This is a genomic window from Tessaracoccus pujii, assembly GCF_055326215.1.
Window position 1 is genome coordinate 36902 of sequence record NZ_JBUZNP010000001.1, and the last position, 229833, is coordinate 266734.

Consider the following 229833-nt stretch of genomic DNA (forward strand, 5'->3'; position numbering starts at 1 on the left):
CCCCGTTCCCCCCCCCCTGTAAGGTGTGTGTGTTTTCCCCCCTGCCCTTTCCCCCCCCCCCCCCCCCCGCCTCACATCCGTTCGGGGGCGTCGATCCCGAGGAGGTGCAGGCCGCGGGCCAGGACCTGCTTCGTGGCTGAGCACAGCGCCAGCCGCGACGCCCGCACATCGCCCTCGGACCGGAGCACCGGGCACGCCTCGTAGAACGTGGCCAGCGCACCGGCCAGGTCGTAGAGGTAGGCGCAGAGCTTGTGTGGCTGCAGGGAATGGGCCACCTCGTCGACCACCTCCCCGAAGCCGCTCAGCAGGAGCGCGAGCTGCTGCTCCGCCGGGTCGCCGAGGATGGTGACCGATCCCCACTTGACGTCCTCCGCCTCCGCCTTGCGCAGGATCTGGCTCACCCGGGCGTGGGCGTACTGCAGGTAGGGGCCCGTGTCCCCCGTGGTCTGCACCATGCGCTCGGCGTCGAAGGTGTAGTCCTTCTGCAGTCCGTTGGAGAGGTCCGCGTACTTGATGGCGGCCAGCGCGATGTTGGGGGCGGCCACCTCCTCCGCGGCGTCGAGCAGGGACCCGAGTGTCGCGGCGGAGCCGTCGCGGGTCTTGAACGGCTTGCCGTCGCGGCCGAGCACCATGCCGTAGCCGACGTGCTGGGCCGTCACGTCGCCGGGCAGGAAGCCGGCCTTGCGGGCGGCGGCGAACACCTGGGCGAAGTGCCCGCCCTGGCGGGCGTCGGTGACGTAGATGATCCGGTCCGCCTTGAGCTCACGGACCCGGCGACGGATCGCGGCGAGGTCCGTGGTGGCGTAGCCGTAGCCGCCGTCGGTCTTGCGCACGATGAGCGGCGCCTCGAAACCGTCGACGAACACGCACAGCGCGCCGTCGTCGATCACGGCCACCCCGGAGTCCTCGAGTTCCTTGACCAGCACCGGAAGGTCGGCGTTGTAAGTGGACTCGCCGGCCAGATCGTCGTCGGTGAGCAGGATCCCGAGCCGGCGGTAGGCCTCGTTGAAGGCGGGCTTGGAGATCTCGACGAGCTGGCGCCAGATGGCCAGCGACTCCTCGTCCCCGCCCTGGAAGACCGAGACCCGCGAGCGGGCGCGCGTGGCGAATTCCTCGTCCTCACGGAACCGGGCAGCGGCACGCTTGTAGAGCGCGTCGGCCTCGTCGAGGGTGAGGGCGCCGGCGTCGATGCCCTCGTCGAGGACCTCTTCGATCAGCATGCCGAACTGGGTGCCCCAGTCGCCGATGTGGTTCTGGGGGATGACCGTGTGGCCCAGCGCGCTGAGGACCCGGTTGAAGCAGTCCCCGATGATGGTGGTGCGCAGGTGGCCGACGTGCATCTGCTTGGCCACGTTGGGGGCGGAGTAGTCGATCACCACGCGCTGGGGGTATTTGACGGGGTTGAGCCCGCCATTCGGGTCCTCGAGCAGGGCGGTGGCGGCGGCGGCGAGCACGTCCGTGCGCATCCGGAAGTTGATGAAGCCGGGGCCGGCGATGTCCAGCGGCTCGCAGAGGTCGTCGACATCGAGGCGGGCCACGATGTCGGCGGCGACCTCGCGGGGCGGGCGCCCCTCCTGCTTGGCCAGGCGCAGCGCGACGTTGGACTGGAAGTGGCCGAACTGGGGTTTGGTGGCCGGGCGCATCTCGGGATCGACGCCGGTGAGGGCCCGGAGGCGGTCGTCGAGGAGGGCGGGGAGGGACTGCATGGGGGCCATTCTCGCACCCACCAGGGAATCGCCCCAAGCCGACGACCGCTCCGGCAAACACGCGGGGGCCCTCCCCGCCAGGCGGAGAGGGCCCCGGAAGGGCGAGCCGGTGTCAGCGAGCCGCGGCCACGGACACACGCTCGGCCTGTGCGGCTCCACGGGTCCGGGTCAGCAGCCCGTCGACGGCGAACCTGCCGCCGCCGAGCACCGCGAGGAGCACCAGGCCCGCGGCCAGGCCGAGCACGAGCTCGACACCGTTGTTCTCGATGAACACCCCGTTGGGGGCGTGTACGAGGAACAGGGCGCCGGTGAGGGTGACGGCGTTGACCGCCGCGGCCACCCGGGTCAGCGCGCCGATGACGAGCAGGATGCCTCCCACGATCTCTGCGGTGGCCACCACGGTGGCCGTGACCGCAGCCAGCGGGACCCCCATGTCGGCGAACGCCGCCGTCGTCCCGGCGAGCGTGTACTGCATGTACTTCTGCCATCCGTGGGCGAACAGGATGGCGCCGAGCGCGACGCGGGCCACGAGGAGGGCGATGTCGACGGCGGTCGGGGAGACGGACGAGGCGGGCTTGAACAGGAAGCTCATTGGGGGGTCACTCTCTTTCGGTGGTGGGGTCGGGTCAGGCCTGGACGGCGAAGCCGCCGGCCCACGAGATGGCTTCGCGTGCGGCGAGGGTGATCTGGAGGAAACCGATCGCCTCGAGCTCACGGGCCCGACGGAGGGTCCCCGCGTCGATGGCCTTGAGCCCGGCATCGGTCGCGATGCCCGACACCAGGGCCTTGGCCTCAGCGTCGTCGCCCGCGATCAGGACGGTGGTCGGCACGTCGCCGACGGTGCCACCGGCCAGCGTGGCCGCGAAGTTGGTGTTGAACGCCTTGACCACACGCGCGCCGGGCAGCTGTGCGGCGATGTCGGCTGCGGCCGAGGAGTCGGCCGGGACGGTGAGGGAGTCGAAGGTCTCGAAGTCCAGGGGGTTGGTGATGTCAACCACAACCTTGCCGGCGAACTCGTCGGCGCGCCCGGCGAGGACACCGTCGACAGCGGGATACGGGAGGGCGAGGACGACGACGTCGCCTGCCGGGGTGCGGTGGGCGTCGGCGCGGCCGAGGACCTCGACGGTGTGGCCGCCGCGCTCGGCGAGCCCTGCGATGGCCGAGCCCATGGCGCCGGATCCGATGATGGTGATGCTGGTCATGACTACTCCTTGGTGAAGCGACTGATTGGTTGTCCCTTCAAGCATGACAGACTTTGGTTAAAGATACAACTATCGGTAGACTGCGGGGCATGGAACCACGCTGGCTGAGCCGCCCCGAACTGGCGGCATGGGTGCGGCTCGCCGCCGTCATCGAGGTGCTGCCGAGCGTGCTGGACGCCCAGCTGCGGCGCGACTCAGACCTGACGCACTTCGACTACTACGTCCTCGCGATGCTCTCCGAGGCCGACCGGCGGACGCTGCGCATGAGCACGCTGGCCAGCCTCACCAACGCGACGCTCCCCCGGCTCTCCCACGTCGTGAAGCGGCTGGAGGACCGCCACCTGGTGGGCCGGTTCCCGTGCCCCGATGACGCACGGGCCACGAACGCGCGGCTGACCGAGGAGGGCTGGCAGGTGGTCCAGGGCGCTGCGCCCGGGCACGTCGAGGCGGTGCGCCAGTACGTGATCGACGCCCTCACCCCGGAGCAGGTCGGCCAACTCACCGACATCGCCGACGCCATCGTCCAGCGGCTGGACCCGGAACGCTCCCTCTCGGAGATGTACCGACGGCACGACACCCGCGAGGACGACGCAGCCGAACGCTGACGGGGGTCCGACCGGCGACCGGTCGGACCCCCGTCGAAGCGTCGGAGTCGAGCGTTGGGTCAGTGCAGCGTGTCCACCGCGGCCCGCTCGATCGCGAGGCCCGAGCGGTAACGCGCCATGAACCTGTCGAAGCCCTCGACGTCGGCCTGGTCCGGCTCGACGGTGTCGATCGCGGCACCGCCGAACACCGACGACGCCAGCCAGTCCGCCAGCGACGATTCACCCGAGCGCAGGAACGACGCCAGGAGCGCCATGCCCCACGCGCCGCCCTCGCCGGCGATCTCCCCCACCGACACCGGCGTGTTCATCGCTGCGGCGAGGAACCCCTGCGCCACCCCCTTGGTCTTGAACAGGCCACCATGGGCGAACATCGAGTCCAGCTCCACACCCTCGTCCTGGAGCAGGATGTCCATGCCCACCCGCAGCGCGCCCAGAGCCGCGAACAGGTGGGTGCGCATGAAGTTGGGCAACGTGAAGGCGCTGTGCGGGGTCCTGACGAACATCGGCCGGCCCGCCTCGAGCCCGACGACGTGCTCCCCGGCCAGGTAGTTGTAGGCCAGCATGCCGCCGCCGTCCGCGTCGCCCTTGAGCGCGGCGTTGTACAGGGTCTCGAACAGCGTGTTGGTGTCCACCTGGGCGCCCAGCGCGGCCGCGACCTCACCGAACAGCCCCACCCATGCCTGCAGATCCACCGCGCCGTTGTTGCAGTGCGCCATGGCCACCAGGTCACCGGCGGGCGTGGTGACCAGGTCGATCTCCTCGTGCAGCGCCGTGAGCGGCCTCTCCAGCACCACCATCGCGAAGATGCTGGTGCCCGCCGACACGTTGGCGGTGCGGCGGGCAACGGCATTGGTGGCCACCATGCCGGTGCCGGCGTCGCCCTCAGCGGGCGCGAACGGGACGCCCGGGCGGAGCCGACCCGACGGATCGAGCAGGCGGGCGCCGTCGTCGGACAGGGCCCCCGCCTGCCGCCCGGCGGGGAGCACCGTGGGGAGAATATCGGCGAGCTTCCAGCCGTAGCCGTGGTGCGCGACGAGCTCGTCGAACCGGGCGAGCATCCCCTCATCGAACTGGCCGGTGGCGGTGTCGATGGGGAACATGCCGCTGGCGTCGCCGACGCCGAGCGACCGTTCGCCGGTGAGGCGCCAGTGGACGTACCCCGCCAGGGTGGTCAGGTAATCGATGGAGCCCACGTGACTCTCGCCGCCGAGAACGGCCTGGTACAGGTGCGCGATGCTCCACCGCTGCGGGATGTTGTGCTGGAAGAGACGGGTCAGCGCCCCGGCCGCCTCGCCGGTGAGGGTGTTCTGCCACGTGCGGAACGGCACGAGCAGTGCCCCCGACGCGTCGAAGGCCATGTAGCCGTGCATCATGGCCGAGAAGCCCATGGAGCCGACGGTGTCGAGCGGCACTCCGAAGCGCGACTCGACGTCAGCGGCAAGATCGGCGTAGGCCGCCTGCAGGCCCTCCCACACCAGGTCCACGTCGTAGGTCCAGATGCCACCCACCAGGCTCGACTTCCAGTCGAAGCCTCCGGTGGCCAGTGGCTGGTGGTCATCCCCGATGAGGACGGCCTTGATCCGGGTCGATCCCAGCTCGATGCCGAGCGACGTCTGCCCGCCCACGATGGCGTCACGTCCCGCGCTCATGTTTTCCACGATGTACTCCTTATAGGTTGACCCGGCTCCCATCATCCCGCGCCGAGGCCGGCGGCGCCACGGGGGTGGCGGAAAAGTTGGTGCGCGCCCCCGGACGCTAGCCTTTGCCCATGCGGATCTCTGTGATCGGATGTGGATACCTCGGCGCGGTACACGCTGCGTGCATGGCCGAACTCGGCCACGACGTGGTGGGCCTGGACGTGGACGAGGAGAAGGTGGCCCTGTTGGCGCAGGGCAGGCCGTCGTTCCACGAACCGGACTTCCCGGACCTCCTGGCCCGGCATGTGTCGTCGGGCAGGCTGCGGTTCACCACGGATCCGGCCCAGATCAGGGATGCCGAGATCCACTTCATCGGCGTCGGTACGCCGCAACTCCAGGGACGCATGGCGGCGGACATGACCTACGTGCGGCAGGCGGTGCGCACCATCGTCGAGTACGCCGAGCCACCTGCCGGGGGCAGGCCGGTCCTCGTGGCCGGCAAGTCCACGGTGCCCGTCGGGACTGCGCAGGAGATCGCCGCGACACTCGGGTCCTCGGACAAGGATCTCCTCCTGGCCTGGAACCCCGAGTTCCTCCGCGAGGGGTACGCGGTGGCCGACACGCTGCACCCGGACCGCCTCGTCTACGGTCTCCCCGACGACCTGGCCCGCGGCGCCGTCGCGAAGGAGATCCTCGACGAGTGCTACGCGGGGCCCCTGTCCGAGGGCACTCCACTGGTTCTGGCCAACTACCCGACGGCCGAGCTGGTGAAGGTCGCGGCGAACTCCTTCCTCGCCACCAAGATCTCGTTCATCAACGCCATGGCCGAACTGTGCGACGCCACCGGAGGCGACGTCACGCGGCTGGCGGAGGCCATCGGCCACGACGACCGGATCGGGAAGAAGTTCCTGCAGGCCGGCATCGGCTTCGGTGGTGGCTGCCTGCCGAAGGACATCCGCGCGTTCATGGCCCGGGCCGGTGAGCTGGGGGTCGACGAGGCCCTCACCTTCCTGCGAGAGGTGGACGCCATCAACCTGCGGCGCCGCGACCATGCCGTCTCGCTGGCCGAGGAGGCCGTCGGTGGGCGGCTCGCGGGCAAGAAGGTGGCCGTGCTGGGCATCACGTTCAAGCCGGACACCGACGACCTGCGAGACTCCCCGGCCCTCGACATCGCGGGTCGCCTGTGGTCACGCGGTGCGGAGCTTGCGGTGGTGGACCCCGCCGCAGGGGACCTGCTGCGCAAGCGCCAGCCGGAGCTCAACGTGAGCGACACCGTCGAGGAGGCCGTCCGCGACGCCCACGTGGTCATGGTGCTGACGCAGTGGCGGGAGTTCGTGGAGCTGGACCCGGCCGCGCTGGTGTCGCTGCCGGCGGCCGCCAACGTCGTGGACGGTCGCAACGTGCTCAACCCGCGCCGCTGGAGCGACGCGGGATGGCGCTATTTCGGGATGGGTCGCGGCGTCTCGGTCTGGTGAGGCAGGTCACCGGCGCCGGCGGGATGCGTCAACCCTTGACGGGCTGGCCGTAGACGTTCTGGTAGCGGTCGAACAATGAGTCGATCTTCTCCTGCGGGATGGGGATCAGCTCACCGAGCTGTCGCGCGATGTGCACCGTCCGCGCCACCTCCTCGCACATCACCGCCGCCTTGACGGCGTCGCGGCCGTCCTTGCCGATGGTGAACGGGCCGTGGTTCTGCATCAGCACGGCCCGGCTGCGGGAGTCCTTCAGTGTCTCGACGATGCCCTGGCCGATCGAGTCGTCGCCGATCAGCGCGAACGGGCCGACGGGGATGTCTCCGCCGAACTCGTCGGCCATCATGGTGAGCACGCACGGCACGGACTCACCGCGGGCGGCCCACGCCGTCGCGTAGGTCGAATGCGTGTGCACCACGCCGCCGATGTGCTCCATGTGGCGGTACACGTAGGCGTGGGCAGCGGTGTCGCTCGAAGGCTGCAGCGTCTCGGGCGTACCGTCGTCGATCTTCACACCGTCGAGGGTGCACACCACCATGGCCTCGGCGGACAGGTCGTCGTAGGAGACGCCCGAGGGCTTGATCACGAACAGCTCCTCGCCGATCTGATCGGCGCAGCGGATGCGCTGCGACACGTTGCCGGCGGTCCAGACGACGAGCTCCCACCGGGGTAGTTCGGCGTGCAGGCGGGCGACGACCTCGCGGGTCCGGGCGACCTCCTCCTGCACGGCGGCGGGAAGGTCGGTGAGGGTGAGCGTCACGGGTTCCTCCATCGTTGTAACCACCTCGAATCCTAGGCCAGAACCGCGACCCTCGGGCCCCCGGCCCCGGCAGCGGACCGCACCCTGCTGAGAGTCCGCCGCCGCGTCCGGCGCGGCCCTGCGGGAGCGTCACTCACGGTGGTCGAGGTACCAGCTCACCAACGCCTGCGTGGAGGGGTCCTGGTTGGCCAGCGCTTCGGCGTCGCCGAAGACCGCCGGCGCGATGTCCATGGCCAGCTTCTTCCCCAACTCCACACCCCACTGGTCGAACGAGTCGATCCCCCACACGATGCCCTGCACGAACGTGATGTGTTCGTACAGGGCGATGAGCTGACCCACCACCGACGGGGTCAGCGCGGACGCCATGATCGACGTCGTGGGCCTGTTGCCCGGGAACACGCGGGCGGGGACGATCTCCTCAGCCGTGCCCTCGGCCCGGACCTCGTCGGCGGTCTTGCCGAAGGCCAGGGCTGCGGTCTGCGCGAAGAAGTTGGCGAGGAAGAGGCCGTGGACGTCGGTGTCGCCGTCCTTGACCGGGTGTGCCGGGTTGGCGACCGCGATGAAGTCCGCGGGGATGAGGCGCGTGCCCTGGTGGATCAACTGGTAGAACGCGTGCTGGCCGTTGGTGCCGGGCTCGCCCCAGAAGATCTCGCCGGTGTCGGAGGTGACCGGCGTGCCGTCCCACCGCACGGACTTGCCGTTGGACTCCATGGTGAGCTGCTGCAGGTAGGCGGCGAAGCGGTGAAGATACTGCGCGTAGGGCAGGACGGCGTGGCTGTGCGCGTTCCAGAAGTTGACGTACCAGACGTTCATCAGGCCCATCAGCAGCGGGACGTTGCGCTCGGGCGCCTCGGTGCGGAAGTGCGCGTCGACGGCGTGGAATCCGGCGAGGAAGCTGCGGAAAGCGTCGGGGCCGATGGCGATCGCCACCGGGAGGCCGACGGCGGAGTCCACGGAGTAGCGGCCGCCCACCCAGTCCCAGAAGCCGAAGGCGTTGGCGGGGTCGATGCCGAAATCGGCCACCTTGTCCAGCGCCGTGGAGACGGCCACGAAGTGCTTGGCGACGGCGCCGAGGCGGGCCTCGTCGGAATCGTCGACGACGCCGGCCTCGGCCAGCCGGCCGAGGAACCAGTCGCGGGCCATCCGGGCGTTGGTGAGCGTCTCGAGGGTGGTGAAGGTCTTCGACGCGACGATGAACAGCGTCGTGGCGGGGTCCAGGTCCGCCAACGCCTCGGCGCAGTCGTTGGGGTCGATGTTGGAGACGAAACGGCACTCCAGGCCGGCCTGCTTGTAGGGCAGGAGGGCCTCGTAGACCATCACCGGACCGAGGTCCGAGCCACCGATGCCGATGTTGACCACCGTGGCGATGCGCTCACCCGTGACGCCGGTCCATTCACCGGAGCGAACCTTGTCGGCGAAGGCGTACATGCGGTCCAGGACCTCGTGCACATCCGCCACCACATCCTGCCCGTCGACGACGAGCTGGGCGTCGCGCGGGAGGCGCAGCGCGGTGTGGAGGACGGAGCGGCTCTCCGTGATGTTGATCCGCTCTCCCGCGAACATCGCGTCGCGGCGATCGGCCAGGTTGACCTGTTCCGCCAGCCGGACGAGGGCGGCGACGACGTCCTCGTTGATGAGGTTCTTGGAGAGGTCGACGCGGAGGTCGGCAATGTCGAAGGTGAGTTCCGCAGCCCGGTGCGGGTCCGCCTCGAACCAGCCGCGCAGGTCTGGCACGAGGGCGTCCTTGATGATGTGAAGGTCTGCCCAGGCTTCGGTGGTGGTGGCGTCAACCGGAGTGATCATGCCCACAGCCTAGGGCGCGCGCCGCGACGGGGGCCACGCCCCCGGGAGACGCGTTGAGCCGATGGATGGGCTCAACGCGGAAATCGCAGGGGTTGATCGTTCAAAGGCGCGACGAGCCCATCCATCGGCTCAACTCCGTCACCCTCCCGAGGGGTCAGCGGACGCTGATGTGCACGTGGTCGTAGTGGTTGGCGCTGACGCTGCCGCGGTCGGAGAAGCTGCGCCACCCGTCGCCGGAGCGCTGCGCCGTCCAGATCTGCTGGGAGTAGAGCACCTCGATGATGCCGAGGGCCGACGCGTTGGCCCGCGCCCATCGTGCGATCTCCCAACCGGCCTCACCCGAGACCATGACGTCGATGGCCCGGCCGGACGCGTGGTAGGAGTCCGAATCGGCGCGGTACCCGCCGTAGCTGGTGACCCGCGGGAACTCGGCACAGACGGCGCGCAGGACGGTGCGCGTGCGGGCGGTGAGGCCGGACTCGATGCCGGACGCGGCCGCGCACGCCTCGGTGGAGAAGCCCGACGAGCTGGACCCGCCCGAGTCGGCTGCCTGAGAGGTTCTGGCCGGCGCGGGCGCGACCACAGGCTTCTCCTGCGTGAGGAAGCCTTCCTTGATCCATCCCGCCTTGTGTGAGACTTCCACCTGGCGCCAGCCGTCGACGTGCCACTGCGTGATAGCTACCTCCGTGCCTTCACCCAGGGTTGTGCGGGCGTCGTATCCGACCCCCGGCCCGGTGCGCAGGTTGACCGACGCGGAGGTGTAGCGGGTGCCTGCGGAGTCGCCGAGCGCCGAGTAGTCCACGGTCTTCGAGGGGGCGGCCGCGGGGGTAGCCACAGCGGGGGCTGCCGACGCGGAGGTTGACGGAGCCGCGGAGGGGCTGGGCGTGGCCGACGGCGTGGGTGATGGCGACGGGGTGGCGCTCACGGACGGCGACGCCGAGGGCGCTGCGGAGGCCGCGGGCGTCAGCGACGGCCGGAGATAGTCGCGTGACACACCAAGAGGACTGGCGGCCGCCATGCTCGGGTCTGTGTGCTCGAGTCCCGCGCCGGTCTGCGGCAGGATCATCGCCAGAGCGGACAGCCCGGCCACCGACACCAGGGCCAGCGGGGCGAACACGAACCTCACGACCACCAGCGGACTCCGGGTGCGGATCCGCCGAGGAGGGGAGACGACGCCCAGCTCGACGACCTCGTCGTCATGCCGACCGAGCGCCGTGCGTCGTGCCTGAGCCATGCGGGCCTCATTCCTGAGAAACTTGAGAAACCTTTAAGGTTGTCTCAGGATACGTGCTCGCCGAGGAAACGCAAGCCGGGGAACCGACCAGTCTGGGGGCCTCCTCAGGCGACCCTCAGGAGTGGACTACGCTACGCAGCACTGTCAGGAACGGATCACCGATGCTCGCCACCGCCGTGCGCACCACCTTGGCCGCGATCCTCGTGGCCATGGTCGCGCTTATCGCCGCGCCCGCCCACGCCGCGGCGTCGGCCATCGACGCCACCTTCACCGTCTCCGAGGGTCAGGTCCGGATCGTCGGCACCCTCACATCCGAGGGCGATGCGGTGAAGCGCGCACGTGTCGTCGCCACCCTCGACGGAGCCGAGACCGCCTCAGCCAGCACCCTGGGCAACGGCAGCTTCGAGCTGTCATTCGCCCTGCCGGCTGACCTGTCCGCCGGCGACCATGTCGTGGCAGTCCGGTTCGCGGGCGCAGCAAAGGTGGACCCGTCACGCTCGCAGATCACCATCACCGTCGCGGGGTCCAGCGACGGCGGCGGTGGCGGCGGCTCCGCCGATCCCGGGTCCGACGACGGGGGCAGCACCGACGACGACGCGGCGAAGCCCCGCACCGACAAGGCACCCGCCACCCCCAAGGAGGCCCCTCCGGCCGCCCTCACCCTCACTGCCACGAGCACCGAGGACGCACTCAACGGCTCGGTGGTCGACGTGGCCGGCACCCTGGTCGCTGCCGACGGCACCGGAATCGCCGACGCGGGCATCTCCGTCGCGGACGCGGGCGGCGAGGTGGAGGATTCCTTCACCCTGACCACGTCGACCGGAAGCTTCCAGACCCTCTACGCCATCCCCGCCGACCAGCCCACCGGGGACCTGACGCTCACGATCTCGTTTCCTGGCACGGCCCGGCTGGCGGCCGCGAGCACGCAGCTGACGATCGCGGTCGAGCACACCGAGGTGGCCACCGCGACGCCGAGCCCCTCCGCCTCGCCGTCGCCCACGGCGTCGCCGTCCGCAACAGCTGACGGCTCCTCCACCGCGAGCCCGGCCGCCACCGGCGGCACGACGGCCACGCCGGATTCCGGCGTCGGCACCGCTATGACGTGGTTCCTCGCGGCGTCAGTGGTGGCCGGCGGCGGCGCCCTCCTCACCCTGGCGGTCCTGGTGTTCCGCGGGTCGCGCGGGGCCGCACTCCTCCCCGACGAGGAGGGCAATGCGATCGACTTCCTCGACGACGAGCTGAGCCTCGGTGACACCAGCGTGCTGACCGGCCTGAGCGCCCTGGACCTGGCAGACGACGAGCCGACCCAGCGTGTCCGCCCGGCCCGGGCGATGCCCGAGGACGACTAGCGCCCATAACGGCAACCCGATCGAGGACGGCGCTCAGGACGGCCGAGACGATGACAATGAACGTGCGCCGCGATCGGGCGGCGTCGTTCGAGCCGGTGGCCGTAGCCAAAGGCCAACCGCCTCGGGGCGAGCGAGGAAGCGCGAAAGTCGTTGACGGCCCGCGGCATGACCCATGGCACATACTGGGGCTGTGGGCCGGTGATGGCGGCGAAGGCGCTTGGCTTTCCGTTTCAGACTCCCGGATCACCCTCGCCGGCCAACCAGCGCACCGCGTTGCGCCACATGGTCGGGAACCCGTCCCAGGTGGTGAACGACGTCGGAGCCCAGTGCGTGTCGATGTCGCTGGCGTAGGCAAGGGTGCGGCCGGAACCATACGTGCCGATCACCATGAGCGGGTCGGCCGGGAAGGTTGCGACGACCCGCGCCTGACTCCGAGGCTGAAGCCGCTGGTAGCCCAGCAACGGCGGCCACTCCCCCTCAACCCCGGCCAGAATCGGATGGTCAGAACCACGCGCGATGCTGCCCTGGGGTGTCTCGATCCGATCGTCGCCCTGAATCATGTCGACGGGGAGTACGTCAGCGAGCGCGGTGTTGCGGTAGTTGGCTTTGCCCTCGATGCCCTGGAAGCTCATGTAGCCGCCGATCATCCCGAAGCCCCCGCCCCCGTCGACCCAGTCGCGGATGACCTCGAGGCGGTTGGGGGCGGTTCCACCCTCCCTGAACACCTTGGACGGCAGCAGCAGCGAGTTGGAGCCGATGTCCGAGAAGAGGATGACGTCGTGCCCGCTGAGGTCCGCCACCGTGTCTGGGAAGTGCTCGACCGCCAGTTGGCTGGGCAAGTAGGTCAAGGAGAAGCCATCGCGGTCCAAGGACTCGCGCAGCGCAAGGCCGGCCTCTTCATACCTCGAGGTCACGAACGAATCGAATCCCTTGACATGGATTTCCGTGACGCTCCACGATTCACCCACGAACAGTACGCGCACCACTTTCGATCTCCTGTCTCATCAGCTGCCGCGACCCCTTCGATCACCCTACAAAACCACATGCGATCGGGCGGAAAAACCGGTTCAATTGCCATAGGCTAGGCATGACGCTGCGTCGCGACGAGGGAGTTGCCATGAGCCAAACCAAGCCGTCTGAGGTCCACCTCCGGCCGGAGATGTTCCGCACTCACGAGGAGACCCTGCTGCGGTGCAGTAGCGGGATGGTGTCCACCTTCCGGTACCCGTCAGGCGTCGAAGCGCTCCGGCTCACGACCGATCGCGTGGAGCTGATCGTTCTGCCGTTCAGGGGCCAGCAGATCTGGCGCCTCTTCGTTGACGGTGAGGACGTCACGATGAAAACCCACTTCGACGAGCCCACGCCCTCCACTGTGTTCGAAGAGTCCTACGGCGGATTCCTGCTGCACTGCGGCGGCACGGGCGTGGGCCACCCCGGAGCGGAGGACACGCACGCGCTGCACGGTGAGCTGCCGACGGCGCGCTACGACTCTGCCTCCGTCCTCTTCGCGGAGGGCGAGGAGCCATGGCTCGGAGTCACCGGCAGCTGCCGCCTGCGGCGGACACACTCCATGGACATCGAGTTCCGGCCCTTGGTGCGCGTTAGGCCCAGGGAGACCCAGATCGAGATCGACGCCACGCTCACCAACCATCGGATCGCACCGTTCGACTACTCGTACATGTGCCACGTGAACTTCCCCCTGTTCGACGACGCGCGGCTCGAGCAGACCGTCAGCTTTGACGCCTCGCATTTCACGGTGGTGCCCGACGCTAACCAAGACTCGGAGACCGAGGCATACACCCGGCGCATCATCGAATCGCCCGAGGAGTCCAATCATCTCAGCCTCAGCCAACCCCTGGTCCCCGAGTACTGCGCCGTCATCCGCCCCCACTCGGGCGAGGACGGTTGGGCACACTTTTTGCAGGTCCGCCCCGCAGGCGATGCCGCCTTCGTCAGCTTCGACACAGCCACCCTCCCCATGGTGGTGCGGTGGATCTCCAACACCGGAGACGAAGCCGCGGCGGGGTTCTGCCTTCCGTCCACCACGCACCATCGAGGGCGGGCGGCGTCGAAGCGCGACGGGCTGCTCTCCACTGTGGACGGGTCGGCCAGCGTATCGATGCGGGTGGTCACCGGCCTCCTCAGCGAAACGCCGGCCAAGCACCTCCGGGCGCGCATTACGCAGATCAACGAGCGTGCGGTGGCGGGTGCCGACCCGTCGACCGGGAGCGCGGACTAGGGGACTCGGGCCCGCTGACGACGCTCCGGGCTCAGCCGGCGTTCGGCCGCGCCACCCCGGAGGACTTCCGCACCACCAACTCCGGATGCAGCAGCACCTGCTGGTGCCGGTGGTCCGGGTCGCCAGCGTGCGAGAGGAGCAGCTTGGCCGCGGTGTAGCCCATCTGTTGGATCGGCTGGCGCACCGAGGTGAGCGGAACCACCCAGTCGGCGGCGAACTCCACGTCGTCGTAACCGACGAGCGCCACGTCATCGGGCACCGTCACGCCCGCCCTGCCGAGGGCCCTGAATACCCCGAACGCGAGCATGTCGTTGCCGCACACGATCCCCGTGGGCAGGTCACCCATCTCCACCAGGCGTCGGGCACCGTCAAGCCCGCCCTGGATGCCGATGTCCTCGACGTTGACCTCGATCAGGACCTCGTCGGGGTTCAGGCCGTACGCCCTGATCGTCTCTCTCATCCCCAGCGCCCTCTGCTGCATCTGCCGGAGCCCTGCAGGACCGCCCAGGAATGCGAGGCGGCGGTGCCCCAGCTCCAGCAGGTGCTGGCTCGCGAGTCCTCCGCCCACCACGTCGTCGACGGCGACCGCGCAGCCCCGCTCGATCCCCATGTGGTCAAGGATGACGACGGGAAGCGCCGGGTCGAGCCGGTCGAGGACATTGTCGGACCCGGATGCCGGGCTCAGCAGCGCACCTCGGACCCGCTGCGCTGCGAGCGTCTTGAGGAGTTCGCTCTCCTTCTCCCTGTCGTTCTCCGAGTTGCAGAGCATGACGACGTGACCGGCCTCTCGGGCCGCGCGCTCCACGGAGTGGGCGATCTCCATGTAGAAGGGGCTCATCAGGTCCAACACCACCAGCGCGATGACATTGCTGGGCGCGCCGGTGAGCAGGCGGGCCTGCAGGTTGGGGACAAATCCCAGATCTCGGATGGCAGCCATCACCGCGTCCCGCGTCGCAGGCGCCACCCGCTCCGGATGGTTGAGCGTGTTGGACACCGTTCCGACGGAGACGCCTGCCCGATTCGCGACGTCACGGATGCGAGCCGAGGCCGCTCGGCTGCTCTCGCCAAGGGACCGATCTGCCACCACTCCACTCCCCTCACCCTTGAAGGACCCAAGATAACGAACCCGTATCTTTTCTACGCGCCCCTTCACAGCACGAAGACTCCGGAGTAGCGTAGCCACCGACAGTTGAAGCGGTTCAATCGAAGGATGCCACGACGACGGGAGTCGTGCCGCCGGTAGTCCCAATCCGGATCCCGATCAGCCGCGAGGAGCAACGTCGAAAGGAAACGAGATGAAGCAACGACGCTTGATCAGCAGGCTCATCGGAGTAGCTGCGGCCGCCAGCCTCGCGCTGACCGCGTGCGGTGGCGACGCGGCCACCACCCCCGAGCCCACTGACGCCGCCAACAGCACCGCAGCAGGTGGCGGCGATTACACCATCGCCATCGTCCCGAAAGACTCCACCAACCCGTGGTTCGTCCGCATGGAGACCGGCGTGAAGAAGTTCGCCGAGGAATCAGGCCTCAACGTGTTCCAGCGCGGCCCCGCCGAGACCGACGCCACCATGCAGTCCCAGGTCATCCGTGACCTGATCGCCCAGGACGTCGATGCCATCGGAGTAGTCCCTGTGGACCCAGGGGCCCTTGAGCCCGTCCTCAAGGAGGCCATGGACGCCGGCATCGTCGTAGTGACCCACGAGGGCGCCAGCCAGGAGAACACGATGTATGACATCGAGGCCTTCAACAACACCGATTACGGCGCCTTCATCATGGACAACCTCGCTGAGGCCATGGGCGAAGAGGGCATGTACACCACGATGGTGGGCCACGTGACCAACGCGTCGCACAACGAGTGGGCCGACGGCGGCGTCGCGCGCGCCAAGGAGGCGTACCCGAACATGACCCTCCTCGAGGAGGAGCCTCGCGTCGAGTCCCAGGACGACGGCGAGACCGCCTACCAGAAGGCCAAGGAGCTCCTGAAGAAGTACCCAGACCTGAAGGGGATCATGGGCACCTCGTCGTTCGACGCCCCCGGCGTCGCACGCGCCATCGAGGAGCTGGGCCTCAAGGACAAGGTCTTCACCGCCGGCACGGGCATGCCCGCCGCCAACAAAGAGATCCTGGAGAAGGGCCTCGTCTCGGCGCTGACGCTGTGGGATCCGGCTGACGCAGGCTACGCCATGGCGTCGCTCGCCAAGAAGATCCTCGACGGCGAGGACATCGCCGACGGCGTGGATCTGGGCGTCAAGGGGTACGAGGGAATGAAGTTCGCCGAGGGCAGCGAGAAGGTCCTCGAGGGTGACGGCTGGATCGTCATCAGCGCGGACAACGTCGACGACTTCGGCTTCTGATGAACGGGCGTGGCGACCCAGACTCAGTCGGGCCGCCACGCCGCAGTTCTGACTAGTTCCCATGGGGGGCAGGGCGAGCCGCCTTGCCCCCCTCACCAGCCGAAGGACGACGATGACGACTGACACGGTCATCTCAGTGCGCAACCTCAGCAAGTCATTCGCCGGGGTCCAGGCACTGGACAACATCAACCTCGACATCCACGCGGGCGAGATCCACTGCCTCGCCGGGGAGAACGGAAGCGGTAAGTCGACGCTCATCAAGATCATCTCGGGGGTCTACGCGCCCGACAGCGGCACCATCGACATGGGCGGACGCAGCTACGAGCGCCTCAACCCCATCGAGGCCATACACAACGGTGTTCAGGTCATCTACCAGGACTTCTCGATCTTCCCCAATCTCACGGTGATGGAGAACCTGGCACTAAACAGCGAGCTCGCCGAGAACCGGAAGGTCGCGAACTGGCACCGGTTCCGTCGGATTGCACAGGAGGCGGTGGCCAAGATCAACTTCACCGTCGATCTCGACGCGACCGTCGGCGATCTGTCGGTGGCGGACAAGCAGTTGGTCGCCATCTCGCGCGCACTGTTGACCGACACCAAGCTCATCATCATGGACGAGCCCACCACCGCCCTCACCAACCGTGAGGTCGAGGCGCTGTTCAGGGTCATCCTGGACCTGAAATCGCGCGGGATCGCCATCCTGTTCGTCAGCCACAAGCTGGGCGAGGTCTTCGAGATCAGCGAGCGCTTCACCATCATCCGCAACGGCAAGCTGGTGGTGACCACCCTCCCCGAGGACCTGGACCACAAGAAGTTCGCTTTGTTCATGACCGGCAAGGACGTCGAAGACCTCGTCCTCCCGAAGGCCCAGGAGGTCGGCGAGCCGATTCTCGAGGTGAAGAACCTCTCGCTAAGCCGCGCCTACGACGACGTCAGCTTCACCCTGCACCGGGGCGAGGTTCTGGGCATCACTGGCCTCCTCGGGTCTGGGCGCACCGAACTCGCGCTCTCGCTGTTCGGCGTGTTCCCAGCCGACAGCGGCGAGGCCGTGATCAAGGGCGAGCGGGTCACCATCAACAGCATCTCCACAGCCATCGAGCACGGCATCGGCTATGTGCCGGAGGACCGGTTGACGGAGGGCTTGGCATTGGAACGTTCGATTGCGGACAACATCATCGTGTCCGAGATCGACGCCATGACGTCGCGTTTGGGCCTGCTGGACCGGACCAAGCGCCGCACGGAGGTGGGGCGCTGGGTCGAAGAACTCCGTATCGCCACCAAGAACCCAGACAACCCTGTCAACACACTCTCGGGCGGCAATCAGCAGAGGGTGGTGCTGGCCAAGTGGCTGGCCACAAACCCCGACATTCTGATCCTCAACGGCCCGACGGTGGGCGTTGACATCGGCTCCAAAGCGGAGATCCATCGCATCCTTCACCATCTCGCCGCAGAGGGGATGGGGATCATCGTCATCTCCGACGACATCCCCGAACTCGTGCAGACGTGCCGCCGGGTCTTGATCCTCCGGGACGGGTCCATCCAGGTGGAGGTTGACCCCGAGACCGTGAGCGAGCAGGAGTTGGCGGACATGATTACCGGCGGCTCGATCACCGTGGAGGTGGAGCGACATGAGTGAATTCGCCCGCAGGTTGCTGCGGTCCAACGAGTTCTACCTCCTCCTGGTCATCCTCGCCGTGGCGATGCTGATCCAGGTCCGAAGTGGCCAGTTCTTCACGGCCAACAACCTCGTAGACTTGGCCAACGCCATGGTGGTCCCCGGGCTGTTCGCCGTGGGCACCTACATGGTGCTCGTCTCCGGCGGCATCGACGTGTCCTTCCCCGCTCTGGCGTCGCTGGCGGTGTATTCGGTCACTCGCCTCCTCGTCGACAACGGATACGGCGGCGGCTTCTGGCTGCCCCTCCTCACGGTGGTGGTGCTCGGCGCCCTGCTCGGCGCCTTCAACGGGTCCTTCGCCGCACGGCTGGCTGTGCCGACGTTGATCATCACGCTCGGCACGGCCAACGTGTTCAAGGGGGTGATGCAGGGCGCGTTGGGCTCCGTGCAGATCGCCACACTGCCGCCCTCCATGGCGGAGTTCGGACGCGCAACCCTATTCGTCGCCCGCAACCCACAGTCCGGGCTCACCTCGAGCATGCCACTGTCGTTCCTCCTCCTGGTGGCGGTGGTCGCGATCGCCTTCGTCGTCATGCGCTACACGATGTTCGGACGCGGCGTCTACGCCATCGGCGGCGACGCGTCGTCGGCCGCCCGCGCCGGATTCAAGGTTCGGCGCATCAAGTTCTGGCTCTACGTGATGGCTGGCACGATCGCGGCCCTGGCCGGTCTGGTCCGGACCTCGATGATGGGACAGATGCACCCCACCAACCTGCTAGGGATGGAGATCATGGTCATCGCCGCCGTCGTCCTCGGCGGCACGGCGATCACCGGTGGCACCGGCACGCTCACCGGCGTCATGCTCGGGACCCTGCTCATCGTCATCGTCCAGAACTCGATGATCCTGATCGGCATTCCCACCTACTGGCAGAGGGTAGCGCTAGGTGTCCTCATCATCGCGGGCACGGGCATCTCGGCGGTTCAGCTCAACCAGAGACGTAAGCGCAACCGGATCGTGGCGGCATGAGAGGGGATGGACCTATGACCACAACGACGGAGCCCTCGGGCCCCACCTTCATCACCCGGATAGTGGGCGCCACCCGCCGCGACCCGCACCTCAGCCGCCTGACGCTGATCCTGATCTCCCTGCTGGTGTTGTTCCTGGTCCTACGCCCGAGGAACTTCACCAACATGGCCACCTGGAACTCCATGGCTGTCCAGTTCCCCGAGTTCGGCCTCATGGCCCTCGGCGTGATGCTGACGATGATCACGGGCGGCATCGACCTCGCCGTCGTGGGCATCGCCAACATGACCTCCATCGTGGCGGCCGTGATCATGCTGTCGCTGGTCCCCCCGGACGCGACGGGCAGCACGGTGCTGTTCGGGATCCTCCTGGCCATGGTGGCGTCGCTCGTCCTGGGCGCCCTGGCCGGCATCCTCAACGGGATCCTGGTGGCGAAGATCAAGATCCCGGCCATCCTGGTCACACTCGGGACCCTGGAGCTTTTCACCGGCGTGGCCATCGTCATCACGGCGGGACGACCCATCAGTGGGTTGCCGCCTGCCTACAGCAGCTTCATGGCCGGCAAGGTGGTGGGCGTCCCGATGCAGCTCATCGTGTTCATCGTCGCCGTGCTGCTCATCGCCTTCATCATGAAGCGCACCACGTTCGGCACCAAGCTCTACATGCTCGGCACCAACGCGACCAACGCCAAGTTCAGCGGTCTCAACACCACGTCGCTCCTGGTGCGCACCTACATGTTGTCCGGGATCATGGCCTCGCTGGCGGGGCTCGTGATGCTGGCCAACTACAACTCGGCCAAGGCCGACTACGGCGTGGTCTACACACTGCTGACGGTCCTCATTGTCGTCCTTGGCGGCGTGAACCCCAACGGCGGCAGCGGTCGGCTGATCGGGGTGGTCCTGGCGATCATCACGCTGCAGGTGCTGTCGTCCGGCCTCAACCTGTTCCCACAGATCAGCAACTTCTACCGCGACCTCATCTGGGGCGGGGTGCTGCTGCTGGTCATTGCCACCAGTGATTTCGGAGGACGAAGGCTCTTCCGCCGCCGCATCAGGAAGGAGACGCCGGCGTCATGAGAACCACACAGGACAAGCAGGTCGTGATGGGGGCCGACTTCGCGGGCTTCCACCTGAAGGAGCACGTCAAGTCGCACTTGGAAGCAAAGGGTTGGGAGGTGACGGACCTGACACCGGACAAGGACTCCGCTCCCATGTATCACCGTGTCGGGTTCCTCGTCGGTTCGCGCATCTCAGAGGGGGAGTTCGAGAAGGCTCTGCTGTTCTGCGGCACTGGGATGGGCATCCACGTGGCCGCCAGCAAGTGCCCGCACGTGCACGCAGCCGTCGCCGAGAGTGTCCGGGCCGCAAAGCGGGCGGCAACGGCCAATAACTGCAACGCACTCGCGATGGGCGGCTTTTGGACAGCCCCCCGTCTCGGCCAGGCCATGGCCGACGCGTTCCTCGAGCACTCCCTCGGCGACGGTTACGAGGAGTGGGACGGCTTCTACGAGTACCACCTGATCGGCTACGACGAGTGCGAGAATTTCGACTACGAGGCTTACAAGGCCAACGATTTCGCCGTGCCGGAGCCTCGCCACGTCGACCTCGGTCCGGAGCCGGTGGGCTTGGCCTTCTAGGAGAACGCTGAAGAAGGGCTGGCCCCGTCCGCCGGATGACTGGTGGGTCGAGCAGAGTGGCGTTGTGGGGCGATGGTGATGCTGCCTGTGGATTTCCCGGTTGGATCCAGTGAGGAACGGGCCCTCATGGCTGCCTTCTCGTGCCCTGAGGTGGCTGGCGGTCCGGTTGCCTGTGCAGATGGGACCCCAGCTCAGGCGGCCACCCATTCGGTTTGGCCCCAGGAGAAACCGGGGTTGAGGAGCCGTGCGAGTCCCCGGTCACTACCACTAGGCCCGGTCCAGCATCGCCTGGTCCACGGCGCGGAAGGACCGGCACCTGTCGCGCAGCATGGACAGCGACCCGCCGGTCACCGCGTCGCCGAGCAGCGCGGTGTCGACGCAGACCGCCCGCGTACCGGCCTTGTTCCACTCCCCGGACGCATAGGCCCCGAGCCCTCCGAGGGGCAGCACCCGCTCCGCGAGGCCCAGCTCGGCCAGCCGCGGCGCCATGGCGTGGCCGATGACGTCCGCCGGGTACAGCAGCGCGCCCGTGGCGGACGTGTCCAGCACGGCGCGCACCTCCGTCGGGGTCATCGCGCCGAGATAGCACGGCACGCCCAGCTCGCAGGCGGCGTCGGCAAGCGACCTCGAGGCCACGTCGCACAGCACGAAGGCGGCGCCGGCGCCAATGGCCGCGACGAGTTGCTCCACCGTGGTCACGCGCATGACGCCCAGCGTGGCCCGCGCGCCGAAGATGGACATCACATCCGCGACCGCGGACCCGGCCGCGGGCAGCGCGAAGGTGGCGAAACCCTCCTGGATCAGCACCTCCACCACGCCGACGAGGTCGTCGACGGAGGCGTCGGGAAGGCAGACGATGAGGCCGCTGAGCGAGGACATGGCCCCAATTCTGCCCCACGCGGGCGCGCGGTCGGGGACACCCATGTGGGCAGTCACCCCCGCCCGCGTCCGCCGCTGCCTAGACTGCGGCCATGTCTGGTCTCCTGACGCGCACGCAGCGCCTCGACGAGCTGCCCTACACGGGCAAGCACAACAAGCTCCTCATCGGTTCCGGTGTGGGGTGGGCGCTCGACGCCATGGACATCGGCCTGATCTCCTTCATCATGGCGGCGCTCGCCGTGGAATGGGGCCTCACCGGCGGCGAGCTGTCGCTCCTCGGCTCGGTGGGCTTCGTCGGCATGGCCTTCGGCGCCTCGCTCGGCGGGCTTCTGGCGGACCGGATCGGCCGCCGGCAGGTGTTCGCCCTGACGCTGCTGGTCTACGGCATCGCCACCGGCCTGTCCGCCCTGTCGACCGGCCTGGCGACGCTCATCATCTTCCGGTTCATCGTCGGCCTCGGGCTCGGCGCCGAGCTGCCCGTCGCGTCGACGCTGGTGAGCGAGTTCGCGCCGCGCCGCATCCGGGGCCGGGTCGTGGTGGCGCTGGAGTCGTTCTGGGCGGTGGGCTGGCTCGCCGCCGCCGCCATCGGCTTCTTCGTCGTGCCCACCGAGAACGGGTGGCGCTGGGCCCTTGCGCTCGGCGCCGTTCCCGCGGCGTACTCGCTGATCGTGCGCTACGGCCTGCCCGAGTCGGTGCGGTTCCTGGAGAGCAAGGGCCGGCACGCGGAGGCCGAGGCGGTCGTGTCGGACTTCGAGGAGGCCGCCGGCATCTCCGTGCCCGCGGATGCCAAGGCCCCCGACGCCGCGCCCGAGGCGTCCACCGTCGACAAGAGGGAGCTCTGGGGGGCGCGCTTCAAGCGCCGCACCATCGCGCTGTGGCTGACCTGGTTCGGTATCAACTTCGCCTACTACGGCGCCTTCATCTGGCTGCCCACCCTGCTGTTCGAGGGGGGCATGACGCTGGTGAAATCGTTCGAGTTCACCCTCTACATGACGCTGGCGCAGCTCCCCGGGTATGCGCTCGCGGCGGTGCTGGTGGAGGTGTGGGGGCGGCGCCCCACGCTCGTGACCTTCCTCGGCGGGTCGGTGGTGGGTGCGCTGGCGTTCGGGATGGCCCCGCAGGTCGCCGCCACCGTAGCCCCCGGCTCAGACAGTGCAGCCTTCGCCATCACGCTGACCGCCGGCTGCATCCTGTCGTTCTTCAACCTGGGCGCATGGGGCGCGCTGTACGCCATCACGCCGGAGGTCTATCCGACGGCGATGCGCGCCTCGGGCGCGGGCGCGGCCACGGCATTCGGGCGGATCGCCGCGATGCTGGCCCCGTTACTGGTGCCGTGGATCGTCTCCACCGCAGGACGCCCGGCCCTGTTCATGCTGTTCGGGGTGATGTTCAGCATAGCGATGGTGGCGGCCTGGTTCCTCCCCGAGTACACCGACCGTGCCCTGGACGAGGTCTGAGCGCCCCGCCACCCACCGGTTGATCCCCGCGCCCGCGAGGGCGCCGATCGTTGCGCCGAGGCTGTTGAACGCGACGTCGTGAGCGCTGGCGTCCCGGGCCATCCAGTACTGGACGGCCTCGATCATCACCGAGGCGGTGGCTCCGGCCACCGCCCAGACCCACCAGCGCACGCGCGGCAGCCAGAGCGCGGCGAGCAGGGCTGAGGGAAGCAGCATCGCGGTGTTGAGCAGACCGTCGGTCTGCTCGGGGGTGGCCCGGATGCCCAGCCGTCCGGCCGTGGACCAGATGGCCACCACCAGCCGGTTGACGCTCCAGCCGTCGGCGAGGAACACCAGCCACGTGACGGGCGCGGCCAGCGCCAGCACGAGCCACATCGCCCACCAGCGGACCTGCGGTGGCGGGGTCACTCGTTCGGGTCGACCTCGCCGAGCTCGCCCGAGGCGCCGTCGAGGTTTGCCGCGTGGTACTCGTCCATCGTGTCCCCGGCCAGCGCCTGGGACAGCAGCGACAACCCCTCGGTGTCCACGACGACGACGGACTGATCCCCCACCATGCCGACGCCCTTGATGGGCGCCTGGAGCATACCGATGGAACCGGTGCCGGTCAGCCGCATCGACAGCGCGAGATCCGTCACGTACTGGTTGGTCATCGCGTCGTCCACGGTCATGGTGTCGGCCAACTGGCCGACGACATTGCTGAAGGTGACGGGATTGGCGAGCGTGGCCGGCGTCATGACCTCGCGGATGATGGCCTTGACGACGGTCCGCTGCCGGTAGGCGCGGTCCAGGTCGCCGTTGGGGAGCGGGTAGCGCTCGCGCACGTAGACGAGTGCGCGTTCGCCGTCGAGGTGGATCTGGCCCTCCTCGAAGCGGACCCCGGGGTTCTGCTCGGTGGCCCAGGGGTTGTAGACCTCGACGCCGCCGACGGCATCTGTGAGCTTGACGAAGCCCTCGAAGTCGATGAGTGCCGTGTGGTCCATCCGGACCCCGGTGAGCTGCTCGAGCGTGCGCACGGTCAGTTGCGGGCCGCCGAAGGCATAGGCCCAGTTGAGCTTGCCCTTCCCGCGGCCGGGAATGTCGACCCACATGTCGCGCGGGAAGGAGATCAGGTAGACCGCCTGCCGGTCACCGGTGACGTGCGCGATCATGAGGGAGTCGCTGCGGCCGTTCTCGATGTCGTCGCGGGAATCGCTGGCCATGAGGACGAAGTTGATGGGGGCGGCCGTCTCCGACTCGCCCGCCTTGGGCGTGGCCGCCTGCGGGCGGCCCTCGTAGTCCTGTGGCGTCAGCTGCTGGTCGCGGGTGATGGAGTCCAGGGCCGAAAATCCGCGTCCCGCGTAGTACCCGCCTACGGCAAGCGCGGCGACCAGCACCCCCACGCACACCAGCAGGAGAACGAACAGCGGGCCACGCCGTCGCTTCCGCCTCGGCGCGTCCTCGTCGTCCAGGACGTCGAGTCCCTCATCGGCTGCTCTTCTCATGGGCCCATTGTCCACTGTGGCCGATCACGCACCAACCCGGGCTGGTGTCGCCGTCGGTCCGCGGGCATGCGTTGTTCCATCCTGCAAAGGCGCCCGACTACGCTCACTGCATGGTCGACACCGTGCTGGGGCTGCCGCTGCATCCGCTCATCGTGCACGCGGTCGTCGTGCTGCTGCCGCTGGCCGCGCTGGGGGTGATCGCCCTGGTCGTGGTCCCTCGCTGGAGGCCGAGGTTCGCGCTGCCGCTGCTCGCAATCCTCGCCGCGGGGGCGGGTTCCGCCGTTGTGGCGATGCCGGCCGGCAACGCACTGGCGGAGCAGGTGGGGCTGCCGGCCGCGCATCAGAGGTGGGGCACCGCCCTGGCGTTCACCTCGGTGGCCTATCTCGTGATCGCCGGCGGATGGCTCTGGTGGGTGCGGCGCGACACGGACGAGCCGACGGCGGCCCGCACAGCGACCGGCTGGGTTGCGGCGGCGCTGTCCGCCGTCGTGACGGGGCTGACCGTCCTGGCCGGCCACTCTGGCGCCACGGCGGTCTGGGCAGACGTGGTGGCCGCGCCGGCCACCGCCTCCCCGACGGTGGAGGCACCGAGCTCCCCCGCCGCGACACCGCCCCCCGGCACCACCCCGGCGCCGAGCACCACCGCGACGGCCGCGACCAGCGCCACCCCCACGCGCTTCGGCTCGCCCCCCGCCACCACCACATCGGCACCCGAGGAGGGCTACCCCGCCGCAGTGCTCGCGGATCACGCCACGGCCGAGTCGTGCTGGATCGCCGTCGAGGGATTCGTCTACGACGTGACCGACTGGATCCCGCAGCACCCCGGCGGCCCCGAGCGGATCATCCCGTTGTGCGGCACCGATGCCACCTCCGCGTTCGGCACCCAGCACGGCGACGCGACGCTGCCGAACCAGCGGCTCAGCGAGTTTCTGCTGGGGCCGCTTGCCTGATCCGGGCAGCAAAAACCCGCCCGGCCTGTGATCGGCGGGCGGGTTCGAGGCACGACGCGTCAGGCGGTCTGCGACTCGGCGTCCTGCGTGGCCTCGGCAAGCTGGCGACGCACGTCGTCCATGTCCAGGGCCTCGACGGCGTCGATGACCTCCTGCAGCGCCTTGGCCGGCAGTGCGCCGGACTCGCGGAACACCAGGATCCCGTCGCGGAACGCCATCAGGGTGGGGATCGCCTGGATCTGCGCGGCGGCGGCGAGGCCCTGCTCGGACTCGGTGTCCACCTTGCCGAAGCGGACGTCGGGGTGCGTCTGGGCGGCCTTCTCGAACACGGGGGCGAACGCACGGCAGGGGCCGCACCATTCGGCCCACCAGTCGACGAAGGTGATGCCCTCCGCTGCAACGGTGTCTTCGAAATTCTCGGCGGTCAGTTCAAGAGTGGGCATGGGATTTCCTTTCGAGGGGTGATCAGCACGACGCGTGGTCAGTGATGCGCTTGGCCGCGGCCACGCCGTAGCAGGCGAGGAGCGCAGCCAGGGCGACGAGCGTGGCCGGCGCCTGGGAGAGCATGAACGGGGCCACCACCACGGCCGCGGCCGGGATGATGCCGCACGAGCCCCCGGTGAGGTGCTCGCGCGCTGCGACACCTGCCGGAGGCACGTAGGTGGCCAGGGTGACGGCGCCTAAGAGCGCGGCCAGGACCAGGACGGTCACCTCGAGGGCGCCCGTCGTCTCCCTGGCCGAGTTCAGCGCCACGAAGAGAGCGACAGCGGCCACAACGGCGGCGACGGTGTGGCGGGTGGACCAGACCGCCCGCCAGTAGGCGGGGCCGCTGGCCGCGACCTTCACATCACCGAGGACCTGCTGAGACACGTCTGTTCACTTCCCTGTTCGTTGCTCACGGACAGGTCCAACTATACACAGATACCCCCTAGGGTATTCAAACGCAGATCGCGCCGACATTCCGGGAGGAGTCGTCGACTCACGCCCCGGGAATCGCCAGAGCGTCGACGAACCACGTCGTCAGCGTGGCCGGATGCGTGATCGCCGTGCCGACCACCACGGACCAGGCGCCGCGACGCATCGCCTCCGCGGCGTGCGCCGGCGTGTGGATCCGCCCCTCGACGATCAGCGGCCGGTCGGCCACCGCGAGCATCTCGTCGATCGCCTCCCAGTCGGGCCCCGCGGTCCTGGGCCGCTCGCCCGAGTAGCCCACCAGCGTGGTGCCGATCAGGTCCGCCCCGGCCTCCTGGGCCGCGACCGCGTCCCCTGCAGATCCGCAGTCCGCCATCACCAGCACCTCAGGGAAGCGCTCCCTCAGGCCGGCCACTGTGTCCGCCAGGGTCCGGCCGTCCGGGCGTGGGCGACGGGTGCCGTCGAGCGCCACCACCTCGCAGCCTGTCTCCGCCACCGCGAGGCAGTCCTCCAACGTCGGGGTGATGTACACGCCCTCCTTACCCACCTTCACGAGCCCGATGATCGGCACGTCGACGACGGCGCGGATCGCTCGCAGGTCCTCCAGGCCCTTCGCCCGGATGGCGGCCGCGCCGCCGATCACCGCCGACTGCGCCACCTGACTCATCGTCCGCGGGTCCAGCATCGGCTCCCCCGGGTACGCCTGGCAGGACACCACCAGCCGCCCGTGAATCGCCTCGATCACTACACTCATTGCCATTCCTCTCAACTCACTCTGGCGCCGACGGCGTCGAACACCGTCCGCGCCGCCCCGAGGATCGCGGCCTCGGGTCCGAGCGCGGCCCGCAGGAGCGGCAGGTCCTTCAGAACCGGTACCACCTCGCCGCGACACGCGTCCCTCAGCGGCCCCCACCACTCGTCGCCGGCGCGGGCCACTCCCCCACCGACCACCACGCATTCCGGGTCCAGCACCGTCACGATCCCCGCGAGAGCCCTGCCCAGCGCGACGGCGGCCTCAGCCACCACCCGACGAGCCGGCTCCACGCCCGCGGCGGCCAACGCCATGATCCCGGCCCCGGACAACCTCTCGCCAGAGGCCAGCGCGAAGGCCCGCTCGATCGACGGCCCCGCCGCGACCGCCTCCAGGTGCCCCTCAACCCCGCACGGGCAGCGCAGACCCTCGGCGCCGGGCGTGGGAACGTGCCCCATCTCGCCGGCCACGTGGTGCGCCCCGGTCCACAAGCTCCCGTCCAGGACGACGGCGCCACCCACCCCGGTGCCCACCGCCACCATCAGCATCGACGAGCGGCCCCGCCCCGCCCCCAGCCAGGCCTCGCCGAGCGCGTGCGCGTCGACGTCGTTGCGCACCTCGACCGGCCGTGTCGCGTCCCAGCCGAGCCGGGCGCGCAGCCCGGCCGCGACATCGGTGCCCACCCAGTGGGCGAACGTGTCGGTGGCCGAGATGATCCGCCCCGCCGTCGCATCAACGACGCCCGCCGTGCCGACGCCCACGCCGGCCACGTCGTCGATCCCGGCGGTCGCGCTTGCGACAAGGGCGGCGACGGCGTCGAGCACTGCCTCGCCGCCCGCGAGCGCGGGCGTGGGCGTGATCGACACCTCACCCATCGCCCCGTCCGGCGCCACGACGGCCACCGCGATCTTGGTGCCGCCGAGGTCGACGCCCACGGCCCTCACTGCAGGAGTCCCACCTCGACGAGGATGTCGCGGATGGCGGCCGTGTCGCCGTCGGTCAGCCCCTCGAGCGGCGCGGGCATCGCGGCGGAGTCGATGACACCGAGCAGCGCCAGGGCCGTCTTGAACGCGCCGATGCCACCGGCATCGCCGGAGCGACCCTGCGGCACGAACGCGATGTCGAAGAGCCGGGCGATCCGGGCCTGCTCGTCGCGCGCGGCCAGCCAGTCGCCGGCCTGGGCGGCCCGCCACATCCGGGCGTAGCCGGCGGGGTCGACGTTGGCCAGGCCGGGCACCGCGCCGTCGGCGCCGAGCAGGTACATGCCGTCGCACATCACCTCGTGGCCGGTCAACAGCACCAGTGGGTGCCCGGCCGCGGCGTTGGCGGAGACGAGCCGGCGGAAGCCGACGTCGTCGCCGGAAGAGTCCTTCACACCGGCGATGACACCGTCGCGGCCGAGGCGAACCAACAGGTCCACGCCCAGGTAGCTGTGCACGCGCACCGGCACGTTGTAGGCGAACACCGGCACCGTGACGGCGTCGGCCACCATGCGGAAGTGTCGCTCGGTCTCGGCCACGTCGTTGATCGCGTACAGCGGGGCGGTCACGACGACGGCGTCGGCGCCCAGCGACTCCGCCCGTCGGGCCTGCTCCGCGACGCGCCGCGCAGTGAGGTCAGGGGTGCCGACGAGCACCGGCACGCGCCCGGCGGCCCGCTCGACGACGCGGCGGGTCACTGTGTCGCGCTCGTCGTCGGTGAGGTAGGCCACCTGGCCGGAGGAGCCGAGGATGAACAGGCCGTTCATGCCACCGTCGATGAGGTGGTCGACGACGCGGTCCAGGGAGGGGAGATCGAGCTCGCCCCCGGGGGTGAAGGGGGTGATGACCGGGGGGATGGTTCCGGTGAAGGTGTGCATGGGAGGGGCTCCTTGGGAATCGATTGAGATCGGATACGGGGGGCGACGCGGTCGCGCGCTGCGCGGCGACCGGCTCTACCGACGGGAGCGGGAGCTCGGCCCGCGGGGTCGGTCAGAGGAGGGAGGGGACGGCGCTGAGGAGGGTCCGCGTGTACTCGTGCTGCGGGTTGGCGAACAGCTGATCCGCCGGACCCGTCTCGACAATCCGGCCGCCCAACATCACCGCCATCCGGTCGGAGATGTAGCGCACGGTGTTGATGTCGTGGCTGATGAACACCAGTCCGAGGCCCAACTGATCCTTCAGGTCGCTGAGCAGGTTGAGCACCTGCGCGCGCACCGACACGTCGAGGGCCGAGGTCGGCTCGTCGGCGATGATCACGTCGGGGTCCAGCGCCAGGGCGCGGGCGATGGCTACGCGCTGCCGCTGACCGCCGGAGATCTGGCGGGGCAGCACGTCGAGCGCCGACTGCGGCAGGCCCACGAGGTCGAGCAACTCCTTGACGCGATTCTCCCGTTCGGATGGCTCCAGGACGCCGTGCACCGTGAAGGGGTCGAGCAGCGTGTCGCGCACGATCATGCGTGGATTGAGCGCGGTGGCCGGGTCCTGGAATACGACCGAAACGGCGCGCCCCAGCTTCTTCCTGCCGGCCCCGTCGAGCTTCATGCGCTCGCCCTTGAAGTACACCTCGCCGGAGGTGACGGGTTGCAGGCCCACCATGACGCGGGCGAGCGTGGACTTGCCGCAGCCCGACTCGCCCACCAGGCCGAGGGTCTCCCCCTTGCTGACCGAGATGTCCACCCCGTTGACGGCGTGCACGCGGTCAGGGCGGAACAGCTTGCCGGTGCGCGACTTGTGGACGACGTGCACGTCGCGCAGGTCGATGACGGGGGTGCTCATCGCGCGCCCTCCTTCTCCAGCAGAGCCTCGAGCTCGCCGGTGCTGGCGTACAGGTGGTCCTCGGTCCCGGGCAGGGGGCGGAGCGTCGGCTTCTCGGTGAGTCCCGCCTGCGGGTGCGAGGAGCGAGGAGCGAACCGGTCGCCGCCGACGAACTCGCGGGGGCTGGGCACCACGCCCGGCACCTGGTGCAGGCGACCGGTGCCGGACTCGATGGACAGCACCGCCCCCAACAGGCCGCGGGTGTATTCGTGGGTCGGGTTGGTGAGCAGCTCAGTGGTCGCCGCCTGCTCCACGACCTGCCCCGCGTACATGACCGTGATCCGGTGAGCCACCTCGGCCACCAGGGCCAGGTCGTGCGACACGAACACCATGGCGAAACCGAGCTTCTCGCGCAGCTCGTTGAGCAGATCCACCACCTGCGCCTGCACGGTCACGTCGAGGGCCGTCGTGGGCTCGTCGGCGATCACCAGGCGCGGGTTGCGGGTGAGCGCCATGGCGATCAGCACGCGCTGGCGTTGACCTCCCGAGAGCTCGTGCGGGTAGGACTTGAGCGTGCGCGCCGGGTCGAGGCCGACGAGCTCGAGCAGCTCCTCGGCCGTGCGCCGTCCGCCCCGCCTGGTGAGCTGCCTCATCTGGGCACGGATGAGCATCGACGGGTTGAGCGAGCTCAGCGCATCCTGGTAGATCATGCTCATCTCATGGCCGCGCAGTGCGTTGCGGTCCCTCGGGCCCAGTGTCAGCAGCTCGCGGCCGTCGAACCTGACCGACCCCTCGATCCTGGCGGTCTCGGGCAGTAGACCCATGATCGCCATGGACGTGATCGACTTGCCGCAGCCCGACTCGCCCACCAACCCCATCGTCTCGCCCTCGCGGACGGTGAAGCTCACGTCGTCGACGATCTTGACGGCACCGTGCGCGCCCGGGAACGAGATCGAGAGGTGCTCGACCTCTAGCAGCGGCTGCGCGTGGGGGTTGACGAGCACGAGCCGGTCGCTGCGGGCTGCCTCCGCCACCTTGAGCGCATTCAGCCGGGCCTTGAGGGACTCGACCTGCGAGAGGTGCGAGGCTGCGATGCCGGCGGCGCCGACCTCGCCCTTGAGCTTGTCCTCATCGGACTGCACGTTGACGCGGGTCTTGATGCGCGGGGACGCGAACGAGTCCGTGAGGCCCTCGGACAGGATGTTGAGGCTGAGCGTCGTGATGAGGATGAACAGGCCGGGGAAGAACGTGCCCCACCAGTGGCCCGACAGCAGCAGCGCCTTGCCTTCGGAGAGCATGTTGCCCCAGGTGGGGGCGTTGACCGAGCTGATGCCGGTGCCGATGAAGGACAGCGACGCCTCGAACACGATGGCGTCGGCCACGAGCACCGTCGCGAAGACGAGGATGGGGGCCAGGCAGTTGCGGGCGACGTGCTTGAACAGGATCCACCAGGTCCGCGCGCCCATCACCTTGGACGCGGCCACGTAGTCCTCGCCGAACTGGGCGAGGACGTTGGCCCGGACCACGCGGGTGAGCTGCGGCACGTAGAGGAAGGCGATCGAGATGACGACCACGGGCAGCATCGGGAGGCGCGAGGACAGCGCGGTCACCATGACGGCGGCCAGCGCGATGCCTGGGAAGCTCATCACGATGTCGAGCGTGCGCATCAGCACCTCGGACACGACCTTGCGCGCAGTGCCTGCGATCGATCCGAGCACCGCGGCGACGACGAGCGCCAGCCCGGTGGCGGCCAGGCCGACCAGCAGCGAGACCCGGGCGCCGTACAGGACCCGGGAGAAGATGTCGCGGCCGCGGTCGTCGGTGCCGAAGAGGAACTCACCGTCCGGCGGGATCGCGGTGTCGGGGATCAGCTGGGTGCCCACGCCCTCGATGGTCACTTCCGAGTAGACGATCTTCGCCTCGGGCACGAGGCCGGATGCGCCGGGGCCGAAGGGGGCGACGAGCGGCGCGAAGACGGCGGCCAGCGCGAGCAGCGTCAGCACGACGAGCGCGATCCTGGAGCCGACGGGCAGTGCCCGGATGCCCTCGAACCGCAGTCCCGGCTGCTGGAGCTTCTCTCTGGACTCAGGCGACAGCATCAGATGCTCCTGATCCGGGGGTTGACCAGCACGTAGAGGAGGTCGACCACCAGGTTGATGATGATGAAGGCAAGCGCGATCGTGATCGTCACGCCCTGCACGATGTTGACGTCGTTGCGCATGATGCCCTGGAAGATGAGGTTGCCCATGCCTTGGATGTTGAAGATCATCTCGATGACGACGGCGCCGCCCATCATGTAGCCGACGCGGAGGCCCAGCACGGTGAGCGGGGTGATGAGCGCATTGCGCAGCACGTTCCGGCCCACGACGATGTGCTTGGGGATGCCCGCACCGATGGCGGTGCGCACGTAGTCGCGGTCGAGCTCCTCCACCATGGCGGTGCGCACCACGCGGGTGAGCGATCCCGACAGCGGAATGGCCATGCCGACGGCGGGGAGGGTGACCTGGTTGATGTAACCGGCCGGATCCTCGGTGAAGTGGGTCCAGTCGGTGATCACTGCCGGGAAGTAGCCGGCGCCCCCCGGGATGTTGCCGAACCACTGGATGAACAGCAGCGCCAGCCAGAACGATGGGGTGGCCAGCGAGGCGATGGAGATGAAGCGGATCGCCTGATCCGGCCACTTGTCGCGGAACAGCGCGGCGATGATGCCCAGCACGAGCGCGATGACGACGCCGAGGAAGAGGCCGATGAACGTCAGTTGGAGGGTGATGGGGAACGACCTGGCCACCATCTCGCCGATCGGGACACCGGTGAACGACTCCCCGAGGTCACCCTGGACGAGACCACCGAGGTAGCGCACGTACTTGACGAGGAGCGGGTCGTTGAGGCGGAACCGTTCCCGGTAGTTCTCGAGGGCCTCCGCGGAGGCCGACTCGCCGAGCGCCAGACGCGCCGGGTCGGCGGTCGACAGGGACATCACGAGGAACACCAGGAGGGTGGCACCCAAGACCATGATGGGCATCGCCAGCACTCGACGTAGCAATAGACGGATGAAGTTGGACACGGCGTCGTCAGTTCCTGCTCTTCAGTGGGGGTGGCAACCGCTCGGGGGACGAGTGAGGGGGCCGGCCGGGCTCCGGGCCGACCCCCTCACCAGGGAGCAACTAGGCGGTGCTGCCGACGCCCACGAACGAAAGGCCCGTCACCGCGATGGGCTGGAAGTCGACCAGCGTCTCCGCGTCGAACGCCGTGGGCGTCTTGCGGTGGAACAGCGGATACATCGGCAGGGTCTCGGAGGCAAGGTCGAACGCCTGACCCCAGAGAGCCTGCTGGTCGTCACCGGAAGCCGCAACAGCCTGGTCGAGCAGCTCCTGCATCTTCGTGTGCGACTCCTGGCCCTTCCAGTGCATGCGCTTGTCGGTCCAGACGTCGCCGCTGTACCACCAACGCAGCAGGAGGTCGGCGTCGTCACCGAAGACCGACGGATCGCCTGGCGCCACCACGATGTCGAAGGCGTTCGGGTCGCTGTCGATCGTGCCGTACACGTCGGACGACTGCTTCTCCTCGTAGCTGACGGTGAGACCGGCAGCCTCCAGGGACTCCTTGATGATCGGCCGCACGGCTCCGAAGAAGTCGTGGTTCGAGGCGAGCAGGCGCACCGAGGTCAGGCCGGTCTCGGCGAAGAGGGCCTTGGCCTTCTCGACGTCGAGGGCGTAGACGGTCGAGGCCTCCTGATAGGAGGCGTGCTCCTTCTGCAGGAACGAGGTGGACGGCGTGGCGAGGTCGGCCATGCCCACCTTGGTCATGCGGTCGTAGTCGAGCGCGTACATGACACCCTGACGGTTCTTGACGTCGTCCATCGGGGCCAGCCCCATGTTGAACATGATGAACACCAGACCGAAGCCCTGCTGGGCGGCGACCGACTTGCTCTGCGCGAGCGTGGCGAGGTCCGCGGCGGGCACGGAGTCGATCGCCTGGACGGTGCCCGACGAGATCGCGTTGGTGCGGGTCGCCGCATCGGGCAGGATCTGCCACACCATCGAGGCGGCGCGGGCCGGGTAGGGGCCGGTGTAGGCGTCGTTGCGCTCGAACACGACCTGCTGCGAGCTGGCGCCGTTGTCGGTCATCCGGTAGGCGCCGGTGCCGATCGGGTTGAGATCGAACGCCGCCTTGTCGGCCTCGACGGCGGCCTTCGGGACCACCTTGACCACCGAGAGACGTGCGGGCACGAGCGAGAAGGGGTACTTGGTGGTGAAGGTGACGGTGGTGTCGTCCTTGGCCGTGACGCCCTCCATGAAGCCGAGGAAGTTGGCGTACAGCGAGGTGTTGGCCGGATCGAGCACGCGCTCGAAGGAGAAGACCACGTCCTCGGTGGTGACCGGGGTGCCGTCGGTGAAGACGGCACCGTCGCGGAGGGTGACCTCCCAGGTGGTGTCGTCGACCTGCGTGGGCAGGTCCGCGCCGAGCGCGGCGTACACCTCGCGGGTGGCGGGGTGGATCTCGGTGAGGCCCTCCATGGTGTGCCAGTTCGCCGCCACCGTGAGGGCGGCCGTCGTGGTCATGGGGTCGTAGCCGTTGGTGCCGAGCTCGTAGGAGATGCCGGCGGTGATGGTCCCGGCGTCGGCGGCCGACGAGGCGGGCGCGCTCGAAGCGTCGCCCGTGCTGGGGGCGGCCGTCGGGCTGGTGGACGATTCGCTCGGCGCCCCGCAGGCCGCCAGGCTGGCCGCGAGGGTCGCGGCGGCGCCCAGGCTGCCGGCGAGCTTGAGAAGACTCCAGCGCGATGTGACGGGAACCTGATTCATCATTGAACTCCTTGGTGATCGGACATCCGATGTCTGACGTCCGCTAGACTAGCGCATGGGATCGAAGGGCGCTCCCACTTCGCTCATAGACATGAGCGTTTTTTCACCAGAGGGTGTTGACACATATGGCGAGATCCGAACCCCAGCGCCTCCGGCAGACCATCAATGCCGTGAAGGAGCTCATCCTCACGGAGCGGCTACTACCGGGCGACCCGCTCCCCACCGAGGCGCAACTCGTGGACCTGCTCGACGTCTCGCGGGGCAACCTGCGCGAGGCCGTGCGCACGCTCGTCGCGCTGGACATCCTCGAGGTCCGGCACGGCACGGGGACCTTCGTCGGGCAGATGTCGCTGCGCCCGCTCGTCGACGGCCTGGCCTTCAAGGGCGTGGTGCTCCCGGGGCACGATTTCGAGTCCCTGCGCCAGATCGTCGAGGTGCGCAGCGGGCTCGACCATGCGCTGGCGCCCGCCGTGGTTGAGCACCTCGACGATGCGGCGGCGGCAGCACTGAGCGATCTGTGCGACGCGATGGCCGCACACAGTGAGCGTAACGAGGCGTTCGCCACTGAGGATCGCGAGTTCCACCTCACCCTGGCGTCGATCCTCAGCAACGAGCTCTACGCCCAGCTGGTGGCCGCATTCTGGGACGTGCACACCCTGCTGGCGCCGCGGCTCGGTGTGCCGACGCCCCGAGACATCGCCGACACGGTCGTCGCACACCGGGAGATACTCGACGCAGCGAAGGCAAGGGACCTGGACGCGTACCGGGTTGCCGTGGACAACCACTACGCCCCGCTGTTGCGAGTCCTGGACTCCACCTCGGCGTAGGAACGCCGACGGGTGGTTACGTGGCTTGAGCCGGACACGGCCTTCGGTGACGGGCAATGAGCCGGACACGGCACTCGGCAGGGGCGACGAGCCTGGCGTCGGTCTCAAACCCCCGTCGGCCCCTTGTTACCGCTGCCACCGACGACGAGATCCAGATCCGGCTCAAACCACCCAGCCGAGACCAGGAACAGACCGGATCAGCGGTGTCAGGCGCTCTCGCGAACGATGAGCGTCGTCGGGAGGGTGACCTGGCGTGGCGCATCACCTCGGGCCTGCTCCAGCAGCAGCGTCACCATCTGCTCGCTGAGCTCACCCCATGGCTGGCGCATGGTGGTCAGCGGGGGGTCCAGTTCCTCCGCCAGGCCCGAATCGTCGAACCCGGCCACAGCCACGTCGTCGGGCATCCTCAAGCCTGCCTGCCGCAGCGCGCGGATGGCGCCGGCGGCCATGGCGTCCGAGGCGGCGAACACAGCGTCGAAAGGCGCCCCCCGCGCGATGATCCGCGCCATGGCCGCAAACCCGGAACGCAGGCCCCAGTCGCCGTAGTCGATGAGATCCTCATGCAGGTCCGGACCCATCTCCGCGCGGAAGCCGTCCAGCCGGAACCGACCCCCGGAGGTGTCCTGGGGCCCGGCGATCATGGCGATCCGGCGATGACCCCGGGCCCGAAGATGGCGCACCATCTCTCGTGCGGAGCCGGCCTCGTCCACCGCCACCCAGGCCACATCGTCGGCATGGCCCAGCGGCACCCCGCAGACCACCGTGGGCACGCCCTCGCGGGCGAGAGACTCGATGAGCCTGTCCGACTGGTGCGACGATATGAGCATGACGCCGTCGACGTGCCCCGACGCGAGGTAGCGGCGGGCGTTCTCACGCTCCGGCTCGGACCCGGCCACCAGCAGCACCAGGGTCATGGACCGTCTGGCCAGAGCCTGGGACGCGCCGCGCAGCAGGTTGGAGAACGTGGGGTCTAAAAAGAGCAGCGAGGTGTCCTCCGCCAGGAGGAAGGCCAGCGAATTGGCCCGGCCGGTGGCCAGGTTCCGTGCGGACTGGTTGGCCGTGTAACCGGTGGCCCGGACGGCACCCTCGACGGCGTCCCGCGCCTTCGGCGACACCCAGCGGCCGCCGTTGAGCACCCGCGACACCGTGGCGCTGGACACGCCGGCGGCCACCGCGACGTCGTTGATCGTTGGCCTGCCCCTGGGTTCCACGGTCTCCACGGATCGAACTGTAGCGCCGTTCGGCACGGCCGTCCCACGCCGGCCGCACAACTGTAAGCGGTTACAGTTTGATAACGAAATCGTGACCTCGCTTGCTTTTCGACGCCCGCGTGGCCAAGACTGTAAGCGCTTACAGGTTGGCAGAGGCCAGCCGGAACCGAGATACGACGAGGTGTCGACGCACGTGACCACCCCTTGGCCGGCCATCGCCGGCATCGCCTATGGCGGCGACTACAACCCCGAGCAGTGGCCCCGCCCCGTATGGGAAGAGGACGTGACGCTCATGCGCCGCGCCGGGGTCACCCTGGTCAGCGTCGGCATCTTCTCGTGGGCCAAGCTTGAGCCCGCATCCGGCACGTTCGACTTCGGCTGGCTCGACGAGCTCCTCGACCTCCTCCACGCCAACGGCATCGCGGTGGACCTCGGCACGCCCACCGCGTCACCGCCCGCCTGGTTCTTCGCCGATCATCCCGAGGCCCGGGTGATCACCCGCGACGGCACCGTCATGGGGTTCGGCTCGCGAGGTATGGCCGCCCCGTCGTCGACCGCCTACCGCGACGCGGCAGCCCGGATCGCCGGCGCGCTCGCCGAGCGCTACGCCGAGCACCCCGCCGTCGTGCTGTGGCACATCCACAACGAGTACGGCACCCCGGTGGGCGAGGACTACTCCCCCACCTCCGTGCAGGCGTGGCGGGAATGGCTCCGGACTCGCTACGGCTCACTTGATGCGCTCAACGACGCCTGGGGCACCGCCGTCTGGGGGCAGACGTACCACTCCTGGGACCACATCGGGGCTCCGGCCGCGGCGCCGTCGGTGGTGAACCCGACGATGCGGCTGGACTTCGCCCGCTTCACCGACAATCAGATGCGCGAGTGCTTCGCGGTGGAACGCGACGCCATCCGACGCCACGCCACCCAGCCGATCACCACCAACTTCATGGCCAACCAGCACTGGGGAACCGACCTCTGGGAGTGGGCCAAGATAGTCGACGTGGTCTCCGACGACCACTACCTCACCGCGGCGGACCCCGAGGCCGAGATCGGGCTGGCGATGGCCGCCGATCTCACCCGCTCGGTCGCCGGCGGCAGGCCGTGGATCCTGATGGAGCACTCCACGTCGGCCGTCAACTGGCAGCCGCGCAACGTGGCCAAGCGGCCCGGCCAGATGGCCCGCAACTCGCTGGCCCACGTCGCTCGAGGAGCCGACGCGGTGCTGTTCTTCCAGTGGAGGGCAGCGCGGTACGGCCAGGAGAAGTTCCACTCGGCGATGCTCCCCCATGCCGGCACCGAATCGCGGGTGTTCCGCGAGGTGGTGGAGCTGGGCGCCACACTCAGAGACATCGCCGACATCCGGGGCTCCCGCGTCGAGGCCGAGGTGGCCGTGCTGTGGGACTTCGAGTCCTTCTGGGCGCAGGACCTCGAATGGCGCCCCTCGGAGGGCCTGGACCACCGCAAGCAGGTGCGCGCCTACTACGAGCGGTTGTGGCGTGACCGCATCACGGTGGACTTCGCGCTGCCCTCCCACGACCTCACGCGCTACCGCCTCGTCGTGGTCCCCGCGCAGTATCTTCTGCGGGCCGACGACGCCACCGCCCTCATCCGCTACGTCGAGCAGGGCGGCACCCTCGTGGTGTCCTGCTTCTCGGCCGTCGTCGACGAGCACGATGCCGTCCACCGCGGCGGATTCCTCAGGCCGCTCGAGCCGGCGCTGGGCGTCTGGGTGGAGGAGTTCCTGCCCCTGCGCGACGGCGACTCGCTCACGCTCGACGGGCCCGATGGCCGGCTCCGCGCCGACGTGTGGGCCGAGGACCTCGTCCTCACGAGCGCGGAGGCGGTGGCCACCTACGTCGACGGCCCCGCGGCGGGCAAGCCTGCGATCACCCGGCACCGGCACGGCGCGGGCACCGCCTGGTACCTCAGCACCTGCCTCGACGCGCCGTCGCTCCAGGCCGTGATGGGCCGCGTCTACAGCGACGCCGGCCTGGCCCCCACCGCCCTCCCCGACGGCGTGGAGGTGGTCACCCGTCACGGTGCGGGCGCCACCTTCACCGTCGCCATCAACCACAACGACCACGCCGCGGAGCTTCCGCTCCCCGGCACGGACCTCGTCACCGGACACCACACGGACGGGACCCTTCGTCTCGAAGGCGGCGCAGTCGCCGTCGTCCGCTCCGAGGACACCACCCGCTCCACACCGGAGCACTGACACCACCGAAGGAAGGACCACACCATGCGCACATTCGCCAAGGCCGCGCTCGCTCTGAGCACCGCGGCCCTCATCGCCGGCTGCAGCGGCGGGGGCGGCACCACCCCCACCGCGTCCCCGGCCACCAGCGAGACCGCGGCCACCAGCGCCGCCCCCGAGTCGAGCGCCCCCTCGGGCGACGGCGCCACCCTGGTGATCTGGACCGACGCCGAGCGCGAGGAGGCCATCAAGAGCCAGGCCGAACTCTTCGAGGAGGCCACCGGCGCCACCGTCACCGTCGTACAGAAGAACTTCGAGGACCTGCGCAACGACTTCATCGCCCAGGTCCCCACCGGCGAGGGCCCCGACATCACGGTCGGAGCTCACGACTGGCTGGGCGCGCTCGTGACCGCCGGCGTCGTCGACACCGTCGACGTGGGCGACATGGCCTCGCAGTTCGAGCCCGTGGCGCTCGAGGCCATGACCTACGACGGCCAGCTCTACGCGCTGCCCTACTCACTGGAGACGGTCGCCCTGATCCAGAACGTCGACCTCGTCGGCGACACCGCCCCCGCAACCTGGGACGAGATGATCGAGATGGGCGAGGCGTCCGGCGCCGAGCGCCCGTTCGTCATCAACACCGGCGGCGAGACCGGCGACGGCTACACAATGTACGGCTTCCAGACCTCCTTCGGTGCGCCCGTGTTCGTCCAGGACGAGAGCGGCTCCTACACCTCCGAGGTGGGCATGGGCGGCGAGAAGGGTGAGGCCTTCGCGCAGTGGCTCTACGACAACGGCATGAAGGGCAAGGGCTACCTCAGCACCACCGTCGACTACGACATCAACAACGAACTCTTCTCCTCAGGCAAGGCCGCGTTCACCATCCAGGGCCCCTGGGCCATCCCGGCCTTCGAGGGCGTCAACCTGAAGGTCAGCCCCATCCCGTCCGCGGGTGGTGAGCCGGCCGGGCCGTTCGTCGGCGTCCAGGGCTTCTACCTGAGCTCGCAGAGCGCTAATCCGCTGCTGGCGCAGGACTTCCTGGTCAACTACCTCGGCACCGAAGAGGGCCAGCAGGCGCTCTACGACGCCGACCCGCGGCTCCCCGCCCTCACGGCCATCGGCGAGGAGGTCAAGTCGGACCCGATCATCGCTGGCTTCCTCGAGTCCTCGCAGAACGGCGTGCCCATGCCGAACATCCCCGAGATGGGCGCCGTGTGGGACTTCTGGAACGCGGCCGAGGCCCAGATCATCGCCGGGGCCGAGCCCGTGGCCACCTGGAACACGATGATCACCAACCTGCAGGCAGAGCTCGACAAGTAGCCGTCCACCGTCGAGGGGGGCGGGCCTCCCGCGGGCCGCCCCCCTCGACTCTCCCCAACGTGAGGAACACTGATGACGGTCACCGAAGACCAACAACTCACCGACCCCGCCCCACCCCGCTCCGAACCCCACGCCAGGGCGTGGCGAGGGCTGGGCGGCGGCTTCGTGGTCAAGCTCCTGCTCATGGGCGTGGTCAACGCCTTCGGGATCTCTGTGATCCTCAGCGCGTGGCAGGTGGAGTCCTGGGTGATCCTCGGCGCCTCCGTGGTGCTGCTGCTGTTCGCGGACTGGGTGTACTTCTCCAAGCGGGCCTTGCCGCTGAAGTACCTGTTGCCCGGCCTGGTGTTCCTCCTCATCTTCCAGGTGTTCACGCTGGCCTACACGGGCTATGTCGCGTTCACCAACTACGGCACCGGTCACGCGGGCTCGATGCAGCAGGCCGTCGACGCCGCGCTCATCCAGGCCGAGAAGCGCCTGCCGGACTCCCCCACCTACCCGCTCGCGGTGGTCCGCCAGGGCGAGCAGGTGGGCTTCGCCATCACCGATGGCGACGAGGTCAAAGTGGGCACGGAAACCGAGCCGTTGAGTGTGGTCGACGGCGCCGAAACGGCCGACGGCGGCACGCCCGCCTTGGTGCCCGGTTGGGACGTCGTCCCGCGGGCGCAACTGCTCACCGACACTGCGCTGCAGGGGGTGGTCACCTCCCTGCGCGTGCCCGTCTCCGACGACGCCACAGAGGGCTCGATCCGCACCCGCGAGGGGTCGAAGGGCACCATCTACTCGTCGTCCATGCGGTGGGACGCCGATGCGGGCACGCTCACCAACACCGACACCGGCGTGGTCTACAGCCCCGACGACCGCGGCCGCTTCGTGGGCGACGACGGCTCCAGCCTTCCGGCCGGCTGGTACGTCAACGTCGGGTTCGACAACTTCGTGCGGGCGGTCACGGACCCCACGCTGGCGGCACCCCTGTTCCAGGTGATGATCTGGACGTTCGTCTTCGCCATCGCCTCGGTGGTGGTGAGCTTCGCCGTCGGGCTGGCGTTCGCGCTCCTCTACAACGACGAGCGGCTGCGCGCCCGCAAGCTGATCCGCACTCTCCTGATCCTCCCGTACGCGTTCCCGGCCTTCATGTCTGCGCTGCTGTGGCGCGGCATGCTCAACGCCGAGTTCGGCGTCGTCAACGAGTTGTTCTTCTTCGGCTCTTCCATCGGGTGGCTGTCGGATCCGCTGCTGGCACGGCTGGCCGTGATCTTCGTCAACGTGTGGCTCAGCTACCCCTACTGGTTCCTCGTCTGCACCGGGGCCCTGCAGGCGCTGCCCGCCGACACTTTGGAAGCCGCGACCATCGACGGCGCTAGCAGGTGGCGGCGATTCACGGCCATCACGCTGCCGCTGCTGCTGGTGTCGACGGCGCCGCTGGCCATCGCGTCCTTCGCGTTCAGCTTCAACAACTTCACCATCATCTACATGCTCACCGAGGGCGGGCCGGCCTTCCCGGGCAACCAGGCCCGCCTGGGCGGCACCGACATCCTGATCTCCGCGATCTACAAGATCTCCGGAGTCTCGGGTGGCGTGGCCGACTACGGCCTGGCGAGCGCCCTGTCCATCGTCGTGTTCATCGTGATCGGCGCCATCTCCGCGCTGGCGTTCCGCCAGACCCGCAAGTTGGAGGAGTTCCAGTGATGTCCCAGCCCTTCGTCGACGAGCGCAACAGTGAGGGCCGCCGCCAGGCGCGCCGCAAGCTCTGGGTGGCCGAAGTGGGCTGGAAGTACCCCCTGGCCGTGGTGCTCATCATCTACGCCGTGTTCCCGCTGCTCTACGTGCTGTCGGCGTCGTTCAACCCGCGCGGTTCGCTGGCCCGCAGCAGCGCCATGTTCAGTGCCTTCTCCCCGTCCAACTTCGCCGCGCTGGGCGAGACCATGTACTGGACGTGGTTCCTCAACACGCTCATCGTCGCCGGCTCGTCGGCTCTGGGCGCGGTGTTCATGGGCGCGGCGGCCGCCTACGCGTTCTCGCGCTTCCGGTTCAAGGGTCGCCGCTTCTCGCTGACGGCCCTGCTGATCGTGCAGATGTTTCCCCAGACCATCGCCTTCGTCGCCGTGTTCCTGCTCCTGCTGGGCCTCGGCGAGGTGGTGCCGGCGCTGGGCATCAATTCGAAGCTCGCGCTGATCAGCGTGTACCTCGGCGGCGCGCTGGGCGCCAACACCTTCCTCATGTACGGGTTCTTCAACACCATCCCCATGGAGATCGACGAGTCGGCCAAGATGGACGGTGCCTCGCACGCCCAGATCTTCTGGCGGTTGATCATGCCGCTGGTGGCGCCGATCCTCGCCGTCGTCGGCCTGCTCGCCTTCATCTCCGCCTTCGGCGACTTCATCCTCGCCAAGATCATCCTCGTCTCGGAGGACAACTGGACGTTGTCTGTCGGGATGTACCAGTGGGTGTCGAATCAACTGACGTCGCGCTGGGGGCTGTTCGCCGCCGGCGTCGTCCTGGCCGCCCTCCCCGTTCTGGCGCTGTTCCTCTCGCTGCAGCGCTACATCGTCGGCGGCCTGACCGCCGGCTCGGTCAAGGGCTGATCCTCAGCCTCCGCAGGAGGCGGGGTCTGAGCCCCTCCCCTCCCCTCACCCATCACCGACGATCGGAGTGCAAGATGAGAGTTCCTCGATTGGGGCGGGCCTTCGCCCTGCTCCTTGTCCCGGCCCTGGCGCTGTCCGCCGTGGGCCTCCCCGCCCAGGCCGAGCGCGGCCCGGTCCGCGCGGACGTCTTTGTCCAGAAGGTTGAGAACCTGCCTGAGGGCTTCATCAACGGTGTCGACGTCTCGTCGGTGCTGTCGCTGGAGGAGTCGGGCGTGGTGTTCCGCACCCGCACCGGCAAGAAGGCCGACCTCTTCCGGGTGCTGGCCGATCACGGCGTCACCGACGTGCGCGTGCGCGTCTGGAACGACCCGTGGGACGCCGACGGCAACGGCTACGGCGGCGGCAACGTCGACGTGCCCCGGGCCGTGGAGATCGGCCGGCGCGCCACGGCCGCCGGGCTGGGCGTCCTGGTGGACTTCCACTACTCCGACTTCTGGGCCGACCCGTCGAAGCAGCAGGCACCGAAGGCGTGGGAGGGGTTGTCCGTCCCCGCCAAGGCGACGGCGCTGCGCGAGTTCACCGCCGACGCCCTGACCGAGTTCCGCGACGCCGGGGTCGACGTCACCATGGTCCAGGTGGGCAACGAGACAAACGGCGCGATCGCAGGTGTGTCCGGCTTCGACGGCATGGCGGCCCTGTTCTCGGCCGGCTCCGCCGCCGTGCGCGAGGTGCTGCCGGAGGCGAAGGTGGCCATCCACTTCACGGACCCGCAGCGGGCCGGCCACTACGACCGGGCCGCGGCCGCACTCGACGCGCGCGGGGTGGAGTACGACGTGTTCGCCTCCTCCTACTACCCCTTCTGGCACGGCACGTTGGCCAACCTCACCTCGCTGCTCGGCGACATCCGGGAGCGGTACGGCAAGGAGGTCGCCGTGGTCGAGACCTCGTGGGCGTACACGCTCGAGGACCTCGACGGGCACACCAACGTCATCGACCAGGCGGGCGAGGCCACCGCGTACCCGGTGAGCGTGCAGGGCCAGGCCACCGCGGTCCGCGACGTCATCCAGGCGGTCTCGGACGCGGGCGGCATCGGCGTCTACTACTGGGAGCCGGCCTGGCTGCCGGTGGGTCCGGCGTCCGAGTGGGAGGCCAATCGCGTGCTCTGGGAGCGCGATGGCTCCGGCTGGGCCACCAGCTACGCAGGCGAGTACGACCCGCACGACGCCGGGCAGTGGTACGGCGGATCCTCGTGGGAGAACCAGGCGCTGTTCGCGGCCGACGGGCGGCCGCTGGGGTCGCTGAGCGTCTTCGAGTACGTGGAGACGGGTGCCGTCGCGCCGTTGGCGGTCACATCGGTTGAGGGCACGTCGATCCAGGTTGTCGATGGGCAACCCGTCGAGCTGCCGCCGACGGTGTCGGTGGTGTTCAACGACGGCTCCTCGGAGGAGCAGTCGGTGACCTGGTCCGAGGCTGCGGCGTGGATCGAGGGGCCCGGCGTCTATCCGGTGCCTGGGGTGACGTCGGGCGGGCACGCGGTCACCGCGACCCTCACCGTCATCGCAGTCAACCTGCTGGTCAACCCCGGCTTCGAAGACGCTGACGTGTCGATGTGGACGAGAACGGGTCAAGGCCTCACGGTGCGCTCCACCGACACGCCGCGGACGGGGTCACGCTCGGCGCACTTCTGGTACGGCTCGCCGTACTCCTTCAGCCTGTCCCAGACGGTGACGGCCGGTGCCGCGGGCGAATTCGCCGCGTCGGCATCGATCCAGGGCGACGGCGAGGGCGCCGGGTCGGTGACCCTCACCGTCGAGACGTCCGGGGGGGCCTCAGAGTCCGCCGCGTTCCAACTGAACGGGTGGCAGCAGTGGTACACGGCGGAGACCGCTTCGGTGGCGGTCACGTCCGGCGAGACGGTCACGGTGACCATCGCGGCCTCGCTGCCGGGTGGCGCCTGGGGCACGATCGACGACGTCGTCCTCGGGCGGCCGTCGGGTGTCGCGGCGGACACCTCCGAGCTGGCCGCGTTGGTTGCCGCAGCCGGAGCGCTCGACCCGCGGGACTACACGGAGGAGTCGTTCGGCGAGCTCACAGCGGCGCTGGATGTCGCGGCGGTGGTGCTGGGGGCGAGGACACCGAGCACGGCCATGGTCGACGAGGCCGAATCCCTGTTGTCGGGCGCGCTCGACTCGTTGGCCGCGGCCCCCAACGCGAAGGAGTCCATGCCTGCGCCTGCGTCGCCGTCGAAACGGCCGGTGATCCCACCGTCGCCGACGCACCCCCTGCGGTAGTCGCCGCGGGTGGACGTCGACCCCCTGATCTGGCCGGCCCGGGAGCGCATGCCCGGGCCGGCCCCAAGTGCGGTCGGGGGGTGTGGGGTGGGCATGTGGGCCGCATACCTATTCGATACCGCAGTGTTATGCTCTCGCGGTGCAGCTCCACACTCCGCCCTTGCCCGCGCCCGCATCGTCGCGCCCGCGGACCATCGTCACCACCGACAGCGAGGCCGACGACATCAACTCGTTCCTGCGCCTCCTCTACTACGCCAACGAGCTGGACATCGTCGGCCTGATCTACAACTCCTCGGTCCACCACTGGCAGGGCGACGGCGTGCACACGCTCCGCGAAGCGCAGCAGGCGGGGCTGATCACCAGCTTCATGGGCGAGACCGCCGGCAGCGAGGCCCGCTCCGACGACGCAACCACCTGGCGCTGGGAACCGATGGGCTGGATGGAGAAAATCATCCTCAGCGACTACAGCCAGGTATATCCCAACCTCCTCCGGCACGACCCGAACTACCCCTCCCCCGCCGAACTGTGGGCCACGGTGGCCGTGGGCAATGTCGCCTTCGAGAGCGACTTCAGCAGCGATTCCGAGGGGTCCGAGCTGATCAAGGCCGCCCTCCTCGACGACGACCCCCGCCCGCTCTACCTGCAGGTCTGGGGCGGGACCAACACGATCGCCCGCGCGCTGTTCAGCATCGAACTCGAGCACATCGACTCGAGCGACTGGGCAGAGATCCGCGCAGCCGTGGTCCACAAGGCGGTCATCCTCAGCATCGGCCAGCAGGACACCGCCTACGCCGACTACATCGCCGACGCGTGGCCCGAGATCCCGCTGCTCGACTTCGACGGGGCCTTCGGCGGGTTCACGTCCTTCTCACGCCGCTTCGCCTCCCCCGAGCTGATGCCCTACTACCGGGCCGGGTTCTGGGCGCCGAACATCAAGTACGGGCACGGCCCGGTGCTGGCCAACTACGGCCTGATCGGCGACGGGACCTACTTCGAGGGCGAGGGCGACAATCCCGGCTGGCAGCCGGGGCAGGCGAAGGACCCCTCCGCGTTCCGGATGTTCGGCCTCATCGGCGGCTTCGAACGCCTGGACTGGACCGGCGAGGGCGACACCCCAGCCTTCATGTGCCTGATCCCCACCGGTCTGCGCTTCCTGGAGGATCCGAGCCTGGGCGGCTGGGCCGGCCGCCTGGTGGCCACCGATGGCAACCCGCACACCTTCGTCGCCGGGGAGGACCACAACCCCCACGTCGGGCTGGAGCAGCGGGTGTACACCTGCATGCGCTGGGCGGCGGCGTTCCAGAACGACTTCGCCGCGCGCGCCGACTGGGGCATCACCCCGGACTTCCGGGGGGCGAACCACGCGCCCATCGTGTCGGGCCCGGCCGACGTGACCCTCTCCCCGGGCGGGTCGGTGACCCTCCACGCGACGGCCAGCGATCCCGACGGCGACGCCCTCGTCGCGAAGTGGTGGGTGTACTCGGAGGCGGGGTCGCTGAGCGACGAGCCGACGCTGGAATCGGACGGCTTCGAGGCGACGATCACACTCCCGTCGATGGCGGAACCGGGCCAGCGCGCGGTCGTGGTGATCGAGGTGACCGACGACGGCACACCCGCGTTGACGAGGTACGCCCAGGTTGTGGTCACCGTAAGCTGAGTCCGGTCCCACGTCGTTTTGCCTCCCCTAGACGGATGTGCGACGAGGCCCGCGGTATGCGACGCTGTCCCGGCAGGCCCACGCCGTTCGACGGCGGGCAACCGAAGGCCGCGCAATCGAAGGAAGTACGCAACATGAACTGGGTAGAGCTCGTCGGCTACATCGCCTCGGTGTTGATCGTGCTGTCCTTCGCGATGAGTTCCATCGTCAAGATTCGGATCATCTCGCTCGTCGGGTCCGTGTTCTACGTGGCCTACGGTGCCATGATCGGCTCCGTTCCCATCCTTCTCGCCAACATCACCATCGTCGTGTTTCACTGCATCGCGCTCTACAAGGAGTTCAGCAGCAAGTCCGACCTCGGCGCGACACCCATCGCCCCCGACGCGCCCTTCCTCGTGGACTTCCTGCACTCGCACCTCGACGACATCCGCCGGTCCCAGCCCGAGTACGAGCAGCGCCCGGCCGACACCGCCTTCGTCCTCATGCGCGAGGGCATGCCCGCAGGCGCGGTCCTCGGCACGCGCGACGGCGACACCCTCCACCTGACCCTCGACTACGTCCTCCCCGCCTACCGTGACTCCGAGCTGGGCCGCTGGATCTACGGGTCGAGGACCAGCGCACTGCGCGCCCACGGGATCCGGGAGGTGACGGCGTCACCCACCACCGACGTCCACCGCCGCTACCTCGAGCATGTCGGCTTCGAACGTCGCGACGCGACGTTGGCCAAGTCCCTCGCCTGACCGCGCGGCAAGCCCAGCGACGGCGCCCAAGCCCTACCCGGACCAGACCAGCTACCCGCCGCCTGCCTGCGCACGACACGCCGTCACACCCCCGCCTCATGGACGCCCAGCCCATCCGGCCACGCTTCACGCGGCGTTTCGTGCACAGTTGCGACTCCCACGGCAAGGTGCCAGCTCAGCGGTCCCTCGACGCCCCACTCGCACTGCCGTCGGACCTCCTGCGCGGAATCGGTCCCCCAGCGCGGGTGTCCACGCTCAGGGCGGGGTGGGGTGGGTGCCAGTCCTGTCACGTTTCCGCGGTCAAAGCCGACACACCCCAGCCGCCACACACCAGCCTCGGCTCCGGAACGCGGACCTCACCCCAGCCGGCGGCGCCTGCGATGACCGCGAGTGCGACGAAGGCCAGCAGGATCCGGATCACCCAACGCAGGCCCCGAACCCACCGATGAGCTGGCCGACCATCCGCCAACCGGTGCACCCGCGTCCCAGCGCGTTGGGCCGGGGCGGCACAGCCCGCGACGAGATCAACACGACCTCACCCTGGGACTGCGGTCAGCCCTCCGGGGCCGGCGGGGCCGCGTCGCCCGTCGCGTCGAACGGGTCCGACCCCTCGTCGGCCATCCACTCGTAGCGCACCGTCTCGCCACCCGCGCGCCAGACCGACGGCGTCGACGCGTGAAGCCAGTCGAGCGGCTCCACTCCCCCTGGCACCCCTCCGTCGAGCGCCAGCCGCAGCGCCGCCGACAGGTCAGCGTCCACCGCATCAGTCCTCGCCACAGGGTCCACCGACACGAACAGCGCCGTCCCGGACCGTGCGATCAGGTCCAGGAACTGGCGGTTCTTCCCCCAGTCGGTGCCGGTCGTGCTGGGCACGCAGTCCGCGTCGACCGTGAAGAACCGCCCATGCTGCGCCGCCCGGAACGCCAACGTGTTCACGCCCACCCGCCGGGTCCGCTCCCACACCAGGCCGGACGTGTCGTCACCGGTGCGCTGGGCCTCGACGAGCCCGGCCGCGAGATGTCCGACGACGTTGCACCCGAGGACTACGCCGTCGTCCCCCGCCGCGACCCTGATCGCCCGGTAGAAGTCCACCAGCACCTCTGCGGTGGTCCGGGTCCGGTCGTGCACGTGCACGCCGTCGGCGATCGGCCGCGGCCCCATCGTCGGCCCCCACTGGCCGAGTGCCTCGAAGGTGGAGAAGTCGTGTTTGATCAGCTCGAAGCCCCAGCCTCGGATGCGACGGACGTCGTCGGCGACGCGCTCGAGGGTCGCGGGGTGGCTCGGATCCAACGCCCAGCCGCCCTGCCATGGCCGCAGTCCGCCGGCCTCCGGCTCCCAGCGGTGCTGCAGCGGCCGGAACCAGACCCCGGGCCGCACCCCCTCCGCCGCGATCCTCGCCGCCACCTCAGCCATGTCGGGGAACTCGATCGGGCGGCCCACGTCCCACGGGCCTCCCGACGCCGGCAGGCCATCGGCGGTGCCGTCAAGGCTCCACCCGTCGTCGACGACCCCGAAGGGTCGGACGGGATGGTCGCCGACCAGCTCGGCGACGGTCCGCGCGTCGCGCACCACCGCGTCCGCATCGAACCCGCGACCGTAGGCGTAGTACCAGTTGTTGGCCCCGACGAGGGGTCCGGACGGGCGAGGGTCGCGGCAGAGCGCGGAGGCCAACTCGCCCTGCGTTGCGAAGGCGGCCCCGCCGTCGACGAAGCGCACGACGGCCGCGGTCAGCTCTCGGCTGCCCAGGTCGACGGGGTCCGAGCCGGCGCGGAGGTCCAGCCACAGCGACACCCCGTCGGCGTCCTCCGTCCAGAACGCGAACGATCCCGCGCGGACGTCGACGCCTGCGCCCCAGGTGGAGGCGGCCGATGGCGAGTGGATCAGCACCATCCACGGGTGCACGGCGTCGGCGCGGAGCGGCTGCCAGCACGCGTCGCCGTAGGTGCGCTCCCAGGCGTCGCCGAGGACCAGCGCGTCGGCGGGGAGGGTGCGGCGCCAGCGGAGGTGCACCCGGCTGACGGGTACGCCGGCCGCGGCGACGGTGACCGCCATGCCGTGACCGTCGGGCAGGCAGCGCACGTCGATGCCGGTGCTTCGCGGGTCTCGCCAGGAGCCGCGGGGGCTGAGCTGGACGCGCACGAGGTCGGGAGTCGGGACGGTGACGGTGGCCATGTGATCTCCTTGTCCGGTGTGGTTTGAGCCGATGGATGGGCTCGCGGCGAGGCTCGCGCTCAGTTGCCGCAGGGGGGTCGCCGCGACCCCATCCATCGGCTCAAAACGCCCCAACCCGACCCCGCCAGAGCCCCGGGTGCGGGTGACGTGTGGGATCCGACGCGCGAGGGGGCCGGACGGTCTCCCGCCCGGCCCCTTCAGTGCTAGATCAGCCGTTGAACAGGGCGTTGACCTGCTCGTTTGCCGCATCCAGCGAATCGGCGTCGGCCTGGCCGGTGAACACCGCGTCAACCGCCGGCTGCATGATGCCGGTGATCTGCGAGGCGTAGTCCGTGATCGGGAACAGGAAGGTGGTGCCCTCGTTCACGTGCACCAGGAACGGCTCGACGTCGATCCCGCGATCGGCGAAGGCAGCCTGCGCCTTCTCGGTGGCCGACGGGATGGCCGGGAAGACCACACCGGCCTCGCCGACGATGTCCTGGCAGGCGGCGGAGCCGAGGTACTCGACCCACTTGATGGCGCCGGCCTTGTTGTCCGAACCGGACCACACGGAATCGGCCAGGCCGTTGTACATGGAGGCGCGCTCACCGGACGGGCCGGTGGGGGTGGGGGCGAGGCCGGTGTCGATGCCGGTGTAGCCGAACATCTGGTTGATCATCCAGGAACCGTTGGTGATCATGGCGTACTTGCCGGCGCCGAAGATGTCGCCGGAGCTCTGACCCGTGACGGCCTCGACGGTGGGCATGTAGCCCTTCTCGGCGAGGGAGGCCATCCAGGAGATGGTGTCCTTGAACTCGGCGGCGTCGTAGTTGTACTTGGTGCCCCAGGGGTTCTGGTCGGTCATGGTCCAGTCCGTGGTGCCGGAGTACATGCTCCACTGGGTCTGGCCGTTGCCGCCGCCTGAGCCACCGTCGAGGCCGAGGCCGTACACCGCGACCTTGTTCTTGTCGAAGCCGGGCTCGTCGCCACGAACACCGTTGTTGTCGATCGTCAGGTGGGCGATCATCTCCTCGTAGGTGCCGCCGTCCTCCGGGTTCCATTCGAGGGTGGCGAGTTCGGCCTCGTCGACGCCCGCGTCGGCGATGAGGGCCTTGTTGTAGAAGATGGCGACGGTGTCGAAGTCCTTCGGCAGGCCGTAGCGCTCGCCGTCCTGGCCGACCCAGAGGTCCGCGAGGCCCTCCTGGTAGTTGCCGACGTCCACGCCGTCGGCCTCGAGGGTTGCGGTGAGCGACTGCAGCTGTCCCTGGGTGACGAACTCCGGGTACTTGGACAGGTGGTTGGTGAATACGTCCGGAGCGGTGCCGGCGACGAAGCCGTTGGTGATGCCGGACCAGTAGTCGTCCCACGCGTACTGGGTGATGGTGACCGAGACGCCGGACTCCTCCTTGAAGCCAGCGGCGCACTGCTCGTAGGCGGGCTTCTGGTTGTTGTCCCAGAGCCAGTAGTCGACCTCGCCGGAGGCGGCGCTCGTGTCGATGGCCGCGCCGCCGTCGGTGGTGGCGGTGGGCTCGGTGTCGCCGCCGCATGCGGTCAGCGACAGGGACAGGGCGGTGACGGCCGCGAGGGCGGTACCGGCCTTGCGGAGGGTGAACTTCGGCATTGCTGTTCCTTTCGGGAAGGGGTGGGGTGAGAGGGGGCGGACAGGGGGGAGGGTGACGACCGCGGGCTACTTGCTGCCCGAGTAGCCGATCGAGTCGATGATCTTTCGGGCGAAGGCGAAGAAGAGGATGAGCACGGGGATGGCGGCCACCAGGGTCGCGGCCATGAGGCCCGCCCAGTCGGGCGAACCGGCCGGGGTCTGGGAGCGGAACACGCCCAGCGCCACGGTGAGCACCTTGGTGTTCTCGGAGTTGCCCACCAGCAGCGGCCAGAAGTAGTCGTTCCAGGTGCCGATGAAGGTGAGGATGCCGAGCGTGGTGATGGGGGCGGTGCTCATCGGGAGGATGATCCGGAAGAACGTGCGCCAGGGGCCTGCACCGTCGAGCGACGCCGACTCCTCGATCTCCCTGTTGATGCCCAGGAAGAACTGGCGCAGGAAGAAGATGGCGAAGGGGGTCATGAGGAAGGACGGGAGAATCATGCCTGGGAAGGTGTTGAGCAGGCCGAGGTTCTTGATCAGGAGGAAGTTGGGGAGGCTGGTGAAGATCGGCGGCACCAGGAGGGCGCCGAGGAAGATCCCGAACACGATGTTGCGTCCGGGCCAGCGCAGCCGGGCGAAGGCGTAGGCCGCCATCGCGGAGAAGAACACCTGGCCGAGCGTCACGGCGCCGGCGTAGATGACGGAGTTGCGCAGGTAGAGCCAGAAGTTCACCGACGCGCCGGAGCCGCCCTCGGCGATGGCCTCCTCCTGGGTGGCGAGTCCGAGCACGCGCCTGAAGGCGCCAAGGGTGAAGTCAACCGGGAGGAGTGATGACGGGTCCGACGACAGGGACCTCGTGGTGGAGAGGGCGGTGCGGAGCATCCAGTAGAACGGGAAGAGCGACAGGATCAGGAAAGCGATCATCGCGGCCCAGGCGAGGATCCGTCCGGCGTTCCACTTCTTCTTGGTGCGCTTGACCGGCGCCTCGGTGGTGGTGTCAGCGTGATTGGCCATGATGGGTCTCCTTACGCCAGGTCCGACTCGCCGGCGCGCAGCATCCGCAGTTGGATGGCGGCCAGGACGGCGAGGATGATGAAGAGGATGACGGCCAGGGCGCTGCCGTAGCCGAACTGACCTTCACCGAAGGCCTTCTGGTAGATGTAGTACTGCATCACGCGGGTGACGTTGACGGGGCCGCCTCGGGTGGTGACCGCGACCGTGTCGAACACCTGGAACGAGCCGGTGACCGTGATGACCAGGATCATCGCCAGCACGGGGCGCAGCAGCGGCAGCGTCATCTTCCAGAACGACGTCCACTCGGAGGCGCCGTCGATGGAGGCGGCCTCGTAGATGTACTTCGGGATGGTCTGCAGTCCGGCGAACACCAGCAGCGCGGTGTAGCCCATGTGCCTCCACACGTTGACGAAGGCGATGGTGGGGATGGCCCACATCTCGTCGGCGAAGAACGCGATCCTGGAGGCGCCCATCCACTCGATGACCTGGTTGAACAGGCCGATCTGGTAGTCCAGCAGCCAGAACCACAGCATGGCGGCGATGACATTGGAGATCAGCCACGGCAGCAGGAGGGCACCGCGTAGCGCGATGGACTTGGTCAGCCGCTGCATCATCACGGCCAGCAGAACCGCGATGACGGTCTGGAAGCCGATGTTGAGGATCACGTACCAGATGGTCACGCTCATGGCGTTCCAGAACAGCGGGTCGACGGCGATCTTCTCGAAGTTCTGGGTGCCGATCCAGGTGGGTTTCCCCAGGATGTTGTACTGCGTGAAGCTGAAGTAGACGCCGCGGATGGCCGGCACGAGGTAGAAGACCACGAAGCCGATGGCGGCGGGGGCGATGAACATCAGCGCGGTGCGGAGGTCGCTCTTGCGCTTGCGGTTCGGGTCGAGGCTGTGCTCGATGGTTCGTGTACTCACCACGTTCCCCTCTTTGGGACTGCCCCGGCATCTCTGACGGGTGTGTGCGGGTTTGCATGATGGAATCTACACGCGTTACACCGACAGCGCAAGACCCCGTTACAGAATCGTTATTACGCAGAATCCACGCTTGCATTCGCCCCTATGCTGATGCAACCATGATATCTACATGCGTAGATGATCGACGGACAACGCAGTTCCCGCCACGCCGGTCACTCCCCCACAGAACTCGGACAGATCCAGGAGGGATCCCTCATGAGCCAGCCCATCCACGCCTACGTCACACTGCGGACCGAGGGGGTCGGCGTCGTCGTCGATCTGACCGACGGGCGCCTCCCTTCGCTCCTGCACTGGGGCCCGGACCTCGGTGAGCTCAGCGCCGACGACGTCTCGGCGATGGCGCTGACCGCCGTGATGCCCGCCGCACCCAGCACCGTCGACGAGCCCAGCCGCCTCGCGCTCCTGCCCGAGCACTGGTCGGGTTGGGTCGGCCGCCCGGGTCTCAGCGGATCCCGCGCCGACGGCCGGGCCTGGTCGCCGCGGTTCACAACGCACACGCTGCTCGTCGACGGCACGCAGACAGCCGCCTCCGGCACGGCGCCCGCGCTCGTCGAGTTGGGCGCCGGGACCGTCGAGGTACTCGCCCGCGACGAGACCGCCGGGCTGGAGATCGGCCTCACGATGGAGCTCACCGCCGGCGGCATCCTGCGCAGCCAGGCACGCCTCCTCAACGCCGGCGACGACGACTACCGTCTCGACGACCTCGTCCTCGCCTTCCCGGTGCCCACCGTCGCCTCCGAGCTGCAGGACCAGGCCGGCCGATGGGCCAAGGAGCGCGTGCCGCAGCGCCGTGACTTCACCGTCGGCGCGCACGTCCGCGAGGGCCGCAAGGGCCGCACGGGCGCCGACGCCGCGACAGTCCTGCACGCCGGAACCCCCTCGTTCAGCTTCGCCGACGGCGAGGTCTGGGGGGTGCACGTGGGCTGGAGCGGCAACCACACCCACTACGCCGAGCGCGTCTTCACCGGCGAGCAGGTGATCGGTGGCGGCGAGCTGCTCCTCCCCGGCGAGGTGGTGCTGGCGCCGGGAGCTGAATACCTCAGCCCCTGGCTCTACGGCTCCTACGGCACGGGCCTCGACGAGGTGGCTCGTCGCTTCCACCGCTACCTGCGGTCGCGGCCGCAGCACCCGTCGTCGGTGCGACCGGTCACCATCAACGTGTGGGAGGCGGTCTACTTCGATCACTCGCTGCAGCCCCTGCTGGACCTCGCGGAGAAGGCGGCCGGCGTTGGCGTGGAGCGCTACGTGTTGGACGACGGCTGGTTCGGCGCCCGCCGCGACGACTTCGCCGGCCTCGGGGACTGGGTGGTCTCGACAGACATCTGGCCCGAGGGCCTGCACCCGCTGGTGAACCGGGTCAAGAAGCTCGGGATGCAGTTCGGACTGTGGTTCGAGCCCGAGATGATCAACGAGGACTCCGATGTGGCCCGCGCGCACCCCGAGTGGATCATGGCCACGGGCGGCCGGACGCCCGTGGAGTCGCGGCACCAGCAGGTGATCAACCTCGGCATCCCGGAGTGCTTCGACTACATCCTGGGCCAGATGAACGCGATCCTCGACGAGTACGACATCAGCTACATCAAGTGGGACCACAACCGCGACCTCATCGACGCCGGCACCCACGCCACAGGCCAGGCCGGCGTACACGCGCAGACCGAGGCCGTCTACCGCCTGATCGACGAGCTCAAAGCGGCCCACCCCGGGCTCGAGATCGAGTCCTGCTCGTCGGGCGGCGCCCGTGTGGACCTCGGCATCCTCCAGCGCACGGATCGCGTCTGGGTCTCGGACTGCATCGATCCGCTGGAGCGCCAGCAGATGATGCGCTGGACCCAGCAGCTCCTGCCGCCGGAGCTGCTCGGCTCGCACATCGCGTCGGGCACCTCCCACACCACCGGCCGCACGCACGAGCTGAACTTCCGCGCCGGCACGGCGCTGTTCGGGCACCTCGGCATCGAATGGGACCTGCGCCAGGCCTCCGACGACGAGCTGGCCGAGCTCAGCGAGTGGGTCGCGTTCCACAAGGCCCACCGCGAACTGCTGCACGGCGGCGACCTGGTGCGGATCGACTTCCCCGGCGACTCCCTCATGGCCACCGGCGTCGTCGCACCGGATCGGTCCAAGGCGATCTACTCGTTCGCGTCCGTCTCCACGCACGTCACCGCCCTGCGCGGCCGGCTGCGGATGCCGGGCCTGGATCCTGAGCGCCGCTACCGCGTCTCCCCTGTGCTGGTAGGGCGGGTGCCGTCGGGCCTGCGTCCGGCGATGTGGTGGGGCGTCGAACGCGACATGGCCACCGAAACCGTCGACCTCACCGCCGGCCGGCCTCCGCGACTGGTCCCCATCGCCGACGAGTCCGGCGTCGTCCTCTCGGGCCGGGTTCTGGGCTCTGTCGGCGTCATGGAGGCCCTGGTGCACCCCGACCACAGCCTGCTCTACCTCGTGGAGGCCGTCGACTGACGCATTGGCCCGCGGCGGCGCGGGAGCCCTACGCTTGACCACGACGATGAAAGGGACGATGACCAGCGAGAACGGGAAGCCGGCGCGGGGGGCAACCCGCGACGACGTCGCGCGGCTCGCCGGCGTCAGCTCCGCCGTCGTCAGCTACGTGGTCAACAACGGCCCCCGTCCCGTCGCAGAGGCCACGCGGACGCGGGTCCTGGAGGCGATCGACAAGCTCGGATACCGGCCCAACGCTGCGGCCCGGTCGCTGATCATGGGGCGATCGGACCTCGTCGGGCTCATCGTCCCGGACGTCCGCAACCCGTACTTCGCGGCGCTGGCCCAGGCCGTCGAGGTGGAGGCGCGGGCCCAGGGCGTCAACCTCGTGCTCGCCCAGGGCGCGACGGGTCATCTGGCCCACCTCGTCGAGTCCCTGAGCGGCCACCTGGTCGCGGGCATCATTTCAGCGGCGGTGCCCGAGCCGGCCGCGCTGGAGATCATCCTGCGCAACAAGATCACCATGGTGCGGTTGAGCCTGGTGCCGCCGGATGTGGATGCGACGTCGGTCCTGCCCGACTTCTACAACGGGGCGGTCGACGCCGTGCGCCACCTCGTCGAGGTGCACGGACACACCCGGATCGCGCTGGTCGTCGGCTCAGACCACCCCGAGGACGAGAGCGTGATCGACGACCGCTTCAGGGGTTGGCGCGACGTGCTCGGGGCGGCGGGATTGCCGACCGACGCGGTGATCCGGGTGCACTGGTCCTTGACGGCCGGCCGCGACGCCGCGCGGCGGCTGGTGCGCGACTTCCCGGAGTGCACGGCCGTGTTCACCATGTCGGACCAGCAGGGCATCGGTCTCATCGCGGGGCTGCACGAACTGGGCCGCTCCATCCCGGGCGACATCGCCGTCACCTCGTTCGACGGCTCACCCGAGGCCGAGTTCACCTACCCACCCCTGACAACGGCAAGCGTCCCGATGGACGCGATGGCCAAGGCGGCGGTGGCACGGCTGATGAAACCCGGCCTGAAGGCGATCGTGTTCCGGCCGGAGTTGATCCTGCGCGGCTCCTGCGGCTGTTGAGCCACGCGCTCCGGCTCCGGGAGCGCAACGAATTCCACTCGCCGTCGGCGAGGAAGCTGCCGGACAGGCTCATCGTCGTGGGCGCTCGGCGGGTCGACGATCGTCGGCGCACCGTCGTCCTCGACGCCAGGACAATCCGTGAAACTATTCCACATTGAAGTTTTTGGATCGACAGCTCCAGCTGTCAGAGGGGGACGGTGAGGAACTGCTGCATGTGGCGCCGCATATCCTCGGCCATGTCGATGCCGGGGATGTCGTTGAGCCAGAGCAGCTGGAGCCCCTCGACCATCGACACACAACTGACGGCGGCTGCGCGCGGGTCAACGCCCTCCCGCAGCTTGCCGAGCTCACGTAGGTCCTCGAAGGCCTGCGTGGTCTCCTTCACGATGAGCTCGAAGCGGTCCTTGAACTGCTGGTGCGCCGGGTGGTCCGGGCTGGTCGCCTCGCCGGCGATCACGGTATAGAACCTGATCAGATCGCGCTTCTCGTTGTTTCGGCGCGAGATTTCCAGCAGTCCACGCAGGAACTCGATGTCGCGGCGACCGCCGAGGATGTCCTGCGCGGTCTGGTCGCGGCGCTCGAACACCGCCAGGAGCATGGCCAGCTTCGAGTCGTAGTGATGCAGCAGGCCCGGCTGGCTCATGCCCACCTCCCGCGCGATCTCGCTCACCGAGGCGTTGGTGAAGCCCACCCGCGAGAAGACGCGGAAGGCCGCGTCGAGCACCTCCTCGCGGCGCTGCGCGCTCTTGCGGTACTCGCCCCGGACAGTTGCCATGGCAGGACGATAGCACCCCAGGAACGAAAACCTTGACACCTTTAGATTTTCGATCTACTGTCCTCACAAGACGCCGACGACCGCCGTCCACACCTTCACCGACGAAGACCCAACGAAGGGAAACACACCGATGTCCCGCATCATCAAGGCCCTGGCGCTGGGGGCAACCGCCTCCCTCGCGCTCACCGCCTGTTCCTCGGGTTCCAGCGACCCGACCACCTCGACCGGCAGCACGGCCGGCTCCGCGTCCTCGGCCACGGCGGCGGAGCGCGGCGGCGAGCTGCGCATCGGCGCCGTCGTCGACATCGCCACCTGGAAGGCGGCCGACGCCGAATGGGGCAACGTCGCCACGTACCACATGGCCGTCTACGACACCCTCCTGCGCACCGCGGCCGACGGCACCGTCGAACCCGGGCTCGCCGAGGAGTGGACCTACAACGACGCCAACACCGAGCTCACCCTCGAGCTGCGTGACGGGGTCACCTTCACCGACGGCACCGAGCTCACCGCGGACCTGGCGGCCCAGAACCTGATCCGGTTCCGCGACGGTGCCTCCCCCAACACGAGCAACCTCGCCGCCCTCACCGAGGCCACCGCGGCAGACGAGGACACCCTGGTGCTCACGCTCTCCAAGCCCGACCCGGCCCTGCTGACCTACCTCAGCCAGAACTCCGGCCTCGTCGCCGCCGCGTCCAGCTTCGACGCGGCCGACGCGCAGACCAACCCTGTCGGCTCCGGCCCGTACGTGCTCGACACCGCCGCCACCACCGTCGGCTCCAGCTACAAGCTCACCGCGAACCCCGACTACTGGGACCCGAGCATTCAGCACTACGACGCCATCACCATCAATTTCTACGCCGACGCCTCCGCGCTGCTCAACGCGCTGCGCGACCAGCAGGTGGACGTCGCCAACCTCAACTCCGTCACGCAGATCCCCGACGCCGAGTCCGCGGGCTACACCATCAACCAGGCCCCCGTGAACTGGAAGGGCCTCATCATCGCCGACCGAAATGGCCAGGTGAACGAAGCCCTGGCCGACGTCCGCGTCCGTCAGGCCATCAACCACGCCATCGACCGTGAGGGCCTGCTCCAGGGCCTCGAGTCCGGCTACGGCGAGCCCACCACCCAGATCTTCGGCCCCGGCACCGAGGCCTTCATCCCCGAACTCGAGGACGCCTACCCCTACGACCCGGAGAAGGCCAAGGCCCTTCTGGCCGAGGCCGGCTACCCCGACGGCGTGACCATCGTGATGCCCCAGACCGGCTTCGTGCCCCCGTCGGAACCCGAACTCATCGCCGGCGTCCTGGCCGAGTCCGGCATCAACATCGAGTACGAACAGGCCGGCGAAGGCTTCATCGGCGAGCTTCTGGGCGGCAAGTGGGCGGCGTTCGCCTTCGGCCTCAACCAGGAGCCCATCGCGTGGATGACCTACCTGCTGGCTGTCGATCCGGGTTCGGCGTGGAACGTCTACCACCAGGGCGACGAGACCGTCGCCGGGCTTGCCGAGCGCATGCGTCTCGGTGGCGACGATGCCGACGCCGCTGCCAAGGAGCTCAACGAGTACCTGGTCGATCAGGCCTGGTTCGCCCCCTTCTACCGCGTCATGGGCGTCATCGTGAGCGCCGACGGCACCTCGGTGACCATGAAGGACGGCCAGGCCGTGTCCAACCTCTGGGACATCGTCCCGGCCTGATCCCTCGAGAACCCTGGAGGGCGCATCTCATGCTCACATTCATCGCCAAGCGGCTGCTGACGGGCCTCGGCCTCGTCGCCGCGCTCAGCGTGCTGACCTTCTTCCTGCTGCAGATCGGCAACACCGACACTGCCCGCCGCATCGCGGGGCAGACAGCCACCGACGAGGCCGTGGCACAGGTGAAGGAACGGCTCGGGCTCGACAAGCCCGTGCTGGAGCAGTTCGCCTCATGGGCGGGCAACGCCCTCCAGGGTGACCTCGGCCTGTCGTGGTTCAACGGCCAGCCCGTGACCGACGCGATCTTCACCCGCGTCACGGTCACCATCTCACTCGCCGTCGGCTCGGTCTTCCTCACCGCTCTCATCGGCATCGTGCTGGGCGCGCTCGCCGCCACCCGGCGCGGATGGCTGGACCGGACCGTACAGATCATGGCGGTTCTCGGCCAGGCCATCCCCGGATTCCTCATGGCCCTGTTCCTGGTCATCGTGTTCGCCATCAACCTGGACTGGTTCCCCGCCACCGGCTACACGAGGTTCACGGTCTCACCCACCGAGTGGCTGCAGTCCATCGCCCTTCCCATCGCGGCGCTCACCATCGGATCGATCGGCGGGGTGGCGCAGCAGGTGCGCGGTTCCATGATCGACGTGCTCGGCCGCGACTACGTGCGGACGCTGCGCAGCCGGGGCCTCCCCGCGCGGCGGATCGTGTACCGGCACGTGCTGCGCAACGCGGCGGGTCCCGCGCTCAGCATCCTCGGGCTCATGTTCGTCATCCTGCTGGGCGGGGCCGTGATCGTGGAGCAGTTGTTCTCCATCCCCGGCCTCGGCCCACTCGCCCTGACCAGCACGTCGAAGGGCGACCTGCCCATCGTCATGGGCATCGTCATCGTGACCGGCATCATCGTCACGCTCGTGAACACCCTCGTCGACATCGCTCAGGCGTGGGTCAACCCGAAGGTCCGGCTGTCATGACAACCCCCCTCGTCACACCGTCGGCGGCACCCGCCCAGACCCGGCCACCGCGCGGCACCCTGCTCAGGCGTCTCCTGGTTCACCCCCTGGGCGGGCCGGCGCTCATCTTCCTGGCCCTGGTCGCGATCGTCGCGGTGATCGGCCCCTTCGTCGCGCCGAACGACCCGTCCCTGACGTCGCTGAGGCACATCTTCGCCCCGCCTGGCGAGGACTTTCTCCTGGGCGGCGACTCCGCCGGCCGCGACATCTTCTCCCGGCTCCTGGTGGCCACGTCGTTCAGCATGGCGGGCGGGCTGCTGGTCGCCGCCATCGCCGCGACCATCGGGGTCACGGCCGGGCTCATCGCCGGCTACTTCGGCGGCTGGGTCGACTCACTGGGCTCGTGGTTCACGGCGCTGACCATGTCGCTGCCGGCGATCATCGTGCTCATCGCCGCCCGCGCGGTCATGGGGCCGTCGATGTGGGTGACGATGGCCATCTTCGGCGCCTTCATCTCCCCGGTGTATTACCGCGTGGTCTACAACTCCGTACGCGCGGTCCGCAACGAGCTCTACGTCGACGCGGCCCGCACCTCAGGCCTGTCCACGCCGAGGATCATCGGCCGGCACATCCTGCTCGCGGTCCGCGCGCCGGTCATCCTGTTGACCTCCGGCATCATCGCCGCCGGCATCGGCATGCAGGCCGGGTTCGACTTTCTCGGCCTCGGTGATCCCCTGACCCCGACCTGGGGCCAGATCCTCAACGAGGGCTTCTACAACATCAACCGCTCTGGCCTTCTGGTGGTGTGGCCGTCACTCGCCCTCGGCCTGACGCTCGTCGCGCTCACCCTCCTCAGCACCGCCATCCGTGACGAGCTGGAGGGGACAGGCGAAGTCAAGCGCGGCCGAACCGCCTGGTGCGCCGCGACGGAGGCAGCGCCCGCGCCGTTGGCGCACGACGCGCCCGCCGCTGGACCGCTGCTGGAGGTGAACGGCCTCGCCGTGGCCTACCAGGGCACGACCACGTGGACGACAGTGGTGCACGACGCCCGCCTCACCGTGGCGCGCGGGGAGACCCACGGCCTGGTCGGTGAGTCCGGCTCCGGCAAGACCCAGACCGCCTTCGCGATCCTCGGTCTGCTGCCCTCGGGCGGCTCCGTCGTCGACGGCTCCGTGGCCTTCGACGGGCAGGAGCTCGTGGGCCTGAGCTATGACGCGATGAACAAGCTCCGCGGACGCCGCATCGCGTACGTGCCGCAGGAGCCGATGACCAACCTGGACCCGTCGTTCACCGTCGGCTCCCAGCTCACCGACCCGCTCGTGATCGTGCTGGGGATGTCGCGGGCGGAGGCGAAGGAACGGGCGCTCTCGCTCCTGGAGAGAGTGGGCATCCCCGACCCCCAGCGCACCTTCGACTCCTACCCGCACCAACTCTCCGGCGGCATGGCGCAGCGCGTCCTCATCGCCGGCGCGGTGGCCTCCCACCCGGACCTGCTCATCGCCGACGAGCCCAGCACGGCACTCGACGTCACGGTCCAGGCGGAGGTGCTGGACCTGCTGCGAGACCTGCAGCATGAACTGGGCATGGCGATCCTGCTGGTCACCCACAACTTCGGCGTGGTGGCGGACCTGTGTGACCGGGTCTCCGTGATGCAGCGCGGCGTGATCGTGGAGACCGGACCCACCGTCGACGTGTTCCGCAACCCGCAGCATCCCTACACGCAGTCCTTGTTCGACGCGATCCCCTCCGGAGCACCGCGCACGCCCCTGCCGGGCGTGACCAGCTCCGGCAGTCTCGGCATCGGGAGCCTCTCATGACCCAGCCCCTGCTCACCGTCGACGACCTGGTCGTCGAGTACCCCGGTCGCGGCTTCCGCGCCCAGCCGTTCCGCGCAGTCAAGGGCGTGAGCTTCGACATCCTCCCCGGCGAGACCGTCGGCCTGGTGGGCGAGTCCGGCTCCGGCAAGACCACCATCGGGCGGGCGATCCTGGGCCTGGCCCCGGTTTCCGGCGGCTCGATCAGGTTCCGCGGGGAGGACATCAGCCACCCCACGACCGCCCGCCGCCGCGAGCTGACCCGCGACATTCAGGTGGTCTACCAGGATCCCTACTCGTCGCTGAACCCGGCGCTGACCATCGGCGACTCGCTCACCGAGCCGATGATCGTGCGCAGGACGCCCAAGAAGGATGCCGAGCGACGGGTGCGCGAGCTCCTCGACCTCGTGCGGCTCCCCGCCGATGCCGCCCAGCGGATGCCGCGCGAGTTCTCCGGCGGCCAGCGGCAGCGGGTGGCGATCGCCCGGGCCTTGGCGCTCGACCCCACGCTCATCATCTGCGACGAGCCCGTCTCCGCTCTCGACCTGTCGACGCAGGCCCGCGTGCTGGAGTTGTTCCTGGAGATCCAGGAGCGGACCGGCGTGGCGTACCTGTTCATCTCCCACGATCTGGCCGTCGTGCGGGAGATGTCGCACCGGGTGGCCGTTCTGCTGCGCGGCGAGCTGATCGAGTGGGGCGACGGCGACACCGTCACCTCGGCGCCCGAGCACCCGTACACGCAGCGCCTGCTGCTGGCCTCCCCCGTGCCGGATCCGCTCCAGCAGGCCCAACGCCGGGCCGATCGGCAGCGCCTCAAGGCCGTCCACGCCGAGCAGGACCTTCAAGCCGGCGTGCTCTGAGCCTGCGGCCTCCTTTCCCATTTACCTCGTCAGAAAGAACACATCCATGAGCCAGATCAGCATGCCCTCAACCTTCCTGTGGGGCGCGGCCACCGCCGGCCACCAGGTCGACGGTGGCGACGTCGACGCCGACACCACCTTCCTCGAGAACGTCACCCCGACGGTGTTCGTCGAGCCCGCTGGGGTGGCCTGCGGCGCCTGGGAGCAGTGGGAGACCGATCTCGACCTCGCCGCTGACATGGGGCTGAACGCCTTCCGCTTCTCCATCGAGTGGTCGCGGATCGAGCCACGCCAGGGCGAGATCGACGAGTCGGCCGTCGCGCACTACTCCCGGGTGCTCGACGGGTGCATCGCCCGCGGGCTCGCGCCGTTGGTGACGCTCAACCACTTCACGCTGCCGCACTGGTTCGCCTGTCGCGGCTCGTGGTTCGCGCCGGACTCGGCCGAGCTGTTCGCTGCGTTCTGTGCGATGGTGACGGAGCGGCTGGGCGACCGGTTCGCGCTGGTGGTCACGCTCAACGAGCCCAACCTCCAGCACATCCTGGCCGACATGCTTCCGCCCGACATCTGGGAGCTGAGCGCCGCGACCCTCGACGCGGCGTCCGCCGCCGCCGGGGTGCCGCGGTACCGGGCCGGCAACGTCGCGAAGCTGGAGGAGATCGACGAGTTGGAGGACGGGTTCGAGGCAGCGCATGTCGCGGCCCGGGCCGCGATCAAGGCGGTGCGGCCCGACCTCCCCGTCGGCCTGTCCATCGCGGTGGCCGACGACGTGGCGCTGCCGGGCGGCGAAGCCCACCGGGACCGCGTGCGGACCGCCTGCTACGGGCGGTGGCTCGAGTTGGCGAAGTCCGACGACTTCGTCGGCGTCCAGAACTACGAGAGGGTCTGGTACGACGCTTCTGGTCGGGTGGCCGCCGGTCCGGAGGTGCAGCTCAACGGGATGGGGTCCCCCATCGAGCCCGGCTCGCTTGAGGGCGCCGTCCGCTACGTCGCGGAGGCGACGGGTGCCCCGGTGCTGGTCACCGAGCACGGCCTCTCCACCGAGGACGACGCCCAGCGGTGCGCCTTCATCCCAGAGGCCCTCGCCGGCCTCGACCGTGCGATCGCCGACGGCGTGCCCGTGCTCGGGTACTGCCACTGGACGTTCCTGGACAACTTCGAGTGGGTGTCTGCCTACGGCCCGAAGTTCGGCCTCCACGCCGTCAACCGCGACACATTGGAGCGCACGCCGAAGGAGTCGTCGGGGGTCTACGCCGCCGAGATCGCGGCCCGCTCGGCGGTCACCGCCTGAGGGGCTAGGAGAGTGGTGATTTGTGGAGGGTAGACCGTCCACAAATCACCACTCTGAAGGGCCGGTGACAGACCTGGGCCACTGGTCGAAGTGGTATCCCACGCCCGAGGCAGTGATGAAGGGGCGCCCGCCCGGCGGGATCATCCCCAGATTCCGCGGCATCCCCCTAGCCTGGAGGCATGAGCGCCGAGGCCGCCTGTCGCCGCATCTCCGTCAAGCCCGGGGAGGCGGACTCCCCGCGCGTCGAGCACGTCGAGGGCGTGTGGCGGATCCGCTCCACCGAGGCCGTCCGGCAGATCCTCCGCGAGCGCGACGCCACCGCCCAGGCCGGGTTCAACTCCGAGGCCATCCCCGAGGGCACCATGGCCAACGAGCCCATCCTGTTCATGGACGGCGCGCCTCATCGTCTCCAGCGCAGCAAGATCGCGCGATACTTCGCGCCGAAGACCGTGGCGGCCAGGTACCGCGAGCTGATGGAGTCGCGGGCCGACGCCCTCGTCGATGAGATGATCGCCACGGGTGAGGCACGGCTCGACGACGTGTCGCTGCGGTACTCGACGGAGGTCGCCGCCAAGGTGATCGGCCTGACCAACTCCGACCTCACCCGCATGGCCCACCGCCTGGAGCGGCTGTTCGACCAGCCATCCTTCGACCCGGCATCGACGGAGCCGGAGGGGCGAGTCGCGAGCACCGTGCGCCAGCTCCGCGGGAGCATCCCGATGCTCTGGTTCTATCTGTGGGACGTCCACCCCGCCATCCGCGAGCGCAAGAAGCAGCCGCAGGAGGACGTGATCAGCCACCTGCTCGCCGAGGGCTACGCCGTCCCGGCCATCCTCATCGAGTGCGTCACCTACGGCGCCGCCGGCATGGCCACCACCCGCGAGTTCATCTCCATGGCAGCCCTCCACCTGCTGCGCGACGACGACCTCCGCGCGCGCTACGTCGTCGCCGACGAGGCCGAGCGGTACGCCATCCTGCACGAGATCCTGCGGCTCGAGCCCATCGTCGGGCACCTGTACCGGCGCGCGCAGCACCAGTTCACGTTCACCGACGGGGGCCAGACCCACACCGTCGCTCGAGGCGACCTGCTGGACCTGTTCGTCCGGCAGGCCAACGCGGATCCCGCCACCGTCGGCGAGGCGCCGCTCGACATCTGTCCGGCCCGGCCGCTCCCCCGCGGCATCGGCCCGGAGGTGATGAGCTTCGGCGACGGCCCGCACAAGTGTCCCGGCAACGCGCTAGCCATTCAGGAGTCCGACATACTGCTCACCCGCCTGTTCGCCCGTCCGGTGCAGCTGATGCGGGAGCCGCGGCTCGGCTGGGACGACATCATCTCGGGCTACGCGCTGCGCGACGTGGCGGTCACCGTCGGCTGACGCCTCTCGTCACGGCGGTGGCGACGCCCACCGCAGGGCGCAGGGCGGTGAGATGACCGACGCCGGCCGCCGCCACAGCAGCGCCGAGCAGGACCCGTCCCGTGGCGCGGAGAACGCCCGAGCCGGCAGGGGTCGACGACGCGTTGGGCGTGGGATCGGCAGTCACGGGGGCAGCGTCCCACGGCGCAACAAATTGGGCGGTCAGTTCTAGGCCCGTCGCGCACACAGCACGGTGGACACAGGTGCCCTCCACACCTACTGATCGCGAAGCGCCCACCGCAACGAGGGGCCTCCTAGCCTAAGGCCAATCGTTCTGAGGAGTTGCAGACATGTGTCTGCTTGAGCCGGACACGGCTCACGACGCGGCCCGACGAGCCTGATCTGGACCTCAACGGCCCGATCCATCCAATTTGATCGATCCAGCCGCGACGAGATGCGCGTCCGGCTCAAGTCGGGATCCTGGTCGTGGTCGTCAGTGCCGTGGCTCTGACTCGACAACTCCGCGCTTGGCTCACAGGTGCGCAGCCCTTGACCGCGCACCCCCACCTGAGGAGCCTTGATACATGCAGAGCCGCCACCTCAGCCGCGTCATTCCGCGCCCCGCCGACGAGGTGTACTGCTTCGTCGCAAACCCCGACAATCTGGTCCGCTGGGCCGCAGGCCTGGCCCAAGGCGACGCGGTCCGGAAGGGGCCGGACCTCATCGTCGGCTCCCCCATGGGACAGGTCACCGTCCGGCTCGTGCCCGTCAATGACTACGGCGTCTTCGACCACGACGTGACCCTCCCGTCGGGCATTGTCGTCACCAACCCGGCCAGGGTCCTCCCCCACCCCGACGGCTGCGAGGTACTGTTCACCCTGCGCCAGCTGGACATGACCGACGAGGAGTTCGAGCGCGACGCCCGCGCGGTGGAGGATGATCTCGAACGCCTTGCGGCGCTACTTGAGGACCCTGACACGCCGCTGACGCTCCCTGATGATTCCGAGGCATTGCGCCGCAGCGTTCCTGCACGGACATGACCGGTCGGCAGCCGATCCGCGCCGCGGCCGCAGCGGCACGCCCTCCTCGATCCCTGGCCCAGTGGATAGCCTGGATCGCCATCGACGCCATGGCATCCGCGATGCTCGCGATAGCGGTGGGTCGTGAGCCTCCCAGCGCCACTCCCGCTGCGATCGGGCGCTGGGCATCGGCGGTGGAGATCGAGCAGTTCGCGCAGCGTCGCGCCGAGGAGCTGGACCTCGCCGGGCTCGCCCTGGTCGTCCTCCGCGACGGCGAGCCTGCGCAGGAGATCCATCTCGGCAGCGCCGGGGAAGGGCGCCCCGTCACCGGATCCACGCCGTTCGTCCTGGGATCGACCAGCAAGCAGTTCACCGCGCTCGCGGTCCACCGGCTGATCGACGGAGGCCTCCTGAGCCTCGACCGCCGCGTGGCCGACCTGCTGCCTGGATGGGCCTCCGCCCCCGCGAGTCTGAGCACGATCACCGTGCGCGACCTGCTCGGTCACACGTCGGGGCTGTCCACCACGACGGGTCTGGAGCAGTGGGGTTGGCAGCCGTTCGTCCCGGATTCAATCGCCACCAACGCCGAGCGCCTGGCCGACGCGGAACTCGTCGCAGCGCCGGGATCCGCGTTCGAGTACTCCAACAGCAACTACGACCTCCTCGGAGCCGTGATCGAGCAGGTGACTGGGATGCCGTTCGCCCAGGCGATGACGACGCTCGTGGCAGCCCCAATGTCGCTCGCCCACACCACGGCCTCCCCCGTCACAGTAGCCGCCGACGAGGTGGCAGCCGGGCACTATTCCTGGCTCCAGCTGGCCACAGTCCCGATGCCCGCTCCCTGGACACCTGGCGCAGTGCCGTCCGCGTTCCAGGTCTCGACGGCCGACGACCTCACCCAACTCCTCCGGGCGCACTTGGGCACGTTCGCGAGTCGCCTGCCACCCGAGACCCTCGCCTCTGCCCGGGCCCCCTTGAGCAACATCGACGGGTACTCGCAGTACGGATCCGGCTGGGTCGTGCGCCCACTGTGGGAGGCGCGTGACCACGCCGGGGATCCGTTCGCGCTGGGGCCGATCGAGCAACCGCTGCCTCGGTGTATCGACCACCTCGGCGGCACCTACACGTCACAGTCCTACCTGCTCGCCTGCCCGACGACGGGCTTCGGCCTGGTGGCGCTGACCAACACCGGCCCCGGCATCGACACGACGCGGTGGGCGAGGTTCACCAAGGAACTCACCCACGTCCTCCTGGGCACTACGGCGTCACACCGGTTGCCCAACCTCGTTGAGTCGAACGCTGCGCTGATCATTCTCGGCTCGCTCACGCTGCAGGCCCTCACCCTGGTTCGCCTCCTGGGTGCTAGGCGGGACAGGTGGCGGATTCGGGCGGGGGTCGCGGCGGCGGTGGCGGTCGCGGCCATGTGGGCGTGGTGGACGTATTCACCCCGCCGGCTTGGGTTCCGCATTCCCCTGTCGGCCTTCTGGGCCGGGGCGCCCGAGCTGGGCCTCGCCACGATCGCCACCACAGGGCTGGCGGCCATCACCCTCGCCCTCATCGCCAGGCAGCTCATCGGCGCACCGGCGGGAGGAGCCGGATAGGTTCCGGAACGTCGCCAGTGCGCGATGGCCCCTTGGCCTCCGGCTTCCGGGAGGGCCTCGGCATGAGCCGGACACGGCATTTGCGAGGCCCCCGCGAGCCTGATCTCGGTCTCGCGACGAGAATCTGCGATTTTGATCGTTCCACTCCCCGCGACAGCAGTCTCAGGCTCAAACCACCACCGCGACAGCCGTGTCCGACTCAAGCCACCACCGCGAAACGAGTGTCCGGCCGTCGGATGCTCATGTCCTCCGCATCAGTGACGGGTTCGGGGCAGCAGGCCCATGCCCGCTCCCGGCTCCTCGCCGCGCACGGTATATTCGAACGCTGGTGCGCGCACCAGGATCGGGAGGAACATCATGAGCGACGACATTGCCGCGCAGGCTGCTCGGCGCCGGACGTTCGCGGTCATCAGCCACCCGGACGCAGGCAAGTCCACCCTCACCGAGGCCCTCCTGCTCCACGCCAGGGCCATCGGCGAGGCGGGAGCCACGCATGGCAAGGCCGGCCGCAAGGCGACGGTGTCGGACTGGATGGAGATGGAGAAGGACCGGGGCATCTCCATCAGCTCCTCCGCCGTGCAGTTCCGGCATCACGACGCGGTGATGAACCTGGTCGACACCCCGGGGCACGCCGATTTCTCGGAGGACACCTACCGTGTCCTCACCGCGGTCGACAGCGCAGTGATGCTCCTGGATGCGGGCAAGGGCCTCGAAACCCAGACCATGAAGCTGTTCGAGGTCTGCCGCTCGCGTCGGATTCCGATCATCACGGTGATCAACAAGTGGGACCGGCCCGGGCACGACGCCCTCGCCCTCTTCGACGAGATCGAGAGCCGCACGGGGCTCCGCCCCACGCCCATCACCTGGCCGGTAGGTATCGCGGGCCACTTCCACGGCGTGATCGAGGTGGCCACGGGTGATTTCATCCGGTTCACCAGGACACCCGGCGGCAGCACACTGTCAGGCGCGGACCGGATGGATGCTGCGGCGGCCCATCGCTTGGTCGGTGACGACTGGGACCGCGCGGTGGAGGAGGTGTCACTGCTCGCCTCCGACGACTACGCGCACAACCAGGCCGCCTTCGAAGAACAGCGCACCACCCCTGTCCTGTTCACCGCGGCGGCGCTCAACTTCGGCGTCGGCCACCTGCTGGACACCCTCGCGCGGCTGGCTCCCGCGGCGGGCTCGCGCCCGGATGCGGCGGGAAGCCGCCGCGCCGTTACCGACGGTTTCAGCGCCCAGGTGTTCAAGGTCCAGGCGGGCATGGACCGGTCCCACCGGGACCGGCTCGCGTTCGCGAGGGTCAATTCGGGCATGTTCCACCGCGGCGAGGTGATCACCCACGAACCGACGGGCCGGGCCTTCGCCACCAAGTACGTCCACAGTGTCTTCGGCAGGGACCGGGACACCATCGAGGTGGCCTATCCGGGCGACATCATCGGGTTGGTGAACGCCGGCGACGTGCGCGCAGGTGACACGCTCTACTCGGGCGAGGCGGTGGCGTTCCCCAAGATTCCGGCCTTCGCACCCGAGCATTTCCGCGTCGCCAACGCCAAGGACGTGTCCCGCTACAAGCAGTTCCAGCGCGGCATGACCCAGCTGGATCAGGAGGGCGTGATCCAGGTGCTCTACTCGGATCACCGCACGCGCCGCTCCCCCGTGCTGGCCGCCGTCGGGCCCATGCAGTTCGAGGTGGTGACCCACCGCATGGAGCGCGAGTTCGGAGCGGCCGTACACCTCGAAACGCTCCCGTACACCTTCGCGCTGCGCACCACAGCAGACGACGCGCCGGTGATCGACAGGCGTGCCGGCGTGGAGGTGGCCACCCGCGAGGACGGGGTCCACCTCGCGCTCTTCACGGACAAGTGGCAGGTCAGCGGGGTCCGCCGCGACCACCCGTCCATCGTGCTGGAGCCGATCGTGAGCGGAACCATCGACGCGTCCTGACGGTCCGTGTCGAGCGACGCGGAACACGCGCGTTTGTTGCGGGGTGCGCCATCGCTGTCCGCGTGGATCGACCGCGAGCCAGCAGCGTCATTGACACGCGGGCCCACGACTCCGGAAAGTCCTCTTAACACGGGCATTCCCCCGCTCCGCCCGGGTCATGCCAGCCGACAGAGGACACCACATGCGAGCAGTGCGATTTCACCGGTACGGGGACCCGCAGGTCCTCACCCTCGAGGATGCCCCCGAACCGCACCCGGGACCGGGGCAGGTCCGGGTCCGCGTGCACGCGACGAGCGTGAACCCCGTCGACTGGAAGATTCGGGCCGGCTATCTCCACGAGGTAATGCCGGTCACCTTCCCTGCCATCCCGGGAACCGACGCCGCCGGCATCATCGACGAGGTCGGCGAGTCGGTGACCGACGTGAAGGCGGGAGACGCGGTCTTCGGAATCGCCCAGGGCGGAGCGGCCGAGTTGGCGATCCTGACCGCGTGGGCACCGCTGCCAACCAGGTGGAGCCTGGAACAGGGGGCAGCCGCCGGCCTTGCCTCCACCACGGCCATCGAAGGACTGAACGCGGTCGGCCTCGCGTCGGGTGACACGGTCCTCATCGAAGCGGCCTCCGGAGGCGTCGGCGTCGCGGCCGTCCAGATCGCCATAGCCAGGGGCGCAACCGTGATCGGGACCGCCAGCGTCGTCAACCACGACTTCCTGTGCTCGCTGGGCGCCACGCCGGTGACGTATGGCGATGGACTTGCCGAGCGGGTCGCCGACGTGGCCCCCCAGGGGATTGACGCTGCCCTGGACCTCGCGGGCTCGGGATCACTTGCCACACTCGTGGCGATCGTCGGCGATGCCTCCCGCGTCGCCTCTGCAGCCGACTTCAGCGCCCCGTCGCTCGGCGTGGCGCTGATCGCCGGCACCGCCAACGCGCACGCGAACCTGGCCCTCGCCGCGGAACTGGGCGAGTCGGGCGCATACATCCCACACATTCAGGCCGCGTACCCGCTGGAGAAAGTCGCCGAAGCGCACGCCCACGTCCAAGCGGGCCACACCCAGGGCAAGGTCGTCCTGACCCTCTGACCCGCCGCTGCCCCACGGTGACCTCTTGGGTCGGTGGGCCCGTCGGTTCGACGGGCCCACCGGTGCGTCAGGCGCCCGAGGAGTCCGCCGCTCCGTCCACCGAGCCGGCATCGGCACCGCCCAGCGACGCGCTGGTCGAGCCGCGGCTCATTCCGCCACCGTCGCTGAGGCTGTCGGCCCGGCTCGCGGTGCCGCCGGCCAGCCCCGACGGGCCGGTCGCCGAGACGCCGTCGCCGAGTGATCCCTCACCCGCGTCGTCGGCTGCGCCGCCCGCTCCGAAGGCCGCCGGACCGGTGTCCAGGGCCGGTGTCCCCGCGCCCGGTTGAGGGCCGGTCTGGCCGCCGAGACCGACGTTGGTGGAATCGTCGGTGCTGTCGGCGCCGTTCCGGTCGCCGGCGCCCTTGTAGACGGTCTTCTGCGTGATCCCGATGAAGGCCGAGACCTTCACGTCCTGGAGCTTCCAGCCGTCGGAGGTCTTCACCATGTTGACCTGGATCAGCGGCTTCATCTCATAGTTCTCCGAGAACGCCTGCAGGCTCTTGGCCTGCTCGGAGCCGGCCATCTTTGCCAGCGGGAACCACAGCCGCGACCCGCGATCCGTGTCGGTCTGCACGCCCGCGTCGGTGGCCGACGGGGTCGTGGCCGTCAGGCCGGTCGAGGACAGGCTGCCCCCGGCGACGTTCGGCGCCAGGCCTCCCGGGTCCACCAGCCGCAGCGGGCTGGACTCGGCATAGGTGTAGGCCGGCAGCAGGGCGGGGTCACCCTGAACCGCGGACGGGTCGGTGTAGAGCATCGGGTCCGGGCTGTAGAACATGCCCTCGCGAGGCTCGTACCAGCGCGCGCCCAGGTTGAGCAGGTCTCTCACCTCGTCCAGGTAGCCGCCCACATACAGGTACGGGGTGCGATGGACGGTCGAGTCCTCCCGGATCCACGGCTCACCGCCGGGGAAGTACTCCCAGTGCTCGAAGACCTTCCCAATGTCGTCGGTGACGACATTGGTCGAGCCCTGGAGATCCTTGGTCAGGTAGTACTGCTGGTGCTCGAAGTCGCCGTCGAAGGAGCGCTTCGTGGCCATCCGGTCGTCGCCGGCCCAGATGTGCTTCCACGGGACCGCGCCGTTGCGCACGGTGTACCAGCGGTTGACGAACGAGGTCTCCCCGTCCGGGCCCCGCTCGAGCGCGCGCCGGCCGTCGGAGTCGTAGGTGTAGGTGGTCGTGTCGCTGCCGTCGTCGAACTTGGTGATCCGGTCCTCGGCGTCCCACGTCATGGTCCGGGTCTCCTTGGTGGCGGCGTCGACCCACTTCGCCAGGTTGCCGTTGCGGTCGTAGGTGTAGGTTCTCCGTCCGTTCTTGGTCAGCTGGTGCGGCCCGGCGCCCGCGTAGTCCATCGAGAAGGTGTAGTTGGTCTCCGCGGGCAACAGCAGCTTGCCCTTGCCCGACGCCTTGCCGATGGAGTCGCCCTGCTTCTTGGTGGCGATGTTGCCGTGCTGGTCGTAGGTGATGTCGAGGGCAAACTTGCGAACCTTGTCTGGGGCCACGTCGGCGCGGCCGGTGGCGCTGCTGAGTCGGTAGTAAGGATCGTAGGCGTACTGCTGCGAGCTCGGCCCGACGAAGAGGCTGGTCGTGACCGGGGGAACCTCGTTGTCCATCGAGACGACATTGCTGGCCTTGTCGTAGCCGTACGTCAGGTTCTGGACATTGCGGACCGGAGTGTCGGTGGAGATAGTCTCCGGGCGGCCGATCCAGTCCATGCCCCACTGCGTGCTGACCCCGTTACCGGTGTCGCGCAGCCGTCGGTCGACGAACTGGTCGTACTCCTGGCGCTCCAGGTACTCGTACGAGCAGGTGAGGGCCTCGTCGGAGATCACCTTGGTGCGCGCCGTGTGCCCGACGGCCGTCGGGAACAACAGGTTGCCGTTGATGCCGCGCTCCACGGTGTACAGGTACTGGCCCGGGGTGGAGGTGGCGACCCGGTCGGTGACCCGGAGCTGCTCGTCCTTCAGCCAGATGGTGAACGGCAGCGAAGGAGCCGAGTCCGACACCTCGGTGACCGTGATGGTGGTGGCCTCCGCGGTGATGGCGACGGTGAGGGAGCCCAGTTGGGTGCACTCCTTGACCCCCAGCATCGCGGTGAGCTGCCCGGCGCTGTCGTAGTCGTGCGACAGCACCTCCCCGTCGGGGTAGGTCAGCTGGTCGATGCGGCCCAGCGAGTCGTAGCTGAAGCCGGTGGTGAAGGTCAGCTTGGCAAGAGTGTCGGGGCTGAGGTTGTGCGCCTTCATGGTCGTGACCTCGGTGGCCACGTTGCCGAGCGCGTCGTAAGTCAGCGTCTGGCTGCGCGCGCCGTCCTCGACGCCGACCACGCGGCCCGCGCCGTTGCCGGGTGCCCCGGACGCGCCGTAGGTGTACGCGACGTCCGGCGTGGAGGCCGGATAGTCGATCGTCGCCAGACGATCGAAGTCGTAGCGGTAGGCGATGCTCTGGCCGTTGGCGGCCAGGTTGGGCGTGGTCTCCGTGACGACGTTGCCCGCGGGATCGTAGGTCATCTCGCGCAGCCCGCCGTCAGGGGTGTTTGTCGACAGGCGCCGGCCGAGGCCGTCGTAGCTGTGGCTCGTCTGGTTGCCGGCGTTGTCCACCACCGCGGTGAGCTGACCGAGCTTGTCGTACCGGTAGCGGGTCCGGATCGGGTCGGCCGTGGCCGGGATGTCGTCGCTGACCAGTAGGTTGCCGCGCACGTCGGTGTAGGTCATCTGCTGCTTGCCCTGCAGGGGGCTATCCCCCGCCAGCACGGACTCGTACCGGATCGGGTCCGTGACGGTGGTGAGGAACAAGTCGACTGGAAGTCCGGTGGTGGATCCGAACCCGTGGTCGATCGTCGTGATGATGGGGTCGGAGTTGTCCTCGCCGTAAGGCAGCTCGACCTTCGACACCTGATCGAGCAGCGTGTACGAGGTCAGCGTCGGGGGGTACGGGTCGGTGGCCGCCTGGTAGGTCGTGAAGGTGCCCAGGGGTTCGATCGTGGGCCACCACTCCTTGATCTCGCGGCCGAGGGCGTCGTACTCGATCGCACCGGCGACCAGCACCTGGTCGACGGCCGGCAGCGTCGGGTCGTCGTTGATCATCGTGTAGTCGCGCTTGGTCTGGGTGACCCGCGCCATGCCGTCGACGAACGCGACGGTGTCGATGGTGTCGCCGGGGTTGAAGCGGTCGTGGTGGCGGGCGATCGCGTACCCGTAGGCCGCGGCCGTGGGCGCGTATTCGTAGGCGACCGTCGGCGGGCCGCCGGGGTCCTGCTCGTTCGGGCTGCGGACGGTGGCCAGGCGGTTGAACGCGTCGTAGGTGTAGCGCGTGGCGTTGCCGTTGGCGTCGACCCGCTCGGTGACCAGGCCGGCGGCCGAGAACGACGCCCGGGCGGTCAGGCCGTGGCTGTCGGTGACCTCGGCGACGTCGGTGTGCCGGTCCGCGTCGTAGACGTAGTCCACGACGTAGCGGTCCCCGTCGGCGTTCTCGGGGTAGGCCACCTGGTTGTAGCTGCCCCACGCGTCGAAGGTGAGGTCGGTGATGGCGTCGGTGTCGGCGTCGATGCGCTCCTCGATGTGGATCGGCACGGCGTTGAGGCACAGGTCGGTCGAGCCGTCGCGGTACCGGAGCACGGTGTCGGCGTGGTCGAGCACCGTGAAGGTGGCTGCGGTGGCCACCCAGGAGGTGTCGCGGCAGTCGGGATAGGTGGTGAGGGAGACCAGGTCGTCGATCGGATCGGCCGCCTGCCCGTGATCGACCTGGCGCACCGGGTTGCCCAGCGCGTCGTACTCGAAGGTGTTCTTGAGCGACGTGCCGAGGTCGCCGTCGGCGTCGAACCAGGACTGGAGCACCTGGGTGCGGACGACGCCGCGGCTGTCGTCGAGCAGGGCCAGGGCCAGGGTGCCATCGGTGGGCGTGATGACGGGGTCGGGTGTCGCGGCGGGGATGGTGGCTGCACCGGCCTCAAGGGTCGTGGCCACCCACGTGGAGTCCGTCCGGGAGATCGGCGTCCCGTCGGGGGCCTGCATCTCCTGGCTCTCCAGCAGCCCGGAGTCGAACACGGTGGCGTTGCCATAGGTGCTCACCGTGCGTCGCAGCACCGCACCCCCGGGACCGTCGAGTTGTTCCTCGACGATGGTCCGGTAGCCCATGAGCTCGCGCTCCACCTTGTCGAACCGGTTACCTTCGTAGCCGAAGGTGGTGGCGTGCGCCGGGCCGTCGCCGGGGCGGCCGTCGTCCACCTGGACGCTGGTCATCAACCACAGCGGCAGGGGCTGCTCGGGGGTGTTGCCGTCGCGCTCGTAGCCGAGGCTGATCGTGCCGCCGAGCGGGTTGGTGACGCTCTTGAGCAGGTTGGTGCGGCCGCGGTTGTTGGCGCGCACGGTCATGGTGCCGTCCTCGGTACTGAGGACCGAGTCGGGGTTGCCGTCGCCGTCGACGTCGGTGAGCTGCACCTGGCTGGATGACAGGCTGTGGTCGAAGCTGGCGCCGGGGTTGACGATGATGTAGCAGCCGGCCAGGCACAACGGCCCGATGGGGATGGTGAAGTCGAAGCCGCCGCCGAGCCCGCGGCTGCGGTCCTGGGAGGCCTGCTGACCGAGCGGGATGCTGCCGATCAGGTCGACCTTGCCCTCGACCATGTCGCCGTAGTCCACCTCGGACCGGGCGCCGCTACCGGAGGCGAAGGCCACCCGGGTGCCGTCGTCGGTCTTGCGGACGCGGTCGAGGACGCCGTCGCCGTCGACGTCTACCCAGGAGTAGCGGGCCTGGTCGATGCCCTCGTTGAAGGACAATCCGCCGGAGAACTCCTTGTTGTTGAAGTTGAACCCCATCAGCGGGCCGACGGAGCCGGAATAGGACTCGCCGTTCTCGAACCCGCCCTGGGACCACTGGACCTCCGTGGGGGAGAAGCTGTGGCCCAGGTTGAAGCGGACGCGCACGCCTCCGCCGCCGGCCAGCACCAGGTCCGGCAGCGAGTCGCCGTTGACGTCGGCCAGCTCGCGCTCCAGCGGGGCGGAGGTGTCGAGGTCCATCTGCGAGATCGAGTCGCCCCAGTCGGAGTTCACGCCGCCGCCGGGGTTGGTGAACTGGGCGGTGACGCCGAGGGAGCCGCCCACGTTGGCGCCGGACTCCTGCGTGTCTGCGGGCTCGCCCTGCTGCGCCGAACCGGAGGTGGTGGCCTTCTTCGAAGTGCCGCTGGTGGTGGCGGTGTCCTGCGCGGTGTTGGCGTCGCCCTTCGAGTTGCCCTTGATGTCGATGGCGGTGCCGTTGAAGCCACCGCTGATCGCGAACGTGGTGTCCTGGCCGGCGACGTCCGGCCCGGAACCGGATCCGGGGAGGAATCCTCCGCGCGGCGTGGTGTAGGTGATCCGCCCGGGGGCGACGACGTCGGGGAAGCCGTCGGCGTTGACGTCGACGTAGTCGAGGAGGCCGAAGCTGGGCCCGGCGCCGAAGGCGGCCGTCAGCGGCCCGATTCCGGCCACCAGGCCGAAGATGGGGGCCGAGAGGCCGACGCGGCGGACGGCGCGCACACCGGCGCCCGCGCCCGTACCGGGGGCGCCGGTGACGCCGATGCTGTCGGAGCCGGTGCGCGAGCTGGAGGCGAAGTCGGCGCCGCCCACCAGGTTGTCCTTGAGGCCGCGCCAGACCGGCACGGGCTCGGTGCTCCCGGGCGTGCGGAGCAGGTAGGCGACGTAGGGGTAGGACTCACCCTGGGCGGGGTCCTTGTAGCTGGAGTCGTTGAAGCCCGTGGGCTTCGAGGTCGGGTAGTCCGACTGCTGGAAGACGAAGGCCTGCTCGCTGAGGGGGTCGGTGGAGCGGTTGTCGCCCTCGTAGTCGGCGTTGTAGCCGGCGTAGGCCCAGCCGCGATGCGCGATCGGGAAGATCCCCTGCCGGCCGGCGGAGTTGAGCGTCTCGGGCACGTCGAGGCCATCGTCGGCGCCGCCGTCGGTCCACGTGAGGGTGACGTCGTTGCTGGTGATGCGCTCGGAGAGGTCGGGATCGCGGACGGTGAGGTCGAACCAGTAGTCGTCGCCGGATTCGAGCGCGACACCGGTCAGTTCGGTGCTGCCGCCCAGTGGGCCGGCGTCGAAGGTCTGCTTGGCCAGCACCTCGCCCAGCCCGGACGCGGTGCGCCGCTTGACGGTCAGGGTCACCTGGCCGGGCTCCGCATCCACGAGCGCGACGACGGAGGCGTTCACCGTGACCTCACGGTTGAGCGTGGAGGTCCAGGGCGCGCGGGGGGCGGTCTCGTCGGTGGTGGGATAGAGGTCGATGTCGTAGGGCAAGTTGAGTTCGAGGGTGTGGTCGTCGTCAAGGCCGTCGCCGTCGAGATCGCCCAGGACCACGACCGGATCATCCCCGTCGAAAGCGGCTGTGTAGTAGAGCCGGGGCGCGAAGGACAGCACGGTGGGGTCGATCGGCGAGTCGGCCGCGATGCGGACCACCACCTTGTCAGCCACCAGGGCGTCCTCATCGCCGGTCGGGGCGGCGACGGTGAAACTCTCGTTGAGTTCAATGTCACCCACTAGGTCCGCGGCGACGGGGACCGAGGCGACGGCGATGCCGTTGCGCAGGACAAGGAGTGTCAGGTCGTCGCTCGTCGGGGCGGACTTGGTGAGCGTCCCCTCGACCTTCACCGTGCCTCGGAGCGGCATGAGCACCGGGGTGTCGGGGCGGCCGGCGAGCGTGAACTCGTCAGCCGACACGAACGCGGTCTGGCTCAGATCGTTGGCGTCGGTGGGGAGATCGCCGAGCGAGGTGTAGGTGATCACCGGCGCCCACTCGACCCGGTCGTTGGCGCCGTCGTCGACGGAACCGACGCGGAAGTACACGGCTTCGCCGCGCTGGACCGTCGGGGTGAGGGCCGGCGGGGTGGTGCTGGCGCCGGCGGTGAGCAGGTTGGCCGCCCACAACTCGTCGGAGCCGTGCTGGATGGCGAGCCGGACGCCGTCGCCGACGTGGCCGTCGTCCAAGGTGGCGGTTCCCGTGATGCTGACGGTGCCGGCGTAGGGGGCCACCCAGCGGCGCACGACGTCCTGGCGCGGGGAGTTGGCGCGCTGGAGCTCCTCGAACTCGGCGAGCTTCTCGATGTTGTCGAGGTCGACGGTGCCGTCGTCGATGGGCACGGGGGTGTCCCCGCTGTCGGCGCGGAACTCCGGGCCGGTCGCGGTCGGGGTGTTGAAGTAGACCTGTCCTGCGCTGACGTAGTCGGGCAGACCGTCGTTGTTCACGTCGGTGAAGTACTGCTCGCCGATGGTCACGTCAGCCGCGATGTTGAACTGCACGGTGACGCCGAAGTACACCTCAGGGCCTCCGGAGACGCCGATGTTGGCCTCCGTGGACAGGGTTCCGATGCCGACCACGTTGCGCGCGTCGCCGAACGTGCCGTCGCCGTTGTTGAGCCGGTACTGGACCCCGGCGCCCGTGATGTTCTTGCGGAAGACCTTGTCAGGCAGCATGTCGCCGTTGAGGTCGAGCATCTCGATGAGACCGCCGGTGCCGCTGCCGCTGATCGCGAGCGAGCCGCCGAAGGAGCCCGTCTTGGAGGGATTGGAGAGGTTGAAGCCCAGGTAGGCGTGGCCTCCGCCGCTGTTGGTCTCCGAGGCGCCCAGCGCGCTGAGTCCCACCGGGCTGAGCAGCGACTGGCTGAGGTCGTTGCCGCCGGAGTTCCAGGTCGCGTCGTCCGCGAAGCCGTCGTAGGCGCCGGAGGCGAAGGCGACCTCGTCGTAGTACTCAAAGGTGTGCGACCCGGCGACGGCACCGTCGTCGCCGAACTGCTCCACCTTCTCCAGCATGGACTTGCCGAACGGGGCCTCGTCGGCGTAGACGAGGTTCCAGCCCTTGACGAGTTCGTTGTAGGTGCGCGTGTCGCCGGCGGGGCTGCCGTGGCGCACCTCGATGCGGCGCAGCAGGTCCGAGGTCACCTCGAGTGCGCCCGCGGAGGCGTCCACGATGACGTCGGGCCGACGGCTCGGCACGGGCGACAGGTCACCGTCGCGGAGGAACACGACCTCGTAGGCCGGGTCGTCCGCGTTGCCGGTGCCCAGGGATCCGGTGTACAGGATCGAGCTCACGTAGAAGCCGCTACCCAGCGTGGCGTTGCCCGAGCCGACGGCGCTACCGGCGGGCTTGTCGTAGCTGATCCGCATGACGTTGCTGGAGATGTCGCGGACGCCCGACAGCCCCCAGCGCACCGCGTTGCCGCCGTCGTCGCTGAGGATCGCCTGCTCATCCCGCTCCCCCTCTGGTGTGCCGCCGTAGAAGCGGGTGGTGCCGTTCTTGTCGGTGACCTCCCACCAGTAGTTCGTCGGCGAGTCGCCGTGGCGGATGATCCGCTCCCACTCGGTCTCGACCCGACGGGTCCAGTCGGCCTTGTCGGCGACGCGGGGCTCGAACGGATAGGTGACCGCGGTGGGGCTGAGCTGGTCGCCGTCGAGGACGTAAGTCTCGCTCTCCACATTCCGGCCTTCGGCGGTGTCGCACAGGTCCCCCGCGGCCGGGCAGAAGAGCGGAGCGCCCCAACGGGTGTCGATCTCCACGCTCCCGAGCCCGAGATCCCAGCCCGTGCCCACCCAGCCGTTGCCGCCCGTCGAGTCGTAGACCAGCGACAGGGACGGCTCCACACCGGCCCGGCCGGCCGGCACGCTGAGCGGGTGGGACACGCTCGCTCCGCCCTGGTGATCGGCCTCAGGCGGCGCGATCAGGTCGAGGTTCTCCGTCGGATCGGCGAACTGCAGGCCCTCCAGCGCGTCCTCGCCGAGGTCGGCCGGCGTGATCTGCCCCGGCCGGGCCAGGGTGCCCGGCTCCGCCCCCGACAGGAGGTCTCCCTGCGCGGGAGGGGCGTTGAGCGTGCCGGTGGCGAGCACGACCACGCTCAAGGTCAGGGCAGAAAGGCGGGGCAGCTTCATGGTGAACTCCAGGGAGTGGGGCAAAACCGGATACCGCCTGCCCCCTGAAGTGTGGAGACCAGCGCCGTGCACCACTCTTTCGGCGCCAGAGAGTCAAGACAATGGGCCTAGGTCGCCTATCGGTCCGCCGCCACCCACCACAGGCGCCGCGACCCTCGTGTCGCGGCGGGGCCAGGGTCGCCTCCGGTGCCCGATGGCCTCGCGGCCGGCGCGCTGGCCCGGTTCAACCCGGTCCACGGGAGGACCGCTGGCCCGGGGTGCTCATCTAGTGGGGCAGCCGAGCCTGCAACGAGTCGGGACGTCCTGCCACCAGGACCGCGAGGATCCCGAACAGGACGATCTGAAGGGCATTGATCGACACCGCCAGCCAGAGCATGTCCAGAACGAAGGACTCCTCGCCGTGCCTGGACAGTTCGACGAAGAGCCAGACGAAGCCTCCGACCACCAGCACCTGGATGCCTGCGCCGACACCGTGTAACAGGCGATTGTCACGGAGGACCAGCAGGCCGGCACCGACCGCGTACGCCACTGCCAGGAACGCATACAAAGGGGCGGGGTTGTCCGCCTCGCGTAGATGCGGCAACTGGATGAAGAACACGGTCACATACAGCACCGCAATGATCCCGGCCAGGAAAGCTGCTGCCAGCCGGAGTCTCCGGCGACCCAGTGTTGCCCGGCTATGCACGTCATTCGAACCCGACGTCATTGCCCTCACCGCCCTTCAGACGATGATTCAAGGCTATCCCTCCACGCACATCCGGGGGGTCAACGGCTGAGACACTCAGCACCTCGAGCACGCTGTGACCCTAGACCGTCCAAGCGTCGGCCTCATCGTCGGGCCCGGCGTCACGCAGCTGATCCAACACGTCCAGCTCGTCTGCCTCGCTAGGCTCGGGTGAGCCGGGAAGAGCCATGTCGTCGGACTCGTTCTCCAGGGCCTCTGGAGAGAGGCCGCTGGAATCGGGTGCCGGCCAGTCCTCCGGGTCCGGCGGGAACGCGTCGTCCGCTCCCAGGATGGTCGAATTCATGCCTACCTCCTCGGGAATGTGATCATTCGAGCTTACCCGCGTGACGACGCCGCGTGACGCATTCTGTCGGCTCCAGTGACTCGTGCGAATCAGCGGCGACCGGCCTCGGACTCCCGGGCTGCAGCCGTCGCCTCCAGGAGGCGGATCGCCGACGTCGGGTCGGCGGTTCCGGGGTCGGCACCACCGCCCTTGGCCATGTGCCCACCGCTGGCCGTCCGCCACGACAACCACCGCGCAAACCACGACAGCGACAAGTTGATGGCCAGGTAGATCACCAGGGTCACGATGAACAGCGAGAACAGGTAACGATTGCCGAAGAAGCTCGCGAGGTTGTTCATGGTGCTGCGGATGATCTCGTTGTATCCGACGATGTAGCCCAGCGACGTGTCCTTGAGGAGCACCACCAGCTGGGCGACGATGATCGGCAGCATCTGCCGGAACGCCTGCGGGAACTCGACGAGCATCTTCGACTGGAACTCGCGCATGCCGAGGCTCAGGGCAGCCTCGCGTTGCCCGCGAGGCAGGGAGGCGAGCCCCGCGCGCAGCGCCTCGCCGATCAGGGTTCCGTTGTAGATGATGAGGGCGATGACGACGGCCCAGAAGGCACCCGTCGAGGCCACCAGCAGGATGAACAGCATCATCAGCAGCACCGGCATGCCGCGGAAGAACTCCAGCATCACGGCGGTCGGGATGCGCACCCACGGCAGGAGGGAACTTCGCATCAGCGAGAACACCACGCCCAGGGCGATGGCGCCGACGGCCGCCACCGCTGCGGCCCGCAGCGTGCCGAGGACGCCGTTGCCGATGAAGACCCACACCTGCGGGTCGACGAAGATGTCCCATCGCGACGCGTCGAACATGCCGGGAAGCGTGATGCCGCCCGACTCGCGCGGGGCCGCGAGGATCGCGACGATCCAGGCACCGCCGGCGACGATGGCCACCAGGGACACGATCGACCCGATGAGCGAGGCGCGACGGGCCCGCGGGCCGGGCGCGTCGAACAGGACGCTGGTGGCACTCATCGAGACACCACCCACCGCTTCTCGAGTTGCACGGCCATGAAGCCGAGCGGAACCGTGATCACCAGATAGAGCGCTGCCGCCAGCACGAGGATCGGAATGACGATGTTGCCGTTGTCGTTGACGAGTTGGCGCGTCGATGCGAACAACTCCACCACGAAGAAACCGCCGGCGACCGAGGTGTTCTTCGTCAAGGCGATGTACACATTGATAAGGGGAGGAATCGTCATGCGGAACGCCTGCGGCAGGACCACCAGAGACACCGTCTGGCCGAAGCCGAGCCCGATGCTGCGTGCCGCCTCCGCCTGCCCGATCGGCACACCGTTGATCCCCGACCGCAGCGCCTCGGCCACGAACGGTGAGGTGTAGTAGGTGAGCGCGACGAAGGCCAGCAGAAGGAACGGCGTGCGGACGCCCAGCATCGGCAGGACGAAGGCGGTGAACAGGAACACCAGGGTCAGAGGAGTGTTGCGCGCAATCTCGGTCCAGGCCGCCGCGAACCATCGCAGGACCGGGACCGGCGAGATCCGCATCGCGGTGATGACCGTGCCGAGGACGAGCGCGACGCCGCCTGACACCACGAGCAACAGCAGCGTGACGCGGAGCCCCTGCCAGAACTCAGGCATGAGCGAGAACAGCTGCGCCATGGGCTCCCCCTTCGTGTAGTGCGGTGGGGCCCGGCCCGGCGAACACGGACCGGACCCCACCGGGACATCAGTAGCGGTCCGGAGTGGGCGGTTCGACGTAGGTCAGGACGGTGCCGGCCGTGTCGTTCCATGCCGCCTCGTAGCTCCCGTCCTCGTAGCTCTCCTCGAGCACGTCGTTGATCCACATCCGGAAGTCGGTGTCCTCCAGCGCGAGACCGATGCCGTACGGCTCGGAGGTGAACGGCTCGCCGACCACCTTGAACTCGCCCTCGTTCTGGGCGGCGAGGCCGGCAAGGATCACGTTGTCGGTCGACACCGCCACGACAGTGCCGTTACGCAGCGGCTCGAGGCAGTTGGAGTAGGTGTCGGTGAGGACGGGTTCTGCCCCGATCTCCGCGAGCTTCGCGGCCGGAGTGGAACCTGTGACCGAGCAGACCGGCTTGCCGACGAGATCAGCCTCGCTGGAGATGTCCTCGTTGTCGGCCAGGACGAGGATCGACTGTCCGGCCATGAAGTACGGACCGGCGAAGGACACCACCTCCTTGCGCTTGTCGTTGATGGTGTAGGTCGCCACGACGATGTCGACCTGCCCGTTCTCGATGAACGGCTCGCGGTTGGCCGAGACGGTCTCGACCCACTTGATGTTGTCCTCGGTGATGCCCAGGTGCGACGCGATGATCTTGCCGATCTCGACGTCAAAGCCCTCTGGGACACCCGAGGGGCCCATCAGTCCGAACAGCGGCTGGTCGAACTTGGTGCCGATGGTGATCTTGCCGGCCTCGTTGAGCTCGGCCATCGTGGTGCCCTCCGCGAACGTCACCTCGGCCGACGGCGACGCGGTGTCATCGGCAGTTGGGGAGGTGGTCTCGCTTGAGGTGCCGCCGGCGCAGCCCGATAGCGCGAACGCACCCGCTGCCACAAGGGCGATCAGGGAGTTCCTCTGTGGTCTCATGTCTGCTTCCTTTCCTGGTGTGCGGTTCGCCTGGTGGCGCCCGCTCTCGATCTCCGCCCTGGGGCGGGACACTCGGTCAGTGCTGGAGGATCTTCGACAGGAAGTCCTGTGCTCTCTCGCTCTGGGGGTTGGTGAAGAACTGCTCCGGCGTGGCCTCCTCGACGATGGCGCCGTCGGCCATGAACAGGACCCGGTCTGCGGCCTTGCGCGCGAACCCCATCTCGTGCGTGACGACGACCATTGTCATGCCTTCGCGGGCGAGGCCGACCATGACGTCGAGTACCTCGTTGATCATCTCCGGGTCGAGTGCGCTGGTCGGCTCGTCCAGGAGGATGAGCTTCGGGTCCATCGCCAGCGAGCGGGCGATGGCCACCCGTTGCTGCTGTCCGCCGGAGAGTTGGTTCGGCATCTTCCTCGCCTGATCGGCGACCCCGACGCGTTCGAGCAGGCGCATCGCCTTCTCGTCGGCGTCCTTCTTCTTCATCCCCCGCACCCGGATCGGCCCGAGCGTGACGTTCTCGAGCACTGTCTTGTGCGCGAAGAGATTGAACGACTGGAAGACCATGCCGACGTCGGCGCGCAGCCTCGCAAGGTCCTTACCCTCCTCCGGCAGGGGGCTTCCGTCGATGGAGATGGTGCCGGAGTCAATCGTTTCGAGACGGTTGACGGCCCGACATAGTGTCGACTTCCCGGAACCGGAGGGACCGATGATGACGACGACCTCACCGCGATCCACGACCGTGTTGATGTCGCGAAGGACGTGCAGATCGCCGAAGTACTTGTCCACGTGATCGACCACGACGAGCGGCACGCCGGATCCCGAATTCACGTGCGACGTGTGCGGCGCTGGTGCATCCGGTGTGGCCATATCAGCACCATACGAGCCCGGAGACGGTGCCAACAAGACCAAACCGGCCTACCGACCGCTATTTACCGACCTGTAACAGGACAGGAACGCCCCGATAGCCCCGATCCGTGTGCTCGATGGATGGTGGATCGTGGATGAGGCAGGGGGCGTGCTGATCTTGTGTGCATCGAATACATGGTGCTAGAATAGCACGCGTGAGCGATTCGGTGCGGGACCTGGGGCAGCGGTACATCGCCGCGCTGTGGGGTGTCGCGGGGTCGCTGGGTGCGGATGTCGCGGCGGTGGCACGGCTGGGTGGGTTGGTGGAGGCGGTCGCTGAGGCGGAGGCCCAGTTGGCGGGGTTGCGGCTGCACCTGCTCCACGAGGCCCGGGTCTCTGCGGCGGACGCGGTGGTGGAGGAGGTGCGCCAGTCGGTGCGCAGCACCCCAGCGCAGGCCGCGGCCGCGTTGCGGCTCGCGCAGGATTTGGGGGAACGGTTCGGGGTGATCGGTGGCGCGTTGAACGACGGCTTGGTGTCGTTGGCGCAGGCGGAGGGGATCGTGGCCGGGTTGCGGAAGTTGCCCGAGCGGTGGTCCCGCGCGCAGCTGATCGAGTGTCAGGAGCTGATCCTGGCCCACGTGGACACCCTGGGCCCGGCAGAGCTTCGCGTGCTGGCGGCCCGGTTGGTCGAGGTGGTCGACCCGGAGCAGGCGGATGCCGACGACGCGAAACGCCTGGCCCGTGAAGAGGCCGCCGCACGCCGGGATCGGTTCCTGCGTCTGGCGCCGGACTTCCACGGGTCGATGCGGATCACCGGGCAACTGCCCGTCGCCGACGCCGCGCTCCTGTCGGCGCAGTTGGATGCGTTGATGCCACCGGCCTCCGCCTATCAGCACACCGGCGAGACCCCGGGCCGCGACACCCGCCGCGCTGATGCCCTGGTCCTGCTCGTCCAGCACGCGGCAGGCAGCGGCGGGTTACCCAGGCACGGGGTGGACCGGCCCCAGGTCCACATCACCCTCGATCTGGACACCCTGACCACCGGTCTCGGGACGGTCGCCCTCCTCGACACCGGCGGGGCGGGCGGGGTGGAAGGCCTGTCCGCCGCGGAGGCCCGCCGCCTGGCCTGCGACGCCGGGCTGATCCCCATCGCCCTCGGCACGGCATCGCGGCCGCTGGATGTCGGCCGGACCCATCGCCTGTTCACCCCCGCCATCCGTGCGGCGCTGCTGCAGCGGGACCAGGGATGTGTGTTCCCCGGCTGCACCGCCACCCCCGCCGCCTGCGAAGCGCATCACATCCTTCCGTGGTGGGCCGGCGGGGACACGTCGATCGCCAACGGCGTGTTGCTGTGCCCGTACCATCACCGGCTCGTCGAACCAGACCCCCAGCAATCCGAGGAATCCCAGTGGCAGGTGGCACTTGATCCCGCCACCGGCACCCCATGGTTCACGCCACCAAGACACATCGACCCCGCCCGTCGGCCGAGGCAGCACCAACGCCACCGGCTGCAGCAACTCGAACCCCACGCCGCGGCACCACCACGCCCACACGACCCCGACCCGCCAGACCCAGACCTTCCTGACGACCCCGGGCCAGACCTCGACGACCTCATCCGCCGCAGCGCCACCATCTGGGGCCCACCACCAGTGGGCAATGGCTAGCACTGCGACCGTGTGCCCACCCCGGCGCGGCGTCCCGCGCTAGTACCACCAACGGGCGCGTATCGGCGGCCGGGGGCGCTGTGGTCAGAGGCCCGCGACGGCGTTGAGCACAGACAACTGTGCGTCACCTGGCGAGGCGGGCAGGACGTGGATGCCCATGGTGCGCATCATGCGGGCCATCCCCTCCCCCATGTGATCAACGACGACCGCCTCGACGCCCTGCTCCCTGAGGAACGTCACCACGCGGGCGTGGTGCGATCCGTGCGTGCCGGCGTCGTGCGACTCATCCCAGCGCACCTCATGGACCGACCATGCGACGATGACAGCGTCTCGCACGTCGGCCACGCCGACCCAGCGTGCCCTGCCCCACGCGTGGCCGGACTGGCCTTCGTCATTGACAGGTGTTGAGGCGATCATGACTCGTGCTCCTTCTGGTAAGCGCGCCTCTGATGCTACGGCGCCATCTCTTCGTGATCTACTCGGCGGTCGCAAGGGCCCACTGAATCACCGGCCAGACGCACGGGCGGCAGGGAGGCGAGGTAGTGCGCGGATCAGTTGGCGCGTGGGCACCTCATTCATCTCCGGTACCCCGGTGCTGCCCGACATCGTCGCGCTTGGGGGTGACGCTGCCGCTGACCCTGATCTCTTTCGTCGTGTCCGTCGTGCTCGCCAGCGGGATCGGGTACGTCGCGGCCGCCCGCGCGGATGGGGGTCGCCGTGACGGCTCTGGCGCAGCTCGGTAACGCGGTGCCCGTATTCTGATCGGGATCCTTCCGTTGTGGCTGTTGGCGTTGGAGCTGCGGTTGACCCCCAGGATCGGGCACCGAGGCATTGCGAACCCGTGGATCGGCGTCGCGCCAAACGGTTGCATGTGCAACCAATCCTCTATATAGTTGAAACTACAACCACGCCAGCGCGCGGCCGCCCCTGGCCCGGCGGTCGGCTGTCATCCGCTGAACGACCACCCCACTGACCACGTCGCGGCCGGCACCCGGCCCCCGACCGGCCTTCGACCACCTGGAGACCCACCATGACCGTCGCCACCGACGAACACACCCTCAACCCCGACACCTCCATGGGCGCGGTCACGCTGCGGGTCGGTGACCTCGAGGCCATGTCCACGTACTACACGCAGGCGTTCGCGCTCGACGCGCTCGAAGAGCGCAGCCGCGGCCGGGAGGTCCACCGCGTGCTGGGACGGGGCCGGACGCCGCTGGTGCGGCTGGTGCACACCCCCGGCCTGCCCGGTGTCGACCCGCGCCTACCGGGCCTGTTCCACACGGCCTTCCTCTTCGAGGACGCTGCCAGCCTCGCCGCGACCGTGTACCGAGCCGCCCAGCAGCCTGCGAGCCGCTTCCTCGGATCCAGCGACCACCTCGTCAGCGAGGCGTTCTACTTCACCGACCCCGAGGGCAACGGCGTCGAGCTGTACACCGACCGGCCCCGTCATCTCTGGACACGTCAGGGCGACGAGATCGTCATGGCCACCAACTACCTAGACCCGAGGGCCTACCTGCAACAGCACCTGACCCAGCAGGCGGTCGACGCCGGATCGTCGCTGGCAGGAACCGTCGGCCACGTGCACCTTCAGGTCGGCGACATCGCGACGGCCCGCGCCTTCTACGTGGACGCGCTCGGATTCGAGACCACGCAGAGCGCCTACCCCGGCGCCCTCTTCGCCTCGGCAGGCGGGTACCACCACCACGTCGCGATGAACATCTGGAACAGCCGCGGCTCCGGACCCCGCGCCGCCGGCCTGGGCCTGGGCGATGTGGCCGTCACCGTTCCCGCCGCGGCAGACCTGGACGCACTCACGGCGCGCCTGCGTGCCCGCTCGATCCCCTTCGCCGGCGACGGCCGCTCCGTCTCCGTCGCCGACCCATGGGGCACCCAGGTCACCCTCGCCGTGCCGGACCTGTCCACCGAGGAGCTGATCGCGCGATGACCACCGCTCTGCAAGACGTGCGCTCAGCCGACTGGACGCCCCTCGCCCCAGTCGTCGTGCTCCTCCTCCACGGCTATGGCTCGAACGAACACGACCTGACCGGGCTGGCCACGCCTCTGGGTCTTTCCGTGCCGTGGGCTTCCCTGCGCGCCCCCGTCGACCTCGGGCACGGCGCCGCCTGGTTCCCGGTCACCACGCCCGGAAACCCCGACCCCGAGACGGTCACCAGGGCGACCGACACGATCTGGGCCTGGGTGGACGCCCACCTGTCCCCCGACACCCGTCTGGTCCCGATCGGCTTCTCGCAGGGCGGGCTGATGGCGAGCCAGCTCCTGCGCACCCGCCCGGAGCGGGTACTCGCCCCCGTCATCCTCAGCGGCTTCATCCTGGGTGCGCCACAACCCGGCGACGACCTCCTCGCCGAGAACCCCCCTGCCGTGTTCTGGGGCCGTGGCTCCCAGGACCGGGTCATCGCTGCGCCGGCGATCGCCCGCACCGAATCGTGGCTGCCGCGACATGCGCGGCTCGAGCGGCGCGTGTACCCCGGGCTCGCGCACACGCTCAGCGCCGCCGAAATCGCTGACGTCCGCCGTTTCCTCGCGGCAACCTACGTTGCGGAGCCCACGTGAATCTTCCGCGGAGGCTGCGCGGCGCCCGCCGCTAATGAGGCAGACCCCGTCGCTGTAGGCGCGCCACCGCGTGGACGGGTGCCGGAGCGCACAGAGTTCGAACAAGTTCAGCCGACGCGGAGTCGACGCTGAACAAGACACAGCTGGACGGGCCGCCGGAGTCCGTTCGCGAGACTGTTGACGGCAGCCAGTCGACGCCGAGGTCGGCCGAGGCCGCCAATTGCGGCACCTCCCAGTTCAGGCCCTTCGATCCGACGGGAAGTGCGTCGTGGACGATGCCACTCGCGATCACCGCCGCCACGGCGGCCATCGTGACCTGGTCGGGGTGGCCGATGTGGATGTCGTCGCGCGGCGCGGAGACGGGCAGTCCTGCACACAGGACGAGGTCGCCGTCGTGGGCGCCGCCCGGCCTCGTCGTGGCGGTGTCATCAAGGCGCCCCACGACGGTCACTCCGATGCCGGTGGCCTCGGTGCGGACGTTCTCTTCTGTACTGCCGGCGACGGCCTCCGGCGGTACCCCGACCCCCGCTGCGAGTCGGTGGATCTCGGCGATCATCTGACGTCCGGTGGGTTCGAATTCGACACACAGGTCGTTGATCACGAGAATCGGCGTCGCGCCGGCGCAGATCACTTCGAGCAGGGGGACACGGACGGCGAAGTGGGCGACGGTGGCCGCATCGGCGTAGATGGTGTCCGCCGGCTTCGGCCCGATGCCGCCGATCGAGTCGGTGGCGATGACCAGGTCGTTGATGATCACCAAGTCCCTGATCCGGCGCAGCTCTGGTGCGGGCGTTGTCGTCATGGCGAGATCCCCCATCTGGTTCATCACAACACTCCCGATTCCCATCCGAAACGAACCACCAGGATTCCGCCGAGCACAAGCAGAACGAGAGCCATCACCACGAGATCGACGGGGCGCAACCGCAGGTCACGCATTCGGGTCATGGTGGTGTTGGCGCCGTAGCCGCGGCTGGTCATGGCCACCGCGAGGTTGTCCGCCATCAGGATCGAGGTGGTCACCAGCGGCACCATGATCGGGACGAGGGAGACGAGCCGGCTCACCGGTCCCGAATCGACGATGCGGGCGCCACGGGCCCGCTGCGCCGCCACGATCATCTCCTTCTTGCGTCCCATGGTCGGGACGAATGCGATCGACGTGGTCACCATGATCGACAACCAGTACGGGGCGTGGATCCAGCTGAGCACCTCGAGCAGGTCGTCGATGGGCGTGCTGACGGTGAAGGCGTAGGTGGCCACGACCATCAGCAGGATCCGCACGGCGAAGTTCAGCCCCACCAGGAGGCCACCGAGCGTCGCAGGCATCCCCCACAGCGAGAACAACTCGGCGTGCAACCCGGGACGGGTGAACTGGGTGCTGGTGAACATCGTCACGGCGACGATCAGCACCTGGACAAGCAGCAGCGGCTGCAGCATCGCCCACAGTCCGCGCAAGGGGGTCCGGGTGGCGGCCAAGGCTGCAAGCAGCAACACCAGCAGGCTGGCATTGGCGAGTGGGTCGGAGAACACGAACATGCCGACCAACACCGTCACGAAGGCGAGGATCTTCACCCTCACGTCGAGGCGATCGAGCATCATATCCGGAGCCTCCTCCGGACGAGCTCGTCGGCCAGGTGCTCGCCGAGCTCGGCCTCGTCAAGGATCGGCGATGCCTGCGGCCACAGGCGCAGCGACAGATCGACGGGCTGCGTGGTAGCGACTGCGGCCGAGGCGAGTACGTCGGTGCGTGCCAGCACATCCGCGGTGGGACCGTCGGCAGCGATCCTTCCGTCGTTCATCACGATCACGCGTCGGGCATGGTGGGCGACGACGTCCATGTCGTGGGTGATCATCACGATGGTGGTTCCGGCCCGGTTGAGCTGGCCGATGAGGGCCATGATGCTCTGCACGCCAGCCCAGTCCTGCCCTGTCGTCGGCTCATCCACCACGAGGATCTCCGGGCGCAGCGCGAGGACGGAAGCGACCGCGACGCGCTGGCGTTCCCCCTTGCCCAGCGAGAACGGATGCTCGTTGCGCCGGGCCGTCAGGCCGACGACATCCAGCGCCTCGCCGATCCGTGTGTCGATCTCGGCGTCGGACAATCCGGCCAATTTCAGCCCGTAGCCGACCTCTCCCCCCACGCTGGTGTTGAAGATCTGGTGGTCGGGATTCTGGAATACATAGCCGACGTGACGAGCCAGTTCGGCCGGTGTGAGGGTGGCGGTGTTGATGCCGTTGATCAGCACCGTGCCCGAGGTCGGGTCCAGAAGGCGGTTGAGATGCTTGGCCAGCGTCGTCTTCCCTGCGCCGTTGCGTCCGACGATGGCCACGAATTCGCCACGGCCGATGGTCAGGTCGACCTCGGCAAGCCCGCGGTGGCCGCCGTCATACGTGTGCACCAGCTGCCGCAACTCGACGACCGGACCGCCCACCCTGCTGGCAGCGGGCCCGGGCGGAGGCGGGGCGGCCGGCAGGGAGCCGGAGGCGAGCCGACGGATCAAGGCTTCCGCATCGTCCACGGAGAGGGGGATGTCGCCGGACTCGATCAGTCCGGCGGTGGCCAGCCCGGCGCCGACGACGGCGATCGGCAGCGGCTTGACCCGGTTGTCGGTGACCAGGTCGAGGTCTCGGAAGAATTCGCTCGGCGGTCCCTGCCAGCTGACCCGGCCGTCCTTGATGGCGACCAGGTGATCAGCGCGCCCGACGATGTCACCGCTGCCGTGCTCGACAGCGACGATCGTCACCTCACCAGCGCGTCGGAGAACATCCACGGTGGCATAGATCTCGTCGCGGCCCTGCGGGTCGAGCTCCGAGGTGGGTTCATCCAGGCAGATCACCCGCGGCCGCAACGCCAGGATGCCGGCAATGGCCAGCCGCTGCTTCTGGCCGCCGGACAGCTGCGAGGTCTCCCGTCCGTCGAAGCCGTCCAGTTGCACCTGGCGAAGGCTCTGCAGGACCCGGGCGCGGATCTCGTCACGGTCCACAAGATAGTTGCGGGGACCGAAGGCCACATCCTCGGCGACACTGCGGCCAAGGATCTGACTCTCCGCATCCTGTAGAACCAGCCCGACGTACCGGGTGATGGTCTGGACGCGGAAACCGCTCAGGTCCTGCCCGTCCATCACCACCCTCCCCTGCATGCTTCCCTCCTTGAGGTGCGGGATCACACCGTTCAGGGTCATCAGCAGCGTCGACTTCCCGGCCCCGGTCTGCCCCATCACCACTGTGAAGCTGCCGGCCGGGAAGCTCAGGTCGATCCCGTGGAGGACGTCGGCGTCGGCCTTCGGGTAGCGATAGCTGACGCCGACGACCTCCAACGAGTGCGTCATCAGGTCAGTTCAGAAGCCTGCTGTTGCGTACCGCGGAGTAGGCGATCGCCGCGATCACCAGGTTCATCACCGCAGCCACCAGCAAGGACGGGACGGTTGCCGCATACATGCCCCAGCCGCCGATCGGCAGCACCATCAGGCCGAGACCGAAGCTGTTCAGGATCGCAGCGACGACTACCGCAACGATCAGCCACACCGGCCCGCCGCGGCGCCCCAGCCACCGGAACACGATCGCGCACACCCCCATGCCGAGCGCGATCACGAGATGCATCGGCAGCGTCAGCGGAAAGCCGACGATGGCTGCCGCCAGCAGGTGTCCGACGGCGATGACGATGAAACCTGTCCAGCCGCCGAATGCCAGGGCCGAGAAGAAGCCCGGCGCCGAGTCGAGCCCGATCGAACCCAGAGGGCTCGGGATCTTGATCAGGGAGCCGACCGCGCTGAGGGCGATGAAGATCGCCATGTTGGCGAGTTGGCGTGCCGAAACCGGTGACTTCTTCACCTGGTCGGGTGTGGGCGGGTGAGTGAACATGACAAGGCTCCGTCGGTCGGGCCATCCCGCGAACGGGATGGCACTCGTCGCGAGGCCGGTCTTCGGACTTCCCTTCATCACGCCCGACCACCTTCCCGGACAGCTGTCCAGTGGTTGCGCTGTTACGCACGGTCGGCCGCTCGGGTTCACCGCAGCGGGCCCTGTGCCGGAGTCACACCGGCTTCCCGATTCTCCCGGCCGCCTTTCGACGGACGCGGACACCTCGCGGGGTTGTTTGCCGAGACGACTATAGCCCAGCCGCCGGAGGTCCCGCAGTGCGAGGCGCTCGGGGCAGCTCCACCATCCGGGGAGGAAGATCGCGCATGCCGATCGGTCGGTGATTCGTTGGCTCACTCCCCCAACGGGTGCGCCGGCCCGGATGGTCGGGTCGCGAGTGTCGTGGCGTGGGTTGCGGCTTCCGGGTGGGCCCGGGCGTATGCGGTGAGCCAGTCGTCGGCGAAGTCCTCCGCCCCAGCGCGTTCCACGAGGGCCCACACGCTGCCCCCGAAGCCGGCGCCGAAGGCGGATGCCGCCACCGCGCCGAGTCGTCGGGCGCCCCGGACGAGTGACTCCGTTTCAGGGATCTGGTTGCCCAGCCCCTCTCCGGCCCAGCGCTGGGAGGCCGCGACCAGTTCACCGAGCGCGGACCGGTCGTCGACCCGCAGCGCTGCGACGGCTCCCGGAACGATCCAGGTGGATTCCGCCACGAACTGGCGAAGCCGTGCGAGCAGCAGTGGCTCGCCCCCGACGAGTGCCTCCATGGCGGACGCCGCGCCCGGGTCGGAGGCGACGGCGGCCGCGAGGTTCGGGTCGCGGCGGCCGGTGGCGGAGTTCCAGCGGGCGAGCACCTCGTCGACTGCGAGCGAGGCCTGGTTGTAGGCGTCTTTCGCGGCTCCCGTCTTCTCCGCAGTGACCCCGCTGACCGCCACGACGAAGGTGAGGTCGTCTGCGAGGCGAACGCGTTCTACCAGTCCGGCGGGGTTGAACGCGAACTGGCCAAGGTGATCGCGTTGACTGCACAGCATCGCGGTGTGGTCCTCGGACCCCCCGAACGTCCCGACCCCGGCTCGCCCGGCGAGCGGGCCGAAGGAGCGGCCGTTCTCGACGCAGGCCAGGTAGCCCGCCAGCTCGATGTCGTCTCTGACCGCGGCGGTCCAGGCGTCGGACCGGTCGAACCCGTTGAAGTGGGCCAGCGCCATGGCCGTGGCAACGACCAGCGCGGAGGAACTGCTCATGCCGCTGGCCAGGGGCAGGTCGGATTCGATGTCGAGGCGCGCGGGGCGCAGGGGCCCGAAGTTAGCGCCGAGGCGGTCGACCACGACGTTGAGATAGTGGCCCCAGTGCCCGGCGGGCAGGGCGACGGCCGAGCCAGGTTCCAGGATGACCATGTCGTCGCGCGCCGTGCTGCGTGCCTGGATGCCGCGGGTCCCCGGATCTACGGTCGCGGTGACGCCGCGGTCGACTGAGCACACCAGCACCTGCCCGCCGGCGTAATCGGTGTGTTTACCCAGTACCTCGATCCGTCCGGGAGCGAACCAGCCGCTCACAGGGTCACGCTGCGGCGGGCGAGTGCCGCGGCGACGAGCGGAACGTCGGTGCGCCCCGACATGTCGAGCACGCCCTCGGCCACCGGCACGACGGTGACCGGCTCACCGGCGGACACCAGCCAGCGCACCGCGTCGACGATCTCATACTCGCCACGGGCGGAAGGGCCGATCGCGTCGCATGCGGTGAAGATGCTCGGGCCGAACAGGAAACAGTTCATCGAGATCCGCGCGTGCGGGCCGAAGCGCTCCACGACGTCGGGGGTGGGCTTCTCAATGAGGTCGATCAGGTGACCCTCGGTATCGGCGTGAAGGATCGCGAAGGCGGCTATCCGGTCGGTGGGGATGTTGGACTTCTCGATCATCGCGGCCGCGTCGAAACCGACGGCCGCGGTCCCGGGGGCCGTCACGAGTGCGCGCAGCGCATCTGCGGGATAGAAGTTGTCGGCGTTGACCATGACGAATCGATCGTCCCCGGCGAACTCGCGTGCCGCCCGGACCGCATCCGCGGTGCCGAGCGCCTCGGTCTGGACGGCGAATGAGATCCTGACCCGCTGGAGCTGCTGGGTGGCGTAGTACTCGCGGACGAGCCCGTGCTCGGGTCCGATGACCAGGCAGATGTCGGTGAGGCCTGCATCGGCAAGCTCGCTGATCACGTGGTCGATGAACGGTCTGGCCGCCGGGCCCCCGCTTCCGTCAGGATCGCCGTGACCTACCGGCATCATCGCCTTGAGGCCGAGGTCTGCGGCCTTCTGCTGGTCCTCGTCAAGGGTGACGTCGGCGGCTCGGCGCATCCGGGTCCCGAGTCCGCGGGAGAGGACAACGGCCTTCATCGGCAAGATCTCGCTCATGTCCGACATCCTAGGATCGCGCTGGGACGGAAGCGCGCTCCGCGCAGCCTGGCCGCGCAAACTGCTCAACACGGCTGGTCACACAGGGTGTTTGAACAGAACTGCTGATCAAACGCTCAGGGTGTCTGCATCCATGGCTCTGCCGAGAGGACGACTCCGATAGCTTGCAGTCATGATCGAATTCGGGACGGGGGGCTGGCGCGCCATCATCGCCGACGGCTTCACCAAGGAGAATGTCCGGCTGCTCGCTCAAGGGCTGGCCAATCGCATGAACGCCGAGGGGGTCGCTGATCGGGGAACCGTGGTCGGCTACGACCGCCGATTCCTCTCCTGCGATGCCGCCTGGTGGGTAACCGAGGTCCTGGTGGCCAATGGGATCCCGGTGACGGTGGTGGATCGGCCTGCACCGACACCGATGATCATGTGGACGGTCCGCAACAAGGGCTGCGTCTACGGCATGGCGGTCACCGCCTCCCACAACCCGGCGGTCTACAACGGCATCAAGGTGTTCGTCGAGGGTGGGCGCGACGCCGACGTCGACGTGACCAGCTCCCTGCAGGAGCAGGTCAACGCCCTCTCCTCCGACGATGTGCGATCGGTGCCGGAGTACGAAGTGCGCACCCACCCTCTGGTGACCGTGCAGTTCTCGATGAACTGGTACATCGACGCCATCCTCGAACAGCTCGACGTGGACACGATCCGCCACCGCCACCTCCGAGTGGTGCTCGACCCGATGTTCGGCGTGGCGCAGACGTGCATGCAGACGGTGCTGATGACGGCCCGCTGCGACGTCGAGGTGATCAACTCCCGCCACGACACCATGTTCGGCGGGCGCCTCCCCTCCCCCAAGCTCGAGACCCTCCATCAGCTGAGGCAGACGGTGATCGAGCGGGGCGCCGATCTCGGCATCGCAACCGACGGTGATGCGGACCGGCTCGGCATCATCGACGACCGGGGCAACTTCCTCTCGGCCAACCAGATCATGGTCCTGCTCTACGAGTACCTGCTCACCGGCAAGGGCTGGACCGGTCCCGTGGTGCGCAACATCGCCACCACCCACCTGCTCGACCGCGTGGCCGCCGCCCATGGTCAGCAGTGCTACGAGGTCCCCGTCGGCTTCAAGCACATCAGCTCCAAGATGGCCGAGACCGATGCAGTGATCGGCGGTGAGTCCTCGGGAGGCCTCACTGTGCGGGGTCACATCGCCGGCAAGGACGGCGTCTACGCCGGCTCGCTGCTGGTCGAGATGCTGGCTGCCAGCAACCGGAGGCTCAGCGACCTGTGGACCGACGTCGTCGCCCGCTACGGCGACGCCCACATGGTGGAGAACGCGTACTCATTCACCCCCGCGCGGCGCGCCGAGCTCATGGCCACCCTGTTCGATCGACGCGAGCTCCCCGCCTTCACGCTCGCGGTCGACCACACCAGCTACCTCGACGGTTGCAAGGTCCATTTCGCCAACGGTGGCTGGCTCGTCGTGCGGTTCTCCGGCACCGAACCGGTGCTCAGGGTGTTCGCCGAAATGCCGACGCTCGATGAAGCCGAGACCACCATCGCCGAACTCGTAGCCTTCCTGCAGCTCACCTGATCCGACTCCCCGACCGGCTCCTCGACGCCTGGGACTCTATGGGGTTCGGGGCGTCGAGATTGGGCGGCGCCCGATGGATGGATACTGGAGACAGGCGTACTCGTGTCGCCTCTTCCTCGCGGTTCGGCCGCGGGTCGAAGTGCCGCCGGGTCCAAGGACAGCGTCCGCCGTCCGCACTCGGTGGAGGAGGGCGATGTCTTCTCAAGAGCGGATCCAGCAGCGTCGCCGGTACCTGATGTGCCGGCCGGACTTCTTCACGGTGAGCTACGAGATCAATCCCTGGATGCACCGGGCGCATCCGACCGATACGGCTAGGGCTGTGCGGCAGTGGCAGGCGCTCCACGACACATACCTGGGACTGGGTCACGAGGTCGAACTCATCGATCCGATCCCGGGCCTCAACGACATGGTCTACACGGCCAACAGCGGACTCGTCATCGACGGCGTGGCCATGGGCGCGAGGTTCAGCGTCGGCGAGCGTCGGGGTGAGGAACGCCCGTTCAGGGAGTGGTTCGCGGACCACGGGTTCGAGGTCGTCCAGCCGGTCGCGACGCAGGAGGGCGAGGGCGACCTGCTGCTGGTGGGCGAGACGATCCTCGCCGGCTACGGCTTCCGATCCCAGCTGGACAGCCACACCGAGATCGCCAGTGTGTTCGGGCTCGAGGTCATCTCGCTGCGGCTGGTCAACCCGACGTACTACCACCTCGACACCGCCATCTGCGTCCTCGATCCAGTGCAGGGCCTCGGCGGTGTGGAGCGTGCGAACATCGCCTACCTGCCGTCGGCCTTCGACGAGCGCGGCCAGTCCGACCTCCTCGAGCGTTTCCCCGACGCGATCCGCGTGCCCGCCGCCGAACCCGCGAGCCTCGAGTTGAACGCGGTCAGCGACGGCCGCAACGTGGTCCTCTCGCCGCCCGCCACCAGCTTCGACGCCCAACTGCGCGAGCGCGGCTACCATCCCGTGCCCGTCGACGTGTCCGAGCTGCACCTCGGCGGCGGCGGGATCAAGTGCTGCACCCTGGAACTGAGAGGAAGAACACCATGAGCACGACGACGGCGCGCTTCATCCACCAGGAGGCTGAGCACGTGGCGCGCAACTACGACCCGCTTCCGGTGGTCGTGTCGACCGCGGAGGACGTCTGGGTGACCGATGTCGACGGTAGGCGCTACCTCGACCTGCTGTCTGCCTACTCGGCGCTGAACTTCGGGCACCGCCACCCCGAGCTGGTGAAGGCGGCCGTCGATCAGATCGGCCGGCTCACCCTGACCAGCCGGGCGTTCCACAACGACCGGCTCGGTGCCTTCGCCACCGCCCTGGCCGAGCTGTGCCGCAAGGACCTCGTCCTGCCGATGAACACCGGCGCAGAGGCCGTCGAGACCGGCATCAAGACCGCGCGCGCCTGGGCCTACCGGGTCAAAGGAGTCCCTGCCGACGCCGCACGGATCATCGTGGCGGCGGGCAACTTCCACGGCCGCACCACCACCATCGTCGGGTTCAGCGATGACCCCGTCACCAGGGAGGGGTTCGGGCCGTTCACGCCCGGCTTCGTCACCGTGCCGTACGGGGACGCCGCCGCGATCGAGGCAGCAATCGACGACAACACCGCCGCCGTGCTCATCGAGCCCATCCAGGGTGAGGCCGGCGTCATCATCCCACCGGAGGGTTATCTGCGGGCCGTCCGCGAGCTCTGTACCGAGCACAACGTGCTCCTCATCGCCGACGAGATCCAGTCCGGCCTCGGTCGCGTCGGGACGACGTTCGCGTGCGACCGCGAGGGCGTCGTCCCCGACCTCTACCTGCTGGGCAAGGCACTGGGCGGCGGCATCCTGCCGGTGTCGGCCGTCGTCGGCAACCGCGACGTCCTCGGCGTGTTCCGTCCCGGCGAGCACGGCTCGACCTTCGGCGGCAATCCGCTCGCCGCGGCGGTCGGGTTGCGCGTGGTGGAGCTGCTCCGCACCGGCGAGTTCCAGGAACGTGCGACGACGCTGGGGCATCATCTCAAGGGTCTGCTCGACGAGCTGCTGGGCCACGGCCTGACCGAGGTGCGGGTGGCCGGCCTGTGGGCAGGGGTCGACGTCGAACCGTCGCGCGGCACCGGCCGCGAGGTCGCACAGAGGCTGCTGGCTCGCGGCGTGCTGGTCAAGGACACACACGGCCAGACCATCCGCATCGCACCGCCGCTCACGATTCAAGCCTCCGACCTGGGCTGGGCCGTCGAACAGCTCAAGCTCGTCCTCCAGGCGCCCTGACGGCCCGAGGGTGGCGACCAGTCCACGGCACCAGACGGGTGGGGTCCGAGAGCCACGCCTCAGACAGAACCGCCCGGCACGACGGCGACGCACGATAGAGCCCTTCCCCCGTCGCGATCCGCGGGCTGAGACAATCGTGGTCGTGAACATGACGCGCCCAGACCCATCGTGGAGGACCCTGATCGCGGCCACCAACGCCGTCTCCTTGGCCGGGATCCTGGGCGCCATGTACATGATCTACGGGTTGTTGCTGCCGACCTGGTTCGCGATGGTGGGGTGGAAGCTGTTCCGACTGGGAAGGGCGAACGGATCGGCCATCCCGCGGGTCGGCGTCCGATGATGCGGAGTCCGCGTTGGAGGACAGCGTCCGACCGGGGAGGGTGAGTCGCCTTGGAGCAGCACACGTTCACCGCTGAGCTCTGGCGATGGCCCGCCCAGGACGCATGGCGTTTCGTCACCGTGCCCGGCGACCTGGCGGAGGTCATCCGGATGACGTCGGGGCCGCCTCGGGGGTTCGGATCGGTGCGGGTCGAGGTCACGGTCGGTGGCACCACCTGGCACACCTCCGTGTTCCCGGATGCCAGCCGCGGCACCTTCGTTCTGCCGGTGAAGAAGGCCGTCAGGCATGCGGAGGATCTCGACGACGGAGACATGGTCGCCGTGTCGTTGCGGGTGCTGGGCTGAGCGGCGTCCAGATGTCCAGCCCAACCAGACGCCGCTCGGCTGTGCGCCAGTACGCGGCATCCATCTTGCGGTCGAACGGTTCGCGCATTGCGTCTCTCATCGGGCCCGACAAAGGGCCTGCCACGCCTTCGTGGGCAGCATCCGCAGACCATCACTCATCGCGCACTCAAGAAGTCACAATTGGAGTTCCTTTCGACCGGGGCGGGCGCCGACGGCGCCCGCCGGCGGCCCGCTCACCACTGTCGTCAAGGAACGGACCGGGAGCCCAACCCGGGGCGGGGCCTGACGAAAGGGGTGAGCGAGGTCGACCCCATAGACCTTCTCCAGGTGGACCAGGTCGAACATGCCGACCCGGGGCTTGAACACCGCGGGCGCTCCATCAGTGCCACGTTGGTGTGGTCCTGCTGGTAGACCACCTTCACGTCGAACCAGGCGTCCTCGTCGGCGCCTTCCGGCGTCCACGCCAGCGGCGAATCCGGCGATGAGCCTAACCACCCGGCGAAGTCGGCGAGCTTCGAGGCCTGCCCCGCGGGCGGGCTGTCGGCGAAGACGTAGATGCGCCACCGGCCGTCAGCCTGCGCCAGGTGGCCCAGGTGCACGGGATTGGAGTCACTGACCCGGACCACCGTGGCCGACTTGAACCGCTTTCCGATCGGGAATCCGGCGGCGAGCGACTGGTGGTTGTCGTCGCCGACCAGCATCGATGGCTTGTACTGGGTCATGAACCCGAAGGGGAACTCCGCGGTGCCCACGTAGAAGTCCTCCAGTTCGGAGGGGTGGCGAGTTCTTGTCGAGCGTGGCCTACCAACCTGAGGGCGCGTAGTCCTTCAGGAAGACGCCGAACAGGTCGTCGCCGGCCTGCCCGCGGACGATCGGGTCGTAGACCCGAGCGGCACCGTCGACCAGATCCAAGGGCGCATGGAAGCCCTCCTCGGCGAGCCGAACTTTCGTGGGGTGCGGGCGCTCGTCGGTGATCCAGCCGGTGTCGACGCTGGTCATCAGGATGCCGTCGGACTCGAACAGCTCCCGCGCGCTCGTCCGGGTCAGCATGTTGACCGCCGCCTTCGCCATGTTGGTGTGCGGATGGCCGGGACCCTTGTAGCCGCGCGCGAAGACCCCCTCCATCGCTGACACGTTGACCACGTACGCCCGGGCCGGACCACTCGCCACGCTTCTCGCCGCCTCTGCCAGGCGCGGCCGCAGGCGGCTGATGAGGATGAACGGCGCCGTCTCGTTGCAGAGCTGCACCTCGAGCATCTCGAGCGCGTCCACCTCGCCGACGCCCTGGACCCAGCTGTTCGAGTCGTGAAGGTCGGGAACGAGCCCTCCCGCGTCGATCGCTGAGCCATCGGCCAGACGCGCCAGCGACGACGAGCCCGGAGCCAGAGCCATGTCTGTCAGGCGCTGGGCGTGGCGGGCCGCGGCCTCGGCATCCGCGTGAGTGGCGGCAGAGCCGGTGACCGCGGCGTCCGCCGCCGCCAGCAGCGGGTGCGCCTTGACCGACTCGGCCAGCGCCAAAGGATGCAGGTCTCGTGTGTGCCCGAACGTCAGGAGTTCTGGGCCTTGGCCTTCGGGCCACAGTCCGTCCGGGACCGGGATCGACTCGGCGTCGACGAGGGGCGCGTACGAACCGGCCGAGCGTCGGACGGTCTGCGCCGCGTTGTTGATCAGGATGTCCAGCGGGCCCCGGGCGGCCACCGCGTCGGCCAATGCGATGACCTGGGACGGATCACGCAGGTCGATGCCGACCACATGCAGTCGATGCAGCCAGTCGGCGGCGTCAGGCATCGCCGCGAAACGTCGCACCGCGTCACGCGGGAACCGTGTCGTGATCGTGGTGTGGGCGCCATCGCGCAGCAGCCGGAGCGCGATGTGCATGCCGATCTTGGCCCGACCGCCGGTCAGCAGCGCTCGCTTGCCGACCAGATCCGTCCGCGCCCCGCGCTTGGTGTGACTCATGGCCGCACACGCGGGGCAGAGCTGATGGTAGAACGCGTCCACCAGCGTGTACCGCTGCTTGCATATGTAGCAGGGCCGGGCCTTCATGAGCGTCCCGGCCGTCGGCGCCTCGACGCCTGACGTGAGCGCCAGCCCCCGCGTCTCGTCATCGATGCGGTCGGGTGCCCCCGTGGCTGTCCCGGCGACGATCGCCTTGTCGTTGTCCTGGATCGCCGCTCGCCTGACGCCTCGGCGGTGGCGCTTGACCGCCTTGAACATGCTGCTGGTCGCCTGTCGGACGGCCACGAAGTCGGGGTGGGCCTCGTCGAGCTCGTGGATGATGCGCAAGACCCGCAATGTCACGGCCAGGTCGTCTGCGTCGACTCCGCTGCCGACCGCAGCCGAGGAGGGTGCTGGAATGGGCTCCGGCGCTGATGGAATCGACACGGCGCCCAGCGTACTCAGGGCTCGGCCGCGGGGCACTTCACAGCCCCGCATGGGCGTGGCAAGCCGGGGACGAAGAGCTGTCGACAGGCCCGAAACCGACGCTGCAACGCGCCGACCACACCGCACCCCAGCGAGAACGACAAGCCGAATTATCACAGACACCCCAGACCACCCGCAGCCCCACAAGCCGAAACTCCGGCCGAAAGTCACACGAAGCCCGCACACCAGCCACACCCGCCCGATCACGACGGCCACCCCCGGCACCCGTCAGCGGACACAACCCAGAGACGGGACACAGGCGAGCCCTCCACAGCCTCAGGAGACCACGATTCCCCATGGGGAACCCGTGGGGAATCAGCCCCACCAACCCCGCAAGAAACCCCTCCCCCCGACAGCCACCCGGACCACTCCACCGGCATCAGCCCTTGCCACAAGAAGACCCAGCCCCAGAGACAGAGAATCGGCGAGAGGCTTTCGCCTCCCGCCGATTCCCTACATTTGCCCTAATCAGAGGCACTTTTGTGCGCGAGAGAGGAGTTGAAGCTCTCTTCCGTCAGCCGACAATAGCCCCCTGGCAAGGCCTTATGGCCTTCAATTGACATTTCGTCACCTTGTCGTGGGGAATGCGTGGGGAATCGCACTGAACCTTGCAACCTCGCGGATCTCGCGTCCAGGACTGCGCTCCAGCATAGGCGGCCGGGGCCAGAGGGTGATCCTCGAGGCGCGGCACGACAGCGTGTTCGGCCGCCGGCTCTCGGGCTTCATCGGCCACTACTCGGGCTCCACGCTGGGTGTTCTTCAGTTCGAACTTTCGACGTTGTCGTGGTGATCGCAGCGAGCGCGTGGATCACGGTCTTCATGGTCAGCGGGCCACGGAGGGGACGAGCATCGGCGCGCCGACAGCCGGCGTTCCTGGGCGATGGCCTTTTCGGCGGAGCCCGTCTCCCAACGCGAGTGGTCGGTCTGGACTCGGATGGCGCTTTCGAGAGCATCGAGGGCGGTATCGGTGATGGTGGCACCGGGCTGAGTGGCCTGGAGGATGAGGTCGGCGGCGCCGGTGACGCGCTGGCCGGTGCTGCGGAGTATCTCGATGAGGTCACGGTGGTCGGTCACGGCGTGAGCAGCACCTGCCGATTCACTCCCAGGACTTCGCGGAAGGGTTCCATTGTCCCACTGCCGTCTCCGACAGCACGGGGTCGGCGAAGCCTGCGACCGCTGCGAGCACGTCGGCGAACGCCGCGGGAAGTTCATGCTCGCGGTGGGATCGTGTGCGCCATGCGCGCCACCTCTGCTGGGCCCAATCGCCCATCGGCGCGAGCGCGGGCAGAAGAGGCGTGGACGCCACGTTCCGGTACTCGGCCACGGTCTTCACCGACGCTCGAAACTCGGCCGCGCCGACCGGATGAAGTCGGGTCAACACGTACACGTCCGCGAAGTCACGCCAGCGGGTGTTGGCGATACCGCGGTCGATTGCGGTGACGACCTTCTCCGCGAGCACCATCGTCAGCGGGTAGCCCAGCAGCGTCACCGGCGGGAGCCCGAGGGGCAGGACGCGGGGGGAGGTCTACAAGACGAGGTGCGGGCCAGATCGGGTCGCCGAAGTTCACGTCGATCCCGACAGTAAGCCGTGCGGTGCCCAGCGTCGCGGTGAGCTTGACCCGCACTCCCGCGTACTCGTCTTCCTCACGGATCGTCATCGCTGTGACGCTGGCCAGGTCGAACGCGAGCCCGTCGTCGACCTCCAACGCCGCGATGATGCGAACGCGCTCGGCGACCTCCTCTGGGTCGCCGATAAGCCTGGTGGCTTGCAGGTCGATGTCTTTGGTCGGGCGGCGCGCAGCGAACGCGGCCAGCAGGACGCCGCCCTTCAGCACGAAGTCATCGCGGTGCTCCGAGAGTGCGATGCGCGCCAGCAACCCTTCGAGGGCATACAGGGTCATCAGCTCCTGAACGTCTCCGCCGGCCTGTCGGGCGAGCCTGCGGATGGCGATGCTCGCGTCGCCCGCCGGTGTGCCGTGCTGCGGGCTCGGGGTCACAGCAGCACTTCCAGCGCCGACTGAACCGCGGGACGCGCCTTCGGGAAGGAGTCAGCCAGCGCCAGTAGCGCGCCGGGACTGTTCCCCCTGCCACGCACCCACCGCTTGAGCGCACCGATGGCGAGGTCGCTGCCCCATACGTGCCGCAGCCGGAACAGGTCGATCAGGGTGCGCTCCCCCGAGAACAGGCCGATGGACAGCCCGAGCGGCAACTCATACTCGAGGCGCCCGATGCCGAAGGTGTCGGGATCGAAGCGGTGCCAGGCAATCGGCGCATGCTGGAGGGTGACCGGCTGCGTGCCGCGCGGGATGGCGATGTCACTGCGGGCGGGGATCTCATCTGTCAGCTCGTGCAGCGACAGCGCGGTGAGCAGGCACAACGTCGCGTCGGGTTTCTTCGCGGCGACCGCCATCCACGCGGCGGTCGTGTCATCCGTGAGCCCCGCCCGCAGGAATAGACCCGGGGCGATGCGCTCAAACTCCCCCGACTCGATCAGCCGGTCAAGACCATGTCGGGTGAGCCCCTGCGCGGCCAAGTCGTCGTAGCGCAGCAGGTCAGGAAGCATCGCAGTGTCCATCATCACCTCACGTTCGACAGAATCAGATACAGATACATCATACCTGTGATGGTTTCCGATGACAGCACACGCATTTCGAGTCGTTGACCGCCCAATCGGTGTGCGGGTCTACGCCGAAGCAGCCGACGCCCGCATCGGGCACCTTCGCACCAAGAACACCCACCACGAAATCGACCTGATCGTAGAAGCGGCAGACCGATCCACAATCGCGATCGAGGTCAAACTCACCGACACCATCAGACCCGCCAACGTCAAGCACCTCAACTGGCTCGACCAACAACTCGGCGACTGCCTCGTCGACCAGATGATCATCCACACCCGCAGACACGCCTACCGCCGCCCCGACGGCATCGCCGTCGTCCCCCTCGCACTCCTCGGGCCCTGAACCACCCAGCACCCCCGTCGACATAACCCGAACCCAGGCGCTACCGAGCGGAGGGGCATCCCCAACGCCGCAAAGAACCTGACAAGCGAGTCCTCTACAAGGGGCCCTCCCCCTCCTCGCCCTCCGCGACTTGACCGAGGTCGGCAGGTTCACACCCCGCGCGAAACTCTGGCCGCGGCGGTTGTGGCTCCACCCGCACGGCGGCAGCGGCGCGTCGTCGCAGGTGACGAGCTGATGTCGCCGTCGGGCAGTCAACGCTCATGACATCGGATTCTCTGGATAATCCGATGGAATAGCCGACAGGCGCTGGTCTCCTCGTCGAAGAGCAACTCGCCGCCGCCTGCCCTCCGGCTCGTCGACTCCTCAGGGGTAGCACTGATCGTTCTCGGTGAGGACATACCGGCTATCCAGACGCGAGTACGAAATCGCCCGATGGGCGCTCGGCCACGGCCAGGATGTGATGGATCAGCCGCGGGCCACGTCCGACACGTTCTCTCGGATGCTGTTGCTGGCCGGGTTGGCCGACCATGAGGGTTGAGGTACACAAGTTTGGCGCCAACCTTCTATGCCGATGGAAGGGAGCGGGATGACCGCAACCGACACACTGGATCGTGAGGAACGACGGGTACCTGATCCTCGCCCGCTGCACCAGCCCGGCCTCAGTGGCGTCCGATGCTGATACCAACACCCCTGCGACGATCGACGGCCTTCACGCTCTCGATCAGCACCAGCAATCCGACGCCGGTGGCCGCTGCGATCATCAGATCGACCGCGCCCAGCGGCTCCAGCCTCAGGAAAACGCCCAGCGGCGTGTAGAGCGCTGCCAACTGCAGTGCCAGGACCAGTGCGGCGATCCACAGCAGCAGCGTGTTGGAGCGCCACCCGATCGTGGTGAGCGAGTCGTGGTGGGACCGGGTGGCGAAGGCCTGCCCGATCTGCAGGAACGCCAGGGTGGTGAACAGCATCGACTGCCACGCCGGGTTGCCGGTTTCGTGGTACCAGAGACCGATCCCCAGCGCCACGAAGCCGATGACCAAGCCGATCCACACGGTCCGGCGGCCCAGGCCACCCGTCCAGAGACTCCCGCCTGGCACATGCGGAGGCCTGCGCATCACCGTGGACTCGGCAGGCTCCTTGCCCATCGCGAGGCCCAGCAAGCCGTCGGTCATGAGGTTGAGCCAGAGCAGCTGCAGCGGGAGCAGGGCCACGGCCGCCGTCCCATCGAAGGGGAGGAGGAGGAACGGGATGGGCCATCCGACCATGACGATGATCTTGCCGAGGTTTCCGGCCACGGCGAACGAGACGAACCGGCGCAGGTTGTCGTAGATGACCCTGCCCTCCTCGACGGCGGCGATGATGGTGGCGAAGTTGTCGTCGCGCAGCACCATGTCCGAGGCCTCCTTCGAGACGTCGGTGCCGGTGATGCCCATGGCCACGCCGATGTCGGACTTCTTCAGCGCGGGTGCGTCGTTGACGCCGTCGCCCGTCATGGCCACGATCTGGCCGTGACGCTGCAGCGAGTCAACCAGGCGGAGCTTGTGCTCGGGCGAGACGCGGGCGAACACGTTCACCGTCCTGCTGGCGTGATCGAACTCCTCGGCGTCAAGGCGGTCCAGCTCGACGCCGGTCAGCACGCCCCCGTCGCGCCCGATACCGAGCTCGCGGGCGATTGCCTGCGCGGTCAGGGGGTGGTCGCCTGTGATCATGACCGGCCGGATGCCCGCGCCCTGGCAGATGGCAACGGCAGCGGCCACCTCGGGCCGCGGGGGATCGATGATGCCGACGACACCCAGCAGGACGAGGTCGGTCTCAGGGTCGGCCGGCGTGCTGCCCGGAGGAACGAGCCGCACGGCGAGGCCCAGCACCCGCTGGCCACGGGAGGCCAGGTCCTTGTTAGTGTCCTCGACCCAGTCGCGTGCCGCATCGTCGAAGGTCCGGATGGCGCCGTCCGCGAACACTCCCGTGGCGCGCGTGACGAGCCCGTCGACGGCTCCCTTGACGAAGATGAGATCAAGGTCCTGTGGCAGCTGTGCGAGTTCAGGCACCCGCCCGGCCAGCGCCGCGTGCCGGGTGCTCATGCGTTTGCGCTCGGAATCGAACGGCAACTCCCCGATCCTCGCCATGACCGTGCGCAACGACGCGACGTCGATCCCACCGGCCTGGGCGGCCTCGAGCAGGCAGGCCTCAGTGGGGTCGCCGATTGTCTCGATCCCCTCACCGTCGACGTGGCGAAGTTCGGCATTGTTGCACAGCGCCCCGGCCGCCAAGGCGACAAGGGCCGCATCCGACGGCGAGCCGCCACCCGGAGTCCAGGCGCCGTCGGGCAGGACGAGCGCCGAGACCGTCATCTTGTTCTGGGTGAGGGTGCCCGTCTTGTCCGAGCAGATGGTGGTGACCGAGCCCAGCGTCTCTACCGCAGGCAGTTTGCGCACCAGCGCGTTGCGCCGCAACATCCGCTGTGCACCCACAGCCAGCGTGAAAGTCACGACGGCCGGTAGACCCTCTGGGATGACCGCAACTGCCACCGAGATGGCGGTGAGAACGAGGTTGCTCCACGTCTCGCCGGCTAGCGCGCCAAGGAGCGCAACCACACCGGCGGTGACCACGCCCAGGACGGCCAACTGTTTGCCGACATGGTCGAGGCGCGCCTGGAGCGGGGTCTGCTCCGTCGTGACCCCTTGGAGCAGGTCGGCGATTCTGCCCAGCTGCGTGCCCATGCCGGTGGCGATGACCAGGCCCACTCCGCGGCCGTAGGTGACCTCGGTGCCGGAGAATGCCATGTTGATGCGATCCCCGACGGGAAGGTCTGCACCGGCCAGTGGTGCGGTGTTCTTGTCCACGGCCTCGGACTCGCCGGTCAGGGCAGCCTCCTGGATCCTCAGGGAGACCACCTCCACGAGTCGTAGATCGGCGGGGACAACGGTGCCTGCGTCCAGTTGGATAACGTCGCCCGGCACCAGCTGCCTGGCCGGCACTGAGACCGTGACGCCGTCGCGCAGCACCCGCACGGTGGGGACCGTCATCTGGCGAAGCGCGGCGATCGCCTTCTCCGCGCGGTACTCCTGGAAGAAGCCGAGCAGCGCGAACAGAAGCACGATCCCGCCGATGGCACCGGCCTCCAAGAACTTGCCGAGGATGAGCGACAAGACCGTGGCCGCGATGAGGATCAGCACCATCACCGAGGTGAACTGCTCCCACAGGATCTTCCAGGCCGGCTTGCCGCCACGGTCTACCAGTTCGTTGGTGCCGAAGCGCTCCAAGCGCTTCTCGGCCACCGCCGTCGAAATCCCGGAGGCCTGGGAGCCCGTCCGCGCCAGAGCGTCCTCCACACTGATCACATGCCAGGAGGGATCAGTCTCGACGGGGCTGTCAGCGGCGAGATTCTCTATGGACAAGTCTGTCTCCCGGTGTGAGGTGCATAGAAAGGAAGTACGTCGAGTCCCGCCAGATGGCCGATCCCACGGGCTTGCGCCGTACTGAGGTCGGACCCGCTTCGGGATACTCCCTCTCCGGACGACCTCGAGGAACTCGCCCGTGGGAGCAGCCGCAATGAGAGCGCCCCGGACCCGGGCGGCGAGGAGCCCTCAGTGGGATCGATGCCAGTTGGAGAAGGCGGAGAGCAGCGCAGCGCCTGTTACCGCTTCGGCTATCCAGTGTTCTGCAGCCCGGCCGCTGCTCCGTTCACGGTGGTCAACAGGACCCGAGTCCACAGATCCGGGTCCTCCTGCGAGGGGGCGTCGTCTCCTGGAGCAGCCTCGCGCATGACGCGCAGTGCGCGCAACTGGAGGTGGCTGAGCGCGTCGATGGACGGGGCCCGCAGAGCAATCCGCGTACCGAGCCGGGGCTTGCGCTCCAGCAACTCCTCCTGTTCGAGGATCGCCAGCACCAGGCTGCGCGTCATTTCGAACTCCTCCAGCACCGCGCTTGTGACGCCCTCGTGCCCGCCGAGCGCGAGGAACGACTTCGCCAGGCGCGGGTTCGCCTTCGCGAGGCTCATCTCGGCGATGTCGATCATACTGGCGAACAGCGGCCATTGACTGTAGGCCGCGCGCAACCGGTGGAGGTCTCCCACAGCGGCGAGTCCTGAGCCCAGCCCGAACCAGCCGGGCACGTTTGCCCTGATTTGGGACCAGGCGAACACCCAGGGGATGGCCCGGAAGTCACGGAGATCCCTACCCTTCTCGGCGCCGCTTCGCCGCGCCGGGCGGGACCCGAGCCGCAGCCGGCCCAACTCCTCAAGCGGGCTCGACTCAGCGACGACGTCGGCGAAACCAGGCATGCGCACAAAGCTGAGGTAGGTCTCGCGGGAAGTCCGCTCCACGGTCGTCGCGACATCGTCGAATTCCTCAGCGGCGGCACGGTTGCGGTGCACCACGTCGTCGGTGTCTGCGAGCAGCACCGCCGACGTGAGTCGTTCCAGGTGCGCCTGGGCCAGGGTCACGTCCGCGTATCGCGCGAAGATGACCTCGCCCTGCTCGGTGACCTTGAACCGGCCGGAGACCGAGCCCGGCGGCTGGGCCAGGATGGCCCGGTGGACAGGGCCTCCACCACGGCCCAGGGATCCGCCTCGGCCGTGGAACAGCGTGAGCTGGATGTCGTTGCGCTGTGCCCACTCCACGATCTCGGTCTGCGCCCGGTAGAGAGTCAGGGTCGCGCTGGCCGGTCCGACGTCCTTGGCCGAGTCCGAGTAGCCGACCATCACCTCGACGTGCCGGTCCACGTCGTCGAGCCAGCTGCGGGTGCTCTCCAGCGTGAGCCAGTCCTCAAGGACGCCGACGGCCCCGTGCAGGTCGGCTCCGGTTTCGAACAGCGGCACCACGTCCAATCTGAGGTCGCCCTCCCCTACCGCGAGGCGGGCAAGTGCGCGCACTGCGACGAGGTGCTGAGCGTGCTGGGTGAAGCTCACCACGTGACGGCCACAGGACTGGGTCCCCCAGCGCTCCTGAATCCAGGACATGACCCGAAGCGTGTCGAGCACTTCTCGGGTGGCGTCGCTGAGCGCGCGGACGTGGGCCGGCCACCCGTTGACCGCGAGCGAGTCGAGTAGTTGCAGCCGGGTGGGGCCAGCGGGCGCTTCTGGGTCCCAGTCGAGCTGCCCCAGCAGTTCGTCGAGTACCGCCCGGTGGACATCGCTGTGTTGGCGCACCTCTAGGTCGGCCAAGTGAAAGCCGAAAGTCTCGGCCAGCCACACCAGATGCTGGAGTTCTCCGAAAGCCGCCCGCGTGTCTCCCGCCCGCTCCAGGGAGGTCTGGACCATCGTGAGGTCAGCCACCAGCTCAACGGGCTCGCGGTAGGCAAGATCGATCCGGCCCTCCCGCGTGGCGGTGAGCCTGGTGGCGACAAAGAGCAGTTTCTGCCGGTGCGGTTCTCCCGGAGAGGACTTGCGGATCGATTGGAAGATCTCCGGCGCCGTGACCGCATCACGGGCCAGCGCATTGGCCAGCTCGGGCGACGGGGGGCTGGCCTCCTCGCTCATCGTGAGGGTGCGGGCGACGCGTTCCGCCGCGGTGGTGAGCGCCGTAAGGATACATTCCGCCTGGATGGTCATGGTCTGCCGGGTGACCTCGGCTGTGACGAACGGGTTACCGTCACGGTCACCGCCCACCCAGGAACCGAACCGCAGGAAGCCGGGAACCGACGGGCGACACCGGCCCGGCTCCCCGTCGGCGATCGCGGACTCGACAGTGCGGTACAACCGTGGCACCGCTTGAAACAGCGTCTGGTCGAACACGGACATCACGGTGCGAACCTCGTCCGAGGGTTGTGGTGGTGCGGTGCGCAGGGGGGAGGTTCGGCTGAGGATGTCGATCTCCTCCAGCATCCGGCGCTGAGCAAAATCCCGCTCTTGTGAGCCGGAGCTCGGATCGTCGTAGCGGTCCAGTTGTTCGGCGATCCGGTGTAGGGCTGAGGAGACAGCGCGCCTGCGAGCTTCCGTGGGGTGTGCGGTCAGCACCGGATGGATGCGGAGGTTCTTCACCCGAGCCGCCGCGGGGCCGAGTGCAGCCACCGCCGGCCACACGTCCGGCGCAGTGCCCGCCACCTCGGAGTGTGTCCCGCGAATGAGCCTGGAGCGGTACCGCTCCTCGCTGAGGTTGATCAGGTGGAAGTGAACGGTCAGGGCCTGCGCGAGTTGAAGCGCCTGAGTAGCGGTCAGTGCCCCGACGATCCGGCCAGGCTCCTCGGGGTCGCCGCCATCGGCGGCCCGTGCCGCAGAGTCCTGCACTTGCCGCATAAGCGTGGCGAGCGCGCCGGCTCCCCACTCGTGGAGCACCTGCTCATGCAGTTGTGTGAGGATGTCGATGTCGGCTTCCAGGAGCCGGTCAAGACCGTACGGATCCTGGTCCAGGTGGATCGCCTCGGCAAGGGGATTGATCATTGGTACCTCTCTATTTCGTGAATGAAGAATCGGGTATCATGCTCCACTATGGCACCTGGCGACTGGACCTTTCTCTCCAATTACGGCCACGTCCTCGTGGCCCTGGCCAGAACCCCTACTGCGCGGATGCGAGACATCGCGCAGCAGGTGGGTATCACTGAACGCGCCGTGCAGCAGATCGTCGGTGAGTTGGTGACGCAGGGTTACGTGATCAAGGAAAAGTCGGGACGGCGAAATGAGTATCGCCTGGCTCCCGACACCCACCTGCGCCACAACCTGGAGCGCGGCGTCAGGGTCGCCGACTTCGTGGCGATGGTGAGCGGGGCTGGTGAAGCGAATGTGACTCGCGGGACGCCGAACAGGGCGAAGAGTTGACTTACCCATGCCCCCATCTCTCGCGATCGGGCGTTGCGGTCGGTCTGCCCCCGCCTCGCACTGGACTTGCTACTGCTCCTAGTTTCCGGAATTGCAATTCGCGTGTCAAGTCGCTATTATTCTGACCATGGACGAGGACTTCTTCGGCGATCTCATCGCTGCGAACCAGCGCTACGCGAGGTCCGGACCCCGCCCCTTCGACGGCATCGCACACGCAGGGATCGCCATCGTGACATGCATGGACTCACGCCTGGAGCCCTTGGAGATGCTGGGCCTGACACTGGGCGAGGCCAAGATCATGCGCACGCCTGGGGGCCATGTCACAGTGGACGCGCTCACCGGATGCGTGTTGGCCGCACACCTTCTCAACGTGGACCGCATCCTGATCGTCCAACACACCCGCTGTGCCATGGCCAGCGGGGACGACGATGCGATCCGTCGGCGCGTGTCGGAGACGACCGGTGCGGACCTCGGCACCCTGCCCATCGGGGCGGACCCGGACCAGCATGGCCGGATACACGCCGATGTCGCACTGCTGCGGCAGCACCCGTTGCTCTCTGACCGGATTAGGGTCGGAGGCTTCCTGTACGACGTTGAGACCAGCCTCCTGGAACAGATCGCATGAGCGCCCCCCCTGCTCAGGGCAGCTCCAGCGAGGCTTACGCAGGGACCGCTCGTTTTCCGATGCCAGCACTGCTGGTCTTGGAGGACGGGCGGTTCTTCTGCGGCACGTCGTTCGGTGCCGCTGGAGAGACTTTCGGGGAGGCCGTCTTCTCCACAGGCATGACGGGCTACCAGGAGACTCTCACCGATCCCAGCTACCACCGCCAGGTCCTGATCGCGACGGCTCCCCACATCGGCAACACCGGATGGAACGAGCAGGACAATGAGTCGCGCAGGATCTGGGTGGCCGGTTACGTGGTCCGCGACCCTTCACGGATCCACTCGAGTTGGCGCGCCAACGGCTCCCTGGACGACGAACTGCGGCGGCAAGGGATCGTCGGCATCGCCGACCTCGACACGCGGGCGCTGACGCGCCACATCCGTGACAACGGCGCGATGCGGGTGGGCGTCTCCACGATCGAGACCGACCCCCAACAACTGCTTGCGCGGGTGTTGGAGACGCAGCCCATGCTGGGGGCGGACCTCGTGGCCGATGTCACAGTGGCTTCGAAGCAGGTCGTCCCGGCAGTGGGCAGGAAGCGCTTCACAGTCGCCGCGATCGATCTCGGCATCAAGGACATGACTGCCACCCGGCTCGCCCAGCGAGGAATCGAGGTGCACGTCCTGCCTGCTGCGAGCACCCTCGACGACATCACCGCAGTGGGTCCCGATGGAGTCTTCTTCTCCAACGGGCCCGGCGACCCGGCGGCAGCCGGGCGTGCGGTGGACCTTCTCACCGAGATTCTGGATGCGGGGCTGCCCTACTTCGGGATCTGCTTCGGCAACCAGATCTTCGGTCGCGCACTCGGCTTCGGCACCTACAAGCTGAAGTACGGCCATCGCGGCATCAACCAGCCGGTGATGGACCTGGCCAGGGGCACGGTGGAGATCACCGCCCAGAACCACGGCTTCGCCGTCGATGCCCCTCTGGGCCAGTCCGTGTCCACCCGCTGGGGAACCGCACGAGTTTCCCACGTCTGTCTCAACGACGATGTGGTCGAGGGCCTGGAGTTGCGTGACTCTTCCGGCCGACTGACTGCCTTCGCTGTTCAGTATCACCCGGAGGCAGCCGCCGGACCGCACGACGCCGACTACCTGTTCGACCGCTTCGTCGACGTCATGGCAGGAAGGGACGCCTGATGCCCCGTCGCACCGACATCTCCTCGATCATGGTGATCGGCTCCGGGCCGATCGTCATCGGGCAGGCGTGCGAGTTCGACTACTCCGGCACGCAGGCCTGCCGCGTGTTGCGCGAGGAGGGGTTCCGGGTGATCCTGGTCAACTCCAACCCGGCCACCATCATGACGGACCCCGAGTACGCCGACGCAACTTACATAGAACCGATCAGGCCCGAGTACCTCGAACAGATCATCGCCGCGGAGCGCCCCGACGCGCTGCTCGCGACGCTTGGAGGCCAGACCGCACTCAACGCCGCCATGACCCTGTTCAAGAACGGGGTGCTCGACCGCTACGGTGTCGAACTCATCGGCGCCTCCGTCGACGCCATCGAAAAGGCGGAGAACAGGCTGGAGTTCAACCAGATCGTCACCTCACTCAAGGTGCCCGGCGCTGACGCCGGTGTGGCACGCTCGCGAATCTGCCAGGTCATGGACGAAGTCCTTGCCGCCGCGGGGATCCTCGGATACCCCATCGTGGTCCGGCCGAGCTTCACCATGGGCGGGCTCGGCTCCGGCATCGCCTACAACCAGGAGGAACTGATCCGGATCGCCGGGGCAGGACTTTCGGCGTCGCCGGTCACCGAGGTGCTGATCGAGGAGTCGATCATCGGCTGGAAAGAGTTCGAACTCGAAGTCATGCGCGACGGATCGGACAACGTCGTGATCGTGTGCTCCATCGAGAACCTAGACCCCATGGGCGTGCACACCGGGGACTCCATCACAGTGGCCCCCGCCATGACGCTCACAGACAGGGAGTACCAGGCCATGCGCGACGTGGCCATCGCGGTGACCAGGGCGGTCGGCGTCGAAACTGGCGGCTGCAACGTCCAGTTCGCACTCAACCCTGTCGACGGGCGGCTGATAGTGGTGGAGATGAACCCGCGGGTCTCCCGATCCTCGGCGCTGGCCTCGAAGGCCACCGGCTTCCCGATCGCGAAGATCGCAGCGAAGGTGGCGGTGGGCTACACCCTCGACGAGATCCCCAACGACATCACCGGCGAGACGCCCGCCTCGTTCGAACCGTCGCTGGATTACGTCGTGGTCAAGTGCCCGCGCTTCGCGTTCGAGAAGTTCCCAACCGCTGACAGCACCCTCACCACGCACATGAAGTCAGTGGGCGAGGCCATGGCCATCGGCCGAAGCTTCACCGAAGCACTCGGCAAGGCTCTGCGCTCGCTGGAGGACCCGGCGGCTCTCTTCGACTTCACTCGCCCGATCATCGAGAGCGTGGACGAGCTGCTGCGCCGCATCGCCCGACCGCACGACCACCGCCTCGCCCTCATCATGCAGGCGCTTCGTGCCGGCGCCACCTCGGCACAGGTGGTAGAAGCAACCCGGATCGATCCGTGGTTCGTCGACCAGCTGCAGCTGATCCGCGAGACGGCCGACCAGGTGTGCTCGGCCCCAGAGCTGACGGGCGGGCTCATGCGGCTCTCCAAGCGACACGGCCTCTCCGACGATCAGATCGCCGACCTGCGCAATCTCAGCCCTGACGTTGTCCGTGGCCTCCGCTGGGCGTTCGGCATCCGGCCCGTGTACAAGACGGTCGACACCTGTGCCGCCGAGTTCGCGGCCCGGACGCCGTACCACTACTCCAGCTACGACGAGGAGACCGAGGTCGAGCCCCGCGCCCGGCCCGCCGTCATTATCCTGGGCAGCGGTCCCAACCGAATCGGGCAAGGCATCGAGTTCGACTACTCGTGCGTGCACGCGGCCATGGCGTTGCGGGACGCCGGCTACGAGACGGTGATGGTCAACTGCAACCCCGAGACGGTCTCGACCGACTACGACACCACCGACCGGCTGTACTTCGAACCCCTGACGCTGGAGGACGTGCTGGAGGTGGTCCATGCCGAGCTCGCGGCCGGGCCCGTGGCGGGCGTCCTCGTGCAGCTGGGCGGGCAGACGCCGCTCAAGCTCGCACAGGCGCTCAAAGACCGCGGAGTCCACATCGTGGGCACGTCGCCAGAGGCCATCCACCTGGCGGAGGATCGCGGAGAATTCGGCGCCCTCCTCAGCGCCGCGGGCCTGCTGTCCCCCCAGCACGGCACGGCCGTCTCCGCCGGACAGGCGCTGGCGGTCGCCCACACGATCGGTTACCCCGTGCTGGTTCGTCCCAGCTACGTGCTGGGCGGGCGCGGCATGGAGATCGTCTACGACGACGCCTCACTGGTGAGCTACATCCAACGCGCAACCGAGATCGACCCCTCGCACCCCGTGCTCGTGGACCGGTTTCTCGACGACGCGATCGAGATCGACATCGATGCGCTCTTCGACGGGGCGGAGCTCTACATCGGCGGCGTGATGGAACACATCGAGGAGGCCGGCATCCACTCCGGCGACTCGGCGTGCACCCTTCCTCCGATTACCCTCGGTACCGAGACCATCGACCAGATTCGCAGCTCCACCGAGATCATCGCCAAACGGATCGGGGTGAAGGGCCTGATCAACATTCAGTACGCGCTGCTCGGCGATGTGCTCTACGTGCTTGAGGCCAACCCGCGGTCATCGCGGACCGTGCCCTTCGTCTCGAAAGCCACCGGCACGCCGCTGGCCAAGGCCGCAGCCCGCATCTCACTCGGCGCGATGATCGCCGAACTCCGCTCAGAGGGAATGCTCCGATCCGGGGGAGACGGCGCGACGGCGCTCGCGTCGGCACCGATCGCCGTGAAGGAAGCCGTGTTGCCCTTCAACCGGTTCCGCAGCCCCGAGGGCGTCGGCGTCGATCCGCTGCTCGGCCCGGAGATGAGATCCACAGGCGAGGTCATGGGGCTCGATGCGGCCTTTGGCCCCGCCTTTGCCAAGAGCCAGGCCGCGTCGTTCTCCGCTCTTCCCACGACTGGGACGGTGTTCGTCTCGGTGGCGAATCGCGACAAGCGGCACGCGATCTTCCCGATCAAGAGGCTCGCCGACCTCGGGTTCCGGATCCTGGCCACCGAGGGCACGGCACAGGTGCTGCGTCGCCACGATGTTGCGGTCACTGTGCTCCGGAAAGCGTCGCAAGGTCCAGGTCCCAACGGTGAGCTGACGGTGGTGCAGGCCATCGCGGCAGGCGAGATCGACCTCGTGGTCAACACGCCGCACGGCCACTCGCTCCATGGCAGCCCCCGACAGGACGGCTGGGAGATTCGCGGCGCGACCATCCGCGCCGGCGTGCCTTGCGTCACCACGACCCAGGCCCTCGCGGCGTGCGTGCAGGGCGTCGAATCCCTGCGCCAAGGAACCCCGGGGGTGCGTTCGCTGCAGTCCTGGAACGCCGCGATTCAAGCTGATCTCCCCTGATCCGTGGCCCGCTCCGTCCCAGCGCCACTGGGCAGTGGGGTTGGGCGCTGTGGGGTAGTGCCGGTGAGCGCCACCGGTGGTCGGGTGACGCTCACCGGCTGTGGCTCATGCGGTGGCGGTGTGTTCGCGCATGTTGGTGCCGCCGGTCTCGATCCTGATGGTGTTGTGGACGACGCGGTTCATGATCGCGGCAGCGTGGACACCGGAGCCGAGCCCGTGGTGCCAGTCCTTCTTCGCGTACTGGGTGCAGAACACGGTTCAGACGGCGTCATAGCGGCGCTCGAGGAGTACCACGAGCATGCTGCGGGTGCTCTCGTCGGGGCAATCCGCTGGACCACTGGCTCAACGAGCGACTCGGTGGGTGTCTGTTGCCCGGCCAGCGATTGACGTGCTGGGCCTGGTTGGCGCCGCTCAACTCCCGAAGAGTCTTCCCCAGCCGGGAATCTCAAGGTTGGAGAGCTGCTCCCCGAAGCCAGTGATGTCCTCTCCTAATCCGGCGACCTGCTCGGTTGCCCCCGCAGCAATATCGCTTGCCCCGCCGGCCAGGTCAGCGGCCCCGGCGGTGAGGTCCTCGAGACCGCCGGTGAAGCCTTCCAGGTCGATCGAGCCGGCAAGGGCATCAAAATCGACACCCGCGGTCAGGGCTTCGGCGAGGAGCGGGGCGGCGACGGCGCTGATGGCCGCGCCCCCCGCGACGGCGATCAGGAGCCCTCCTGTCGCACCGGCAGCGGCCACCCCGACCCTCTGCCCGGTCATGGCGGCGCCGGGTCGAGGGGTGCGGGCGAGGATCCCGGCCAGTAAGCCGGGCCGAGCGGCTTCGGCGCGGGTGGCGGTGCGGGCAAGGTCGGCCGGTTGCGATGTGCGCGGCTGCTCGCCACGAGGTAATTCGATGCCAAGGCGCGTGTGGAGCTGGCCGCGCTCTGCGGGAGTGAGGCGTGCGAACACGTCTGCATGGATCCGCTCCAGCTGGGTGGGTTCGGCGGTGCGGAGCAGGTACTCGTAGCGAGCCACCGCGGCACGCTCGGCCGTGTGGTGATCCGGCGGCGGTGGGGTCAGTCCAACCGAACTCGAGGGTGCTGCCTGGGTCGCGGCGGGCGGTGCGACCGGCGGCTGCGCGGATGCCGCTGCCGTGGGGGCTGGCGCGTTGCCGATGAGCGTGTTCACGGTACCCCGCAGCCTGCTCTTCCAGTCTCGGGGCTCGTTGCCGGGAGCCTGCGCTGGGGCCGGGGTCTTATTGAGAGCCTGGGAAGCCAGGCCGCTGAGGAGGTCGAACAAGTTCATGAGCGTTCCCTTCGGTGCGGGCGGGTGATGCGGCTATCGGCGGAGCGCGGCGGGTGAGCCGTGCTCCGGTCGTGGCGTCTGGTACTGGGCGGTGGAGTGTCGTCGACGGTTCGGCCAACCAGTTCTCAGAGCCGGCGGGTTTGCCTTCTCAGACTGGCTGAGGGATGGTGTGTCGGGTCGCCGCGGGTGTGGCTTCTCGATCGCAGCGGCAGGTGTCCCGGTCAGTCGACGGAGCGATCGTTCCGGCTCCCAGCGGGCACAAGTGCACGGCGGCGGAAGAGCGGCTCGACGGCGGCAAGTTCCTCGTCGGTGGCGATCCGGAACGCCCCTGCCGCCTCGGCCTGCACTTCGCGTCGGCCTTGGCCGCGGGTGGCGCGGAGGCTTGCGACGATAGACACAGTGATGATGGTCGCGACGACGGCGAGGCTGATTGTCGTGGGAATGTAGAGCACATCTAGGAGCAGCATCTTGATGCCCACCCAGATCAGGACGAACGAGAGTCCGATCTTGAGGTAGACGAACCGATGGATCAGGTCCGCGAGGAGGAAGTACATCGCCCGCAGTCCCAGGATCGCGAACGCGTTGGCGGTGAACACCAGGAACGGTTCGCTGGTCACGGCGAAGATCGCCGGGATCGAGTCCACCGCGAAGATAATGTCAGTGATCTCCACCAGCACCAGCACCGCCAGCAGCGGCGTCGCCACCACAACCCCCGCCTTGCGGACCAGGAACTTCTGCCCGTGGTACGCGTCTGTCATCGGCACGAACCTGCGGAACACCTTGAGGATGCGGGACTTCTCAGGATGGACGTGCTCGTTGCGTGAGCGGAACATCCGCCAGCCGGTGTAGATGAGGAACGCCGCGAAGACATATAGGACCCACGAGAAGTTCTCGATCAGCGCGGCGCCTGCGGCAATGAAGATCCCGCGGAAGACCAGCGCACCGAGGACGCCGAGGAACAGCACCCGGTGTTGAAGCTCGCGGGGGACCGCGAAGGCGGCGAAGATGATCGCCCAGATGAACACGTTGTCGACGGCGAGGGATTTCTCGATCAGATAACCGGCGAAATACTGCTGCCCGAACTCCGCCCCCCACAGCGCCCACACCAGCACACCGAACGCGACACCGATCGTCACCCACACAACCGACCAGAGGGCGGCTTCCCGCACCCCGATCACGTGGGCCGTGCGGTGGGCGATCAGGTCCACGGCAAGCATCACCAGGATCACACCCAAGACCGCGAACCACGCCCACCAAGGAACATTCATGACAAAGACCTCCACGAAATTCGTGAAGGTCTCATCGGCCTTGTCGGCCCTGCGCACCGGATCCCGCGGCGGGACCGTATTGACGATGCGGAGCGAGGATTACTCCCCTTCGCGTCCCATGAAACACGAGAAGTGTCTTCACGTCAAGTCAGCGACGATCTTCAGACATGTCAGCCGCGAGAGGGTGATTGTGGTGAACCGATTTGACATTACGCAACCGAATTCGTGAATACTTGATCGCATGCATGTACTGACCGCCGGCCGGTTGGCCCAGCTTTCGGGGGCCAGGCTCGTCGGCGACCCTGGCTCTCTCGTCGGACCCGACGTGGTTATCGACTCACGCGCATGCTCCCCCGGCGCCCTCTTTATCGCTCTGCCGGGGGAGCGGGCCGATGGTCACGACTTCGTAGCGGGTGCGGTCGCGGCTGGCGCCGCGGCCGTCCTCGTGCGCAAGGAACGCCCCATGGCGGTCCCGCAACTTGTGGTGCCTGACCCCCTGGCCGGGCTGACGGCCCTGGCAAGGGCACTTGTGGAGGAAGCCGTCGCAGCGGGGCTGGTCACCGTCGGCATCACCGGGTCGTCAGGCAAGACCAGTACTAAGGACTTGCTGGCCCAGGTGCTGGCGACCGCCGGCCCCACGGTCGCCCCTGTCGGCTCATTGAACAACGAGCTCGGGGTGCCGCTGACGGGCACCCGGCTGGATGCGGCCACACGGTTCCTGGTCAGCGAGATGGGCGCCCGCCGCAGAGGCCACATCGCCTCCTTGTGCGCGATCGTGACGCCTCACGTCGGCATTGTGCTCAACGTCGGCCACGCTCACCTCGGCCAGTTCGGGTCGGTCTCGGCGATCGCGAAGGCAAAGGGCGAACTCGTGGAGGCGCTGCCCGCAGAAGGCTGGGCGGTCCTGAACGCCGACGATCCGCTCGTCTCAGCGATGGCCGGACGCACCAGCGCCCGGATCGCCACCTTCGCCGTCGGTGCTGCGCCCGGGTGGGGCGACCTGCGGGTCTGGGCCGAGGAGGTCGGGGCCGCTGACAGGCAACGGCCCACCTTCATGCTCCACGCCAGCGGCGCAGCCAGCGGATGTGCACCAGTGGCGTTGCAGGTGACCGGAGCCCATCAGGTGGGCAATGCGCTGGCCGCAGCGGCGGCAGCGCTGGGGCAGGGCCTGGACGTTCCCATGGTTGCCCAGGCTCTTGGCAGCGCGACCGCCCGCTCGCGCTGGCGGATGGAACTCAGCGCTCGTCCGGACGGGGCGCTCGTAATCAACGACGCCTACAACGCCAATCCCGAGTCCATGACTGCGGCACTGCGCACCCTCGCCTCCCTGCGTAGACCCGGCGGGCGCCTTCTCGCGGTGCTGGGCGACATGCTGGAACTCGGCCCCGGCGCCGCCGCCGCCCACATCGAGGTCGGGGCGCTTGCCGCAGCGCTCGGCGTGGACCGGCTGATCGCGATCGGCGCCCATGCCGACGACCTGGTCTCCGGAGCCGGTGGCGTCGAGACCATCGTGGCATCGGACAGGGCCGCCGCCTCCGCCGCTGCCGCCGCCTGGCTGAGTCCTGCGGACGTCGTGCTGGTCAAGGCATCAAGGGGCTTGGCTCTGGAGACCCTGGCCGAACAACTGGCCGCACCGCACAGAGGTGATCGACGATGAGGAGCCCGAGCCATCAGCTCGCTGCTGGCCTTCAGCCTCGCACACCTGGTCAGCTCTACTCCTGTGTGCCCAGCGACTGCTACTCGACCAAGGCCCCGAAAACCGACAGCACCTCTGGTTAAACAGCACCTCTGGTTAACCCGAGAACATTGAGGGATGGTCCTCTCGCTCACGGTGAAGTAGGCCGCAGCCGCCCAGCAGAATCCTCTTCGAAACCTTCCGGGGCCAATCCCTGCAATGCATCTGCCGTCGGGGGTCCCGTGGCTCGGCGAGCCACGGCCGGCGCACCCCCCTCGCTGAGCATGCCTCAGCCGGGGAAGCGGTGCTCGAGTGCGTCCAGGAGCCGACGCCTGGAGGCCTCGACGTTCTCGCGGCGGGCGGTGTTCAGTTCGGTCTCGACCTGCTCGACATCGGCGGCGAGACGTTCATCACCGAATACGCCCCGGATCCAGCGGGAGAAGTCATGGGCCCCGGCGTGGAAAGCGATGACATCGGCCTCGCAGCCGTCCAGCTCAGTGTGGAAGTCGCGTAGGTTCGCTGCCTCGTGACCGGAAGTTGACTCTCGGCTGCCGCGAAACACGAACCGCCGATGGACCGGCAGGTCCGCCGTCGCGTACTTGTGCCAGTGGCGCTCGTGAATGGTACGCCGGTGGCCGACTATGAAGGGGCGCAGTACTCCGGGCTCGCTGGCGCGCACGAGCAGGCCGGCCCCTGCGGGGAGGACGGAGAATGCTGCGAGGACGTCGTTGACCAAGAGCCCGCAAAACGCCGTTGTGGCGGCGACGACCACGTCTTCCGCATCGAGGGTAGTTGGCTGCAGTGACACAAGGATGTCGATGCTGTTCCGAGCCTCAGCACTGAGTTCGGTGGGGTGGTAGGTGATGAGGCAGTGGCCCTTGCGGTCCGGTGCGAACAGGCGTGAGTTCTGACTCTCTTGGCCGAGAGACTCGTGGGCCTCGTCGATCAGCACCCAGTGGGGCAGGCCGCGGTCGCTGCGCAGGTCGGCGAGCCGGGGCGGTTTCTCCTGGTACCATCTGCGTCTCTTCCCCGGTGAGCTGGGACAGGTCGGCGACGATGCTTGTGCCATGGTGACTCAACAGCGTGCGTACGAGCCCAGTTCCAGGTCCGGGCTCGTACCCACCCAGATGAACGACGTTAGGCAGGTCGGCCAGACTTGTGTGGTCGCCCTCGACATCGATGACGACCACGGCGTAGGCGAGACGGATGAGCTGCTCGGCGATGAGCCCGGCCAGATAGGACTTCCCGGCACGGGTGCCGCCCGTCACAAGAATGTTGACCTGGGAGGCCGGAATGGTGGCGGGTGTGCCGTCGAGGTAGGTTCCGAGCGCGATCTGCCAGCGTTCGGGATGCACGTGGGAGCGCCCGGCCATGACGTCACCCCGCAGGATCTCGATCACCCCTTTGCCGTCCGGGGCAAGCGTGACGATATCGGCGCGGCGCTTGAGGGACTCGACGGCGTTGGCGACGGCGACGCCAATCTCGCAGCGCGAGAGCATGGTGTGGTCGTTCTCGGCGTCGCCAATGGCGATCGTGGAGTGCCGGGACAGGCCCAGGTTGTCGAGGGCGGCGTCCAGTCCGGTTCCCTTGGTGACGCCGGCTGGCACGATCATCAGGGCGCCCCGGTTCCGCGTGAGTTGGTAGTCGGCTCCGAGTCGACGGACCTCCTCCAGAACCAGGTGGTCGTGGGTCGCCGAGCAGCCTAGGAGTACCTGCCCGCGGTCGACCTGGACCCCGCGGCGGGCGAGCGCGTCGGCCAACGCGGGATCGATCGGCTGAGCCAGCACCTGCGACCCCTCCTGGGTGTGAAGCACCGCGCCGTTTTCGGCGACGATTGCGTCGAACCAGTTGTCCACATCGGCGAAGCCCGCCCGCAGGTGACGCAGTGTGCGGCCGGTGACCAACACGAGGCGGCGCCCGCCGGCTCGCGCCTCGCCGAGGGCAGCGAGCACGGCCGGGGCGGGTCGCTCACCGTCTGTCAGAGTGCCGTCGAAATCGAGTGCGACAGCGCGGAAATAGTCAGGCATGGCCTTCCATCAAGTGGGTGAAGGTCCTCGTTAGCAGGGATGTCCCCTTCGAATGTTACAGTATTCATGAAACATGCTTCGCATTTCAACCCCACGAATGATCACGGGGTACCACCAGCCCTCGAAACCCCAGTTGCCCGAATCAGCAAGTCAATCCGTCGGCCCCCTGCGGCTCGGGCGGAGGCGCCGAGTCCTCCGGACGCCGACTCAAGTGGCCGATATTAGTCCGCGGCCTCGGCGCGCCGCACACCGCCGACTCCACCGGCGAAGTCGCCATCGCGGTCACGGCCATCGCCGCATGGCGTCGACAACATCGTGCACGCCGCCGGCGACCCGGCTGCCGGAGTATCTGACCGTCTGAGCGCCGTTGGCTTTCGCGGTTGAGTAGCCCGGGGAGTGGGGTTGGGGGCCGGGGGCGTGGATGCCGGAGCCGAGTCTGTGGTGCCAGTCCTTCTTCGCGCGCTGGGTGCAGAACACGGTGGAGACGGCGTCGCAGTGGCGTTCGAGGAGTTCCAGTAGCATGCTGCGGGTGCTCTCGTCGGGCGGGTCGAGGAGTGATTCGTCGATCACGGGCAGCGTGAACGCGGCGTACTTGCGCAGGAACTTCACCTGGCCCCTGGAGTGATCTCCAGTCGGAGCCTCAATCGGCCCACCACCGCCGGCAGCGCTCCCACCGTTCGGCTCGGCATCCAGTTTGTGGACCTTCAGGATCGTGTCACGACTCGCGCCACAGAGGCGAGCGGACCCTGGATCCGGCATTATCACCACAGTCGGGAACCGTGGGGAATGAGCCCTCACCAACAAGGCGAGGCTCCCCTCCTCCAACGCAACGTGCACCATTTCCCCAGGTATCACCCCTTGCCAAAGGCGCTACACCCCAGAAACAGAGAATCGACGAGAGGTTTTCACCTCTCGCCGATTCCCGGTATTTGCCCTAGTCAGAGGCACTTTTTGTGCGCGAGAGAGGAGTTGAACCTCCACGTCCCGAAGGACACTGGCACCTGAAGCCAGCGCGTCTGCCATTCCGCCACTCGCGCAGTGGGCCTTACGACCCGACGGCAAAGATTAGCACGCCCGCCACGGTGTTCAGCAAATCGCATGTCGCCCACGTGGACATCGCCCGGGAAGGACCAGACCAGCGGGTCGACGGGCGGGTCCGCCAGTGGTTTCCCATGGACGGTCTGTCATCCGCCAATCACCACTGTCCGACCATGTCTCGCTTCCCGGTGGAATATGACCGACAGAAGCGATCTTTCAGATCCCTGGCCATGGACCCGCCCTGTGTCTAGTGTGGAGAAACCAAGCAAGCTGACACAGGAGGAGGATGACCATGCCTGAATGGCCACTATGGGTGTGGGTGCTCATCGCGCTCGTTGTACTGGCCCTGATCATCGGGATCATCGCTGCGGCGTCGCGAGGCAAGCGGAGCGCCAACATGGAACGTGCAGACCAGCTCCGGGCGCGCGCTCACGAGCAGGATCGGCTCGTCGCCGCCCGTGAGGAACGCGCCGAGGATCTCGCCGCCAAAGCCGAGGCGGTGCGCCACGACGCGATCAGCGAAGGAGAGCGGGCCGAGGTGCTGCGCAGGAAGGCCGAGGAAGCTGAGGAGCGTGCTGCTCTGGCGGCGGAGGAGGCCGAACTGCGCGACGACGAAGCCCGGCACAGCCGCGAGGCCCTGGACCAGGTCGCCCGGGAGCGGGACGAACAGCTACGCAAGGCCGATGAACTAGACCCTCGCGTCCGCACGTCCCATCGCACCGATGACGCGACCGACCTCGACGCGCAGCCGGACGAGATCCGGCACGGTGACCCCGACGCCGTCGACACCCATGATCCGCGCCTTGACGCGGACCGCGACGAGCTCAACCGGGATCTCGACCCCGATTCTCCTCGCGCCCATGACGACACCGTCGATGACGTTCCTCGCGACGAGCACGGCCGCCGCCTGGATCCATATGGCAACCCCGTCCCCGACGCCGACCATCGATAAAGGAGTGACAACATGACCAGCTCGAACGACGATTTCGTCGCAGCGCCGGCCACAGCTTTCCCGGACCCCGAGTCACGGCCGGACGCCGGCGTCAGCGCCGTCGCCCCCGACCCGTATGCACCCGCGGCCGAGTCGCCGGACTCACCCGATTCCCCGGATTCACCAGACTCGCCGTCGAGCCCGCCGAGCCCTTCCGAGGTGGACGCTGTGGCACCCGGTGGCCTCGTCGGCGGTGATATCGAGCACGAGGCCGACGCCGACGGCTTCTGGCGCGACGAGTTCGGCAACCGCGTGGATCACGAGGGTCGACGGGTCGACGAGGACGGCAACCCCGTCAACGCCGCGGGCGAACGGATCGACCCGCTCGGCGCCGCCCAACCGTGGAGCGCGGCAGTGAACGACGACGAGGGAGACCCATCGCCTGGCGGCCCCATCGTGCCCCCCTTCCCGCCGCTGCACCGCTGAAACGCTACGGGGCGCCCGATCTGCTGTCGCAGGTCGGGCGCCTCGTTCACATGTCACGGGACGAGGTACCCCGCCGCGCGATACAGCTCGTACCATTCCGGCCGCGTCAACTGGACGTCTGCGCCGGCCGCCGCCCACGTCACGCGCTCCGGGGTCGTGGTGCCGAGCACCACCTGCATGTTCGCCGGATGCCTGGTGATCCACGCCGTCGCGATGCCCTCGGGCCGCACGTCATACTTCGCCGCCAGACGGTCGATGACGGCGTTGAGCTCGGGGTGGTCCGGGTTGCCCAGGAACACGCCGGTGAAGAACCCGGCCTGGAACGGCGACCACGCCTGGACCGTGATGTCGTTGAGGCGGCAGTAGTCGAGGATGCCCAGGTCGCGGCTGACGGACTGATCGAGCGCGGCCATGTTCGCCGCGACACCCTGAGCCACGATCGGCGCGTGAGTGATCGACAGCTGCAGCTGGTTGGCGACGAGTGGCTGCGTCACGTAGCGCTTGAGGAGATCGACCTGACCGGGCGTGTGATTGGAGACACCGAAGTGCAGCACCTTGCCCGCGACCGCCAAGTGGTCGAACGCGCGGGCCACCTCCTCCGGCTCCACCAACGCATCCGGGCGGTGCAGGAGCAGGACATCGATGTAGTCGGTGTCCAGCGCCCGAAGCGACCCTTCCACCTGCACGACCAGGTGCTTGTAGGAGAAGTCGAAGTAGGGCCCGTCCTTGACGATGCCCGCCTTCGTCTGGAGCGTGATCTCCTCACGCTCTGCCGGGGTGAGCTGCAGCGCCTCCGCGAAGCGCCGCTCGCAGCCGTGGTAGGGGGCGTCGCCGTAGATGTCGGCGTGATCGAAGAAGTCGATACCCGCGTCGCGCGACGCCCCGTAGAGGGCGCGCACCTCGTCGTCGGTCTTGTCCTGGATCCGCATCACGCCTGTGACCACGGCAGGCACCACCAGATCAGTGCTGCCCAAAGTGAACGTCTTCATCGCCGACTCCTTCTCTCACGGCCCAACTCAACCAGGCCCCCAGCCAGCCTAGCCTTGCGCAACCGGAGCCGTGGAGTGCCGGATCACGAGCCTCGTGGCAAGCCGGACGTGCCCCGGCTCGACGGGACGGCCGGTGGACACGTCGAGGAGCCGCCGCACCGCGGCCGCGCCCATCCCCTGAAGCGGCTGATGCACCGTCGTGAGCCCCGGCACGGCAAGGCCGGCCAGGACCGTGTCGTCGAAGCCGACGACACTGAGCTCTGCGGGCACCTGGATCCCGAGCTGGCGCGCCGCCTCACAGACGCCCATCGCGGCCGGGTCGCACGGCGCGACGATCGCCGTGGGGCGCTCCCCCACGGGCCGCGACAACAGCTCGCGCCCGGCCTTCATCCCCAGCTCGTGGGTATATCCACCCGCGACGACAAGGCTCGAGTCCAGCGTTAGGCCGTTCATGTGGAGGGCCGAGACGTACCCCTGAAGTCGCTCGGTGGCCGGCACCGATTCGGGCGGACCCTGTACGAACCCGATCCGACGATGGCCCAGGCCGACGAGGTGCTGCGCGGCCTCGACGCCGCCGTTCCAGTTCGTCGCCCCGATGCTCATCACGTCGGCAGGGAGCGCGTTGGCCGGGTCGATGGCCACCAGCGGCAGCCCGATCTCGCGCGTCTTTGCGAGCTGGTGATCCGACAATCGGGCCGTCAGGACGATGACACCCAGATATCCCTTGGCCTTGATCAGATCGAGCCAGGCGTCGTCCAGCGGGACCGGCACTCCCGACGGCCTGGCCTCGGGCAGGTAGAAGGTGCCCAGCGCCACGCCCTGCTCCATAGCGGTCGAGATGGCGCCTTTGAGGATCTCCAACGTGTAGGTGGTGGTGAGGTCGTCGGCCACGAGCGCGATCTGTGGGTACGGCATCGACTCGCCGGACACGGGCTGGTAACCCAACTCCTCGACGGCGGCCAGCACCTTGGCCCTCGTCGCCTTCGACACCCCGCCCCGGTCGTTGAGAGCTTTCGACGCCGTCGCGCTGGACACGCCTGCCCTCAGCGCCACGTCCTGCAACCGCACCGCCTTGGGTGCACTCTTCACCGACACGGCAGCAGCATAGCGAAAAGTTTCACATCGAACCTAACGAAGCGGTAACCAATGTTTCGTAGCACTTGCAGACTAAATACATGTGCGCTTAGAATCGGTGACGTTAGCCAAGCTTTCGTGAAATTTTTCGCGACGCAACTACCGGAGGATCAATGATGACCCACAAGCTCCCCAAGATCGCGGCACTCGTCGCGAGCGCGGCGCTGGCCCTGTCCGCCTGCGGCGGCACCACCAACGAGCCCACCACAGGGGCCTCGTCCGCCGCCGCCGGCGGCGATGTGGCGCTCACCTGGTGGCACAACTCCAACACGGGTGCCGGCAAGGACTACTACGACAAGGTGGCCGCAGACTTCGAGGCGGCCAATCCTGGCGTCACCATCACCGTCGAGGCCATGCAGCACGAGGACATGGGCACCAAGATCGAGGCCGCCTGGCAGAGCGGCGACATGCCTGACATCTACATGGAGCGCGGCGGCGGCGAGCTGGCCGACAAGGTGGAGGCCGGGCTGGTCAAGGACCTGTCGGAGTCGGCCGCCGACACCATCGACAAGCTCGGCGGCGCCGTCAACGGCTGGCAGGTGGACGGCAAGACCTACGCGCTGCCCTTCTCGCTCGGCGTGGTGGGCTTCTGGTACAACACGGAACTGTTCGAGCAGGCCGGCATCACCGAGGCCCCCACCACCATGGACGATCTCTACGACGCGATCGACAAGCTCAAGGCCGCCGGCATCGACCCGATCTCCGTGGGCGCCGGCGACAAGTGGCCCGCCGCGCACTACTGGTACTACACCGCGCTGCGGGAGTGCTCGCAGGACGTTCTGTCCGGCGCCGTGACGAGCCTCGACTTCTCCGACGAGTGCTTCGTGCGCGCCGGCGAGGACCTGGCCGACCTGGTGGCCAAGGAGCCGTTCAACCCCGGCTTCCTCACCACACCCGCACAGTCCGGCCCGACCAGCGCCTCCGGCCTCCTCGCCACGCGCAAGGTCGCCATGGAGCTGGCGGGCCACTGGGAGCCCGGCGTCATGCAGGGCCTGACCGAGGACGAGCAGGGCCTCGGCGACGCCACCGGCTGGTTCGCCTTCCCTGAGGTCGACGGCGGCGAGGGCGACCAGAGCGCCGCGCTCGGCGGCGGCGACGCCTGGGGCGTCCCGGCCGACGCGCCCGACGAGGCCGTCGAATTCGTCGAGTACCTCCTCTCCGACGAGGTCCAGAAGGGCTTCGCCGAGCTCGACATGGGGCTGCCCACCAACCCCACGGCCTCCGAGTTCGTCGCTGATCCCGCGCTGGCCAAGCTCCTCGAGGTCCGCGACGCGGCAGGCTACGTCCAGCTCTACTTCGACACGGCCTTCGGCACCTCCATCGGCGGCGCCATGAACGACGAGATCGCCCTGGCCTTCGCCGGCCAGGCGACTCCGCAGGAGATCGTCGACGCCACCCAGGCCGCTGCGGACGCGGAGAAGTAATCCATGACCAACGCCACCTCTGAGCAGGCGGCGGCGGTCCGGGTCACCACCGACGAGAGCGGGCGCGACCGGCGCCCGCTCTCCCCCGGTCGGAAGCGGCCCGTCAACTGGAAGATGGGCCTCGAGATCGCCGTCTTCGTGTTGCCCGCCCTCACGCTGTTCTTCATGTTCGTCGTCTGGCCGATGCTGCGCGCCGTCCAGTTCTCCGTCTACCGCTGGAAGGGCTTCGGGCCCCTCGCCGACTTCGTCGGACTCCGCAACTACGCCTCCGTCCTGAGCAACGACGTGTTCCTCGGGGCGCTCGGGCACAACCTCTTCATCGTCGTGGCGTCCATCGCCATCCAGCTGCCGCTCGGCATCGCCGTCGCGCTGCTCCTCAACCGAAAGATGAGGTTCCAGGGGCTGCTGCGCACCATCGTCTTCGTCCCCTACATCCTCGCCGAGGTCATCGCGAGCGTGGTGTGGTTCCAGCTCCTGCAGCCCCGCTACGGCGTCATCGACTCCATCCTCGCCGCCGTCGGCATCCAGGGCCCCGCGCAGGGGTTCCTCGGCACGCCGGACCTGGCCCTGTGGACGGTGATGATCGTGCTCACCTGGAAGTACCTCGGGTTCGCGATCATCCTGTTCCTCGCCGGCCTGCAGGGCGTCCCGCAGGAACTCGACGAGGCGGCCCAGATCGACGGCGCCTCGTGGTGGCAGACCCAGCGCCACATCACCATCCCGCTGCTCGGCCCGACGCTGCGCACCTGGGCCTTCCTGTCCATGGTGGGCTCGCTGCAACTGTTCGACATGGTGTGGATCCTCACCGGAGGTGGGCCCGCCAACTCCACCACCACGATGGCCACCTTCCTCATCACCGAGGGCACCCGCAGGAGCAACTACGGCATCGCCGGTGCCGCGTCCGTGGTGCTGTTCGTGGTGGCGCTCACCATGGCGCTGTTGTACCAGCGCTTCATCCTCAGCCGCGACACCGCCGACAACGACAAGCGAAAGGTTCGCCGATGACCGCCACCGCAGCCGCCCCGGCCGCCGAGACAGCGCCGCGCCGCCCCCGGGTGAGCGCCAACCCGCTCGTCTACCTCGTGGCCCTCATCGTGGCCGGCTTCTCCATCGGTCCGGTTCTGTACTCGGTCCTCGGCGGCTTCCGCAGCAACGCGCAGCTCGCGGAGAGCCCGGCGGGCTTCCCGGACCCGTGGGTCTGGGGCAACTACCTCGGCGTGCTGAGCAACTCGAGCTTCTGGCGCTACGGCCTCAACTCGCTGGTCATCGCGCTGCTCACCACAGCGATCGTGGTGGTCTTCGGCCTGATGGCCGCCTACCCGCTCTCGCGCTACCGCTTCCCCGGCCGCGAGAAGGTCTACATGATCTTCGTCCTGGGCCTGCTGTTCCCCGCGACCGTGGCCGTGATCCCGCTGTTCATCATCATCAGCAAGGACCTCGGCATGAGCAACACGTGGTGGGGCGTCGCGCTCCCCCAGGCCGCGTTCGCGCTGCCCATGACCATCGTCATCCTGCGCCCCTTCCTGCAGGCCATCCCGGCCGAGCTCGAGGAGGCCGCGATGATCGACGGCGCCAGCCGGGTCAGCATCTTCACGCGCATCATGGTGCCGCTGTCCGGGGCCGGCCTCGTCACCGTCGGCGTGCTGGCCTTCGTCGGCTCCTGGAACGCCTACCTGCTGCCCCTGCTGCTCCTCCAAGGTGACATGCGCACGCTGCCGCTGGGTGTGGCCGACTTCTCCACCGAGCACTCCTCCGACACCGCCGGGGTGTTCGCCTTCACCACCCTGTCCATGATCCCCGCCATGGTCTTCTTCCTCACCATGCAGCGCCGCATCGTCGGTGGCCTCCAAGGCGCGGTCAAGGGCTGATCCAACAGAAATGACTTCCTCCATGACCTGGACCGACCCCAGCCTCCCCCTCGACTCCCGTCTCGACGCGCTCCTGGCCGACATGTCGCTGGCGGACCTCGCCCATCAGCTCGGCTCCTACTGGCTCCCCGGCCAGACCGAGGCGCCGGCTCCGGACCCGGACCACCACGACCCCGCCTCCCACGACGTGGCCCCCATGGAGAGCGAGTTCACGCAGGAACTGCCTCCGTGGGAGACGGCCGTCGATGGCGGCCTCGGGCACCTCACCCGCGTCTACGGCACCGACCCGGTGAGCGTGGCCGACGGCGCCACGAAACTTCGCCGGATGCAGGCCGACGTCGTGGCCGCCAACGCGTTCGGTATCCCCGCCGTCGCGCACGAGGAGTGCCTCACCGGCTTCACCGCCCTCGGTGCCACCGTCTATCCGGCCTCCATCGCCTGGGGAGCAACGTGGCGACCCGAGCTGATCGAGGAGATGGCCGCGGCCATCGGCTCGGACCTTGCCTCCGTCGGCGTGCAGCAGGGGCTCTCCCCGCTGCTCGACGTGGTTCGCGACTACCGCTGGGGCCGCGTCGAGGAGACCTGCGGCGAGGACCCCTACCTGGTGGGGTCCCTGGGCACCGCTTACGTGAGGGGCCTGCAGTCCGCAGGCGTCGTCGCCACGCCGAAGCACTTCGTCGGGTACTCGGCCGGGCGCGCCGGGCGCAACCACGCGCCGGTGTCGATGGGCCGCCGCGAGCTCGAGGACGTCATGCTGCCGCCGTTCGAGATGGCGGTGCGGCTCGGTGGCGCGCGCTCGATCATGAACTCCTACTGCGACGTCGACGGCCAGCCGGCCGCGGCGTCGGCCGAGCTCCTCACCGGGGTGCTGCGCGACCGCTGGGGCTTCGAGGGCACCGTCGTCTCGGACTACTGGAGCATCGCGTTCCTCACCCGGATGCACCGGATCGCGCCCGACGACGCCACCGCCGCCGCGCTCGCCCTGCGGGCCGGGCTGGACATCGAGTTGCCCTCGACCGGGGCGTACTGGGCCATCGAGGAGGCCATCTCGCGGGGGATGCTCAGCGAGGACGATGTGCGCCGCTCGGCGCGGCGCGTACTGCGCCAGAAGCTGGAGCTCGGGCTGCTCGACGAGGGCTGGGAGCCCGCCGTCGATCCCTCCGTGGACCTGGACTCGCCCCGTAACCGCGACCTCGCCCGCCGGGTGGCCGAGGAGTCGATCGTGCTCCTCTCGAACGACGGGGTGCTTCCGCTGGACACCGGCCGCCGCGTGGCCGTGATCGGCCCCACCTGGGCGGATGTGCGCAGCTTCATGGGGTGCTACTCCTTCCCCAACCACGTGCTGGCCAAGACCGGGACTGAGACCGGGATCCCCATCCGGGGGCTCGACGACGCCCTCACGGCCGCGCTGGGTGACGCCGTCACCTTCACACGGGGCACGGGCTTCATGCACGGCACCGACGAGGAGCTCGCGGCGGCCGTGGAGGCGGCCGCGGCTGCGGACGTGGCCGTGTTGACGGTGGGCGACATAGCCGGCATGTTCGGCGACGGCACCTCCGGCGAGGGTTGCGACGCGGTGGACCTGCGCCTGCCCGGCAGGCAGGGCGAGCTGGTGGAGGCCGTCCTGGCCACCGGCACCCCGACTGTGCTGGTGCTGGTCACCGGCCGCCCGTATGCCATCGGTGAGTACGCCGACCGTTGCGCGGCCGTCCTCCAGGCGTTCATGCCGGGCGTCGAGGGAGCCGACGCGCTGGCGGGCGTGCTCACCGGCGCGGTCAACCCGTCGGGACGGCTCCCCATCGGGCTCCCCGCGCACCACGGCGGCCAGCCCGGCACCTACCTCGCCGCGCCCCTGGCATGGTTCTCCAACGGCATCTCCAACCTGGACCCCATCCCGCGGTTCCCGTTCGGGTACGGGATCGGGTACACGAGCTTCGAGTACACGGACGCGGAGGTGTCGTCGGCGACGATGACGGCCGAGGGGTCCGTCGAGGTGTCCGTCACGGTCACCAACACCGGGGATCGCGACGGCGCCGACGTGGTGCAGCTCTACCTCAGCGACCCGTGGGCCGAGGTCGTGCGCCCGCTGAAGCAACTGATCGGCTTCCGCAAGGTGCAGCTGGCGGCGGGCACGTCCGCCCGGGTGACGTTCGCGGTGCACGCGGACCGGCTGTCGTTCACGGGCGTCGACATGGCTCGGATCGTCGAGCCCGGCGAGGTGCAGCTGTCCGTCGGCTGGTCTTCGGAGGATCGCCTGCCCGCCCTGAGCGTCGAGGTGACGGGCCAACGTCGCGTCGTGGGAGAGGGGCGCGTGCTGGACACGCCTGTTCGCGTGGTCCTGTCGTGACCGTGGTCGCCGCGGCAGCCGACAGGACGGTCTACGGCCACCGCATGGGAAGAGCCCGGCCGGCCCTCGGTGCCGGCGCCGCCGGGAGGCGGGTGACCGTGCGACAGACGCGGCACGCGTTCGGGTTCGGCAACATCGGGTTCGACTTCATCGGTCTCGCCAACGGCGAGGACCGGGCCCCGTCCACCGGGTTCGGCCAGGCGCCGACGGCGATGGCCGAGGCGCTGGCCGGTCAGTGGCTGGAGCTGTTCAACACGGTGACGCTCCCCTTCTACTGGCGCACGTTCGAACCGTCGGAGGGTGCGCCCGACACCCGTCGGCTCCAGGCGGCGGCGCGCTGGTTCCAGGAGCGCGGGGTGACCGTCAAGGGGCACCCCCTCGTCTGGCACACCCTGGCGCCCGAGTGGCTGCTGGGGCGGCCGAACGAGGAGGTGCGCCGCCGGATCGAGGAGCGGGTGACCCGCGAGGTGACCGACTTCGCCGGTCTGGTGGACCAGTGGGACGCCATCAACGAGGTGGTGATCCTTCCTGAGTTCACCGCCGAGGAGAACGCCGTCACGGCGCTGGCTCGCGAGATCGGCCGGCTGGAGATGGTGCGGCTGGCATTCGACACGGCCCGCCGGGCCGACCCGTCGGTGCGGCTGGTGCTCAACGACTTCAACATGTCGGCCCGCTACGAGGCGCTGATCGAGGAGTGCCTGGCCGGGGGCATCAGGATCGACGCGATCGGGCTGCAGAGCCACATGCACCAGGGCTACTGGGGGGAGGATCGGACGCTGGAGGTGCTGAGCCGGTTCGCCCGGTTCGGGCTTCCGCTGCAGATGACCGAGACCAGCCTTGTCTCTGGCGACGTCATGCCTGCGGACATCGTCGACCTCAACGACCACCAGGTCCCGTCCTGGCCGTCGACGGGGGAGGGTGAGGCTCGACAGGCTGACGAGGTGTCGCGGCATTACCGCACCCTCGTCGCGCATCCGGCGGTGGAGTCCATCACGTACTGGGGCATCACCGACGCGGGAGCCTGGCTCGGCGCGCCCATCGGGCTGGTGCGCGCCGACGGGTCCCCCAAGCCGTCGTTCGAGGCGCTGCGTGCACTGATCAGGGACGAGTGGTGGGTGGCCGAGACGACGGTGGAGGCCGACGAGCGCGGCGAGGTCGCCGTCGAGGGCTTCGCGGGCGACTACGAGGCCGAGGTGGACGGGCGGGTGACGGCGTTCACTGTCGCGGCGGGGAATCACCCTGCCGGCTGAGGCGCCCGCCGAAGCGGTCCACGACGACGTCGGCGATGTCCGCGACCACCTGACCCGGGTCGCCGACATTGACCACCTCGACGCCGTCCTCGCCCTCCTGGAACACCTCCAGCGTGGCGCGCTGCGAATCGAGCATCACGGGCTTCATGAAGTGCCCCTGCCGCGACGCCAGCCGCTCGAGGTTCTCCTCCTCCGGCAACACCAGGTGAACGAAGAAGACGTCGCCGTCCGCCCCGCGGAGGACGTCGCGGTAGGCCTCGCGTAGGGCAGAGCACGCCACCACCGACGAACGGCCCGCGGCCGCCTGCTCGGACATCCAGTCGCGCAGCGACGCCAGCCAGGGCCAGCGGTCCTCGTCCGTGAGCGCTTGTCCGGCCGCCATCGTGTCGCGGTTGGCCTGGCTGTGGAAGTCGTCGCCCTCGGCGAACGGCAGCCCGAAGTGCTCGGCCAGGGCCACGCCGATGGTCGTCTTGCCGGTCCCGGCCACGCCGACCACTACGAGATGCACAGGCTGAGTCATGCGCCCAATCCTGCCAGCCGGGGCCGGTCCTGGAACACCGCGTGCGGCGTCTCGTGTACCGTCCCGTCCATGCGCGTCGCCTTCATTTCGCTCCACACGTCACCCGCGGAGCGGGCCGGGACCGCCGATGCGGGAGGCATGAACGTCTTGATCCGGGCGCTGGCCACGGCGCTGCAGCAGGCCGGTGCACACGTGGAGTTCTTCACCCGGCGCTCGTCCGCCAGCCAGCCCGACACCGACATCCTCGATGCCGGCCTCACCGTGCACCACATCACCGCCGGTCCGGCCAGGCCGCTGCCCAAGAGCGAGATCGATCAGTACATCGACGAGTTCCGCGGGAATCTGGGTTCGCTGGACCGGTTCGACCTGGTGCACAGCCACCACTGGATGTCGGGTGTCGCGGCGATCCCGCTGGCCCGCGAGGCCGGCATCCCGCACCTGATGACCTTCCACTCGGTGGCGGCCCACCCCAACTCCTCGCTCCGCGACGGCGAGCCGCCGGAGTCCCCGGCCCGGATCGACGGCGAGGTGTACTGCGCCACGCAGTCCGACCTCATCCTGGCGGTGTCGCGGCACGAGGCGGCCGTCGTGATCGGCCGCTGCCAGGCGGATCCCGAGCAGGTGATGATCGTGCGGCCCGGCGTCGACATCGAGCTGTTCCACCCGGCCGAGCCTGGTGAGGGATGGACACCCGCGCCGGGCGTGGCGCCCGGGTATCTCCTGTTCGCCGCGCGCCTGCAGCCGCTCAAGGGGCCGGACATCGCGATCCGGACTCTGGCTCTCCTGCCGGAGGACGAGCGCCCCGACCTGGTGATCGTGGGTCAGGTGTCTGCGGACTTCGCGGCCTACGAGGCGGAACTGCACGGGCTCGTCGACGAGCTCGGCGTGCGTGATTGGGTGACGTTCCTGCCCGGGCAGGGCCGCGAGTCGTTCGCGCAGATGGTTCGCCACGCTTCAGTCATGCTGGTCCCCTCACACTCCGAGACGTTCGGGCTGGTGGCGCTCGAGGCATCGGCCTCCGGCATTCCGACGCTCGCCGCGGCGGCGGGTGGGCTCACCGAGGCGATCTGCAACGGCCACACCGGGGACCTGGTCCCCACGCATGACCCCGAGGACTGGGCCGCCGCACTCCTCCGCCTCCTCCGCGACCCCGAGCGCCGCGCCCGCATGGGTGCCACCGCCCGCGAGCGCGCCGAATCGATGACGTGGGCTCACGTCGCGGACCGGACGCTGCAGGCCTACCGTCGCGCCATCGCCAACGGCGCAGTCAAACACGTCACCTTCATCCACGCCCACCCCGACGACGAGACGCTCGCCTCCGGCGCCCTCATCGCGCATCTGGTCGACGAGGGGCTGAAGGTCTCGGTCCTCACGTGCACCCGCGGCGAAATGGGCGCAGTGGTGCCGGGTCCGCTGTCTCATCTGGCCGGCACCCCGGCGTTGGAGCAGCGGCGAGAGGCCGAATTGGCAGGCGCGCTCGACTCGCTTGGGGTCCACGCCCACGCCTACCTCGGCATGCCGCCGGCCCGCGCCTCGGACGAGCCGCGGCGCTACCTCGACTCAGGCATGCAATGGATCTCGGAAGGCGTCGCGGGTCCTGGCGACGAGGCCGACGAGCGGTCCCTGACCTCGGCCGACGAGTCGGAGGCGACGGCCGACATCGCGGCGTTCCTGCGCAAGATGGGAACGGACCTCGTCGTCAGCTACGACGACGACGGCGGGTACGGCCACCCGGACCACGTGCGGACGCACCACCTGAGCCGAGCCGCGGCCGAGTCGGTGGGGATCCCGTTCGCCGCGCTGACCACGGACCGGGAGGTCGCGGCGAGGTGGTTCGATCTCGAGGGCTACCGCCCGCGGGTCGCCAAGGCGCTGCGGCACCACCGCACCCAGCTGACGGTCCACGGCGACGACCGGTCGATCACCCACAGCGGCGGCCAGCCGGACATGATCGTCACCTCGACGGGCCTGCGGGGAGACGTCCCCCACCTCCCATAGCCCCCGCCCCGGAGGCCAAGTGTCAGACCTAGGGTCGAACTCGACTCCGAGCGTGACGATGGGGCGCACGTCGAACCCGGATTAGGTGGCGAGGTGCCGCTCGTGGATCGCCACGACGGCGAACGCCAGCATGCCCAACGCCGGCACGATCAGCAGCAGGTACTGCCAGACGATGACTGCGGCGAGCCCCAGTGCGACAACGGTCATGAGCGCGGTGATCGGGTGCCTCGCCAGGCGACGGGAAGCATCCGCCAGCAATACCCGCCAGCGGCTGCCGGCCGCCCAGGACACCGTAGCCGTGAGCACGAGGACGACGGCAACAATAGCCAGGGCACTCACGACGACGGCGATCGGGATCGCACCGGGCAGACCCCCTCCCGCCGCGATCCCGAGGTCGAGCGCCACCAGGGCGCCTGCCACCAGCGAGGCAAACCCGACGACGACCCCGCCTGGTATCGCGCGGCGCACGTCGTCGACGAACTCCGCCACCGTCGAGGACTCACCGCGCAGAAACCGACGCAGGTGCGAGGTGCCCGCTGCGAAGGCCGCTGGCCAGGTGACCACCGGCAGGCACGCCACCGCCATCAGGATGCCCACCCACAGCACCTCGCCGAGCAGCGCGAACTTGGCCGTGGCACCCGGCCACCGGAGCACGCTGCCGTCGGCAGGCTCCTGTACCGCGAACCGCGACCGTCGCCTCATCCCTTCAGCCCCTGCGTCGAGACGCCCTCCACGAGGAACCGCTGGAAGATGATGAAGAACAGCAGGATGGGCAGCAACGCCAGGACCGACACCGCGACCGTCGCGCCGTAGTCCGACGTCGACGTCTGGTCGTTGAACACCCGCAGAGCCAGCGGCAGCGGGTAGTTCTCCGGCGAGTTCAGGTAGAGCAGCGGCCCGAGGAAGTCGTTCCAGCTCCAGATGAATGCGAAGATCGACGCCGACACCAGGGCCGGCTTGATCAGCGGAAGGATGATCAGCCAGAAGATCCGCCAGTGGCCGCAGCCGTCGATGCGCGCCGCCTCATCCATGTCGCGGGGAAGCGCCCTGATGAACTGGACGATGAGGAAGACGAAGAACGCCTCCACGGCCAGGAACTTGCCAAGCAGCAGCGGAACGAAGGTGTCGATCAGGTCGAGCCGCCGAAACAGCATGTACTGCGGGATGATCAGCACGTGGAACGGCAGCAGCAGGGTGCCGATCATGATGGCGAACCAGACGCCGCTTCCCCGGAACCTGACGCGCGCGAACGCGTAGGCCGCCAGCGACGCGGAGATCACGATGCCCACCACCGAGAATGTGGCCAGGATGAACGAGTTGGCGAAGAACCGCCACAGCGGCACCCCGCCGATGCCTTCAAGGACCTTGAAGTAGTTCTGAATGGTGGCATTCTCCGGCAGGAACGACTGGTTGGCGCCGAACTCGGCCGTGGGCTTGAACGAGGCCGAGAACATCCAGGCAAGCGGGTACAGGACCACTGCGGTGAGGAGCACCATGGCCGCTACCCATCCGACGGTGGCCCATGTGCGCCTGCTGCGCATGCCGCGGGGCCGCGGCCCCACGAGGGCGCCCCGCTGAGGGGCGGAGGTGGAGGCGGTCATCGCTTGTCTCCCGAGTAGTGCACCCACTGGTTGGAGGTGCGGAACATGACGAAGGCGATCACACCGACGGCGGCCAGCAGCACCCAGGCCATCGCCGAGGCGTAACCCATCTGGCTGTTGGTGAAGGCCCGCGTATAGAGGTAGACGGTGTAGAAGTTGGTGGCTCCCGCAGGCCCGCCGGTGCCCGAGCCGATGATGTAGGCCGAGGCAAAGATCTGGAAGGCGTGGATCATTTCGAGGAGCAGGTTGAAGAAGATGACCGGCGAGAGCATCGGCAGCGTCACGCTGACGAACTTGCGGAACGGTCCCGCGCCGTCGACGGAGGCCGCCTCGTACAGTTCGGCGGGCACCTGCTTGAGCCCGGCCAGGAAGATGACCATCGGCGCCCCGAACTGCCACACGGCCAGCAGGATCATCATGGGCAGGATCAGCGCCGGGACACCCACCCAACCGCCGATGTTGATGCCGAAGATGCTGAGCGAGCTGTCCACCGGCCCGCCCGTCGAGAACATGGCACGCCACACGATGGCGATGCTGACGGATGCCCCGATGAGCGACGGCGCGTAGAACGCCGAGCGGAAGAAGCCGGTGCCGCGGCTGCGGTAGTTGAGCAGCATGGCCACGCCAAGGGCTGCAGCGAGTTTGATCGGGGTTCCCACGAGCACGTAGATCAGCGTGATGCGCACCGACCCCCACCACACCTCGTCGTTGAGCATGCGCTCGAAGTTGCCCAGGCCGATGAACTCCGTGGTGCCGAAGATGCTGTAGTTCGTGAACGCGAGGTACAACGAGTAGATCATGGGGCCGGCCGTCAACAGGAAGAAGCCCACCAGCCACGGGGTGAGGAAGAGATAGCCGGCCGCGTCCTCGCGGCGCTGCAGGGCCCTCCTGCGGCGGGGCGCGGACGCCGCGTGCTCTCCTGCGGTGACGGGCCCCCCACCGCGGGCCCGGCGAACCGGGCCCGCGGTGATCGTGGCCGCACTCTTGGGTGCGATGGTCATGGTGTCAGGTCCGTTTCCGCGGCTCAGCCGAGGATGACATCGGTCTCGGCGAAGAACTGGTCAACAGCCTCGTCGACGGTCACGGCACCGAGCCCGAGCGCCTTGCCCAGATCCCAGAACTTCTGCTCCAGGGCGCCGTAGCCGACAACTGGCACCGGCGGGGCGTCGCCGACGCGGTCCTCAACGGAGGCGAGGAAATCAGCCACCTGCTTATCGGGTCCCTCCAGCACGGCGCCTTCGAGCTTGCTGCTGGAGGCAGGGAAGCCCAGGGTGGTGCCGAAGATCTCGCCGGCTTCGGCGCTGTTGACAACGAAGTCCAGGAAGAGCGCGGCGGCCTCCGGGTGCTCGGTGTTCTCCGAGATGGCCATCTGCAGGCCTGCCTGGCGGTAGAGGTCCTTCGACCCCTCCACTGCGGTGGGAGGCGCGATCATCGAGATCGATTCGGCGCCCGAATCAGCCAGGTAGCCGCCCAGGAAGTTGCTCCAACTGGTCTCACTGACGGTGAGGTTGGCGCCGAAGCCGGACTTGGGCGCGATCTCTTCCAGCTTGTTCTGGGGGACGCCGATGCCGTCGCGGACGGCCTGACCGGACTCCCAGAAGGCCTTCAGCTCCTCCTTGGTGAACCCAAGCTCGCCGTCCTCGGTGTAGAGGTTCTTGCCCTCGGCGCGCAGAGACAACTCGAAGGTCTGGATCCGCTGCGTGACGTCGGTGCCGCCGTACACGGTTCCGCCCGTCTTCTCGGTGACGCCGGCCATCCAGTCGGTGAACTCGGCAAAGGTGGTGCCGCCCTCGGGCATCTCCAGCCCGTGCTCGGCGATCAGTCCGTCGTTGACGAAATTCGCCCACGTGCTGTAGCCGGTGGGGAGCGAGTACTGGACGCCCTCAAGCTGACCGGTGCCCTTGAGCCCATCGTCGAAGGTGCCCATGTCGATGTACTCGGACACGGTGCCGAGGTCCAGCAGATAGCCCGGCTCGGCATACTGACGGAGGTAGCTGTCGGAGAACTGCCACACGTCCGGCAGTCCCCCGCCTGCAGCCTCGGTCTGCTTCTTCTCCCAGTAGGAGGGGAAGTCCGTGAACGTGCCGTTGATCTCGATGTTGGGGTACTCCTCGTTGAACGCTGCGATCAACTTCTCGTACCGGGCTGCCCGGTCGTCGTTGCCCCACCACGTGAACGTGAGCGACACCGCCTCGTTGGGATCGAAGGAGGCGGTGACCTCAGGGGCGGTCTCGCCGCCACCACAGGCCGTCAGGGCTAGGGCCGCGCTGGCGATCAGCGCCACGAGTGTGTGCTTCTTGGGGAACATCGGTTGTGTCCTCTCGGGTTCGGAACGTCGTCGTTCTTGGCTGCGCATGACCGGCAACTGGACGCCAATCACGCCTGGAAAGCGCCTTCCCACAAGCTAACACCCTTTGAAACGTTTCGCAATAGCCGAGACGTAACGAAATGGACACAGGTCCGCGAGCTTGAGCGGACAAAGATCCTAGTCGGACGCCTATAGTCCCGTGGCGAGCGTGGAATCGTTTCCAAGAGACGGCCCCGCGTGACGTGACGTGCGGCCCCTCCGCCCTGAGTGCGGATCGCGCCCTACGATGCCAGGAGGGCAAGCGCTGTCCCTTCACACCCCGACGAGGCGAACCAATGACGACCACCTCCCACTCCCCCGGCCTCGACGCGGCCTTCGAGTACGTCTCGGCCCTCGTCCGCGAGGGGGGCCTCCCGACCGCCGTGCTGGGGGTCGCCACGCGTGAGGGCGTCGTGGCCCTGCAGTCGTTCGGGCGCACCGGAAACCGCGAGGCCCGAATCGACGACCACTACCGACTGTTCTCCATCACCAAGCCCCTCGTCGGCCTCATCGCCGCCCGCGAACTCGAGCGCGGCACGCTGACGCTCGACACTCCCCTGACCGATGCCCTCCCCGGGTTCGGCGCGGGCCGCGACGACGTCGTCGCCCTCCGCCACCTCGCCTCGCACACCTCCGGCATCACCGAGCCGGAGCTGGACGACCCGCGGCCCCTGCGTGAGTCCCTCGTCGCCGCCGGCCGCGACACCCCCGTCGGCTCGCTGCGCCGCTACTCCTCACTCGCCTTCGAGGGCATCGCGGCGCTGATCGAGCACGCCGGCGGCTCGACGTGGGAGGCCGGGCTCGCCGCTCTCAACGAAAACCTCGGCACCAGGTTCACCCTCGACGAGGCCGCGGACCCGCCCCCCGTGCTCGGGCTCGAGGCGTTCGACATGGCCACCTTCGCCGCCCAGCACCACCCCGGCGCCGGCGTCATCGCGCGCGCGGAGGACCTGCTCACGGTGGCGATCTCCCTCCTGCGGGGAGACGGCGCCGTCGTGCGCCCAGCGACGCTGGACCTGATGCGCGCGCCGCTCACCGTCGGCGTCCCGGTGCACGAGCCACTCCCCCAGGACGACGGCGACGAGTACGGCTTCACCTTCAAGCTCCCCGGCTGGGGGGCCGCCGACGGCGTCTTCGGGCATGCAGGATGGTCCGGCACCGAGTTCTGGATCAACCCCACCGTCGGAGTCGCGTGGACCTTGATGACCAACCGCCCCGAGCGGCCCGGCTTCGACGTCGCGACCATGGACAGCCTGGTGGCGCGAGGGCGTTGACCATGCCGTCCCGCTTGTCCGGACAAGTGGCGTCGTCAGACCGCTAGTCGCGACACAGAATTCCCTACACCGACCCCCATTGACAGTACAAAGCAGCCATGCTTAGACTGAGCACAAGCTCAAGGATGAGCAACCCCGAAAGGATGACGATGGCTGTCGACAAGAGCCGTAACACTGATCCCCGCTACTCCAAGTTGACCGTCGGTGTCTGCCCCGACCAGTGGGGAGTCTGGTTCCCCGAGCACCCGGACCAGATCCCGTGGGAGAAGGCGCTCGACGAGATGGCAGAGGCCGGCTTCTCCGTCATGGAGACCGGGCCGTTCGGCTACTTCCCCACCGACCCCAAGCGCCTCATGGAGGAGATGGGCAAGCGCGGCTTCCGCGTCGTCGCCGGCACCGCGTGGGGGATCCTGCACAAGGAGGAGGCCTGGGCCGAGACCGAGAAGACCTTCCGTGCCGTGGGCGAGACCCACGCCGCCGTCGGCGCCGAGTACGTGGTGCACCTGCCCCCCATGTTCCGCGACGAGATCACCGGTGACTTCACCGACGACCGCCACCTCGACGGCGCCGCCTGGGACCTCTACATCAACAACGCGAATCGCCTCGGCCGCATGATGAAGGAGGACTACGGCCTCAAGATGGTGCTGCACCCCCACGGCGACTCGCACATCGAGACCCGCGAGGACATCGACCGCATCTTCCAGGCCACGGATCCCGAGTACGTCGGCTTCTGCCTGGACACCGGCCACATCGTCTACGGCATGGCAGACAACATCGCGCTCATCAAGGACTACCCGGAGCGCATCAGCTACGTGCACATCAAGGCCATGGACCCCAAGCTGGTCAAGCAGGCCCACGACGAGGACTGGCCGTTCGTCAAGGCCGTCAAGGCCGGCTGCTCCGTCGCACCGCCGGAGGGCGAGCCCGACATGCCGACCCTTGTCGAGGCCCTCGCGGACCTCAACAAGGAGCTCTACGTCATCACCGAGCAGGACATGTTCGGCTGCGACCCCGGCTACCCGCTCCCCAACGCCATCAAGACCCGCGAGTTCCTGGCCTCCTGCGGCCTCGGCCTCCTCTGATCCCCAAGGACAACACATGACCCTTCGTATTGGAATGATCGGCCCCGGCGGCATGGGCAAGGCCCACATCGAGCGGATCCACACCGTCATCTCCGGCGGCCGCGTGGTGGCCGTCAGCGACGTCAACCCGGACAATGCGGCCGCGGTGGCCGAGCAGATCGGCGGCACGGCCTTCGCCACCAGCGCCGAGCTGATCGCCTCGCCCGACGTGGACGCCATCATGATCGCCAGCTACGGCCCGGCCCACAAGCCCGACGTCATCGCGGCCATCGAAGCCGGCAAGTACGTGTTCTGCGAGAAGCCCCTGGCCCCCACCGCGGCCGAGTGCGTCGAGATCATGGAGGCTGAGCAGAAGGCCGGCAAGAAGCTGGTCACCGTCGGCTTCATGCGCCGCTTCGACGCCTCGTACCGCGAGATGAAGAAGATCCTCGACGACGGCGAGGTGGGCGAGGCCCTCATGGTGCACAACGCCCACCGCAACCCCACCGTGCCCGAGATGTACACGTGGGACATGGCCATCAACGACACCGCCATCCACGAGATCGACACCATGCGGTGGCTACTGGGCGAGGAGTTCGTCTCCGCGCGAGTCGACAAGCCGAAGAAGACCTCCCTGCGCTTCGAGCACCTGCAGGATCCGCTGGTGCTCATCCTCACCACCGAGTCCGGTGTCCGCGTCGACGACGAGGTGTTCGTCAACTGCCAGTACGGCTACGACATCCAGTGCGAGCTGGTGGCGGAGCAGGGCGTCGTCCGGCTGGGCGACCAGGAACTGGTGCACCGCGCCGACAAGCTCGGTCGCCACAACCGGCTCACGATGGACCACAACCAGCGCTTCGGCCAGGCTTTCGTCACCGAAGTCCAGGAGTGGATCTCCGCGGTGTCGCAGGACCAGCACACCGGCTCCTCGTCGTGGGACGGCTACGCCGCCGCCGCCGTGTGCGACGCCGGCGTCAAGGCCCTGACGGAGGACGGCGAGGTGCCGATCTCCATGATCGAGCGTCCCGCCCTCTACGCCTGACATACCTGAAGCACTTTCCCGGGTCTGATCCGGTGACCGGTCGGCATGATCGAGCACGACGACGAGCCCGGGAAAGTGCTACCTCCCCCAGCCCACCCTCCGCCCAGAACGCCAAGGAAGCCGTCATGGTCAAGATCCTGCTCGACCCCTCCATGTACCACCCCCACCTCACTGTCGCCCAGGAGTGCGAGAAGGCGGCCGATCTGGGTTACAGCTTCATCGAGCTGTCCCCCCGGGCCGACTTCCACGAGTGGCACCACTACCCCAAGGTCGACAACGCCGAGATCGCGCGCGTCAAGAAGTCCATGAAGGCCACCGGTGTCAAGATCGAGACCTTCAACCCCGTGTTCAATTGGGCCTCGCCCGACGAGCAGGAGCGCCAGGCGCAGGTGCGCAACTGGCGCCGGCTTCTGGAGATCGCCGAGGAGCTCGAGGTGCCGATGATGGCCACCGAGTTCTCCGGCGACCCGAACCGGGCACTCACGAGCGAGCACCAGTTCTACCGCTCAATCGAGGAGCTCGCGCCGGACTTCGAGAAGCGCGGCATCGAGTGCGTCGTCGAGGCTCACCCGTACGACTTTGTAGAGACAAACGACCGGGCGGTCCAGGTGGTGCGAGGCGTCAACAAGGACTGGTTCAACTACCAGTTCTGCCTTCCCCACCTCTTCCACCTGTCCTCGGGTAAGAGCAACCCGCGCGAGCTGATGGAGTATGCGGGAGACCGCCTACGCCACATCCACATCGGCGACGTCTGGAACCACCTGGCCAACGTCGGCAACCGCTACATCATCAACCCTCCGGGCGTTGATGCGCGCATTCACCAGCACAACGAGATCGGCAACGGCGAGGTTCCGTGGGACGAGGTCTTCGGCTACCTCCGCGAGATCCAGTACGACGCACGGCTGTCGGTCTGCGTGTTCGGCTGGGAGGAGGACGCGGACGCCATCCACGTCCGGATGCGCGAGCGGCTCGAGTCGGAGTTCGCAACAAACCGATAACATCTCCTCCTTTGTCTTGACATAGATGTACCCCTGTCGTCATGATGACTGTGTCGCAAGGATGCGACACTCCCTCCCTGCGGAGTCACCAGACACCCGCACCCACCTCGGAAGAGAGACTGCAATGAAGCAAGGAATCAAGCTCGTCGGCCTGTTGGCCGCCGGCGCCCTCGCCTTGAGTGCCTGCGGCACCACCGCGAGCACCCCTACGTCCTCCGCGCCCGCTGGCGAGTCCAGCGCACCGGCCGCGTCGGCCGGTGCCACCGTGACCTTCGCCCCCAGCGAGGTCGTCAAGCCCAAGGACGGCGAGGTCCTCAAGATCGGCGTCACCTTCCCGATCCTGGACCAGTTCCTCCAGAAGGTCGCCGACGGCATCGAGGCCCGCGCCAAGGAGGCCGGCGTCGAGGTCACTATCGTGTCAGCACAGGAGAAGGCTGACGTTCAGCTCGGCCAGGTGGAGAACTTCATCTCCCAGGGCGTCGACGGCATCATCGTGATCCCGGTGGACACCGATGCTGCGGGCCCCATGACCCAGAAGGCTGTGGACGCCGAAACCCCGCTGGCTTACGTGAACCGCCGCCCGGGCGATCTTCCGGCCGGTGTCCCCTACGTCGGCTCGGACTCGCTGGTCTCCGGCGTGCTCGAGATGGAAGCGCTGGCGGAGCTCGCCGGTGGCAAGGGCAAGGTCGGCATCATCCAGGGCGACCCGGCCAACGAAGCCGCCCGCCTGCGTACCCAGGGCTGCAAGGACGTCGTCGCGAAGTACCCGGACATGGAGGTCGTGCGTGAGCAGGCCGGCAACTGGTACCGCGAGAAGGGCCTTGCCATCGCCGAGAACTGGATCCAGTCCGGTGACGAGATCGATATCATCTGCGCCAACAACGACGAGATGGCGCTGGGCGCCATCCAGGCCCTGAAGAATGCCGGCACGCTCGACGACGTGCTCGTGGGTGGCGTCGACGCCACCGCTGACGCGCTGGCCGCCATGGAAGCCGGTGAGCTCGAGGTGACGGTGTTCCAGGATGCCGCTGGCCAGGGTGCGGGTGGCGTGGACGCCATCATCATGATGTACAACGGCGAAGAGGTCCCGGCCGTCATCGACGTGCCGTACCAGCTTGTCACCCCCGACAACATGGCCGACTTCAAGTAATTGAAGACGAGGTGGCCGGGTGCGATGTTCGCCCCGGCCACCCCCTTCAACAGGGAGGATAGGAAATGCAAGAAGTGATTCTGCGGATGCGCGATATCCGCAAGACCTTCCCGGGCGTGGTGGCCCTGGACGGCGTACAGCTGGACGTTCGCAGCGGCACGGTCCACTCGCTCATGGGAGAGAACGGCGCGGGCAAGTCCACCCTGATGAAGTGCCTGATCGGCATGTACACCCCCGACGCCGGCACCGTCGAACTCGCCGGCGACATGGTCACGTTCAAGGACACCAAGGACGGCCTCGAGCACGGGATCTCCATGATCCACCAGGAGCTCTCTCCCGTCCCGGAGATGATGGTGGCCGAGAACATCTGGCTCGGCCGGGAGCAGCGCGGCAGGTTCGGGCTGCTGGACCCCAAACTGATCATCCGCAAGACGAAGGAACTCTTCGACGAGTGGGACATCAAAATCGACCCACGCGCCAAGATGAAGGACCTCACGGTGGCCCGCCAGCAGATGGTGGAGATCGCCAAGGCCATCAGCTACGACGCCAAGATCATCATCATGGACGAGCCCACCTCGGCCATCCCCGAGCGGGAGGTCGAGCACCTCCACAAGATGATCAGGCGGCTCACCGACTTCGGCGTGGCGATCGTCTACATTACCCACAAGATGGACGAGGTCTTCAGGATCTCCGACGACATCACCGTCTTCCGCGACGGCAAGCACGTCGTCTCCCTGCCCGCCAAGGAACTGGACCGCAACAAGCTGATCCAGCTCATGGTCGGTCGCGAGCTCACCAGCCTGTTCCCCAAGCTCGACGCCGAGATCGGCGACGTGGTGCTCTCGGTCCGCAACCTCAACCGCGGCAGGCTCGTCCGCGACGTCAATTTCGAGGTGCGCCGCGGTGAGATCCTCGGCTTCGCCGGCCTCATGGGCGCAGGACGCACCGAGGTCCTCGAGACCATCTTCGGCATCGCCCCCGCCGACAGCGGCGAGATCTTCGTCGAAGGCAAACAACTCAAGGTCCGGGAACCGAAGGACGCCATCGCCGCCGGCATCGGCATGCTCACCGAGGACCGCAAGCACAACGGCATCATGGGTGTGCTGTCGGTGCGCGACAACATCACCATCGCCGCGCTGCCGAAGTACTCCCCCAAGGGCTTCCTCAACATGGCCCAGATCCGCAAGGACAGCGAGGCCCAGCGCCAGGCGCTGCGGATCAAGACCCCCACGCTCGAGCAGCTGATCAAGAACCTCTCCGGCGGCAACCAGCAGAAGGCGCTCATCTCGCGCTGGCTGCTCACCGTCCCTGAGATCCTCATGATCGACGAGCCCACCCGAGGAATCGATGTGGGCGCCAAAAGTGAGATCCACCGCCTCATGTCGCAGCTCGCGCAACAGGGCAAGGCCATCATCATGGTCTCCTCCGAACTGCCCGAGATCCTCGGGATGAGCGACCGCGTCATCGTCATGCACGAAGGCCGCATCTCCGGTGAGCTCTCCCGCGCGGAAGCCAACCAGGAGTCCATCATGCAACTCGCCACCGGCGGCACCGCGGCCGCGTAGGAAGGAACCACCACCAATGTCTGACACCACAGTAGAAGCCAAACCGAAGTTCAACACGACGGCGGCCATCAAGAAGTACGCCATCCTTCTGATCCTGATCTCCTTCATGGTGATCCTCGCCATCGTCACCGGCGGCACGTTCCTGAGGTCCCAGAACCTCATCAACGTCGTCGTGCAGGTGGCCCCCATCGGCATCGTCGCCCTCGGCATGATGTTCGCCATCATCACCAAGGGCATCGACCTCTCGGTCGGCTCCACCGTCGCACTGGTGGCCGTTGTCTCCGCCAGCCTCGCCCAGGTCCAGAGCGACACCGCGATGTTCCCCGGCCTCCCCCCGATGCCCATCTTCGTCTCCGTGATCGTCGGCCTCCTCGTCGGCGCGATCATCGGGGCCATCGTCGGCACCCTCGTCGCCTACTTCCGCATCCCGCCCTTCGTCGCCACCCTCGGCATGATGACCGCAGCACGCGGCATGGCCAACATCTACACCGGCGGACGCCCCGTCTCCAACCTCGCCCCCGGGTTCAACTGGATGGGCCAGGGCAACATCCTGGGCGTTCCCGTCCCGATGATCATCTTCATCATCGTCGCGGGCGTGATCTGGGTGATCCTCAACCGGACCCGCTTCGGCCGGCACACCTACGCCATCGGCGGCAACGAGCAGGCCGCCCGCGTCTCGGGCATCAGCATCGGCAGGGTGCAGTTCCTCATCTACACCCTGATCGGCATGCTCGCCGGCCTCGCCGGCATGATCCTGGCCGCACGCATCGGCTCCGGCCAGCCCACCCTGGGCGTCATGCTCGAGCTCGACGCCATCACCGCGGCCGTGATCGGCGGCGTGTCCTTCAACGGCGGCATCGGTGTCGTGTGGGGCGTCGTCGTCGGCGCCCTGATCATCGGCGTCATCAACAACGGCCTCGACCTCATGAACGTCTCCCCCTTCATGCAGATGGTCGTCAAGGGCGCCATCATCGTGGTGGCGGTCATCATCGACGAGCGCAAGAACCGCTAGTCGAAGTCAACACCCGGACTGGGGCGGGGCCTTCGGGCTCCGCCCCTGTCGCATGCTCCCGGTACGGTGGACCCATGCGCCTGATCCTGATCCGTCACGGGGAGACCGAGAGCAACGTCAACCGCCAGCTGGACACCGCCTTCCCGGGGGCACCACTCAACAAGAACGGGCTGACGCAGGCTGAGACGCTCGTCGAGGCCCTCGCGCACGAGCGGATCGATGCGCTCTATGCGTCCACGCTGACGCGGGCGCAGCAGACGGCCACTCCGCTGGCGAAGGCACGGGAGCTGGACCTGGTGATCGCCGACGGCATCCACGAGATCGCCGCCGGGATCGAGGAGATGAACACGGACTGGAGTGTCTACGTGGGCATGCTCAACAGGTGGGCCCCGGACAACCTCGACGAGGGCCTCGAGGGCGGTGAGACGGCGCGCCAGTTCATGACGCGGTTCACCAACGCCGTCGCGGCCATGGAGCGGGCCGGCGACGACGTGGTGGCGCTGGTGAGCCATGGCGCGGCGCTGCGCGTCTGGGCGATCTCGCAGGACCCGTCGATCGGGTTCGAGAACGCCCAGCCGCTGCACAACACCCAGTGGATCGTCCTCAACGGGTCGACCACTGACGGATGGAAGATCGAGCAGTGGGCGGACTACGTCACGTCCACCGACGAGACCGACTAGAGCCTGACGGCGCGCCCCTCGCGGGCGCTGATGGTCGCTGCCTCCGCGAGCTTGAGCGCCTCGACGCCGTCGACGACGTTGGGCGACACGTCGCCGTCGGCCACCACCGCGTCGATGAAGGCGCTCAGTTCGTCGCGGTAGGCCGCCTCGTACCGCTGGAGGAAGAAGTTGAGGACGGGTCCCCGCGCGTCGGTCTGCGTGGCGCTGGCGGCGCGCACGGAGGTCGCGGTGAGGTTGTCCGCCGAGAGTGCGCCGTCGGCCCCGAAGGCCTCCAGGCGCTGGTCGTATCCGTAGGCGCAGGTGCGCGAGTTGACGATGGTGGCCAGGGCGCCGTCGGCGTTGCGGAGCAGCACCATGGCCTGGTCGAAGTCACCGGCGGCCTTGATCTCCTCGTCGGCGTTGGTGCCGAAGGCGCTGACCTCGACGATGTCGCCGAGGAAGAATCGCACCATGTCGAAGTCGTGGATGGTCATGTCCTTGAAGATGCCGCCCGAGCCTGCCACGTAGCTGGCCGGGGGGCCCTGGGGGTCGCGTGAGGTGACGGTCAACTGCTGCAGCGGGCCGATCTCGCCGGCCACCACCCGGGCGTTCACCTCGGCGAAGGAGGGGTCGAAGCGCCGGTTGAAGCCCAGCATGACGCGGGTGGCCTCGGCGCCCAGCTCGTCCAGGCAGCGTTGCGCCTCGTCGAGTTCCAGCGCCACGGGCTTCTCGGACATGACCCGCTTGCCGCCCTTGACGGCCCCCAGGATCTGCTCCACGTGCATGGCGGTGGGCGAGCCGATGATGACCGCGTCGACGTCGTCGGCGCCGTAGACATCCTCGACCTCGAGGGTGTAGCGCGCCCCGTACGCATCGGCGAGCGACTTGGCGGGCGCCTCGAACGCGTCGTAGACCAACGACAGCGTCGCCTGCGGGTGGGACGCGATGGCGCGTGCGTGGACCTGGCCGATGCGTCCGGCCCCGATGATCGCGAAGCGAATCATGTGTGCTCCTGGGGGTAAGGCCGCAGCTGTGTCGCGGCGGTATCAATGTCAGCACATTGGAGGCGAGCGCCACAAGCCGGGGTCCGCTTTGCGCGGTGCGGGTTATGCCGTTGAGCCGGACACGGCTGTTGCGTGCCCGGGTTGAGCCTGACACGGCTCTCGCAAGCGGTCCTCGAGCCTGACACACGCTTCACGACCCGCATGAGCCTGATGCGGCACTCGTGGCGGCTTGAACGTGCAAATTCACCGTCGCCCGCGTCGAGTGCCGTGTCCGGCTCAACTCCTCACCGCGAGAGCCGTGTCCGGCTCAACTCCTCACCGCGAGTGCCGTGTCCGGCTCAACTCCTCACCGCGAGAGCCGTGTCCGGCTCAACCCACACCCCGGCCGCAGACATTGCGGGGGGGCGCCCTCCACTCAGCCCTTTGGCAGGACATAATGGTTCCATCGAGCCGCGCGAGGCGGCTTGCCGCGAAGGAGCTGCACATGAAGATTGCCGGAGCCCCCATCAGCTGGGGCGTGTGTGAGGTACCGGGCTGGGGCTACCAGATGTCCCCCGAGCGCGTTCTCACCGAGATGAAGGAGATCGGCCTCACCGCCACCGAGTTCGGCCCCCAGGGCTGGCTGCCTGTCGACGCCGAGGAGCGCGCCGCCGTCGTGTCCGAGTTCGGCCTCAAGCCTGTCGGCGCGTTCTTCCTGGCCGTCATGCACGATCCCGACTTCGACCCCATCCCGATGGTCGAGGCCGAACTGCGCGCCTTCGAGATCGCGGGCGGCGAGTTCCTCGTCCTGGCGGCCGACTCCGGCCAGGACGGCTACGACGCACGCCCCGAACTCGACGAGGAGGGCTGGCAGACGCTGTTTACCAACCTCAGCCGGATCAGTGACGTCTGCAAGGCCAAGGGCGTCACCGCCGTCCTGCATCCGCACTGGGGCACCATGGTGCAGAACGTCGACGAGGTGGAGCGCGTCCTCGACAACTCCACTGTCGGCCTCTGCCTCGACACCGGCCACCTCGCGTGCGGCGGCGCCGACGTCGTCGCGCTCGTGCGCAAGTACGCGGACCGGGTGGGCATCGTCCACGCCAAGGACGTGCGCATGGACATGGCGGCCAAGCTGCTTCCCGGCGAGATCACCTGGTCCGAGGGCATCAAGGGCGGCATGTTCGTCCCCATCGGTGAGGGCGACATCGACTTCGCCACCATCGTGCGCCTCCTCGACGACGCCGGCTTCGACGGCTATTGGGTGCTCGAGCAGGACATCATGCTCGACGAGGAGCCCCCGGCCGACGGCGGCCCCATTACCAACGCGGCCAGGTCGTTCGAGGCCCTCAAGGCTCTCGCCTGACGCACCATCCCGAAACGCCGACAGGGGCGGTCACCGCCGTGGTGACCGCCCCTGTCGCGTGCTCGGGTCAGAGGCTCATGTCCACGATGCCGCGACCCGACATCGTGCCCTCACGGAGCTTCTGGTAGCCCAGGTTGACGTCGTCGAGGCTGAAGACCTGGTTGACCACGTCGTCGACCTCGATGAGGCCCCGCGCCGCCATGTCCACCACCGCCGGGAGGTCCACGCGGGTACGCGCTCCGTAGGAGCCGATGATGGACTGGCTGCGGCGCACGGTGCGGTTGATCTGCACCTCGGCCGACTGCACTCCGGCGCCCAGGCCGATCGGAACCATGCGGCCGCCGTCGGACAGGATGTCCAGCGCGGTATTCCAGGTCTGGGGGCGGCCCAGCGCCTCGAACGCCACGTCGACGCCGTAGCCGTCGGTGATCTCCATCACGGCCTCCCGCGCGTCGGTGTTCTTGAGGTTGACCGTGTGCGTGGCGCCCATGACCTTGGCCGCCGCGAGCTTGTCGTCGTCGACATCGAGCGCGATGACCTGACGGGCGCCCATGACCTTGGCGAACTTGAGGATCATGGAGCCCACACCACCGGTGGCGACGACGGCGACGGTCTCACCGAACCGCAGGTCCGCACCGCGCCGTACGGCGCCGTAGGCAGTCATGGCCGCGCAGCCGAGGATGGCCGTGTTCTTCGGCGAGAGGTTGTCGGGAATAGGCGTCACGGAGGTGGCAGGAACCACGCAGTACTCCGCCAGGCCGCCCATGGAGTACATCCAGATGGGGTTGCCGTCCATGTCCGAGAGCCGGGTCTCGCCGTCGTACAGGACGCCCTTGAGCCGGTTGAGCTGGAAGAACGGGTAGCAGAGGTCGTCGCGGCCGGCGCGGCAGGCCTTGCACTGGCCGCAGGGCATCAGGAAGGCGCCGGCCACATTCTGACCGACCTGGAGTTCGCCGGTGAGCATGCCGGGGCCGAGCTCGACGATGGCGCCCGACACCTCATGGCCGAGGACGCAGGGGGTGGGGAACGCGATGGCGCCGCCGAGGACGTGGAGGTCCGAGTGACACAGGCCGCAGGCCGCCACCTTGAGCAGGACCTCGTTGGCGCGCGGGCGGGGGGTCGGGATGGTCTCGATCGAGAGCGGTTCACCGGGAGCCCGGAGGACCGCGGCGCGCATCGTTGCAGGAATGTCCATGATGACTCCTCAGTGAATTTGTGTGGACATTCACAGTATGGACTACGCCTGTCGCCCTGTCACTACCGGGGTGCCAGTTTGTCGCGACATTTATTTGTTCTTACATGCGCCTCTTTGTGGAATCGTTTGCACCGAGCGCAGAGGTCACGACAGCCGACACGACGGAGATGATGAAGGACCCGATGAGGGCGGTCCAGAAGCCGTCGACGTGGAATCCCAAGCCCACCTGCCCGGCCACCCAGGACGTCAGCATCAGCATCAGCGCGTTGATCACGAGCAGGAAGAGTCCGAATGTCAGCACGATGAGGCACGTGCCGAGAACCGCCGCGAAGGGCCTCACGACGGCGTTCACCACGCCGAGGATGACAGCCACCCCCAGGAGCGTCAGGGCCTGGTTGACCGTGGTGTCGGCGGTCAGCGTGATGCCGGGGAGGAGCCACACGGCGATGGCGGTCGCAACGGCCGTGGCGAGCAGGCGGAGGAAGAGCTTCATAGCTCTGAGCGTAGGGCTCCCGTCTCTCACGCGCCCCAGGGAACTCCCCGACCGGCTCCCTGAGACGCACGCCAGCCGAGTCGCCCACATCGGTCTGCAACTTGCGATCAGGAGGGCGGTATCTGTGCATATACGCAGATACCGCCCTCCTGATCGCAAGTTGCAGAACCCGGACCCAACCACGCCACAGGCAGACCAGTGCGGGGAGACGGGAGACGAGACCCGGGCGGACTCCACACCCAACCGCAGACGGGCCCGCGGCAAGGCGCGAGACCTTGGACAACGGCCGCCCGGGCCTCGACGCACGGCTCACCGCACCAGACCACCGAGCGCCCACGTCGGGGTTTCCACGCGGGCGGAAATCGGGAGGGGTCAGCGGCCGAAGGTGGTGACCGCCTCGACCGTCGGCACGTCGTGCCACTGACCGTCTGCGGCCGAGGCCACGACCGCCTCGTCGATCTCGGCCGCGGCCCAGCCATCGCCGGCCGAGGGGGCGACCTGCTCCCCCGTCGTCACGGAGATGAGGAATTTCGCTGCCTCGACGGCCTTCAGGTCGTCGAAGCCCATCGAGGTGCCCGCGCCGGGCTGGAACCGGTCGAAGTCCGGCATGCCGGGGCCGGCCATGACCCTGGTGTAGCCCTGGACAGGGCCCTCGCCGCGACCCACACACACGTCGAGGTGGTTCAGAGACTCGAAGTTCCAGCGCACCGACCCCTCCGTGCCGTAGACCTCGACGATGTACTCGGCCCGCGGCCCCACGGACACCCGGCTGGCCTCCAGGACCCCCACGACGCCGCCGTCGAACCGGGTCAGCACGGCCACCCAGTCCTCGTTGCCCACCGGCCCCTTCTCCTCGCCGACGGTGTAGCCCGAGTGGCCGACGCCGCCGGAGCCGATCGGGATGGGCCGTTCCTTGATGAACGTGTCCGTCATCGCCGAGACCGACGAGATGCGTCCCACCAGATACTGGGCCAGGTCAGCGCCGTGCGAGAGCAGGTCGCCGACGATGCCGGCGCCCGCCCGAGCCCGGTCGTAGCGCCACGTGAGCGGGCCGTCGGGGCTGGAGGCGTAGTCGGCGATGAACCACACGCGGCAGTTCGTCACCCGCCCCAGCTTCCCCTCGCGGATCAACTGGCGCGCGTACTGGATGGCCGGCACGTGCCGGTAGTTGAAGCCGACGGCGGTGGCCAGACCCGCGCCGGCGGCGGCCTGGGCGATCTCACGCGACTCCGTCGCGCTGACGCCCATGGGCTTCTCGATCCAGAACGGCTTGCCGGCCGCGGCGGCGGCCAGCGCGATCTCGTGGTGCAGGAAGTTGGGCGCGCAGATGGAGACCACCTCCACCTCCGGGTCCGCGAGAAGATCGCGGTAGTCGGCGTAGGCGCGCTGGAAGCCCGCCACGTCGACGGCCCAGTCGCGCGTGGCCTCAACCGGGTCACAGGCCGCGACGAGGTCGCAGGCCAGGCCCAGCTCCGGGTAGCGCTCCGCGAGCGCCTTGTAGCTGCGGGTGTGCAGTCGGCCCATCCAGCCGAGTGAGATGACGCCGACGCCGATGCGCTTGGCCATGACGAGTTCCTTCCTGGCGCTTCGCGCCATGGTGACGAGCCCGTCCGGGCGGGCCGGGGTGGGCAGCGGTGCCCACCCCGGGATCAGCCCCGGACGGTGCTCAGGGTGTGTTGTGCCGTTGCCGGCCTTACTTGGTGGCGACGAAGTCCAGGCCGATCTTGCCGTGGCTGCCGGAACCGGCCCACCGCGTCGTGATCACCTTGGTGCGGGTGTAGAAGTTCACGCCCTCCTGGCCGTGGATCTTGTGATCGCCCAGCAGCGAGTTCTTCCAGCCGCCGAACGAGTAGTAGCCGACCGGAACCGGGATGGGCACGTTGATGCCCACCATGCCCGCGTTGACGTCGAGCTGGAACTGGCGGGCCACCTGGCCGTTCTCCGTGAAGATCGCCGAGCCGTTGCCGAACGCGCTCGAGTTGACGATCTCGATGGCCTCCTCGTAGGTGTCGGTCTTCACCACCACCAGCACCGGCCCGAAGACCTCCTCGCAGTACAGCTGCGTCTCGAGCGGGACGTTGTCCACGATGGTGGGGCCCACCCAGTTGCCGTTCGCGGTGCCCTCGACCTCGGAGCTGAAGCCGCGACCGTCGAGCACCACGTTGGCGCCCTTGGCTTCGGCGTCGTTGATCCAGGACAGGATCCGCTCGCGGGACTTCGACGAGATGACCGGGCCGAGCTCGTTCTTCGGGTCCGAGCCCGGGCCCACCTTGAGGACCTCGGCGCGGGCCTTGACCTTCTCGATGAGGGCGTCGTGCGCCTCACCCACGGCCACGACGACAGGCAGGGCCATGCAGCGCTGACCGGCCGCGCCGAAGGCGCCGGAGACAATGTGCTGGGCCGCGAAGTCCAGGTTGGCGTCGGGCATCACGATGGCGTGGTTGTTGGCGCCGCCGAGGGCCTGGAACCGCTTGCCGGAGGCAGCGCAGCGCTCAGCCACGATCTTGGCCACCGGGGTCGAGCCGACGAAGGAGACGGCATCGATGCCGGGGTGGTCAAGGATGTGGGAGACCACCTGCTTGTCGCCGCACACCACCTGGAACAGGCCGTCGGGCAGGCCCGCCTCCTGGTACAGCTTGGCCACCATGAGCGACACGGAGGGCACGGGCGTGGCCGGCTTGAGGATGACGGCGTTGCCGGTGGCCAGAGCCATCGGGTGCATCCACATGGGCACCATCATGGGGAAGTTGAAGGGCACGATGGCGCCGACGACACCGACGGCCTGGCGGATGGTGTGCACGTCGACGCCGGTGGCGGCCTCGATGGTGTGGTCTCCCTTGAGCGCGTTCTGGATGCCGCAGGCGAATTCCACGATCTCCAGGCCGCGGGCGATCTCGCCGAGCGCGTCGCCACGGGTCTTGCCACCCTCACGGACAATGACGTCGGCGAGGTCGTCCTGGCGCTCGATGAGCAGCTGGCGGAAGTTGAACATGACGCGGGTGCGCTTGGCCAGCGACGCCCGGCCCCAGGCCTTCTGGGCGGTGCGGGCCGACGCGACGGCGCGGTCGATGAGTTCGATGCTGGCCTCGGCGACTCCGCCGATGACCTCGCCGGTGGCGGGATTGTCGATGGGCAGGACCTCGACACCCTCCTCGAAGTACTCGGCGCCGTCGATCCAATGGGGCATGGTGATGGACATATCAGTTTCCTCTCGGGGGTGGGGATCAGAAGAAGCGACGCTGGGCCTTGACGGCCTCCGCGTACTCCTCGTAGGCCTTCTGGGTGGATTCGAGCGTGGAGGCGGCCGTGACGGGCACGTCCCACCAGCTGGTGCCGGGCGGGTTGGGCCCGTACAGGTCGGTCTCGATGTAGATCATCGTCGCCTTGTCGGAGGCGACGGCGGTGGCGTAGGCCTCACGGAAGTCCGCGATGGTGCGGACCTCCAGGACGTCGAGGCCCCAGGTGCGGGCGTTGCCGGCGATGTCGACGGGGATCAGCTCGTCGCTGCGTCCGCCGTCGGCGGAACGCATGCGGTACTTGGTTCCGAACCGCTGCGAGCCGCGGGACTCCGACAGCCCGCCGATGGACGCGTAGCCGTGGTTCTGCAGCAGCACGAAGATCACCTTCGCGCGCTCCTGGATGATGGTGGCGATCTCCATCGGCAGCATCTGGTACGTGCCGTCGCCGACGATGGCCACCACCTCCGACTCCGGGGACGCCATCTTGCAGCCGAGTGCCGCGGGGATCTCGTAGCCCATGGTCGAGAAGGCGTATTCGACGTGGTACTGCCCGGGGGTGCGGGCCCGCCACAGGGACTGCAGGTCTCCAGGCATGGAGCCGGCGGCGTTGATGACGATGTCGTCGTCGCCCATCATCTCGTTGAGGGCGCCGAACACCTCGGTCTGCGCCGGGAGCGGTCCGTGGCCCAGGTGGTAGCACGTCTCGGTGGCCTCGGCCCAGGCGGCGCGCTCGTCGGCGATCTTCTGGGAGTACGCATCCTCGACGCGGTAGTCGGAGAGTGCCTCGGTGAGCGCGGTCAGCGCCTCGCGGGCGTCGGCCACGAGCATCTGGGCGCCCTGCTTGGCCGCGTCGAAGGAGCCGACGTTGATGTTGAGGAACCTGACGTCCGGGTTCTTGAACTGGGTCTGCGAGCCGGTGGTGAAGTCGGAGTAGCGGGTGCCGATGCCGATGATGAGGTCCGCCTCGACGGCGATCGCGTTGGCCGAGCCGGCTCCGGTGGAGCCCACGCCGCCGACGGCGCGCTCGTGGTCCCAGTTGATGCCGCCCTTGCCGGCCTGCGTGTCGGCCACCGGGATGCCGGTGGCGGTGGCGAAGGCGCGCAGTTCCTCGGTGGCACCGGAGTAGATGGTGCCGCCGCCGGAGATGATGAGGGGGCGCTTGGCGGCGCGGATGGCCTCGACGGCGCGGGCGAGGGCGGCGCGGTCCGGGACGCGGCGGTCGATGTGCCACACCTTCCTGGCGAAGAACTCCTCGGGCCAGTCGTAGACCTCGGCCTGGACGTCCTCGGGCATGCAGACGACGGCGGCGCCGGTGTCGGCCGGATCCGTCAGCACGCGCATGGCGCGCGGCAGGGAGACCATGAGCTGCTCCGGGCGGTTGACCCGGTCCCAGAACTTCGACACCGGACGGAAGGCGTCGTTGGCGCTCACGTCGGGGTTAGTGGGGTCCTCCACCTGCTGCAGCACCGGGTCCGGCATGCGGTTGGCGAAGATGTCCGAGGGGAACAGCAGCACGGGCACGCGGTTGGTGGTGGCCAGCGCGGCGCCGGTGACCATGTTGAGGGCGCCGGGGCCGATCGAGGACGTGACCGCGAGGGTCTGCAGGCGCTCGGTCTGCTTGGCGAAGGCGGCGGCCACGTGGACCATGCCCTGCTCGTTGCGGCCCATCCAGTACTCGAAGGGCTCGTCGAAGGCGGGGTCAACCTCGTGCTGCAGGAGGGCCTGGCCGATGCCGGCGACGTTGCCGTGGCCGAAGATGCCGAACATGCCAGGAATGAAGCGCTGCTCCACGCCGTCGCGCTCGGTGTACTGGTGCGCGAGGTACCGGACGATGGCTTGCGCAACCGAAAGGCGGATGGTGGTCATGTGAGGGTAACTCGCTTTCTCAGGCGTCGAGCCGGGTGGGTACGTAGGGGAGGCGGGGATCGACGTCTGTGTCGTCCCAAGTCTGGCGGAGCCAGCCGTAGCAGGGGTCGTCCACGGACAACCACTCGGGTCCACCGGGGCCGGCCATCACGTTGAGGTAATACAGGTCGTAGCCCGGTGCCGCGACACACGGGCCGTGCCAGCCGTGCGGAACCAGTGCGGTGTCGCCGCTGTTGACCCGCAGCGCGACGTCGATGGGCCGCTCGGGCGTGCCGTAGGTGGAGTGGAAGGCCATGCCGGGGCCGTGCTCGTCGGCCTTGATCTCGAAGTAGTAGATCTCCTCGAGCTCGCGCTCGGTGCCGGTGGTCTCGTCGTGCTTGTGCGGGGGGTAGCTGGACCAGTTGCCGCCGGGGGTGATGACCTCGCACACCAGCAGGCGGCTGGTCTGCAGCGTGTTGTTGAGCGCGTAGTTGGTGACCTGCCGCGACATCGTGCCCGCGCCCCGCAGGCCGACGACGGCCTCGTCGGCCGGGCAGTAGCGCACGTCGAGCGTGGCGTCGGCGACGGCGCTGGGCAGCGCGTAGCGGCCGCCGCCGACGGAGGTGATGGTGGCCTCGGCGCCCCGGGGGAGGTAGAGGTAGTCGGTGACCTCGCCGAAGACGGTCGAGCGACCCTTGAGCTGGAAGGTGGCCCCGCCGACGGCGAGCGTCGCGGCGCCCTCCAGCGGCAGGACGAGATACTCGGCCTCACCGGTGGACAGCGCGTAGGACTCGCCGGCGCCCAGCACCGCGATCCTGAGGCCGGAGTATCCCCACCCGGCCGATTCGGGGCTCACCTCGACGGAGAGGGGCGGCGACGCGGTGGAGCCGGCTGGCAGGACGAGGTCGGTCATGAGTTCTCCTTGACGCGGTGGCGGGTCTTGGTGGCGACTGGGTTGCGGCGCACGGCCGCGAGGAGCTCGGGCTCGCTCGGCATCGCCGTCGAGCATTCGAGGCGGGTGGCGACGAGGGCGCCGGCGGCCGAGGCGGCCACGAGCGTGTCGACGAGCGGCCACTCCTTGATGAGTCCGAAGCACAGCGCGCCGCCGAACGCGTCGCCGGCGCCGAGGCCGTTGACCACGTCGATGGGAGTGCCCTCGACCTCGATCACGCGATCGGCATCCATCGCGAGCACGCCGTCGGGGCCGCGCTTGACCACTGCCAGGTCCACTCCGCGCGCCAGCAGCGCCTCGGCGGCCCGCTCCGGGTCGGATTCCCCGACTGCGACGAGACACTCGGCCGCGTTGCCCACGACGATGTCGACAAAGGGCAGCGCCTCGGCGATCGCCTCACGCGCAGCCTCTGGCGAGGACCAGAACTGCTCGCGGTAGTCGAGATCCAGGATGGTGAACGGCCGGCGCCCGCGGGCCTTCAGGGCGGCGATGTGGGTGGACCGGCTGGGCTCGCGACTCAGCCCGGTCGCGGTGACCCAGAACACCTTGGCCTGGACGATGGCGTCGAAGGGCAGGTCCTCCGGCCGGAGGCGCAGGTCCGGCGCCGTGGGGCGGCGGTAGAAGTAGAGGGGGAAGTTGTCCGGGGGAAAGATCTCGCAGAAGGTGACCGGCGTGTTGAGGTCGCCGTCGACCTTGACGTAATCGTCGAACACCCCGAGGTGGCCCATCTCGGCGCGGCAGAACCGGCCGAAGGGGTCGTCGCCGACGGCCGTGACCACGGCGGCCGAGCGACGGAGGCGCGCGGCGGCGACGGCGACGTTGGTGGCGCTGCCGCCGAGGAATTTGCCGAAGGACGTCACGTCTTCAAGGCCGACCCCGTGCTGGTGAGGATAGATGTCCACGCCGATACGCCCCATGGTCAGCACATCGACCGTGCGTGTGCCGAAAAGTCCCATCAATAACCCGCTTCTTCGAGGTGGTGCCCTCCCATCGTAACGACCCTTCGTCATTTGTCAAGACAAACGAACAATCTGCTCGGCGACGCCCTGCCGGACCCGGCATCGGGAATTCATCCTGACAAAGTCCTCGCCAAGACCTGACAATGCCTCTAGACTGCATTCAATAGAACGTGAGATGAACCATGCCGCCAAGTGCCCCCTACATCGCGCAGATCGAGATCGACCGCGCCAGCTCCACGCCGCTCCACGCCCAGATCGCGGAACCGCTGACCCGGCTGATCGAGAACGGCGAGATCGAGCCCGGCACACGCCTCGAGGACGAGGTATCCATGGCCGAGCGGCTCAAGGTGTCGCGGCCCACGGCCCGCCGCGCCATGGAGACGCTGACCAACAAGGGGCTGATCGTCCGGCGACGCGGCGCCGGCACGATGGTCACGCCCACCCGGGTGCACCGCCCCATGGCGCTCAGCTCCCTCAACGACGACCTTGAGAAGTCCGGGGTCGACCCCCGCACCACCGTGCTGGAGTGGGCGATCGAGGAGGCGGCACCCGGGGTCGCGGCGGCGCTCACCGTCCCCGTCGGCTCGGAGGTGGTCCGCATGCGTCGGCTCCGAATGCTGCGCGATGAGCCCCTGGCCATCCTGACCAACTGGCTTCCCGCCGGCATCGCCCCCACCAGGGACGAACTGGAGACGGGCGGGCTCTACGCGCTGTTGCGCACCAGGGGGGTCAAGGTGGCCGTCGGCGTGCAGCAGATCAGCGCGCGCCTGGCCACGGCCGACGAGGGGCGCCTGCTGAACGAGCCGACGGGGGCGGCTCTGCTCACCATGCAGCGCACCGCCTACGACGAGCAGCACCGCGCCGTGGAGTTCGGCATGCACGTGTACCGGGCCTCCATGTACTCCTACGACCAGACCGTCCTGGCATGACCGCCGATCCCGCACCGTGGGCGTCGTCCGCCGATCAGCACTTGCCCCAATATTTGTTCTGACATACGCTTGACAGGACAAAGCGATTGGGTGTCCAATGGGTGCAAGGCCTCATCGTCGAGACCGCACCACCGTCAAGAAGGAAATGTCGATGACCATCGAGTACACCGAGGGACCGCTCCTGACCGCGGCCCGGACTACGCCTACCGCCCTGTGGAACGACTCGGCAGACCTCGAGGAGCTGCGCCAGTCCATCTCCTACGGCGGCGTCGGAGCCACCTGCAACCCCGTGATCGGGTACACCACCATCAAGCAGCGCAAGGACATCTGGGGCCCCCGGATCCAGGCCATCGCGGCCGCCCACCCCACGTGGGGCGAGTCTGAGATCGGCTGGCAGGCCATCAAGGACATGTCCATCGAGGCTGCCGAGTTGCTGCTGCCGATCTTCGAGGAGTCGAAGGGGCGCAACGGCCGGCTCTCCGTGCAGACGGATCCCCGCCACCACCGCGACGCCAAGGCCCTCGCCGACCAGGCTGAGGAGTTCCACAACCTGGCGCCCAACATCATCGTGAAGATTCCCGCCACGAAGGTGGGAATCGAGGCCATCGAGGAGGCCACCTACCGCGGCGTCGTCATGAACGTGACCGTGTCGTTCACCGTCGCCCAGGTCGTCCGCTCCGGCGAGGCGATCGAGCGGGGCCTGCAGCGGCGCGTCGCGGAGGGTAAGCCGATCGACCAGATGTGGCCCGTGGTCACGCTCATGGTGGGTCGCCTCGACGACTGGATGAAGGCCGAAGCCGAGCGCACCCAGCTCTTCATCGACCCCGGCCACATGGAGTGGGCCGGCGTCGCGGCCATCAAGAAGGCCTACCAGATCTTCCAGGAGCGCGGCTTCCGGTCGCGCGTCCTGTCGGCCGCGTTCCGCAACGTGCTGCAGTACAGCGAGCTCGTGGGCGGTGACCTGGTGGTTTCCCCGCCGTTCAAGTGGGCCAAGCGGATCAACAACTCCGACTACGTGGCCGAGAGCCGCATCGACGTGCCGGTGGACCCGAAGATCATCGCGTCGCTGCGGCGCATCGAGGACTTCAACCGCGCCTACGAGGAGGACGGCCTGTCCATCGAGGAGTTCGAGACCTTCGGCCCCACCCGCAAGACGCTGCGCCAGTTCCTGGGCGCTGACTGCGATCTCGACGCCCTGGTGCGCGACTTCCTCATCGCCCCCGCCTGATCCTCCCCGCGTCCTGGCCTGACCCCCGGGATCACACCACGCAGGCCCCGGTCCGCTCCTGACGGACCGGGGCCTGCGTGTGCCCGGGGTGGAGTGGGGTCCGCGCTTGGGGCGGGTGGGGGTTTGAGCCGATGGATGGGTTCGCGGAGATGACCACGCTCAGGCTGAGCGGGACCCATCCCGCGAACCCATCCATCGGCTCAAAGCACCCCCCGGGGCTAGCTCCAGGCCGTCGGTGGTGTATCGGGTCGCGGGGGTCAGCTGGCGCGGGGGCCCTCAGGCGGGAGCTGCTTCTGCAGCTGGGCCAGCCGGACGTTGATCTGCTCGAGCAGCTCCGCCGTCTCCGCGTTCAGCGACTTCATGGCCTTACGGCGCACTCCGCCCGTGTTGGCGCCCCACGCCAGCTCGCCCCGCACCCGCAGCGCCTGCGCGTGCCGGCGCCACCCCTGCGGCTCCTTGGCCTCGGGGAACGCCCTCTCGACGGCGTCCGCGGCCGTGTCGATGGCCGCCATCTTGGCGTCGAAGCGGAGCTTCGCGTTGTTCGGGTCGGTGGCCGACTGCAGCTTGCCCACCAGATTGTCCAGGCTCTTGGCGATCTGCGGATTCTCGCGCAGCGCCGACACCAGCGTCACCGTCGTGGCGACCGCGGCGCCCGTGGTCTTGAGGATCATGCCGAGCTTGCTCATGCGGCCAGTCTAGGTTCGACGCCAGAACGGGGCGCCCGATCCCCGCGACCGCCTACGCTGGCCGACATGCGACGACGCGTCCTCACCCCGGTCCTGCTCATCGGCGCCGCCGCCCTCGGCGCCTGCACCGCGACCCCCGAGCCCGCCGTCGAGGCCACCCCCACCGTCGGGGTCCAGCTCTTCCAATGGCCGTGGCGGTCGGTGGCCAAGGAGTGCACAGACGTGCTCGGCCCACACCAATTCGGCTTCGTGCTGCTCTCCCCCGCCCAGGAGCACATCGAGGGCGAGCAGTGGTGGACCTCCTACCAGCCGGTCAGCTACCAGCTCGAGTCCAAGCTGGGCACGCGCGAGGAGTTCGCCGAGATGGTCACCGCGTGCGGGGAGGCCGGCGTGGACGTGATCGCCGACGCCGTGATCAACCACATGGCGGGGATCGACGGGGGCACTGGTGTCGCGGGCACGGACTTCACGCACTACGACTACCCGGGGCTGTACTCGGAGGAGGACTTCCACGACTGCCCCATGACGGTCTCAGGCGACATCGAGAACTACTCGGACCAGCAGCAGGTGCAGGAGTGCGAGCTGGTCAACCTCGCAGACCTGGACACCGGCAGCGAGAAGGTCCGCGACACGATCGCGGCCTACCTCGACGACCTCACCGCCTTAGGCGTGGCAGGCTTCCGGATCGACGCGGCCAAGCACATGTCCACGACCGATGTGGAGGCCATCGTCGGGAGGCTTGACGGCGAGCCGCTGATCATCTCCGAGGTCATCCGCGGGGGCGGCGAGCCGATCCAGCCGGAGGACTACCTCGACGCCGGCGCCGTCTTCGCGTTCCAGGTGGCCAAGGACATCTCCGGCGTGGTGCCCGGCGGCGCTGTCTCGCGCGCCTTGGATATGCGCGACGGGGAGGTCCCGTCGGAGCAGGCGTTCACGTTCGTCACCAACCACGACACCGAGCGCAACGGGCAGACACTCACGCCCAAGGACGGGGACCAGTTCCGGGTGGCCACCGCTCTGCTCCTCGGCATCGACTACGGCACCCCTGTCGTCTATTCCGGCTACTCCTTCTCGGACCGCGACGCCGGGGCGCCGCAGACGGACGGCCGGGTCGACGACGTGGCGTGCGCGGAGCCGTCGGAGGATCCGGAGGATGGCGCGTGGTTGTGCCAGCACCGGGATGTCGCGGGGTTGGCTGAGTGGGTCGCGGTGGTGGGCGACACCCCCGTCGAGAACGTGTGGAAGGAGGGCTACGCGGTGGCCTTCGATCGAGGCGACCGCGGCCTCATCGCGATCAATGACACCAGCACGCCCGTCACGGCTACCCTGACCACGAACCTGCCCGACGGCGCCTACTGCGACGCGGCCGCCTCGCCTTCACCGCCCACCATGGCGGATCGTTGCGAGGACGGCCCGTTCGTGGTGGCCGACGGGGAGGTGACGGTCGACATGCCGCCGATGGACGTGGTCGCGCTCCACGTCAACCTGCGCTCCCCAGCCGCCTGAGAAACAGCAACCCTGTCGGCTGGTTGAGCCGGGGGCACGGACGGAGCCCGCGTCAGGGATTGGGAGGGGGTCAGTCTGCGGCGACCGGCGGGGTGCTGTCGCGGAGGTGGACTTCCAGCGCGAGGGGCGAGGGGACCCAGTCCGGGTCGATCGCCGCCCGGACCGCCTGGTAGCCCACCTCCTCCAGGGGGATGTGGACCGACGTGAGCGGCGGCGTGAGGTCACTGGATGCGGGAATGTCGTCGAAGCCGGCCATGGCGATGTCCGTGCCCAGCTCGCGGCCCTCGTCGCGCAACTCGCGGACCGCGCCCAGCGCCACCGCGTCGCTCAGCGCGAACACCAGCGTCCCGGGTTCCAGCCCGGAGGCCAGCGCCTCGCGCATCGCCTGCGCGCCGCCCTCCCGCGTGAAGGGGGCACGGAACACCTGATCGACGCGCCCTCCCCCGGCGGTGAACCCGTCGGTGAAGCCGGCCTGACGCTGATCCGTCGTCAGCAGCCCGCGCGGCGCGGCCAGCACCACGGCGCGCCGGTAGCCGCGCCCCGCGAGGGCCAGCCCGAGCTGCCGCGCGCCACCCCAGTTGTCGATCAGCACCGAGCGCAGCTCCGCGGCACCGGGGCCGAGAGCGATGACGCGGCCACCCATGCCGTGGATGGCGTCCACCTCCAGCTGCACCGGCTCGAAGGGAACCGCCATGCGCGAGGCCGCCAAGATCACCCCTCGGGGCCGCTGGCCGCGCAGCACGCGTAGCAACGCCGCCTCGCGTTGCGGGTCGCGCCCCGTCGTCGCGATGGTGACCAGGAACCCCGCCTCGTCCGCCCCGCGCGCGACTCCGGCCGCGACCTGGGCGAAGTACGGGTCCGCGATGTCAGCCACCAGCAGCGCGATCAGGGCGGAGGCCCCACTGGCGACGGCCTGGGCGGAGACGTTGACGCTGTAGCCCAGCTTGTCCGCCGCCTCCCGGACGCGCTCGCGGTAGGACTCCGCGACCTTCCGCGTCGATCCGTTCAGGACCCGCGACGCCGTCGCCAGCGAGACGCCGGCCGCCTGCGCGACGTCGACGAGGGTGGCCGTACCGTAGCGGCGCTGCTCTGGCTTCACAGTCATGAGTCTAGGGCTGCAGATGGGGGGCGACCCACCGGCCGAACGAGTCGACCGTGTCGCGTGCCACGACCTCGAAGTCCGTGCCCCAGATGGCAGCGTTGAAGATCTCCACCTCGACGTCGCCGTCGTATCCGGTGGCCTCGACGGCTCTGGTCAGCGTCTCGAAGTCGATGACGCCGGCCCCCGGCTGATGCCGGGACAACAGCACGTCGGCCTCCAGCGGCGCCCGCCAGTCACACACCTGATAGGCGGCGATCCGGCCCTCGCGTCCGGCGCGTTCGATCTGCGGGAGCACCTCGGGGTCCCACCAGATGTGGAAGGTGTCCACCGTCACCCCGGCGACCTGCGGCGACAGCCCGTCGACCAGGTCAAGGGACTGCCCGAGCGTCGAGACGACGGCGCGGTCCGCCGCGTACATCGGATGCAGGGGCTCGACGGCCAGCGTCACTCCGGCAGCCGCAGCGTCGGGAGCGAGTTCCTCGAGCGCCTCACGCACGCGGGCCCGCGCGCCGATGAGGTCCCGCGAGCCCTCGGGTAACCCGCCCGCGACGAGCACGAGGACTGCCCGCGAGCCCGGCGCCCCGGCCGCTGCGAGCGCTGCCGTCTCCTCGATGGCGCGACGGTTGTCGTCCAGGGACGCGCGCCGCTCGGGCCGGGAGACCGCGGTGAAGAAGCCCGCGCGGCAGTACGACGACATCCGCAACCCGGAGTCGGCCAGCATGGAGGCCGCCTCAGCCAGCCCGACGTCGGCCACGGGCTCCCGCCACAGGCCGATGGACTGCATGCCGGACCCGGCGGTAACGGTCAGCGCGTCACGCAGAGTGGCGTGCTTGATGGTGGCCTGGTTGATCGAGAGGCGGGGGTGCGCGGCGGTCACGGATCAGCCCAGCGGCGATTCGTCGAGGACGACCTTGCGACCCTCGCGACCGGAGCGCAGCGCCGCCTCCGCCAACCGCACGCCGCGCGCGCCGGCCAGCAGGTCGAACGGGTACTCGGTGCCCTCCACGTAGCTGGTGAGGAACTCCTCCCACTGCTGGCGGAAGCCATTGGTGAAGATCTCGTTGGTCGGCACCTCGGCCCAGTCCGCGGCGTAGTCGTGCGCGTCGGCCAGGTCGGGGTTCCACACCGGCTTCGGCGTGGCGTTGCGGTGCTGCATCTTCGCACCGAAGAGACCGACGACGGCGGAGCCGTGGGTGCCGTCGACGTGGAACTCGACCAGCTCGTCGCGGTTCACCCGGACGGTCCAGCTGGAGTTGATCTGGGCGACGACGCCGCCCTCCAGCTCGAACACGCCGTAGGCCGCGTCCTCGGCGGTGGCCGTGTAGTGCTCGCCGTGCTCGTCCCAACGGTCGGCGATGTGGATCGACGCCTGGGTGTAGACGCTCTTGACCTCACCGAAGAGGTTCTCCAGCACGTAATTCCAGTGCGGGAACATGTCGACGATGATGCCGCCGCCGTCCTCGGTCCGGTAGTTCCAGCTGGGGCGCTGAGCGGGCTGCCAGTCGCCCTCGAAGACCCAGTACCCGAACTCCCCGCGCACGGAGAGGATACGGCCGAAGAAGCCGGAGTCGATGAGGAGCTTGAGCTTCTGCAGGCCGGGCAGGTACAGCTTGTCATGCACCACCCCGGTCTTCACGCCTGCGGCCACGGCCAGCCTCGCCAGTTCAAAGGCCTCCTCGGCGGTCTCCGCCGTGGGCTTCTCCGTGTAGATGGTCTTCCCGGCGGCGATGGCCTTTCGGAGCGCTGCGCCGCGGGCCTTGGTGACCAGGAAGTCCGAGTAGATCTCCCACCGCGGATCCGCCAGGGCCGCGTCCAGGTCGGTGGTGTAGTCCTCGATGCCGTGCCTGGCTGCGAGCTCGGCGAGCTTGGACTCGCTGCGCCCGACGAGCATGGGCCGGACCGTGACGCGGGAACCGTCCGGCATCTCGATTCCGCCCTGGTCGCGGATGGCAAGGATCGACCGCACCAGGTGCTGCCGGTAGCCCATGCGGCCGGAGACGCCGTTCATGATGATGCCGATCTCGCGCACGGGGGAGGGTCCCTGCACCGTCTCGGCGGGCAGAGGCTTCAAAGTCGTCGTCACTCTCAGTTCCTGTTCTCTATGCGTCTGGACATCATTGGGTAAACGCTTTCCTCCAATCCTGACATGTCGCCGTCCTTACCGCAAGGGGCGACTGGTAGATCACCGCCGCGATTGCGGGAAAACGCTTGCCAAGCTGGCGGATTCCAGGAAGAATGGCGGTCATGAATCGTGTCGCCGTGGTCACGGGAGGCAGCAGGGGCATCGGCCTCGGCATTTCCCAGGCCCTCATCACCCAGGACTTCCGCGTGGCAGTGGTCGCCACCCGTCCCGAACCCGGCGGCCTCATCGACGGGCTCGGCGGGCGGGACAGCGCGGCGTACTTCCAGGGCCGCGTCGACGACCTGGACAGCCACGCGGGCCTGGTCGCCGACATCCTCGCCCACTTCGGACGCATCGACGTGCTGGTCAACAACGCCGGCGTCGCACCGGAGGAGCGCCGCGACCTGCTGGAGGCCACCCCGGACAGCTACGACCGGGTGATGGGGATCAACCTTCGCGGACCCTACTTCCTGACCCAGGCCGTCGCCCGGCAGATGCTGACGCAGTCCTTCGAGGCCGGTGCCCCTGTTCGGGGCACGATCATCAACGTCTCCTCGATCTCCGCCACGACCGTGTCGATCAACCGAGGCGAGTACTGCCTCTCCAAGGCCGGCGTCTCCATGGCCACCCGGCTCTGGGCCGCCCGGCTCGCGCCCGAGGGCATCCCCGTCTACGAGGTCCGTCCCGGCGTCATCGCCACCGACATGACCGCAGGCGTCACCGAACGCTACGACGCCCTGTTCGCCCAGGGCCTCGCGCCGATGCCCCGGTGGGGCAAGCCCTCGGACGTGGGGAGCACCGTCGCCGCTCTCGCCTCCGGCGCCATGCCCTACAGCACCGGAGACGTCATCCACGTCGACGGCGGCATGCACCTCCCCCGACTCTGAAGGACCTGGCGTGACCTCTCCCACTCTGACCCACCTGAGCCTCGGCGCAGAGCGCATACCCGTCATCACCACCACCAGCCTGGTGATCGGCACCGGTTCGGCCGGGTACTGCGCCGCAGAAAGGCTTGCCGGCTTCGGCGCGCCGGACGTGGTGATGGTGGCCGACAAGATCCGCGCCGGAGCGTCGCGCAACGCCGGTTCCGACAAGCAGACCTACTACAAGCTGACCCTGTCCGGCGGTGAAGCGGACTCGGTGCGCTCCATGGCGGAGACGCTGTTCAGCGGCGGGTCCATGGACGGTGACAACGCGCTGGCCGAGGCGGCCCTCAGCGCGCGGTGTTTCTTCCACCTCATCGAGGCCGGGGTCCCGTTTCCGGCCAACCACTCCGGCGAGTTCGTGGGGTACAAGACAGATCACGACCCGCGTCAGCGCGCCACCTCGGTCGGGCCGTTCACGAGCAAGTCGATGGTGGAGTCCCTCGAGTCACGCATCCGCACGCTCGGCATCCCGGTGATCGGGAACTGCCGGCTCATCGATCTGCTGGTCGAGGACGGCGAGATCCGCGGGGCGCTGTTCCTGCGCACCGACGTCGGAGCCACCCGTAATCAGGCCCAGGAGGAGGAGCCGGTCGAGACCAACCGCGGCGAGGTCCCCGCGCCGGAGCCGACCGGCACCCTCGTCCAGCAGCTTGCGAGGGAGACTTCGCGGTTCCTGGTGATCCGCGCCACCAACGTCGTCCAGGCCACCGGTGGTCCGGCCGGCATGTATGCCGACTCGGTCTTCCCCCACGGCCAGTGGGGCGGCGCGGGGGCCGCGCTGCGCAACGGCGCCCGCGGCCACAATCTCACCGAGTGGCAGTTCGGCATGGCGTCGATCAAACCGCGCTGGAACGTGTCCGGGACCTACATGCAGGTTGTGCCCCGGTTCGTGTCCACGGACGCCGGCGGCGGCGACGAGCGCGAGTTCCTCGCCGACGTCATCGCCGACCCGAACCAGCTGGCCAGCCTCGTGTTCCTCAAGGGCTACCAGTGGCCGTTCGACATCCGCAAGGCGCGCGACGGCTCCAGCATCATCGACCTGCTGGTGTACCGCGAGACTGCCACGCGTGGCCGACGGGTCTTCCTCGATTTCCGCAGCAATCCGGCTGGGGAGCTCGACGCGGCCCTCCTCGACGAGCAGGCCCGCGTCTACCTGGAGCGGGCCGGCGCCGCCGACCTGGCGGGCACGACCCCGATCCAGCGGCTCCGCCACATGAACGACCCGTCGTACCGGTTCTACCTGGGCCGCAACCCTGGCGTCGACCTGGAGACCGACATGCTGGAGATCGCGGTGTGCGCCCAGCACAACAACGGAGGCATCGCCGTCGACGACTGGTGGCACTCCTCCGTCATCGACGGGCTGTTCCCTGTAGGCGAGGCAGCCGGCGCCCACGGCGTCTACCGTCCCGGGGGCGCAGCGCTCAACTCCGGCCAGGTCGGCGCGACACGCGCTGCCCAGTACATCGCCGCGCACCGGGCGGATCTCCCCGGCAGCGACGGCTTCGAGGCAGTGGCCATCAGGGCCCTGGAGCGGGCGACGCGGCTGCTGGCCGACGCCGTCGACCGCTTCCGGTCGGGGGCCGAGGACAACACCGGGAGCCTCATCACCGAGGTCACCGAGCTGATGAGCCGCAACGCCGGCCTCGTGCGGTCGCGCGCATCCGTGCTGGCGGCGCTCGAGCAGGTCACGCGGTGGCTGGATGGCTACGAGGGGCTCATGGTGATCGACGAATCCTCGAGGCGCAGCGTGAACCGGCTGTTCCTCATCCACGACATCCTCACGAGCCAATACGTCTACCTCCACGCCATGAGGGACTACCTGGACCACGGCGGCAGGTCGCGCGGCTCCGTGCTCTACACCGACCCCGAGGGTGACCTCCCGTGGCCGGACCAGAACCTCGCCCTGCCTGAGGAGTTCCGGTTCGTCCTCGATGCCGGCGCCCTCGACGGTGTGACCCAGGAGGTGGACTGGTCCGGCGAGGGCGTGCCGGAGTTCACCTGGCGCGACGTGCGTCCCATTCCCAGCGACGACGACTTCTTCGAAAACGTCTGGCGCCACTTCCGCGCCGACCACGGGGTACCCTCACGTCGAGCCTGAAACCTCGGGAGCCCAGAGAGCGGGGCGAAGGGTCTGGCTCACTCGGATGTCGCAGATTCGGAGGTGGGGGTCGGGCCGATGGCCCGGAGTTCAGCGACGAGATCCGCACCCACACCTCCGGCATGGGCGGCCACGTCCGCGGTACCGACGACGAGCGCTGCGGACAGCACGAGCGTCTTGCCCTGCGGCAGCGGTGTCTCCGTGAAGAAGAACGGGGCCGGATTGAGCCCCGCGTACTCCTCGCTGCGGGCGAACCAGGGGTTGGGGTCCTCCGCCGCGTCCAGCATGAGGACACCGGCGGAGCGGTCCGAGGCCGCGAAGGCCAGCCATGGGCCCGGTTCCCCTCGAGCTGCGTCTCCCGCCGGCCCAGACGGCGCCAGGATCTCGCCGCCGGTGAAGGTGGCGGGGCCGCGCCAGAAGATGCCGCAATACCCGGCGTTCTCCCTGCCCTTGGACGTCGGCGAGCCGAAGCCCAGCCCCTCGCCTGAGACGTTCGTCAGCGCGCTGTGCCAGGTCAGCGCCCAGGTGACGTCATCGATGAGACGGGCCGTGAGGCGGCGCTCCTCGGTCAGCACCAGCGAGCCGTCCTGCGCCACCCAGTCCAGCTGTTCGACGAGACGGGCAGGGCCGGCGTCGGTGCTGATCTCGAAGGATCGGTGCACCTGCGCGCCGTTGTTGGGCAGCTGCACGTAGCCACGGCCGTGGACGTAGGTGGGGCCACCCCAGAAGTTGTGGGGCCCCACCACGGGGAGTGCCAGCGAAAGCCCCTTGTGCCAGACATGGTCGGCGGGGCGGTAGGCGGTGACGTCGCCGCCGGCGCGCGTCCGAAGGAGCGCATAGGGACGCGGCGACTCGAGTTGGACCTCCGTCGGTTCATAGACGTATTCGGCGACGGTGACCTCGCCGTCAACCAACAGGAGCCGACCGGGCCCGGTGTCGAACTTCATGGGAACTCCACGATGAGGATGGGGCGGGGCGCCCGCCTCAGCGGGCAGGAACCACACTAGAGGAATCGAAGGGAAAGCGCTATCCTAACGGAGACTTCAACCCACGCAAGCCAAGGAGGGCTCATGCACGTGGCCGACAATCGGATCATCCCGGTGGTGGTGATCAACCAGGCAGACCGCGCGGAGGCGCTCGGCGAGGCCCTGGTGGCGGGAGGCATCCCGATCGCCGAGGTGACGTTCCGCACGGAGGCGGCACCTGAAGCGATCCGACGCATGAGTGTCAACTCCGACCTGCTGGTGGGTGCCGGAACCGTCCTGAGTGTCGCCCAGGTGGACCAGGCCGTCGACGCCGGCGCGCAGTTCATCGTCAGCCCTGGCTTCAGCGCAGCGGTCGTTCAGCGCGCCCAACACCACGGCCTGCCGGTCTTCCCTGGCGCGGTCACACCGTCGGAGATCATGGCCGCGCTCGACCTGGGCCTGACCACCCTCAAGTTCTTCCCTGCCAACATCTACGGCGGACCTGCCGCCATCAAGGCGCTGGGCGCCCCGTTCCAGCAGGTGCGGTTCATTCCCACCGGCGGTGTGTCGGCAGACAACCTCGCCACGTACCTCGCGCTGCCCAACGTCGCTGCGGTCGGCGGCTCCTGGATGGTTCCCGCCAATGTGGTTGACGCCGGCGATATGGACACCATCCGACGTCTCTGCGCCGAGGCCTCAGCCGCGGTTGCCTCGTTCGGAACGGAGGCCTGACATGGCCACCCTCAACCTTCGTCCCGCCGACGAGTGCCGCTACCAGGCGGTCTCCCTGGGTGAGGTGATGCTTCGCCTCGACCCAGGCGACCTGCGCATCCGCACCGCCCGCTCCTTCACGGCCTGGGAGGGCGGCGGCGAGTACAACGTCGTCCGAGGCCTCTCCCGCGTGTTCGGCCTGCCGACGGCTGCGGTCACCGCGCTCGTCGACGACGAGGTGGGCCACCTCGTCGAGGGCTTCATCCTCGCCGGTGGCGTCGACGCCCGATGGATCAGCTGGGCGAAGAGTGACGGCGTCGGCCGCACCATCCGCAACGGACTCAACTTCACCGAACGCGGCTTCGGCGTGCGCGGCGCCAAGGGCGTCTCCGACCGCGGCCACACCGCCATCTCGCAGCTGCGTCCGGACCAGATCGACTTCGACCGCCTCTTCGGCGAGCAGGGCGTGCGCTGGCTCCACACCGGAGGCATCTACGCCGCACTCTCCGAACAGTCCGCCGAGACCGCGCTTGCCGCGGTGAAGGCCGCGAAGAAGCACGGCACCGCCGTCTCCTACGACCTCAACTACCGCCCCAGCCTGTGGCAGACCATCGGCGGCCAGGCCCGCGCCCAGGAGGTCAACCGCGAGCTGGCCGAGTACGTCGATGTGATGATCGGCAACGAGGAGGACTTCACCGCAGCCCTCGGCTTCGAGGTCGAGGGCGTCGACGAGAACCTCGCGGAACTGCCCATCGAGGGCTTCAAGGCCATGATCGAACGGGTCGCGGGGGCCTACCCGAACATGGGCGTCATCGCCACCACCCTGCGCACAGTCCACTCGGCCTCAACCAACGACTGGGGCGCAGTGGCCTGGTCCGCCGACACCGGCCTGGTGCAGGCCACCCACCGCGAAGGCCTGGAGATCCTCGACCGGGTCGGCGGTGGAGACTCTTTCGCCTCCGGTCTGATCTACGGCCTCCTCACCGGCGAGCCGCTCTCCACCTGCGTCGAGTTCGGCGCGGCCCACGGCGCCCTCGCCATGACCACGCCCGGCGACACCTCGATGGTGACCGCAGCCGAGGTCCTCAAGCTCGCGGGCGGCGGCAACGCCCGCGTAGATCGATAGGGGCGGGTCTGGTTTGGAGTGTTCTCAGCTCACCCGGCGGATGCGCAACTCCAGTGGCCCATCCGAGCGCCAGGCGACCGCCAGCCTCGGTCCCGTGACGGCGTCGGAGCCGCCTGAGTAGCGCACGGCCTCACCTGGCTCGTAGAACGCTGCAGCGCTCAGGCAATCCGACGCTGGCTCGACAGACCACGCCACGCCGTCGTGGGTGCGCACCTCCACGGGGCCCAGCGCAGTCCAGAGCCCTGGGTCGACGGTGGCGGTCGCGCCCGTCAACGCCTCGGAGCCAGGCCCGAGGGCGAGTTCCAGGCTCAGCGGAACCGCTGGCCCGACGCATGCCACCGCCACCCGTAGCCCGTCGGGGATCCGCTCGACGGTGACCGTTGTGGCGAGCTGCACCGCGTCCACGTCCCGGCGGGAGAAGGACATGCTGGCCGCGAAGCGTCCGTCGAACTCGAGCTCGTAGCTCCCGTCGCCCCTGTGGTCGGCCACGCCGAGGGGCTGGTAGTAACCCGCGGAGACGGTCTCGTTGAGCGTCACGCGATCGCCGTGTCGCTCCAGCGTGTCGGCGCGGAACGGGCTCAGACCGAAGAAGGCCCGCGACAGCCTCATCCCCGCGATGTGGAGCCCTCCGCGCCGGTAGGAGGCAAACGTAGGCTCGTGGTTGACGCCCGAGCAGACCCGGCCTACGGCCGCCACGTCCGAGGCTGCGCGCACGACGAGCTCCTCATCCTTACCCACGTACAGGGCCAGCTCGCTGGCCGTGAAAGTGTGCCAGCCCTCTGGGCGAACGATCTGCGGCGGGGGCGTCGTCGCCTGGACGAGCGAGCCGTCGAGGAGCCCGGCCGCGATCTCCACCGGGTCTCCCCCGCCAGATACCGCGCACCGCTGCGCCATCGATGCGCAGAGTCCGCAACAGAAGGCGCCGGCGGTGGTGAGATAGCCGAACTCGAAGGGGGCGACGCTGAACGCCCTTCCCTGGTCCTGGCGGCGCGACTGGAGGGTGAGCACAGACCCGCCGTCGGCCGTGAGGAGGGCCTGCGCGTGCAGGTTGCGGTGCACCACGTCCAGAAGGTCCGGCCGATTCAGCAGGGAGGCGAGGACCGTGAGGCTCGGATTGCTCACGTAGGCGGCGTAGTTCGGGCTTCGTTCCGAATAGAGGCCGTCCTCCTGGATGTCGATGCCCTCGGCCAGCCACTGCTCGGCGCGCGCGGTGAGCGCGGGATCGCCGAGGACCGCTCCGGATCGTGCGAGCGCCGAGGCGATCTCCCAGCGGTGGTTGGGGGTGTGCACACCTCCGGACCGCAGTGCCTCGGCGACCGAGGCGACGATGCGGCCCAGCCGGCGACTCACCTCGTCCCACGGTTCACCCGAGGCGTCCACCGCGCGCAACACCAGCGCGAGGCGGGTGAGGCCGTTGATGCTGAAGCTCGTATCCGGCGGGGAGAGAACGTTGTCCCCGACAACGAACAGCCCGGTTCCCTCGTCCTGCTGGCGCGCCAGCGAGTCGAGCGCACTCAGCGCGACGCCGGTGGCCGCGTCGTCGACGCACCCTTCCAGCAGCATCCAGTAGGTGGCCGCCTCAGCCAGGTGTTGGAGGCGGCGGTGCGGCTGCTCGGCGTCGGTGCGAACCTCCGGCCCGCTCCAGGTCTCGAAGAGAGATCCGACGATCCGCCTCCTCAGCCCACCCACCATGATCAGCCCTTCAGCCCGCTGTTGAGATCGGCGTTGAGGATGTATTTCTGGAAGAGGATGAACACGAACCCCATCGGGATGATCGAGATGACCGAGGCCGACAGCAGCACGGACCAGTCGATGTTCTCCGCTCCGACGATTGAGCGCAGGGCAACCTGAAGGGTGTACAGGTTCGGGTTGTTGAGCACGAGCAGCGGCCAGATGAAGTCGTTCCAGCGCCAGTGGAAGGAGAAGATCGCCAGCGTGAACGCGATGGGCTTGGCGAGCGGCAGCATCATGGACCAGAAGATCCGCATCTCGCTGGCGCCGTCGATGCGGGCGGCCTCGAGCAGCTCGTCGGGGACGCTGCGGTAGTACTGGCGGAACATGAAGATGCCTGTAGCGGTGATGATCGACGGGATGATGACACCGGGGAGCTGGTTGTAGAGGCCGAGGTCGCGGATGACGATGAACGTCGACGGCATGATGACCTCGGTGGGCAGCATCGTGGTGGCGAGGATGCAGATGAAGAACACCTTGAGCCACTTGTTCTTGTACTTGGCGAAAGCGAAGCCAGTCATGGCGCTCACGATGACGGTCAGCACCGTCGTGACGATCGCGACGACGGCCGTGTTGCGGAAGTAGAGCGCGAAGTCGTAGCGCGACCAGGCCGTCTCGTAGCCGGCCACGGACCAGTTCTCGGGGAGGGCGGTCAGCGGGTAGCGGAAGAGCTCACCGGCCGGCTTGAAGGAGCTGAGAAGGAACCAGGCCAACGGAACGATGAACAGCAGCGCCATGCCCCACAGGACGGCGGTCTGCAGCGCCGAAGGCACCCAGTATCCGGGCTCGCGGTGACGTCGACGTCGGGGCGTGGAGGTCTTGCTCATTCGTACTCAGCTCCCTTGTCGAACTGCATCTGGATGCCGGCGATGACCAACAGCAGCAGCATGAGGATGACCGACGCCGCGCTCGCGTAGCCGATCTTGGCCCGCTCAAAGCCGGTCGAGTAGATGTACTGCACCATCAGGTTGTTCTGCGTGCCCGGCCCGCCGCCGTTGAGCGCCTGGATCAGTGCGAATTCCTTCATGGCGCCGATGGTGCTGAGAAGAACCACCATGAAGGAGGTGGGCTTGAGCAGGGGAAGGGTGATCTTCCAGAACTGCTGCCAGGTGGATGCGCCGTCGATGCTGGCCGCCTCGTAGTAGGACTGCGGGATGTTCTTCAGCGCGGCGGCGAAGAGCAGCATGGAGAAGGCCATGCCGCCCCAGATGCCGGCCAGGACCACCACGGACAGCGACAGGTTCGCATTGGACTGCCACGAGATCGGGGCGATGCCGACGAGGCTCAGAAGGTAGTTGACGAGTCCGAAGCTCTCACCGAAGAGCCAGCGCCAGATGACACCGGCGACGATCGGCGAGACCAGCCACGGAAGGAAGAAGATGACGCGGGCCACGCCGGCCCCCTTCGTCCGCGGGCTGGTGATCAGCCACGCGGACAGAAGGGAGACGACGAAGCCCAGCGGCACCACGACGACCGCGTAGGTCAGCGTCCTGAACAGCGCGCTGTAGAAGTCCTCGTCCTGGAAGAGCTCGACGAAGTTCTCAAGTCCGATCCACTCAGCCGAGCCGATACCGCGGTAGTCGGTGAAGGCGTAGTAGATGCCGAGGCCTCCCGGCATGACGAAGAACAGCACGAACAGGACCATCGTGATGATGGTGAAGGACAGGGGGGCCAACAGCGGGATGCGGTTACCCCGCCGCTTTCGGCTTTCTACATGCGTGCTCATAGACGTTCTCCTCGGTCGATCAGCTCAGGGCGCTGGTCATCTGCTCGGAGATGTTGGCCATGGCCTCATCGATGGTGACCTCGTCGTTCAGGTACTTGACCGTCTCGTCGCGCATGGGATCACCCTCGGTGACCTTGCCCTGCACCGCGTTCTTGATGTCGTTGGCCAAGGCGATGCCGACCGCATCGGGCGAGACCGAGATTTCCTCGATGTAGATGTCGAACGCCTCCTGGTTGCCGGTGTAGGTGGGCTCGATGCCCTCCGATGCCGGAAGCATCGAGGAGTACTCCATCAGCCGGGTGTAGTGCTCCGGGGTGTAGAGCCAGTCGACGAAAGCGAGCGCCTCGTCGGTCTGGCCCGTCTCCTCGAAGACCACCATGTCCGCCGCGTTACCGAACATCGTGGCGCGAACAGGCTGGGCGGGCATGCGGACCGAGACCCACTCGAAGTCCGTGATCTCGGCGTCGAAGGACGCGATCTGCCACGAGCCGGAGTAGTACGAGGCGACCTGGCCGGACTTGAACAGCGCGGCGGGGTCGTCGGCGCTCAGCCACACCGAACGGGGCATGAAGGAGTCGTCGTTGAGGGTCTTGAAGTACTCGATAGCCGGCTGAGTGGCGTCGTTGGTCTCGTAGACTCCCTCGTCGTTCGGGAGCCAGAGCTCGGAGCCGAACTGGAAGAGGAAGGACTTCAGACGGTGCGAGGAGCGGTCCATGACCATGCCGTACTTCGCGCCGGTGGCCTGCTGGACGCGCTCGGTGGCCGCCACGTACTCGTCCCAGGTCCAGACGTCGTCACCGGAGGTCGGCCAGGTCTCCCCTGCCTCGTCCCACAGCGTCTTGTTCAGGTAGAGCCCGACGGCGGTCAGGTCGCTGGGCAGCGAGAGAGCCTCGCCGTCCTCGGTGACCTTGGCGAGATCCATCATCACGTCGTTCTTCTCACCGATGTCGGAGAGGTCGGCGAGCTGATCGATCCACGTGGGGTCCACCGATGGCATGCGGGCGAGGGCCGGCAGATCATTGGCCAGCGCCGCGTTCTTGACCTTGACGGCGAGGTCGTCATAAGCGAGATCGACGACCTCGATCTCGACGCCGGTCTCCTCGGTGTACTCCGCCGCGAGCTTGGCGTAGCCGCCGCCCTGGGAGGTGTCGCCCGAGAGGTAGAACTGCAATGGCTCACCGCTGGGGGCCTCGGCCCCGTCTGTGGTGGCGGGGTTGCTGCCACCGGCGCATGCCGCCAGGGGCAGCAGCAGCGCCATAGCGATGCCTGAGGTAAAGCGCTTCTTGAGCACTGGTACTCCTTTCGATGGTCACACGCCTTCTTTGGCCTGCGTCCCGTAACGACACCGCAGCGTGCGTGCGATCGGGTGCCCCCAGGCTAGCAAGCGCTTTCCCGCATGTCACGCTTTTTGTGTGAACAATCTTTCACTCCTTGTCAGGGGGTCCAGCGGGTGGGGGACGACGCGGCCCACGGGGCCCCGACCGCAGACCACGAGCGTCCTTGACGCACCACGGACGACACTGAATCGGCTATCGCGTGCATCACCGGGACACGGGACTCCCCGTCGCCGATCCACGTGACGTGCGCCTGATCCACGGGCGTCGGCTCGGGCGCCGTCTGGCTGGCCTCGAGGACACACATGAACGCGCCGATGTCCACAAGGGGGGCAAGGAGCGGTGTGCCGTGTTCGCGATGGTCCAGGAGGTTGGCCAACAGGCCCTGCCGCGACACCCGCTCCGTGCGCTCGGGCTCGCCCGTCAGGCGCCAGTCCACCTCGTCGTCGCTGTAGCGGAAGATCACGGAACCGCGATCCCCCATCACCGCGACACTCGGCGAGGGTTCCGATCCCCCGGTGTCCGCGCAGAGTGTCAGCGCCGCCTGGACGGGGACCCCGACTGTGGTGCCCACCTCCACCCAGGCTGTGTCGTCGGTCTCGATGTCGTGCGCCCGGTAGAGCTCGGTGTCCACCCATCGCACCTGGTCAGCGCGTTGCGCGCCCGCGACCGCCAGGGCTGCGGCGACGGCGTGTGCCAGCGGATTGGCGACCACGCCGTCGGCCACCCGCTGGCCGTCGAACACGCGATGACCGGCCCAGGAACTGCGGTTGTAGTATCCCGCGCTGCGGCTCCACTCCCCCCAGGCGACCACCCGGGCGTGGTCCCCGACCAGCCCGTCGGCGAGCGCGACCTGCAGCACATCGACCCCGTCGGAGCCCAGTGCCTGGAAGCCCACCTGGACGGCTCGGCCGGTGCCTTTGGCCACACTGAGCAGGGCATCGAACTCCGCCAGCGACGCCGTCGGCGGCTTCTCGAGCAGCACGTCGGCCCCGTGCTCGAGGGCGAATGCGCCGAGCGCGCCGTGGGTGCCGATGGGGGTGGCGATGCTGACCACGTCGGCCGGATGCGCGGCAAGCGCTTGCTCGAGGGTGTCGTAGACCGGCACAGCATCGAACCCTCCGGGCCGTGGATCGACGGCCGCCACAAGGACGGCCCGCCCGGCGGCCTCCATCTCGGCGATGGCCTCGAGGTGGAGCCGGCCGTACCCGTTGACGCCGACTTGGATGATTCGCGCGGGGATGCTCACGCGGCAATCCTGTCACCTAGGCGCCGGCACAGCCCAACCTTCCGTCAAAACCGGGGTGGCCGCCGACGCGTCGCACCCGACGCGCGGGTCGGAAACGTCGTCGAGCCGGACACGCGGGTCCAGGATGGTCCTTGAGCCGGACACGGCTGTCGGAGGACTCCTTTGAGCCTGATTCGAGTCTCGTGGCCCGGACCGTTTGCTTTGAACGTTCAAGTCGTCCACCAGACCCAGATCCGGCTCAACACACTCTCGCGGGAGCCGTGTCTGGCTCGTCACAGGCTTTAACGATCCAACCCACCCAGATCGTCGCTGAGTGCCGTGTCCGGCTCAACACCCTCCCCCGAAAGCCGTGTCCGGCTCAACGCACTCCCAGCCGCCGGCCCGACAAGGCCGCCGCGACGCCCACCTAGACTCTCGGAGTGACCCGTCCTCAGCCCGCCCCGCTCGTCCTGCGTGGACTCCGCTTCGACGCCTCCCACCCCGCCGTCATGGGCATCATCAACCGCACTCCGGACTCCTTCTACGCCACCGCCCGCTACCTCGACGACGACGCCGCTCTCGCCCGCGCCGTGCAGATGGTGGACCAGGGCGTGGACCTCATCGACGTCGGCGGCGTGCGCGCAGGACAGGAGGGCGAGTGGATCGACGAGGCCACTGAGATCGCGCGCGTCCGCCCGTTCGTCCTCGCGCTCCGCGAGCGCTTTCCAGAGCTTCCGATCAGCCTCGACACCTGGCGGGCCGAGGTCGCCGCAGCCTGTGAGGGCGCCGTCGACCTCGTCAACGACACCTGGGCCGGCTCCGATCCGGACCTCGTCCACGTGGCGGCACGGCTCGGGGCAGGGTACGTCGTCTCGCACACCGGAGGCCTCCCGCCCCGCACCGACCCCGTCGGCATCGACTACGGACCTGGAGACGCCGTCGTTGACAACGTGTTGCGCGTCCTCGACGGCGGCGCCCGGCGCGCGCTCGACGCGGGCGTGCGAGCAGACGGCGTCCTCGTCGATCCCACCCTGGATTTCGGCAAGACCACCGCCAACTCGCTGGCCCTGGTGGCCGCGACGGACCGCGTCGTCGCCCTCGGGTTCCCGGTCCTGCAGGCCATCAGCCGCAAGGACTTCGTCGGTGAGACCCTCGACCTGCCCGCTGACGAGCGCCTGGAGGGCAGCCTCGCCGCGACCGCCGTCGCAGCCTGGCTCGGCGCCACGGTCTTCCGCGCCCACGACGTCCGCGCCACGCGGCGAACGCTGGACATGGTGGCCTCGATCCGCGGTGACCGTTCACCGGCGCGCGCCGATCGCGGCCGATAAGAATATCACCCGCTGTTCGGTCTGACCTATTGCCGCCCCGCCGTATGGGGGTAATGGCGCTGGTTTAGTGTGGGGGTTGGGTGCACACCCCTGAGACAAGACGGAGAGCGATGAGCGATCAAGCCACGAGTGCGGCCGACATCAGCCTGGCTGCAGACTTTGACACTCCCTCCCAGGCGGACTGGGAGAAGGAGGTCCTGAAGGTCCTGAACCGAAAGCGGCCAGAGGGCAAGGAGCTCAGTATCGAGCAGGCGTACAAGCGCCTGACGAGCTCCACCGTCGACGGCCTAACCATCAAGCCTCTGTACGTGAAGAGCGACGGCGTCGAGGAGCTCGGCTACCCCGGCGTGGCTCCCTTCGTCCGCGGCACCACGGTGCGCGATGGCGAGATGGACGCCTGGCACGTGGCGCAGCTGCAGGAGGACCCCGACGCGGCAGAGACCCGCCGCGCCATCCTGACAGACCTCGAGCGGGGCGGCACGGCCGTCTACCTGCGCGTCGACCCCGGCGCCGTAGCCGTGGCCGATGTCCCGGCGGTGCTCGCCGACGTCATGTTGGACCTCGCGCCCGTCTATCTCACGTCGAAGGCGCAGCAGCTCGACGCGGCCAAGGCCCTCGTCGACGTGCTCGCGGCCTCCGGTCAGGACGCCGCGACACTCGCCGGCAATCTCGGCGTCGATCCCATCGGGGCGGCCGCCCTGGCCGGCACCGACGCCGATCTGAGCGTCCTGGCCACCGCCGTCGAACTGGCCAAGCCGTTCCCCGGCGTCCGACCCATTGTGGTGGATGCCACCATCTACCACAACGCAGGCGCCGGCGACGTGCACGAGCTGGCCTACGCGGTCGCGGTGGGCGTCGAATACGTCCGGGCGCTGACCGAGGCGGGCCTCAGCGCGGACGAGGCGTTCGACGCCGTCATGTTCCGCGTCTCAGCCACCACGGATCAGTTCGCCACCATCGCACGCCTCCGGGCGCTGCGCGGCCTGTGGTCGCGCGTCGGCGAGGTGCTCGGCGTCACCGAGGCCAAGCGTGGTGCGGTGCAGCACGCGGTCACCTCCGAGCGGCAGGTCTCACGCGACGACGCCTACGTCAACGTGTTGCGCGGCACCATCTCCTGCTTCGCCGCCTCGGCTGGTGGCGCTGAGGTGCAGACCGTACTGCCGTTCGACGCGGCCTCTGGCCTCCCGACGGATCTCTCCCGCCGCCTGGCACGCAACACCCAGGTGGTGCTGGCCGAGGAGTCCAACGTCGGACGGGTCAACGACCCCGCCGGCGGCTCCTGGTTCGTCGAGTCGCTCACCCAGCAGCTGTCCGAGAAGGCCTGGGCAGTGTTCCAGAGCCTCGACGCTGAGGGCTTCGCCGCCGCGTTGGCCGACGGCACCGTCAAGGCCCAGCTCGACGAGGTGGTCGCCGCTCGCGCTGCCCAGCTCGCCACCCGCAAGATCCCGCTGACCGGCGTGTCGATGTTCCCCAACCACGAGGAGGCCGCGCTGGAGCGCAAGGCCCGCCCCGCGGCCCCGGAGCTCGGCGGCCTGAAGATGATGCGCGATTCGCAGGTCTTCGAGGACCTCCGCGACCGCTCGGCCGCAGCCCGCGAGGCCGGCAACGCCCCGGTGGTGCTGCTCGCCTGCCTGGGCGCCCGCCGTGACTTCGGCGGCCGCGAGGGCTTCACCGCCAATCTGCTGCACGTCGGCGGATTGGACACGCTGGTCGCTGAGGGCGAGACACCCGAGGACTTCGCTCGCCAGCTCACCGAGTCGGGCGCGAGGATCGCGGTGTTGTGCTCCAGCGCGAAGGTCTACGCCCACCAGGGCGTCGCCGTCGCCGAGGCGCTGCGCGCCGCAGGAGCAGAGACGGTGCTGGTCGCCGGCCAGATCAAGGAGCTGGGCGAGGGCGCCGAGGGCGCCGTCGACGGCAATGTGTTCGACGGCATGAACGTGGTGGAGTTGCTGACCGCCACCCTGAACAAGATGGGAGCCTGAGCAATGACGATCCCTCGTTTCAATGACGTGGAGCTGACGGAGTCGGTCCCGGCCGACGCCGCCACCAAGTTCGAGGCCCTCACCGCGGCCACCGGGCATTCCGCCGGGTGGCAGACGCCCGAGCGCATCCTCGTGCCGCCGCTGTACGGCGATTCGGACCTGGCCGGCCTCGACTTCCTCGAGACCGCGCCCGGCATCCCGCCGTTCCTCCGCGGCCCCTACGCCACGATGTACGTCAACCAGCCGTGGACGGTCCGCCAGTACGCGGGCTTCTCCACCGCCGAGGAGTCCAACGCGTTCTACCGCCGCAACCTGGCCGCCGGCCAGAAGGGCCTGTCGATCGCGTTCGACCTCGCCACCCACCGCGGTTACGACTCCGACCACCCACGGGTGTCCGGTGACGTGGGCATGGCGGGCGTCGCCGTCGACTCCATCCTGGACATGCGTCAGCTGTTCGACAAGATCCCGCTGGACCAGATGTCGGTGTCGATGACGATGAACGGCGCGGTACTTCCCGTGCTGGCGCTCTACGTCGTCGCGGCCGAGGAACAGGGCGTCAGGCCCGAGCAGCTGGCCGGAACCATTCAGAATGACATTCTGAAGGAGTTCATGGTCCGCAACACCTACATCTACCCGCCTACCCCGTCGATGCGGATCATCGCCGACATCTTCGCCTTCACCAGCGCGCACATGCCGAAGTTCAACTCCATCTCCATCTCCGGCTACCACATGCAGGAGGCCGGAGCGACGGCGGACATCGAGATGGCCTACACGCTGGCTGACGGTGTGGAGTACATCCGCGCCGGCGAGTCGGTGGGCCTCAACGTGGACCAGTTCGCCCCCCGCCTGAGCTTCTTCTGGGCCGTCGGGATGAACTTCTACATGGAGGTCGCGAAGATGCGCGCCGCGCGCATCCTGTGGGCCAAGCTGGTACGTCAGTTCGGGCCGAAGAACCCGAAGTCGATGAGTCTGCGTACGCACTCGCAGACCTCCGGCTGGTCGCTGACAGCGCAGGACGTGTACAACAACGTCGTACGCACCTGCGTCGAGGCCATGGGCGCCACCCAGGGCCACACCCAGTCGCTGCACACCAATGCCCTCGACGAGGCCATCGCGCTGCCGACGGACTTCTCCGCCCGCATCGCCCGCAACACCCAGCTGTTCCTGCAGCAGGAGTCGGGCACCACGCGCACTGTGGACCCGTGGGCCGGCTCGGCGTATGTGGAGAAGCTCACCGAGCAACTCGCCCGCAAGGCATGGGAGCGGATCCAGGAGGTGGAACAGGCCGGCGGTATGGCCAAGGCCATCGAGCAGGGCATCCCGAAGATGCGCATCGAGGAGGCCGCGGCCCGCACCCAGGCCCGCATCGACTCCGGCCGCCAGCCCGTCATCGGCGTCAACAAGTACAAGCTGGACACCGAGGATGCGCTTGAGGTGCTGAAGGTGGACAACAAGACGGTCCGCGCGTCCCAGATCGCCAAGCTGGAGCGCCTGCGCGCCGAGCGGGACGAGGCCGTGACCCAGCAGATGCTGGAGCGCCTCACCTGGGTGGCCGCGAACCCGGATTCCACCGATCCCGACCGCAACCTGCTCAAGGTGGCCATCGACGCGGCCCGCGCGAAGGCCTCCCTCGGGGAGATCTCCGACGCGTTGGAGAAGGTTTACGGCCGCTACACCGCTCAGATCCGTACGATCTCAGGTGTGTACAACAGCGAATCCGGCTCGAGTGACGACGTCGACGAGGCCCGCAGGCTCGTCGAGGAGTTCGAGAAGAAGGAGGGGCGCCGTCCGCGCATCCTGATCGCGAAGATGGGCCAGGACGGCCACGACCGTGGCCAGAAGGTCATCGCCACCGCCTACGCCGATCTCGGCATGGACGTCGACGTCGGCCCGCTGTTCCAGACGCCGGAAGAGGTGGCCCGCCAGGCCGTCGAGTCGGACGTCCACGTGGTGGGGGTCTCCTCCCTGGCCGCCGGTCACCTCACCCTGGTGCCCGCGCTGCGTCAGGAGCTGGACAAGCTGGGCCGCGAGGATCTGATGATCGTCGTGGGTGGCGTGATTCCGGCCCAGGACTTCGACGAGCTCCGCGAGCACGGCGCCGACGCGATCTACCCGCCCGGCACCATCATCCCGGCGGCTGCGATCGATCTGCTGACGAAGCTGAACGAGCGCCTGGCCGACTGAGGTCAGCATCGACAGTGGCCCGCCCCCCAGGGGGCGGGCCACTGTCGTCTCTTGATCTTTGGCGCGGCGCTCGAGCGGGGGCCGCTGCCCTTTTGCGGTGAATGTCCCTCCAGTCGGGTTCTGGATGCCCTCGCGAGTCCGCAAGACGGCCTGGAGGAACATAAGCCGCAGAGGACGGCTCGCAGGTGGCGTCAGCCGCCCGACTTCCTCCTGAACTCGCGCTTCCCGCCCACCTTGCCGTGGGCGTGTCCTTGGCCGCGATCTGCGTCGACGCCCGAGGACGCGGACAGGTGCTCGGCCGACTTCTTCCGCTCCAAGGCCTGGCGCATGGCCTCCTTGGGATCCAACTTCTGCTGTTCCTGCTCCGGTTCTGACATGGCCCCCAGCCTACGCCGCCGCCGAGGACGCGGCCCACTGCCAGGGTCTCTTGGCCCCCAAGTAGTCTCGGTCCCGTGACGCAGCTCTCCGACACCCTCGACTTCGCCCACGGCCGCGCCTGGCGCAACCGCCTCGCGCTGGCGCCGCTGACCAACAAGCAGTCCAACCCCGACGGCACGCTCTCGGACACCGAGATCAGCTGGCTACTGGCCCGCGCCCGCCACGGCTTCGGCATGGTGATGACCGCCGCCGCCTACGTGACCCAGGCCGGCAAGGCCTGGAACGGGCAGCTCGGCATCAGCGACGACGCACACCTGCCCGGCCTGGAGAGACTGGCCACCGGCATCCGCGACGCTGGGGCCGCGTCGCTGGTACAGATCCACCACGGCGGCGCGAAGGCCGACCCTCACGCATCCGGAGAGCCCGCCGTCGGCCCCTACGACGACGCCGCCACGGGAGCCCGCGCCCTCACCGCGGCCGAGATCGAGCACGCGATCGCAGACTTTGCCGCGGCGGCCGCACGCGCCGAGCGAGCCGGGTTCGACGGCGTGCAGCTGCACGGCGCCCACGGCTATCTGCTGTGCCAGTTCCTCGACGCCCACAACACCCGCGACGACGGCTACGGCGGGGACCTCCACAGCAGGTCCCGGATCATCCGCGAGACCATCGCCGCCGTGCGCGCGGCCACCTCGTCGAACTTTCACGTCGGGCTCCGGCTGTCCACCGAGCGATTCGGCCTCAGCACCCCCGAGATCGCTCAACTGAGCTCCGAGCTGATGACCGAGGGCGGGCTCGATCACCTCGACCTGTCCCTGTGGGATGTCACCAAGCTTCCCGAGGGGGCCGCCGACGGCGACGCCCCGCTGGTCAGCCACTTCGTCGGCCTTCCACGCGGCGGCACCAGGCTCGGGGTCACCGGCAAGGTGACCAGCGGCCCCACCGCGACCGCCGCGCTCGCCACCGGCGCGGACTTCGTCGTAATCGGGCGCGCCGCCATCGCGGACCAACGGATCGCCGAACGCATCCTGGCCGACGCCGACCACCCCGGCCCGTCGTTCCCCGTCTCGAAGCAACAACTCCGCGACAACTGCGTGGGCGAGCCCTTCGTCGAGTACTTCTCGACCGGGTGGCCGCAGCTCGTCGCCGGCTGACGGCCGTGCGTGCACTGATCGCCAGCGGCGCCGGGCGCTACGCCGACCCATGGCACCCCTTCGAACGGACCAGCGAGAGGATCGCGGACCTCCTCGCCGAGGCGGGGTTCGCCGTCGAGATCGACCATGATGTCGACGGCGCCATGACACGCCTCGACGGGGTGGACCTGTTGGTGGTCAATGCCGGCGACCCGTGGGCGGACACCGACCACCGTCTCCCTCCGGATGCCCCCGGACCCGCCGGGCTGGCCGCCGCGCTCGACCGGGGCATCGGTGTACTGGCGGTTCACATCGCGGTGGCGAGCCTGCGCGACTATCCCGACTGGGCGGCCGCCGTCGGCGCGATCTGGGTGCCCGGGCAGTCCTGGCACCCACCGCTCGACACCGCGACCATCCGGCGCATCCCGATCGAGGAGGACGGCCGGCCCATCGATTTCCGCGTGGAGGACGAGCGCTACCTCAGCCTCCAGTTCGTGGGCCGGAGCCGCGTAGTGGCCACTCACGCGGGCCCCTACGGTCCGGAGCCCACCGCATGGATCCGGCAGCACGGCGCGGCGCGGATCGCGGTGGACCTGCTCGGTCACGACGAGCGCTCCTACGGCTCGGCGGGCCACCGCGACCTCATTCGCGACCTCGCCGTCTGGGCGGTTACCCGCTCGGGTCTGCCGCACCCGGGCTGACGCCTTTCCCCTCCTCCCAGGTACCGGAAGGAGGGGAAAGGAGGGCGCCGCGGATCCCACAAGGGTCTCGACATGAGGTAGGCCAGATGGCAGGCTGAACCATGGACTCGACCCAGGGGCTGGTCAGGGCCGCGGCTGACGTTCTGGAGGCGCCGACGGCGGGAGTCGCTCTGGCGCTCCTGGCCGGGGCGCTGCGCGCCGGCACAGGGACCGACATCGTGTCCCGGGTGAGCTTCACGCGCCAGTCAGTGTTCTTCTTCGTCGATGGCGACCCCCCAGCTCCGCCGCCACATCTGCTGCCCACCCCTGCGGACCTCGCCCTTCACCCGCTGACGCGCTTCCATGCCACGGTCGGTTCCGCCACCCCCGCACTGATGCTGGACGCCCTGCGGTCCGGGCTCGGCCTCCTGCCCTCCACGATGGGGGTCCTTGAGCGGCTTGGGCTGAGCGTCCACCAGCTGAGCGTGCCACTCGAGCCGATGTCGACAGCGGCCCCGTACACGGGTTGGGTTCTTGTCTCCGACGACCGGGTCTCCGAGCGCGCCGTCGAGACGATGGCGGTGTTCCAGCCGCTGCTGCGAGCTCTGGACCGACATATCGGCGCCCTCTCCACCGTCGACGAGGCCCCGGACGAGGTCGGCCTGACGCCGCGCGAAAAGGTGGTGCTGCAGCTCCTGGCCGACGGGCTCACCGCCCAGGCGATCGCCAGCCGGCTCGCCGTCTCCAAGCGAACGGTGCACAAGCACCTCGAACACCTCTACCGGAAGCTTGGGGCAGCGGACAGGCTCACCGCCGTGCTGCGCGCGCAGGGGCGGGGGTGGCTCCCCCGCCCCTCGGACACGCCTCAGTCGCCGAGCCCGGCCTCGCACTCGATCAGGTAGCCCATCAACGAACCGCCCAGGGAGTCGAACTGGGCCTCCGTCAGATAGCTGAACGGCTTGGCGTCCTTGCCCTGGGCGCGCGCACCGCCCCCGACGAGCGCCCTCGAGTGGACCAGAGGCTCCTGCTCGAGGCCCTGCTCCTCCATGAAGTCGGCCACGGCCACGTCGGCGGCCCACCCGCAGTCCGCCTGCAACTCCTCGGGGATGAGGAACATCGTGCCGAGGTCGCTCAGCGACACCCAGGCGGTCCCCCCTGCCAGGTGGTGCTGGTAGGCCGCGTCGGCCCACTTGTCCTTGTAGCACTCGTGCGCCGACGCCACCGTGGCGGTTCCCATCAGGACGACGGTGCTCGCAGCCGCCATCTTCAGCCATATCCGCTTCGCGCTCATGGGTGAGCTCCCCTCTCGTGTCGGGCCCGCAGTCCGGGCGATAACCCAACGCTCCCCCACACGTCGCCCCGGCGGAATACGCACATGTGCGTACGTCCCTGTGCGCCGGTGCACCCGGGATGGCTCAGCCCAGCAGGGCCTGCGCCGTCGGCTCGTCCGTGACCAGCACGTCGAGATAGCGCCCGGCGATGGCGCCGCGGATGGCCTCCACCTTCTCCGCCCCGGCGGCCACGCCCACCACGTTCGGCAGGGCCCGGAGCTCGGCGAGGCTGAGCGAGACCGAACGGTCCGAGGCGGACCCGGGGATCTCCTCGCCGCGACGCCCGAACCAGTGGCCCAGCATGTCCCCCACCGCCCCGGCGGCCGCGTAGGCCGCGACGTCGTCGTCGGTCACCATGCCGGTCCGGACTGCCGACCCGCCCGCCCGCACGGCGCCGACGCCCGTCAGCGTCAACGTGGCGCTGCGGGCCAGGTCGAAGACCTTCGCGACGGCGTCCTCGGTCCGCAACGATTCCGCCAGCTCAACGCTCGAGACGAACAGCGGTGACGGCACGGTGCGGAGGCAGCGGACCGCCGCCGGATTGTCAGAGACCAGTTGGGCGACGTTGTCGATGGTGCCGGCGGCCGAGGCGAGCGTGACCCCGGCGAGCGACTCGGCGGAGAGCATCGTGAGCGCGCGGGCGACCGTGTCGCTCCAGCCGACGCCCACCACCACCCCGGGATGCAGGTAGCGCCGGGCATAGGCCGCGAGCGCGGCTGCCACGCGCTCGTTGGTGCGCTCACGGCTCAGCGGGCCCGTCCAGGTGGGCACGACGACGGCGTCGGTCAGAGGGGTCCGCTCACGCAGCTGCGTCGCCAGCCCGAGGGCCGCGAGGTAGTTGGCGTCCATCTCGATCCGGACGATCCCCTGGTGGCGTGCGGTCTCCAGCAGCCGGCCCACCGTCTGCCGCGACACATACAGCCGCGAGGCCACCTGCGCCTGCGTCAGCCCGTCCTCGTAGTAGAGCCAGGCGGCGCGGACGGCGAGGTCGAGGTCGCCGGCCTCGGGGGTCAACATGGGTCCTGCCTCCTTCGTCGGTCGCCGACGGCAGCGGCGCCGTGGGCCGATGCCCAATTGCCTGCCGATAGCTTCTCACGGGGGTGCCGCTGGCATAGATTCAAGGGCACCACAACACCACAAGTCATGCTCGACGAAGGAGTAGCAGTGACGGAGTTCCCGGCCACGCAGCACGCCATCCAGATCACGGGGGTGGACCAGTTCGTCCACAACCCGGTCAAGCCCGTCGACCCCGTCGGCCCCACGCAACTGCTGCTCAAGGTGGAGTCCTGCGGCATCTGCTTCAGCGACACCAAACTGCTGCACGCCTTCGACTCCCACCCCCGCAAGGCCGAGGTGGTCTCGGGCATCGACCTCGAGGCGCTCAAGGAGATCCCCAGCTACCACCCGGGTTCGGCTCCCGTGGTGCCCGGCCACGAGCCGGTGGCGCGTATCGTGGCCGTCGGCGACCAGGTGACGCACTTCGCCGTCGGCGATCGCGTCCTGGTCCAAGCCGACTGGAAGCACCTCAAGACCCCCGCCTCCAACGGCGCGTTCGGGTACAACTTCGACGGCGCGCTGCAGGAGTACGTCGTCGTCGACGAGCGCTGCGTTGTGGCGCCCGACGGCGAGAAGTTCCTCATCCACGTCACCGATGGTCCGTCCGCCGCGGCCGTGGGCCTCATCGAGCCGTGGGCCACCGTCGAAGGGTCCTACGCCTGGGCCGAGCGCAACCACCCCAAGGCCGGCGGCCGGATGCTCGTGGTGGCCGACGGCGAGATCGAGGCCCTCGAGGCCCTGATCGCGGCGAACGAGCCGGCCGAGATCGTGCGGCTCGAGCCCGGCGACGTGGAGACGCTCGCCGGCAACGCCTTCGACGACATCATCTACCGCGGTCACGACGTCGCCGCCCTCGAGATCCTGGGCGGCCTGCTCGGCATGCGCGGCGTGCTGTGCGTGGTGCTCGACGGCGGCCGCATCGACGGCCCGGTCAAGCTCGACATCGGCCGCGTCCACTACGACTTCATCCGCTTCTGCGGCACCACCGGATCGGACCCGGCCGACGGGTACGCCTGGATCCCCGCCAACGGCGAGATCCGCGAGGGCGACAAGGTGGCCATCATCGGCGCCGCCGGCCCGATGGGCCAGATGCACACCATCCGTGCGCTGACCTCCGGCATCCCCGGCATCTCGGTGGCCGGCACCGACCTGAGCGACGACCGGCTCGCGCACCTCGAGTCGCTCACCCGCCCCGTCGCCGAGAAGAACGGGATCGAGCTCAGCATCATCAACACCGGCACCACCCAGCTGCAGCCCGGCTACACGCACCTCTCGTGCATGGTGCCCGTGCCCGCGCTCGTGGCGCAGGCCGTGGACCTGGCAGCCGAGGGCGCGATCATCAACGCCTTCGCCGGTATCCCGGCGGGCACCACCGGTTCGTTCGACCTGCAGGGCATCATCGAGCGCCGCGTCTTCATGCTCGGCACCTCGGGCTCGGACGTCTCAGACATGCGCACGGTGCTCCGCAAGATCGAGGAAGGGATCATCGACACCCACATCTCGCTCGACGCTGTCACCGGCATGGCGGGCTTCCGCGACGCCATCGAGTCGGTGATGAACCGCACCTCCGGCGGGAAGATCATGGTCTACCCGTCGCTGCACGATCTCCCGCTCACCCGCCTCGTCGACATGCCGGAGAAGCTGCCGCATGTCGCAGCCCTGTTGAACGACGGCGTGTGGACGAAGGAGGCCGAGGAGGCGCTGCTCGCGGGCTGAGCCGCGACGCGGTGAGTCCGCGGCCGCAGGCGGCGATGTTACCCAGGCCCTTCCCGCTCACTACAGTGGGCGCAGGAGGGGCCAGCATGACCGATCACCTGCAGCGCGCGATCGACCTGGCCGTCGCGAACGTGGCCGACGGCGGCGGCCCGTTCGGCGCCGTCCTCGTCACCCCGCCGGGGCAGGTGTTCGAGGGCGTCAACCGCGTCACGGCCGTCCCCGACCCCACCGCCCACGCCGAGGTGCAGGCCATCCGCGCCGCGGCAGCCGGACTGGGCACCCACGAGCTCATCGGCAGCGTCCTCTACTGCTCCTGCGAGCCCTGCCCGATGTGCTTGGGGGCGGCACTATGGGCGCGGGTGTCGCGGGTGGTGTTCGCGGCGGACCGGCACGACGCCGCCGCGGCGGGCTTCGACGACGCCGCCTTCTACACCCAGCTGTGCGACGGCGTCACGACGATGGGCTGGGCCCACGTGTCGCATCCGGACCGGTCAACCCCCTTCGAGGCATGGCACCGGTTCGAGCGCCGCGTTGCCTACTGACAATCTTCATGCATCTGTACCGGGGACCGGGACTTAGGATCTGCGCATCATGACAGGCCAGCCCCCACCCGACTCATCCGCAGGGCGACTACGCGACCTCCAGGGTCTTCGCGCAGTCGCCGTCCTGGCTGTGATGGCCACGCATTCAGGGCTGGGGTTGTCCGGCGGATTCATCGGCGTGGACGTGTTCTTCGTCATCTCGGGCTTCATCATCACCCTGATGCTCCTGCGCGAGCACGCGACGAGGGGAACGATCTCGTTTCGGCGCTTCTACATCCGCCGCATCAAGCGCCTCGGGCCCGCCCTGGCGGTCACGAACATCGCCACCGTCCTGCTCGCTGTCCTCTTTCTGTCTCCATTGGGCCCCCAGGAGACAACATTCCGAACAGCTCTGGGAGCGACATTCGGTGTAGCGAACTGGGTGATCGCCGAAGGGACCGGTGACTACTTCGGCACCGCCGCAGAGCGAAACCCCTTGCTGCACACGTGGTCGCTCTCAGTCGAGGAGCAGTTCTACCTGGTACTGCCCGGCGTGATGCTCGTCACACTCGCGCTAGGTTCACGCATCGGCCGATGGTGGAGGTGGCTCGTTCCGTTGTCTCTGCTCGGTGCACTCGCCGTCGGGTCCCTGGCCTCGGTCCGCATGGGAACCGGGTTCCCGTTCGGCTACTACGGACCGGCCACACGAGCGTGGGAGTTCTTGGCTGGATGCCTCCTAGCCCTCGTCATTAACCGCGCACGAAACCTCCCCAAAGCAGCCTTCCAACTCCTGGGTATCGCCGGCACCGGGCTGATGGCGTGGGGGCTGGTATCCATCACTCCGGAGACTCCTTTCCCCGGGAAGTGGACGCTCCTGCCGGTAGCGGCGACCCTCGCGCTGATCACCGCCGGGCGTGGAACTCCGAATCCTGTCTCCGCAGTCCTCGGGTCGAGGCCCATGGTGGCGGTCGGCGATTGGTCATACTCGCTGTACCTGTGGCACTGGCCGTTCATCGTCGTCGCGAAGGCCATCTGGCCATTCTCGAGCACGGCGCCCATCATCGCTGCGGCGGTGTCGATCCTTCCCGCCTACCTCAGCTACCGCTACGTCGAGGAACCATTGCGGGCTCTCCAGGTCAGGGGAGCACGAAAGGTGGCAGTAACGGTGGGCACCATCCTGATGCCGCCCACCCTGGCGGCCGCGGCTGCGTGGATCCTGTTCGTTCAGGTCTTGACCCCGGCCTTCGGTCTTGGAGGCTCCGGGGGTCGGGCCCCGACTGTTGCCGAACAGGTGGCGGAGGCCGGCCTCACGCCGTGCCAGGATCCGGCGATGGGGCAGCTGTCCAATGGTCTCTGCGGGACGACCACCGACGGCGACCCCTCGGTTCTCCTCATCGGCGACAGCCACGCTGAGCACCTGCTGCCCGGCCTCGTTCAACTGTTCCCGGACGTCACGATCGAGATCGTGAGCGTCCGATCACCCAAGCCATTCGGTTCCCCTGCAGGGGCGCAGGCAGTCGTTGACTACGCTTCGCGACAACCATCCATCCGCGCGGTCGTGTACAGCCGCGCGCTGGGGACGGATGGCGGCGGCCTCTCAGCAGCCGAGGAGGAAGGGATGACCCTCACGCTGCGAGGCCTCGAGGCACTGGATCTCCCCGTGTTCGTCCTCGACGACAATCCTCCATGGCCACTCGACATGTTCAGTTGCACCGTCAGGCGCTCAGTGGTTCTCGCCGGCACGATCTGCGAGTGGGACCGTTCCGCCTTCGAGCCGAGGCATAGGGAGATCACAGCCGATCTGACGCGGGTGGTGGGTGCTGTGGACAACGCGACCGTCGTGTCTGTGCACGACGCACTGTGCGACGACTACGTGTGCCGGCGTGCGCTCGACGAGAAGCCGCTGTACTCCGACGGAGATCATGTCACGGCGTTGGGCTCGCGACTGCTCGTCGAGCATGCGATCGTCAACCATCCTGAGTTTGCGGCGGTTCTGCAACCGCGACGCTGAGGGTTTGCGGGCCCGACGATTCTCTATGACTTTCGGGGATCGCCGCTCTCGGACAGCCTGCTCAGTAGAGATTCCGCCAGCGCGACGTCGTGGAGGCCGTCGATATCGATGCCCTCGGCCTCCTCCATGACGAAGAGGCCGATCCGCCCCCCCATCCTGTTGTGGGTCTGTTCGTAGATCTCTGTGCGCGTGACGTAAAGCGAGCCGGTCTCGCGGTAGCGCAGCTGTTCCGGCGCCATGTCCTGGCGCCGGCGTCGGTGCTCCCACTCCCAATGGGCGACGGCGGCATCGCCGTTGAGCGACCACAGGAAGGGCGGAGTGGGCACGACGCCAACCAGGGCGTCCAGCCTGTCCATGGCGAACTGGCGAAGCGCCCGCGCGATCGATCCCGGTCGACGCACCGGCGACGTGGCCTGCAGCAGCACGACCTGGTCCGGTCGACCGAAGACGGACTCACAGGCGCCGATGGCGTGCTCGACCACAGGCTCCGTGGGCGTCGCATCCTGAGCCAGACTTTGTGGGCGTTCGATCACCCAGGCGCCCGCATCAGCGGCGACTGCGGCGATCTCAGCGTCCTCGGTGGATACCGCCACCCTCATGTTCGGCACCGCGAGGGCCTGCTCGATCGTCCAGACGATCAGCGGTTTGCCGGCCACACGGAGCAGGTTCTTGCGCGGAATCCCTTTGGAACCGCCCCGTGCGGGGATGACAGCAAGCGTCGACATGGACCCAGTCTCCCGCCTGGGCGGCGCCGGGAACACCCGAGATCTCGGAACCATTGGCCTGATGCCCGAACCTGGAGCCGGTCGAGCCTGACCGCTACGATGTGGAGGTCCACCGGCGGGAGTGAGATGACCACCCGAGTTCCGTTCAACGAGCTGCGGCGCGCGGCCGACGAGCAGTCGACCGAGCTGGCTGCCATCTTCGACGGGGTCATAGCGAGCGGGTGGTTCGTGCACGGGCCTCATCACGCGAGGTTCGAGGCGTCGTTGGCGCAGTACCTCGGTGCGGCCACAGTGCTGGGCGCCGCAAGCGGCACGGATGCGCTCGAGCTTGCGCTGCGCGCCGTCGCCAGTCCCGGCCGGCAGGTGGTGGTCACCGTCGCGAACGCGGGCGGGTACACCACGTGCGCGGCGATCGCTGCCGGCCTTACCGTCCGGTTCTGCGACATAGATGACGCCAGCCATACGATGTCTCCTCGCGCCCTCGAACCTCTTCTCTGCGATGACGTCGCAGCAGTCGTAGTCACCCACCTGTACGGCCGGCTCGGCGACGTCGCCGCCATCTCCGAACTCTGCGCCCGCGCGGGAATACCGGTTGTCGAGGACTGCGCCCAGTCCCTTGGAGCCAGGTCACGGTCGGGGACGGGCGGCTCGCTCGGCGATATCGCCGCGTTCAGTTTCTATCCCACGAAGAACCTGGGCGCGCTCGGCGATGGGGGCGCCATCGCCACCTCGAGTCCGAGCCTGGCCGCGCGTCTGCGGAGCCTACGGCAGTACGGATGGCGCGATGAGAAGTACCGCGTCGACGATTCGGGTGGCCGCAATTCTCGCCTGGATGAGCTGCAGGCCGCGATCCTCGACTTCCGCCTTGGCCTCCTTGACGAGGGCAACAGACGTCGACGCTCGATCATCGCCCGATACGCTGCGGCGGCACCCGCGGCGATCGAGGTGCTGCCCGCCGACGACGAGAGTCACGCGGCCCACCTCGCGGTGGTCGTCAGCCCCGACGCGGCGGCGTTGCGCTCACACCTCGACAGGCACGGCGTCGACACGGACGTGCACTATCCGACGCCCGATCATCGCCAGCCCGCCTGGAGGCACCTCTCCGACGGGCCGCTGCCCGTCACCGAGTCATTCGTGGGGCGGCTGCTCAGCCTGCCCTGTTTCCCCGAACTGTCGGACGGTGAGATCGATCAGGTCTGCGCCGCTCTCGCGTCGTTCAAGGAGCCGGCAACGTGACCTACTTCGTTCATGACCAGGGGATCTGTGAGTCGGATCAGATCGGGGAGGGCACCCGGATCTGGGCCTTCTCCCACGTCCTTCCAGGAGCGCGGCTGGGTGCCGACGTCAACGTCAACGACCACGTGTTCATCGAGAACGACGTCATCATCGGCGACCGCGTGACCGTCAAGTCAGGCGTCCAGGTCTGGGACGGCGTGCGCCTCGAGGACGACGTGTTCGTCGGGCCGAACGTGACGTTCACTAACGACCCGTTCCCGCGCAGCAAGCAGTACCCGGACTCGTTCGCCGTCACGACGGTGCAGGAGGGCGCCTCCATCGGCGGCGGCGCGGTCGTCCTTCCCGGCCGCACGATCGGCCGACGGGCGATGGTCGGGGCCGGGGCAGTGGTCACGCGGGACGTGCCGCCGAACGCGATCGTCGCCGGAAATCCAGCCCGGATCATCGGCTACGTCGACGATCACCGACCCTCGGGCCTCCCGTCGGCACCCGCTGCACATGACGACGCACCCGGCCCCGGGGAGATCGTGAGCCTGGCGGTGGGGCAGGACCTCCGCGGTTCGCTGTCTGCACTCGACTTCAGTGAGATTCCGTTCACCCCCCAGCGCTTCTTCAGCGTCTACGCGGTGCCGAGCGCTGACGTGCGGGGGCAGCACGCGCACCGGCGCTGTCACCAGTTCTTGGTATGTCTGGCGGGCCATGTCACATGCCTGGTCGACGATGGCCAGAGACGGTCGACCTACCTACTCGACAACCCGTCCCGGGGCCTCTACATGCCGCCCATGACTTGGGGCTCGCAGTTCAAGTACTCCCCCGATGCGGTGCTGGGCGTCTTCGCCTCCCCCCCCTACGACGCGGATGACTACATCCGCGACTACGCCGTGTTCCGCGAGCTCTTGTCGGGCGGAGGACAGGATGCCAGGACCTGAGCCCAATGTCACCCTGGTGGCCGCCTGCTACAACCACGCCCGCTTCCTCCGCGACTGCCTGCGTTCAATTGCTGCGCAGACCATTGACGCCTTTGATCTGATCGTCACCGACGACGCCTCCACGGACGGTTCGCAGGACCTCATCCGGGCGACACTCGCCGAACTGGGGCTCAAGGCCCGGACCATGTTGAGCACCTCAAACCGCGGCATCTGCGCCACCTTCAACGCGGCGCTCGCAGAGGTGCAGACGCCGTACGTCGCCTTCCTCTCCACCGATGACGTCTTGATGCCCACGCGGCTTGAACACCAAGTCGACCTGCTCGACGCGCTCGGCCCTGACGTGGCGTTCGTGTACGGGGACATGCCCGTCGTCGACGGCGCCGGTGAACGAACCGGCGACTACTTCTACGGACCATCCATGCCCAATCGATATCTGCCCGGGCGGGAGGACATGTACAGAGAGTTGCTGAGCGGCAACTTCATCGCCGCACCGTCGGTGATGATGAGGGCCGAGGCGCTCAGAGCGGTGGGCGGCTACGACGATCGCCTCGCCTACGAGGACTACGACGTCTGGTGCAAGTTGACGCGCGAGTACCGCGTCGGTTTCGACGACCATGAGACCGTCCTATACAGGCGCGAGGGAGCTGGGGGAAACCAGGCCTCCCTGTCCGACGAGCTGCAGTTCGCGCGTCGCGCGACCTACCTCCTCACCAATGTGCGCATCCTCGCGAAGCACCTCGGGCAGTCGCGCGAATTGGACCAGCTCATTACGGGGCGGGCCTACAGCTACGCCATGGAGGCGTACAAGCTGGGGGCCCGTGACAGGGAGCTGTACCAGGCATTCCTCGCACGGTTACGGGTCAGCCCCAGCGTGCGTGGAGTGCTGCTAACCCTCCTCGCCGTCGTCCGTGTGCCGATTCAGAAGTTCCTGCCGTCGCTTCGTTGACATCTGGAATATCAACCAAACAGCTCGCCATCCGAAAGGAGACTCATCGCATGGCTCGTTGCCTCGTTTTGTTCGACGGGCGGGCCAGTCTCGGTCCGTACGGCATCGACAAGCTGGCGGACTTCGGCTACGAGCTCGTCGAAGTTCCACTCGCCGAGACGCAGCTTCACCGGAAACTCCGTGACGTCGCGGAGCATCGGCTTGGTGTGCCGCTCGATAAGACTCTCCGGTCAGCCCCAAAGGTGCCAAGCGTCGACGTCGTCCTGGCCTTCCTGGAGCGCCAAGCGCTCGCGCCGTCATGGTTGAAGGTGCACCGCATTCCGCCGTTTTCGCGTAAGCCCCTGGCGATGCTGGCTTGCTGGTTGGCTGACGAGCTCCGAGCCCTGCCGGCTGACGACCGTCGCGATGCCGCTCGTCGCTACGCGGGCGTCGACCTGACGATGGTCTGGTCGACTAACCAGATCGACATTCTCTTCGACTCAGGGTTCGACCCTGACCGGGTCGAGGCCATCAGCTTCGGGTTCGCCCCCGGGCTCTTTCCGTTCGTTGATCCGCTGGAGCGGGACGGTACGATCGCCGCGATAGGGTCGGACCGCGGCCGCGACTACCCGACGCTGCTGGAGGCTGTTCGGGGGACTGATCTGGCCGTGGATCTCTACTGCCGCGACGACAACCTTGAGGGGGCGCCTCTCCCGGACGGCGTGCGCTTGGTGGGTATCGTGCCCTTCGAGAAGTACCGGGCCGTCCTGCGTCGGGTCGGGGTGGTGGCGGTACCGACAAAGGTGATGGCCTACCCCACGGGCCAGACCGTGGCGTTGGAGGCTGCTGCCTCCGGCGCGGCTGTGGTCCTCACCGACACCCCTGCCATGCGCGAGTACTTCCCCGAGGGCACGGCACTGTTCGCGGCGCCCGGCGACCAGGATGGGTGGCGCAATGCGCTGCGGTCGTTGCGCGACGACCCCGACTTACGGACGGGGCTGGGGAGGCGCGGGGCACAGCACGTGCGCTCCCGGTATACCTACAGGGCGATGTGGCGCGAAGTTGACCAGCTCTTCCGCGCCCGCGGTTGGGTTAGCGAGCCGTAGCTGCGGTCCTTCACCGCCAGCTCAGCGCTCTATGGTGGTGCCATGCGTATCGGAGTCGTCACGCCGTGGTCCATCGACGACCCGCGGGCATGGTCCGGCGTGGTGGCACCGATGGTGTCGGCCCTGGCGGAGCGGGCCGAGGTAGTTCCCTTCGTCACCCGGGACGTAGCGGACTCGATCGTGGACCGCGCCTTGGCGCGCGCTCTCGACGGACGGTTCGGCCGCCGGTACCTCGTCGGACACGCCCTCGCCACCGGCGCCAAGCGCGGCCGGAGCCTTGCGAAGCGGCTCAAGGACGAGCCCGTCGACGTCATCCTCGCCGTTGCGGCGTCGCAGGACATCGCGTTCCTCCACACCAACATCCCTATCGTCCAGGTGTCTGATACGACTTATGGGGCAATCAAGGACTTCTATCCGTTGTTCAGCAGGCTGACTCCGCTGTCCGACTTCCAGGCAGCCATCCAGGCCCGGCGCTCATCCCAGCGAACCCGGCACTCTCTCGCCGCTACCCGCTGGGCGCGCGACGCGTTGATCCGCGACGACGGCTTCTCCCCGCAGGACGTGACAGTGGCGCCTTTCGGCCCGGCGATACAGCCGACCGGGGACGAGCCTGCCCGTCCGTCCACAGGACCGCTTAGGCTCCTCATGGTCTCGAGCAACTGGGAGAGGAAGGGTGGCCCAGACGTCCTCGCCACGAGGCAGGAACTCATGCGCCGGGGTATGGACGTCGAACTCACGGTTGTCGGTGAAGCTCCGTCGCTGCCGGAGGAGGTACGTGGCCTCGGCCGGGTTTCCCGAGATCAGATGCGTGAGTTGTACGCCACCCACCACGTGTTGCTGGAGCTCTCGACAAGCAACGCGGCTGGCGTGACCCTGACCGACGCCGCGGCGTTCGGTCTGCCGGTGGTCGCCAGCGACACCGGTGGGGTGTCCACCATCGTCCGCGACGGGGTGACTGGCTTTCTGGTGACGCCCGGAGCAATCAACAAGGCCGCCGACCTCGTCGCAGCGTTGGCGGACGCGGACACCAGGGCGGAGATGTCTCTCGCGGCGAGGCGCCACGCTGAGGCCACCCTCAGCTGGGGGGCCTGGGCCGACGCGGCCATTGCCGCCTGCCGGGCGAGCGTCGAACCGGAGCGGGTTGCAGCGCCAATCGTGTTTCTTTCTCCCGCAATCCCGTATCCCGGAATTGAGCACGCCGGCGGCCAGTACATCCGCAGACTCCACGAGGCTCTCGACGGACGCTCAGCCACGTGCTGGATGGCAATGGACCGGCCGAGCCTCCGGCACTCCCTGCAGCAGCCCGGGGTCGCCGACGACGTGGTCCTCCTCGGCAACTCTGACGCCCCCGCGAAGTGGCGTCGCACCGCCTATCGGCTCGCCGATCAGATTGAGGCGCGGCTCTCTCGGATCGACTCCCAGCCGATCCCGCTCGCACCGGCCCTGGACCTCCTCACGCATCCGGCGGTGCGAAGGAGGGTCAGGGAGGCGCGCATCCTGGATATCCAGTGGGCCAATTACACGAAGCTCGCCCCTCTCGCCCGTCTGATCAATCCCCGAGCCCGGATCCACTTCACCTTTCACGACGTGATGAGTCAGAAGTGCGACCGATCGGCAGCGGCAGCCCCGGACGCCCTGAGACGCGCCAAGTGGCGGCTGGCCGCCTTCCTCGCCCGGCGCTGGGAACGGCGAGCCGTGCGACTGGCAGATCTCTGCATCGTCTTCAGCGGGAAGGACCAGACCCTGCTGGACCCTCGGGACACGGGGAATGTGGTGGTCGTAAATCCCCCGCTCGCCGAAGGAGAGGTGCCAGCGCACGCCCCGAACGATGACGCGAGGGTGCTGTTTGTCGGCTTCATGGCTCGCAAGGTGAACGTGGACGGGCTCCTCTGGTTCCTGGACTCGGTGTGGCCGCAGGTACTGGCTCGGTGTCCTCGAGCTACTTTGCGCGTAGCCGGAGGTGCGATGGATCCGGCCGCGCAGGAGCGCGTCGCGGATTACCCCGGGGTGATCCTCCTGGGCTTCGTGCCGGATCTCACCGACGAATACCGAGCCGCGAGCGCCGTCTTGGTGCCCCTCCTTGAGGGGGCCGGGGTCAAGTTCAAGACCATCGATTCGCTGCTCCAGGGAGTGCCGGTCGTCACCACGACGGTCGGGGCCGAGGGGATCGGCGGGGGTCAGCTCTTCGCGGGGCTCACTGACCACCCAACGGAGTTCGCCGATGCACTCGTTCGGGTGCTGGACAGTAACGAGGAGGCCGTCGATGGCGCTAAGCCAGCCCAGGAGTGGGCTTGGGGCCGCTACAGCGTCGACAGCTTCCGGGCCACGATCGAATCCCTCTATCTCTAGAGGGACGTCCACACTCGGCTCGCTGGCCCGCATGACTCTCAATCGCCGCGACTGCATCCTGAACGCAATAGGGGGCCCGCCCGCTATGATGAGGAGGTGAACACGGTCCGTGCCCGGGCGATGAGCCGAGCTCGACAGGTGAAACACCTCGGCTTCATCGCACAGAAGCGACTGCGCACCTACGGACGCGCTCTGAAGTTCGCGACCGTGACTCAAGTCTCCAAACCGTACTCCCAGTTGCGCCCCTACCGGTTTGATCCTTCCCGATACCGGCGCTCCTTCCTAGCTCGCCCCGCGCCCCTGCAGTTGGGCTTCACAGAACTACCCCATCGAGTCTTCGTTCTGTGGACTGGCACGAACGAAATGCCGGATATCCGCCGCCGCAACCTCGAATCGCTCCGCCAGCGGATCGGGGTCGAAGTGTGTTTGATCACGCCTGACACCATCCAAGAGTGGGTGGTGGAACAGCATCCCCTGCACCCGGCCTACAGCGATTTGTCGTTGGTTCACAGGTCGGACTACCTACGGGCCTATCTTCTCCATCACCATGGCGGAGGCTACTGCGACGTGAAGAGACCCCTCCACGCGTGGACAGAAGCGTTTGCACGGTTGAGCTCAGATGAGACGGCGTGGATCTCCGGCTTCCGAGAACTCAGTGCCGGGTCGGCCGTAAGACTACCCGGGGCGCTGGGCGTAGACGTGGCAATGCACCATGCACGCTTGATAGGCACCAGCGCCATGATCACCAAGTCCCGCACCGCGTTCACCGGCGAGTGGCTTCGTGAAGTCGAACGACGTCTCGATTACTACGGGCCCCAATTGCGCGAATTTCCCGGTGGCGAGCGTGGAAACGTGGTTGGGTACCCCATCTCATGGACCCATCTGCTCGGGGGCATTTATCAACCCCTTCAGCTCAAGTACTTATCTGCAGTGCGCCAGGAGGATTCCCTCCTACTTGATTTCGAGAACTACTTGTGACGGATCTCCGCTTTGCACGGAGAGTCAAAGTGGCGTGGCGGTTCTCCACCGCATCGACTCTAGGGACCGGGCGAGCTGAAACGAAAGGGAGCCCAACGCGTCTCGGACGTCACCCTTGGCCGCAGCACCTGGAAACTGCTTAGCCCACTCGATGAACCAGCGGGCGGAAGTCCGCCCCGAGGCCACTCGGATGCCCTCGTCGCGGTGCTTGAGATACAAAGCAACGTGCGCTCGCCCATACCGCGCTTGTTGGCGCACGGTGGCTAGCCAGTCACGCCGCTGGTAGTAGTAAAGGCAAGCCCCAACCGAGTGACCAAGTGAGAACCCCTCCCGTACTAAACGCCAGCCGAAGTCGACGTCCTCCTGCCCCAGTGACATCTCTTCGTCGAAGCCTCCTACCGCCTCGAACGCCTCCCGTCTGACGCCCAGATTTCCCCCTGGCACGTAGGGCAGGTAACCCATGGCCGTGGGCAGGGACCCGGCATTCCACGTCACCCGGGGTGTCTCGTCTTCTTCCGTGACGATTAGCAGCGGACCCGTCACCGCGTCCGCCTCGCTCAACGCGATGCGCATGGATGCCACCCACTCGGGACACACGCGGTCATCCGCATCACAGATGAGGATAAGCTGCTCCTTGCAGGCCGTGATGCCGACATTCCGCGCATGGGCCACTCCTCGACGTTGAGAGGCGTCCACCACTGTGATGCCTCGGAACCTGGGCCTCCATCGCTGGGCGATGGATCTGGTGGCATCCGACGAGCCGTTATCGCTGATGATGACGCTGAACTCCAGGTCCGACTGAGCGTCGAGTGCTTCGAGTTGACGCGCAAGCGTCGAAGCTGCGTTGAGGGCGGGGATGATCACCACCAGTTCACTGAACACCTCGATCGCCCCTTCCTGTTCCACGTCGGGCGGCGATCATCGCGCACCGAGCCGGAGCCTTTGCCTCCGCCAGATGCGTTCAAGTCGCGTCACGGCCCCTTCAATCTTCCCGTACCGCCTGGCCCAGTATCTTGCTTGTTCGGCCGACGCCGCCGCGAATGGGGATTGATTCTGGCCTAGAGCGTAGGCCGTGTTGAGATCCTCCAACATGCCCGAGGCCAGGGTTGTGTGGTGCCCTGGATTGTTCTGAAGCATGGCCGCCCGAGTCCTGCAGAGGGGTTCGACGCCCTGCGTGTTACTGACATTCCGCGACTGCGCCTTAATCTGATAGTGAAACATCGGACCAGCCACATGGCGTCCCACCCCGCCCTGCTGCAACAGCAGCCGAACCCACCATTCCCAGTCCTCGAAGCCATCGCGCAGAGTCTCGTCCAAACCGCCTAGTGATTCCCACGATTCTTTCCGAAACAGCGACGTTGCGACGATGGGGCAGCCTCTCACCATGTCTGTAGCTGTGAGCACTGGGGGAGGGACCTTGAACGAGTCCCTAGCGCCAAATTCCTGCCAACTGGTGTAGGCGATGGACGTGTCGAGGCCGTCGTCAAGTGCATCGGCAAGAAGGGACCCGAAGCCTTCGGAGACGTAGTCGTCGGAACCCAGAGTCAAGAGGTAACGGCCCTTCGCCAACTCGCATCCGACGTTGATGGCTCGGGCCGGACCTCGGTTGGCAATCCGAGCGACGGTCACGTTGAGGTTGTCGATGCACCTGACTGTGTCTTCGTTCGTCGAGCCGTCATCGACCACAATCACTTCTGTGTGGGGACCCGCCGCCGACTGCACAGCCCGCGATAGGTTCGCCGGCTCTTCGTTCCAACAAGGGATCACCACAGATACCCGCATGTTCACAGGGTAGTGTGGATGCTCCCCAGCGGTGGCCGAACGATGTGCAGGCACTCACTAGACTACGGTCAGCGAGAGACGGGCGAGGGCTACATGCGGGAACTCAGACAGATCATCCACGATCTACGGGCTGCCTTCCGGCTAGTGCCGTGGAGGATGCGCCCCAAGCTGGTCTTGATAGCGCTGGGTTCGGCTGCCATCGCCTTCCTCGACATGGCTGCAGTGGTGCTGCTTCTTCCGGTGATGCAGTTGGTTTCGGGGACGACCACCGCCGATAGCCCCGCCTTGCTTCTGCTCTCTGAGGTCTTCGGCGTCGTCGAGAGGCACTCCCTGCTGCTCGTGACGCTTGGCCTCGTCGCCACTCTGATGATCACCAAGAGCGTCTTCTCGCTCACCTTCCGCTGGTGGAGCGTAGGAATCACGAATCGCGCACAGACTGATGCGACCGCAGTGATGATGGATCTCTACATGACCTCCCCGTTCGAGTCTCATCGCAAACGTGACTCAGGTGACATCTACACCGCGCTCAACAGCTACATCCCGTCGGCCTTTGGAGGCGTCACGAACGGGATCATTCAGATCTTCGTAGACGGCCTGCTTGTCCTTGCGGTGCTAGTCGCTCTGATGATCCTTTCGCCCCTGGCCACTGTTCTCGCGATCACGTTCTTCGGAGCTGCGGCGCTAGCGATCCAAGCGTTTCTCAAAAATCGTCTCCTGGCCCTCGGGGAGGGCAGGAGGCTGGCCGGCCTTCGCAGTTGGCGCTACCTAACCCCGGCGATCCATGGCCTGAAACAGGCTCGCTTGTCAGGCGCGTCGCAGCCTCTTTCCGCGGGCTTCACTCAGTCCCGCCGAGAAGAGAACGATCTCTCGAGGCAAGCCTCGCTTCTGGGCGAGCTGCCCCGGCATCTCCTCGAAGTCGTGATGGTGTTGGGCATCGGCCTGATGGCCATCGTGCTCAGCGCCACGACAGGAGAATCTGAGGCGTTCACCATCTTGGGAGTGTTCGCGGTGGCTTCCGTCCGGATCATCCCGAGTCTGAACAGGGTGATAGCAACTGTTGGCAGTATCCGCGGCAGCCTGCCCAATCTCAGTGCCTTGGAGAAGGAGATCCGATCGCTGCTCGCGGAGACAAACAGGGATTCCTACACGGAAGAGCCACTCTCATACCTCGACGCCGACATCATCTTCAACGACCTGACGTTCACGTTCCAGGATGGCGAGTCGCCGGTCCTGGATCGCGTCTCGGGCAAGATACCCCAGGGCAGCACCATCGCTCTCGTCGGTTCGAGCGGAGCAGGCAAGACGACATTCGTCGACCTGCTGACCGCACTGCTGTTCCCCACAGCAGGCTCGATCGAAGTGGGCGGCATCTCGGTTCACGCTCATCCCATCTCCTGGCGACGGCACGTGGGAGTGGTCCCGCAGGACATCTTCATCTGGGACGAATCCGTGCGGAGCAACATCGCCTACGGTGTTCCACACGCAGAGATCGACGACGACGCCGTCAAGCGAGCGGTAACCATGGCACAGCTCGACGAGGTCGTGGCCGATCTCCCTGCTGGTCTGGATACAGTCATTGGGTACCAGGGAGCACGGTTGTCTGGAGGCCAACGTCAGCGTGTGGGAATTGCTCGCGCCCTATATCGGGACCCCCGAGTTCTCATTCTCGACGAAGCCACGTCTGCTCTCGACAACCAGACGGAAGCTAAGTTCACGGAAACGATCGAAGGCCTCCGCGGCAAGATGACGATCGTTGTGGTGGCCCATCGACTGTCTACAGTGAAGGGCGCAGACGAGATCCTCTTCTTTGACGGCGGTCACATCCGTGCCCGCGGAACGATGGCCGCACTGACGGCAAGCGACGCCAAGTTCGCGGAGCTGGTGCGACTCGGGAGGCTGTTTTGAGACCGCACCGGGGAATAAGCACTCTCCTCTCAGCTGCGCGGAGGATGAAGCATCGAGGCTTTCTCGCAGTTAAGACCGCTCGGCGACGGATCTCCAGCATAGAGACCATGCGCCTCGACGTCAGCGGCCGGTTGAGGCAAAGGTGCGGTTCCCCCTACTGCTACCAGCCAGGCCGGTACGCCCGAACGTTCCTGGAACTACCTCCCCCGAACCACTCGGAGGGTGCCGATATCCCCCGGGTGATTTACACCATCTGGCTGGGGGCACCCATGTCAGCCCGCAGGCGGGCCAGTCTCGACAGCCTCCGCAGGGCGAACCCCGACTTGGATGTTCGGCTTATCACGGAGGGGAACCTGGACCAGTACCTTCTGCCCGAACATCCTCTGCACCCGACGTTCCCCCACATGTCGGCCGTACACCAGTCGGACTACATTCGCGTCTATCTGATGCACTTCCACGGCGGCGGGTACTCCGATCTGAAGCCGGCAAGGCGGTCGTGGCAGCTCGCCTTCGACCGCATGGGCGACCCCCAGATACTAGTGACGGGTTATAGGGAGGTCTCGACCGAGTATGTAGGCGCAGCTCCACGCCAATTGGGGGTGGACCTCCGGCGACACTATCGGCAACTCGCTGGCCCCAGTGCGTTCATTATGAGACCCCACAGCATCTTCACCGCGTCGTTCTACAGAGAGTTCCTGCGTCGGCTCGACTACTGCGACCTGGCCTTTAGGTTGAGCCCGGTGACGGATCCCTACGACCTACCTGCCAGCTACCCACTGTGGTGGGGCGAGCTGATGGGCGATATCCTCCATGCACTTTCCCTGAGGTACCACGACCGCGTGTTCTTCGACGAAGACATCCGACCGATCCTTCAGGACTATCGATAACTGACTCATCACGTAGTCGGGTTCTGAATCCGCCGGTATCGAGCAGTGATCTGGCGATGTAGTTGGTGAGGTTGCGGAAGCCGAGTGCCGATCCGCGGAGATGTTCCAGGCGGCCGTTGAGGGCCTCGGTGGGGCCGTACGAGGTGCCGGGGCGATCGAAGTAGGCCAGCACGTCGTCGGCTCGCTTCTTCGGTGTTCGTCCGAGTGTGATCAGCTCGGTCAGCGTGGCGGGGACGCCGTGGCTGACGGAGGCGATCAGGCTGGCCGGCTAAGTGGGTACTGGAGTTACTGGATGAGAGGACACACCCCAACGCCCAAGCTGTTGGCAGGGCGAGCCGCCTCCGCAGCCTCTCAGGGGGGATCTGCCCCACACACAGAGTGGGATCCGGGTGCGCCCTGAGTAGGTAGGCTGTTTGAGTGGCAGGAGGGGGGCCCATGGTGTCGACACCACCAACGGTGAGCGTAGTCATACCCCACTACGGCGACCCTGCGCCCGCGCAGGCTCTTGTTCGGCAGCTCGTACCGCAGCACCCTCACCAGATCATCGTGAGCGACGACTCCTCACCCCATCCCTTCCCCGCCACCGACGGAGTGGTCGTCGTGCGACGTCCGTCCAACGCCGGCTTCGGCGCAGCAGTCAACTCCGGCGCCGCGGCGGCAACCGGCGAGCTGTTGCTGATCCTCAACAGCGATCTCGAGATCTCAGGCGACTTCGTCAGCGACCTGGTGACCGAAGCCGCGCCCTGGCAGCCAGCGGTGGTGGCCCCGCGCGTCGTCGACCATGCCGGCAATGCGACCCACAGCGCACGCCGCTGGCCGACGACGATCAACCAGACACTCGAGTGGCTGACGCCGCTCGCCCGCTGGCGCGACCGCTCCTGGCTCAGGCGGTTGCTGGGTCATGACCTCCGCCTCTTCACCACCGACGCACCCATCGAGGTCGACTGGCTGGTGGGGGCCGCGTTCATGGTGCCCACCGCCGAATTCCGAGCCGTGGGTGGGCTCGACGAGAGATTCTTCATGAACTCCGAGGAGATCGACCTTCAACGTCGCCTCGCGGAGCGCGGACTGATGAGGGTCTACCTGCCCGCGGTCAGTGTCACCCACGAGGGCGGGGGATCGTCAGACCCCGCGAAGCGTCGCCGCTGGCTCGTGACCGCTCAGGTCCGCTACGCGGAGAAGTGGGGAGGGGCCCGTCGCCTCCGAGCCGCACTCAGCGCGGCCACCGTCGTGAACTTGATGTGGAACTGTGTGCGCGCCGCGCGGGGAGTCGACGTCACACCGGTAAGCACCGCACGCGAGGAACTCGCACTGATCTGGGGCGCGTCGTGACCCGCCTTCCCAAGCTGCTGCTGCTGAGCCCGGTCTTCCACGGCTACTCCACGAGCATCGCCGCCGGGTTCCGGCAGCTCGGCTTCCAGATCGACACCCACTCCTATGACGCGAAACAGACGTTCGGCCAGAAGCTGTCCCACAAATTGCTGCACGAACTGCCCACCAGGGTGGGGTTGGGCGACGAGCGCCCGCATACAAGGCACAGCGCCGAGGCCGCGGAAGCCATCCGCGCGTCACGGCCGGACATCACCCTGGTCATCCGAGGCGATCAGTTCGCAGAAGCTGTGTTCGACGCCCTCGACGACGTGGGGTCGCGCAAGTTCCTTTGGCTCTGGGACGAGGTCCGCAGGACGGCGCACGATGCGGCGTCCCTGGATCGCTACGACCACCTCATCTCCTACTCGCCCAATGACGCGCAGGCGTTCAACGACGGCGGCCGGGCGTGCCTCCACCTGCCGAACGCATTCGACCCCGCTATGACCCCCACCCCGCGCCACTCGCCTGAGGTGATCTTCATCGGGGCGCGCTATCCCCGACGCGACGAACTCCTCACCGCGGTCGCCGACGCGGGGGTGCCACTCCGCTGCTTCGGGCGGGAGTGGTCGCGCCACCCCTTCGACCGCGCCCGCACCTGGCAGGTCACCCGCCCCGACGTGCCTGCGGCCCGCGACATCGACCGCGCCGACGGCTACGCACTCACCGCCGGCGCCCCCGCTGCGATCAACATCCACGGAGACCAGGACGGCTTCACCATGAAGACCTTCGAAGTGCCAGGGGTGGGGGGCGTGCAGCTGGTGGACCGCGACGACGTGGCGGCGTATTACGAGCCCGGCCGCGAAGTCGCGGTGTTCCACGACGCGGACGAACTCGTGGAGCTCTGCCGCCGGGCGATCAGCGACGACCGGTGGGGCGACGCCCTCCGCGAAGCAGGAAGAAAGCGCACGCTCGCCGAGCACACGTGGGCCCACCGTGCCGCGAAGGTGGCGCAGCTGTGGGCCTGAGGCACCTCGACCACGAATCCTGGCGCCGCTGGCAGGATTCGCGCAGGCGGGTTCAGCTGATCAGGGCCCGGCTCCGTCATCCCATGACACCGAGGACCACGCCCGACGAAACTCACCGGGTCTGGGTCCGCGGAACCCACCCCGCCCTGTTGGTGGCGTGCGACTCCAACTCGCCCACCAACCATCACGCACTGCTCGCGCCACTGGGTTCCGCGCAGGACCTACCCGCCCTCGTGGTCCATCCGGAGGGTGTGGACCTCAGACTCCCCGGAGTGGGCTGGCGCGAGGCGACGGATCCCCACCAGATGTTCAAGGAGGTCCGTGCCGTGGCGTCGATCGGCGACCACCTCGGGGTGGGTGCCTGGGCTCACGCGCTGGCCGGCCGACGCGGGTGGCGCCAGTTGGTGATCCAGCACGGGCTGCTGACCCCCTTTTCTCCCCCACCCCCACCGTCTGTCGAGGTGTTGGCATGGTCCGAGGCCGATGCGGCCTTCATCACGGAGGGCCGCCCGGACCTGACCGCTCAAGTGGTTGGCTCTCCGCTGCTGGCCGCGGCTGCGGCCAACCCGGCCCCACACGTGAGCCGATTCGCCAGACCCGTCTTCCTCGGTCAACTCCACGGGGCCGAACTTTCGCGCTGGTCCATGACCCGCTCCGTGACCGAGTTCTGGCGGCTGACCGACGCCACCTACCGGCCGCATCCCCGCGAGGAGGACAAGCTGTCGCGGGCACAGCACGCGCTCTGGCACAGGCTCGGCATGGACATCGACGCGTCGACCCCGGTCACCGAGCTGGACCGGCCCGTCGTCAGCGCCTTCTCGACCGGTGTCCTCGAGGCCGCCGCCCGCGGGATCCCCGCATGGGTCTTCCACATGTCGCCGCCCCCCTGGCTCGAAGAGTTCTGGGAGCGCTATGCCATGAGTCGGTGGGGTGGGGAGCCCACGCCACCCCCCGCTGTAGAGCCTGACCCTGCGAGCCGGATCGCACATCATCTTGCGGAGGCCCAGACATGAACCACATCGACGTGTCGATCATCACCTGCGTCCGCAACGCGCCAAGCCCCTGGGCCGCCAACTCCAGGCCGCCCGCATCCCAGCCGGTCAGCAATCCTGAGGCCGCTGTCTTGCGAGGGCGTCAGCTCGGGTCGCGGGTGTGCCACGATGGAGCTTCACGCACACTCGTCTTCGACTAGTCGTCGCAGAGGCTTGGGGGCACTTCCGGCATGATCATTGAGCGTAACGTGGCGGCACTCGCCATCCGCGACAACGAATCGATCCTCAGCGCACTGCGAAAGATCGACGCCAACCGCTCCCGCATCATCTTCGTCGTCGACGGGCACGGCCACCTCATCGGTTCGTTGTCCGACGGGGACGTGCGGCGTTGGCTGCTGGCCGAGAGCGACGCGTCGCTGGATACGCCGTGCAGCCGCGCGGCCAACTCCCGGTGTATTCGCGCCACCGTCGCCACGCCGCACGCGGACATCGCCGCGCTGATCTCCGGCGTTGTCACCCACGTTCCGCTTGTCGACGAGCAGGACCGGCTCGTCGCCGTCGCCAGCAACGACCGCCGAGCACTGATGGTGGGCCGCCACCGGATCTCCGACGACGAGCCCACGCTGGTCATCGCCGAGATCGGCAACAACCACCAGGGAGACGTGGGCTTCGCCAAGCACCTCGCGGACCTCGCGGTGGACGCCGGCGCCGACGTGGTGAAGTTCCAGCTCCGCGACATGGACGCCCTCTACCGCCAGAGCGGGGCTGCCACCGGCGGGGAGGACCTGGGGGCCCAGTACACGCTCAACCTGCTGGCCAAGTACTCGCTGACGGCCGAGCAGATGATCAAGGTGTTCGATCACTGCCGGGCACGGGACGTGGATGTGCTGTGCACACCGTGGGACGCGCCCAGCGTCCACGTGCTGGCGGAGTACGGCGTCCCAGCGCTCAAGGTGGCGTCTGCGGACATGACCAACCACACCCTGCTCGCCGACATGTTCGCCACCGGGCTCCCGCTCATCGTGTCCACTGGAATGAGTACGGAGGCCGAGATCGTCGAGGCCGCCGACCTCCTGCGCGGCTCCGGGTCCCCCTTCGCCATGCTGCACTGCCAGTCCACCTACCCGGCGCCGTTCAGGGACGTCAACCTGCGCTATCTCGCGCGGCTGGCGGAGATCAGCGGTGGCCCCGTCGGCTACTCCGGCCACGAGCGGGGCTTCCACGTGCCGCTCGCCGCCGTCGCCATGGGCGCCCGCATCATCGAGAAGCACTTCACGACCGACCAGAGCCTTGAGGGCAGCGACCACAAGGTGTCGCTGCTCCCCGGAGAGTTCCGTCAGATGGTCTCGCGGATCCGGGAACTGGAGGAGGCGCTCGGCACCGGCGACGCGCGCGTGGTCTCCACCGGCGAATCGATGAACCGGGTCAATCTCGCGAAGTCGCTGGTGGCCACCCGACGGATCGGGGTGGGCGAGCGTATCAGCCGCGACGACGTCACCGTCAAGTCCCCCGGACGCGGCCTGCAGCCCAACCGGCTCGACGCCCTGCTGGGCCGCACGTCGCGACGGGTGGTGGAGGAGGGGGACTTCTTCTACCCCGGAGACCTCACGGACGCCGTGTCACAGGGGCGGCCCTACTCCTTCCGGCGGCCCTGGGGCCTTCCGGTCCGGTACCACGATCACGCGAAGCTGATCGAGGGCACCAACCCGGACTTCCTCGAGTTCCACTTCTCCTACAAGGACGTGGAACTCGACATCGACGACATCTTCACCCACCGCCTGCCGATGGCGTTCACCTGCCACACGCCGGATCTGTATGCCGGCGACTTCATCATCAACCTGGCGAGCCGCGACGAGGCGGTGTGGGAGCGGTCCGTCCACGAGACTCAGAAGGTCATCGACATCACGCGGGACCTCACCCGCTACTTCACCTGCGACGAGGCCCCTGTGGTCATCGCGACGATGGGCGGCTTCACCGCCGACGGTTTCGTCGACGCGTCCGAGCGGCCCGCGCTGTACGCCCGCATCGCCCAGGCCATCGAGCGGCTCGACACCACCGACGTCCGGCTGACCGCCCAGACGCTCCCGCCGTTCCCCTGGCTGATGGGCGGCCAGCAGTACCACAACCTGTTCATGGGGCTGCAGGACACGGTGGACTTCTGCCACCAGTACGGGCAACGCCTGACGTTGGACATCTCCCACTCGAAGCTGGCAGCCAACTTCCACAAGATGCCCTTCAGCACCTACGTGGAGGCGTTGGCCCCGCTCACCGAGCACCTCCACATCGTCGACGCCGAAGGCGTCGACGGAGAGGGGCCGCAGATCGGCGAGGGCGAGGTCGACTGGCCCGTACTGGCGGAGCAGTTGGACCGGCTCGCGCCGGGCGTCGGGTTCATCCCGGAGATCTGGATGGGTCACACCAACAACGGTGAGGGGTTCTGGACTGCCCTCGACCGGCTGGAGCAGTGGTTCTGACGTGACGGACGTGGCGTTGTGGGTGGTGCCGGTGAGCAACCTCGCCGGCGTCGCCCGTCACGTCCTCGACGTCGCCCGCGTGGGCCTGCCGGGCTACGCGCTCCAGGTGGCCGCGCCCTCCGGGCCACTCCTCGAGGAGCTTCGCGAGCTGGGCGTCCCGACACATGAGGTTCCGCTGGACGGATCCCCCCGTCGTGCCGTGCCGACGCTCCGGACCCTCGTGCGTCAGGTCCGGCCGCGCGTCGTGCATTCCCACCTGGCTCGGGCCGACTTCCTGGCCGTGGCTGCCACCGTCGGGCTGCCTGTCAGCCTGGTGTCCACCGAACACGGCATCGCCGCGGACTCGCGCCTGTATCACGGCGGCCGAGCCAAGGCCGGCGTCCGACGCGCTCTGCACCGCCTCCGCACCCGCCGCTTCGCGGCTCTCATCGCGGTGAGCCGCTCCACGCGGCGGGAAATGGTCCGCGCCTGGCGCCCAACGCAACCGGTCCACGTGATCCACAACGGCGTGGATCCCACCGGATCGCCTAGCCGCCTTCCGGGACACCGGTTCCTCACGCTCTCCCGGTTGGCCCCGGAGAAGGGGCTGGCAGCAGCGCTGGAAGCGTTCTCGGCCATGGCCCGCAGCGCCCCGGAGGCCACCCTCACCATCGCCGGAATTGGGCCGGAGCGCGCGGCCCTGATCGCCCGGGCAACAGCGCTGGGGCTCGGCGACCGCGTCACCTTCCCGGGCCACGTGGACCCGGCGGCCGCCCTGGCCTCCCACGACGTTCTCGTCCAGCTGTCGCTGTGGGAGAACGCGTCCTACTCGATCCTGGACGCCGTCACGCACGGATTGGGCGTGGTGGCCACCCCAGTGGGCGGAAACCCGGAGATCCTGCCGGCCCACTGCATGGTCGACTCCAGCGACTCCAGGAGGGTGGCCGAGGTCATGACCGAGCAGGCCGCCGACCCGGCTCGCCGGCCCGCGCTCCCTGACGGATGGCCGACCGTGGAGTCGATGGCTGGACAGATCGCCGGGATCTACGATCGGCTCGAGCGATGACCGCCGTGACCTTCGCTGCCAACCGGGGCGAGATGGGCGGCGGCGAGGTCATGCTCCTGGCCATGGCCGAGGCCACCCGCGCGTCGGGGCGTGGCGCAAGGGTGGTGGGCCCACCCGGTGTCCTTCTCGACACCGCGGCCGCCCGCGGCTTCGCCACCGTGGAGATCCACGGGCGCACCCCCGTCAGCTACCTCCGCGGGCTCCGAAGGTGGGCGGTGACGGCCGCACCCGAGTTCCTGTGGTGCAACGGCCTCCGGCCCGCCTTGGCCACCTCGTCGCTCCCGCGACGGGTGGTGCATCTGCACTCGTTGCCGTCGGGTCGTTTGCGGCCTCTCCTCCCCCTGGCGACCGCCGGGGCCGACGACGTACTGGTCCCCTCCGAATGGTTGCGGCGGCAGCTGGGCGTCACCACGAGCACGCTGCACAACTGGACCAGCGACCTTCCCTTCTCCCCCCACCTGCCGCCTCGGGACGGCTCGCCACTCCGGCTGGGCTTCCTCGGCCGCCTCACCTCCGCCAAGGGCGCCGTCGTGCTCGCGGACGCTCTCCGGATCCTGCAGGGCCGCTCGCCTGGCCGATTTCCCCTAGTGGTGGGCGGGAAAGCCCTGTACGCCGGCAAGTCCGACGCGACCCGCGTCGACGCCGCCCTGGGCACCCTCTCACCTGCCCCGGTCCGGCTCGGCTGGGTGGAACCGGGGGACTTCTTCGGGCAGGTGGACCTTGCAGTCTTCCCGTCCGTGGCGCCAGAGTCCTTCGGACTGGTGGCGGTGGAGGCGATGGCCGCCGGCTGCCCGTTCGTCACCACCGACGCCGGAGCGCTCCCCTCGGTGACCGGCCACGATCCGGCTTTCGTCGCAGAAGCCGGCAACGCCGAGCATCTGGCCACAACCATCCTTGACGCCGTCGCCCGCTACACGCCCGCACACCTTGAACAGTCCCGGCGGAGGTGGGCGGAGCTCTACTCTCCGAGTGCGGGGGTCGCGCGATTCACGCGCTACCTGTCCGAGTGGGAGGAACGGTCGGCATGACACTCGCCTCGGTGATCATCCCCAGCCGCGGCGGCGCCCAGCGACTCCCCGCCCTGCTCTCGGCGCTGGCGGCGCAGGACGATCCTGCCTGGGAGGCCATCGTCGTCATCGACGGCGACATTGACGGCTCCGCCTCCGTGGTCGCCCGCTACGAGAGGCAACTCCCGGTCCACTGCATCGTCTTCCCCGAGAATCGCGGCCGTGTGGCCGCCCTCAACGCCGGGTTCCAGGCCGCCGCCGGCGACGTGCTGATCCGCTGCGACGACGACCTCGTGCCAGACCCAGGCTTCATCCGCACACACAAGGCAGAGCATCTGCGGGGCCCCCACGGGGCCATCGGACTGTACCTCAACCGGTTGCCGGACACCCCCTACGCCCTCGCCTACGGCCGGGACGCCGATGCGCGATTCCGGCGAGATGCGTATGCGGCGGCATCTGATCGCGTCTGGCGCTACTGGGCCGGCAACTGCTCCGTCACCCGAGAGGTATGGGAGAAGGTCGGGCCCTACGACCCCGACTACCGCGCCTACGGCTGGGAGGACGTGGACTGGGGCTACCGCCTGCACCGGCTGGGAGTGCCGGTCCGCCTCGTGCCCGCACTCGAGACCCCCCACTTCGTGGCAGCGGTCACCACCCGCAGCCGGGTGTTGCGCGCCTTCCACTCGGGAGCTGCCCGCCGCCTCTTCGAGGCCAAGCACGGCACGGACCTGCTGGCCAGCGCCGTGCCCCCACAGCGGGGAGTGTGGAACCGGCTTGTTCACCTGACCGCCCGTTTCGGCTCGCGCAAGGGACTCGATCTTGCCTCGCGATGTGTGGACCACTCCGCTGCCATTCTGCCGCGCGCCGTCTCGGGCAAGGTGATCGCTCTCCTGGTCGAGGGGGCAGCGGTGGCCGGCTACCAGAGGCCGGGCCAGATCACGACGGAGTTCTGACGTGCCCACTCGCCCCCGGGTTGCCATCGCGCACGACTACCTCACCCAACGCGGCGGCGCGGAGCGGGTGGTGCTGGCCATGCTGCGGGCCTTTCCCGACGCGGCCATCCACACCACCGTCTACGACCCGGACGGCACCTTCCCCGAGTTCCGTCAGGCCCGCATCCTCACCACCCCACTGAACAGGCTCGGCCTGCTGCGGCGGGACCATCGGATGGGCCTGCCCCTTTACCAGCCCTGGATCTCGCGCGCTCCGGTGATCGACGCGGACGTGCTCCTGGTTTCCACCACCGGCTTCGCCCACGGGTTCCGCACCACCGGCCGGAAGCTGGTCTACTGCCACTCGCCGGCACGGTTCCTCTACCTCGTCGAGGACTACCTGGGAGCACCGGCGGGTCGGTCCCCGGTGGGGTGGGCCCTCTCCGCGCTGCGTCCCGCGCTGGTGCGGTGGGACCAACGCGCCGCCAGGTCCGCGGACCGCTACCTCGCCAACTCCAGCGTGGTCCGTGAACGGATCAGGGACGTGTACGGACTCGATGCCACCGTCGTGCCCGCTCCCCCGGCGGTCCACGACTCGGTTCACCCCCAGCCCATGGCCGAATTGGAGGACTGGCCCTCGTTCCACCTGGTGGTCTCGCGGCTGCTCCCCTACAAGAACGTGGACAAGGTCATCGAGGCGTTCCGTGGTTTGCCCGACGAGAGGTTGGTCATCGTCGGCAGAGGCCCCCTGCGTGACCAACTGCGTCGCGACCTCCCATCCAACGCAAGGATGCTCGAAGGACTCACTGATGGGCAGCTCGCGTGGGCCTACGCGGCCGCCACCGCGCTCATCGCGCCCAGCTTCGAGGACTACGGCCTCACTCCGCTCGAGGCAGGCATGCTCGGCACGCCGACCCTGGCGCTGCGGGCGGGCGGCTACCTGGACACCGTCGCTGAGGGCATCAGCGGCTCCTTCTTCCCCGCGGCCACAGTGGGCGCCATTACCGAAGCGGTGGTGGCCAACCGTGGGGTTGCCTGGGACGACGCGGCCATCCGAAGGCACGTGGGGGCGTTCGACGAGGCCCGCTTCGCAGCTGCCCTCCGGCGGCACGTGGCGGAACTTGTGCCAGAATCGTCGGGCAGCATCAGGGAGGGGGGCCGCAGTGAGTGCGCATGACGTCGCTCTTCTGCCACCCCGCGGCGCCGAGTCCGGCACCGGTAGATGGCTCGACGAGTGGGGCGACATCGTCATCCCCGTCTTTCTTCTAGGCATGCTCCTCCCCGTCAGGGGAATCGAGTTCCTCGTTCCCACCATGACTCTGCCGATCAATACCCTCGCCTGTGTGGCCCTGGTACTGATCGGCGTCTGGGCGTCATCCAGGTGGAGAACGGGCAACATGCTGGTCCTACTGTCCGGTTTCTCCCTCGTGTTCTGGCTCGTGGCCAGAACCATCGTCACGCACGGGCTCGGCGAACTCCGCCGGACTGTCAACATACTCACGCTCTTCGCCATCACGGCCGTCATCGCGTCGGGCCGGCTGCACATCCGCTCACTCGCGCGCGGCATCGTGGTGGGGGCGGTCGTCGCCCTCGCCGTCAGTGCCGCCATGATTCCCCTCAGCAACTACGCCGGGCGGCTCACCGGCGTGCTGGGTGATCCCAACGGGGCGGGCTACGTTCTGCTCGCACTCGGATTCGCCGCCGCGCAGTCGCTCTCCACCCGCCGGATGCGCCTCATGTTCTGGGCACTCCTCGGTCTGGGAGCTGTTCTGACAGTGTCGCGCACGACGATCTTCGCCTTCGGCGCGGTCTCCCTCTGGGTGTTGCTGGCCCCCAGGGTGAGTCGCCTCATGAGCCTGGCGGCCATGGCTGGAACAGCAGCGCTGTACGCGTGGGTCACGAACCTGGCCGAGGCCGCGGGCTGGTTCGCCGAGCGCGACGGATCGGATGATCTGCGGGAGGCCTTGGCGATCCAGGAGCAACAGATGTCCGCCGGCGCAGGGTGGCTGGGCGAGGGTCTCGGCACCGCGATCGTCGACATCCGCGGCACCACGCTGTTCTTCCACAACAGCTACCGGGCGCTGCAGACCGAGGGTGGGGCCGTCGCGATGGTTCTCCTGCTCGCGCTATTGGTGGGTGTGTTCTGGATGTTCCATCAACTGCCGGCGGGGGAACGTCCTGTGTGGAGCGAGGCAGCGCTGCTGAGCACGCTCATCGCCTCCTTCAACATCGGCTTCTCCCTGACCAGCCCACCGATCGCGATCGCCCTGGGTCTGTACCTCGCCTACCACGGCGCGGCGCGAAAGCGGTTGGCCTCAGAAGCCGGCACAGACGATCAGTGACCGGCGCTTCGCTTCGCCGAGCGTTGCACGACCCGGGCTGGTACCGGCTCCGGCTCCGGCTCGGCACGGGGTGCTTCGCGGCGCACGGAGATCGGGGCGCCGTCCTCGTCATCCACAGTCGCCGCACCCGTCCCGTAGTAGGCCTGGTACGCGCCGCCATGCCCGGCGCCGTACACCACATTGCCCATCGACCTGCGGCCGGCGCGGTGTAACACGGTGCCCAGAACGGACCCGCCCACCTGCTTGAGGAGCTTCGTGGCCATCCTCAGCTGCTCCTTGTGCGTCTTGCCCACGCGGGCCACCAGCACCGCACCGTCGGTGGCAGCCGTGAGGAGGCCCGCGTCGGTGACCGCCAGGATGGGCGGCGCATCGGTGATCACGAAGTAGTGTTTCGCCAGACCAGCCAGAAGGGTCTTCATCCGCCGCGACCCCACCATCTCGCTGGGGTTCGCGGGCACCTTCCCCGAGGTCAGCACCATCAGGTTGGGTTCGTTGGTCTGTTGCAGCGCGTCCTCCACCGACACGTCGCCCACCAGCACCTGCGAGAGCCCGACGGCGTTGTCTGCGCCGAAGATCTGGTGCTGCACGGGTTTGCGGAGGTCGGCGTCGATGAGGACGACCGGCTGCCCTGATCTGGCGATGAGTACGGCGAGCGTGGAGGAGATGGTGGACTTCCCCTCGCCCGGATTGGCCGAGGTGACGACGATGGACCGGGGCGGGGAGTCGATGTTGACGTAGCGGAGGTTGGTCCGGAGTTGCCGCAGCGCCTCACCTGCCGCTCCGAGCTTGGACAAGCTGATCCTGGCCCCGGTGCGGGCCTCCGCGAGTTCCTTGGTATCCGGAATGACACCGAGGACCCCATGTCCAGTCTCAGCCTCCACGTCCGCCATGGTGCGGACCCGGACGTCGAGCTTCGAGCGCACAAAGGCCAGGGCCAAGCCCAGACCCAGGCCGAGGCCGGTGCCGATCAGCAACAGGCGCACCCAGTCCGGCGAAATCGGCGTGGAACTGGCCGTGGCGGGGCTGTAGGTCGCGATCCGGACCGCCACGTCGTCGGGCAACGCCGCCGTGCCATCCTCCGTCGGAGTCCGCATCTCAAGCGCCAGCGCCTCATCGGCCAGGGCTTGCAGACCCGCGTCGGCCAGCATGCGCGCCTCCTCGCCGGAGCCCCCCGTCGCATACACCGTGATCAGGGGGGTTCCCGTGACGATCGACGCGCTGATGGTGCCACCGGCAGCTCCGGGCTCGGCCTGTAGCTCCGGCGACTGGATGGCCCGATCCCGCACGGCTCCAGTGCCGGCCAGGGCTGCGTACACGGCGGCCCGCTGCTGCGAGAGCGCACTGCCGCTCATCGCGCCGCCCACGCTGGTGTTGTCGCCTGCGACGACGATGCCCGTGGCGCTCGACTGGTACACCACCGGCTGCACGTAGGCGTACGCCGCCGATGCGCCGAGGCCCAGGAGCGTCATGAGGACGATCAGGAGCGCGGAGTGGCGAAGAAATCGGACGAACTCGAGCAGCGTCACGTGTGGGACCCCCGGGACCATGGCGCGGGTGTCGATTCCCGCGGTTTTCCTGAGTATAGGCAACCGCGCTTATCCCCCCGCATTGTCCGCCAAGTCGGCACATGGCACGGCCCATCGCTACAGTGAGGTCAAGGGGGATGGTGGGGACCACTATGCGCAATTCGTATCGCTGGGCGCTCGTCGCCTTGGATACTGCCCTCATCGTCGTCGCCACGTATACGGCTGTGGCGCTGCGGCGATGGTCTCCCTTCCTGCAGAGCATCAACGACGCGGACCGCCTGGTGCTGCCCGTCGCGCCTCTCATCATCGTCGTGTGGCTCGGCTCGCTGGCGGCCGGGGGTGCCTACCGTGAGCGCCACTGGGGGGTCGGCGTGGCGGAATACCGGCAGGTATTCAACTCGTCGCTGTTCTTCCTGCTCACGCTGGGCTTCTCCGCGTTCATCTTCGACTATCCCCTCTCCCGAGGTTTCGTCGCCATCCTGGTGGCCATCGGCATCCCCGCACTGGCGATCGGCCGGCTCACCGCCCGACGGCTCCTCCAATACCTTCGCCGGAGCGGTCGCTTCTGCGTTCCCACCCTCGTCGTCGGCGATCAGGGGGCCGTCGACGACGTGGTCGCCGTCCTGCGTCGCGAGACGTGGCTGGGGTACACACCCGTGGGCATCGTCGCGCCGCCGGAGGATGAGGCGATCGACGTCGCCGCAGCGCCGTCACAGGGCCTGTCGGAGGTGGGGACCCTGGACGATCTGTTGGAGGTGATCGACCGCACGGAGGCACGGGCCGTCATCTTCACCACCGGATCCGTGCGCCGAGGTCGTGAATTCAACGAGATGGCGCGCAAGCTCGAGGGTCACCGTGCGCAGATGGTGGTGGTTCCCGCCATGACCGACATCTCCAGTCAACGGATCCACGTGACACCCGTGGCAGGCCTCCCTCTCATGCACGTCGGGAAGCCGCAGGCCGAACGTTCGCTCCGATTCACCAAACGAGCCTTCGACGTGATCGGCGCGCTCCTGCTCCTGGTCATACTCTCACCGCTGATGCTCGCAACCGCCCTCCTCATCAAAGTCGGCGACGGCGGCTCGGTCCTGTTCCAGCAGCACAGGATCGGCGTGGGCGGGAAGCCCTTCAAACTATTCAAGTTCCGCTCGATGGTCCCGGACGCCGAGCAGATCCGCGCGGACACGCTCGAGGACAGCAACGAGTCCGACGGCGCACTGTTCAAAATCCGCGAGGACCCACGCATCACCCCGATTGGACGGTTCATCCGTCGTTTCTCCATCGACGAGCTCCCGCAACTGCTCAACGTGCTGCGCGGGGAGATGAGCCTGGTGGGACCCCGTCCGGCGCTCGAGCGCGAGGTTGAGCAGTACCGGCAGTACGTGCGCCGCCGCCTCGATGTGCGCCCTGGCATGACCGGCCTCTGGCAGGTATCTGGGCGCTCGGACCTGGGGTGGGACGACACGGTTCGCCTTGACCTCTACTACGTCGACAACTGGTCCATGCTTCAGGATCTGGTCATCCTCCTGCGCACCTTCCGGGCCGTCGTGCGCTCACAGGGCGCGTACTGAGCCCTGGACCGAGGTCAGCCCTGCAGCAGGTTCCGCAGGTAGGTTCCATAGCCGGACTTGTCGTAGCGGGCGGCGCGCTCGGCCAGTTCGTCGTCGGTGAGGAAGCCGCGACGCCAGGCTGCTTCTTCGGGGCATCCGACCTGCAGGCCTTGGCGGGCCTGGATGGTGCGGACGAAGTTGCTGGCGTCGTTGAGGGAGTCGAAGGTGCCGGTGTCGAGCCAGGCGGTGCCGCGTGGGAGGAGGTCGACGTGGAGTCGTCCCTGGTCCAGGTAGACGCGGTTGACGTCGGTGATCTCGTACTCGCCGCGGGCGGAGGGCTTGAGGTCGCGGGCGATGTCGACCACATTCTCGTCGTAGAAGTACAGCCCCGGCACGGCCCAGTGGGATTTCGGATGGGTGGGCTTCTCCTCGATGGAGATCGCCAGCCCGGTGGGGTCGACTTCGACGACGCCGTAGGCGGTGGGGTCGGCCACCTGGTAGCCGAACACCAGGGCGCCGTCGATGGATGCGGTGCGCTCCTGTAGCCGCGACCCGAGCCCGGGGCCGGAGAAGATGTTGTCGCCCAGGATCAGGCACGAGGGGCCGCCGGAGACGAAGTCCGCGCCGATGGTGAACGCCTGCGCCAGTCCGTTGGGTTCGGGCTGCACGGCGAACGTGAAGGTCACGCCGAACTGGCTGCCGTCGCCGAGGAGGTGCTCGAACGCGGTGGCCTCGTGGGGGGTGGTGATGATCATCACCTCACGGACGCCGGCGAAGATGAGGGTGGCGAGCGGGTAGTAGATCATGGGCTTGTCGTAGACCGGCATCAGTTGCTTGCTGGTGCCGAGCGTGATCGGATGAAGCCTGGAGCCGGTGCCACCGGCGAGAATGATCCCCCGCATGTCCCCACCTTGGCACATCCGGCCTCGGCGCCGCGCGCGTTCGGCGCGGGGGCCGGGCAGCCGGTGTCGCGGCTGTCGCGCCCGGTAGGCTCCCGGTGTGGAGACGATTCTGGTCACTGGGGGAGCCGGGTTCATCGGCAGCAACTTCGCGCATTGGCTGGTGGAGCACACCGACGCGGCGGTGACGGTGTTGGATGCGCTCACCTATGCCGGCACCACCGCCAACCTCGAGGGCCTGGATCCTCAGCGGGTGAGGTTCGTCGAGGGCTCCGTCACTGATCCCGCTCTGGTGAACCGGCTGGTGGAGGCCCATGACACGGTGGTCCATTTCGCGGCCGAGTCCCACAACGACAACTCCCTCGAAGGGCCTGGGGTGTTCGTCGAGACCAACATCCTGGGCACCTTCCACGTGCTTCAGGCGGTGCGGCGGTTCGACAAGCGTCTGCATCACATCTCCACCGATGAGGTGTACGGCGACCTGGAGCTGGACGACCCGGCCCGGTTCACCCCGTCGACGGCCTACAACCCGTCGAGCCCGTATTCGGCCTCCAAGGCGGCCTCCGATCACCTGGTGCGCGCCTGGGTGCGTTCGTTCGGGGTGCGGGCCACGATCAGCAACTGCTCGAACAACTACGGTCCGCGTCAGCACATTGAGAAGTTCATCCCCCGCCAGATCACCAACGTGCTCGACGGTATCCGCCCCAAGCTCTACGGCGCCGGGGCCAACGTGCGCGACTGGATCCACGTCGACGACCACAATTCCGCGGTCTGGCGGATCCTCACCCATGGCCGGATCGGGGAGACCTACCTCATCGGCGCCGACGGCGAGATGAACAACAAGGACGTCATCGAGCTGATCCTGACACTCATGGGCCAGCCGGCAGACGCCTACGACCACGTCACCGACCGCGCCGGCCACGACCTGCGCTACGCCATCGACGCCAGCAAGCTGCGCGACGAACTCGGCTGGGCGCCGCAGTACACCGACTTCCGTCAGGGACTTCAGGCCACGATCGAGTGGTACCGCGGCAACGAGGGGTGGTGGCGTCCGCTGAAGGCCGCCGTCGAGGCCAAGTACGCCGCGAAGGGCCAGTGATGGGCGGGCTCAGGGTGGAGACCACCGCGATCCCCGGCCTGCTGATCCTCACGCTGCCCCTCCACGGGGATTCCCGCGGATGGTTCAAGGAGAACTGGCAGCGCGCGAAGATGACGGCTCTCGGGCTGCCCGATTTCGGCCCGGTGCAGCAGAACATGAGCTTCAACGCCGAGGCGGGCGTCACCCGCGGTATCCACGCCGAACCCTGGGACAAGCTGGTCTCGGTGGCCACGGGGCGGGTGTTCGGGGCCTGGGTGGATCTGCGCGACGGCGACACGTTCGGCGCCGTGGTCACCCACGAGATCGGCCCGGACACGGCCGTGTTCACCCCCAGCGGGGTCGGCAACGCGTACCAGGCCCTCGAGGGCGGGACCTGCTACTCCTACCTGGTCAACGAGCACTGGTCAGCCGACGCCAAGTCCCAGTACACCTTCGCCAACCTTGACCACCCGGGCATCGTCTGGCCCCTGCCCCTGGACTCGGCCATCGTGTCCGACGCGGACCGCACCCACCCCGCGCTCGCCGACGTCGCACCGATGCCCCGTCCCCGCCCCGTGGTCACCGGAGCGGGCGGCCAGCTCGGCCGGGCGCTGCGCCGGATCCTCCCCGACGGAGTGTTCCTGGGCCGCGAGGACCTGGACATCACCGACCCCGACGCCGTCGCCGCCTACCCGTGGGGACGGGCCTCCGCGATCATCAACGCCGCCGCCTGGACCGCCGTCGACGCCGCCGAGACCGACGCCCGCGCCGCCTGCTGGGCCGCCAACGTCACCGGCACCGCCAACCTCGTCGACGCAGCCCGCCGGCACCGCCTCCCCTTCGTCCACGTCTCCACCGACTACGTCTTCGACGGCACCCGCCAGATCCACCCCGAGGACGAGCCGTTCTCCCCCCTCAATGTCTACGGCGCCACCAAAGCCGCCGCCGACGCCCTCGTCGCCACCCTCCCCCGGCACCACATCCTGCGCACCAGCTGGGCCATCGGCGAGGGACCCAACTTCATCCGCACCATGGCCCGCCTCGCCGACGCCGGCGCCTCCCCCAGCGTGGTCGACGACCAGTACGGACGCCTCACCCTCGCCGACGACCTCGCCCGCGCCGCCCTCCACCTCCTCCACAGCGCCCCCTCCGGCACCTACAACGTCACTTCCGACGGCCCCACCATGTCCTGGTACGACATAGCCACCGCCGTGTTCGACGCCCGCGGCGCCAGCGGCCGCGTCACCCGCACAGACACCGCCACCTTCACCGCCGGCAAGCCCACCGCCCCCCGCCCCCGCCACAGCACCCTCGACCTGACCGCACTCAAGGCCACCGGCTACCAGCCCATCGACGGCATCGCCGCCCTCCACCGCTATCTGGAGACGCTGCCGTGAGCCGCGACCCCTCCCTCCCGGTACGCCTCAAACTCATCCACGGCGTCCTCCAGCGCCACGCGGACCGGGCCGGCGCCGACGTCCTGCACATCAAGGGTCCCGCCGTCGCAGACGAGCTGCTCGACGCCCGCCCCGTCACGGACCCGGTCAGCGGGGAGCATCGCGTCGAAGTCACGGGGCGCCACAGCAGCGATGCGGACCTCCTGGTTCGCCCTGGGCACGTCGCGAGGTTCCTCGACGAGGTGACCCGGCACGGCTGGATCCGCAAGACGACGTTCGCCTCGAGCTCGGCCTTCGGCCACGCGATGAATATCTACCACCCCACGCTCGGCAACGCGGACGTCCATCGTCGGTTCCCCGGCCTGGCGGACGCGGCGTTCGACGAGCTGTGGCGGGGTCGGTCGAGCATCGAGCTGGGGCACGTCCCCTGCGCCGTCCCGTCGGTCCAGGCCCAACGCCTCCTCCTTCTCCTTCACGCCGCCCGCAGCGGCCCCAGCCACCCGGACACCGAGCGGGCCTGGGTGCGGGCTACCGAGGACCAGCGCGCCGGCGTGCTCTCCCTGGCCCGGCAGCTGGGCGCCGAACTCGGGGTGGCGGCCGCGGTCGGCGGCCTGGACGCCTTCCGCGACCACCCGGACTACCTGCTCTGGAAGCACTTCCACGAGGGCAATCCCAGCCGGCTCGACGAATGGCGCGCGCGGTGGCGCGCGGCCACCACCCTGCGCGCCAAGGCGGACGTGGTGCACGGCCTCCTGTTCTTCGACACCACCCTCCTCGAAGCCGAACTGGGCCACCCGCCCACGAGGCGTGAGATCCGTCAGCGGCTTCTGCAACGATGGATACGACTGATCGACGAAGTGTCCAGCCGCGTACGGAAGGGGGCCCGCCGGTGAGATTCACGCGTCACCCGGAGGCGGTCTGGGAGGACGACGGCGCCACCGTGTTCGCCACCGCCCCCACCATCGGGGAGGTCGTGATCCTCGACGGCGCCTCCGCCCTCATCTGGCACGCCCTCGACGGCGCCACCACGCCCCAGATCGCCGCCGAGGTGAGCCACATCACAGGAGCCCCGCAGGCCGAGATCCTCCCCCACCTGACCCCCTTCCTCGCAGATCTGGTGACCAGGCGGCTGGTGGTCGCCCATGCCTGAAGCGCCGCTCATCGTTTTCGTCTGCACGGCCAACATCAGCCGCTCCCCCTGGGCCGAAGCCCGAGCCGCCCAGCTTCTCGACGGCTACCGCCTGAGCAGCGCCGGCACCATGGCCGCCCGTGGCCGCCCGGTGGATCCCGTCATGGCGGAGACCCTGCCGGAGGGCGCTGTTGTCCACTCCGGGTCGAAGCCGCTGAGCAGGAGCATCGTCGCGGACGCCGGCCTGCTGCTCACCATGGAGGGCGCCCACCGCCACTACATCCTGGAGGAGTACCCGGCCGCCATCCGGAAGAGCTTCACGCTGGGCCAGTTCGTCGCCTCAGCGCGACGGGCGCCGTCGCGGCTGACGTTCGAGGACCTCGTCGGTTGGGTCTACGCCAACAGGGTGCCCAGCACCCCCGGCACGGACGTCGCTGACCCCTACGGTCAGGGTCGCGAGCGTGCCCGCGCCGCGGCGGGCCAGCTGGAGGCGCTCATCTCGGAGTTGGCCACGCTACTTCCGAAGGGCCCGCCGTGGTGACGGTGACGGGCCTCGGCGTCCGTGTGAACGTGGACCTCACCCGGACGTCGCTGGACCCGGACGAATTCGCCGCCCTCTGGGTTCGCTGCCTGGCGCCAGGAGGCGAGGCCGGGCCCACCGTCGAGATCTCGTCGGGCGCCACGCAGGAGTCGGCCACGCAGCAGATCACCCAGGCGCTGATCGCCGCCCGCGCCGGGGAGCTGCTCATGCTGCACGCCGGCGGGGTGGCCCACCCGGAGACGGGGCGGGCCCTGGTCTTCGTGGCGCCCGGCGGCACCGGCAAGTCCACCCTCACCCGCGCCCTCGGCGCCCGCTACGGCTACCTGTCGGACGAGACCATCGGGATCGACCCGGACACCCTCGAGATCCACCCCTACCCCAAGCCCATCACGCTTGCCACGGAGCACGGGCAGCCGAAGCGCGAGAACTCCCCCGGGGCCCTGGGGCTGGTGCCCGCGCCGGCCTCGCCCGTCCTGGCGGACCTCGTCGTGCTACGCCGCACGCCCGGCCGCGACAGGGCGGCCTTCACCCCGTTGGGTGTGCTCGACACACTCGCCATGATCGCCGGGGAGACCTCCTCGCTGTCCAGGCTGCCCCGTCCCCTGCACCTCATGGCAGACGTCCACCGGCGCGCGGGCGGAACGCTGATCGAGTACGGCGAGTCCGCTCAGATCATGGACTGGTGCATGGCCCGGCTGGACGGGTCGCCATGATCCGCCGGACGCCCGTCACGGACTTCCTTGCCGTCGACGGCGAGTCCCTCGCGCTCGTGGACAACAAGGTCCTGCGCCTCGGCCCCGTCGCCACCCTCATCCTCGAGGTGCTGGAGGACGGCCCCACCACGCTCCCCCGCCTCGCCCGTGACCTCGAGGCCGCGTTCGGCGCCCCGCCCGACGGTGGCCTGGAGGCGGCCGTCGCGTCCCAGGTGGCGGCGTTGACGGACAACGGGCTCCTCACCGTCGATGAGGAGCCCGTTGGTCAGGACGGCGGCGTCACGCCGTGACCCACCCCGGCTTCTCCGGCAGGAGCGCCTCGAAGTCGGCCACCAGGGAGTCCATGTAGGCGCCGCGGTAGGTGCCGTCGAGGAACTTCGGCAGCGCCTCCTCGCGGAACCTGAGCCAGGACTCGGCCTCGCCGCCGGGCATGATCGGGTAGAACAGCACGCCTTCGGAGAAGGCGCTGTCACGGTCACCTGGCGCGTCGCCGATGAGCATGATGTGGTCATCGGCGTACTTACCCTTGGCCGCCCAGTGGACGTGCTGGGCCTTCGAGCCCATTTCCTGCCCTGCGACCACCTTCATGTACTTCGCCAGGTCGTGCTCGTGCCACTCGCGCTCAAGCGCCTCCATCGGGGTGGCCGAGACCGTCATGCAGTCCACGTCGGCCTGCATCGCCTCGATCGCCTCGCGGGCGCCCGGGAAGGGCGCGCAGCCGTGCACCATCCAGGCGATCAGCTCGTTGACGCCCTTGCCCCAGGCGATGCACTGTGCGATCTCGGCGGAGGGGTGGGCCTCGGCGAACTCGGCGATCCCCTTGTCCGAGCGCGGGTACCCGGAATCGAGGAACCTCTGCAGCTCGACGCCCTCGGGCACCTTGACGCCGCGCTCCAGGACCTCCGGCCGCTGACGAAGCAGCTCGAACAGCCTGGCCAGCGCCACCCAGCGGTTCTGGCCGCGGGTGGTGGAGTACAGGTTGACGAACAGCGCCGTCTCGCGCACCAGGGTGGAGGCGGCCTGCAGGTCGAAGTACTTGATGTAGGCCGGGGTGAAACACTCCTGGTGCTTGATGTCCATGGCGTCCATGGCGCAGCCGTCGGAGTCGATCCCGACGAAGAACTGCTTCGTCGGCTGGAAATCCAGCAGGACCTGGGCCCGCTCAGGCATCTTGTCGTTCATCGGGCCCTCAGATCCGGGAGTCGGGGAAGGGGAACATCTCGGTGGCCGAGACGCCCTTGAACTCGCTCTTGCCCTCCATCTTGTCCAGCAGGATGTCGAGGTTGAAGTCGTGGTCGTCGAAGGCGTTGATGAACGTCTTGACCTGCGGCATGTCGGCAAGCAGGTTGGGCGACGCCGTCGACACGAGGATGGTCGGCAGCTCGTGGACGTACCACGGCATGTCGAGGGTGCCCTTGGTGCCCGGCCAGTAGGGGCGCTCGACGGCCTGGCCCAGGCCGTTGACGTTGGCCACGGAGATGACCATGTCGTAGTTGTCGGTCAGGCCCGAGATCGGGGACTTGCCTGCATAGGCGTTCTGCAGGATCTCCTTGGTCTCCTCCGGCGACTTGCCCTTGATCTTGTCGAGTTGCGACTCGTAACGGTCGGCCTCGTAGCCGCGCTCGCGCAGCTTGGCGACGATCTTGTCGGCCGGGTGCTCGCCGGCCCCGCCCGCCATCATCGCGAAGGGGCTGGGCGCCGCGCCGATCGGCACCACCAGGATGCGCTTGAACTTGGTCGTCGAGATGGGCAGGTTCTCGGGCTGCTTGTGCTTGACCAGCGTGATGGCGTGGTCGGCGACCTCCTTGGCCATCTCCTTGGCCTCGGGGAGGCCGATGAGGGCCATGGCCACCTCCTTCGGGGGAAGAATGTCCTCGCGCTTCCGGGTGTGCAGGCCGAGCATGGCCTTGAGGCCGAGGATGCGGGTGAGTGCCTCATGAAGCCGCTCGTCGGAGAGCTTGCCGCTCTTCCAGCCCTCCATCATCCAGGTGAAGTCCTCGTCGGGATCGTTGAAGAACAGGAACAGGTCGCAGCCGGCCTCGATGGCGGTGGGCAGGATGTCGGAGCGCTTCATGGCGGCGGTGAGGCCCACCATGTGGCTCGCGTCGGTGACCACGACGCCGTTGAAGCCCAGCTTGCCGCGGAGCAGGTCGGTGTTGATCTCCTTCGACAGGGTGGCGGGGAGGATGTCCTCGTCAGTCATGTCGGGGTTGAAGTGCTTCTGGTACGCCGGCAGGGCGATGTGGCCGGTCATCAGCGACGGCAGGCCCGCGTCGATCAGGCCCTTGTACAGCCGGCCGAACGTGGCGTCCCACTCGTCGGTGGACAGGTAGTTGGGGGCGTGGGAGAGGTGCTGGTCGCGCTCGTCGATGCCATCGCCCGGCCAGTGCTTGGCTGCCGGCGCGATGCCGGACTCCTGGATGCCCTTCATGTAGGCGAGGCTCATCTCGAGGACGAGATCCACGTCGCCGCCGAAGGCGCGACGCGACACGATGGGGTTGCGCCAGTTGCGGTAGATGTCGACGATGGGCGCGAAGGACCAGTTGCAGCCCACCGCCGCAGCCTC

The 229833-nt window shown here is 68.4% G+C and carries 193 protein-coding genes, 1 tRNA gene, 2 pseudogenes and 1 riboswitch (1 of these 197 running past the window's edge); of the genes and pseudogenes, 103 read left to right on the forward strand and 93 right to left on the reverse strand.

Going from position 1 to position 229833, the window contains the following annotated elements; translation table 11 throughout:
• Positions 1-71: 71 nt before the first annotated feature.
• The 3 genes from argS to ACZK5N_RS00195 all read right to left on the reverse strand — a co-directional run bounded on the left by argS (position 72) and on the right by ACZK5N_RS00195 (position 2908).
• Positions 72-1706 carry an arginine--tRNA ligase gene (gene argS / locus ACZK5N_RS00185; RefSeq protein ID WP_463624513.1) on the reverse strand — a complete coding sequence of 545 codons (1635 nt, stop codon included), beginning with the start codon at positions 1704-1706 and terminating at the stop codon, positions 72-74.
• A 112-nt stretch (positions 1707-1818) separates the two neighbouring features.
• On the reverse strand, positions 1819-2298 hold the full coding sequence (locus ACZK5N_RS00190; protein WP_463624514.1) for a DoxX family protein: 480 nt from the start codon (positions 2296-2298) through the stop codon (positions 1819-1821).
• A gap of 34 nt (positions 2299-2332) precedes the next feature.
• Positions 2333-2908: an NADPH-dependent F420 reductase gene (locus tag ACZK5N_RS00195; RefSeq protein WP_463624515.1), complete on the reverse strand. Its 576-nt coding sequence runs from the start codon at positions 2906-2908 to the stop codon at positions 2333-2335.
• Between the two features lie 89 nt (positions 2909-2997).
• Between ACZK5N_RS00195 and ACZK5N_RS00200 the strand changes: the two genes are divergently transcribed.
• Entirely contained in the window at positions 2998-3513 is a 516-nt protein-coding gene (locus ACZK5N_RS00200) for a MarR family winged helix-turn-helix transcriptional regulator (protein WP_459017769.1), read from the forward strand.
• A gap of 59 nt (positions 3514-3572) precedes the next feature.
• Here the strand turns inward: ACZK5N_RS00200 and ACZK5N_RS00205 are convergent, their stop codons facing one another.
• Entirely contained in the window at positions 3573-5162 is a 1590-nt protein-coding gene (locus tag ACZK5N_RS00205) for a xylulokinase (RefSeq protein WP_463624597.1), read from the reverse strand.
• 119 nt (positions 5163-5281) lie between these two features.
• Between ACZK5N_RS00205 and ACZK5N_RS00210 the strand changes: the two genes are divergently transcribed.
• A complete protein-coding gene (locus tag ACZK5N_RS00210) occupies positions 5282-6625 on the forward strand; it encodes a UDP-glucose dehydrogenase family protein (protein ID WP_463624516.1) in 1344 nt (447 codons plus the stop codon).
• A gap of 28 nt (positions 6626-6653) precedes the next feature.
• Here the strand turns inward: ACZK5N_RS00210 and ACZK5N_RS00215 are convergent, their stop codons facing one another.
• The 3 genes from ACZK5N_RS00215 to ACZK5N_RS00225 form a co-directional block, all read right to left on the reverse strand.
• The gene (locus ACZK5N_RS00215; RefSeq protein ID WP_463624598.1) at positions 6654-7349 is read right to left on the reverse strand and encodes an L-ribulose-5-phosphate 4-epimerase; all 696 of its coding nucleotides are present in this window, start codon (positions 7347-7349) and stop codon (positions 6654-6656) included.
• 162 nt (positions 7350-7511) lie between these two features.
• On the reverse strand, positions 7512-9185 hold the full coding sequence (pgi, locus tag ACZK5N_RS00220) for a glucose-6-phosphate isomerase (RefSeq protein WP_463624517.1): 1674 nt from the start codon (positions 9183-9185) through the stop codon (positions 7512-7514).
• 154 nt (positions 9186-9339) lie between these two features.
• Positions 9340-10419 (reverse strand): SH3 domain-containing protein, encoded by a 1080-nt coding sequence (locus ACZK5N_RS00225; protein ID WP_459017772.1) that lies wholly within the window; start codon positions 10417-10419, stop codon positions 9340-9342.
• 161 nt (positions 10420-10580) lie between these two features.
• On the opposite strand from ACZK5N_RS00225, the gene ACZK5N_RS00230 reads away from it, so the two are divergent.
• The gene (locus ACZK5N_RS00230; protein ID WP_459017773.1) at positions 10581-11768 is read left to right on the forward strand and encodes a hypothetical protein; all 1188 of its coding nucleotides are present in this window, start codon (positions 10581-10583) and stop codon (positions 11766-11768) included.
• A gap of 230 nt (positions 11769-11998) precedes the next feature.
• Here the strand turns inward: ACZK5N_RS00230 and ACZK5N_RS00235 are convergent, their stop codons facing one another.
• On the reverse strand, positions 11999-12751 hold the full coding sequence (locus ACZK5N_RS00235) for a glutamine amidotransferase (RefSeq protein WP_459017774.1): 753 nt from the start codon (positions 12749-12751) through the stop codon (positions 11999-12001).
• Positions 12752-12885: 134 nt separating this feature from the next.
• Here ACZK5N_RS00235 and ACZK5N_RS00240 point away from each other — a divergent pair, with 134 nt between their 5' ends.
• Positions 12886-14007 carry a DUF4432 family protein gene (locus ACZK5N_RS00240; RefSeq protein ID WP_459017775.1) on the forward strand — a complete coding sequence of 374 codons (1122 nt, stop codon included), beginning with the start codon at positions 12886-12888 and terminating at the stop codon, positions 14005-14007.
• Positions 14008-14038: 31 nt separating this feature from the next.
• Here the strand turns inward: ACZK5N_RS00240 and ACZK5N_RS00245 are convergent, their stop codons facing one another.
• Positions 14039-15091: a LacI family DNA-binding transcriptional regulator gene (locus ACZK5N_RS00245; protein WP_459017776.1), complete on the reverse strand. Its 1053-nt coding sequence runs from the start codon at positions 15089-15091 to the stop codon at positions 14039-14041.
• Positions 15092-15302: 211 nt separating this feature from the next.
• Between ACZK5N_RS00245 and ACZK5N_RS00250 the strand changes: the two genes are divergently transcribed.
• From ACZK5N_RS00250 to ACZK5N_RS00270, 5 genes are all read left to right on the forward strand, one after another.
• A complete protein-coding gene (locus ACZK5N_RS00250; protein ID WP_459017777.1) occupies positions 15303-16361 on the forward strand; it encodes an autoinducer 2 ABC transporter substrate-binding protein in 1059 nt (352 codons plus the stop codon).
• A gap of 112 nt (positions 16362-16473) precedes the next feature.
• Positions 16474-17997, forward strand: a complete 1524-nt coding sequence (locus tag ACZK5N_RS00255; RefSeq protein ID WP_459017778.1) for a sugar ABC transporter ATP-binding protein — start codon at positions 16474-16476, stop codon at positions 17995-17997.
• Complete coding sequence (locus ACZK5N_RS00260) at positions 17990-19003, forward strand: ABC transporter permease (protein ID WP_459017779.1); 1014 nt, start codon at positions 17990-17992, stop codon at positions 19001-19003. Before ACZK5N_RS00255 ends, ACZK5N_RS00260 begins: the two co-directional genes overlap by 8 nt.
• A 14-nt stretch (positions 19004-19017) precedes the next feature.
• Positions 19018-20076 carry an ABC transporter permease gene (locus ACZK5N_RS00265; RefSeq protein WP_459017780.1) on the forward strand — a complete coding sequence of 353 codons (1059 nt, stop codon included), beginning with the start codon at positions 19018-19020 and terminating at the stop codon, positions 20074-20076.
• Positions 20073-20636, forward strand: coding sequence for an RpiB/LacA/LacB family sugar-phosphate isomerase (locus tag ACZK5N_RS00270; protein WP_459017781.1), 564 nt, complete (start codon positions 20073-20075; stop codon positions 20634-20636). The genes ACZK5N_RS00265 and ACZK5N_RS00270 overlap by 4 nt, the downstream gene beginning before the upstream one ends.
• Before the next feature lie 267 nt (positions 20637-20903).
• Here ACZK5N_RS00270 and ACZK5N_RS00275 read toward each other — a convergent pair whose 3' ends face one another.
• Positions 20904-21515, reverse strand: a complete 612-nt coding sequence (locus ACZK5N_RS00275; protein WP_459017782.1) for a hypothetical protein — start codon at positions 21513-21515, stop codon at positions 20904-20906.
• A gap of 92 nt (positions 21516-21607) precedes the next feature.
• On the opposite strand from ACZK5N_RS00275, the gene ACZK5N_RS00280 reads away from it, so the two are divergent.
• Positions 21608-22972, forward strand: coding sequence for an MFS transporter (locus ACZK5N_RS00280; RefSeq protein ID WP_459017783.1), 1365 nt, complete (start codon positions 21608-21610; stop codon positions 22970-22972).
• A 48-nt stretch (positions 22973-23020) separates the two neighbouring features.
• Here the strand turns inward: ACZK5N_RS00280 and ACZK5N_RS00285 are convergent.
• Positions 23021-23347: pseudogene (locus tag ACZK5N_RS00285) on the reverse strand (VanZ family protein); the annotation flags it as partial.
• A gap of 29 nt (positions 23348-23376) precedes the next feature.
• Positions 23377-24453 carry an LCP family protein gene (locus tag ACZK5N_RS00290; protein ID WP_459017784.1) on the reverse strand — a complete coding sequence of 359 codons (1077 nt, stop codon included), beginning with the start codon at positions 24451-24453 and terminating at the stop codon, positions 23377-23379.
• A 110-nt stretch (positions 24454-24563) separates the two neighbouring features.
• Here ACZK5N_RS00290 and ACZK5N_RS00295 point away from each other — a divergent pair, with 110 nt between their 5' ends.
• Entirely contained in the window at positions 24564-25403 is an 840-nt protein-coding gene (locus tag ACZK5N_RS00295; protein WP_459017785.1) for a DUF2231 domain-containing protein, read from the forward strand.
• A 59-nt stretch (positions 25404-25462) separates the two neighbouring features.
• Here ACZK5N_RS00295 and trxA read toward each other — a convergent pair whose 3' ends face one another.
• The 9 genes from trxA to ACZK5N_RS00340 form a co-directional block, all read right to left on the reverse strand.
• Positions 25463-25846 carry a thioredoxin gene (gene trxA / locus ACZK5N_RS00300; protein ID WP_459017786.1) on the reverse strand — a complete coding sequence of 128 codons (384 nt, stop codon included), beginning with the start codon at positions 25844-25846 and terminating at the stop codon, positions 25463-25465.
• Between the two features lie 22 nt (positions 25847-25868).
• Positions 25869-26273 carry a hypothetical protein gene (locus ACZK5N_RS00305; protein ID WP_459017787.1) on the reverse strand — a complete coding sequence of 135 codons (405 nt, stop codon included), beginning with the start codon at positions 26271-26273 and terminating at the stop codon, positions 25869-25871.
• Positions 26274-26382: 109 nt separating this feature from the next.
• Positions 26383-27069 (reverse strand): N-acetylmannosamine-6-phosphate 2-epimerase, encoded by a 687-nt coding sequence (locus tag ACZK5N_RS00310; protein WP_459017788.1) that lies wholly within the window; start codon positions 27067-27069, stop codon positions 26383-26385.
• Between the two features lie 11 nt (positions 27070-27080).
• Positions 27081-28001 carry an ROK family protein gene (locus ACZK5N_RS00315; protein WP_459017789.1) on the reverse strand — a complete coding sequence of 307 codons (921 nt, stop codon included), beginning with the start codon at positions 27999-28001 and terminating at the stop codon, positions 27081-27083.
• 5 nt (positions 28002-28006) lie between these two features.
• Positions 28007-28924: a dihydrodipicolinate synthase family protein gene (locus tag ACZK5N_RS00320; RefSeq protein WP_459017790.1), complete on the reverse strand. Its 918-nt coding sequence runs from the start codon at positions 28922-28924 to the stop codon at positions 28007-28009.
• A 112-nt stretch (positions 28925-29036) separates the two neighbouring features.
• Positions 29037-29822 carry an ATP-binding cassette domain-containing protein gene (locus ACZK5N_RS00325; protein WP_459017791.1) on the reverse strand — a complete coding sequence of 262 codons (786 nt, stop codon included), beginning with the start codon at positions 29820-29822 and terminating at the stop codon, positions 29037-29039.
• Positions 29819-31900 carry a dipeptide/oligopeptide/nickel ABC transporter permease/ATP-binding protein gene (locus ACZK5N_RS00330; RefSeq protein ID WP_459017792.1) on the reverse strand — a complete coding sequence of 694 codons (2082 nt, stop codon included), beginning with the start codon at positions 31898-31900 and terminating at the stop codon, positions 29819-29821. Before ACZK5N_RS00330 ends, ACZK5N_RS00325 begins: the two co-directional genes overlap by 4 nt.
• Entirely contained in the window at positions 31900-32865 is a 966-nt protein-coding gene (locus ACZK5N_RS00335; protein ID WP_459017793.1) for an ABC transporter permease, read from the reverse strand. The genes ACZK5N_RS00330 and ACZK5N_RS00335 overlap by 1 nt, the downstream gene beginning before the upstream one ends.
• Before the next feature lie 100 nt (positions 32866-32965).
• Positions 32966-34606, reverse strand: a complete 1641-nt coding sequence (locus ACZK5N_RS00340; RefSeq protein ID WP_459017794.1) for an ABC transporter substrate-binding protein — start codon at positions 34604-34606, stop codon at positions 32966-32968.
• A gap of 167 nt (positions 34607-34773) precedes the next feature.
• Between ACZK5N_RS00340 and ACZK5N_RS00345 the strand changes: the two genes are divergently transcribed.
• Positions 34774-35430 (forward strand): FadR/GntR family transcriptional regulator, encoded by a 657-nt coding sequence (locus tag ACZK5N_RS00345; protein ID WP_459017795.1) that lies wholly within the window; start codon positions 34774-34776, stop codon positions 35428-35430.
• A gap of 206 nt (positions 35431-35636) precedes the next feature.
• Here ACZK5N_RS00345 and ACZK5N_RS00350 read toward each other — a convergent pair whose 3' ends face one another.
• Entirely contained in the window at positions 35637-36650 is a 1014-nt protein-coding gene (locus tag ACZK5N_RS00350) for a LacI family DNA-binding transcriptional regulator (RefSeq protein WP_459017796.1), read from the reverse strand.
• 184 nt (positions 36651-36834) lie between these two features.
• Between ACZK5N_RS00350 and ACZK5N_RS00355 the strand changes: the two genes are divergently transcribed.
• The 7 genes from ACZK5N_RS00355 (at position 36835) to ACZK5N_RS00385 (ending at position 47425) form a co-directional block, all read left to right on the forward strand.
• Entirely contained in the window at positions 36835-38856 is a 2022-nt protein-coding gene (locus tag ACZK5N_RS00355; RefSeq protein WP_459017797.1) for a beta-galactosidase, read from the forward strand.
• Positions 38857-38880: 24 nt separating this feature from the next.
• Entirely contained in the window at positions 38881-40155 is a 1275-nt protein-coding gene (locus ACZK5N_RS00360; RefSeq protein ID WP_459017798.1) for a sugar ABC transporter substrate-binding protein, read from the forward strand.
• Between the two features lie 72 nt (positions 40156-40227).
• Positions 40228-41841: an ABC transporter permease subunit gene (locus tag ACZK5N_RS00365; RefSeq protein ID WP_463624518.1), complete on the forward strand. Its 1614-nt coding sequence runs from the start codon at positions 40228-40230 to the stop codon at positions 41839-41841.
• The gene (locus tag ACZK5N_RS00370) at positions 41841-42737 is read left to right on the forward strand and encodes a sugar ABC transporter permease (RefSeq protein ID WP_459017801.1); all 897 of its coding nucleotides are present in this window, start codon (positions 41841-41843) and stop codon (positions 42735-42737) included. The genes ACZK5N_RS00365 and ACZK5N_RS00370 overlap by 1 nt, the downstream gene beginning before the upstream one ends.
• A gap of 74 nt (positions 42738-42811) precedes the next feature.
• Positions 42812-45028, forward strand: coding sequence for a glycosyl hydrolase 53 family protein (locus ACZK5N_RS00375; protein ID WP_459017802.1), 2217 nt, complete (start codon positions 42812-42814; stop codon positions 45026-45028).
• A gap of 139 nt (positions 45029-45167) precedes the next feature.
• Complete coding sequence (locus ACZK5N_RS00380; RefSeq protein ID WP_459017803.1) at positions 45168-46685, forward strand: DUF1593 domain-containing protein; 1518 nt, start codon at positions 45168-45170, stop codon at positions 46683-46685.
• A 134-nt stretch (positions 46686-46819) separates the two neighbouring features.
• A complete protein-coding gene (locus ACZK5N_RS00385; RefSeq protein ID WP_459017804.1) occupies positions 46820-47425 on the forward strand; it encodes a GNAT family N-acetyltransferase in 606 nt (201 codons plus the stop codon).
• Positions 47426-47977: 552 nt separating this feature from the next.
• Here ACZK5N_RS00385 and ACZK5N_RS00390 read toward each other — a convergent pair.
• The 4 genes from ACZK5N_RS00390 to ACZK5N_RS00405 all read right to left on the reverse strand — a co-directional run bounded on the left by ACZK5N_RS00390 (position 47978) and on the right by ACZK5N_RS00405 (position 53113).
• A complete protein-coding gene (locus tag ACZK5N_RS00390; RefSeq protein WP_463624519.1) occupies positions 47978-49597 on the reverse strand; it encodes an alpha-amylase family protein in 1620 nt (539 codons plus the stop codon).
• Between the two features lie 208 nt (positions 49598-49805).
• Positions 49806-51197 carry an ABC transporter substrate-binding protein gene (locus ACZK5N_RS00395; RefSeq protein WP_459017806.1) on the reverse strand — a complete coding sequence of 464 codons (1392 nt, stop codon included), beginning with the start codon at positions 51195-51197 and terminating at the stop codon, positions 49806-49808.
• 66 nt (positions 51198-51263) lie between these two features.
• The gene (locus ACZK5N_RS00400) at positions 51264-52190 is read right to left on the reverse strand and encodes a carbohydrate ABC transporter permease (RefSeq protein ID WP_463624520.1); all 927 of its coding nucleotides are present in this window, start codon (positions 52188-52190) and stop codon (positions 51264-51266) included.
• 11 nt (positions 52191-52201) lie between these two features.
• Complete coding sequence (locus ACZK5N_RS00405) at positions 52202-53113, reverse strand: carbohydrate ABC transporter permease (RefSeq protein ID WP_459017808.1); 912 nt, start codon at positions 53111-53113, stop codon at positions 52202-52204.
• A 255-nt stretch (positions 53114-53368) separates the two neighbouring features.
• Between ACZK5N_RS00405 and ACZK5N_RS00410 the strand changes: the two genes are divergently transcribed.
• Together ACZK5N_RS00410 and ACZK5N_RS00415 are read left to right on the forward strand one after the other, a co-directional pair.
• Complete coding sequence (locus ACZK5N_RS00410; protein ID WP_463624521.1) at positions 53369-55630, forward strand: alpha-galactosidase; 2262 nt, start codon at positions 53369-53371, stop codon at positions 55628-55630.
• Positions 55631-55688: 58 nt separating this feature from the next.
• Entirely contained in the window at positions 55689-56696 is a 1008-nt protein-coding gene (locus tag ACZK5N_RS00415) for a LacI family DNA-binding transcriptional regulator (RefSeq protein ID WP_459017810.1), read from the forward strand.
• A 184-nt stretch (positions 56697-56880) separates the two neighbouring features.
• On the opposite strand, the gene ACZK5N_RS00420 is transcribed toward ACZK5N_RS00415, so the two are convergent.
• A complete protein-coding gene (locus tag ACZK5N_RS00420) occupies positions 56881-57471 on the reverse strand; it encodes a TetR/AcrR family transcriptional regulator (RefSeq protein ID WP_459017811.1) in 591 nt (196 codons plus the stop codon).
• A gap of 130 nt (positions 57472-57601) precedes the next feature.
• Between ACZK5N_RS00420 and ACZK5N_RS00425 the strand changes: the two genes are divergently transcribed.
• From ACZK5N_RS00425 to ACZK5N_RS00450, 6 genes are all read left to right on the forward strand, one after another.
• A complete protein-coding gene (locus ACZK5N_RS00425; protein WP_463624522.1) occupies positions 57602-59164 on the forward strand; it encodes an ABC transporter substrate-binding protein in 1563 nt (520 codons plus the stop codon).
• A 29-nt stretch (positions 59165-59193) separates the two neighbouring features.
• Positions 59194-60135: an ABC transporter permease gene (locus ACZK5N_RS00430; RefSeq protein ID WP_463624523.1), complete on the forward strand. Its 942-nt coding sequence runs from the start codon at positions 59194-59196 to the stop codon at positions 60133-60135.
• On the forward strand, positions 60132-61931 hold the full coding sequence (locus ACZK5N_RS00435; protein WP_463624524.1) for an ATP-binding cassette domain-containing protein: 1800 nt from the start codon (positions 60132-60134) through the stop codon (positions 61929-61931). Before ACZK5N_RS00430 ends, ACZK5N_RS00435 begins: the two co-directional genes overlap by 4 nt.
• On the forward strand, positions 61928-62788 hold the full coding sequence (locus tag ACZK5N_RS00440) for an ATP-binding cassette domain-containing protein (protein ID WP_463624525.1): 861 nt from the start codon (positions 61928-61930) through the stop codon (positions 62786-62788). Before ACZK5N_RS00435 ends, ACZK5N_RS00440 begins: the two co-directional genes overlap by 4 nt.
• Before the next feature lie 46 nt (positions 62789-62834).
• Complete coding sequence (locus ACZK5N_RS00445) at positions 62835-64079, forward strand: glycoside hydrolase family 1 protein (protein WP_459017816.1); 1245 nt, start codon at positions 62835-62837, stop codon at positions 64077-64079.
• A 179-nt stretch (positions 64080-64258) separates the two neighbouring features.
• Complete coding sequence (locus ACZK5N_RS00450) at positions 64259-65455, forward strand: cytochrome P450 (RefSeq protein ID WP_459017817.1); 1197 nt, start codon at positions 64259-64261, stop codon at positions 65453-65455.
• Here ACZK5N_RS00450 and ACZK5N_RS00455 read toward each other — a convergent pair.
• Complete coding sequence (locus ACZK5N_RS00455) at positions 65442-65621, reverse strand: hypothetical protein (RefSeq protein WP_459017818.1); 180 nt, start codon at positions 65619-65621, stop codon at positions 65442-65444. The genes ACZK5N_RS00450 and ACZK5N_RS00455 overlap by 14 nt on opposite strands.
• A gap of 397 nt (positions 65622-66018) precedes the next feature.
• Here ACZK5N_RS00455 and ACZK5N_RS00460 point away from each other — a divergent pair, with 397 nt between their 5' ends.
• The 4 genes from ACZK5N_RS00460 (at position 66019) to ACZK5N_RS00475 (ending at position 71082) form a co-directional block, all read left to right on the forward strand.
• Positions 66019-66474, forward strand: coding sequence for an SRPBCC family protein (locus tag ACZK5N_RS00460; protein WP_459017819.1), 456 nt, complete (start codon positions 66019-66021; stop codon positions 66472-66474).
• Positions 66471-68054, forward strand: a complete 1584-nt coding sequence (locus tag ACZK5N_RS00465; protein ID WP_459017820.1) for a serine hydrolase domain-containing protein — start codon at positions 66471-66473, stop codon at positions 68052-68054. The genes ACZK5N_RS00460 and ACZK5N_RS00465 overlap by 4 nt, the downstream gene beginning before the upstream one ends.
• A 357-nt stretch (positions 68055-68411) precedes the next feature.
• Positions 68412-70001: a peptide chain release factor 3 gene (locus tag ACZK5N_RS00470; RefSeq protein ID WP_463624526.1), complete on the forward strand. Its 1590-nt coding sequence runs from the start codon at positions 68412-68414 to the stop codon at positions 69999-70001.
• Between the two features lie 181 nt (positions 70002-70182).
• Positions 70183-71082 carry an NADP-dependent oxidoreductase gene (locus ACZK5N_RS00475; protein ID WP_459017822.1) on the forward strand — a complete coding sequence of 300 codons (900 nt, stop codon included), beginning with the start codon at positions 70183-70185 and terminating at the stop codon, positions 71080-71082.
• A gap of 67 nt (positions 71083-71149) precedes the next feature.
• On the opposite strand, the gene ACZK5N_RS00480 is transcribed toward ACZK5N_RS00475, so the two are convergent.
• From ACZK5N_RS00480 to ACZK5N_RS00510, 7 genes are all read right to left on the reverse strand, one after another.
• Positions 71150-80008, reverse strand: a complete 8859-nt coding sequence (locus ACZK5N_RS00480; RefSeq protein WP_463624527.1) for a SpvB/TcaC N-terminal domain-containing protein — start codon at positions 80006-80008, stop codon at positions 71150-71152.
• A gap of 265 nt (positions 80009-80273) precedes the next feature.
• Positions 80274-80693 (reverse strand): hypothetical protein, encoded by a 420-nt coding sequence (locus ACZK5N_RS00485; RefSeq protein ID WP_459017824.1) that lies wholly within the window; start codon positions 80691-80693, stop codon positions 80274-80276.
• A gap of 121 nt (positions 80694-80814) precedes the next feature.
• Entirely contained in the window at positions 80815-81036 is a 222-nt protein-coding gene (locus ACZK5N_RS00490) for a hypothetical protein (RefSeq protein ID WP_459017825.1), read from the reverse strand.
• A gap of 89 nt (positions 81037-81125) precedes the next feature.
• Positions 81126-82058 (reverse strand): amino acid ABC transporter permease, encoded by a 933-nt coding sequence (locus ACZK5N_RS00495; RefSeq protein ID WP_459017826.1) that lies wholly within the window; start codon positions 82056-82058, stop codon positions 81126-81128.
• Positions 82055-82702: an amino acid ABC transporter permease gene (locus ACZK5N_RS00500; protein ID WP_463624528.1), complete on the reverse strand. Its 648-nt coding sequence runs from the start codon at positions 82700-82702 to the stop codon at positions 82055-82057. Before ACZK5N_RS00500 ends, ACZK5N_RS00495 begins: the two co-directional genes overlap by 4 nt.
• A gap of 67 nt (positions 82703-82769) precedes the next feature.
• On the reverse strand, positions 82770-83654 hold the full coding sequence (locus tag ACZK5N_RS00505; protein WP_459017828.1) for a glutamate ABC transporter substrate-binding protein: 885 nt from the start codon (positions 83652-83654) through the stop codon (positions 82770-82772).
• 76 nt (positions 83655-83730) lie between these two features.
• Positions 83731-84522: an amino acid ABC transporter ATP-binding protein gene (locus ACZK5N_RS00510; protein WP_459017829.1), complete on the reverse strand. Its 792-nt coding sequence runs from the start codon at positions 84520-84522 to the stop codon at positions 83731-83733.
• A 194-nt stretch (positions 84523-84716) separates the two neighbouring features.
• Between ACZK5N_RS00510 and ACZK5N_RS00515 the strand changes: the two genes are divergently transcribed.
• Positions 84717-86165, forward strand: coding sequence for an HNH endonuclease signature motif containing protein (locus ACZK5N_RS00515; RefSeq protein ID WP_463624529.1), 1449 nt, complete (start codon positions 84717-84719; stop codon positions 86163-86165).
• 84 nt (positions 86166-86249) lie between these two features.
• On the opposite strand, the gene ACZK5N_RS00520 is transcribed toward ACZK5N_RS00515, so the two are convergent.
• Positions 86250-86582 (reverse strand): NifB/NifX family molybdenum-iron cluster-binding protein, encoded by a 333-nt coding sequence (locus ACZK5N_RS00520; RefSeq protein ID WP_459017831.1) that lies wholly within the window; start codon positions 86580-86582, stop codon positions 86250-86252.
• Between the two features lie 613 nt (positions 86583-87195).
• Here ACZK5N_RS00520 and ACZK5N_RS00525 point away from each other — a divergent pair.
• Together ACZK5N_RS00525 and ACZK5N_RS00530 are read left to right on the forward strand one after the other, a co-directional pair.
• Positions 87196-88110, forward strand: coding sequence for a VOC family protein (locus ACZK5N_RS00525; protein WP_459017832.1), 915 nt, complete (start codon positions 87196-87198; stop codon positions 88108-88110).
• Complete coding sequence (locus ACZK5N_RS00530) at positions 88107-88739, forward strand: alpha/beta hydrolase (RefSeq protein ID WP_459017833.1); 633 nt, start codon at positions 88107-88109, stop codon at positions 88737-88739. Before ACZK5N_RS00525 ends, ACZK5N_RS00530 begins: the two co-directional genes overlap by 4 nt.
• Before the next feature lie 31 nt (positions 88740-88770).
• Here ACZK5N_RS00530 and ACZK5N_RS00535 read toward each other — a convergent pair whose 3' ends face one another.
• From ACZK5N_RS00535 to ACZK5N_RS00560, 6 genes are all read right to left on the reverse strand, one after another.
• Positions 88771-89541: an AIR synthase family protein gene (locus tag ACZK5N_RS00535; protein WP_459017834.1), complete on the reverse strand. Its 771-nt coding sequence runs from the start codon at positions 89539-89541 to the stop codon at positions 88771-88773.
• Positions 89542-89564: 23 nt separating this feature from the next.
• A complete protein-coding gene (locus tag ACZK5N_RS00540; RefSeq protein ID WP_459017835.1) occupies positions 89565-90335 on the reverse strand; it encodes an energy-coupling factor transporter transmembrane component T family protein in 771 nt (256 codons plus the stop codon).
• Complete coding sequence (locus tag ACZK5N_RS00545; RefSeq protein WP_459017836.1) at positions 90332-92065, reverse strand: ABC transporter ATP-binding protein; 1734 nt, start codon at positions 92063-92065, stop codon at positions 90332-90334. The genes ACZK5N_RS00540 and ACZK5N_RS00545 overlap by 4 nt, the downstream gene beginning before the upstream one ends.
• A 4-nt stretch (positions 92066-92069) precedes the next feature.
• On the reverse strand, positions 92070-92597 hold the full coding sequence (locus ACZK5N_RS00550; protein WP_463624530.1) for an ECF transporter S component: 528 nt from the start codon (positions 92595-92597) through the stop codon (positions 92070-92072).
• Positions 92598-92633: 36 nt separating this feature from the next.
• A riboswitch (cobalamin riboswitch) is annotated at positions 92634-92838 on the reverse strand.
• Between the two features lie 109 nt (positions 92839-92947).
• Complete coding sequence (locus ACZK5N_RS00555; RefSeq protein ID WP_463624531.1) at positions 92948-94144, reverse strand: galactokinase family protein; 1197 nt, start codon at positions 94142-94144, stop codon at positions 92948-92950.
• Positions 94141-94992, reverse strand: a complete 852-nt coding sequence (locus ACZK5N_RS00560) for a nucleotidyltransferase family protein (protein WP_463624532.1) — start codon at positions 94990-94992, stop codon at positions 94141-94143. Before ACZK5N_RS00560 ends, ACZK5N_RS00555 begins: the two co-directional genes overlap by 4 nt.
• 172 nt (positions 94993-95164) lie before the next feature.
• Between ACZK5N_RS00560 and ACZK5N_RS00565 the strand changes: the two genes are divergently transcribed.
• The 5 genes from ACZK5N_RS00565 (at position 95165) to ACZK5N_RS00585 (ending at position 99514) form a co-directional block, all read left to right on the forward strand.
• Complete coding sequence (locus ACZK5N_RS00565) at positions 95165-96580, forward strand: phosphoglucomutase/phosphomannomutase family protein (RefSeq protein WP_459017841.1); 1416 nt, start codon at positions 95165-95167, stop codon at positions 96578-96580.
• A 193-nt stretch (positions 96581-96773) separates the two neighbouring features.
• On the forward strand, positions 96774-97625 hold the full coding sequence (ddaH, locus tag ACZK5N_RS00570) for a dimethylargininase (protein WP_459017842.1): 852 nt from the start codon (positions 96774-96776) through the stop codon (positions 97623-97625).
• A complete protein-coding gene (gene rocD, locus ACZK5N_RS00575) occupies positions 97622-98830 on the forward strand; it encodes an ornithine--oxo-acid transaminase (protein ID WP_463624533.1) in 1209 nt (402 codons plus the stop codon). Before ddaH ends, rocD begins: the two co-directional genes overlap by 4 nt.
• 148 nt (positions 98831-98978) lie before the next feature.
• On the forward strand, positions 98979-99170 hold the full coding sequence (locus tag ACZK5N_RS00580) for a hypothetical protein (protein WP_459017844.1): 192 nt from the start codon (positions 98979-98981) through the stop codon (positions 99168-99170).
• A gap of 50 nt (positions 99171-99220) precedes the next feature.
• Positions 99221-99514, forward strand: coding sequence for a DUF1905 domain-containing protein (locus tag ACZK5N_RS00585; protein WP_463624534.1), 294 nt, complete (start codon positions 99221-99223; stop codon positions 99512-99514).
• Positions 99515-99759: 245 nt separating this feature from the next.
• On the opposite strand, the gene ACZK5N_RS00590 is transcribed toward ACZK5N_RS00585, so the two are convergent.
• The 6 genes from ACZK5N_RS00590 to ACZK5N_RS00615 form a co-directional block, all read right to left on the reverse strand.
• Positions 99760-100266, reverse strand: coding sequence for an FAD-dependent phenol hydoxylase family protein (locus tag ACZK5N_RS00590; protein WP_463624535.1), 507 nt, complete (start codon positions 100264-100266; stop codon positions 99760-99762).
• A gap of 49 nt (positions 100267-100315) precedes the next feature.
• A complete protein-coding gene (locus tag ACZK5N_RS00595; protein WP_459017847.1) occupies positions 100316-101899 on the reverse strand; it encodes an SDR family NAD(P)-dependent oxidoreductase in 1584 nt (527 codons plus the stop codon).
• Positions 101900-102697: 798 nt separating this feature from the next.
• Entirely contained in the window at positions 102698-103012 is a 315-nt protein-coding gene (locus tag ACZK5N_RS00600) for a hypothetical protein (RefSeq protein ID WP_459017848.1), read from the reverse strand.
• Positions 103013-103034: 22 nt separating this feature from the next.
• Positions 103035-103400 carry a nucleotidyl transferase AbiEii/AbiGii toxin family protein gene (locus ACZK5N_RS00605; RefSeq protein ID WP_463624536.1) on the reverse strand — a complete coding sequence of 122 codons (366 nt, stop codon included), beginning with the start codon at positions 103398-103400 and terminating at the stop codon, positions 103035-103037.
• Entirely contained in the window at positions 103336-103935 is a 600-nt protein-coding gene (locus ACZK5N_RS00610; RefSeq protein ID WP_463624537.1) for a nucleotidyl transferase AbiEii/AbiGii toxin family protein, read from the reverse strand. The genes ACZK5N_RS00605 and ACZK5N_RS00610 overlap by 65 nt, the downstream gene beginning before the upstream one ends.
• On the reverse strand, positions 103932-104516 hold the full coding sequence (locus ACZK5N_RS00615) for a type IV toxin-antitoxin system AbiEi family antitoxin domain-containing protein (RefSeq protein ID WP_459017850.1): 585 nt from the start codon (positions 104514-104516) through the stop codon (positions 103932-103934). Before ACZK5N_RS00615 ends, ACZK5N_RS00610 begins: the two co-directional genes overlap by 4 nt.
• Positions 104517-104571: 55 nt before the next feature.
• Between ACZK5N_RS00615 and ACZK5N_RS00620 the strand changes: the two genes are divergently transcribed.
• Complete coding sequence (locus ACZK5N_RS00620) at positions 104572-104898, forward strand: DUF4143 domain-containing protein (RefSeq protein ID WP_459017851.1); 327 nt, start codon at positions 104572-104574, stop codon at positions 104896-104898.
• Between the two features lie 659 nt (positions 104899-105557).
• Here ACZK5N_RS00620 and ACZK5N_RS00625 read toward each other — a convergent pair.
• Positions 105558-108293 (reverse strand): cation-translocating P-type ATPase, encoded by a 2736-nt coding sequence (locus ACZK5N_RS00625; protein WP_463624538.1) that lies wholly within the window; start codon positions 108291-108293, stop codon positions 105558-105560.
• Between the two features lie 251 nt (positions 108294-108544).
• Entirely contained in the window at positions 108545-111274 is a 2730-nt protein-coding gene (locus ACZK5N_RS00630) for a phosphoenolpyruvate carboxylase (RefSeq protein ID WP_463624539.1), read from the reverse strand.
• Between the two features lie 48 nt (positions 111275-111322).
• Here ACZK5N_RS00630 and ACZK5N_RS00635 point away from each other — a divergent pair, with 48 nt between their 5' ends.
• The 4 genes from ACZK5N_RS00635 (at position 111323) to carB (ending at position 116772) form a co-directional block, all read left to right on the forward strand.
• The gene (locus tag ACZK5N_RS00635) at positions 111323-111649 is read left to right on the forward strand and encodes a helix-turn-helix transcriptional regulator (protein ID WP_459017855.1); all 327 of its coding nucleotides are present in this window, start codon (positions 111323-111325) and stop codon (positions 111647-111649) included.
• A gap of 127 nt (positions 111650-111776) precedes the next feature.
• Complete coding sequence (locus ACZK5N_RS00640) at positions 111777-112274, forward strand: beta-class carbonic anhydrase (RefSeq protein ID WP_463613766.1); 498 nt, start codon at positions 111777-111779, stop codon at positions 112272-112274.
• Between the two features lie 59 nt (positions 112275-112333).
• Positions 112334-113452 carry a glutamine-hydrolyzing carbamoyl-phosphate synthase small subunit gene (carA, locus tag ACZK5N_RS00645; protein ID WP_463613765.1) on the forward strand — a complete coding sequence of 373 codons (1119 nt, stop codon included), beginning with the start codon at positions 112334-112336 and terminating at the stop codon, positions 113450-113452.
• Positions 113452-116772, forward strand: a complete 3321-nt coding sequence (carB, locus tag ACZK5N_RS00650) for a carbamoyl-phosphate synthase large subunit (protein ID WP_463624540.1) — start codon at positions 113452-113454, stop codon at positions 116770-116772. The genes carA and carB overlap by 1 nt, the downstream gene beginning before the upstream one ends.
• Before the next feature lie 105 nt (positions 116773-116877).
• Here carB and ACZK5N_RS00655 read toward each other — a convergent pair whose 3' ends face one another.
• The 3 genes from ACZK5N_RS00655 to ACZK5N_RS00665 all read right to left on the reverse strand — a co-directional run bounded on the left by ACZK5N_RS00655 (position 116878) and on the right by ACZK5N_RS00665 (position 119321).
• Positions 116878-117027, reverse strand: coding sequence for a hypothetical protein (locus tag ACZK5N_RS00655; protein ID WP_269466671.1), 150 nt, complete (start codon positions 117025-117027; stop codon positions 116878-116880).
• 156 nt (positions 117028-117183) lie between these two features.
• A complete protein-coding gene (locus ACZK5N_RS00660; RefSeq protein ID WP_459055942.1) occupies positions 117184-118053 on the reverse strand; it encodes a hypothetical protein in 870 nt (289 codons plus the stop codon).
• Positions 118054-118274: 221 nt separating this feature from the next.
• Positions 118275-119321, reverse strand: a complete 1047-nt coding sequence (locus ACZK5N_RS00665; protein WP_459055941.1) for a TerC family protein — start codon at positions 119319-119321, stop codon at positions 118275-118277.
• A 241-nt stretch (positions 119322-119562) separates the two neighbouring features.
• Between ACZK5N_RS00665 and ACZK5N_RS00670 the strand changes: the two genes are divergently transcribed.
• The gene (locus ACZK5N_RS00670; protein WP_463613763.1) at positions 119563-120978 is read left to right on the forward strand and encodes a UDP-N-acetylmuramoyl-tripeptide--D-alanyl-D-alanine ligase; all 1416 of its coding nucleotides are present in this window, start codon (positions 119563-119565) and stop codon (positions 120976-120978) included.
• Positions 120979-121285: 307 nt separating this feature from the next.
• Here ACZK5N_RS00670 and ACZK5N_RS00675 read toward each other — a convergent pair whose 3' ends face one another.
• The 4 genes from ACZK5N_RS00675 to ACZK5N_RS00690 all read right to left on the reverse strand — a co-directional run bounded on the left by ACZK5N_RS00675 (position 121286) and on the right by ACZK5N_RS00690 (position 124060).
• The gene (locus tag ACZK5N_RS00675; RefSeq protein WP_463624541.1) at positions 121286-121768 is read right to left on the reverse strand and encodes a hypothetical protein; all 483 of its coding nucleotides are present in this window, start codon (positions 121766-121768) and stop codon (positions 121286-121288) included.
• A gap of 61 nt (positions 121769-121829) precedes the next feature.
• Positions 121830-123023: an HAD family hydrolase gene (locus ACZK5N_RS00680; protein WP_463624542.1), complete on the reverse strand. Its 1194-nt coding sequence runs from the start codon at positions 123021-123023 to the stop codon at positions 121830-121832.
• A 282-nt stretch (positions 123024-123305) separates the two neighbouring features.
• Positions 123306-123632 (reverse strand): ATP-binding protein, encoded by a 327-nt coding sequence (locus ACZK5N_RS00685; RefSeq protein WP_459055938.1) that lies wholly within the window; start codon positions 123630-123632, stop codon positions 123306-123308.
• 345 nt (positions 123633-123977) lie between these two features.
• Positions 123978-124060 (reverse strand) — tRNA-Leu (locus ACZK5N_RS00690).
• A gap of 293 nt (positions 124061-124353) precedes the next feature.
• Between ACZK5N_RS00690 and ACZK5N_RS00695 the strand changes: the two genes are divergently transcribed.
• A complete protein-coding gene (locus ACZK5N_RS00695; protein ID WP_463624543.1) occupies positions 124354-125013 on the forward strand; it encodes a hypothetical protein in 660 nt (219 codons plus the stop codon).
• Between the two features lie 12 nt (positions 125014-125025).
• The gene (locus ACZK5N_RS00700) at positions 125026-125478 is read left to right on the forward strand and encodes a hypothetical protein (protein ID WP_459017917.1); all 453 of its coding nucleotides are present in this window, start codon (positions 125026-125028) and stop codon (positions 125476-125478) included.
• 53 nt (positions 125479-125531) lie between these two features.
• Here the strand turns inward: ACZK5N_RS00700 and ACZK5N_RS00705 are convergent, their stop codons facing one another.
• Positions 125532-126467, reverse strand: coding sequence for an aldo/keto reductase (locus ACZK5N_RS00705; protein ID WP_459017918.1), 936 nt, complete (start codon positions 126465-126467; stop codon positions 125532-125534).
• Positions 126468-126515: 48 nt separating this feature from the next.
• A complete protein-coding gene (locus ACZK5N_RS00710; RefSeq protein ID WP_459017919.1) occupies positions 126516-127562 on the reverse strand; it encodes a LacI family DNA-binding transcriptional regulator in 1047 nt (348 codons plus the stop codon).
• Positions 127563-127717: 155 nt separating this feature from the next.
• Here ACZK5N_RS00710 and ACZK5N_RS00715 point away from each other — a divergent pair, with 155 nt between their 5' ends.
• Genes ACZK5N_RS00715 through ACZK5N_RS00735 form a run of 5 tightly spaced genes read left to right on the forward strand, consistent with a single transcriptional unit; the run spans position 127718 to position 134490 of the window.
• Entirely contained in the window at positions 127718-129025 is a 1308-nt protein-coding gene (locus ACZK5N_RS00715; RefSeq protein WP_459017920.1) for an extracellular solute-binding protein, read from the forward strand.
• A 3-nt stretch (positions 129026-129028) separates the two neighbouring features.
• Positions 129029-130030 (forward strand): carbohydrate ABC transporter permease, encoded by a 1002-nt coding sequence (locus ACZK5N_RS00720; RefSeq protein WP_459017921.1) that lies wholly within the window; start codon positions 129029-129031, stop codon positions 130028-130030.
• Positions 130027-130893: a carbohydrate ABC transporter permease gene (locus tag ACZK5N_RS00725; protein ID WP_459017922.1), complete on the forward strand. Its 867-nt coding sequence runs from the start codon at positions 130027-130029 to the stop codon at positions 130891-130893. Before ACZK5N_RS00720 ends, ACZK5N_RS00725 begins: the two co-directional genes overlap by 4 nt.
• A gap of 22 nt (positions 130894-130915) precedes the next feature.
• On the forward strand, positions 130916-133240 hold the full coding sequence (locus tag ACZK5N_RS00730; RefSeq protein ID WP_463624544.1) for a glycoside hydrolase family 3 protein: 2325 nt from the start codon (positions 130916-130918) through the stop codon (positions 133238-133240).
• Positions 133237-134490: an endo-1,4-beta-xylanase gene (locus ACZK5N_RS00735; protein WP_463624545.1), complete on the forward strand. Its 1254-nt coding sequence runs from the start codon at positions 133237-133239 to the stop codon at positions 134488-134490. The genes ACZK5N_RS00730 and ACZK5N_RS00735 overlap by 4 nt, the downstream gene beginning before the upstream one ends.
• Here ACZK5N_RS00735 and ACZK5N_RS00740 read toward each other — a convergent pair.
• Positions 134456-135010, reverse strand: a complete 555-nt coding sequence (locus ACZK5N_RS00740) for a gluconokinase (protein WP_463624546.1) — start codon at positions 135008-135010, stop codon at positions 134456-134458. The genes ACZK5N_RS00735 and ACZK5N_RS00740 overlap by 35 nt on opposite strands.
• Before the next feature lie 69 nt (positions 135011-135079).
• Here ACZK5N_RS00740 and ACZK5N_RS00745 point away from each other — a divergent pair, with 69 nt between their 5' ends.
• Positions 135080-137008: a glycosyltransferase gene (locus ACZK5N_RS00745; protein WP_463624547.1), complete on the forward strand. Its 1929-nt coding sequence runs from the start codon at positions 135080-135082 to the stop codon at positions 137006-137008.
• Between the two features lie 81 nt (positions 137009-137089).
• Here ACZK5N_RS00745 and ACZK5N_RS00750 read toward each other — a convergent pair whose 3' ends face one another.
• From ACZK5N_RS00750 to ACZK5N_RS00765, 4 genes are read right to left on the reverse strand one after another with little or no spacing between them, the layout of a single operon-like run.
• Complete coding sequence (locus ACZK5N_RS00750; protein WP_463624548.1) at positions 137090-137710, reverse strand: DUF624 domain-containing protein; 621 nt, start codon at positions 137708-137710, stop codon at positions 137090-137092.
• Positions 137707-138609, reverse strand: coding sequence for a carbohydrate ABC transporter permease (locus tag ACZK5N_RS00755; protein ID WP_459017928.1), 903 nt, complete (start codon positions 138607-138609; stop codon positions 137707-137709). The genes ACZK5N_RS00750 and ACZK5N_RS00755 overlap by 4 nt, the downstream gene beginning before the upstream one ends.
• Positions 138606-139610 (reverse strand): carbohydrate ABC transporter permease, encoded by a 1005-nt coding sequence (locus ACZK5N_RS00760; protein WP_459017929.1) that lies wholly within the window; start codon positions 139608-139610, stop codon positions 138606-138608. Before ACZK5N_RS00760 ends, ACZK5N_RS00755 begins: the two co-directional genes overlap by 4 nt.
• Before the next feature lie 23 nt (positions 139611-139633).
• The gene (locus tag ACZK5N_RS00765; protein ID WP_459017930.1) at positions 139634-140917 is read right to left on the reverse strand and encodes an ABC transporter substrate-binding protein; all 1284 of its coding nucleotides are present in this window, start codon (positions 140915-140917) and stop codon (positions 139634-139636) included.
• 335 nt (positions 140918-141252) lie between these two features.
• Between ACZK5N_RS00765 and ACZK5N_RS00770 the strand changes: the two genes are divergently transcribed.
• The 8 genes from ACZK5N_RS00770 to ACZK5N_RS00805 all read left to right on the forward strand — a co-directional run bounded on the left by ACZK5N_RS00770 (position 141253) and on the right by ACZK5N_RS00805 (position 149738).
• Positions 141253-142230 (forward strand): serine hydrolase domain-containing protein, encoded by a 978-nt coding sequence (locus ACZK5N_RS00770; RefSeq protein ID WP_463624549.1) that lies wholly within the window; start codon positions 141253-141255, stop codon positions 142228-142230.
• Between the two features lie 149 nt (positions 142231-142379).
• The gene (locus ACZK5N_RS00775) at positions 142380-143312 is read left to right on the forward strand and encodes a TIM barrel protein (protein ID WP_459017932.1); all 933 of its coding nucleotides are present in this window, start codon (positions 142380-142382) and stop codon (positions 143310-143312) included.
• A gap of 16 nt (positions 143313-143328) precedes the next feature.
• Positions 143329-144333, forward strand: coding sequence for a Gfo/Idh/MocA family protein (locus ACZK5N_RS00780; protein WP_459017933.1), 1005 nt, complete (start codon positions 143329-143331; stop codon positions 144331-144333).
• Between the two features lie 125 nt (positions 144334-144458).
• A complete protein-coding gene (locus ACZK5N_RS00785) occupies positions 144459-145331 on the forward strand; it encodes a sugar phosphate isomerase/epimerase family protein (protein ID WP_463624550.1) in 873 nt (290 codons plus the stop codon).
• 124 nt (positions 145332-145455) lie between these two features.
• Complete coding sequence (locus ACZK5N_RS00790; RefSeq protein ID WP_463624551.1) at positions 145456-146481, forward strand: sugar ABC transporter substrate-binding protein; 1026 nt, start codon at positions 145456-145458, stop codon at positions 146479-146481.
• 65 nt (positions 146482-146546) lie between these two features.
• Positions 146547-148046: a sugar ABC transporter ATP-binding protein gene (locus ACZK5N_RS00795; RefSeq protein WP_463624552.1), complete on the forward strand. Its 1500-nt coding sequence runs from the start codon at positions 146547-146549 to the stop codon at positions 148044-148046.
• 16 nt (positions 148047-148062) lie between these two features.
• The gene (locus ACZK5N_RS00800) at positions 148063-149058 is read left to right on the forward strand and encodes an ABC transporter permease (RefSeq protein WP_463624553.1); all 996 of its coding nucleotides are present in this window, start codon (positions 148063-148065) and stop codon (positions 149056-149058) included.
• Between the two features lie 74 nt (positions 149059-149132).
• Complete coding sequence (locus tag ACZK5N_RS00805) at positions 149133-149738, forward strand: histidine phosphatase family protein (RefSeq protein WP_463624554.1); 606 nt, start codon at positions 149133-149135, stop codon at positions 149736-149738.
• Here ACZK5N_RS00805 and iolG read toward each other — a convergent pair.
• Positions 149735-150721: an inositol 2-dehydrogenase gene (iolG, locus tag ACZK5N_RS00810; RefSeq protein WP_463624555.1), complete on the reverse strand. Its 987-nt coding sequence runs from the start codon at positions 150719-150721 to the stop codon at positions 149735-149737. The two genes, ACZK5N_RS00805 and iolG, sit on opposite strands and share 4 nt — an antisense overlap.
• Positions 150722-151205: 484 nt before the next feature.
• Between iolG and ACZK5N_RS00815 the strand changes: the two genes are divergently transcribed.
• Positions 151206-152066: a sugar phosphate isomerase/epimerase family protein gene (locus ACZK5N_RS00815; RefSeq protein WP_463624556.1), complete on the forward strand. Its 861-nt coding sequence runs from the start codon at positions 151206-151208 to the stop codon at positions 152064-152066.
• Between the two features lie 67 nt (positions 152067-152133).
• Here ACZK5N_RS00815 and ACZK5N_RS00820 read toward each other — a convergent pair whose 3' ends face one another.
• The 7 genes from ACZK5N_RS00820 to iolC all read right to left on the reverse strand — a co-directional run bounded on the left by ACZK5N_RS00820 (position 152134) and on the right by iolC (position 160746).
• The gene (locus ACZK5N_RS00820; RefSeq protein WP_463624557.1) at positions 152134-153261 is read right to left on the reverse strand and encodes a zinc-binding dehydrogenase; all 1128 of its coding nucleotides are present in this window, start codon (positions 153259-153261) and stop codon (positions 152134-152136) included.
• Between the two features lie 100 nt (positions 153262-153361).
• On the reverse strand, positions 153362-153754 hold the full coding sequence (locus ACZK5N_RS00825; protein ID WP_463624558.1) for a phage holin family protein: 393 nt from the start codon (positions 153752-153754) through the stop codon (positions 153362-153364).
• Positions 153755-154126: 372 nt separating this feature from the next.
• Complete coding sequence (locus ACZK5N_RS00830; RefSeq protein WP_463624559.1) at positions 154127-155320, reverse strand: Gfo/Idh/MocA family protein; 1194 nt, start codon at positions 155318-155320, stop codon at positions 154127-154129.
• A 127-nt stretch (positions 155321-155447) separates the two neighbouring features.
• Entirely contained in the window at positions 155448-156953 is a 1506-nt protein-coding gene (locus ACZK5N_RS00835) for a CoA-acylating methylmalonate-semialdehyde dehydrogenase (RefSeq protein WP_463624560.1), read from the reverse strand.
• A gap of 25 nt (positions 156954-156978) precedes the next feature.
• Positions 156979-158859, reverse strand: coding sequence for a 3D-(3,5/4)-trihydroxycyclohexane-1,2-dione acylhydrolase (decyclizing) (gene iolD, locus ACZK5N_RS00840; protein WP_459017945.1), 1881 nt, complete (start codon positions 158857-158859; stop codon positions 156979-156981).
• Positions 158860-158878: 19 nt separating this feature from the next.
• Entirely contained in the window at positions 158879-159751 is an 873-nt protein-coding gene (iolB, locus tag ACZK5N_RS00845; protein WP_459017946.1) for a 5-deoxy-glucuronate isomerase, read from the reverse strand.
• Positions 159748-160746: a 5-dehydro-2-deoxygluconokinase gene (gene iolC / locus ACZK5N_RS00850; protein WP_459017947.1), complete on the reverse strand. Its 999-nt coding sequence runs from the start codon at positions 160744-160746 to the stop codon at positions 159748-159750. The genes iolB and iolC overlap by 4 nt, the downstream gene beginning before the upstream one ends.
• A gap of 185 nt (positions 160747-160931) precedes the next feature.
• Between iolC and ACZK5N_RS00855 the strand changes: the two genes are divergently transcribed.
• Both ACZK5N_RS00855 and ACZK5N_RS00860 read left to right on the forward strand, forming a co-directional pair.
• Positions 160932-161678 carry a GntR family transcriptional regulator gene (locus tag ACZK5N_RS00855; RefSeq protein WP_459017948.1) on the forward strand — a complete coding sequence of 249 codons (747 nt, stop codon included), beginning with the start codon at positions 160932-160934 and terminating at the stop codon, positions 161676-161678.
• A 151-nt stretch (positions 161679-161829) separates the two neighbouring features.
• Positions 161830-162906 (forward strand): transaldolase family protein, encoded by a 1077-nt coding sequence (locus ACZK5N_RS00860; RefSeq protein ID WP_459017949.1) that lies wholly within the window; start codon positions 161830-161832, stop codon positions 162904-162906.
• Positions 162907-163163: 257 nt separating this feature from the next.
• Here the strand turns inward: ACZK5N_RS00860 and ACZK5N_RS00865 are convergent, their stop codons facing one another.
• Positions 163164-163592 (reverse strand): hypothetical protein, encoded by a 429-nt coding sequence (locus ACZK5N_RS00865; RefSeq protein WP_459017950.1) that lies wholly within the window; start codon positions 163590-163592, stop codon positions 163164-163166.
• A gap of 66 nt (positions 163593-163658) precedes the next feature.
• On the opposite strand from ACZK5N_RS00865, the gene ACZK5N_RS00870 reads away from it, so the two are divergent.
• Positions 163659-165098: an alpha-amylase gene (locus tag ACZK5N_RS00870; protein ID WP_459017951.1), complete on the forward strand. Its 1440-nt coding sequence runs from the start codon at positions 163659-163661 to the stop codon at positions 165096-165098.
• 70 nt (positions 165099-165168) lie between these two features.
• Here the strand turns inward: ACZK5N_RS00870 and ACZK5N_RS00875 are convergent, their stop codons facing one another.
• Genes ACZK5N_RS00875 through ACZK5N_RS00885 form a run of 3 tightly spaced genes read right to left on the reverse strand, consistent with a single transcriptional unit; the run spans position 165169 to position 168283 of the window.
• Positions 165169-166197 carry a LacI family DNA-binding transcriptional regulator gene (locus ACZK5N_RS00875; protein ID WP_459017952.1) on the reverse strand — a complete coding sequence of 343 codons (1029 nt, stop codon included), beginning with the start codon at positions 166195-166197 and terminating at the stop codon, positions 165169-165171.
• Between the two features lie 10 nt (positions 166198-166207).
• Positions 166208-167077: a sugar phosphate isomerase/epimerase family protein gene (locus ACZK5N_RS00880; RefSeq protein WP_459017953.1), complete on the reverse strand. Its 870-nt coding sequence runs from the start codon at positions 167075-167077 to the stop codon at positions 166208-166210.
• Positions 167078-167080: 3 nt separating this feature from the next.
• Entirely contained in the window at positions 167081-168283 is a 1203-nt protein-coding gene (locus tag ACZK5N_RS00885; RefSeq protein WP_459017954.1) for a Gfo/Idh/MocA family protein, read from the reverse strand.
• Between the two features lie 161 nt (positions 168284-168444).
• Between ACZK5N_RS00885 and ACZK5N_RS00890 the strand changes: the two genes are divergently transcribed.
• On the forward strand, positions 168445-169209 hold the full coding sequence (locus ACZK5N_RS00890; protein WP_459017955.1) for a 3-ketoacyl-ACP reductase: 765 nt from the start codon (positions 168445-168447) through the stop codon (positions 169207-169209).
• Positions 169210-169219: 10 nt separating this feature from the next.
• Positions 169220-171346, forward strand: a complete 2127-nt coding sequence (locus tag ACZK5N_RS00895) for an FAD-binding protein (RefSeq protein WP_459017956.1) — start codon at positions 169220-169222, stop codon at positions 171344-171346.
• 38 nt (positions 171347-171384) lie between these two features.
• On the opposite strand, the gene ACZK5N_RS00900 is transcribed toward ACZK5N_RS00895, so the two are convergent.
• Complete coding sequence (locus ACZK5N_RS00900) at positions 171385-172293, reverse strand: DUF6807 domain-containing protein (protein ID WP_459017957.1); 909 nt, start codon at positions 172291-172293, stop codon at positions 171385-171387.
• Between the two features lie 123 nt (positions 172294-172416).
• Between ACZK5N_RS00900 and ACZK5N_RS00905 the strand changes: the two genes are divergently transcribed.
• Complete coding sequence (locus ACZK5N_RS00905) at positions 172417-173043, forward strand: bifunctional 4-hydroxy-2-oxoglutarate aldolase/2-dehydro-3-deoxy-phosphogluconate aldolase (RefSeq protein ID WP_459017958.1); 627 nt, start codon at positions 172417-172419, stop codon at positions 173041-173043.
• Position 173044: 1 nt separating this feature from the next.
• Entirely contained in the window at positions 173045-174148 is a 1104-nt protein-coding gene (locus ACZK5N_RS00910) for a sugar kinase (RefSeq protein ID WP_459017959.1), read from the forward strand.
• Between the two features lie 24 nt (positions 174149-174172).
• On the opposite strand, the gene ACZK5N_RS00915 is transcribed toward ACZK5N_RS00910, so the two are convergent.
• The 5 genes from ACZK5N_RS00915 to ACZK5N_RS00935 all read right to left on the reverse strand — a co-directional run bounded on the left by ACZK5N_RS00915 (position 174173) and on the right by ACZK5N_RS00935 (position 180188).
• Positions 174173-175840, reverse strand: coding sequence for a hypothetical protein (locus ACZK5N_RS00915; protein WP_459017960.1), 1668 nt, complete (start codon positions 175838-175840; stop codon positions 174173-174175).
• Positions 175841-175842: 2 nt separating this feature from the next.
• A complete protein-coding gene (locus ACZK5N_RS00920; protein WP_459017961.1) occupies positions 175843-176706 on the reverse strand; it encodes a carbohydrate ABC transporter permease in 864 nt (287 codons plus the stop codon).
• Positions 176703-177605, reverse strand: a complete 903-nt coding sequence (locus tag ACZK5N_RS00925) for a carbohydrate ABC transporter permease (protein ID WP_459017962.1) — start codon at positions 177603-177605, stop codon at positions 176703-176705. Before ACZK5N_RS00925 ends, ACZK5N_RS00920 begins: the two co-directional genes overlap by 4 nt.
• Positions 177606-177624: 19 nt before the next feature.
• Positions 177625-178896, reverse strand: coding sequence for an ABC transporter substrate-binding protein (locus tag ACZK5N_RS00930; RefSeq protein WP_459017963.1), 1272 nt, complete (start codon positions 178894-178896; stop codon positions 177625-177627).
• Positions 178897-179039: 143 nt separating this feature from the next.
• Positions 179040-180188, reverse strand: coding sequence for a Gfo/Idh/MocA family protein (locus ACZK5N_RS00935; RefSeq protein ID WP_459017964.1), 1149 nt, complete (start codon positions 180186-180188; stop codon positions 179040-179042).
• 419 nt (positions 180189-180607) lie between these two features.
• On the opposite strand from ACZK5N_RS00935, the gene folP reads away from it, so the two are divergent.
• The 3 genes from folP to scpA all read left to right on the forward strand — a co-directional run bounded on the left by folP (position 180608) and on the right by scpA (position 185661).
• Positions 180608-181495, forward strand: a complete 888-nt coding sequence (gene folP / locus ACZK5N_RS00940; RefSeq protein ID WP_459017965.1) for a dihydropteroate synthase — start codon at positions 180608-180610, stop codon at positions 181493-181495.
• Between the two features lie 110 nt (positions 181496-181605).
• A complete protein-coding gene (gene mutA / locus ACZK5N_RS00945; RefSeq protein WP_459017966.1) occupies positions 181606-183477 on the forward strand; it encodes a methylmalonyl-CoA mutase small subunit in 1872 nt (623 codons plus the stop codon).
• Between the two features lie 3 nt (positions 183478-183480).
• Positions 183481-185661, forward strand: coding sequence for a methylmalonyl-CoA mutase (scpA, locus tag ACZK5N_RS00950; protein ID WP_459017967.1), 2181 nt, complete (start codon positions 183481-183483; stop codon positions 185659-185661).
• Between the two features lie 191 nt (positions 185662-185852).
• Here the strand turns inward: scpA and ACZK5N_RS00955 are convergent, their stop codons facing one another.
• Positions 185853-186038, reverse strand: a complete 186-nt coding sequence (locus ACZK5N_RS00955) for a DUF5302 domain-containing protein (protein ID WP_459017968.1) — start codon at positions 186036-186038, stop codon at positions 185853-185855.
• A 75-nt stretch (positions 186039-186113) separates the two neighbouring features.
• On the opposite strand from ACZK5N_RS00955, the gene ACZK5N_RS00960 reads away from it, so the two are divergent.
• The 3 genes from ACZK5N_RS00960 (at position 186114) to ACZK5N_RS00970 (ending at position 188751) form a co-directional block, all read left to right on the forward strand.
• Entirely contained in the window at positions 186114-187190 is a 1077-nt protein-coding gene (locus ACZK5N_RS00960) for an oxidoreductase (RefSeq protein ID WP_459017969.1), read from the forward strand.
• A 5-nt stretch (positions 187191-187195) separates the two neighbouring features.
• A complete protein-coding gene (locus ACZK5N_RS00965) occupies positions 187196-187870 on the forward strand; it encodes a ThuA domain-containing protein (RefSeq protein ID WP_459017970.1) in 675 nt (224 codons plus the stop codon).
• A 101-nt stretch (positions 187871-187971) separates the two neighbouring features.
• Positions 187972-188751: a helix-turn-helix transcriptional regulator gene (locus tag ACZK5N_RS00970; RefSeq protein WP_459017971.1), complete on the forward strand. Its 780-nt coding sequence runs from the start codon at positions 187972-187974 to the stop codon at positions 188749-188751.
• Here ACZK5N_RS00970 and ACZK5N_RS00975 read toward each other — a convergent pair.
• Both ACZK5N_RS00975 and ACZK5N_RS00980 read right to left on the reverse strand, forming a co-directional pair.
• A complete protein-coding gene (locus ACZK5N_RS00975; protein WP_459017972.1) occupies positions 188715-189140 on the reverse strand; it encodes a hypothetical protein in 426 nt (141 codons plus the stop codon). The two genes, ACZK5N_RS00970 and ACZK5N_RS00975, sit on opposite strands and share 37 nt — an antisense overlap.
• A gap of 124 nt (positions 189141-189264) precedes the next feature.
• Positions 189265-190197, reverse strand: a complete 933-nt coding sequence (locus ACZK5N_RS00980; protein WP_459017973.1) for a sugar-binding transcriptional regulator — start codon at positions 190195-190197, stop codon at positions 189265-189267.
• A 147-nt stretch (positions 190198-190344) separates the two neighbouring features.
• Here ACZK5N_RS00980 and ACZK5N_RS00985 point away from each other — a divergent pair, with 147 nt between their 5' ends.
• From ACZK5N_RS00985 to ACZK5N_RS00995, 3 genes are all read left to right on the forward strand, one after another.
• A complete protein-coding gene (locus tag ACZK5N_RS00985) occupies positions 190345-191952 on the forward strand; it encodes an alcohol dehydrogenase catalytic domain-containing protein (protein WP_459017974.1) in 1608 nt (535 codons plus the stop codon).
• 86 nt (positions 191953-192038) lie between these two features.
• A complete protein-coding gene (locus ACZK5N_RS00990) occupies positions 192039-192494 on the forward strand; it encodes a nucleoside deaminase (RefSeq protein ID WP_459017975.1) in 456 nt (151 codons plus the stop codon).
• A gap of 49 nt (positions 192495-192543) precedes the next feature.
• The gene (locus tag ACZK5N_RS00995) at positions 192544-194484 is read left to right on the forward strand and encodes an acyltransferase family protein (protein ID WP_459017976.1); all 1941 of its coding nucleotides are present in this window, start codon (positions 192544-192546) and stop codon (positions 194482-194484) included.
• 23 nt (positions 194485-194507) lie between these two features.
• Here the strand turns inward: ACZK5N_RS00995 and ACZK5N_RS01000 are convergent, their stop codons facing one another.
• On the reverse strand, positions 194508-195209 hold the full coding sequence (locus ACZK5N_RS01000) for an acylneuraminate cytidylyltransferase family protein (protein ID WP_459017977.1): 702 nt from the start codon (positions 195207-195209) through the stop codon (positions 194508-194510).
• Between the two features lie 126 nt (positions 195210-195335).
• Between ACZK5N_RS01000 and ACZK5N_RS01005 the strand changes: the two genes are divergently transcribed.
• The 6 genes from ACZK5N_RS01005 (at position 195336) to ACZK5N_RS01030 (ending at position 202732) form a co-directional block, all read left to right on the forward strand.
• Positions 195336-196445, forward strand: a complete 1110-nt coding sequence (locus ACZK5N_RS01005) for a DegT/DnrJ/EryC1/StrS family aminotransferase (RefSeq protein WP_459017978.1) — start codon at positions 195336-195338, stop codon at positions 196443-196445.
• A complete protein-coding gene (locus ACZK5N_RS01010; RefSeq protein ID WP_463624561.1) occupies positions 196442-197374 on the forward strand; it encodes a WxcM-like domain-containing protein in 933 nt (310 codons plus the stop codon). Before ACZK5N_RS01005 ends, ACZK5N_RS01010 begins: the two co-directional genes overlap by 4 nt.
• On the forward strand, positions 197361-198320 hold the full coding sequence (locus ACZK5N_RS01015) for a glycosyltransferase family 2 protein (RefSeq protein ID WP_459017980.1): 960 nt from the start codon (positions 197361-197363) through the stop codon (positions 198318-198320). The genes ACZK5N_RS01010 and ACZK5N_RS01015 overlap by 14 nt, the downstream gene beginning before the upstream one ends.
• A gap of 50 nt (positions 198321-198370) precedes the next feature.
• Positions 198371-199405: a glycosyltransferase family protein gene (locus ACZK5N_RS01020; protein WP_459017981.1), complete on the forward strand. Its 1035-nt coding sequence runs from the start codon at positions 198371-198373 to the stop codon at positions 199403-199405.
• A gap of 42 nt (positions 199406-199447) precedes the next feature.
• Positions 199448-201754 (forward strand): glycosyltransferase, encoded by a 2307-nt coding sequence (locus ACZK5N_RS01025; RefSeq protein ID WP_459017982.1) that lies wholly within the window; start codon positions 199448-199450, stop codon positions 201752-201754.
• 96 nt (positions 201755-201850) lie between these two features.
• Positions 201851-202732, forward strand: coding sequence for a capsular polysaccharide synthesis protein (locus ACZK5N_RS01030; protein ID WP_459017983.1), 882 nt, complete (start codon positions 201851-201853; stop codon positions 202730-202732).
• A gap of 24 nt (positions 202733-202756) precedes the next feature.
• On the opposite strand, the gene ACZK5N_RS01035 is transcribed toward ACZK5N_RS01030, so the two are convergent.
• Together ACZK5N_RS01035 and ACZK5N_RS01040 are read right to left on the reverse strand one after the other, a co-directional pair.
• Positions 202757-203638 (reverse strand): glycosyltransferase family 2 protein, encoded by an 882-nt coding sequence (locus ACZK5N_RS01035; RefSeq protein WP_459017984.1) that lies wholly within the window; start codon positions 203636-203638, stop codon positions 202757-202759.
• A 12-nt stretch (positions 203639-203650) separates the two neighbouring features.
• The gene (locus tag ACZK5N_RS01040; RefSeq protein WP_459017985.1) at positions 203651-204514 is read right to left on the reverse strand and encodes a glycosyltransferase family 2 protein; all 864 of its coding nucleotides are present in this window, start codon (positions 204512-204514) and stop codon (positions 203651-203653) included.
• Between the two features lie 18 nt (positions 204515-204532).
• Between ACZK5N_RS01040 and ACZK5N_RS01045 the strand changes: the two genes are divergently transcribed.
• Both ACZK5N_RS01045 and ACZK5N_RS01050 read left to right on the forward strand, forming a co-directional pair.
• Positions 204533-206419: an ABC transporter ATP-binding protein gene (locus ACZK5N_RS01045; protein WP_459017986.1), complete on the forward strand. Its 1887-nt coding sequence runs from the start codon at positions 204533-204535 to the stop codon at positions 206417-206419.
• A gap of 107 nt (positions 206420-206526) precedes the next feature.
• Complete coding sequence (locus ACZK5N_RS01050) at positions 206527-207306, forward strand: glycosyltransferase family 32 protein (protein WP_459017987.1); 780 nt, start codon at positions 206527-206529, stop codon at positions 207304-207306.
• A 13-nt stretch (positions 207307-207319) separates the two neighbouring features.
• Here ACZK5N_RS01050 and ACZK5N_RS01055 read toward each other — a convergent pair.
• Positions 207320-207565, reverse strand: a pseudogene (locus ACZK5N_RS01055) (transposase); the annotation flags it as partial.
• A gap of 176 nt (positions 207566-207741) precedes the next feature.
• Between ACZK5N_RS01055 and ACZK5N_RS01060 the strand changes: the two are divergent.
• The 9 genes from ACZK5N_RS01060 to ACZK5N_RS01100 all read left to right on the forward strand — a co-directional run bounded on the left by ACZK5N_RS01060 (position 207742) and on the right by ACZK5N_RS01100 (position 218434).
• The gene (locus tag ACZK5N_RS01060; protein ID WP_459017988.1) at positions 207742-208638 is read left to right on the forward strand and encodes a glycosyltransferase family 2 protein; all 897 of its coding nucleotides are present in this window, start codon (positions 207742-207744) and stop codon (positions 208636-208638) included.
• Positions 208635-209642, forward strand: coding sequence for a CgeB family protein (locus tag ACZK5N_RS01065; protein ID WP_459017989.1), 1008 nt, complete (start codon positions 208635-208637; stop codon positions 209640-209642). Before ACZK5N_RS01060 ends, ACZK5N_RS01065 begins: the two co-directional genes overlap by 4 nt.
• An 83-nt stretch (positions 209643-209725) precedes the next feature.
• Positions 209726-210655, forward strand: coding sequence for a prephenate dehydrogenase (locus ACZK5N_RS01070; protein WP_459017990.1), 930 nt, complete (start codon positions 209726-209728; stop codon positions 210653-210655).
• A 209-nt stretch (positions 210656-210864) separates the two neighbouring features.
• A complete protein-coding gene (locus tag ACZK5N_RS01075; protein WP_459017991.1) occupies positions 210865-213108 on the forward strand; it encodes an N-acetylneuraminate synthase family protein in 2244 nt (747 codons plus the stop codon).
• A gap of 1 nt (position 213109) precedes the next feature.
• A complete protein-coding gene (locus tag ACZK5N_RS01080) occupies positions 213110-214153 on the forward strand; it encodes a glycosyltransferase family 4 protein (RefSeq protein WP_459017992.1) in 1044 nt (347 codons plus the stop codon).
• On the forward strand, positions 214150-215181 hold the full coding sequence (locus tag ACZK5N_RS01085; RefSeq protein ID WP_459017993.1) for a glycosyltransferase family 4 protein: 1032 nt from the start codon (positions 214150-214152) through the stop codon (positions 215179-215181). The genes ACZK5N_RS01080 and ACZK5N_RS01085 overlap by 4 nt, the downstream gene beginning before the upstream one ends.
• Positions 215178-216113 (forward strand): glycosyltransferase family 2 protein, encoded by a 936-nt coding sequence (locus tag ACZK5N_RS01090; protein WP_459017994.1) that lies wholly within the window; start codon positions 215178-215180, stop codon positions 216111-216113. The genes ACZK5N_RS01085 and ACZK5N_RS01090 overlap by 4 nt, the downstream gene beginning before the upstream one ends.
• A gap of 1 nt (position 216114) precedes the next feature.
• Complete coding sequence (locus ACZK5N_RS01095; protein ID WP_459017995.1) at positions 216115-217269, forward strand: glycosyltransferase; 1155 nt, start codon at positions 216115-216117, stop codon at positions 217267-217269.
• Complete coding sequence (locus ACZK5N_RS01100; RefSeq protein WP_459017996.1) at positions 217256-218434, forward strand: hypothetical protein; 1179 nt, start codon at positions 217256-217258, stop codon at positions 218432-218434. The genes ACZK5N_RS01095 and ACZK5N_RS01100 overlap by 14 nt, the downstream gene beginning before the upstream one ends.
• Here the strand turns inward: ACZK5N_RS01100 and ACZK5N_RS01105 are convergent.
• Positions 218428-219960 carry a tyrosine-protein kinase domain-containing protein gene (locus ACZK5N_RS01105; protein ID WP_459017997.1) on the reverse strand — a complete coding sequence of 511 codons (1533 nt, stop codon included), beginning with the start codon at positions 219958-219960 and terminating at the stop codon, positions 218428-218430. The genes ACZK5N_RS01100 and ACZK5N_RS01105 overlap by 7 nt on opposite strands.
• Before the next feature lie 152 nt (positions 219961-220112).
• Between ACZK5N_RS01105 and ACZK5N_RS01110 the strand changes: the two genes are divergently transcribed.
• On the forward strand, positions 220113-221531 hold the full coding sequence (locus ACZK5N_RS01110; protein ID WP_459017998.1) for a sugar transferase: 1419 nt from the start codon (positions 220113-220115) through the stop codon (positions 221529-221531).
• A 14-nt stretch (positions 221532-221545) separates the two neighbouring features.
• On the opposite strand, the gene rfbA is transcribed toward ACZK5N_RS01110, so the two are convergent.
• Positions 221546-222412, reverse strand: coding sequence for a glucose-1-phosphate thymidylyltransferase RfbA (gene rfbA / locus ACZK5N_RS01115; RefSeq protein ID WP_459017999.1), 867 nt, complete (start codon positions 222410-222412; stop codon positions 221546-221548).
• A gap of 97 nt (positions 222413-222509) precedes the next feature.
• Between rfbA and rfbB the strand changes: the two genes are divergently transcribed.
• From rfbB to ACZK5N_RS01150, 7 genes are read left to right on the forward strand one after another with little or no spacing between them, the layout of a single operon-like run.
• Positions 222510-223508: a dTDP-glucose 4,6-dehydratase gene (gene rfbB / locus ACZK5N_RS01120; RefSeq protein ID WP_459018000.1), complete on the forward strand. Its 999-nt coding sequence runs from the start codon at positions 222510-222512 to the stop codon at positions 223506-223508.
• Positions 223508-224884 carry a sugar nucleotide-binding protein gene (locus ACZK5N_RS01125; protein ID WP_459018001.1) on the forward strand — a complete coding sequence of 459 codons (1377 nt, stop codon included), beginning with the start codon at positions 223508-223510 and terminating at the stop codon, positions 224882-224884. Before rfbB ends, ACZK5N_RS01125 begins: the two co-directional genes overlap by 1 nt.
• Positions 224881-225777, forward strand: coding sequence for a nucleotidyltransferase family protein (locus ACZK5N_RS01130; RefSeq protein WP_459018002.1), 897 nt, complete (start codon positions 224881-224883; stop codon positions 225775-225777). Before ACZK5N_RS01125 ends, ACZK5N_RS01130 begins: the two co-directional genes overlap by 4 nt.
• Entirely contained in the window at positions 225774-226034 is a 261-nt protein-coding gene (locus ACZK5N_RS01135; RefSeq protein ID WP_459018003.1) for a PqqD family protein, read from the forward strand. Before ACZK5N_RS01130 ends, ACZK5N_RS01135 begins: the two co-directional genes overlap by 4 nt.
• The gene (locus tag ACZK5N_RS01140) at positions 226027-226554 is read left to right on the forward strand and encodes an arsenate reductase/protein-tyrosine-phosphatase family protein (RefSeq protein ID WP_459018004.1); all 528 of its coding nucleotides are present in this window, start codon (positions 226027-226029) and stop codon (positions 226552-226554) included. Before ACZK5N_RS01135 ends, ACZK5N_RS01140 begins: the two co-directional genes overlap by 8 nt.
• Positions 226548-227267, forward strand: a complete 720-nt coding sequence (locus tag ACZK5N_RS01145; RefSeq protein ID WP_459018005.1) for a hypothetical protein — start codon at positions 226548-226550, stop codon at positions 227265-227267. The genes ACZK5N_RS01140 and ACZK5N_RS01145 overlap by 7 nt, the downstream gene beginning before the upstream one ends.
• A complete protein-coding gene (locus tag ACZK5N_RS01150; protein ID WP_459018006.1) occupies positions 227264-227557 on the forward strand; it encodes a PqqD family peptide modification chaperone in 294 nt (97 codons plus the stop codon). Before ACZK5N_RS01145 ends, ACZK5N_RS01150 begins: the two co-directional genes overlap by 4 nt.
• On the opposite strand, the gene ACZK5N_RS01155 is transcribed toward ACZK5N_RS01150, so the two are convergent.
• The gene (locus ACZK5N_RS01155) at positions 227547-228449 is read right to left on the reverse strand and encodes an HAD family hydrolase (RefSeq protein ID WP_459018007.1); all 903 of its coding nucleotides are present in this window, start codon (positions 228447-228449) and stop codon (positions 227547-227549) included. The genes ACZK5N_RS01150 and ACZK5N_RS01155 overlap by 11 nt on opposite strands.
• Positions 228450-228456: 7 nt before the next feature.
• On the reverse strand, positions 228457-229833 hold the 3' portion of the coding sequence (locus tag ACZK5N_RS01160) for a glycoside hydrolase family 3 protein (protein ID WP_459018008.1). It continues 387 nt past the right edge of the window; 1377 of the gene's 1764 nt are visible here — the last part of the coding sequence; its start codon lies beyond the right edge, outside the window — the gene reads right to left on this strand; its stop codon occupies positions 228457-228459.

Bases quoted from the DNA above. Each gene is read 5' to 3' on its own strand.
- ACZK5N_RS00565 (WP_459017841.1), top strand. From the start codon at position 95,165: ATGATCGAATTCGGGACGGGGGGCTGGCGCGCCATCATCGCCGACGGC.
- ACZK5N_RS01155 (WP_459018007.1), bottom strand. From the start codon at position 228,449: ATGAACGACAAGATGCCTGAGCGGGCCCAGGTCCTGCTGGATTTCCAG.
- ACZK5N_RS00525 (WP_459017832.1), top strand. From the start codon at position 87,196: ATGACCGTCGCCACCGACGAACACACCCTCAACCCCGACACCTCCATG.
- ACZK5N_RS00740 (WP_463624546.1), bottom strand. From the start codon at position 135,010: ATGACTCAGCCTGTGCATCTCGTAGTGGTCGGCGTGGCCGGGACCGGC.
- ACZK5N_RS01005 (WP_459017978.1), top strand. From the start codon at position 195,336: ATGACCACCCGAGTTCCGTTCAACGAGCTGCGGCGCGCGGCCGACGAG.
- ACZK5N_RS00890 (WP_459017955.1), top strand. From the start codon at position 168,445: ATGAATCGTGTCGCCGTGGTCACGGGAGGCAGCAGGGGCATCGGCCTC.
- ACZK5N_RS00730 (WP_463624544.1), top strand. From the start codon at position 130,916: ATGACCTGGACCGACCCCAGCCTCCCCCTCGACTCCCGTCTCGACGCG.
- carB (WP_463624540.1), top strand. From the start codon at position 113,452: ATGCCCCGTCGCACCGACATCTCCTCGATCATGGTGATCGGCTCCGGG.
- ACZK5N_RS00410 (WP_463624521.1), top strand. From the start codon at position 53,369: ATGAGCCAGCCCATCCACGCCTACGTCACACTGCGGACCGAGGGGGTC.
- ACZK5N_RS00240 (WP_459017775.1), top strand. From the start codon at position 12,886: ATGAGCCAAACCAAGCCGTCTGAGGTCCACCTCCGGCCGGAGATGTTC.
- iolB (WP_459017946.1), bottom strand. From the start codon at position 159,751: ATGACCGACCTCGTCCTGCCAGCCGGCTCCACCGCGTCGCCGCCCCTC.
- ACZK5N_RS00620 (WP_459017851.1), top strand. From the start codon at position 104,572: ATGACAGCACACGCATTTCGAGTCGTTGACCGCCCAATCGGTGTGCGG.
- ACZK5N_RS00785 (WP_463624550.1), top strand. From the start codon at position 144,459: ATGGTCAAGATCCTGCTCGACCCCTCCATGTACCACCCCCACCTCACT.
- ACZK5N_RS00990 (WP_459017975.1), top strand. From the start codon at position 192,039: ATGACCGATCACCTGCAGCGCGCGATCGACCTGGCCGTCGCGAACGTG.
- ACZK5N_RS01015 (WP_459017980.1), top strand. From the start codon at position 197,361: ATGCCAGGACCTGAGCCCAATGTCACCCTGGTGGCCGCCTGCTACAAC.
- ACZK5N_RS00705 (WP_459017918.1), bottom strand. From the start codon at position 126,467: ATGAAGACGTTCACTTTGGGCAGCACTGATCTGGTGGTGCCTGCCGTG.
- ACZK5N_RS00970 (WP_459017971.1), top strand. From the start codon at position 187,972: ATGGACTCGACCCAGGGGCTGGTCAGGGCCGCGGCTGACGTTCTGGAG.
- ACZK5N_RS00660 (WP_459055942.1), bottom strand. From the start codon at position 118,053: ATGAACTTGTTCGACCTCCTCAGCGGCCTGGCTTCCCAGGCTCTCAAT.
- ACZK5N_RS01050 (WP_459017987.1), top strand. From the start codon at position 206,527: ATGCGCCTCGACGTCAGCGGCCGGTTGAGGCAAAGGTGCGGTTCCCCC.
- ACZK5N_RS00855 (WP_459017948.1), top strand. From the start codon at position 160,932: ATGCCGCCAAGTGCCCCCTACATCGCGCAGATCGAGATCGACCGCGCC.
- ACZK5N_RS00420 (WP_459017811.1), bottom strand. From the start codon at position 57,471: ATGGCAACTGTCCGGGGCGAGTACCGCAAGAGCGCGCAGCGCCGCGAG.
- ACZK5N_RS00190 (WP_463624514.1), bottom strand. From the start codon at position 2,298: ATGAGCTTCCTGTTCAAGCCCGCCTCGTCCGTCTCCCCGACCGCCGTC.
- ACZK5N_RS00275 (WP_459017782.1), bottom strand. From the start codon at position 21,515: ATGTCCTCGCTCAGCGGCCTCATCGTCTGCCTTCCCGACGCCTCCGTC.
- ACZK5N_RS00310 (WP_459017788.1), bottom strand. From the start codon at position 27,069: ATGAGTGTAGTGATCGAGGCGATTCACGGGCGGCTGGTGGTGTCCTGC.
- ACZK5N_RS00615 (WP_459017850.1), bottom strand. From the start codon at position 104,516: ATGATGGACACTGCGATGCTTCCTGACCTGCTGCGCTACGACGACTTG.
- ACZK5N_RS00835 (WP_463624560.1), bottom strand. From the start codon at position 156,953: ATGTCCATCACCATGCCCCATTGGATCGACGGCGCCGAGTACTTCGAG.
- ACZK5N_RS00280 (WP_459017783.1), top strand. From the start codon at position 21,608: ATGTCTGGTCTCCTGACGCGCACGCAGCGCCTCGACGAGCTGCCCTAC.
- ACZK5N_RS00440 (WP_463624525.1), top strand. From the start codon at position 61,928: ATGACCCAGCCCCTGCTCACCGTCGACGACCTGGTCGTCGAGTACCCC.
- ACZK5N_RS00375 (WP_459017802.1), top strand. From the start codon at position 42,812: ATGAGAGTTCCTCGATTGGGGCGGGCCTTCGCCCTGCTCCTTGTCCCG.
- ACZK5N_RS00910 (WP_459017959.1), top strand. From the start codon at position 173,045: ATGGCCACCCTCAACCTTCGTCCCGCCGACGAGTGCCGCTACCAGGCG.
- iolD (WP_459017945.1), bottom strand. From the start codon at position 158,859: ATGACCACCATCCGCCTTTCGGTTGCGCAAGCCATCGTCCGGTACCTC.
- ACZK5N_RS00955 (WP_459017968.1), bottom strand. From the start codon at position 186,038: ATGTCAGAACCGGAGCAGGAACAGCAGAAGTTGGATCCCAAGGAGGCC.
- ACZK5N_RS00225 (WP_459017772.1), bottom strand. From the start codon at position 10,419: ATGGCTCAGGCACGACGCACGGCGCTCGGTCGGCATGACGACGAGGTC.
- ACZK5N_RS00200 (WP_459017769.1), top strand. From the start codon at position 2,998: ATGGAACCACGCTGGCTGAGCCGCCCCGAACTGGCGGCATGGGTGCGG.
- ACZK5N_RS00920 (WP_459017961.1), bottom strand. From the start codon at position 176,706: ATGAGCAAGACCTCCACGCCCCGACGTCGACGTCACCGCGAGCCCGGA.
- ACZK5N_RS00780 (WP_459017933.1), top strand. From the start codon at position 143,329: ATGACCCTTCGTATTGGAATGATCGGCCCCGGCGGCATGGGCAAGGCC.
- ACZK5N_RS00430 (WP_463624523.1), top strand. From the start codon at position 59,194: ATGCTCACATTCATCGCCAAGCGGCTGCTGACGGGCCTCGGCCTCGTC.
- iolG (WP_463624555.1), bottom strand. From the start codon at position 150,721: ATGATTCGCTTCGCGATCATCGGGGCCGGACGCATCGGCCAGGTCCAC.
- ACZK5N_RS00905 (WP_459017958.1), top strand. From the start codon at position 172,417: ATGCACGTGGCCGACAATCGGATCATCCCGGTGGTGGTGATCAACCAG.
- ACZK5N_RS00820 (WP_463624557.1), bottom strand. From the start codon at position 153,261: ATGGACATTCCTGCAACGATGCGCGCCGCGGTCCTCCGGGCTCCCGGT.
- ACZK5N_RS01140 (WP_459018004.1), top strand. From the start codon at position 226,027: ATGCCTGAAGCGCCGCTCATCGTTTTCGTCTGCACGGCCAACATCAGC.
- ACZK5N_RS00395 (WP_459017806.1), bottom strand. From the start codon at position 51,197: ATGCCGAAGTTCACCCTCCGCAAGGCCGGTACCGCCCTCGCGGCCGTC.
- iolC (WP_459017947.1), bottom strand. From the start codon at position 160,746: ATGGGACTTTTCGGCACACGCACGGTCGATGTGCTGACCATGGGGCGT.
- ACZK5N_RS00770 (WP_463624549.1), top strand. From the start codon at position 141,253: ATGACGACCACCTCCCACTCCCCCGGCCTCGACGCGGCCTTCGAGTAC.
- ACZK5N_RS00265 (WP_459017780.1), top strand. From the start codon at position 19,018: ATGACCACAACGACGGAGCCCTCGGGCCCCACCTTCATCACCCGGATA.
- ACZK5N_RS00370 (WP_459017801.1), top strand. From the start codon at position 41,841: ATGTCCCAGCCCTTCGTCGACGAGCGCAACAGTGAGGGCCGCCGCCAG.
- ACZK5N_RS00925 (WP_459017962.1), bottom strand. From the start codon at position 177,605: ATGAGCACGCATGTAGAAAGCCGAAAGCGGCGGGGTAACCGCATCCCG.
- ACZK5N_RS00490 (WP_459017825.1), bottom strand. From the start codon at position 81,036: ATGAATTCGACCATCCTGGGAGCGGACGACGCGTTCCCGCCGGACCCG.
- ACZK5N_RS00520 (WP_459017831.1), bottom strand. From the start codon at position 86,582: ATGATCGCCTCAACACCTGTCAATGACGAAGGCCAGTCCGGCCACGCG.
- ACZK5N_RS01110 (WP_459017998.1), top strand. From the start codon at position 220,113: ATGCGCAATTCGTATCGCTGGGCGCTCGTCGCCTTGGATACTGCCCTC.
- ACZK5N_RS00745 (WP_463624547.1), top strand. From the start codon at position 135,080: ATGCGCGTCGCCTTCATTTCGCTCCACACGTCACCCGCGGAGCGGGCC.
- ACZK5N_RS00870 (WP_459017951.1), top strand. From the start codon at position 163,659: ATGCGACGACGCGTCCTCACCCCGGTCCTGCTCATCGGCGCCGCCGCC.
- ACZK5N_RS00630 (WP_463624539.1), bottom strand. From the start codon at position 111,274: ATGATCAATCCCCTTGCCGAGGCGATCCACCTGGACCAGGATCCGTAC.
- ACZK5N_RS00765 (WP_459017930.1), bottom strand. From the start codon at position 140,917: ATGTTCCCCAAGAAGCACACACTCGTGGCGCTGATCGCCAGCGCGGCC.
- ACZK5N_RS01000 (WP_459017977.1), bottom strand. From the start codon at position 195,209: ATGTCGACGCTTGCTGTCATCCCCGCACGGGGCGGTTCCAAAGGGATT.
- rfbA (WP_459017999.1), bottom strand. From the start codon at position 222,412: ATGCGGGGGATCATTCTCGCCGGTGGCACCGGCTCCAGGCTTCATCCG.
- ACZK5N_RS00995 (WP_459017976.1), top strand. From the start codon at position 192,544: ATGACAGGCCAGCCCCCACCCGACTCATCCGCAGGGCGACTACGCGAC.
- ACZK5N_RS00700 (WP_459017917.1), top strand. From the start codon at position 125,026: ATGACCAGCTCGAACGACGATTTCGTCGCAGCGCCGGCCACAGCTTTC.
- ddaH (WP_459017842.1), top strand. From the start codon at position 96,774: ATGTCTTCTCAAGAGCGGATCCAGCAGCGTCGCCGGTACCTGATGTGC.
- ACZK5N_RS00750 (WP_463624548.1), bottom strand. From the start codon at position 137,710: ATGAGGCGACGGTCGCGGTTCGCGGTACAGGAGCCTGCCGACGGCAGC.
- ACZK5N_RS00210 (WP_463624516.1), top strand. From the start codon at position 5,282: ATGCGGATCTCTGTGATCGGATGTGGATACCTCGGCGCGGTACACGCT.
- ACZK5N_RS00830 (WP_463624559.1), bottom strand. From the start codon at position 155,320: ATGGCCAAGCGCATCGGCGTCGGCGTCATCTCACTCGGCTGGATGGGC.
- pgi (WP_463624517.1), bottom strand. From the start codon at position 9,185: ATGATCACTCCGGTTGACGCCACCACCACCGAAGCCTGGGCAGACCTT.
- ACZK5N_RS01085 (WP_459017993.1), top strand. From the start codon at position 214,150: ATGACCGCCGTGACCTTCGCTGCCAACCGGGGCGAGATGGGCGGCGGC.
- ACZK5N_RS01020 (WP_459017981.1), top strand. From the start codon at position 198,371: ATGGCTCGTTGCCTCGTTTTGTTCGACGGGCGGGCCAGTCTCGGTCCG.
- ACZK5N_RS00815 (WP_463624556.1), top strand. From the start codon at position 151,206: ATGAAGATTGCCGGAGCCCCCATCAGCTGGGGCGTGTGTGAGGTACCG.
- ACZK5N_RS00715 (WP_459017920.1), top strand. From the start codon at position 127,718: ATGACCCACAAGCTCCCCAAGATCGCGGCACTCGTCGCGAGCGCGGCG.
- ACZK5N_RS00670 (WP_463613763.1), top strand. From the start codon at position 119,563: ATGCATGTACTGACCGCCGGCCGGTTGGCCCAGCTTTCGGGGGCCAGG.
- rocD (WP_463624533.1), top strand. From the start codon at position 97,622: ATGAGCACGACGACGGCGCGCTTCATCCACCAGGAGGCTGAGCACGTG.
- ACZK5N_RS00295 (WP_459017785.1), top strand. From the start codon at position 24,564: ATGGTCGACACCGTGCTGGGGCTGCCGCTGCATCCGCTCATCGTGCAC.
- ACZK5N_RS00665 (WP_459055941.1), bottom strand. From the start codon at position 119,321: ATGAATGTTCCTTGGTGGGCGTGGTTCGCGGTCTTGGGTGTGATCCTG.
- ACZK5N_RS00760 (WP_459017929.1), bottom strand. From the start codon at position 139,610: ATGACCATCGCACCCAAGAGTGCGGCCACGATCACCGCGGGCCCGGTT.
- ACZK5N_RS00205 (WP_463624597.1), bottom strand. From the start codon at position 5,162: ATGAGCGCGGGACGTGACGCCATCGTGGGCGGGCAGACGTCGCTCGGC.
- ACZK5N_RS00790 (WP_463624551.1), top strand. From the start codon at position 145,456: ATGAAGCAAGGAATCAAGCTCGTCGGCCTGTTGGCCGCCGGCGCCCTC.
- ACZK5N_RS00415 (WP_459017810.1), top strand. From the start codon at position 55,689: ATGACCAGCGAGAACGGGAAGCCGGCGCGGGGGGCAACCCGCGACGAC.
- ACZK5N_RS00495 (WP_459017826.1), bottom strand. From the start codon at position 82,058: ATGAGTGCCACCAGCGTCCTGTTCGACGCGCCCGGCCCGCGGGCCCGT.
- ACZK5N_RS00980 (WP_459017973.1), bottom strand. From the start codon at position 190,197: ATGTTGACCCCCGAGGCCGGCGACCTCGACCTCGCCGTCCGCGCCGCC.
- ACZK5N_RS00260 (WP_459017779.1), top strand. From the start codon at position 17,990: ATGAGTGAATTCGCCCGCAGGTTGCTGCGGTCCAACGAGTTCTACCTC.
- ACZK5N_RS00605 (WP_463624536.1), bottom strand. From the start codon at position 103,400: ATGGTGCTCGCGGAGAAGGTCGTCACCGCAATCGACCGCGGTATCGCC.
- ACZK5N_RS00865 (WP_459017950.1), bottom strand. From the start codon at position 163,592: ATGAGCAAGCTCGGCATGATCCTCAAGACCACGGGCGCCGCGGTCGCC.
- ACZK5N_RS00540 (WP_459017835.1), bottom strand. From the start codon at position 90,335: ATGATGCTCGATCGCCTCGACGTGAGGGTGAAGATCCTCGCCTTCGTG.
- ACZK5N_RS01070 (WP_459017990.1), top strand. From the start codon at position 209,726: ATGACACCGAGGACCACGCCCGACGAAACTCACCGGGTCTGGGTCCGC.
- argS (WP_463624513.1), bottom strand. From the start codon at position 1,706: ATGCAGTCCCTCCCCGCCCTCCTCGACGACCGCCTCCGGGCCCTCACC.
- ACZK5N_RS00695 (WP_463624543.1), top strand. From the start codon at position 124,354: ATGCCTGAATGGCCACTATGGGTGTGGGTGCTCATCGCGCTCGTTGTA.
- ACZK5N_RS00825 (WP_463624558.1), bottom strand. From the start codon at position 153,754: ATGAAGCTCTTCCTCCGCCTGCTCGCCACGGCCGTTGCGACCGCCATC.
- ACZK5N_RS01075 (WP_459017991.1), top strand. From the start codon at position 210,865: ATGATCATTGAGCGTAACGTGGCGGCACTCGCCATCCGCGACAACGAA.
- ACZK5N_RS01150 (WP_459018006.1), top strand. From the start codon at position 227,264: ATGATCCGCCGGACGCCCGTCACGGACTTCCTTGCCGTCGACGGCGAG.
- ACZK5N_RS00250 (WP_459017777.1), top strand. From the start codon at position 15,303: ATGAAGCAACGACGCTTGATCAGCAGGCTCATCGGAGTAGCTGCGGCC.
- ACZK5N_RS00635 (WP_459017855.1), top strand. From the start codon at position 111,323: ATGGCACCTGGCGACTGGACCTTTCTCTCCAATTACGGCCACGTCCTC.
- ACZK5N_RS00360 (WP_459017798.1), top strand. From the start codon at position 38,881: ATGCGCACATTCGCCAAGGCCGCGCTCGCTCTGAGCACCGCGGCCCTC.
- ACZK5N_RS00195 (WP_463624515.1), bottom strand. From the start codon at position 2,908: ATGACCAGCATCACCATCATCGGATCCGGCGCCATGGGCTCGGCCATC.
- ACZK5N_RS00400 (WP_463624520.1), bottom strand. From the start codon at position 52,190: ATGGCCAATCACGCTGACACCACCACCGAGGCGCCGGTCAAGCGCACC.
- ACZK5N_RS00500 (WP_463624528.1), bottom strand. From the start codon at position 82,702: ATGGCGCAGCTGTTCTCGCTCATGCCTGAGTTCTGGCAGGGGCTCCGC.
- ACZK5N_RS00230 (WP_459017773.1), top strand. From the start codon at position 10,581: ATGCTCGCCACCGCCGTGCGCACCACCTTGGCCGCGATCCTCGTGGCC.
- ACZK5N_RS00545 (WP_459017836.1), bottom strand. From the start codon at position 92,065: ATGACGCACTCGTTGGAGGTCGTCGGCGTCAGCTATCGCTACCCGAAG.
- ACZK5N_RS01090 (WP_459017994.1), top strand. From the start codon at position 215,178: ATGACACTCGCCTCGGTGATCATCCCCAGCCGCGGCGGCGCCCAGCGA.
- carA (WP_463613765.1), top strand. From the start codon at position 112,334: ATGCCAGCACTGCTGGTCTTGGAGGACGGGCGGTTCTTCTGCGGCACG.
- ACZK5N_RS00805 (WP_463624554.1), top strand. From the start codon at position 149,133: ATGCGCCTGATCCTGATCCGTCACGGGGAGACCGAGAGCAACGTCAAC.
- ACZK5N_RS00725 (WP_459017922.1), top strand. From the start codon at position 130,027: ATGACCGCCACCGCAGCCGCCCCGGCCGCCGAGACAGCGCCGCGCCGC.
- ACZK5N_RS00385 (WP_459017804.1), top strand. From the start codon at position 46,820: ATGAACTGGGTAGAGCTCGTCGGCTACATCGCCTCGGTGTTGATCGTG.
- ACZK5N_RS00390 (WP_463624519.1), bottom strand. From the start codon at position 49,597: ATGGCCACCGTCACCGTCCCGACTCCCGACCTCGTGCGCGTCCAGCTC.
- ACZK5N_RS00680 (WP_463624542.1), bottom strand. From the start codon at position 123,023: ATGCCTGACTATTTCCGCGCTGTCGCACTCGATTTCGACGGCACTCTG.
- trxA (WP_459017786.1), bottom strand. From the start codon at position 25,846: ATGCCCACTCTTGAACTGACCGCCGAGAATTTCGAAGACACCGTTGCA.
- ACZK5N_RS00530 (WP_459017833.1), top strand. From the start codon at position 88,107: ATGACCACCGCTCTGCAAGACGTGCGCTCAGCCGACTGGACGCCCCTC.
- ACZK5N_RS00255 (WP_459017778.1), top strand. From the start codon at position 16,474: ATGACGACTGACACGGTCATCTCAGTGCGCAACCTCAGCAAGTCATTC.
- scpA (WP_459017967.1), top strand. From the start codon at position 183,481: ATGACGATCCCTCGTTTCAATGACGTGGAGCTGACGGAGTCGGTCCCG.
- ACZK5N_RS00580 (WP_459017844.1), top strand. From the start codon at position 98,979: ATGACGCGCCCAGACCCATCGTGGAGGACCCTGATCGCGGCCACCAAC.
- ACZK5N_RS01040 (WP_459017985.1), bottom strand. From the start codon at position 204,514: ATGCGGGTATCTGTGGTGATCCCTTGTTGGAACGAAGAGCCGGCGAAC.
- ACZK5N_RS00720 (WP_459017921.1), top strand. From the start codon at position 129,029: ATGACCAACGCCACCTCTGAGCAGGCGGCGGCGGTCCGGGTCACCACC.
- ACZK5N_RS00535 (WP_459017834.1), bottom strand. From the start codon at position 89,541: ATGACGACAACGCCCGCACCAGAGCTGCGCCGGATCAGGGACTTGGTG.
- ACZK5N_RS00505 (WP_459017828.1), bottom strand. From the start codon at position 83,654: ATGAGACCACAGAGGAACTCCCTGATCGCCCTTGTGGCAGCGGGTGCG.
- ACZK5N_RS01045 (WP_459017986.1), top strand. From the start codon at position 204,533: ATGCTCCCCAGCGGTGGCCGAACGATGTGCAGGCACTCACTAGACTAC.
- ACZK5N_RS00800 (WP_463624553.1), top strand. From the start codon at position 148,063: ATGTCTGACACCACAGTAGAAGCCAAACCGAAGTTCAACACGACGGCG.
- ACZK5N_RS00445 (WP_459017816.1), top strand. From the start codon at position 62,835: ATGAGCCAGATCAGCATGCCCTCAACCTTCCTGTGGGGCGCGGCCACC.
- ACZK5N_RS00435 (WP_463624524.1), top strand. From the start codon at position 60,132: ATGACAACCCCCCTCGTCACACCGTCGGCGGCACCCGCCCAGACCCGG.
- ACZK5N_RS00330 (WP_459017792.1), bottom strand. From the start codon at position 31,900: ATGCTGTCGCCTGAGTCCAGAGAGAAGCTCCAGCAGCCGGGACTGCGG.
- ACZK5N_RS01125 (WP_459018001.1), top strand. From the start codon at position 223,508: ATGGGCGGGCTCAGGGTGGAGACCACCGCGATCCCCGGCCTGCTGATC.
- ACZK5N_RS00775 (WP_459017932.1), top strand. From the start codon at position 142,380: ATGGCTGTCGACAAGAGCCGTAACACTGATCCCCGCTACTCCAAGTTG.
- ACZK5N_RS00860 (WP_459017949.1), top strand. From the start codon at position 161,830: ATGACCATCGAGTACACCGAGGGACCGCTCCTGACCGCGGCCCGGACT.
- mutA (WP_459017966.1), top strand. From the start codon at position 181,606: ATGAGCGATCAAGCCACGAGTGCGGCCGACATCAGCCTGGCTGCAGAC.
- ACZK5N_RS00450 (WP_459017817.1), top strand. From the start codon at position 64,259: ATGAGCGCCGAGGCCGCCTGTCGCCGCATCTCCGTCAAGCCCGGGGAG.
- ACZK5N_RS01060 (WP_459017988.1), top strand. From the start codon at position 207,742: ATGGTGTCGACACCACCAACGGTGAGCGTAGTCATACCCCACTACGGC.
- ACZK5N_RS00365 (WP_463624518.1), top strand. From the start codon at position 40,228: ATGACGGTCACCGAAGACCAACAACTCACCGACCCCGCCCCACCCCGC.
- ACZK5N_RS00290 (WP_459017784.1), bottom strand. From the start codon at position 24,453: ATGAGAAGAGCAGCCGATGAGGGACTCGACGTCCTGGACGACGAGGAC.
- ACZK5N_RS00325 (WP_459017791.1), bottom strand. From the start codon at position 29,822: ATGAGCACCCCCGTCATCGACCTGCGCGACGTGCACGTCGTCCACAAG.
- ACZK5N_RS00975 (WP_459017972.1), bottom strand. From the start codon at position 189,140: ATGAGCGCGAAGCGGATATGGCTGAAGATGGCGGCTGCGAGCACCGTC.
- ACZK5N_RS00480 (WP_463624527.1), bottom strand. From the start codon at position 80,008: ATGAAGCTGCCCCGCCTTTCTGCCCTGACCTTGAGCGTGGTCGTGCTC.
- ACZK5N_RS00755 (WP_459017928.1), bottom strand. From the start codon at position 138,609: ATGACCGCCTCCACCTCCGCCCCTCAGCGGGGCGCCCTCGTGGGGCCG.
- ACZK5N_RS00795 (WP_463624552.1), top strand. From the start codon at position 146,547: ATGCAAGAAGTGATTCTGCGGATGCGCGATATCCGCAAGACCTTCCCG.
- ACZK5N_RS00340 (WP_459017794.1), bottom strand. From the start codon at position 34,606: ATGATGAATCAGGTTCCCGTCACATCGCGCTGGAGTCTTCTCAAGCTC.
- ACZK5N_RS01025 (WP_459017982.1), top strand. From the start codon at position 199,448: ATGCGTATCGGAGTCGTCACGCCGTGGTCCATCGACGACCCGCGGGCA.
- ACZK5N_RS00270 (WP_459017781.1), top strand. From the start codon at position 20,073: ATGAGAACCACACAGGACAAGCAGGTCGTGATGGGGGCCGACTTCGCG.
- ACZK5N_RS00550 (WP_463624530.1), bottom strand. From the start codon at position 92,597: ATGTTCACTCACCCGCCCACACCCGACCAGGTGAAGAAGTCACCGGTT.
- ACZK5N_RS00915 (WP_459017960.1), bottom strand. From the start codon at position 175,840: ATGGTGGGTGGGCTGAGGAGGCGGATCGTCGGATCTCTCTTCGAGACC.
- ACZK5N_RS00900 (WP_459017957.1), bottom strand. From the start codon at position 172,293: ATGAAGTTCGACACCGGGCCCGGTCGGCTCCTGTTGGTTGACGGCGAG.
- ACZK5N_RS00475 (WP_459017822.1), top strand. From the start codon at position 70,183: ATGCGAGCAGTGCGATTTCACCGGTACGGGGACCCGCAGGTCCTCACC.
- ACZK5N_RS00425 (WP_463624522.1), top strand. From the start codon at position 57,602: ATGTCCCGCATCATCAAGGCCCTGGCGCTGGGGGCAACCGCCTCCCTC.
- ACZK5N_RS00510 (WP_459017829.1), bottom strand. From the start codon at position 84,522: ATGGCCACACCGGATGCACCAGCGCCGCACACGTCGCACGTGAATTCG.
- ACZK5N_RS00465 (WP_459017820.1), top strand. From the start codon at position 66,471: ATGACCGGTCGGCAGCCGATCCGCGCCGCGGCCGCAGCGGCACGCCCT.
- ACZK5N_RS00560 (WP_463624532.1), bottom strand. From the start codon at position 94,992: ATGAGCGAGATCTTGCCGATGAAGGCCGTTGTCCTCTCCCGCGGACTC.
- ACZK5N_RS00320 (WP_459017790.1), bottom strand. From the start codon at position 28,924: ATGCACACCTTCACCGGAACCATCCCCCCGGTCATCACCCCCTTCACC.
- ACZK5N_RS00460 (WP_459017819.1), top strand. From the start codon at position 66,019: ATGCAGAGCCGCCACCTCAGCCGCGTCATTCCGCGCCCCGCCGACGAG.
- ACZK5N_RS00640 (WP_463613766.1), top strand. From the start codon at position 111,777: ATGGACGAGGACTTCTTCGGCGATCTCATCGCTGCGAACCAGCGCTAC.
- ACZK5N_RS00470 (WP_463624526.1), top strand. From the start codon at position 68,412: ATGAGCGACGACATTGCCGCGCAGGCTGCTCGGCGCCGGACGTTCGCG.